Genomic DNA, 224,681 nt, shown 5'->3' with positions numbered 1-224,681 from the left:
TGGGTGAGCGGCGAGATGAAAACGCACTACGCCATTAATCTGAAGATCGTTCATCTGGCCGATGCCGCCGATGCGGTGAAGCGGATCCAGACGGAACAGGCCGCAGGACGCAGCAGTAACGGGTCGGTGGATCTACTCTGGGTAAACGGGGAAAACTTCCGCACGCTGAAGGAGGCAAACCTGCTGCTCACCGGCTGGGCGCAAACCCTGCCCAACTGGCGTTACGTCGATACCCGTAAACCGGTCACGGAAGATTTTGCCATCCCGACCGATGGGGCGGAATCCCCATGGGGCGGCGCGCAGTTAACCTTCATCGCCCGTAAAGCGAGTATGCCGACACCTCCGGCAGATCCCCACGCGCTGCTGGCTTACGCTCAGCAGCACCCTGGCAAGGTGAGCTATCCGCGACCGCCGGATTTTACCGGCACGGCGTTTCTTGAACAGCTTCTGCTGGCATTGACCGCCCATCCGGAGGCGTTAAAAAACGCGCCGGACGGCACCTTTGCAGAGATCACCGCGCCGCTGTGGGACTATCTTGATACCCTGCATCCCCTGCTGTGGCGCGAAGGGAACGATTTTCCGCCATCGCCTGCGCGCATGGATACGCTGCTGGCCAGCGGCAGCCTGAACCTGTCGCTCACCTTTAACCCCGCCCATGCGATGCAAAAGGTGGCGAGCGGTGAACTGCCTGCCGACAGCTACAGTTTCGGCTTTCTCAAAGGCATGATCGGCAACGTCCATTTTGTCGCAATCCCGGCAAATGCCAGTGCGAGCGCAGGGGCGAAAGTGGTGGCAAATTTCCTGCTGTCACCGCAGGCGCAGATCCGCAAAGCCGATCCTGCCGTCTGGGGTGACCCGAGCGTGCTGGATGGTGCCAAACTACCTGCGAAAGCGGCAAAACAGCTTCATGCCTTTACCCCTTCAGGCACGCCTGATGTGCTTCCCGAACCGCACGCCGCCTGGGTTAACGCTCTGGAGCAGGAATGGCTTCGCCGCTACGGAACCCGCTAAGCGGGCTGGTATGGGCGGCAATGGCGGTCATCTATCTGCCACTGCTTCCCGCCAGCGGCATGCTGCTGGCCCCGGCGTTTTCTCTCAGTAACTGGGCGGCGCTGTTTGCCGACCCGCAGCTGCCGCAGGCGCTGGCCGCTACGCTGGTGTCAACCCTCATCGCGACGCTGGGTTCACTGTTTATCGCCCTGAGCCTGCTTGCGCTTCTCTGGCCGGGTGATGGCTGGCAGCGCCTGAGCACCCGTCTGCCGTGGCTGTTAGCCGTGCCGCACGTCGCCTTCGCCACCAGCGCGCTGCTGCTGTTTGCGGAAGGCGGTCAGTTTTACCGGATCTGTACGGTCTGTTCGCCGCAGCTTGACCGCTACGGTATCGGGCTTGGCCTGACGCTTGCGGTCAAAGAGAGCGCGTTCGTTCTGTGGGCAATCTACGCCGCGCTGCCTGAAAAGCGCCTCGCACAGCAGAAAATTGTCCTGCATACCTTCGGCTACGGACGAATGCAGGCGCTCAACTGGCTCGTCCTCCCGGCTATCGCCCCCGCGCTGGGCGCCGTGATGCTGGCGGTGCTCGCCTGGTCGCTTTCCGTGGTGGATGTGGCGATCGTGCTCGGGCCGGGCAACCCACCTACGCTGGCGGTGCTGGCCTGGCAGTGGCTCACCCAGGGCGATGCGCAGCAGCAGACAAAAGGAACGTTGCTGTGTCTGGTGTTGCTCCTGCTGCTGGCCGCACTTGCCGCGGTGGGATACAGCCTCTGGACGGCTTGGCGGCGCGCCCAGCCTGACGTCTCGGGGGTACGTCGCGCTTCGCATACCGCGTTGCCCGCACGGACGCTGGGCGGGTTACTTCCGCTGTGCGGCGTGCTCTGTGCGCTGGTTCTGCTGATGCTGGCACGCCGGGGCGACATCGGCCCCGTCAGCGACAGCCTTTCACTGGGACTGCTGTCCAGCCTGACAGCGCTGGCCATCCTCATGATCTGGCTTGAGTGGGGACCCCAGCGTGGCGCGGTGTGGATCTGGCTGCCGCTTGCCCTCCCGGCGCTGCCCCTCGTGTCCGGGCAGTATGCCGTGGCGCTGTGGCTGGGCATCGACGGCCAGTACGCTGCGGTGCTCTGGAGCCATATGCTCTGGGTTCTCCCGTGGATGCTCCTGGTGCTGCAACCGGCCTGGCGCAGGCTCGATCCCCGGCTTATCCTCACCGCCAGAACGCTGGGCTGGCGACAGGCGAAAATTTTCTGGTTAGTGAAATGTCCCCTGATGGTTCGTCCGGCCCTGCTGGCCGTTGCGACCGGCTTTTCCGTGAGCATGGCCCAGTACATGCCCACCCTCTGGCTGGGAGCGGGTCGTTTTACTACTCTGACGACGGAGGCGGTCGCCCTCAGCAGCGGCGGCAGCGTTCCGATCCTCGCCAGCCGGGCGCTGGGTCTGTTGCTGTTAACCAGCAGCGTATTTGCCCTTGCCGCGCTGCTCGCCCGGCTCGTGGGCCGTCACAGACAAGGATTACGTTAATGCTGAACGTGAAAAATCTCACCATTGCGCCACTCTTACGTGAGGTCAACTTCCGCGTCCCGGCAGGGGAAATTCTCACGCTGATGGGACCCTCCGGGAGCGGGAAATCGACCCTTTTCGCCTGGATGGTGGGCGCGTTATCCGCTGATTTTAAGGCGCACGGCGAGCTGTGGCTGAACGATCGTCGCTGCGATCTGCTCCCCGTGGAAACGCGCGGGATCGGCATTCTATTTCAGGATGCCCTGCTGTTTGACGCCTTCAGCGTGGGGCAAAACCTGATGCTGGCGTTGCCGGCGCACATTGCCGGACGCGCGCGGCGCGACGCGGTAGAACAGTCTCTTGAATCTGCCGGGCTGGCAAACCTCTACGCCAGCGATCCGGCGACCCTTTCCGGCGGCGAGCGCGCCCGGGTCAGCCTGCTGCGCGCCCTTCTCGCCCAGCCGCAGGCATTGCTGCTCGACGAACCGTTCAGCCGACTGGATAAAACGCTCCGCGCTTCATTCCGGGCGTGGGTATTCGAAACCACTCGCCAGCGCAAGATCCCGGTGGTGCTGGTCACGCATGATGAGGAAGATATCCCGCCCGGCGGAGAGGTGATTGAGATTTCTCGCTGGCAATAATGTGCTAACGCAATGTTTTTGGCTTCAGGAGAGACGACAATGCCACCCTCTTTTAATGACGTCAGGTTTTTCGATGAAACGTGTTTCTCAACTGACCGCGCTGGCTCTGATCTGCGGCCTCGCCTCACTCTCCTCCATGGCGGCTGATATGCCCCACTCCCTCACGCTGGACCAGCTCCAGGCGCAAAACGGCGCGGTAATTGATACGCGCATCAGTGCGTTCTATAACGGCTGGCCGCAGGCGCTGCGCGGAACGTCCGGGCATGAACCCGCCGCGCTTAATCTCTCTGCAGGCTGGCTTGGGGCAATGAGCGATGAACAGCTCAGCGGCTGGGCAAAACAGCATCGGATTACGCCCGACATGCCGGTTGCGCTCTATGGCCACGATGATGATAACCAGACCGTCAAAACGCGGCTGGAAAAAGCGGGTTTTACCCACGTTTCCATCCTGAGCGATGCTCTGCAACAATCCGACCGTTTGCAACGTCTGGTACATTTTGAACAGCTGGTTTATCCGCAGTGGATCCACCTGTTGCAGCAGGGCAAACCCGTTACCGCCGCACCAGCCGGAGAGTGGAAGGTGATCGAGGCTGGCTGGGGTGCGCCGAAGCTTTATCTCCTGAGCCACATTCCCGGCGCGGGCTACATCGACACCAATGAAGTGGAAAGCGAACCGCTGTGGAATAAGGTCGCTGACGAAAAGTTGAAAGCGATGCTGGCGAAGCACGGGATCCGTCACGATACCACCGTCATTCTGTACGGTCGCGACGTATATGCCGCCGCGCGCGTGGCGCAGATCATGCTCTACGCGGGCGTGAAGGATGTGCGAATTCTGGACGGCGGCTGGAAGGCATGGTCAGACGCCAGCCTGCCCGTTGAGCGCGGAACGCCTGAGAACGTGAAGCCAGCCCCTGATTTTGGCGCGCCGATCCCGGGCCAGCCCCGGCTGATGGTGGATATGGAACAGGCCCGGGGAATGCTGCACCGTCAGGATGCATCCCTGGTGAGCATTCGTTCCTGGCCAGAGTTTATCGGTGAAACCAGCGGCTACAGTTATATCAAGCCAAAAGGTGACATTGCCGGTGCGCGCTGGGGCCATGCGGGTAGCGACGCGACCCACATGGAAGATTTCCACAATCCGGATGGCACCATGCGCAGCGCCGATGATATTGCCGCCATGTGGAAGACGTGGAATATCCTGCCGGAGCAGCACGTTGCGTTTTACTGCGGCACCGGCTGGCGCGCGTCTGAAGCCTTCATGTACGCCCGCGCCATGGGCTGGCAAAACGTTGCCGTCTACGACGGCGGCTGGTACGAATGGAGCAGCCATCCGCAGAACCCGGTCTCCACCGGGGAGCGTGGACCGGAGAGTACACGCTAGCGGGGGAGTGACTTCAGCGTCACGTAACCGCTCCAGATGCGCGTTGTGGTGGTCAGCCAGCACAACGTGCCAAACGCCCAGGCAAACAGCGTGAAGTGTGCCGGAAACAGGCAGCACAGCACAAACAGCGCGATGGTCTCCGTTCCTTCCGTTAATCCTCCAATGTAATAAAGCGACTTGTGCGCGTAGCCGGGGTTGTCGATATTATGCTTCCCCGCCAGCGCGGCAAAGGCCAGGAAACTGCTGCCCGTCCCCATAAACGCGAACAGCAGCCAGGCGGCGGCGATCGCATTGTCAGCCGGAGCGGCCAGCGCGAAGCCAAACGGTACCAGCGCGTAAAACAGGAAGTCGAGGGCGATATCAAGAAATCCTCCCGCGTCCGTCAGGCCACGGCGACGCGCCAGCGCACCGTCCAGACCATCCAGCAGCCGGTTCAGCACAATGGCGACCAGCGCCGCCAGATACCAGCCCAACGCCAGAAACGGTAACGCCAGTACGCCAATCGCAAACCCGGCGAGCGTTAACCCATCAGGCGTAATAAACGGTTTATCCAGCGCGGCGGCCAGCTGATTTAACCCGGGCTTCAGCCGTGGATGCAGATGTTTATCCAGCATGCGGTTCACCTTTAAACGTGGCACACAGGCCCTGAGCCGGGATATCCAGCGCGGCGTTAAAGCGGGCGGAAAGGTTCTGAAAGGCATTCAGAGCCGTCATTTCGGTGATAGTCTCTTCGCTAAAGTGGCGCTTCAGCTGGTTTTTGATATTTTCATCCACCTGAGGCGGCGTGGCGGTGACCGCTTCCGCATAGGCCAGCGCCGCGCGCTCCTCTTCGCTGAACAGGGTGGAATTTTGCCAGTCGTTGACGGCCTGCACTTTATCCAGCGCCCCGCTCCGCTCGGCCAGACGCAGGCTGTTGGCATCAATACAAAATGCGCAGTGACAGATCTGCGAGACCCGCGTCATTAGTAACGAACGCAGAACCGGCGTCAAACGCGCCTTGCGCCGCTCCAGATAGCCGACAAATAGCGCTACCAGCCAGAAAAGACGCGGCATACGCCCCCACCAGCGCGTGGGGTTCAGCACCGCGCCGAAGTGTTTTTTCTGCATGGCAGCAATGGGCTTGAGGCTGACGGGAAGGGTTTCCATGGGCGCAACCCAGGCGGCTGTCTCTTTCACCTAATTCTCCTGATGACTGGACTCTTTGGCAGGGCACGATAATATGTCGTTTTTCGCTATTAATTATTGACGAACATGCTGAAAACACTCGATGTTGTTGCGGCCATCCTCGAAAAAGAGGGCAAGATCTTGCTGGCGCAGCGTCCCGAACATGCCGATCAGCCAGGAATGTGGGAATTTGCGGGCGGAAAGGTTGAAGCCGGTGAGACCCAGCCGGAAGCGCTGATCCGCGAACTACGCGAAGAGCTCGGCATTGAAGCCGTGCCCGCGCGGTATGTGGCAAGCCACCAGCGGGAAGTGTCGCAGCGGCTGATCCACCTCCACGCCTGGCACGTGCCGGAATTTAGCGGCGAGCTGAAGGCGCACTACCACTCGGCGCTGGTGTGGTGCACGCCAGAAGACGCGTTCACGTATGATTTAGCCCCGGCGGATATACCGCTCCTGGAAGCGTTTATTCTTTTACGCGACGCCAGACCAGCGGGTTTGTACTGAGGGTGCGTTCATCACGCTGGCACTGCAACAGCACGCCATCCGCCCTGACCACTGCGCCTTCGGAATAGTTTTGATCCTGATAGATACAGCACTGATTACACGGCTGCGCACGCTGTCCGCCAGCGCTAAAAACCTCTGGCGGCACGTTAACTTCAACATCCGGGCGAATGCGATCAGCCTGTGCCCCGGCGGACACCATCAAACATAACGCGGCCATTGCGAAACGGTTCATAGACTTAATTTCCTTTGCATCGTTTATATCTATAACGGTAGATCCTGACGGGATCTTTAATTTATCTCGTCATCGCTTTTGGTTATGACGCGCGCCTTGTCATTAATTTCCCTTTCGGCCTAAATTTCTGCTTGCCTCTCAAAGCGGTGCGGGTGGTATAGTCAAAAAAACGACACAAAACATCTCCGCCACACGCACAAATTATTATAAGAGGTTCTTATATCTATGGATCAGACACGCTCTCTGGAAAGCTTTCTTGCCCATGTTCAGCAGCGCGACCCGCACCAAAGCGAGTTTGCCCAGGCCGTTCGTGAAGTCATGACCACCCTGTGGCCCTTCCTTGAGGAAAATCCGCGCTACCGCCAGATGGCGCTGCTTGAACGTCTGGTGGAGCCAGAGCGCGTCATCCAGTTCCGCGTGGCGTGGGTGGACGATCGCAATCAGGTACAGGTCAACCGCGCGTGGCGCGTGCAGTTTAACTCCGCCATTGGGCCGTTTAAGGGCGGGATGCGCTTCCACCCCTCGGTGAACCTGTCGATTCTGAAATTCCTCGGCTTCGAGCAGACCTTTAAAAATGCGCTCACTACCCTGCCGATGGGCGGCGGTAAAGGCGGGAGTGATTTCGATCCGAAAGGCAAGAGCGAAGGCGAAGTGATGCGCTTCTGCCAGGCGCTGGTCACTGAGCTCTATCGCCACCTTGGGCCGGACACCGACGTTCCTGCCGGGGATATCGGCGTGGGTGGTCGTGAAGTGGGCTTTATGGCCGGGATGATGAAAAAGCTCTCCAACAACAGCGCATGCGTCTTTACCGGCAAAGGTCTGTCGTTTGGCGGCAGCCTGATTCGTCCGGAAGCGACGGGTTACGGTCTGGTCTATTTCACTGAAGCGATGCTTAAGCGTCACGGGCTGAGCTTCGAGGGGATGCGCGTGGCGGTCTCCGGCTCCGGCAACGTGGCGCAGTACGCTATCGAGAAAGCGATGGCGTTTGGCGCGCGCGTAGTGACCGCCTCCGACTCCAGCGGCACCGTGGTGGATGAAGCTGGCTTCACAGCAGAAAAACTGGCGCGTCTGTGCGAAATCAAAGCCAGCCGTGACGGCCGCGTGGCGGATTATGCCCGAGAGTTTGGCCTGACCTATCTGGAAGGTAAACAGCCGTGGGGTGTGCCGGTGGATATCGCCCTGCCGTGCGCGACGCAAAACGAGCTGGACGTGGATGCCGCCCGGACGCTGATTAGCAATGGCGTGAAGGCGGTAGCGGAAGGGGCAAATATGCCCACCACCATTGAAGCGACCGATCTGTTCCTGGACGCAGGCGTACTCTTTGCGCCAGGCAAGGCGGCGAACGCGGGCGGGGTGGCAACATCCGGTCTGGAAATGGCACAAAACGCCGCGAGAATGGGCTGGAAGGCGGAGAAAGTGGATGCCCGTCTGCACCACATTATGCTTGATATTCACCATGCCTGCGTGGAGTACGGCGGTGAGGCTTCACAGACCAACTACGTGCGCGGCGCCAACATCGCCGGGTTCGTGAAGGTGGCCGATGCGATGATCGGGCAGGGTGTGATTTAGTTTCGCTGCATTTTCGCCCTTACAGGCCCGGTAAGCGTTATCGCCACCGGGCTTTTTTACAGGCCGCAGAACTGCTTTTTGCCGGGTGGCGGCTTCGCCTTACCCGGCCTACGGTTTAAGCGGTGGTATTTTTGGCTGCGCTTTTTTTCTTTTTGAACGGTTTCTTCGCCCCGCCACCCGGGGCAACCATCCCCCGGAATCGCTTCACTGGCGTGCTGCGCGCCTGATCAATCAACTGATAAAGCGTCCCCACCAGCGGCTGCATAAAGTCCTGGTAACGGCACTGCTTTTCGCTGATCTGCGTCAGCACCGACTCCCAGTGCGCGGTCATGTCCGGTCTGGCGGCCAGCTCTGGCAAGGAGTGAATCAGTGCCCGGCCCGGCTCTGTCGAATGGATATAGCGCCCTTTTTTCTCGAGAAAACCACGCTTAAACAGCAACTCGATAATCCCCGCGCGGGTTGCTTCCGTACCCAGACCGTCGGTGGCGCGGAGGATCTTCTTCAGATCTTTATCCTGCACAAAACGGGCGATCCCGGTCATGGCCGAAAGCAGCGTCGCATCGGTGAAGTGGCGCGGCGGCTGGGTCTGACGTTCAACCACTTCGCCTTTTTCGCACAGCAGTTCATCGCCTTTGGCTACGACCGGCAGCGGCGTGCCGTCGTTCTCTTCGTCACGCTCTTTGTTGCCGAGCAGCGTGCGCCAGCCCGCTTCCGCGAGGAAACGCGCTTTGGCGATAAATTTGCCTTTGGCAATTTCCAGCTCAATAACGCACTTGCGGAAAACCGCGTCCGGGCAGAACTGCATCAGATACTGACGCGCGATCAGGTTATAGACCTTTGCTTCGTTGTCGTTCAGGTTGACGTTGCTGGTGCGCGCCGTCGGGATTATCGCGTGGTGGGCATCGACTTTTTTATCGTCCCAGCAGCGGTTATGGGTATCCGGGTTTACCGCCGGTTGCGGCAACAGATCCGGCGCATGGACACCAATGGCATTCATCACCGAGTGGCGTCCGGCGAAGTGTTCCTCCGGCAGATAGCGGCTGTCCGAACGCGGATAGGTGATCAGCTTGTGGGTTTCATAGAGCTTCTGGCAGATATCGAGCACGTTCTGCGCGCTCAGGCCAAACTTTTTCGCGGCCTCGATCTGCAACGCCGAAAGGGAGAACGGCAGCGGTGCGGGCTCTGATTCCCGTTTGTCGTTATAGCTGGTAACGATCGCGGGCTGGCCGGTAATGCGGTTAACCACGTGCTCCGCCAGCGGACGATGCAGCAGCCGTCCCTCTTCGTCCTGATATGACTCACAGGCATCGCTCGGCTGCCAGACGGCGGTAAAGCGTTCGTCTTTCGGCGTGACGATATGCGCTTTGACTTCGAAGAAGTCTTTGGCGACGAAATTTTCGATCTCTTCGTCGCGACGCACCACCAGCCCCAGCACCGGGGTTTGAACACGCCCAACAGAGAGTACGCCCTGATAGCCCGCATTGCGTCCCAGGATGGTGTAGGCGCGGGTCATGTTGATCCCGTACAGCCAGTCCGCGCGAGCACGCGCCAGTGCGGAGACACACAGGGGAATAAATTCGCTGTTGGCGCGCAGGCGCGAAATCGCGCGCTCCACCGCCTGCGGGTTGAGGTCGTTAATTAAACAGCGCTGCACCTGCTGGCGCTTTTCCGGTGCCAACTCCAGGTAGTCGAGCACTTCGTCGACAAGCAGTTGCCCTTCCCTGTCCGGGTCACCCGCGTGGACCACTTCCGTCGCCTCATGCAGGAAGCGCTTAATGACGTTGAGCTGTTTGGTGACGGAAGGACGCGGTTGCAGACGCCACTTTTCCGGCACGATCGGCAGATCGTTGAGGTTCCAGCGGGCGTAGCGGCTGTTGTAGACATCCGGCTGCGCCTGTTCAAGCAGGTGACCGATACACCAGGTGACCACCTGCCCGTTACCGCATTCGATAAAGCCATCACCTTTGCGATGCGGCTTGGGCAGCACGTCGGCGATGGCTCGCGCCAGACTCGGCTTTTCGGCAATAAACAACCGCATCGAATTAACGGATCTCAATCATCGGGCGGCCACCGCGGGCGGTCACCAGCTCGCCAATGGCCGTCAGGGTGATGCCAAACTCGGCCGCCGTTGCCTGAACGTCAGCTTCTGCTTCCGGCGTCACCGCCAGCAGCAGGCCGCCGGAGGTTTGCGGATCGCACAGCAGATTGCGCCACGCTTCCGGCATTTCGCCCATTAAATGGCCGTAGCTGGCGAAGTTGCGCTGCGTCCCGCCCGGAACGGCGCCCTGAGCAATGTACTCTTCCACGCCCGGCAGCTTCGGCACATCCTGATACCAGACCTGCGCCTGCACGCCCGCGCCCTGACAGACTTCAGAGAGGTGTCCCAGCAGACCAAAGCCGGTCACGTCGGTCATGGCCTTCACACCGTCGATACTGGCGAATGCCGCACCGGCAAGGTTCATCTGGCACATCACTTCCGTTGCCAGACCAATATGCTCGGGCTTCAGCAGGGATTTTTTCTCGGCGGTTGTCAGTACGCCAATGCCCAGCGGCTTGGTGAGGAACAGCTTGCAGCCCGCCTGCGCGGTGCTGTTGCGCTTCACGCGTTCGGTTGGCACCACGCCGGTGACGGCCAGGCCGAAGATCGGCTCCGGCGCATCGATAGAGTGACCACCGGCCAGGGCAATACCCGCCTGCTGGCAGGCAAAGCGTCCGCCTTCGATGACATCGCGGGCAATCTCCGGCGGGAGGGTGTTAATCGGCCAGCCCAGAATGGCGATCGCCATAATCGGCTTACCGCCCATCGCGAAGATATCGCTGATGGCGTTGGTGGCCGCAATGCGTCCGAAGTCGAACGGGTTGTCGACAATCGGCATAAAGAAGTCAGTGGTGCTGATAATGCTGGTGCCGTTACCTAAGTCATAAACCGCTGCATCGTCACGCGTTTCGTTACCGACAAGCAGGTTCGGGTCGACAAACTTCGCCTGTTCACTGTGCAGGATGGTCTCCAGCACTTTCGGGGAAATTTTACAACCGCAACCGGCTCCGTGGCTGTATTGCGTTAAACGAATGGTTTGCTCGCTCATGGACGTCTCCTGTCATCTCAATCGCGCTATGGTAGCGCTCATTCCATAAAGAGGTAAGTATGACTGTCTGAATTCTGCGGCGGATGCTCAGAATCCAGACAGTTTAGCGCGTGTAATTAAAAACGGCTGACGAAAGGCGTGGTGTCCGGCACGCTAATGGTGCTGGAGGCTTTAAGTTGCGGGGTGCCGAGATAGAGGAAGCCGACAATTTTATCGTGTTCACCGCAGGAGAAGCCTTCCCGCACGGCGGCGCTCCCGGTCAGCGGCCCGGTACGCCAGATGCCGTTAAAGCCCTGCGCGACGGCGGCCATCTGCATTGCCATTACCGCGCAACCGGCAGACATCTCCTGCTCCCAGACCGGCACTTTATGGTCGGCCTGGCATTTAGCGACTACCGCGATGATCATCGGCGCACGGAACGGCGCGTTACGGGCTTTATCAATCCCCTTCTCATCCTGGCCTGCGGCAACCGCCCCCTGCTCCAGCAGCTGGCTGAAGCGGTCGCGCCCTTCGCCTTCAATAATAAAGAAGTGCCAGGGCTGCAATGTGCCATGGTCCGGCGCACGCATTCCGGCACGCAGAATGTTTTCCAGCTGTTCGCCGACGGGGGCCGGGTCGGCCAGGCGGGAAGCGCTACGACGGTTAACAAGCAGTTCAAGTGCGTCCATTGGTTAACTCCTTTCGTGAAATTTACTCACAAAATTAACACGACAGCAGAATTTGTTACAGCGTGGCAGGCGATTCCTGCTGACAAGTGGCGGTTGGGTCATTACGATAACCGCACATTACCGTCCTGTGGCGACGGAAACAGTCCTTTTCTGGTTAGGGAGAATACATGCGAACCCTTTGGCGAATCTTTGCCGGTTTCTTTAAATGGACGTGGCGACTGCTCAACTTCGTCCGCAACCTGGTGATGAATATCTTCTTCATCTTCCTGGTCCTGGTATGCGCAGGTATCTGGATGCATCTCAGCAGCGCCAACCAGGCGCAGAATTCGACGCGCGGCGCACTGCTCCTCGATATCACCGGGGTGATTGTTGATAAGCCATCGACCAGCAATCGTCTGGGCGTGATTGGCCGCCAGCTGTTCGGCGCGACTTCAGACCGCCTGCAGGAAAACTCCCTGTTTGATATCGTCGACACGATCCATCAGGCCAAAGACGATCGCAACATTACCGGTATCGTGCTGGATCTGAAAGATTTTGCCGGAGCCGATCAGCCTTCGATGCAGTACATCGGGAAAGCGCTGCGGGAATTCCGCGACAGCGGTAAACCGGTCATTGCCGTCGGCGACAGCTACACCCAGGGGCAATATTATCTGGCGAGCTTTGCTAACAAAATCTGGCTCTCTCCGCAGGGCACGGTCGATCTGCATGGCTTCGCCACAAATGGTCTGTACTACAAATCGCTGCTCGACAAGCTGAAGGTCACTACCCACGTCTTCCGCGTCGGGACCTATAAATCTGCCGTGGAGCCGTTTATCCGTGATGATATGTCCCCTGCCGCCCGTGAAGCGGACAGCCGCTGGATTGGCGAGCTGTGGCAGAACTATCTCGGCACCATTGCCGCTAACCGTCAAATGACCGCTGAGCAGGTCTTCCCGGGCGCGCGCGGTGTGCTGGAGGGCCTGCGCAAAGTGGACGGCGATACAGCGAAATACGCGCTTGATAACAAACTGGTCGATCGGCTGGGTTCCAGCGCTGAAATCGAAAAAGCGCTGACCAAACAGTTCGGCTGGAGTAAAGAGGACAAGAACTACAGCGCCATCAGCATGTATGACTACGCCGCGAAAAAGCCGGATGACAGCGGTGACAGCATCGCCGTGGTGTTTGCTAACGGGGCCATTATGGACGGTGAAGAAACGCCGGGGAACGTCGGCGGGGACACCACCGCGTCGCAGATCCGCGATGCGCGTCTGGATCCGAAAGTGAAGGCGATTGTCCTGCGGGTGAACAGCCCTGGCGGCAGCGTCAGCGCCTCCGAGGTGATCCGTGCTGAGCTGGCCGCCGCGCGTGCCGCGGGCAAGCCGGTCGTGGTCTCGATGGGGGGCATGGCGGCTTCAGGGGGGTACTGGATCTCGACGCCAGCCAACTACATTGTGGCTAACCCAAGCACGCTGACCGGCTCGATTGGCATCTTCGGCGTGATCAACACCGTAGAGAACAGCCTGGATTATCTCGGCGTTCATACCGACGGCGTTTCCACCTCGCCGCTGGCGGATGTGTCCGTGACTAAATCTCTGCCGCCTGAGGTGTCCGAGATGATGCAGCTCAGCATTGAGAGTGGCTATAAGCGCTTCATCACGCTGGTGGCGGATTCCCGTAAAAAGACGCCAGACCAGATTGACCAGATCGCGCAGGGCCACGTCTGGACCGGCCAGGATGCGAAGAGCAACGGTCTGGTAGACAGCCTGGGTGACTTCGACGATGCCGTGAAGAAAGCGGCGGAACTGGCGAAGCTCAAGCAGTGGCACGTTGACTATTATCAGGACGAACCGACGTTCTTCGATATGGTCATGGACAGCATGTCCGGCTCCGTCCGCGCCATGCTGCCGGAAGCGCTTCAGGCGTATCTGCCGGCGCCGGTGGCGACGGCGGCTAAAGCCATGAAAGCGGAGAGCGATAAGCTCGCGACTTTCAACGATCCGCAAAGCCGTTACGCGTTTTGCCTGACCTGTGCGAACGTGCGTTAAAAACCGTCCCCTCTTCCCGTTAAGAGGGGATTTTTTCTTTTGAAGAACAAGAACTCATTACCATGCAGAAGAAATCAATATATGTCGCCTATACCGGCGGTACCATCGGTATGCAGCGCTCAGAAAATGGCTATATTCCGGTTTCTGGCCACTTGCAGCGCCAGCTGGCGCTGATGCCTGAATTCCACCGTCCGGAAATGCCGGACTTTACCATCCACGAATATGAGCCGCTGATGGACTCCTCCGACATGACGCCGGAAGACTGGCAGCATATTGCGGACGATATTAAAGCCCATTACGACCAGTACGACGGCTTCGTGATCCTGCACGGCACCGACACCATGGCGTTCACCGCCTCGGCGCTCTCCTTCATGCTGGAGAACCTGGGCAAGCCCGTCATCGTGACCGGTTCGCAGATCCCGCTGGCGGAACTGCGTTCAGACGGGCAGATCAACCTGCTTAACTCCCTGTACGTGGCCGCTAATTACCCGATCAACGAGGTAACGCTGTTCTTCAACAACCGACTGTACCGCGGGAACCGTACCACTAAAGCGCACGCTGACGGCTTTGACGCGTTTGCCTCACCTAACCTGCAACCGCTGCTGGAAGCGGGGATCCATATCCGTCGTCTGGGCACGCCGCCCGCGCCAAATACTGCAGGCGAGCTGATCGTTCACCCGATCACCCCGCAGCCGATTGGCGTGGTGACGATTTATCCGGGTATTTCCGCCGACGTGGTGCGCAACTTCCTGCGCCAGCCGGTGAAGGCGCTGATCCTGCGCTCCTATGGCGTGGGTAACGCCCCGCAGAACGGTGAGTTCCTGAAAGAGTTGCAGGAGGCGAGCGATCGCGGGATTGTGGTGGTGAACCTCACTCAGTGTATGTCCGGTAAGGTCAATATGGGCGGCTACGCCACCGGCAACGCCCTGGCGCACGCTGGCGTGATCAGTGGTTTCGATATGACCGTTGAGGCAACGCTGACTAAACTTCACTATTTACTGAGTCAGGATCTGGATATTGATTCCATTCGCCGCGCCATGATGCAAAACCTGCGCGGTGAACTGACGCCGGACGAATAAGGAGTTCCCATGAAGCAACGCGCCCTGTTACTGGTTGATTTGCAAAATGATTTCTGTGCGGGCGGTGCGCTGGCCGTCGCGGAAGGCGACAGCACCGTAGACGTCGCGAATTCGCTGATTGAGTGGTGTAAGGCTCGTGGTGAAGCGGTGGTGGCGAGTCAGGACTGGCATCCGGCAAACCACGGCAGCTTTGCCAGCCAGCACAACGTTGAGCCTTACAGCCAGGGCGAACTGGACGGACTGGCGCAAACCTTCTGGCCCGATCACTGCGTGCAGCAGACGGAAGGCGCTAAGCTGCATCCGCTGCTGAACCAGAAGGCCATCGACGCGGTGTTCCACAAAGGTGAAAACCCAACCATCGACAGCTACAGCGCATTCTTCGATAACGGTCACCGCCAGAAGACGGCGCTGGACGCATGGTTACGCCATCATGAGATCACCGAGCTGATTGTGCTGGGCCTGGCGACGGATTACTGCGTGAAGTTCACCGTGCTGGATGCGCTCCAGCTGGGCTATACCGTGAATGTCATTACCGACGGCTGTCGCGGGGTGAATATTCAGCCGCATGACAGCGCCCAGGCGTTTATGGATATGGCCGCAGAAGGCGCAACGCTGTATACGCTGGCTGACTGGATGGAGACGCAGGCGTAAGCTTTTTTAGCCGGGAGGCGGCTTCGCCTTACCCGGCCTACTTTCTCTGGTTTTGTAGGCCGGGTAAGCATCAGCGCCACCCGGCAAAACCCCCTCCCCGATCTCCCATAAAGTGAACTCCCTCGCATCACAAGCGAGGCGGCGATGGTATTCTCTTCAGGCTGTTTTTTCGCCACGCCTTTTCTGTGGCGTGGTTATTTTTATTCAGTCAAAGAGGAACTTATATGAAACGTTTGCCCTTGCTGGCAGCATTACCCTTGCTTTGCGCGTCACTGGCTTCCGCCGCGCCCCTGATGTCCGTGGGCTACTTCAATGGCGGTGGCGATGTTACCGCCGGACCGGGTGGCGATATCAATAAACTCGATGTCCGCCAGATCACACACCTCAACTACTCGTTTGGTCTGGTCTATAACAACGAGAAAGACGAAACCAACCCTGCACTGAAAGATCCGGCAAAACTGCATCAAATCTGGTTATCACCCAAGGTGGCATCCGACCTGGCGTTACTTCCTCAGCTTCGTAAACAAAACCCGAATTTAAAAGTGCTGCTTTCCGTTGGCGGCTGGGGCGCACGTGGTTTTTCTGGCGCAGCGGCTACCAAAGAGAGCCGCGCGGTGTTTATTCGCTCCGCGCAGCAGATCGTCAGTCAATACGGCCTGGACGGGATCGATCTCGACTGGGAGTTCCCGGTCAACGGCGCGTGGGGACTGGTCGAGAGCACCCCTGCCGACCGGGATAATTTCACCGCGCTGTTAAAAGAGATGCGTGACGCGTTTGGTAAGAAAAAACTGGTCACGATTGCGGTGGGCGCAAATGCAGAAAGTCCGAAAAGCTGGGTGGATGTGAAGGCTATTGCCCCCCTGCTCGATTACATCAACCTGATGACCTACGACATGGCGTACGGGACGCAGTATTTTAACGCGAATCTGTATGACTCCAGCGCCTGGCCAACGGTGGCTGCCGCAGACAAATACAGCGTTGATTTTGTGGTGAATAACTATCTGGCCGCCGGCCTAAAGCCGCAGCAAATGAACCTCGGAATCGGTTTTTACGGTCGTGTACCGAAGCGCGCCGTTGAACCGGGTATCGACTGGAGTAAACCGGACGCGCAAAACAATCCGGTCACCCAGCCCTACTTCGGGCCGCAGGAACTGGGCCTGTTCAAATCGCTTGGCTATGACCTGACCAAAGATACCTACGTGAAATACAACGATATCGTCCGCAAACTGCTAAACGATCCGCAGAAACGCTTTACCGAGCACTGGGACGAACAGGCGAAGGTGCCGTGGCTGTCGGTAAAATCCGCCGACGGGAAGGCGCTGTTTGCGATCTCCTATGAGAACCCGCGTTCCGTGGCGATTAAAGCCGATTATATCAAGGAGAAAGGTCTCGCCGGGGCGATGTTCTGGGAGTATGGCGCGGATGACAACAACCAGTTAGCGAAGCAGCTGGCGGAGTCGCTTGGGATCCCGCACTAAGGTGTAGTGTGCCGGGTGGCGGCTTCGCCTTACCCGGCCTACATGGGAGATTTATTTGAAGGTTGCAATCGGCTTCGGCGTGATGCCGAAGTCTTCTTTCAGTTCGCGCTTACTTTTCATCACCATCTGACCGTTAGTGTCGATGGTCATGTGCTGGGCGTTGGTATTGTGACGCGCCTGCCACAGCATCACCAGCTGCAAGCTGTTCTCTTTTTGCTCAGGTGTGAGCGCCACACCGTCCGGCCATTTTCCCAGCTCAACGGCCGTCACCAGGCGCTGATAAACCTCCGGGGTCATGCCTGCAATCATGTCATTAATATTCACGATCTCTCCCTTTCAAAGGAATAATTTGCTGAATCGTTTTTTCAACCCTTGGTCTGGTCGCCGTTTTCGTCATCGGTAAAGCTCATCGAAGCCGAATTTACGCAGAAACGCTCCCCCGTCGGCTGCGGGCCATCCGGGAAGACATGCCCGAGATGGGCGTCGCAATTCCCACAACGAATTTCGGTGCGCACCATGCCGTGCGAGGAGTCCGTCAGATAGCGGATCGCATCATCGCTGACAGGCTCGTAAAAGCTTGGCCAGCCGCAGCCAGAATCGTACTTAGTCTGGGAGTTAAACAGCGGTGCATCACACACCAGGCAGTGGTAGACGCCTTCCCGTTTATTGTGCAGCAAACGCCCGGTAAACGGCGGTTCCGTGCCGTGATTTTGCGTTACGTAAAACTGCATCTCTGTAAGGTTTTTTTTCAAATCGTCGGGGTTATGTTGGTTCGACATATGCTTACATCTCGCTGTTGAAACAGACATCTTTTAACCCAGATTCTAACAAAACATTAACACCCGCGCGTGCACTTTTGATCTAAACTTATGTGTCGCGAAAAGGCGGTCAGGCAATTGTGATCAATTTCACATTTTAATCCTGCGAGGCCTTTAAAATTCCGGGCGCAGCCCCCATGTGGTTGCTAGCTCAAAGGGAAAGTGAGGCGAGTCAGTCGCACAAACGTTAGTCACAGGATTGATTTGTCGCAATGATTGACACGATTCCGCTTGACGCTGCGTAAGGTTTTTGTAATTTTACAGGCAACCTTTTATTCACTAACAAATAGCTGGTGGAATATATGACTATCAAAGTAGGTATCAACGGTTTTGGCCGTATCGGCCGTATTGTTTTCCGTGCTGCTCAGAAACGTTCTGACATCGAAATCGTTGGTATCAACGATCTCCTGGACGCTGAATACATGGCGTACATGCTGAAGTACGACTCAACTCACGGTCGTTTCGACGGCACCGTTGAAGTGAAAGACGGCCACCTGGTTGTTAACGGCAAAACCATCCGCGTTACTGCTGAGAAAGACCCAGCTAACCTGAAATGGAACGAAATCGGTGTTGACGTTGTAGCTGAAGCTACCGGTATCTTCCTGACCGACGAAACTGCACGTAAACACATCACTGCGGGTGCGAAGAAAGTTGTTCTGACTGGTCCTTCCAAAGACAACACCCCAATGTTCGTTCGCGGTGCAAACTTCGAAACTTACGCTGGCCAGGACATCGTTTCCAACGCATCCTGCACCACCAACTGCCTGGCACCGCTGGCTAAAGTTATCAACGACAACTTCGGCATCATCGAAGGTCTGATGACTACCGTTCACGCTACCACCGCTACTCAGAAAACCGTTGATGGCCCGTCTCACAAAGACTGGCGCGGCGGCCGTGGCGCGGCTCAGAACATCATCCCATCTTCTACCGGTGCTGCTAAAGCAGTAGGTAAAGTACTGCCAGAACTGAATGGCAAACTGACTGGTATGGCGTTCCGCGTTCCAACTCCTAACGTATCCGTTGTTGACCTGACCGTTCGTCTGGAAAAAGCTGCTTCTTACGAAGAAATTAAGAAAGCAATCAAAGCTGCTTCCGAAGGCCCAATGAAAGGCGTTCTGGGTTACACCGAAGACGACGTTGTATCTACCGATTTCAACGGCGAAGTGTGCACTTCCGTGTTCGATGCTAAAGCAGGTATCGCACTGAACGACAACTTCGTGAAACTGGTTTCCTGGTACGACAACGAAACTGGCTACTCTAACAAAGTACTGGACCTGATCGCTCACATCTCCAAATAAGTTGAGATGAGTGCTTGATCCTAAAAGGCGACTTCGGTCGCCTTTTTTATTGTTTTTAGACAGAGGATTGCTTAATGATTAATAAAATTTTTGCACTTCCGGTAGTCGAACAACTTACCCCTGTGCTCTCCCGCCGTCAGATTGACGGCGCCGATATCATCGTCGTCGATCATCCGCGCGTTAAAGCCTCCGTAGCGCTCAATGGCGCCCACCTGCTCTCCTGGAAACCAGAAGGCGAAGAAGAAGGCCTGTGGCTGAGCGAGGCCACCTCGTTCAAAAAAGGGGCGGCGATCCGTGGCGGCGTACCGATCTGCTGGCCATGGTTTGGTCCGTCAGCGCAGCAGGGATTGCCGTCTCACGGTTTCGCCCGTAACCAGCAGTGGACGCTGAAAGCCCACAACGAAGATGATAACGGCGCGGTGTTGACCTTTGAACTTCAGGCAAATGATGAAACGCGCGCCCTGTGGCCACATGAATTCACCCTCTATGCCCGCTTCAAGCTGGGTAAAACCTGCGAGATTGAACTGGAAGCGCACGGCGAATTCGAAACAACGTCCGCCCTGCACACCTATTTCAACGTAGGCGACATTCAGGCCGTTAAGGTGAGCGGACTTGGCGATACCTTTATCGACAAAGTGGACAACGCGAAAGAAGGCAGGCTGGACGACGGCGTTCAGAGCTTCCCGGACCGTACCGACCGCGTGTATCTGCACCCGGAAGCCTGTAGCGTCATCCACGACAGCGCGTTGAACCGCGGCATTGACGTGGTTCACCACCACCATAGCAACGTGGTGGGCTGGAACCCGGGCCCTGCCCTTTCCGTCAGCATGGCAGATATCCCTGATGACGGTTACAAGACCTTCGTGTGTGTGGAAACCGCGTGCGTGACCGCCCCGCAGAAAACCAGCGAAGAAAAACCGTCCCGCTTAGGCCAAACGATCAAGATTGTGAAGCGCTAATATTTATCAGGCACCATAAAAAACAAACGGGGCGCAAGCGCCCCGTTTTAATACATCACGTTCTGGTCAGAACTTGTAGGTCACACCCACGGAGAAGATGCCGGACCAGGACTTGTCGACCATCGGACTGTCCTTCACTTCGTCGCTCAGACGGGTATAACGGCCAGTACCGTACACGTTCCAGTCACCGAGGAAGTTATACGAGGCGGTGAGTTCCAGGTACGGATCCCAGCCATCATCAGCGCTGTAGCTCTTCAGACCACTGCGGCGAGACTCAGCCTTAGACACGCCATAGTAGTAGTCATTGTAATTCTCGCTGCTGTACTGCACACCGATACCCGGCGTCAGGGTCACCGCGCCGTTGGTATAGCGATAAAGCCACGCCAGATCCCAGATGAAGCCATTGCTGTTGTCCAGGGTATCGCCCGCCAGCGCCGTGCGCAGGAAGCCATACTGGGTGTTATGCACATATGAAAGCCCCGCCATCAGCGAGCTTCTGCGCTTGTCCAGCTGACGAAGCGCATTGCTGTCGCTGTCGCCTGGTTTAAAGTACGTTGGGTCGTAATAGGCCATGATGGAGAGCTTATCGGCCGTATCGTTCCACAGATAGTAGCCGCCGCCCAATCCACGGAACCAGAAGTTATCGCCTTCATAGGTGACAACGGGGACAGGATAAACGTCGCGGTCATACTGCTTGTACGGGCTGTTGATCACGCCAGCACCCGCGCCAACAGTCCACTGGCTCTCAGCCTGTACGGTGCTCGCTGCGGTAGCGGCAAGGATGCCCAATGCCAGAAGTTTGAGTTTGGTCACAATCCATTCTTTCCTGTAGTCAAATAATCAGCGGGTGAAGTGTAACCGCCATTCCCGTACATCCCAAAATTTTTTGCGCGCGAATCCATTTGATTAACCCGTTATTTTTCATTTTTCAGATGACATCCCGCTTTCATTTATGTGACCGATAAATGAAAAACCCCCTTTTCGCTTATAACCGCAGTGGAAATTTTTGGATGAGTTATTGATATGTCATTGAAAGTAGATTTTATCCGTATGCAAGTTTTGCAATTGCCATCTACGCTTTAATTTAAGAAGAGGTTTTGCTGAACACCCTGCGGTTCATAGCCTTCGACCTGGCACACAGGTTGCTGCTCTAGCAGTGAGGTGCGAAAGATTCTCTTCCGGGAGCCTCCACTACTCATACGAACGGCTCTTATCCTGTGCTAAAAAACGAAAGGACGGCATGCCATGAATATATTCGATCACTATCGCCAGCGCTACGAAGCTGCCAAGGACGAAGAGTTCACACTGCAGGAGTTTCTTACCATTTGTCGGCAAGATCGCAGTGCCTATGCCAATGCGGCAGAACGGCTATTGATGGCTATCGGTGAGCCAAACATGGTTGATACTGCCCTGGAGCCACGGCTTTCCCGTCTTTTTTCAAATCGGGTAGTCGCCCGATACCCGGCGTTTGAAGAGTTCTATGGTATGGAAGATGCCATTGAGCAGATCGTCTCCTACCTGAAGCATGCCGCTCAGGGGCTGGAAGAGAAGAAACAGATCCTTTACCTGCTGGGTCCCGTCGGCGGGGGTAAATCCTCCCTGGCTGAACGGCTGAAAGCGCTGATGCAGCGCGTGCCGATCTATGTGCTGAGCGCCAACGGCGAGCGCAGCCCGGTCAACGACCATCCGCTGTGCCTGTTTAATCCGCAAGAGGATGCGCAAATTCTGGAAAAAGAGTTTGGCATTCCGCATCGCTATCTCGGTACGATCATGTCGCCGTGGGCGGCAAAACGCCTGCACGAGTTTGGTGGGGACATCACCAAATTCCGCGTCGTGAAAGTGTGGCCGTCTATCCTCGAGCAGATCGCCATTGCTAAAACTGAACCCGGTGACGAGAACAACCAGGACATCTCGGCGCTGGTGGGTAAAGTCGATATCCGTAAGCTGGAACATCACGCGCAAAACGACCCGGATGCCTATGGCTATTCCGGTGCGCTGTGCCGCGCCAACCAGGGGATTATGGAATTCGTCGAGATGTTTAAAGCACCGATCAAAGTGCTGCATCCGCTGCTGACCGCCACCCAGGAGGGGAACTACAACGGGACGGAAGGTATTTCCGCCCTGCCGTTTAACGGGATTATCCTCGCCCACTCGAACGAATCTGAATGGGTGACCTTCCGTAACAACAAAAACAATGAGGCGTTCCTTGACCGCGTGTACATCGTCAAAGTCCCTTATTGCCTGCGGATCTCCGAGGAGATCAAGATTTACGAAAAACTGCTCAACCACAGTGAGCTGGTCCATGCCCCTTGCGCACCGGGAACGCTGGAAACGCTGTCGCGCTTCTCGATTCTGTCGCGCCTGAAAGAGCCGGAAAACTCCAGCATCTACTCAAAAATGCGCGTGTATGACGGCGAAAGCCTGAAGGATACCGACCCGAAAGCGAAATCGTACCAGGAATACCGCGATTACGCCGGGGTCGACGAAGGGATGAACGGTTTGTCGACGCGTTTCGCGTTTAAGATCCTCTCCCGCGTCTTTAACTTCGACCACGCGGAGGTGGCCGCCAACCCGGTACATCTTTTCTACGTGCTGGAACAGCAAATTGAACGTGAACAGTTCCCACAGGAGCAGGCTGAACGCTACCTGGAGTTCCTGAAAGGCTACCTGATCCCGAAATACGCCGAGTTTATCGGCAAAGAGATCCAGACCGCCTACCTGGAATCCTATTCCGAATACGGCCAGAACATTTTCGATCGGTACGTCACCTACGCTGACTTCTGGATCCAGGATCAGGAGTACCGCGACCCGGATACCGGCCAGCTGTTTGACCGTGAATCCCTGAACGCAGAGCTGGAAAAAATTGAGAAACCGGCCGGGATCAGCAACCCGAAAGACTTCCGAAACGAGATTGTGAACTTCGTGCTGCGCGCCAGAGCGCATAACAACGGCCGCAATCCAAACTGGACCAGCTACGAAAAACTGCGCACGGTTATAGAGAAGAAAATGTTCTCTAACACGGAAGAGCTGTTGCCGGTTATCTCGTTCAACGCCAAAACCTCAACCGACGAGCAGAAAAAGCACGACGATTTTGTCGACCGTATGATGGAAAAAGGCTATACGCGCAAACAGGTCCGCCTGCTTTGTGAATGGTATCTGCGCGTGCGTAAATCGTCTTAAAACAAGTGCCCGGTAACGCGCTTACCGGGCCAACAAAATGTCCGGCACTTACGGACGCTGCAAGTTGGCAAATGCAGTACGGGGGATATATGACCTGGTTTATTGACCGGCGTCTTAACGGCAAAAACAAGAGCACGGTGAATCGCCAGCGCTTCTTGCGCCGTTATAAAGCGCAAATTAAACAGTCGATCTCCGAGGCCATCAACAAACGCTCGGTGACCGACGTCGACAGCGGCGAATCCGTCTCCATTCCCAACGATGACATCAGCGAACCGATGTTTCATCAGGGGCGTGGCGGTCTTCGCCATCGCGTGCACCCAGGTAATGACCACTTCGTCCAGAATGACAGAATCGAGCGGCCACAAGGCGGAGGCGGCGGTTCTGGCAGCGGTCAGGGACAGGCCAGCCAGGACGGTGAAGGCCAGGATGAGTTCGTCTTTCAGATTTCAAAAGACGAATATCTCGACCTGCTGTTTGAGGATCTGGCCCTGCCGAATCTGAGAAAGAATCAGCACCGTCAGCTCAACGAATACAAAACCCATCGCGCGGGTTATACCGCAAACGGAGTGCCCGCCAACATCAGCGTGGTGCGTTCACTGCAAAACTCGCTGGCGCGACGCACGGCGATGACGGCAGGCAAACGGCGCGAACTGCGCGAGCTGGAAACCAGCTTGAAAGTGGTGGAAAACACCGAACCGGCGCAACTACTGGAAGAGGAGCGCCTGCGAAAAGAGATCGCCGAACTGCGGGCGAAGATCGACCGGGTGCCGTTTATCGACACGTTCGACCTGCGCTATAAGAACTACGAAAAACGTCCGGAGCCTTCCAGCCAGGCGGTGATGTTCTGCCTGATGGACGTGTCAGGTTCAATGGATCAGGCCACCAAGGATATGGCTAAGCGTTTTTATATTCTGCTCTATCTGTTCCTGAGCAGAACGTATAAGAACGTGGAGGTGGTCTACATCCGTCATCACACTCAGGCGAAAGAGGTGGATGAGCATGAGTTTTTCTACTCGCAGGAGACCGGTGGCACCATCGTGTCGAGCGCCCTTAAGCTGATGGATGAGGTGGTGAAGGAGCGCTACGACCCGGCGCAGTGGAACATCTACGCCGCACAGGCATCGGATGGCGATAACTGGGCGGATGACTCGCCCCTGTGTCATGAAATTCTGGCGAAGAAGATCCTGCCGGTGGTGCGCTACTACAGTTACATTGAAATTACCCGTCGCGCCCACCAGACGCTGTGGCGAGAGTATGAGCATCTGCAAGCGATGTTCGATAACTTTGCGATGCAGCACATTCGAGACCAGGATGACATCTATCCGGTCTTCCGGGAACTGTTCCAGAAACAGTCTTCCACCAGCAACGCATGAATCAACAGCCAGCGCTCCCGCTGGCTGTTTTCTTTCAGCCCTCTCCCTCCCGTGCTAATGTAGCAAGCTACGTATTGGCTAATCACAGGTGAAATCGTTATGTCTGATGACGTGACCGGGACGACAACCCATCAGCAGCTAATCAGCTTATTAACCGAGCAGGAGGCGCACTTTCGTGTGGTGGCGCATGAGGCCGTAGGGAAATGCGAAGCGGTCAGTGAAATTCGCGGGACCGATCTCCGCCAGGGAGCAAAAGCGCTGGTCTGTAAGGTAAAAGGCAACGGCGTTAAGAAACATATTCTGGCAATCCTCGCCGCCGATCGGCAGGCCGATCTGAGCCTGCTGGCCAGCCATTTCGGAGGGCTTAAGGCATCTCTCGCCAGTCCGGCCGAAGTGGATGCGCTTACCGGCTGCGTTTTCGGCGCCATTCCCCCCTTCAGCTTTCACCCGGATCTGACGCTGGTCGCCGATCCGCTGCTGTTTGAGCGCTTTGACGAGATCGCCTTTAACGCCGGTCTGCTGGAAAAATCGGTGATTATGGATACCCAGGACTATCTGCGTATCGCCCGTCCTGAACTGGTGTCGTTCCGTAAACAATAAATACAGAGGCTGGCTAACGGTCAGCCGTTTTCCAGCAGCAGCACGGAAGCAATCAAAATAATCGCGATGATAAAAAACGATGAGGAGATAATCAGCGTTTCGACAAACATAGGATCGTTCATGATGCCCTCTGCCTTGCCCATTTCCTTTTTTTTTACTCCCGCAAAATGACAGTTAAATGACAATGACGCGTCCGCGAAATGACAATTTTTCGCTGAAACGATTCGCTGTTAACTCCCCTCCCCCGTATAAAGTCACTGTTTAAATACTTTATTTGTTACCGGTATCACGAAAAGAAATTTACGTAACCCCGATGCCAGATCTCGCAATTGTTAACCTTTACATGATGGTTAACCTTGTTTACGGAGCACCTCATAAATAAACCTTACACTGGCAAGGTGAATACAATGACCGAGATAATTACCCGTAAAGAAAAAATCAGTTATGGGTTAGGCGATATGGCGAGCCATATTGGGCTGGATAACGTCATTATTTTTCTGACGTTTTACTATACGGACGTGGTGGGGTTACCTGCCGCATTCGTGGGCACTATGTTTCTTCTGGCGAGAACCGCCGATGCCATAATTGATCCGGCGATGGGCTATATCGCAGACAGGACGCGTACCCGCTGGGGAAAATTCCGCCCCTGGATGCTGTGGCTGGCGCTGCCCTTTGGCGCAAGCTGTCTGCTGACCTACGCCGTGCCGGCGTCGCTCGACATGCACGGTAAAATGATTTTCGCCACCGTCAGCTATACCCTGATGATGCTGATGTATACCGCAATCAATATTCCCTATTGCTCCATGGGCGCGGTAATTACGCCCGACAACGATGCGCGAATTTCCCTTCAGTCTTATCGCTTTTTCCTTGCCACGCTGGGTGGCGCGTTGTCGACATTCTTTATGATGCCGCTGGCAGAGTTTTTAGGCGGCGACGATAAATTACTGGGCTACCGCTGGGCGATGGCCATTATGGCGACCGTCGCGGTGATCATGTTCTGGATCTGCTTCGCCAATACGCGTGAACGTATTAAGGCTCCCGCCACCCACAATAATTATCTTGCGGAACTGCGGGATTTATTACGAAACGACCAATGGCGAGTTGTCGCCGTCCTGGTATTAACCAATATTGGTTTTGGCGTTATTCGCCTTGGCGCAATGATGTATTTCGTCACTTATTATCTCGGTAGCGCAAGCTATTTTATGTGGATGCTCGGGGCGCATATTCTCGGGAAAGCCGCAGGCAGCGCGCTGGCCAAACGCCTGACGCAGAACGTCAGCAAAGTGCAGATGTTTGGATATTGTTCCGTACTGGCGGGGGTACTCAGCATCGCCCTGTTCTTTGCGCCTAAGTCGGTGCTTATTCTGGTGCCCATGACGTTTATCGTCTCCACCCTTTACCAGGCCACCACCACGCTAATGTGGGTGATGATGGCGGATGTCGCCGATTACGGCGAATGGAAACAGGGCAAACGCATGGACGGCGTGATCTTCTCCACCTTCCTCGCCGTACTCAAGCTGGGGATGGCGATCAGCGGCGCGATTGTTGGCTGGACGCTGGGCTTAAGCGGCTATGTTGCCAATGCCCCGGAACAAACTACCACGGCCATGTACTGCATCATCGCCCTCTTCACCGTCGTACCTGGCATCTTGTCGCTCTGCGCGTTTGCCACGCTGCGCTGGTACAAGCTCGACGACAGCACAATGCAATCCATCCATCTCGCCAAACACCCTGTTTAGAAGGACGCATTATCCATGAGTGAGCTGATTCAACATTCCAACTGTATCGAATGGCGTTTTGAACGCCAGATCCTGCGCATCGAACCCTGGGGAGAAAACAGTCTTCGCGTCAGGGCCACCTGCTCCCCGGCATTTGATGACGCCTTACAGGCACTGTTACCCGCCACCCCTTGCCAGGCCGAGATTGTCGCCGAAGCGGAAAGCCTGACGCTGCGCAACGGCAATATTACCGCGACCCTGAACCTTAAAGGTCAGTTGGCCTTCTACAATCAGCGCGGCGAACTGCTGCTGGAGGAGATGTGGCGCCAGCGTTCAACGGTGGGTATCGGTGCCAGCGAGAAGAGTCAGGATAAATATGTCAGCGCTCTGAAGCTGGATGGCCGCGAATTTAAACCGCTGATGGGCGGCAAATATCAGCTCACCGTCCGGTTTGAATCGCGTCCGGATGAACGCATCTATGGCATGGGTCAGTATCAACAGCCGTGGCTGGATCTGAAAGGCTGTACGCTGGAGCTGGCTCAGCGAAACTCCCAGGCCAGCGTGCCCTTTATGCAGTCCAGCCTTGGCTATGGCCTGCTGTGGAACAACCCGGCGATTGGTGAAGCCAGCTTTGCAAAAAATCAGACGGAATGGCGCGCCCGCGTCACAGGAGAGATGGACTACTGGATCACCGCCGCTGACACGGTGGCGGATATCACCCGCCAGTATGTGAAAGCCACCGGTACTCCGCCCCCCGCCCCGGCGTTTATCAGTGGACTGTGGCAGTGCAAATTACGATACCGCACCCAGCAGGAGGTGCTGGAGGTTGCGCGGGAGTATCGCCGCCGTAATCTGCCGCTGTCGGTGATGGTCATCGACTTTTTCCACTGGCCGAATCAGGGCACCTGGTGCTTCGACCCCGTAGACTGGCCCGATCCTGAAGGCATGGTCGACGAGCTGCGCGAAATGGGTATTGCGCTGATGGTGTCGGTGTGGCCAACGGTAGAGGCGCGCAGCCCCCTCTACCCGCTTATGAAAGCCAAAGGCTGGCTAGTCAGCAGTGAGCGCGGCGTGCAGGTCAACCTCGATTTTATGGGCAATACCACCTTCTTTGATGCGACCCATCCAGAGGCGCGGAAATTCGTCTGGGATACGGTGAAGAAAAATTACTACGACATGGGCATTAAGCTGTTCTGGCTGGACGAAGCGGAGCCGGAATACCGCGCCTATGATTTTGACAACTATCGCTACCACGCCGGTCCGGTACTGGAAGTGGGCAATCGCTACCCGCGTGACTTTGCGCAGGGCTTTTACGATGGGCTCCAGGCAAACGGCGAAACCGACATTGTTAACCTGGTACGCTGCGCCTGGGCTGGCAGCCAACGCTTCGGCGTGCTGGCGTGGTCGGGTGATGTCCACTCCTCGTTCCATGCTTTTCGCAATCAACTCGCCGCAGGACTGAATATGGGGCTGGCGGGGATCCCATGGTGGACGACCGATATCGGCGGCTTCCAGGGAGGGAACGTTAACGACCCGGCGTTCCATGAATTGCTGATCCGTTGGTTCCAGTGGGCGGTGTTTACACCGGTACTGCGCATGCACGGCTATCGCGAACCGCAGATCCAACCTCCGGAGCGCTACCGTGACGGTATTCCTCAGTGTAACAGCGGTTCGCCTAATGAGCTGTGGAGTTACGGAGAAGAGAATTACGCCATCATGCAGCACTGGCTTACCGTGCGCGAAACCCTGCGCCCGTATATTGACGCGTTGTACCGGCAGGCTCATCTGCACGGAGACCCGCTCATGCGTCCGCTGTTCTGGCACTATCCGAAGGATAAGCAGAGCTGGGCGTGTGAAGATCAGTATCTGTTTGGTGAAGATCTTCTGGTGGCGCCGGTTATGCAGGCCGGTCAGCGTGAGCGCGATGTCTGGCTGCCGACGGGCAATAGCTGGATCGCCCTCAACGGTGAGCGCTACGCCGGTGGGGAGCATATCCGGGTGCCTGCGGCGCTGGAAACCATCCCGGTGTTTATCCGCGAAGGGAGTCCGCTTATCCAGCAACTGGTGGACTGACGTCAGGCAAATGCCCAAAAATAGACAATTTTTTCAGTAAAGCCTGCCTGCCGTCGCGTTTGTGCGTAAAGTAAGCAGGCTTACTATTTTTGGCAAGGATCCCGTCATGTTCGACCCTACACTACTCATACTTCTGGCCCTGGCTGCTCTGGGTTTTGTCAGCCACAATACCACCGTCGCGATTTCCATTCTGGTCCTGATCATCGTTCGCGTCACACCGTTGAACACCTTCTTCCCGTGGATAGAAAAACAGGGGCTTTCCATCGGGATCATTATTTTGACCATCGGTGTGATGGCCCCGATTGCCAGCGGAACGCTACCGGCCTCAACGCTGCTGCACTCCTTTGTTAACTGGAAATCGCTGGTGGCGATTGCAGTGGGCGTTTTTGTCTCATGGCTTGGCGGGCGCGGCGTGACGCTGATGAGCAGCCAGCCTTCTCTGGTGGCCGGGCTGCTGGTGGGCACCGTGTTAGGCGTGGCGCTGTTTCGTGGCGTGCCGGTTGGCCCGCTGATTGCTGCCGGACTGGTTTCGCTGTTTATCGGGAAGTCGTAGTCAGGCTTGCGATATAGCGGGCGGGCGTCTGTCCCAGTCCTTTCTTGAACATGGTGATAAAGGCGGTGGTGGAGTCATACCCCAGCGCCTGCGCCGCCTGCTGGACCGACTTCCCGCCGATCAAAAACTGCAATGCGACAATCAGCTGGAGCTGGTGTCGCCAGCGGCGAAAGCTTAAGCCGGTCTCTTTCACCACCAGTCGCGCCAGATTGCGCTCGCTCATGGCAAAGTGGCTGGCCCACTGCGCCAGCGTCTGCCAGGCGGCAGGTTCGTTTGCCATGGTCTCACTCATCAGACGAATTTTCGGATGCGGAGATACCGGCAGCTGGAGATGCTCCTGCGGTTGCAGGGGCAGTTCATCAAACAGGACGTCAACCAGCCTTCCGGTAGCGGGAAGAGGCAGTTCCTCCTGTGACCTGTCCGCGAGCGCCAGCACCAGCTCCCGCACCAGGGGCGATATTTTCAACGTACAGGTACGCGTCGGTAATTCGAGCGCACCGGGTTCAATAAACAGCAGGCAGAGCTGCGCGCCGGGCGTCGCCTTGTTGCTGTGCGGCGTTTGACCCGGTATCCACACCGCATACTGGGGCGGCACCATCAGCATCGCGTTCTCTACTTCACAGGTGATCGCTCCTCCCAGCGCCATAATCAGCTGCCCTTTGCGGTGCTGATGCAGCGGAATGTACTGTTCTTGTGCCACCACGCGGATGCGAAAGGCCACCGCCGCGTCGTGCTGGCTATCGGGATCGTAGCCGTCGAGTCCCAGTCCATACATAAAGTTGTCCGATATTAGCGATAAACTGTCATTTTAGCCTGATTTCAACCACGACTTAAATCGGTATGGTATGCGCTCGCCTGAAAGTAAGAGACAATAATGACTACTGCTATTCAACCTTCCGGGAAACAGGGCGCGCTGCTGGTTGCAGGCATCCTGATGATCGCCACGACGCTGCGCGTCACCTTTACCGGGGTCGCCCCCCTGCTCGACACCATCCGACAGGACTATGGCTTAAGCACGGCGCAAACCGGTCTGCTCACAACGCTGCCTCTGCTGGCCTTCGCCTTTATCTCTCCCCTTGCCGCAGGCGTCGCCCGGCGCCTGGGCATGGAGCGCAGCCTGTTTATCGCTCTGCTGCTGATTTGCATCGGGATTGGCGTACGTTCGCTGCCGTCGGCCTCGCTGCTGTTTATCGGTACGGCGATCGTGGGCTGTGGGATTGCGCTGGGCAATGTCCTGTTACCCGGATTAATCAAACGTGATTTTCCGGGCCAGGTCGCAAAACTGACGGGGGCTTATTCGCTGACGATGGGGGCCGCCGCTGCCGCAGGGTCTGCGCTGATCGTTCCGCTGTCGCTGGGGAGTGGTGGCTGGCACGGGGCGCTGTTGATGCTGATGTTCTTCCCGCTGGTGGCGCTGCTGCTGTGGTTACCGCAATGGCGCAAGAGGCCGGCCGCCACCCTGACCGGCGCGGGCGCGTTGCACAATCGGGCAATCTGGCGCTCCGCACTCGCCTGGCAGGTGACGCTTTTTCTGGGCATTAACTCGCTGATTTACTACGTCATTATCGGCTGGTTACCCGCGATTTTACTTAGCCACGGCTACAGCGAAACGCAGGCTGGCTCCATGCACGGACTTCTCCAGCTGGCAACCGCTGTTCCCGGTCTCGCCATTCCGCTGATCCTGCACCGTCTTAACGATCAGCGTGGCATAGCCGGGCTTGTCGCTCTGATGTGCGCCGTCAGTGCGGCCGGGTTCTGGTTCGCGCCGGGGCTGGCCGTCGTCTGGACGCTGGTGTTTGGCTTTGGATCCGGCGCCACCATGATCCTCGGCCTGACGTTTATCGGACTGCGGGCCAGCTCGGCCCATCAGGCCGCCGCGCTCTCCGGCATGGCACAGTCGATTGGCTATCTGCTGGCGGCCTGTGGCCCACCGCTGATGGGGAAAATTCACGATACCGCCGGAGACTGGCGCATTCCGCTGCTGGCCTGCGCGCTGGCTGCGGTAGTGATGGCCCTGTGCGGCATGCTGGCCGGGCGTGACCGGGAGATCACACCCCGCTGACATTCAAGGCAGACCTGACGGTCTGCTTTTTTTATCCCTGCGCCGCCCGCAGCATGGCCTGTACCAGCACCACCGGGCGCCCTTGAAGCGCAGCCCGCTCATGCTGGAACAGGGTGATGACAAAGAAAGGATGGGTCAGCAGCTCTGCCGCGCGGATCTCGCCCTGCTCGTCCCAGCCCGTTACGCGCATGTCGCCCCGCTCAAGCTGGCTGGCAAACTCAGACGAGACGCCGTAATTGCAGTGATAACCTTCCTGAATTTCCGGCTTGCCGTACGCTTTGGCAATCAGCGTGTTGTTCCGCAGCTCAATCGCGTCGGTTTTTTCCACCAGCGAGCAGGCCAGCGGCGCAATCACCATCCTCCCCTCGGTATCGGTTTCGGCATGGCCTGCATCGTGCCAACCCAGCACATTACGGGCATACTCAATCAGCGCATGCTGGAACCCGCCGCAGGTGCCGAGAAAAGGGATGCTGTTTTCACGCGCGTAACGCGCGGCAATAAACGCCGCCTCGGTGTTTTTATACGGGCTTGCCGGTACCAGCCAGATGGCATCGTACCCGACCAGGTCTTCGGGGTTGGTCAGCTCAGGCGTGGCGAGCCAGTCATAATCAGCGGTGAGATCCAGAACCGCAGCGGCGTCGTCAATCGCCAGCGGGATCGCCTGGTGCGCAATAACATCGGGATTGTAATCACCAACCAGCGCAATGCGCAGCGTCGTTTTAACCGGGGAGAGTTCCATGAGAGATTCCTTATGCCGGAGGATTTTCAGATAACATAAGGAACCTCAGACTACCGATCTTTTGCAATTATCACAATACCTTAAATTGGGTGGTTAAACGCCGGGTGCTATAGTGTTCTTGCCGAACGTCGAACGGTAGGAGGAAAACGGATGATTCAATGTAAGCGCGTCTATGAGCAGGCAACGTCAGACGATGGTTACCGGGTGCTGGTAGACAGACTCTGGCCGCGAGGGATAAAAAAGACCGACCTCGCCTGTGATGAGTGGTGTAAAGCGCTAACGCCGTCCAGCGAACTGCGGAAAGCCTTTCACAGTGAAACGATCGATTTCACCGCGTTCAGTGAAGCCTATCGTAAAGAGCTGGCGCAGCAGCAGGATGAAGGCAAACGCCTGGCGGCCCTCGCCCGACAGCAGACCGTGACGCTACTCTATGGGGCGAAAAATACGGAGCAGAATCACGCGCGGGTACTGGCGGACTGGCTGCGTGAACTGTGATTAACCGATTGCCAGCTCATCCACGTTGTGTGGCATCTCGTCGGGAGTAAGCGGCATCAAATGTTCCGGGCGAACAAACGCAAAACCGTGCTGATTATCAAAGGCGTAAACATCACCGGTGACCAGCCACAGCGCACGCGCTGATGTATCAGGTAAATGCGTCATGACGCCGTTAACCGGGTTCACAAAACGCTGACCCGGCTGACAAAGGCCAAACAGCTCCACGGATTTACCGATATTTCGACGGCCCGCCGTCGTACGCGCACCCACAATTATCGCCATGCTGCCCGGTTTTAACTGAAACATACTTCTTCTCGCAAACGTACCGCCAGAAACTGGCTAAGAATAATCCTAAAGAGAAGTGTATCGCAGTTTTATTGCCGTTGTCATCTGGTCGGTTGCGGATGATCGCGGCGGTAGAGATCCCATTCATCAATCACTTCCCCGCCTGGCAATTTGCACTTGGTACGTACACCCTGCGGGCTTTGAACAGGGATTTGCTCTCCCCCTTTCTCCAGACAGTACACTGACGCCGGATTTGCCATACCAATAGCGTGCGGCGGTTGAGGCGCATCAGGAGGGGTGGTCTTTGTTGAGCATGCGGCCAGCGGTAAAACCAGCGCCAGGAGAAGATATTTCATTATCATGATCCTTCAGGGTGTTGAAAACGTCAGAGTAACGGGTCATCGCCGTTTTCTCCATGATTTCTCCATTAAACCTGCACGATTCATCCCTATAGTGGTGTCTGTTCTCACTCTGACCAGAGAACATCATTCCGTAATCAAGATGTTTTGCCCCGATCTCAACATCGGGGCTTTTTTTTAGCCTCTCCTTCATCCGCTTTCAGAAGAATCTATAAAATTAATCCAGTTCATGTTTTACTATGACCGGAGTCTATATTTTCAGCATAACATGCAGATACAGAGGTCTTCTGCATGGGAGTCAACCTGCGTCATGTCAGATATCATTCTTGCCCGTGTTTCAGAAACCCTCTCCACCGAGCAATCTCTCGACAGTCTGGTGCGTCAGCTACTGGAAATGCTGGAAATTGTGACGGATATGGAATCAACCTACCTGACCAAAATCGATATCAACGCGCGTTTGCAGCACATTTTATATGCCCGTAACAGCAAGCAAATGCAGATCCCGGAAGGGTTCAGCGTGCCCTGGGACGAAACGCTCTGTAAGCGCGCCATGGATAGCGACACCTTGTTCAGTAACGAGGTGCCCGACCGCTGGCCGGAGTGTGAAGCGGCAAAAGCACTGGGTATTACAACCTATATGAGCGTGCCGGTTCACCTGGCTGACGGTTCTCTGTACGGCACGCTTTGCGCTGCCAGCACCGCACAGAAACAGTTCAGCGAGCGTGGCGAGCAGGTGATCAGGCTCTTTGCCGGGTTAATTGGTCAGTACATTCAGAAAGAGTCGCTTGTGCTTCAGCTTCGTGAAGCAAATGCGGCGCTCATTGCCCACTCTTACACCGACGCCCTTACCGGCCTGCCGAATCGTCGCGCCATTTTTGAAAACCTTACCACCCTGTTCTCACTGGCGCGCCATCTTAACCGCAACGTCATGATTGCCTTTATTGACCTCGATGATTTCAAGCGAATCAATGATCAGTACGGTCATGAAGCGGGCGATCGGTTCCTCGTTCAGGTCGGCAATCGACTGACTCACCAGCAAACGCAGGACGAAATTATCGGCCGGCTCGGCGGCGATGAATTTCTGGTTGCCAGCCTGAGTCACAGCAATGATGGCGACGCCAGCACAGAGGTCAACGCTATCAAAACCCGCCTCAACGGCCGTATCGCGGGTGAATATGGGTTAGGTAATGTCACTATTCTCTATCCCGGTGCAAGCTATGGCGTCGTTATTGTTGATCCTCACTGCACAGATGAAGATAGTGCCCTGCGCACCGCAGACCTCGCGATGTATCAGGATAAAAAAGGAAAAAACAAAACAGGCTTTGTCGCGTTAGATTAAAACCGTACACTCTACGGCCTTATACAAACTCAAACAGGTGATGGCATGAGAATAGGGATCCTCTTTCCGGTGGTTATTTTTATCACGGCAGTCGTGTTTTTAGGCTGGTTTTTCCTTGGCGGTTACGCCGCGCCGGGGGCATAAATGAGAAAAACTACCCTCATCATGCTGATTGTCGCCATCGTGGCCGTCGCCGGTACGCAGTTAGGCTGGTGGTAACGCCCAAAGTAAAAAGGCCGCCCTCAGGCAGCCTTTTTAACACAGGTCAGATTTAGCTTTTGATTTTTCTGTAGATAAACAGAACAACCAGCGCGCCAATCACCGCGACGACAAAGCTGCCGAAGTTGAAGCCATCAACTCTGCCAAAGCCGAACAGGGTACTGATCCAGCCACCGACGACTGCACCCACAATCCCCAGAACGATTGTGACGATGAAACCGCCGCCATCTTTGCCCGGCATAATCCACTTCGCCAGGATCCCCGCAATCAGCCCAAAGATAATCCAGGATAAAATTCCCATAGCTTTCCTCTCTGTATGGTTTTTGTCATTAAATCAACGACACAGAAAAGGATAGCACAGGATCTGAGAAAGGAAATTTGTGATAAGAATCACACGGTTCGTTTGAGTAAAATCTGAGCAATAAAAATTGCCGTTCCACACTCATCGTGGGGTTGCATCTTTTACTGAGAAAGATTATCTTTCTCATTACTGAATAGTTTAGCAAATCACTCAGGTATTCAGTACGACATTGCTCACATTGCTTCCAGTATTTCTTGCCCACTTTTTAGTGGGCTTTTTTTTGCCTCACCCCACCAAAATCTGGCGTTTTTTCCCAGGAGGTGAACCGCTATTCTCTGTGGCTACTGAACAGCAAAGTGAATCTGATAACATGAACGTATCGAGCAAGTTCGTCATCTGCCTTAATCTTGTTTCTGCCAGTACGCTACTGTTACTGCTCTCAACACGGTTTGAGTGGTTCTGAGATGTAATGAGTCGGCATGGTGGCTTTCCTTTCAATTACGTGCGGGCTCAACGCGCATACTTGTAGCTTTAATGACCTGTGTTAAGATCCCTGCACCTCAGGACGTGGCGGGACAGCAGGAAAATGAACAAGGCCATTGCCGTTGCTATCATCTCAACCTTTATGGTCGTCCTGTCGCTGTATGCGGTTAACGCCATTATCGTTGAGCAGCAAAAGGACCGGCAGAGGGAGATCTCCCACACGCTCTTACGCTATTCCGAAGACTTGACGCAAAATATCGCCAGTACGCTTAAAAATACCTCCGCGAAGGGATGCGATAACGCCAGCCTGAACGTCTACCGTAATTTAAAGATGCAGAGTCTCTATTTCGCCGATGTGGGGTTTATTGAAAATGGGAAAATCACCTGCACCGCATTTTGGGGCAAGCTGGCAAATCCCATCGCCCTTCCCTCTGAGCTTCACAACACCCTGAACGGATTCAGTCTGGCGCAATTTTCACAGAAAGATTTTTTTGTAGGCAATGCGACAATTTATAACCATCTTATTATCTTCACATCACGTTCAGCCTACGATAAATTCTCTCCGGTCACCGCCAACTATTCACTTCGTTCTACCACGAAAGATTTCGACCGAACCTTTTTTACCGTTACGTCACCTACAGAAAACCTTAGCCGCTTGTCGTCACTGTTATTCACGCAGACCGTGACGCAGTGCAGCACGCGCTGGGATTTGTGCGTTACCGTCACCCACCACAATGCCGGACTGGCATCGCTCTCCCGCGTAGTGATGGTGCTCCTGTGCCTGTTTTTATACTTTATCTGGGTATCCCTGACGCTGTTTTCTCTTCGACTTTATGAAGATCGACTTTCTCTTGAGCGAACGCTGGTCAAGGCGGTGATAGCGAATACTATCAGCGTTCATTTTCAGCCCATAATTCGGGTTGCTGATAAGAAAATCGTCGGGGTTGAAGTGTTATCAAGATGGCAGGATAACAATCACAAAGAGGTTTCTCCTGAGCTGTTTATCCCGTTAATTAAAAAAATTGGTCTGTATAACGTTTATTATCAGAACATGATAAAGAAATCCCTGGCGGAAATTGCCGGGCTGGCGGCCGAACATCAGTTAATGATTTCACTGAACGTTGGCCGGACAGAAATTGAAGACGGCAAATTTCTGGCGGTATTACGTCATGCATGCTTAGAGAACGCTATTCCCTTATCGTTAATCAAAGTTGAGTTATCCGAGAATGGCGTTTCCACCTCGGCCATCCTTGAAGAGTTTTGTGAGGATCTTAAATCGGCAGGCGTCAAAATTTCAATAGACGATTTTGGCGTGCAAAACTCTAATCTGGCAAGGCTGTCCAATCTCAAATATGGCGAAATCAAAGTGGATAAGTCGTTAGTGGATGGCATCAACGAGCATTATAAACAGGATATCCTGGTGATCTTTAGCGACGCGCTCGCTAAACTGCACAAAACCCTGGTGTTTGAGGGAGTCGAAAGCGAAACGCAATATCAGTTCATCGCGCAGAGATACCCCGATGCCCTCGTGCAAGGCTGGTACTTTTCAAAATCACTAACCCGGCACGACCTCGCCAGCCTGCTGGCTTACTCAGCGCGATGAAGCGTTATTCATTGCCCCATTGATTCAGGAAGTTCGCAATATCGTCAATGCGCGCTTCATCTATCTCCGCCTGGACAGCCATCTCCCGCTGCGCCTCTTCACTGATTTCCTCATTGTTGTATAAGCGAGTGAGCAGCAGCTGAAAATAGTGTGCCAGTGGCGTACGCTCCGCCTCTTCTGGCGGTTTTGCCGTTTCAGTCGCATACTCGTCGACGATGTCATAATACTTGAGCGGGATATCATGGGTCATAGCGTTGTTTTCCGTCTTGTGTGCATAAAAAACGGGAACCCTCAGGCTCCCGTTGTCATTTAACCCAGCGAGTGGATTACATGTTCGCGATAATCGCGTCGCCAAACTCTGAGCATTTCAGAAGTTTAGCGCCTTCCATCAGACGTTCAAAGTCATAGGTGACGGTTTTGGCGTTAATCGCGCCTTCCATACCCTTAACGATCAGGTCTGCGGCTTCGAACCATTCCATATGACGCAGCATCATCTCTGCGGACAGAATGATAGAGCCTGGGTTGACTTTGTCCTGGCCCGCATATTTCGGTGCAGTACCGTGAGTTGCTTCGAACAGGGCGCACTCGTCACCGATGTTCGCGCCCGGGGCGATACCGATACCACCGACCTGCGCTGCCAGCGCATCAGAGATGTAGTCGCCGTTCAGGTTCATACAGGCGATCACGTCATATTCAGCAGGACGCAGCAGGATCTGTTGCAGGAACGCATCGGCGATCACATCTTTAATGATGATCTCTTTACCGGTGTTCGGGTTTTTAATTTTCTGCCATGGGCCGCCGTCGATCAGTTCACCGCCGAACTCTTCGGTCGCCAGCTGGTACCCCCAGTCTTTGAACGCGCCTTCGGTGAACTTCATGATATTGCCTTTGTGAACCAGGGTCACAGAGTCACGATCGTTGGTGATAGCGTATTCGATGGCGGCACGCACCAGACGCTTGGTCCCTTCTTCGGAGCACGGCTTGATGCCGATGCCGCAATGCTCAGGGAAGCGAATTTTCTTCACGCCCATCTCTTCGCGCAGGAATTTAATCACTTTTTCTGCATCAGCAGAATCCGCTTTCCATTCGATACCGGCGTAGATGTCTTCAGAGTTTTCACGGAAGATGACCATGTCGGTCAGTTCCGGGTGCTTAACCGGGCTTGGAGTGCCCTGGTAGTAACGCACCGGACGCAGACAAACATACAGATCCAGTTCCTGACGCAGCGCCACGTTCAGGGAGCGAATGCCGCCGCCAACTGGCGTGGTCAGAGGGCCTTTGATAGCAACGCGATAGTCGCGGATCAGGTCCAGCGTTTCGGCTGGCAGCCAGACGTCCTGGCCATAAACTTGAGTCGATTTTTCACCGGTGTAAATTTCCATCCAGGAAATTTTACGCTCGCCTTTGTAGGCTTTCTCAACAGCGGCATCAACCACTTTCAGCATTGCCGGGGTAACGTCTACACCGATACCGTCACCTTCGATGAACGGGATAATCGGGTTGTGAGGAACGTTAATCTTGCCGTTTTGCAGGGTGATCTTTTTACCTTCCGCCGGAACAACTACTTTGCTTTCCATTAACCTCTCCTTCGAGCGCTTCTGGTTGTTACTGATCTTATGTTAATAAATTGTAATGAGCCTTCCGATAGTACCTGATTGTCCGACGCCATGAAAGGTCTTCGTTATTAGGCTATAATGCGGCAATTGATAACGCCTGAAAATACCATGACGAAAACTTCTTTTAGATGAATCATAGTATTTTGTGCATTTTTCAAGAATTCAATCTGACATCAATTAGTTATACCAGATTCCACACAACAAAAAACCCTGCCAGAGTTAACTAACAGGGTAAATTTTGGTCAAAGTTTGACATCCCTCGATTCAGCAACTAACCATTCACTCCCACATATGGGAAAGTTATCAAAAGTCATGGATGCGCTACGCTGCAACGAGTAACTTGTGACTTCAACATTCTCTGAGGTTCAAATGAAAACTAAGCTGTCCATTCTGGCTATATCTTTGGTGCTGATGTCAAATGCATATGACCTGCTCCCCGTTGATTAGTACACCCCGATGTTAGTAATGTCTTCATAAGCCACATGAGGACATCCCCATGAAGAAGCGTTTTTCCGACGAACAGATCATCAGTATTCTCCGCGAAGCCGAAGCTGGGGTACCCGCCCGTGAACTCTGCCGCAAGCATGCCATTTCCGATGCCACGTTTTACACCTGGCGTAAGAAGTATGGCGGTATGGAGGTGCCTGAAGTTAAGCGCCTGAAGTCGCTTGAGGAAGAGAACACCAGACTCAAGAAGCTGCTTGCCGAAGCCATGCTGGATAAAGAGGCGCTTCAGGTGGCTCTTGGGCGAAAGTACTGACGACAGACCAGAAGCGGGAAGCCGTGATGTTGATGTGTGATGCGACCGGTCTGTCGCAACGTCGTGCCTGCAGGCTTACAGGTTTATCCCTGTCGACCTGCCGCTATGAGGCTCACCGTCCGGCTGCTGATGCGCATTTATCAGGGCGCATCACTGAGCTGGCACTGGAGCGCAGGCGTTTTGGCTACCGTCGTATTTGGCAGTTGCTGCGCCGTGAAGGGCTTCATGTTAATCATAAGCGCGTGTACCGGCTTTATCACCTCAGTGGCCTGGGCGTAAAACGCAGAAGACGTCGTAAAGGGCTGGCAACAGAACGTCTGCCGCTGCTCCGTCCGGCGGCGCCCAATCTGACCTGGTCGATGGATTTCGTCATGGACGCACTTTCCACCGGTCGCAGGATCAAGTGTCTTACCTGCGTCGATGATTTCACAAAGGAATGCCTGACGGTCACTGTTGCCTTTGGGATTTCAGGCGTTCAGGTCACGCGTATTCTGGACAGCATTGCACTGTTTCGAGGCTATCCGGCGACGATAAGAACTGACCAGGGGCCGGAGTTCACTTGCCGTGCACTGGATCAATGGGCCTTTGAGCATGGTGTTGAGTTGCGCTTAATCCAGCCGGGCAAGCCAACGCAGAACGGATTTATTGAGAGCTTTAACGGACGATTTCGCGATGAATGTTTGAATGAGCACTGGTTCAGCGATATCGTTCATGCCAGGAAAATTATTAATGACTGGCGGCAGGATTATAACGAATGCCGCCCGCACTCCACGCTGAATTATCAGACACCGTCTGAATTTGCAGCGGGCTGGAGAAAGGGTCATTCTGAGAATGAAGATTCCGACGTTACTAACTGAGTGTTGTATCTAATCGTGGGGGCAGGTCAGGACAGCTTTGCGAAGTACGCCGCGGCTTTTTTTAATATGTCCCGTTCGTCCGTAACCCGCTTCAACTCTTTCTGAAGACGGCGGATCTCGGCCTGAGCATCTGACTGTTCATTATGAGTGGAAGAATCCGGGCCGTACTTCTTTATCCAGGCGTAAAGACTGTGAGTGGTGATATCGAGACGTGTTGCAACACTGGAAACAGAATGACCACGATCAACAACCTGTTTGACTGCTTCAATTTTAAACTCTTCAGGATAACGCTTACCGCTCATGGGCACCTCTCTTTAAGTCATCTTAAATGACTCTGAGGTGTCTGTTAAACCCGTGGCGATTCAATGTCCACACTGGATTTGTCCTATGTCGAGGTGTAAATTTGTAAGCCTCCACTCCCAAGAAAAATTCATGATGAAGCGCATAGCAAGAAATCCAGAAAAATACGCACCACTTGAGGTATTTACCGAGTTAAGTCGCGGCAAGGGCTACAAACTGCACGTTGAGGAGGATTTCAAAGCTTTCATGGAGAGCTTTGGCGAGCTTCTTAAGGCATCTCAAAACAACCCAATGCTTGTCCACGGGAAGAGAGTTGAGGCTCTTTTTGGGAATGTTGCTGCTGGATTGAGAGGGTGTAAATTCATCAAATCAGAAGACGCTGGTGAAAGTTTCGCTGCTGATGCTGACATACAACCACCCGATTACAAATTAATCCTCAACGATGGTACTCACATCTTTGTTGAGGTTAAAAGCTGCAACCAACCAAGACCTCAATCCTCTTTCCTGCTGCATAAAGACAACATTGATAAAGTTGAAAGATATGGTGAGCTTCATGGTTTGCCAGTTTATTACGCTATCTACTATCGCTGTATTAACCGATGGGCAATGCTTCCTAAAAGCGCATTCATTGAACACGAACGCAAGTATGCAACGAACCTGATTCACTCGCTGGCGAATAATCACATGGGTATGCTTGGTGATTTAGCGATTGGCACAAGACCAGATTTAGTCTTTGAACTTGTCGTTGATAAAACCAAAGATTCCTCAATTGATGAAAACAATCAAGCCAACTTCATAATTGGTAATGTGAAAATATATTGTGAAGATAACGAGGTGGAAGATGGTTATGAAAAAACAATGGCGTTTTACTTCATGAGATTTGGTGATTGGGATTGCGGTGATGCAGAGGCCATTTTAGAGGAAAACGGTCAACTTCATAGCGTAAGATACACGTTTAAACCACAAACCGATGAAAATACAGAGCGGAATGGTTTCGATTTCATTGGAAATCTCAGCTCTATGATAACTACTGCATTTAATGAGTTGACCGTAAGTGAAAACCAAGTAACTGCAATTGATACGAAGCTCGAACCAAGCTCATTTTCAATAACCATTCCGCAGGGTTACAAAAGCGAACAACTACCACTGTGGATAATAAGCCAGCAACCAAACGCTGATTTCAATACACTTGAACACACTGGTCAATAAACTTAACCACCTCTTTTGGGGGGGTGGTTTAAGATTTGCAACGTATAAGAGTTCACATTATGAGTCCAGATGCAATACTGCTCGCTAAAGCAATTGTTTCACTCCAGCCGTCATCTGATTACATGAAGGATTATATCTTTCCAATTACACTGGCTTTCTTCTCTGCTCTGCTTGGTGGAATGTCAGCAATCTATATCAACCGCAAGCAAGACCTAAAGAACATCACAAAGGATAATTTTGTTGCAGCCAACGAGACATTCGTTAAAGCGCATGGATGCCTGAATAACCTAATTGCGATTAAAGCGAATTACAAACATATTACTTTTGACGAACCTCTTTACAGAGCGCTTGCTTACCCTACTATGCTCGTCAAAAAAGATGAGGTCATATTTAACCCAAGTACACTTTATTTCATCAGGCCAATTCCCACAGCCAATAAACCGTTTCCGCAAAATCTTATTTGGCATATCAAACACCGCATTTTAAATATGGAAGTTCCTTCTCCACCTCCAGAAGAATTACTTTATACATGGAGAAATGTTGTAAGAATCAGTTCAATGTTCGGCAACTATAATCAGATTATGGAATTTCTTGTCACGAGAAATGAATTAAGCCAACTTGCAAAAGAGAAAGCGCGTGAACTTGGAGACATGAGTGAACAGCAAACCCTTTTGGAATTGCCAAAACACCTTGGACGTCCGTTATGCGGAGGTTTAATTGATGTCACTGAGCAAGCCATTGCATTGACAGACCATGTGATAATTGAGTTGCATAAATTCATGATGGAATTTCCCGCTATTGCTTCAAGCAACATCGAATTGAAACGAATTAGAGAATGGGGTGGATTACCAACATATACAAATCAGCAACCATTGTTTTTAGAAACCATTAAACCAATGGCTAAACCGAACTTTGAAAGACTCGGTGCGTATGTTGGTATTTCAGAGGACGAGGCAAGAACAAGATATACTTATAGAGATTGGGAAAAACCTGCTGAGTAAAAATGTTAACAAGGGGCAAGCGCCCCTTTTTTGTTTTACTCGTTCAAGTATACACGTTGACCAAAAATGAACCTAAATCGTTTCCCTTGTTCATCCTGATAAATGGTTGACTCAGGCTGTATCTCAACAGGAGCACCATTACCTTTATATCGAGGGTTATTTAAAGCCTCCTGAAACGTTCCATTATTACCGGATGAACGTCCAGCTTTAATATTGGCCTGTTGACGTTCCCACTCTGCGAATTCGTCATAGTTACTCATCACTGTTCCTCATTGGGGTAATCTGGTTCTACTTCGGGGAACTCCCTGTCATCCATAAATTCCCCACTGGACGGAGCAAGGTTGTAAACTGTAGGCATTGCATCATCTAAACCAAGTATTCTCTCAACATCGGTAATACCTGTGTTTTCTTTGGCAGTGATAACCAACCTCGAACCATCCACATCACCGTAAAGGGGAAAGTTCATCAGTGCATTTCCATTAACCAATTTGATATGAACTTTATCGAAGAGTGAATCCAATACGATACGTTCAATATTTCGACTGATGACCAGTTGCATTTTCAACCTGTCGCTATAGTCATCATAATTCAAATCTGAAAGTGTATTCTCAGTTCGAACTTCCATCTTGCGACGAACTACCACGAGTTGTCTCTCGTACTCTTCCTTTTCGTTGGCACGTTTGGAGATACGCTCGTTGATACTCTTACGACGAGGTTTATCTTCACGAGGGATTTCTTCAAGGTCATCATAGTAACCTTCGAGGATATTCGTCAGATGGTCAATTTTCGCCTGTAACACTGCAACGGGATTTTCCTCTGTACTGACATCCATAGATTTCAGCAACGGGAACATTCTTGTAATCAGACTCTGTTCAAAGTCGTAGCGCGGTAACGATGGAGCATCACAGACTTTATCATGATGACCGATACACCGTATTCTTCCCCAATATCCAGGTTTAGCACCATTGAGAAAAACATTACCTTTGCAGTAGCGACATTTTACGAGACCTTTAAACAGGAATACTGTCTCAGGATATTGCTTCTTCTCACGACTACGTACAGCAGGAACATTCAGGTCATTGACGGCATAGAACAGGTCTTTGGTAATCGCTGAGGGGAAGTAGTCTTCTATCTCTTTGTATTTGTCGTTCACTTTGGATGCAGGAAGCACACCGATAACTGAACGACTGTGTAGCAGAGTCCTGATTGAATTTGGTAGCCAACGTTGAGCACCTTTACGTTCATTGAGAACGGGTTCACCCCTGTTAGTCATAGTCTCTGCAATACCCTGATATGTGTGACCAGCAAGGCGCATTTCGAAGATTTCCTTCACCAGTTTCTGCTTTGCGGGGTCAATCTGCATCTTCCCTTTTTGGTCAAGGTAAATCCAGCCTGGTAGATTTCTTGTCACCAACTTCTTACCAAGTTTGGCAAGTTCATAGTTGCGTTCCTTGGAACTGGAGACACGTTCAGATTTGATGTCTGACTCTTCCCTACCACGTTCAGCCACTGCAATAATTTGCATTGCACCAATGAATGTTTTCAGGTCTGAACGCTGGATAACCTGACGGTCAAGAATGCTGTGTACTACACAACCAGTAGAGGTTAATCGACGTAGGATTGCTGTTGCTTCCTCATGCCCTTGTCTCGAAAGTCTATCTATGGATTCGAGGATAATTGGTGTCCCTTCTGGATAACCACCAGCTTCAACTTCCTCAATCAATCGACCTAACGCACCTGCAAGTAAGTTTTCACCTGTCCAACCTGACAGCCCCTTATCCGTGTAGAATTTGACCTCATACACTTTACCGTGATGAGTTTTCTGGTCTTCTACCCATTTATTAATTAGGCTTTTCTGACGATGAATGGTGGAACCTGCACCTTGAAGTTTTGACGAGTAACGCATGTACCCGATAGCAACACACATAGCTTTGAATCTCTCGAATCGCCTTATGGAGGGCATTATATGAGCAATGCCCGTAAATACTATAATGATTCTAAGACTTCTTTTAGAAAACACCGGGTTGAGCGATTCAGCTCACGACAAGCCACCAGAAGAACGCCAGAACCCCAGCCAACGCGGGTCATACTGTTCAATAAACCCTACGATGTATTGCCGCAGTTTACCGACGAGGCCGGGCGCAGCACGCTGAAGGATTTTATCCCCGTTCAGGGGGTCTACGCGGCCGGGCGTCTGGATCGCGACAGCGAGGGGCTGCTGGTGCTTACCAATGACGGCGTGCTCCAGGCCGGGCTTACTCAGCCGGGCAAACGTACCGGAAAAATTTACTATGTGCAGGTTGAAGGCGAGCCGGACGACGCGTCGCTGGCAAAGCTGCGCAACGGCGTAACGCTGAACGATGGTCCTACCCTGCCAGCTGGTATTGAGCGCGTGAATGAACCCGAGTGGCTGTGGCCGCGCAACCCGCCGATTCGTGAGCGCAAATCGATTCCCACCAGCTGGCTTAAAATCACCCTTTATGAAGGCCGCAACCGACAGGTCAGGCGCATGACTGCGCATGTGGGCTTCCCTACCCTGCGACTCATTCGCTACGCCATGGGCAGCTACACGCTGGACTCGCTGGCTAACGGGGAATGGCGGGATGTTACCCCTAAGGAGAACTGATGTTTAAACCCCATGTTACGGTCGCCTGCGTGGTCCACGCGCAGGGGAAATTCCTGGTGGTGGAAGAGACCATCAACGGCAAAGCGCTTTGGAATCAGCCAGCCGGGCATCTTGAAGCCAACGAAACCTTATTGCAGGCAGCGAAACGCGAGCTCTGGGAAGAGACGGGTATCCGCGCCGAACCGCAGCACTTTATCCGTATGCATCAGTGGATAGCGCCTGACCAGACACCTTTCCTGCGCTTTTTATTCGCCGTTGAGCTTAACGAAACGTGCGCCACTGAACCGCACGACGACGATATCGATCGCTGCCTGTGGGTGACCGCAGACGAGATCCTGAACGCGTCAAACCTGCGCTCGCCGCTGGTTGCGGAAAGCATCCGCTGCTGGCAGTCTGCAGCTCGCCTGCCGCTGGATGTCATTGCAGAATTTAACTGGCCGTTTACAGAGGGTGTCAATGGTGGGGGGGCGTGATAGAATACGCCGCCTTGAAGTTCAATGTCGTGAGTATTCCATGTCAGATAACAGCCAGAAAAAAGTGATCGTCGGCATGTCCGGCGGTGTCGATTCCTCCGTTTCCGCCTACCTGTTGCAGCAACAGGACTATAAGGTGGAGGGCCTGTTCATGAAGAACTGGGAGGAAGACGATGGCGAGGAATACTGCACTGCCGCTGCGGATCTCGCCGATGCGCAGGCCGTGTGCGATAAGCTCGGCATCGAACTGCACACCGTTAACTTTGCCGCAGAATACTGGGACAACGTTTTTGAACTCTTCCTTGAAGAGTACAAAGCGGGCCGTACGCCAAACCCGGATATCCTGTGCAATAAAGAGATCAAATTCAAAGCCTTCCTGGAATTTGCCGCGGAAGATCTGGGCGCAGACTACATTGCGACCGGCCACTACGTGCGTCGCGCGGATGTGTATGGTAAAAGCCAGCTGCTGCGCGGTCTGGATGGCAATAAAGATCAGAGCTACTTCCTCTACACGCTGAGCCATGAACAGATTGCCCAAAGTCTGTTCCCGGTCGGCGAGCTGGAAAAGCCGGAAGTGCGTAAGATTGCTGAAGATTTGGATCTGATCACCGCGAAGAAAAAAGACTCCACCGGTATCTGTTTTATCGGCGAGCGTAAATTCCGCGAGTTCCTGGGGCGCTACCTGCCTGCACAGCCGGGCAAAATCGTCACCGTTGACGGTGATGAGATTGGTCAGCACCAGGGGCTGATGTACCACACTCTCGGCCAGCGTAAAGGTCTGGGTATCGGCGGCACCAAAGAGGGCAGCGAAGATCCGTGGTACGTGGTCGACAAAGATGTCGAAAACAATATTCTGGTGGTGGCTCAGGGTCACGACCATCCGCGCCTGATGTCCGTTGGACTTATCGCGCAACAGCTGCACTGGGTCGATCGCGAGCCGCTGAAAGGCACGCTGCGCTGCACCGTGAAAACGCGCTACCGCCAGACGGACATCCCTTGCACCGTCACCGCACTGGATGACGATCGCATTGACGTGCGTTTCGACGAACCGGTTTCCGCCGTTACCCCTGGCCAGTCAGCTGTTTTCTACAGCGGCGAAATTTGCCTCGGCGGTGGGATCATTGAACAGCGCCTGCCGCTGCCTGCTGTTTAAACCGTTTGCACACATAAAGGAGACCGTGTGGCGAAGAACTATTACGACATCACCCTGGCGCTGGCGGGAATTTGCCAGTCAGCCCGTCTGGTGCAACAGCTGGCGCATCAGGGTCATTGCGACGCTGATGCCCTGCACGTTTCACTCAACAGCGTTATCGATCTTAACCCAGGCTCCACGCTGGGCGTCTTTGGCGGCAGTGAAACCAATCTTCGTCTCGGTCTTGAAACCCTGCTCGGCGTGCTCAACGCCAGCAACCGTCAGGGGTTGAACGCGGAACTGACCCGCTACACCTTAAGCCTGATGGTGCTGGAACGTAAGCTGAACGCGGCGAAAGGTGCAATGAATACCCTGGGCGATCGCATCGCCGGGCTACAGCGCCAGCTCGACCACTTTGACCTCCAGTCTGAGACCCTGCTGAGCGCGATGGCCGGTATCTACGTCGACGTAATTAGCCCGCTCGGCCCGCGTATTCAGGTCACCGGTTCGCCTGCCGTATTGCAAAGCCCACAGGTACAGGCGAAGGTACGCGCTTCGCTGCTGGCAGGCATCCGTGCCGCCGTGCTGTGGCAACAGGTCGGCGGTGGCCGCCTACAGCTCATGTTTTCTCGTCATCGCCTGACGACTCAGGCAAAACAAATTCTTGCTCATTGTTAACCTCCCGGAGTTGCGAATTATGGAATTATCCTCACTGACCGCCGTATCCCCTGTCGATGGACGCTACGGCGATAAAGTCAGCGCGCTGCGCGGGATCTTCAGCGAATATGGCCTGCTGAAGTTCCGTGTTCAGGTTGAAGTGCGCTGGCTGCAAAAGCTGGCCGCCCAGACAGCAATCAAGGAAGTTCCTGCTTTTGACGCAAAGGCAAACGATTACCTTGATAAAATCGTTGCTGAGTTCAGCGAAGAAGATGCCGCGCGTATTAAAACCATCGAACGCACCACCAACCACGACGTGAAAGCGGTTGAATACTTCCTGAAAGAGAAAGTGGCAAGCGTCCCTGCCCTGCTCGCGGTATCTGAATTTATTCACTTCGCCTGTACCTCTGAAGATATTAACAACCTGTCTCACGCGCTGATGCTCTCTACCGCACGCAAAGAGGTGGTACTCCCTTACTGGCGTAAAATCATCGATGCGGTGAAAGCGCTGTCCGTGGAATACCGCGACATTCCGCTGCTGTCCCGTACTCATGGCCAGCCAGCAACCCCATCCACCATGGGTAAAGAGATGGCGAACGTGGCGTACCGCATGGAACGCCAGTATCGTCAGCTGGAGCAGGTTGAGATCCTCGGCAAAATCAACGGCGCGGTGGGTAACTACAACGCCCACATCGCGGCGTACCCGGAAGTGGACTGGCACCAGTTCAGTGAAGAGTTCGTGACGTCTCTGGGGATCCAGTGGAACCCGTACACCACCCAGATTGAGCCGCACGACTACATCGCCGAGCTGTTTGACTGCATTGCGCGTTTCAACACCATCCTGATCGACTTCGATCGTGATGTCTGGGGCTACATCGCCCTGAACCACTTCAAGCAGAAGACTATCGCCGGGGAAATCGGTTCGTCCACCATGCCGCACAAAGTGAACCCAATCGACTTCGAAAACTCCGAAGGTAACCTGGGCCTGGCGAATGCCGTGTTGCAGCATATGGCGAGTAAGCTGCCGGTCTCCCGCTGGCAGCGCGACCTGACTGACTCCACGGTGCTGCGTAACCTGGGCGTGGGTATTGGCTACGCGCTGATCGCCTACCAGTCCACCCTGAAGGGTGTGAGCAAGCTGGAGGTGAACCGCGACCGTCTGCTGGACGAGCTGGATCACAACTGGGAAGTGCTGGCGGAGCCGATTCAGACGGTGATGCGTCGTTATGGCATCGAAAAACCGTACGAGAAACTCAAAGAGCTGACCCGCGGTAAACGCGTTGATGCTGAGGGTATGAAACAGTTTATCGATGGTCTGGCGCTGCCCGAAGAAGAAAAAGCGCGCCTGAAAGAGATGACCCCGGCAAACTATATTGGCCGCGCCATTACTATGGTTGACGAGCTGAAGTAATCACCCTCCCCCTTTCCACCCGGAAAGGGGGCTGCTTTTCATCATCGTGTCGACGTTCACACCCCGTTACAGGCTCTTCCGGGATTACAACCTGTTGTCAGGCTGGTTGTTATTTTTCGCCGTGGAATAACTTTCCGGAATATATCGTTTTAAGCCGAACGGGCACAGCCTGAACTGGCACGGGGTCTCAACCGTGCATGGCCGATCCATCTCCTGCCGGTTACCTGGACACGCGTTTTTCTGTTTGAACCCCATCCAGCCTATTGATGTATAGGGCATTGCCTGCGCTATCCATACCCTACGCCGCCGATCGTTAATCAGGATACCCTGGTTTGAGGTGGTGATGATTTCACCGGCACGAACGTAATAATCCCCTTTTAGCCAAAGGATATAATTCAGGCCATATTGTGTTTCAACTTTGCAAAAGATGGTTCCACTTTCCGGGCTCGCAATAGTCTCAACAACCTTCCATTCCATAGAATCCTCTTTACTCGCTATATTGCTGTTTTGTTGTGTAAAAATGCTGATTTTCTGGCACATCTTATGCAAATCTAATTTCGCACCATAAAATAAGCGTAGACAAAGACAGACATAGTGAGAACATCCTTACAAAAAAAAGGGCAATCTTTACAAAACTGGCGTGCCCGTTCTGTCAAAAAAGCGACTCGCCTTCAACCGTTCATAAACGGATGGATGTTTTATCCGGATTGCGAAAGCGTGCGAAAACAAGTCAGTTTATATTACCCGCGCCTTCTGGGGGCGTATGAGGCTTATGTGAGGTGGGTGGGCGATATGAAACAGGATCAGGTCAACATACTTAATAATCAGATGCCTGGCGTAATGCCGCCTGTCTTCAGAAGCATGAAAAAAATCATTTAATTTCATAACGCTGGTGTCAACCTGGATAATCAGCGTTAAACTATTCATACCATTTATAAAGGGAGAAATGATGATGCGCGTACTGGTTGTTGAGGATAACGCATTGCTACGTCATCACCTGAAAGTTCAACTTCAGGAGATGGGTCATCAGGTGGACGATGCTGAAGACGCAAAAGAGGCCGATTATTATCTCAATGAACACCTGCCGGACATCGCCATTGTCGATTTAGGGCTGCCGGATGAAGACGGATTATCTCTTATCCGCCGCTGGCGTAGCCATGACGTTTCCCTGCCGGTACTGGTGCTGACTGCTCGCGAAGGCTGGCAGGACAAGGTTGAAGTGTTGAGCGCAGGCGCAGATGACTACGTGACCAAACCCTTCCATATTGAAGAAGTCGCCGCGCGTATGCAGGCGCTGCTGCGCCGCAACAGCGGGCTGGCGTCACAGGTGATCTCTCTGCCGCCGTTCCAGGTGGATCTCTCCCGCCGCGAATTTTCAATAAATGATGAAGTAATCAAGCTGACCGCATTCGAATACACCATCATGGAAACGCTGATCCGTAACAACGGTAAAGTGGTGAGCAAAGATTCCCTGATGCTTCAGCTTTATCCGGATGCCGAACTGCGCGAAAGCCACACCATTGACGTGCTGATGGGCCGCCTGCGCAAAAAAATTCAGGCACAGTACCCGCACGACGTGATTACCACCGTGCGTGGTCAGGGCTACCTGTTCGAATTACGCTAAATGAAAGGGATTTTGCGCCATATTTTACCCCTTTCACTGCGGGTTCGCTTTCTGCTGGCAACCGCCGCCGTCGTGCTCGTGCTGTCCCTCTCTTACGGAATGGTGGCGTTGGTCGGGTACAGCGTAAGCTTCGATAAAACCACCTTCCGCCTGCTTCGCGGCGAAAGTAATCTGTTCTATACCCTGGCGAAATGGGAGAACAACCAAATCACCGTCGAGATGCCGGAAAACCTGAACCAGCAGAGCCCAACGCTGGCACTCATTTACGATGAAAAAGGAAAATTGCTGTGGGCGCAGCGCGACGTCCCCTGGCTGAAAAAGCGCATCCGTCCGGAATGGCTTAAAACCAATGGTTTTCACGAAATAGAAGCCGACCTCAACTCTACCAGCATCCTGCTGCGTGACGATCGGGCGTTACAGAACAAGCTCAATGAGATCCGCGCTGAAGATGACGACACGGAGATGACCCACTCGGTGGCCATCAACCTGTATCCCGCCACTCTGAACATGCCGCAGCTGACCATTGTAGTGATCGATACCATACCGGTTGAGCTAAAACGTTCGTATATGGTCTGGAACTGGTTCGTGTACGTTCTGGCTGCCAACCTGCTGCTGGTGATCCCTCTCCTGTGGGTTGCTGCGTGGTGGAGCCTCCGCCCGATTGAATCCCTTGCCAAAGAGGTGCGCGAGCTGGAGGAACATCACCGCGAGAAGCTTAACCCGGAAACTACGCGCGAACTGACCAGCCTGGTGCGCAACCTCAACCGCCTGCTGAAAAGCGAACGTGAACGTTACGACAAGTATCGCACGACGCTCACCGATCTTACGCACAGCCTGAAAACCCCGCTGGCAGTGATGCAAAGTACACTGCGTTCAATGCGCAGTTCGAAAATGAGCGTGGATGACGCCGAGCCGGTAATGCTGGAGCAAATCAGCCGTATTTCACAGCAGATTGGTTATTACCTGCACCGCGCGAGCATGCGTTCCGGAAGCGCCTTATTGAGCCGTGAACTGCACCCGGTAGCCCCGCTGCTGGATAACCTCACCTCTGCGCTGAACAAGGTTTACCAGCGTAAAGGGGTAAACATCAGTCTGGATATCTCACCGGAAATAAGCTTTGTTGGCGAGAAGAATGACTTTATGGAAGTGATGGGAAATCTGCTCGATAACGCCTGCAAATATTGTCTGGAGTTTGTCGAGGTGTCCGCGCGCGTAACGGATAACGAACTGCATATTATCGTTGAGGATGATGGTCCTGGCATTCCCCATAATAAACGCGAAGTGGTATTCGATCGCGGTCAGCGCGCCGATACGCTGCGCCCGGGCCAGGGTGTCGGATTATCCGTCGCCCGGGAAATTGTCGATCAGTACGAGGGCAAGATTGAAACCGGCGAAAGTCTGCTGGGCGGTGCCCGTATGGAAGTCATTTTTGGCCGCCAACAGCCCGGATTGAACGATAGTTAACCCGAAATGGGAAAAATACGCGGATCTCGCAGCCAGGGGTCGGTGCTTCCGTTATAATCCGTCTCAGTAAGAGCCTGCGGAATACAAAAATATGGATTATCAATTAACGCTTAACTGGCCCGAATTTATTGAACGTTACTGGCAAAAACGCCCGGTCGTTCTTAAACGCGGGATCAGCAATTTTATCGACCCTATTTCTCCTGACGAACTCGCTGGTCTGGCGATGGAAAACGAGGTAGACAGCCGTCTGGTGAGCCATCAGGACGGGAAATGGCAGGTCAGCCACGGTCCCTTTGAAAGCTACGATCACCTGGGCGAAAGCAACTGGTCTTTACTGGTGCAGGCGGTCAACAACTGGCACGAACCCACCGCAGCCTTGATGCGTCCCTTCCGCGCCCTCCCAGACTGGCGAATGGACGATCTGATGATCTCCTTCTCTGTTCCCGGTGGCGGCGTGGGTCCGCATCTTGATCAGTACGACGTGTTTATCATTCAGGGTACAGGTCGCCGTCGCTGGCGAGTGGGCGAAAAAGTGCCAATGAAGCAGCACTGCCCGCACCCGGATCTGCTTCAGGTTGATCCGTTTGAAGGGATCATTGATGAAGAGCTGGAGCCAGGCGACATTCTGTATATCCCGCCAGGCTTCCCGCATGAAGGTTATTCCCTTGAAAACTCGCTAAACTATTCGGTTGGTTTCCGCGCGCCAAGCGGCCGCGAGATGATCAGCGGATTCGCTGACTATGTTTTACAGCGCGAGCTGGGCAGCCATCGTTACAGCGATCCGGATGTTCCGGCGCGTGAGCACCCGGCCGATATTCTGCCAGAGGAGCTGGATAAGCTGCGCGGTATGATGCTGGATCTGATCAACGAACCGGAGCACTTCAGACAGTGGTTTGGCGAGTTTATCAGCCAGTCGCGTCACGAACTGGACGTCGCACCGCCAGAGCCGCCGTATCAGGCAGATGAAATTTATGATGCCCTCCAGCAGGGCGATAAGCTGGTTCGTCTGGGCGGATTACGTGTATTGCGCATTGGCGAAGAGGTATTCGTCAACGGCGAGCGCCTGGACTCTCCACACCGTCCGGCACTGGAAGCGATTGCCAGCCATATGGTGCTGTCTGCGGATACCTTTGGCGACGCGCTGGACGATCCCTCCTTCCTCGCCATGCTGGCCGCGCTGGTTAACAGCGGGTACTGGTTTTTTGAGGACTGAGTCATGATGTTTGCCGGGTGGCGGCTACGCCTTACCCGGCCTACAAAAGCCGTTCCCGTAGGCCCGGTAAGCGATGCGCCACCGGGCTTTTTTTACTTCCGCTCCCCCGCCGCAAAATCCTCAATCTCACCCGCCCAGTCTGTCGGATATAACCCCTCCCGCACGTCCCGATGAAACGTTGAATAGGGCCAGTCGACGACTTTCCCGACATAGCCATGCTTCAGCGGATTGATGTAGACGTAATCCATATGCCGCCGATAATCCTGTTCATTGCGAATAGTGTGTTCCCAGAAACGCGGCTGCCAGACGTGGCGCATCTCAATGTTGCGGCTAAACATTTTTTAATGTCGCGCCAGCGCGACGAAAAGTCACTGTCCCCTTCCGGTAAGGTCCAGATACAGTGCATATGTTCAGGCAGGATAACCCAGGCGTTAATGGTGAAGGGCTTCGCATGCTTAACCGTGGCGGTAGCGGAACGCAGGCTGTCGATGTGGCGGGTAAGTAAATCGCTCTGGCGGTTTTGCAGATTGACGGTGAAAAACCAGGTCCCACCGGGGATGTAGTGGCGGCGGTAGTTTGACATTGGCACTCCTTGCCCATTGCCCGGTGGCGCTTCGCTTACCGGGCCTACGATCGAAATGTAGGCCGGGTAAGGCGTAGCCGCCACCCGGCATGAAACATTACCGCTTCGCGGTTAACTCTGCTATCCGCACAATCACCTGCACCGCTTTTTCCATCCCTTCCAGCGTCACGAACTCATGCTTGCCGTGGTAGTTATATCCACCGGTAAACAGGTTCGGGCACGGCAGGCCCATAAATGACAGCTGCGAACCATCGGTTCCACCACGGATCGGTTTCATCACCGGCTCGATATCACAATCGCGCATCGCCTGCTGGGCGATATCAAGAATGTGCGGATGCTCCATCACCTTCTCGCGCATATTGTAATAGCTGTCTTCGATGATGAGCTCAATATAGCAATCCGGGTGCAGCCCCTTGCCGACCTTTTTCGCGATCTCCATCATCTTACGCTTGCGCGCTTCAAAGGCTTTGCGGTCAAAATCGCGGACGATATAGTGCATCTGCGCGCTGTCCACGTTCCCCTTGATGCTGGTCAGATGATAAAAACCCTCATACCCTTCCGTCATCTCCGGGCTCTCTTCGGCAGGAACTTCCGCATGAATACGCGCAGCCAGCGACAGCGCATTCACCATCACCCCTTTCGCAGAGCCCGGGTGCACGTTATTCCCGACGATTTTGATCGTCACCGATGCCGCGTTAAAGTTTTCATACTCAAGTTCACCCACGCCGCCACCGTCGACGGTGTAGGCCCACTGAGCGTTAAACGCCTCGACGTCAAAATGTTTCGCGCCTTTTCCTACCTCTTCATCCGGCGTGAAGGCCACGCGGATATCGCCATGTGGGATATTTTTGCCCTTCAGCACCGCCAGCGCCGTCATGATCTCGGCGATACCCGCTTTGTCATCGGCCCCCAGCAAGGTTTTGCCGTCGGTGGTGATTAACGTCTGCCCCAGCAGCTGATGCAGTACCGGGAACATCACCGGCGACAGCACTTCGTCGCCAATGCCCAGCGCAATATCTCCGCCGCGGTAGTTTTCAACAATCTGCGGATTAACGTGTTTACCGCTAAAATCAGGTGAGGTATCGACATGAGAAATAAAGCCAATCGCCGGGATATCTCCCTCAACGTTGGCCGGCAGCGTTCCCATCACGGTCCCTTTTTCACTGAGCGTGACATCAACCAGCCCCATGGCCTCCAGCTGCTCTTTCAGCAGATTTAGCAGCTTCCACTGGCCTTCGGTGCTTGGCACCTGTCGGACCCCCGGCTTAGATTGGGTATCCAGCGAAACGTAATGTAAGAAACGCTCAAGTAGTTTATCCATGCAGTCACCCTCACTTTTTGTGACAACATTATCATTAAGCAGCAAAACGCAAATATTGCGTCAGGTCACTTTTATCCCGCAAACGAGAACTTTTTACGTTTATATCGTTCTGCGTTAATAAATGTAGCTTATGAATAAGTGAGAAGGATTGGCGATTCAATGGGTTTGCCGTAGAATGTCCGCCCTCATTACGAGTCACCAAGGTGGTTACACACAAACCCCGCTTCAGTCTGCTGCCTGAGGCGTCTATATGGGACAGCGCGAAAATTGAATACACAACCCCGTTCCCTTTCACCGCTGGTGCAACTGGAACGAATTCGTAAAAGTTTCGATGGCAAAGATGTCATTTCCGATCTTAATCTGACCATCAATGACGGTGAGTTTCTCACGCTGCTTGGCCCCTCCGGCTGCGGCAAAACCACCGTCCTGCGCCTTATTGCCGGGCTGGAAAGCGTCGATAACGGCCATATCCATCTTGAGAACCAGGACATTACCCAGGTCCCTGCCGAAGATCGCCACGTCAATACCGTCTTTCAGAGCTATGCCCTGTTCCCGCACATGACCGTGTTTGAGAACGTGGCGTTTGGCCTGCGGATGCAAAAAACACCCACCAGCGAGATCCCGCCGCGCGTTACCGAAGCCCTGCGCATGGTGCAGCTGGAGGCATTCGCCCAGCGCAAGCCGCATCAACTTTCTGGTGGTCAGCAGCAGCGTGTGGCCATTGCCCGCGCCGTGGTCAACAAACCACGCCTGCTCCTGCTGGATGAATCCCTCTCCGCGCTGGACTACAAGCTGCGCAAGCAGATGCAGAACGAGCTGAAAGCGCTTCAGCGTAAGCTCGGCATCACGTTCGTGTTTGTCACTCACGATCAGGAAGAAGCCCTGACTATGTCAGACCGTATCGTGGTGATGCGTGAGGGCAAGATTGAGCAGGACGGCACGCCGCGTGAAATTTACGAGGAGCCGAAAAACCTGTTCGTCGCCAGCTTCATTGGCGAAATCAATATTTTCAACGCCACGGTGATTGAGCGTCTGGACGAGCAGCGCGTGCGCGCCAACGTGGAAGGCCGCGAATGCAACATCACGGTGAACTTTGCCGTGGAAAAGGGTCAAAGGCTCAACGTTCTGCTGCGCCCGGAAGATCTTCGCGTCGATGAGATCCACGACACGGCTGACGCCGAAGGTCTGATCGGTTACGTTCGCGAACGCAACTACAAAGGGATGACCCTCGAATCCGTTGTGGAACTGGAAAACGGCAAAATGGTGATGGTTAGTGAGTTCTTCAACGAGGACGATCCGGACTTCGACCACTCGCTGGATCAGAAGATGGTCATCAACTGGGTAGAAAGCTGGGAGGTTGTACTGGCTGATGAAGAACACAAGTAAGTTCCAGAATGTGGTGATTGCCACGATCGTCGGTTGGCTTGTGTTGTTTGTCTTTCTTCCCAACCTGATGATCATCGTAACCAGCTTCCTGACCCGCGACGACGCGAACTTCGTCGCGATGGTCTTTACGCTGGACAACTACGCACGCCTGCTCGATCCGCTCTACTTTGACGTGCTGCTGCACTCGCTCAATATGGCGCTGATTGCCACCGTTGCCTGTCTGGTGCTGGGGTATCCGTTCGCGTGGTTCCTGGCTCGCCTGCCGCAAAAAGTGCGTCCGCTGCTGCTGTTTTTACTGATTGTGCCATTCTGGACCAACTCGTTAATCCGCATCTACGGGCTGAAAATCTTCCTCAGCACCAAAGGCTATCTGAACGAGTTTCTGCTGTGGCTTGGGGTTATTGATACGCCGATCCGCATTATGTTCACTCCGAGCGCGGTGATCGTCGGCCTGGTCTATATCCTGCTGCCGTTTATGGTGATGCCGCTTTACTCAAGCATTGAAAAGCTTGATAAACCACTTCTGGAAGCCGCGAGAGACCTGGGGGCCAGCAAGCTGCAAACCTTTATCCGCATCATTATCCCGCTGACCATGCCGGGCATTATTGCCGGATGTCTGCTGGTCATGCTGCCTGCGATGGGCCTGTTCTACGTGTCGGACCTGATGGGCGGGGCGAAAAACCTGCTGATCGGCAACGTGATCAAGAGCCAGTTCCTGAACATCCGCGACTGGCCGTTCGGCGCGGCCACCAGCATTACGCTGACGGTGGTAATGGGGCTGATGCTGCTGGTTTACTGGCGTGCCTCACGCCTGCTGAATAAGAAGGTGGAGCTGGAATGATCGGTCGACTGCTTCGCGGCGGTTTTATGACCGCCATTTATGCGTATCTTTATATTCCGATAATCATTTTGATCGTGAACTCCTTTAACAGTTCACGCTTCGGGATCAACTGGCAAGGGTTTACCACCAAATGGTATGGCCTGCTGATGAACAATGACAGCCTGCTACAGGCCGCTCAGCACTCGCTGACGATGGCGGTATTCTCTGCCACCTTCGCGACGCTGATTGGCTCGCTGACCGCCGTGGCGCTGTACCGCTACCGTTTTCGCGGTAAGCCGTTCGTCAGCGGTATGCTGTTTGTGGTGATGATGTCCCCGGACATCGTGATGGCCATTTCACTGCTGGTGCTATTTATGCTGCTGGGCGTCCAGCTCGGTTTCTGGTCGCTGCTGTTTTCGCATATCACCTTCTGCCTGCCGTTTGTGGTGGTAACCGTCTACGCGCGACTGAAAGGGTTCGACGTACGCATGCTGGAAGCGGCGAAAGATCTGGGTGCCAGCGAGATGACCATTCTGCGCAAAATCATCCTGCCGCTGGCGATGCCTGCCGTGGCAGCCGGATGGCTGCTCAGCTTTACCCTGTCGATGGACGACGTGGTCGTGTCCTCCTTCGTCACCGGGCCGAGCTACGAAATTCTGCCGTTGAAGATCTACTCAATGGTGAAAGTCGGTGTTTCACCCGAAGTGAACGCGCTGGCGACTATTCTGTTGGTGTTATCGCTGGTTCTGGTGTTTGCCAGCCAGGTTATTGCTCGTGATAAAACAAAATCTCAGGGGACACAGAAATGAAAAAAATGCTTGCCGCTGCGGCACTGGTGCTCGGAATGGGTGCCGCGCATGCTGATGACAGCAAAACGCTCTATTTCTACAACTGGACCGAGTATGTGCCGCCGGGCCTGCTGGAGCAGTTCACCAAAGAGACGGGCATCAAGGTGATCTATTCGACCTACGAGTCGAATGAAACCATGTACGCCAAGCTCAAAACCTATAAAGATGGCGCGTATGACCTGGTGGTGCCCTCGACCTATTTCGTCGACAAGATGCGCAAAGAAGGCATGATCCAGAAGATCGATAAAACGAAGCTAACCAATTTTTCAAACCTCGATCCTGAGATGCTAAACAAGCCATTCGACCCGAACAACGATTATTCCATTCCGTACATCTGGGGCGCGACGGCAATTGGCGTCAACAGCGATGCCGTTGATCCAAAAACGGTTTCATCCTGGGCTGATCTGTGGAAGCCGGAATACAAAAGCAGCCTGCTGTTAACCGATGATGCGCGCGAAGTGTTCCAGATTGCGCTGCGTAAACTCGGCTACTCCGGCAACACCACCGATCCGAAAGAGATCGAAGCGGCGTATAACGAACTGAAAAAGCTGATGCCAAACGTGGCAGCGTTCAACTCGGATAACCCGGCTAACCCGTATATGGAAGGTGAAGTGAATCTGGGGATGGTCTGGAATGGCTCTGCGTTTGTGGCGCGTCAGGCCGGTACGCCGCTGGAGGTGGTCTGGCCGAAAGAGGGCGGCATCTTCTGGATGGACAGCCTCGCGATCCCGGCTAATGCGAAAAACGTCGATGGCGCCCTGAAGCTGATTAACTTCCTGCTGCGCCCGGATGTGGCAAAACAGGTGGCGGAAACTATTGGTTACCCGACACCAAACCTGGCCGCGCGGAAGCTGTTAAGTCCTGAAGTGGCGAATGATAAATCGCTTTATCCGGACGCTGAAACCATCAGCAAAGGGGAATGGCAGAACGACGTCGGTGACGCGAGCCGCCTGTATGAAGAGTATTATCAGAAGCTAAAAGCAGGCCGTTAATGCACAACGGGCGACGCAAGGTCGCCCGTTACCCTTACAGCCCCTTCAGGAGTTTATCAACAAAGGCTGGCACCACCTCGCTGGCCAGACCGTAATGCTTCTCTTCAAACTCACTCCCGACCTGGCTTGGCTCAAGATTAAGCTCCACCGTATGGGCACCTTGCAGTCGCGCTTCGTGAACAAACCCCGCCGCCGGATAGACATGTCCTGAGGTACCAATGGCGATAAAGACGTCCGCCATGGCCAGGGCGCTGTAGATCTCATCCATTCCCAGCGGCATTTCGCCAAACCAGACCACATGGGGACGCAGACGCGAAGGGAACTGACAGCAGTGGCAGCGGTCTTCGTCCAGCACGTCCTCTTTCCACTCCAGCACCTGCCCACTCCATGCGCACCGCACCTTGAGCAGTTCGCCGTGCATGTGAATGATGTTGTGGTTTCCGGCTCTTTCGTGAAGATTGTCGATGTTTTGCGTCACCAGCAGAAAACGATCCCCCAGCGCCTCCTCCAGCTTTGCCAGCGCCAGGTGCGCCGCGTTTGGCGCAATCTCCGGCTGCTGAAGCTGGCGACGACGGGCGTTGTAAAACGCCTGAACCAGCGCCGGATCGCGGGCGAAACCTTTCGGCGTCGCCACATCTTCTACTCGGTGTTCTTCCCACAGCCCGTCCGCCGCGCGGAAGGTCTGAATACCGGATTCGGCGGAGATCCCCGCCCCGGTCAACACCACCACTCTGGGTTTATCCATCGCTTCTGGCATCATCCTGTCTCTGAAAAAGATCCGCTGACGCAGGCGTTCACGTAAGCGGCGTTTATTTTTGCGAAAACGGCTGAGTCGACCCTGGCGACGCGACAGCATAGTAACCTCGTAAACTAATCGGTGAGATGAAGGAATGCGGCTCCGCGCATGCCTCCTGCGTCCCCGTGTCGCGCACGCTCAATGCGCGGCACGCGGGCGACCGGCAATAAATGTCGGGGCAAACGCCCGGACAGTTGTTCCGTAATCGCAGAGAAATTTGACAGCCCTCCCCCGATCACCAGCAGATCCGGGTCGACGATGGTCAGGATATTCCCCAGACACACCGCCAGCAAATCAAGATAGCGCTCAACGTGCTCACGCGCCTGCGCGTCTCCCTGCTCCCACAGCGTAATGATTTGAGGGGCCTCAAGTTTCTGATGATAGAAGTGTTCATAAAGCCATGCAAACCCGCGCCCTGAAAGGTAACTCTCAATGCAGCCGTGCTGACCACAGCCGCAGCGGGTAAGCGGGAAATCACGACCAACGACGTCCAGCGCATCCACTGGCAGACGGATATGACCAAATTCTCCGGTAATGTAGCTGCGCCCGGTAATGGGCTTACCGTTAATGACAATCCCGCCACCGACGCCCGTTCCGAGGATCAGCCCCATCACCAACGGATAGCGACGAAACTCGTCGTCCCAGGCCTCTGAGAGAGCAAAACAGTTGGCATCGTTGTCTAAGCGCACGTCGCGCTCAAGGAGAGCAGAAAGATCGGCACGCAGCGGTTTGCCGCTGGCAGCAGGAACGTTGGCGGCATACAGCGTGCCGTCGTCGGTTTCGGGCATACCCGGTATACCAATGCCGACGCTGCCTTTGACGCCAAAGCGTTCATCCGCCTGCGCCACCAGCGCGGCAATGGCGGTTAAAAATTCATCGTAGCTATCGCGCGGCGTAGGCACGCGGGTTTCCCATTGTAGCTTAAGGTCTTTATCGAACACGCCGAGCGCAATCTTGGTGCCGCCAATATCAAATCCGTAATACATGATGCATTCCTCTGTTTGATTCAGCGGCCAAAAGACCGCTAAACCATGACGAAATTACTGGCCACTTAATACCCTCGCCGGATCAATTCGGCTTGCGCGACGCGCCGGATACCAGCTTGCCAGCAGACTCAGTAAAAGTGCTGTAACCAGCACATAAATGACGTCCAGCCAGTGCAGTTCAGACGGCAGGAAGTCAATAAAATAGATATCGCCTGACAGGAATTGATGGCCGATAAGCGCCTCAATCCCGTTGATAATCGGCGTCAGCTGAAGAGACACCACCACGCCGATGACCACGCCGCAGAGGCTACCAAACAGCCCCGCCAGCAAACCGTACCAGACGAAGATGGCGCGAATAAGACCGTCTTTCGCCCCTAAGGTACGCAGCACGGCAATGTCGCCGCTCTTGTCCTTAACGGCCATGACCAGCGTAGAGACGATATTAAAGCACGCCACGCCAATCACCAGCACCATCGCCAGATACATAATCGCGCGGATCATCTGGATATCACGGTACATATACCCGTAAGTGCCGATCCAGCTTTTGATGTAGACATAGTTATTGGTCACGCTGCCAGCGTCACGCACCAGTGTATTTGCGTTGAAAACGTCGTTAACCTTAATGGCAATGCCCGTCACGCTGTCGCTCATATCCAGATACTGGCGCGCATCTTCCAGCGGCACCATCGCGAAGCTGTGATCGAGCTGGCCGCTCAGCTGCAAAATACCAGTGACGTGCAGACGCACGCGCTTAGGCTGCTGCAATTTGTGATCAGCGCTGGCGTTCGGGATCATGATCGAGACCCAGTCGCCCTGCTTCACCTTCAGTGCATCGGCAACGCCTTTGCCCATGATGATCTGCTGTTCGCCAGCCTTAAAGTTTGCCCATGCACCATTTTGCACATAGCGAGGCAGCGCGCTCAGACGCTCCTCCTGACGTGGATTCACCCCTTTCACCTGAATGGCGCGCAGGTTTACCCCGCTCTCTACCAGCCCGGTAAAGTTGATGTAAGGTGCAGCCGCCGCAATGCCGGGTACCTTTTCCACTTTGTTAAGGGCATCACGCCAGCTGGACCACGGCTGGTTAACCGGCTCGATTTCACCGTGGGGTACAACGGCCAGAATGCGGTTATTCAGTTCGCGCTCAAAGCCATTCATGGCGCTTAAGCCCACGATTAGAACCGCCACGCCCAGGGCGATACCGATGGTGGAGATCACGGAGATAAGGGAAACCATCCCGCTCCGGCGACGACCGCGGCTAAAGCGTAACCCAATGAGTAACGATAACGGTGAAGCCATTACTCCGCTCCCATCAGCGTCAGTTCTGCATTCAGACGACCGTCGCGCATTTCCAGCTGACGGCCCATCCGCTTAGCCAGCTGCAAATCGTGCGTGACCACCAGAAACGCGGTTCCCTGCGCGGCGTTCAGTTCGCCGAGAAGCTGGAAAATGCTGTCTGCGTTACGCGCATCGAGGTTACCTGTCGGTTCATCCGCCAGCACCAGGCGCGGGTTGTTGACCAGCGCACGGGCGATGGCCACACGCTGACGCTCGCCGCCGGAAAGCTCAGACGGACGATGATTCCCGCGATGACCCAGCCCTACCGCGTTTAGCATGTCGCTGGCGCGGGCATTGATTTCTGCGGGTTTCTTTTTACCAATCAGCAGCGGCATCGCCACGTTTTCCAGCGCCGTAAAGTCCGGCAGCAGGTGGTGGAACTGATAGATAAAACCCAGCTCACGGTTACGCAGCTCGGCTTTCGCCGTAGACGACATTTTACTCAGCGGCTGCCCGGAAAAGATCACATCGCCTTCGGTTGGCGTGTCCAGCCCGCCCAGCAGGTGCAGCAGCGTACTTTTGCCGGAGCCGGAGCTGCCAACAATCGCCATCATCTCGCCTTCACCCACGCTAAAGCTGACATTGTGCAGCACGTCGGTCTGCACAGCGCCTTCCTGATAGCGTTTGGACAGGTTGTCGCACTGCAACAGGATCTTATTCATAACGTAAAGCCTCAGCGGGTTGAGTGGCGGCAGCCCGCCAGGAAGGATAAAGCGTAGAGAGCAGCGCAATAGCCATCGCGGCCAGCGCAATACCGACCACCTGGAGCGGCTCGATAGCCACCGGCAGCGCCGCACCATCAAGCAGCGCGCCGATAATCGGCATGAGATTGTTGAGCTGGCTGGCGAGCAGCGCACCCAGCGCCGCGCCGAGCAGCGCGCCGATGATGCCAGCGCTGGCGCCCTGGACCATAAATACCGCCATGATCTGGCGCGGCGTCAGCCCCTGGGTTTGCAGAATGGCGACTTCGCCTTGCTTCTCCATCACCATCAGCCCGAGCGAGGTGATGATATTAAACGCGGCAACGGCCACGATCAGGCTCAGCAGCAGCCCCATCATGTTTTTCTCCATGCGCACGGCCTGGAACAGTTCGCCTTTGCGGTCGCGCCAGTCCTGCCATTTCGTTCCTTCCGGTAGCGTCTGCTGGCTAAGGGTATCCACCTTCAGCGGCGCATCAAGCCACAGACGCCAGCCGGTGATATTTCCCGCCGGGTAGCGCATCAGACGCGAGGCGTCCTGAATGTTAACCAGCATCTGGTAACCATCGACTTCGCTGTTCGCCGCAAACGTGCCAATCACGTTGAACAGGCGCTGGCTTGGCAGACGCCCCATCGGCGTAAACTGACTGGCTGAGGGCACCATCACGCGCAGTTGATCGCCACGGTTGACCCCGAGCTGCCCGGCAAGCTGCTCGCCGAGGATGACGTTGTATTTACCCGCTTCCAGGTCGGTTTGTTTCACATTGACCAGGAACGGCGTCAGCGGATCTTTTTGCGCCGGATCGATACCCAGCATCACCCCGACCGCCACGCTGCGGGCGCTTTGCAGCACCACATCGCCCGTCGTGAGGGGCGCAACGCGCGTGACACCCTGTAACTTCACCGCGCTTTCCGGCAGCTGTTGCGGGTTAACGGAGCCCTGAGTGGAAGAGAGAACGGCCTGCGGCATCAGCCCCAGGATATTGTTTTGCAGCTCGCGCTCGAAGCCGTTCATGACGGAAAGCACCGTCACCAGAGCCATCACGCCAAGCGTAATGCCAATAGTCGAAAGCCAGGAGACAAAGCGACCGAAGCGGTCCGCGGCGCGCCCACGCATGTAACGTAAGCCTATGAAGAGTGCGACAGGTTGATACATGAAATCCGTCTGTTTGCTGATAGCAGACCCACGAGTATATAAGCGAATCCGCTAAGCGTAAATGACTGAAACCGTAAGATTCGGTAATCATTTTTCCGAAAAATTCAGATAAATCATCATGCTACTGATTGAACTTCCGCCATACAGCCTCCACCTTTTCCGAAAATCGTCCTGATACAGACTGTTACCCGTTACATCGGGGTTTCATTTTACAACAATCGACCTTTCGTTTATGGCAACAAGGTCGTCACGCACAATGAAACAAAAAGCATTATGGATTAACCAGATAAAAGGGCTGTGCATCTGCCTGGTGGTGATTTACCACTCGGTGATCACCTTTTATCCTCACCTGGACGGGCTACAGCATCCGTTATCGGGCCTGCTCGCCAAATGCTGGGTCTACTTTAATCTTTACCTCGCCCCGTTCCGTATGCCGGTGTTTTTCTTCATCTCCGGCTATTTGATTCGTCGATATATTGACGAGGTGAACTGGCGCACCAGTCTCGACAAGCGGATCTGGAGCATTGTCTGGGTGCTGGCCCTGTGGGGCGTCCTGCAATGGCAGGCGCTGACCCATCTGAATGCCTGGCTCGCCCCCGAGCGTGAACTGGCGACAGCATCCAATGCGGCCTACGCCGATTCCGTTTCAGGTTTTGTACTGGGAATGCTCACGGCCAGCACCAGCCTGTGGTACTTGTACGCCTTAGTAGTCTACTTCACGCTCTGTAAACTGCTGAGCCGCTGGAAACTGCCGATGCTGGGGCTTCTGGCGCTGGCAAGCATCGCCATTAACTTCCTGCCTTTACCGTGGTGGGGAATGAACAGCGTGGTGCGCAACATGATCTACTACAGCCTCGGCGCATGGTACGGCGCGCAGTTGATGACGTGGATGAAAGGGATGAATTTGCGCCGCAGCTGGCTGGTACTTATCGCCTCTGGCGCGGTGTCGGTTGTGCTGTGGTTCGCTAATGTTCCTCTGCCGCTCTCACTGCTGTCGATCGTGGTCATCATGAAGCTCTTTTACAGCTTCGAGCAGCGTTATGCCGTTCATCCCAATAATCTGCTGAACGTCATCGGTTCAAACACCATCGCGATTTATACCACCCACCGCATTTTAATTGAGGCGTTTAGCCTGCTCCTGATTCGCGAAATGAATGCGGCGTACTGGCCGATCTGGGCGGAGTTAACGCTGATTTTGGTCTATCCGTTCGTCAGCCTGCTCGTCTGCACGCTGGTTGGACTGGGCGCACGTAAGCTCTCGACCGCCCTCTTTGGCGACCTTTTCTTCTCCCCTCCCGCACGGCTTACGCCACAGCTCGCCAGCCGCTAACCTACCCTGCCCCCATCCGGGGGCACTTTTCCTCTTGTGCGGTTACGATTTGCTTATGCATAACGATCGAGGATAATAAAGACATTGCGTATCAGTGATATGCCCCAATACTGTTGGTATATCCCCAAGAGACCCTGACATAGCCATGCCTGAACACTATCGTTTTTTCTTGCCTGTAAAAGCAGGTGACCAACGCCAGCTGGGCGAACTGACAGGCGCGGCCTGCGCCACGCTGGTGGCGGAAATTGCCGAGCGCCATCCGGGGCCGGTGGTGCTGGTTGCCCCGGACATGCAAAACGCCCTGCGCCTGCACGACGAAATTCGTCAGTTCACCGACAGTCTGGTATTCAGCCTGGCCGACTGGGAAACGCTTCCCTACGACAGTTTCTCTCCGCACCAGGAGATCATCTCCTCACGCCTGTCGACGCTGTATCAGCTCCCCACCATGCAGCGCGGCGTGCTGATTGTGCCGGTGAATACCCTGATGCAGCGCGTCTGTCCGCACAGCTATTTGCACGGCCATGCGCTGGTGATGAAAAAAGGCCAGCGCCTGTCGCGCGATGCCCTGCGCGTGCAGCTTGACGGAGCCGGTTACCGTCATGTCGATCAGGTGATGGAGCACGGCGAATACGCGACGCGCGGTGCGCTGCTGGATCTCTATCCAATGGGCAGCGACCAGCCGTATCGTCTGGATTTCTTCGATGATGAGATCGACAGCCTGCGCGTGTTCGACGCCGACACCCAGCGCACGCTGGAGGAAGTGGACTCCATTAATCTGCTGCCCGCCCATGAGTTCCCGACGGATAAAACCGCCATCGAACTGTTCCGCAGCCAGTGGCGCGACAGGTTCGATGTGAAACGTGATGCCGAACATATCTACCAGCAGGTCAGCAAAGGCACCCTTCCGGCCGGGATCGAGTACTGGCAGCCCCTGTTCTTTAACGAACCGCTGCCGGCGCTGTTCAGCTACTTCCCGGCCAATACGCTGATTGTTAACACCGGGGATATCGACGCCAGCGCCAGCCGCTTTGAAAGCGAAACGCGCGCCCGCTTTGAAAACCGGGGCGTTGACCCGATGCGTCCGCTGCTGCCGCCGGAAATGCTGTGGCTGCGTACCGACGAGCTCAACGCCGAGCTAAAACGCTGGCCGCGTATGCAACTCAAAACCGATTCGCTTGCCGATAAGGCGGCGAACACCAATCTCGCGTTCCGGACGCTGCCCGATCTGGCCGTCCAGGCGCAGCAGAAATCCCCGCTCGATAACCTGCGCAAGTTTCTTGATTCCTTCACCGGGCCAGTGGTGTTCTCCGTTGAGAGTGAGGGTCGTCGTGAAGCGCTGGGCGAACTACTAGGGCGGATCAAAGTTGCACCGAAGCGCATTCATCGCCTGAGCGAAGCGACCGGAAATGGTCGTTACCTGATGATCGGCTCCGCCGAACACGGATTTATTGATACGCTCAATAACCTGGCCTTGATTTGTGAAAGCGACCTGCTGGGCGAGCGCGTGGCACGCCGTCGTCAGGACAGCCGTCGCACCATCAACCCGGACACCCTGATCCGCAACCTGGCCGAACTGCACCCCGGTCAGCCGATCGTTCACCTGGAACACGGTGTGGGTCGCTATCAGGGAATGACCACCCTCGAAGCAGGCGGCATCAAAGGTGAATACCTGATGCTGACCTACGCGAACGACGCCAAACTGTACGTGCCAGTGTCGTCCCTGCACCTTATCAGCCGCTACGCCGGTGGCGCGGAAGATAACGCGCCGCTGCATAAGCTGGGCGGCGACGCCTGGTCACGCGCGCGGCAGAAGGCGGCGGAAAAAGTGCGCGACGTGGCCGCCGAGCTGCTGGACATTTACGCCCAGCGTGCGGCCAAAGAGGGTTATGCGTTTAAGCATGATAAAGAGCAGTACCAGCTGTTCTGCGACAGCTTCCCGTTTGAAACTACGCCGGATCAGGCTCAGGCCATAAATGCCGTGCTGAGCGACATGTGCCAGCCGCTGGCGATGGATCGCTTAGTCTGCGGCGACGTGGGCTTCGGTAAAACCGAGGTAGCAATGCGTGCCGCTTTCCTGGCGGTGGAAAACAACAAGCAGGTGGCGGTACTGGTGCCGACTACCCTCCTCGCCCAGCAGCACTTCGACAACTTCCGCGACCGCTTCGCCAACTGGCCGGTACGCATTGAGATGCTGTCGCGTTTCCGCAGCGCCAAAGAGCAGACGCAAATCCTGGAACAGGCAAGCGAAGGCAAAATTGACATTCTGATCGGCACCCACAAGCTGCTGCAAAGCGACGTGAAGTGGAAAGATCTGGGGCTGCTGATCGTCGATGAAGAGCACCGCTTTGGGGTGCGCCACAAAGAGCGCATCAAAGCGATGCGCGCCGACGTCGACATTCTGACCCTGACCGCCACGCCGATCCCGCGCACCCTGAATATGGCGATGAGCGGCATGCGCGATCTGTCGATTATTGCCACCCCGCCGGCGCGCCGTCTGGCGGTGAAAACCTTTGTTCGCGAGTACGACAATCTGGTGGTTCGCGAGGCGATCCTGCGTGAAGTGCTGCGCGGCGGCCAGGTATATTACCTGTATAACGACGTTGAAAACATTCAGAAAGCCGCCGACAGGCTGGCAGAGCTGGTGCCGGAAGCGCGCATCGCCATTGGTCACGGCCAGATGCGCGAGCGCGAGCTGGAGCGGGTGATGAACGACTTCCACCATCAGCGTTTCAACGTGCTGGTATGTACCACCATCATTGAGACCGGGATCGACATTCCGACGGCGAACACCATCATCATCGAACGCGCGGATCACTTCGGCCTGGCCCAGCTGCATCAGCTGCGCGGGCGCGTCGGGCGTTCGCACCATCAGGCCTACGCGTGGCTGCTGACGCCGCATCCGAAGGCGATGACCACCGACGCGCAAAAGCGTCTGGAAGCTATCGCCTCGCTGGAAGATCTGGGTGCTGGCTTTGCGCTGGCGACGCACGACCTGGAGATCCGCGGCGCCGGTGAGTTGTTGGGTGAAGACCAGAGCGGCTCCATGGAAACCATCGGTTTCTCTCTGTATATGGAGCTGCTGGAAAATGCCGTCGACGCGCTTAAAGCCGGACGTGAACCGTCTCTGGAAGATCTCACCAGCCAGCAGACCGAAGTGGAACTGCGCATGCCTTCCCTGTTGCCGGATGATTTTATTCCTGACGTGAATACCCGTCTGTCGTTCTACAAACGCATTGCCAGCGCGAAAAGCGAAGGCGAGCTGGAAGAGATTAAAGTCGAACTGATTGACCGTTTTGGGATATTGCCCGATGCGGCGCGCAACCTGCTGGATATTGCCCACCTGCGTCAGCAGGCGCAGAAGCTGGGCATTCGCAAGCTTGAAGGCAACGAGAAAGGCGGCGTAATTGAGTTTGCCGAGAAGAACCACGTCGATCCGATGTGGCTGATTGGCCTTCTGCAAAAACAGCCGCAGCATTTCCGTCTTGATGGCCCGACGCGTCTGAAATTTACTCAGGATCTGACGGAACGTAAAATCCGCATGGACTGGGTGCGTAACTTTATGCGTCAGTTGGAAGAGAACGCCATCGCATAACGGTTTCCCCCGCCAGCGCCCGGCTGGTGGGGGACAATTTACAAACTCTTTGCACTTCGCCCGATCTTCCCGACCATACATTCGCCATAATTATCATTAACGCCTTATAAAACAATAACCTTATCATTTGTATGGATTATGATAATGATGATTTCTTCGCGTTTTACCCGCTGGTTAACTGTGGTTGCGCTGGCCGCGACGGTTGCCGTCGCGCTCCCTGCTCGCGCCAATACCTGGCCTCTTCCGCCCGCCGGCAGCAACGTCGTAGGTGAAAACCGCTTTCACGTGGTTGAAAACGATGGCGGTTCGCTGGAAGCGATTGCTAAAAAATATAACGTCGGGTTCCTGGCGCTGTTGCAGGCCAACCCGGGCGTAGATCCCTATGTGCCCCGGGCGGGCAGCGTACTGACGATTCCGCTGCAAACCATCCTGCCGGACGCGCCGCGTCAGGGGATTGTGATAAACCTCGCCGAGCTGCGTCTTTACTATTACCCGCCGGGGAAAAATGAAGTAACCGTCTACCCTATCGGCATCGGCCAGCTGGGAGGCGATACGCTCACGCCGACCATGGTGACCACCGTCTCCGACAAGCGCGCTAATCCAACCTGGACTCCGACGGCAAACATCCGCGCCCGCTATAAGGCACAGGGTATCGATCTCCCTGCCGTGGTTCCCGCGGGCCCGGATAATCCGATGGGGCACCATGCCATTCGCCTGGCGGCCTACGGTGGGGTTTATCTTCTGCACGGAACGAATGCGGATTTTGGGATCGGGATGCGCGTCAGCTCCGGCTGCATTCGCCTGCGCGATGACGACATCAAAACGCTCTACCGCGTGATCGCCCCTGGCACGAAAGTGAATATCATCAATACGCCGATTAAAGTGTCTGAAGAGCCGGGTGGCGTCCGTCTGGTTGAGATCCACCAGCCGCTATCGAAAAACATTAATGACGATCCGCAGACGCTGCCGATTAATCTGAATGCCTCGATGGTGAGCTTTAAAACGAATGCAAACACCGATGGCGCAGTGATGGAGCGGGCGATGGAAGCGCGCTCCGGGATGCCAACCGATGTCACGCGGCATCATGAGGTTGCTCAGCAGTCAATGTAAACGGTAATAACGACAAACGCCCTGCATTAGCAGGGCGTTTTTTTTGCAGTGGCATAACGGAGGGTTGCGTTACGCTTATTTGTAGATAACTGCGGTACCGTGCAGGGTGTTAGGACCGGTCACAGAGGTGATGCGGAATGATTTCGCACCCATTTCGTCAGCTTTTTGTGCCAGCTGATCTTCCAGAGAGCCGAGGTTAGTCCCGGCAGTGGCAGAGATGGTACCGACTTTCTGCTGGTCTGCTGGAGTGGATTGCACTTCAACAGCAGCGAAGCTTGCGAAAGAGAGTGAACTCAGAACGGCGGCAGCGATGAGGGTTTTAACGTTTTTCATGATTTTATACCTTTGGGCAGATGATGTAGTGGTCGTTAGTTATTTAGTTAACGATCGATAGGTAAATGATAGATGTGATCCAGGTCACACGTCAACCCATTTTTATAATGGTCGTTAAATTAATTTCATTTTCCTTATATTTCATAAAGATAAAATTAAATTATTTTTAAGAAATCACCGCTGGTCGTCGCAGACGTTTATTTTTATAATGACTATTCAACAAAACAACAGAGGACCAACGGCACATGACAACCGATGTCACGCGTTGCGCAAAGAAAAGCCGTGGCCGACCAAAAGTGTTCGACAGGGATGCGGCGCTCGATAAGGCCATGACGCTCTTCTGGCAGCATGGGTATGAAGCCACGTCGCTCTCCGACCTGGTGGAAGCAACGGGCGCGAAAGCCCCTACCCTGTACGCAGAGTTCACCAACAAAGAAGGCTTATTCCGGGCCGTTCTGGACAGATACATCTCGCGCTTCGCGGCAAAACACGAAGCCCAGCTATTCTGTGAAGAAAAAACGGTTGAGCAGGCATTGCAGGATTATTTCTGCGCAGTCGCAACCTGCTTTACCAGTAAAGACACGCCCGCGGGCTGTTTTATGATCAACACCTCCGCGACCCTCGCGGCATCGTCGAAAGAGATTGCCAACACGGTCAAATCGCGCCATGCGATGCAGGAGGAGACGCTCAGCACGTTTCTGGCTCAACGCCAGCAGCGCGGTGAAATTCCGGTGCATTGCCGTCCGCAGGAGCTGGCCCAGTATCTGAGCTGTATTCTACAGGGGATGTCCATCAGCGCCCGTGAAGGCGCGACGCTGGAAAAACTGCAGGGGATTACGCAAATAACGCTGCGCCTGTGGCCTGAACTTCTTAAACTCTGACGCAAAAAAAAGCTCCTCAGCCTGAGCGCATGAGGAGCTAAGTTCAGAGAACATCTTTTTTACACTTTGTTATTCAGTATCAGCTGACCATTGCTGTCGAGAGGGATCTGCGTACCAGGATCTTTATCCATGCGGATTTTGCCCTGCTGATCGCCAATTTTGTAGGTTACGTCGTAGCCCAACATTTTTTCAGACTTGTCATATACGGTTTTACAGCGCTGCTGCGTTGTGGTGTAGGTATCATTTTCCTGCATCGCGCCCTGCACCTGGTTACCGGCATAACCGCCACCCAGCGCACCAACCACCGTCGCGACATCCTTACCACGGCCGCCACCAAACTGATGACCAATCACCCCACCAGCAACCGCGCCCAGCACGGAGCCAGCGATACGGTTTTCATCCTGAACCGGACGACGATGGGTGACAGAAACATTACGGCACTCCTGACGAGGCGTCTTGACCGTCTCTTTGATCGGTGTAGCGGAAACCACCTGCGCATACTGCGGGCCACGATCAAGTACGTTCAGACTGGCAACGGCAGCCACACCTAACGCAGCTGCGACGCCAATCCCTATACCCGCCAACATTGATTTATTCACGGGACTTCCTCCTTTGTTGCAATTGGTAGCAATTTTGCAGCGCAATAAACGCTTCGCCAATAAGATAAAGGATCAAAATCAGGGTTGTTGGCCGGGACAACGTGGGATTAAGAGAACTCTTAAGCGTCAGGAGGGAAATGCACAGCATGATGTGCTAAGAATTCCCTCCGGAGGGCCCGGAGGGAGAGAGAAATTAGTGCAGCTTCAGGCGTGGACGGATCACGCGGTTGATGCGGCCAACCAGCATCATCAGGCCGGTTTTGAAGTAGCCGTGCAGCGCAATCTGGTGCATACGGTACAGAGAAATGTACACGAAGCGGGCGATGCGCCCTTCCACCATCATGGAGCCGCGCATCAGGTTACCCATCAGGCTGCCCACGGTGGAGAAGTTTGAGAGCGACACCAGAGAGCCGTGGTCTTTGTAGACATAGGCTTTCATCGGTTTGCCTTTTATCTGCGCCAGGATGTTATGCAGCACGAGGCTTGCCATCTGGTGCGCAGCCTGAGCGCGAGGCGGTACAAATCCGCCTTCCGGACGTGCGCAGGAGGCACAGTCGCCGATGGCGAAGATGTCCGGATCGCGCGTGGTTTGCAGCGTCGGCTCTGTCACCAGCTGGTTAATGCGGTTTGTCTCCAGCCCACCGATATCTTTCATGAAATCAGGCGCTTTGATCCCCGCAGCCCAGACCATCAGGTCGGCCTGGATGTACTCGCCGTCTTTGGTATGCAGGCCGCCCTCATCCGCGCTGGTCACCATGGTCTGGGTCAGCACGCGCACGCCCAGTTTGGTCAGCTCGTTGTGCGCCGCGCCGGAAATACGCGGCGGAAGCGCAGGCAGAATGCGTTCACCTGCTTCCACCAGCGTCACATTCAGCGCTTCGTTAGTCAGCCCTTTGTAGCCGTAGCTGTGCAGCTGTTTGACCGCATTGTGCAACTCCGCCGATAATTCAACGCCCGTTGCGCCGCCGCCCACGATAGCAATGTTGACCTTGCCGTTAGCACCCATGTTGTTGGTGTACTTCAGGAACAGGTTAAGCATCTCCTGATGGAAACGACGCGCCTGATGCGGGTTATCCAGGAAGATGCAGTGCTCTTTTACGCCTGGGGTGTTGAAATCATTGGAGGTACTGCCCAGGGCCATCACCAGCGTGTCATAGGCCAGCTTGCGCTCAGGAACCAGCAACTCGCCTTTATCATCACGCAGCTCAGCCAGCGTGATGGTTTTGTTTTCACGATTGATATCCACCACCGAACCCAGCTGGAACTGGAAGTGGTGGTTACGCGCATGCGCCAGATAGCTGAGCGCATCCACGCCCTCATCCAGCGACCCGGTCGCCACTTCGTGCAGTAACGGCTTCCACAGATGGCTGTGGTTACGATCCACCAGCGTGATTTTGGCTTTCTTACCGCGACCCAGTTTCTTACCCAGCTGCGTCGCCAGCTCCAGTCCGCCAGCACCACCGCCGACAATCACTATCTTTTTCAATGGCGTAGTCAACGTGACCCCCTCAAATTATTAACCAATTGTTAATTAAAAGTTATATAAATAACCCTTAATTAACAACAGGTTACTGCGCTGAAACCATTCAGATTCATTGAGAATAGCACGTCAGGCGCATTGGTCATACCAAAATTGATATGCATCAAGTTTTGATGGTTTAAAAGTAGACAACTCTGACAAAAAAGAGGCCCGGCACGCTTTCACGTACCGGGCCTTTGTCATGTTCAGGGAGTTCAGCCCAGCGTCTTAAAGGCCTTAATACGCTGCAAGTGCGGGGAAATATTTTTGAACTTGTGGGTCTGCTCTTCATCCCAGACAATTTCGTAGTAATGATGCAGAAGTTCGGCAGCGCGGGAGCTGTCCAGCGCTTCATCGTTGCGGGAGAGGATCGCCAGACACCGGTCGCGGTTCTTTTCGCGGAAATTGCTCACGCATTTTGTTGCGATATCGGCGTACTCTTCCGGACGGTCAATCTTGCCTTCCATGTTTTCGTTTGGAAACAGGTTAGGATTAAAAATGACCTGACGGATATCGCACAAAAAACCGATGCGCTCTGCCCAGTATCCCCCCAACCCCACGCCGCAGATCAGCGGACGATCGTCGATATTGAGCTGCAACATTTTGTCCACTTCTTTAAGCAGATGCTGCATGTCATGTTTCGGATGACGCGTGCTGTAACTGATCAGCCGGACATCCGGATCGATAAACTGCAATTGCAGCACTTTCTCATGATTACCAGGACTGTTTGAGTCAAAACCGTGTAAATAAATGATCATCGTCTCACCACGCTACGCCTTCCGGGATGAATTAAAGGGCTGCTTTATGTGCCTGCCAGCGCTCGTTCAGGGCTTCAAGCCGGGCGTTTACCGATTTCCAGCGCGCCGAGTCCATCAGCTCCTGACGACTAAATGAACCTTTATGATACAATTGTGTAACACGTTCAGCATTGATCGGCGACAGGTTATCCAGCACGCTCACCGCCCCTTTACGATTATTGCAGACGAGGATCATATCGCAACCTGCATCCAGCGAAGCCTGCCCACGTTCGGCATAGCTTCCCATGATCGCCGCCCCTTCCATGGATAAATCGTCAGAGAAAATAACGCCATTGAAGCCCAACTCCTGACGCAGCACGGTTTTAAGCCAGTGCGGAGAGCCGCTGGCCGGACGCGGATCAACGTCACTGTAGATGACGTGCGCAGGCATAATAGCGTCCAGCTTGTTATCGGTAATCAGCGAGCGGAAAACAGACATATCTTTAGCGCGAATGTCTGCTTCCGGGCGCGGATCGCGCGGGGTTTCTTTATGGGAATCCGCCGTCACCGCCCCGTGGCCAGGGAAATGTTTGCCGGTGGTTTTCATGCCCGCATCGTGCATACCGTCAATGAAGCGCGTCGCCATTGCCAGCGCGATACGTGGATCGTCATGATACGAACGCTCACCAATTGCCGCGCTAATGTGTCCTACGTCCAGCACCGGGGCGAAGCTGATATCGATATCCATGGCGATCATCTCGCTGGCCATCAGCCAGCCTGCGTCCTGCGCCAGTTGACCGCCCTCTTCAGTACCCAGCAGCGCAGCAAAAGATTGTGCGGCGGGTAAACGGGTAAACCCTTCGCGGAAACGCTGCACGCGTCCACCTTCCTGGTCGACGGCCACCACCAGGCGATTGCGTGACGCCGCGCGGATCTGGCGAACCAGCTCGCGCAACTGCGCCGGATCGTGATAATTGCGGGTGAAAAGAATCAGCCCCCCTACCAGCGGGTGCGCCAGAATTTCGCGCTCTTCCGCATCCAGCTCAAACCCCTCAACATCCAACATTACTGGACCCACACCAACCTCTCTTATCCTTTCGTTTGTAACTGGCGCCAGGCATCATCTGCCAGCGCAATAAATTGTTCGTCATCTGTTTGCTGAAAGCGCATTTCAAACCAGCCCGCCATGAGCATGATTACCCATGGTCGCCAGCGCGCGACCTGCCGCGCAAGGGTGAGTACATTTATGTTGGCGTTTCGGGCATAGGCGGTTATCAGCTGCACGCGCGAAGCCTCATCAGGCATCCAGACCGCAGCGAGTTCAAGCGCCACGTCACCGTCCCCGGCATATTCCCAGTCGATAAGTTTCTCGCCCGCCGTGGTATGAACGATATTCCCCGCATGGACATCCATATGCAGCGGCGCCAGACGTAACGCCTTCGGCTCTCCCGCTTTACGCAGCCGCTTAAGCTGCGCCAGCCAGAAGGGCGTGCGTCGTCCAGGCGCAGCCTGCTGCCAATAGCTATCCAGTAATGGAAGTAACGTCACCTGCCAGCCCAGACGCGGCTGTCGATGCAGATGATACAGCATGGCTGCCAGCGTGGGCGTATCGGGAAGCTCGCTTTTGATCTCACCCGCAATAAACGCCACTGCCATCCAGTCCCTGATAAAGAGATGAGGTTTCGGGGCAAGGTCGGCGGGAAGGCGCTTCAGGGCGCGGAACTGGCGACGAAAATGGGCGGCAGGCGCGGCGGCATCGTGATGCTGACGTAAAACCAGCCGATGGTCGCCACGCTCAATAATGCAACTCGCGCCGCCAAGCCCGACGGGGGCTTGCGGCGCGATAACACGGTACTGGGGGAAATAACGCGTCAGGACATCCTGACGCGTGCGCTTATTGTTGCGTAACGGCACCTTTACCTGACCAGATAATTTCGCCGGTTTGAACCAGCATTAACTGCATCTGCAACGACGGCGTGTTCACGTTGCCTGTCGCGTTAGAATAAAGGACATACTGCGCGCCAACGTTGCGGGCGATACCAATCGCTTTACTGCGCGAACCCAGGCTGTCCTGAGGCGACAGACCAAGCTGTTGCTTGGCGACCGCGAGCTGCTGGGCTGAGACCAGCGTAAATTTACCGTTGTTTGCCAGCGCGTTGCGCAGGGTTTCCGTCGCTTCTCCCGCATTCAGGGAACCGTTTGTACGGTTGTTCACGCTGTCCACCAGCAGCACACTGCCAGGCGTAACGCCCTGTGCCTGCAACATTTTGCCCACCATCGGCTGCATCGCGCCGTTCCAGTCATAGTGCCGCACTCGCGGCGCAGGCTGCGCGGTATCGTCCGGATGTTCGATCGGGCCAGGCTGCGCAGGAATAGTCGGTACAGACGGCACGGTTGGAACAGGTTGCGCCGGTGTGGTCGGCTGTTCCGTTCCCGGCTTCGCCTGATCCACCGGTGCAGGTTCTTCCGTTCGCGTCACACAGCCTGCCAGAAAGAGTGCGAACGCACTCAGGAGCGCATAACGGCTCATTGTTTTAATCAAGGTTCACTCCTTACAAATAAAGATAAAGTCTCACCTTATGTGCACCCAGATAACTGGCGCTGCCGTAGAGCGTGACCGACGATCTTGCCGGGACCGTCACGCTACGCGGCGCCTCAAGCGGGTGCATCTCAAGACCTCTCACGTCATACCAGTAGAAGCGATAATGCACCGTCACTGGCTCTTGCCTTTCGTTATAGAGCGTAGAGGAGGCAGAAGACTGGATTTCGCTTATGGTCAACGAAGGATTTTCCGCCGTGATGCCCGCAGCAAGCACTGAGGACTCCATCACCAGCGTCTGTTCTTCACTGACCGGGATGGCGGGACGCGCGCTGCACCCAACCATAACCAGCGTCACGATCAGCGCTGCAATACGCCCAGTTAACATATTAAAGACCTTTATGTGCCAGCATCGGTCCCAGTGGACGTCCACCCAGAAGATGCATATGAATATGATAGACTTCCTGGCCGCCATGGCGATTACAGTTCATGATCAAACGGTATCCATCTTCAGCAATCCCTTCCTGCTCAGCAATTTTCGCGGCCACCGTAAGCATACGGCCCAGCGCCACTTCATGCTCGGTTTTAACGTCATTGACGGTCGGAATCAGAATATTGGGAATAATAAGGATGTGCGTCGGCGCCTGGGGAGAAATGTCGCGGAAAGCCGTGACCAGTTCATCCTGATAGACAATATCCGACGGAATTTCCCGGCGGATAATTTTACTGAAAATCGTTTCTTCAGCCATGACCTTTTCCTTTTATGTTTAATCTGGCGTCGTGCGTCCGTTGTTAACACACATTGTCTGTTTTACTGTGTGACACAACACAAGAGTATGAGCGAGTTTCTCCTGTCCTTTCAACCTTCTCCCGTTATTTCTTTCCTGATTATCGCCCATCTGGGTGAAGAGGCATCGCTTTAGGACATTTCTTTTCTGAAACCTGATTTCAGTTCATCCCGAAACATCTGTTTACAGCGTTAATCACAATGCGTATATTTCGCATTTGCATTTTCATGCGCATTTTTAACATAGAAAACGACGTCAGCCCGTGCTAGCGGGACTGTCGCGCACTACCTTCACCATTCACTAAGGGTTTGATGATGTCTTTCATTAATCACACCAGGGATGGGCAACGTCAGCCTGCCGCAACACCTTCGTTGCTGGCCGCCTGCATTGCTATGGCATTGACGCCAACCACCGCTTTCGCTGCTTCAACAGCCGAAGATACCGTCGTCGTTGATGGGGGTTTTGATAACACACAGGATCTTTCTGCCAGCCAGGATCAGGATTACAGCGTAAAAACCACCACCACCGGCACCAAACTGTTGCTGGTTCCCCGCGACATCCCACAGTCCGTCAGCGTTATCAGCCAGCAACGTATGGCTGACCAGAATCTGCAATCCATCGGCCAGGTGCTGACGAACACCACGGGCATCACGGCGCAGGTGCAGGACAGCGATCGTACCGTATTTTACTCACGCGGATTTTTCGTCAGCAACTACGCCTATGACGACCTTCCAACGTCCATCAGTGAAGTGTGGAACTTTGGTGATACCGCCGCCGATACCGCAATTTATGACCGCATTGAAGTGGTCCGCGGCGCCACAGGCCTGATGTCCGGGACGGGCAACCCGGCGGCGTACGTTAATATGGTGCGCAAGCATGCGGACAGCCAGGAATTTAAAGGCAACGTTTCCGCCAGCTACGGCAGCTGGGACAAGCAGCGTTACGTGCTGGATCTCCAGGCGCCGCTGGTGGAATCAGGTAAGGTACGGGGTCGTCTGATCACGGGTTATCAGGACAACGACAGCTTCGTGGATAACTACCACTACCGGAAGAAATTCCTCTACGGCGTGATGGATGCAGATGTTACCGACAGCACGACCCTCTCTGTAGGGTATGAGTATCAGGAAAGCCATACCGCCGACCCAACCTGGGGCGGGCTGCCGACCTGGTACAGCGACGGAAGTAAGACCAACTACAATCGCAGCCAGACCGTCGCGCCTGACTGGGCCTATTCAGATAAAGACAGCACCCGCATCTTCGCTAACCTGACCCAGCGTTTCGATAATGGCTGGGAAGCGCACATCAACGGCATGCATGCTGAAACCAACTTTGACTCTAAGCTGATGTATATGTCCGGTTATCCGGATAAAGAGACCGGCGCTGGCCTGGTGGGTTACGGCGGCTGGAACCGCGGGGAACGTAAACAGGATGCGGTCGATGCCTTCCTGCGCGGCGGCTTCGATCTCTTTGGCCGTCAGCACGAGATGATGTTCGGCGGCAGCTTTAGCCGTCAGCGTAACCATTACGACAACACCATGCCGGATGCAGTATACGGCATGGTTGATGTCGGCAACTTTAAGAACTGGAACGGGAACATTGCCGATCCGCAGTGGACGCCGTGGAAACTCTACAGCAAGGATGATATTCGCCAGTCTTCAGCCTATTCCTCTGCGCGTTTCTCACTCGCCGATCCGTTGCACCTGATCCTGGGGGCGCGTTACACCCAATACAACATTCGCTATAACCCCGCTGGTTCGCCGAATACACGTCTGGAAAGCACCAAAGATGATGTCACGCCGTATGCCGGCCTGGTGTATGACATCAATGAGGACTGGTCGACCTACGTCAGCTATACCTCTATCTTCCAGCCGCAGGATAAGCGCAATGCCAGTGGACGTTATCTCGACCCTACCACGGGTAAAAGCTACGAAGCCGGGGTGAAGGCAGACTGGTTTAATACCCGCCTCACCACCTCGCTGGCGATTTTCCGCATTGAGCAGGATAACGTGGCCAGCAACACGTATACCTACATGCCGAGCGGTGAGTCGATTTATGAATCGCTGGACGGGGTGGTCAGCAAAGGGGTCGAGTTTGAGCTCAACGGTGCACTGACCGATAACTGGCAGCTGACCTTTGGCGCGACGCGTTACATTGCAGAAGATAAGAATGGCAACGCTGTCAGCTCCGATCAGCCGCGCACAACCATGAAGTTGTTCACTCGTTATCAACTGCCAATGCTGCCGGAACTGACCGTGGGCGGTGGCGTAAACTGGCAGAACAAAGTGTGGACGGACGTGGAAGGCGGTCCGGCAGGACGTTCCCGCGCGGAGCAAGGCAGCTATGGGCTGGTGAACCTGTTCAGTCGCTATCAGGTCACCAAAGACTTTGCTGTTCAGGCTAACGTCAACAACCTGTTCGACAAAGAGTATTACGACTACGTCGGATCGTATGTAGTGTATGGCGCGCCACTGAACGTTTCGGTTAGCGCGAGCTACGACTTCTGAGTATTAAGCCCGGTGGCGCTGCGCTTACCGGGCCTACCCATCACGTAGGCCGGGTAAGGCGCAGCCGCCACCCGGCCCCCCAAACCGAGTAATAAAAAAGGCAGCCATTCGGCTGCCTTAGTCTCCCCAGATCACAGCTTAGTTGTTGCGGATGTACTCATCCATTTCGGTTTTCAGGTTATCGGATTTCGTTCCGAAGATTGCCTGAACACCAGAACCTGCAACAACGACGCCTGCTGCGCCCAGTTTTTTCAGACCCGGCTGGTCGACTTTCGCAACGTCGGCAACGCTCACACGCAGACGAGTGATACACGCGTCCAGGTTAGTGATGTTCTCTTTACCGCCGAAAGCAGCAACCAGAGCAGGTGCCATTTCGCTGGTCACACCGGCTTTGCTGTCTTCCGTTGCATCTTCACGACCCGGCGTTTTCAGGTCCAGTGCTTTGATCAGCACGCGGAAGACGGTGTAGTACACCACTGCGTAGCCCGCACCCACGATAGGGAACAGCCACAGCTTGCTGCTGTTACCGGACAGAACGATGAAGTCGATCAGGCCGTGAGAGAAGGACGTACCGTCACGCATACCCAGCAGGATACAGATTGGGAATGCCAGACCTGCCAGTACCGCGTGGATGATGTACAGGATCGGCGCAACGAACATGAAGGAGAACTCGATCGGCTCGGTGATACCGGTCAGGAACGAGGTCAGCGCTGCGGAGATCATGATACCGCCCACTTTTGCACGGTTCTCTGGTTTAGCAGAGTGCCAGATAGCAATTGCAGCGGCCGGCAGACCGTACATTTTGAACAGGAAGCCACCAGACAGTTTACCTGCCGTTGGGTCGCCCGCCATGTAGCGTGGGATGTCGCCGTGGAACACCTGACCTGCTGCGTTGGTGTATTCACCAATCTGCATCTGGAATGGAACGTTCCAGATGTGGTGCAGACCAAATGGTACCAGGCAGCGCTCAATGAAGCCGTAGATACCGAACGCCACAACCGGGTTCTGGTAAGCTGCCCACTGAGAGAAGGTCTGGATTGCCGTACCGATTGGTGGCCAGATGAAGGACAGGACCACACCGGTGAAAATCGCGGCCAGACCAGAAATGATCGGCACAAAACGTTTACCCGCGAAGAAGCCCAGATACTCAGGCAGCTTGATGCGATAGAAGCGGTTAAACATATACGCTGCAATCGCACCGGAGATGATACCACCGAGAACACCGGTGTCCGCCAGGTGCTTAGCGGCAATCTCTTCAGCAGGTAAATGCAGTACCAGCGGCGCAACCACAGCCATGGTTTTCACCATGATGCCGTAAGCAACAACGGACGCCAGAGCGGAAACACCGTCGTTATTGGTGAAGCCCAGAGCAACACCGATAGCGAAGATCAGCGGCATGTTAGCAAAAACAGAACCGCCTGCTTCGGCCATCACGTGGGAAACTACGGCTGGCAGCCAGCTGAAGTTTGCAGAACCGACACCCAGCAGGATACCTGCGATAGGCAGTACGGATACTGGCAGCATCAGCGATTTACCGACCTTTTGCAGGTTAGCAAATGCATTCTTAAACATAATTGAGAGTGCTCCTGAGTATTTGTGCTTTTTTTTACGTTTTCACGCATTGGCCCGGGGGGAGTACCGCGCCGTGGACAGGACATCTAAGCGCCCTTTATTTATTACACAGAGTAAAATAATTCCCTCTGAGTTTGTTTGACGGCTATCACGTTTCAGTTCAAGACGGCCAAAAAACTTGCAGATATTTACATAAAGCATGTCTGGATGTGTCTAAAAACGCCATCACCGCCCCGAATGAGGCGGTGAACTTTACTCGCTTTACTTATTAATTACGAGCCTAAAAATAACAGGTGTATCAGACAGATTGCAGGCGGGCGGGGTCAATATGGAACAGGCTGGCGAAGTTTTCCGTTGTCACGCGAGCCAGTTCTTCAATACTGACACCTTTCAGAACGGCCATATACTCAGCGACATCCCGGGTCATCGCTGGCTGGTTCTCTTTGCCACGATGAGGCACCGGCGCCAGGTACGGGGAATCGGTTTCCACCAGAATACGATCCAGCGGAACATAGCGCGCCGCATCACGCAGTTGCTCAGCATTACGGAACGTGACAATTCCCGAGAACGAGATATAAAAGCCCAAATCAAGCAGCTTACCCGCCGTTTCTCTGTCTTCTGTGAAACAGTGTAGTACGCCACCGCAATCCGTCACCTTTTCTTCCCGCAGGATACCCAGCGTGTCGGCGCGCGCATCTCGGGTGTGAACGATAACCGGCTTATTCAGTTCCCGGCCAATGCGGATGTGGTTACGGAAGGATTCCTGCTGGCGAGGTTTCGTTTCCGGAGTGTAGAAATAGTCCAGGCCGGTCTCGCCCATCGCCACTACGCCCTCTTCTGCGGCAAGACGGCGTAAATCCTCAACGTCGTACGCTTCATCCTGATTCAGCGGATGCACGCCGCAGGAGAAGACGACATTATCGCGCTCGCCTACCAGTTCACGCATGGAGCGGTAACCCGGCAACGTGGTTGCCACGGCCAGGCAAAATTTCACATCGCGCGCGGCGGCTTTCGCCAGCACGTCGTCCACATTTTTATGCAGGGATTGATAATCCAGGCCATCGAGATGGCAGTGTGAGTCGACTAAAAACATAATGTCTCTCTCAGAGGTGGGAAACCGGCGGTATGACGCCCGGTTACAGGTAGTGTTCAATACGCAGTAACTGGTCGGTCAGTAAAAGCTCGCGATTGAGACCGGTTACCGTCAAAAGTTGTTCACGACTCTGGCAGATATCATGAAGGATAGCGTGCAGCGACTGCCCTGACAGGCGATTCGCCAGCGTGGTGACCAGCGCCCACACGTCAGGGTTAGTCAGAAGCGTAGCCCCCTGCTGAATTTTGAGCGCATCCAGCAGTAGTGCGGCCAGCCAGTGCAGCCGTTCCGGAGCCTGATCGCTGTTCAGCGCTGGCAGCACGCTCAGCCAGTCATGGCTGTCGAGGGCTGATTCAACCGCACGACACAGCGTTTCACGCTGGGACCACACCTCGGGCTGTAATAAGGCCAGCGCAGCCGCAGGCGCACCGCTGCACAGGCGCAACGCTGAGAGCGCCGCGTCCTGTGACACCGTCACTTCCCGCTCAAGCCAGGCGAGTGCCCAGGATTCCTGAGGGACAGCAAGGTGGTGAAGACGGCAGCGACTGCGCAGCGTCGCCAGCAAGCGTTCCGGCTCGCGGCAGGAGAGGAAAAACCAGGTGTTTTCTGGCGGCTCTTCCAGGGTTTTTAACAGCGCGTTGGCTGCGGCTTCCGTGAGCAGCGCGGCATCTTTCAGCCACACCACTTTCGCCCCCCCCAGACGCGCATATTCGTACAGTTTCTCACTTACCTCACGCACCGCGTCGATACCGAGCGTATTTTTGCCCTTCTCAGGTTCGAGGGTGTAATAGTCAGGATGCGTGCCCGCCTGCATGAGCTGGCAACCCCGACACTTACCACAGCTTTTATGTCCTTCCGGATGTTGGCACATCAGAAAGCGGGTTATGGCGTAAATCAACGCATCATCACCCATTCCCGGCAGCGCCTGGATCAGTAACGCATGATGCCCCCGACCAACCTGATAGCTGCCGATCAGCTGTTCAAAGTGTGGGCGCAACCATGGATACCATTTCATGCCTGCTGCTCCTGTAGCCACTGCGTAACGGTCTGCTGAATATCACATGTAACGTCTTCAAGGGATTGCGTCGCATCGATGGTACGAATGGTCTTGTCCTGCCCGGCCAGTTCCAGATAACGCGCACGGGTGCGGTTAAAGAAATCAAAAGACTCCTGTTCAATGCGGTCCAGTTCGCCGCGGGCACGGGCGCGCTTCAGGCCCACCTCAGGGGTCACGTCCAGATACAGCGTCAGGTCAGGACGGAAATCGCCCAGAACCGCGTCGCGAAGCGTAGCCAGCATGGCCTGATTGATACCCCGTCCACCGCCCTGATACGCCTGGGTTGAGAGATCGTGGCGATCGCCAATCACCCATTTGCCTTCTGCCAGAGCGGGTTTGATCACCGTCTCCACCAGCTGAACGCGCGCCGCATAGAACATCAGCACTTCCGCTTTGTCGGTAATAACTTCATCGCCAACGGATTTGATATCCAGAACCAGGCTGCGCAGTTTTTCCGCCAGCTGCGTACCGCCCGGCTCGCGGGTGAAGACCATGTCGGCGACGCCAAGCGATTTCAGCGTATCCACCACCACGTTACGGGCGGTGGTTTTGCCCGCCCCTTCGAGTCCCTCAATGACAATGTATTTACTGCGCATTTTTTTCCTTAAGTGCCTTCAGATAGTCCTGAACGGAGCGATTGTGACTGGCCAGGTTGGTATTGAACGTATGCCCCCCTTTTCCGTCAGCCACAAAATAGAGATACGGCGTTTTGGCCGGGTGCGCGGCGGCCTTCAACGATGCTTCACTCGGCGTCGCAATCGGTCCAGGCGGCAGGCCGCTAATCACGTAGGTATTATACGCCGTTGGCGTTTCCAGATCTTTTCTGGAAATCCTGCCGTTGTAGTTTTCGCCCATCCCGTAGATGACGGTAGGATCGGTTTGCAAACGCATGCCGATGCGCAGACGGTTAATAAACACCGAGGCAACCTGGTCACGTTCGGCAGCAACGGCCGTCTCTTTCTCGATGATCGAGGCCATCGTCATGAACTGGTTTTGATCTTTATAAGGCAGCCCCTCTGATCGCCCTTTCCACGCAGCGTCTACCGCCGCGACCATTTTGTTGTGCGCGCGCTTCAGAATTGCCACATCCGTCGTGCCTGCCGTATACATCCACGTATCGGGCCAGAACCAGCCTTCCACCCACTCGGGATGTTCGAATTTTAAGGCGTCTGCCACGGTCTGGTAGCGGTCATCTTTCAGCGTATGCTTGATGTACGGCGCGTCACGCAGTTGCCTGAGATAATCGCTCAGACGCATACCTTCCACAAAACGCAATGGGAACTGGGCTTCTTTACCACTCTCCAGCAGTTTCAGCATCTCGCGCACGGTCATGCCAGGGGTGAAACGATAGGTACCGGCCTTGAAATGGGACAGGTCCGGCTGAATACGCAGCAGCCACTGGAATACGCGTGGACGATTGATAATTTTGTCGTCATACAGCTGCTGACCAAGCGCCTGCCGCCCGGTCCCCGCTTTCAGGGTAAAAATCGTCTCGTCTTTAATCAGGATCTGACTTTCAGCCAGCTGACGGACTTTCCACACTCCCGCTCCGCCAGCGATTCCGAACGCAACGATAAGAAGGAGGACAAAGCGTAACATTTTCTTCATGACTACCTGGTTTGCTCACATAACGGGGCCAGAAACTGGAACAGCTCGCGGGATGACCAGCACTTGCGGTCATAAGCGCGAACGGGGACAACGGGCATCAGCGCATTGCAGATAACAACTTCTTCGGCAGCCAGCAGCGCCTCTTCCTTAGCGTTAACTTCGACAACGCGAAAGCCTGCGCGTGCCAGCTGTTGCAAACAAAATTGCCGCATAATGCCGTTGACTCCGGCCTGCTCCAGCGAAGGCGTGAATACGTCACTGCCCTTCCGCCAGAGTAAATTAGCCGCACAGCATTCCGTAATGTACCCTTCGCTGTCAAGAACCAGCGCCTCCCCGGCCTCCGTCTGCTCAAGATGAGTACGAACAAGCACCTGTTCAAGACGGTTTAGATGTTTTATGCCAGCGAGCATCGGGTTTCGCCCCAGACGTACCGGGCTAAGCGCCAGGACTACGCCCTCTTCACGCCAGTGCGCGTAATGGGAAGGATAATCTGAAACGGAAAGGATCCGCGCAGGATGCTGGCAGGCAGAACCGCTATAGCCCCGACCACCGCTGCCGCGGCTGATAATGACTTTCAGGACGCCGCTTGCTTTATGTGACGCCAGCCGACGCATTTCACTTTCAAGAATGTCCCACTGCGAGAAGGGGATCAGTAATGCTTCGCAGGCTTTTTGTAAACGAAGGATATGGGCCCCGAGCAGGCACACGCCACCGTCGAGAATACGCGCGGTCGTGAAACAGCCATCGCCAAACTGGGTCGCCCTGTCGCTTGCCGGCAGCATTTCTTGCTCAAGGCCATTAATTAAAAACATAGTGGCTCCTCATGCATGGAGGCTCAGTCTGGCAGGATGTGGGTAGCCGGACAAGGGGATATCACCTAATAAAAAAGGCCCGGCAAGCGGACCTTTATTATCGTCAGCGACTAACCAGACTCAGACCTTTTTGAAGATCAGAGAACCGTTAGTCCCACCGAAGCCGAAGGAGTTACACAGGGTGTACTCCATACCGCTAACCTGGCGCGCTTCGTGGGGAACGAAGTCCAGATCACAACCTTCATCTGGATTATCCAGGTTGATGGTTGGCGGTACAGCCTGATCGCGCAGCGCGAGAATAGAGTAGATTGATTCTACTGCACCCGCCGCACCCAGGAGGTGACCGGTCATGGATTTCGTGGAGCTCACCAGTACACGGCTGGCAGATTCGCCGAAGATAGACTTAACCGCCTGCGCTTCTGCTTTATCGCCCGCAGGGGTAGATGTCCCGTGCGCGTTAACGTAGCCAATCTGTGCCGGCGTAATGCCCGCATCACGGATGGCATTTTCCATCGCCAGCGCAGCACCTGCGCCGTTCTCTGGAGGAGACGTCATGTGGTAAGCATCGCTGCTCATGCCAAAGCCAACAACTTCAGCATAAATTTTCGCGCCACGTTTTTTCGCGTGTTCGTACTCTTCCAGTACGATCATGCCTGCACCGTCACCCAGCACGAAACCATCACGGTCTTTATCCCACGGACGGCTCGCCGCCTGAGGATTATCGTTTCGGGTAGAGAGCGCTCGCGCTGCACCGAAGCCACCGACGCCCAGCGGGGTACTGGCTTTTTCAGCACCGCCCGCAACCATAGCATCTGCATCGCCGTACGCGATGATACGCGCGGCCTGGCCGATGTTATGCACGCCAGACGTACAGGCTGTCGCGATTGAGATGCTTGGGCCACGCAGGCCGAACATAATGGTCAGGTGACCTGCCACCATGTTTACAATCGTAGACGGAACGAAGAACGGGCTGATTTTACGCGGACCGCCATTCACCAGAGATGTATGGTTTTCCTCGATCAGGCCAAGACCGCCAATCCCGGAGCCGATAGCAGCGCCGATACGGGTAGCGTTCTCTTCCGTAATCTCAAGGCCAGAATCCTGCATGGCCTGAACGCCAGCGACAATTCCATATTGAATGAAGGCATCCATCTTGCGCTGTTCTTTGCGCGAGATGATCTCTTCACAGTTAAAATCCTTTACTAAGCCAGCAAATTTCGTTGCATAGGCGCTAGTATCGAAATGGTCGATTAGGCTGATGCCGCTCTGACCGGCAAGGAGAGCTTTCCAGGTGGACTCTACGGTATTGCCGACAGGAGACAACATGCCAAGTCCGGTCACAACTACACGACGCTTAGACACGTTTGTCCTCCAGGGAGGGATAAAAAAAGAGATTCGTGGGACTACAAAAGATAAAACTCAGGCGGTCGAATGACCGCCTGGAGATGTTCACTTACGCCTGGTGACCGTTGATGTAATCAATGGCAGCCTGAACGGTGGTGATTTTCTCAGCTTCTTCGTCCGGAATCTCAGTATCAAACTCTTCTTCCAGAGCCATTACCAGCTCAACGGTGTCAAGAGAATCTGCGCCCAGGTCTTCAACAAAGGAAGCGGAGTTCACAACTTCTTCCTGCTTAACGCCCAGCTGTTCGCCGATAATTTTCTTAACGCGTTCTTCGATAGTGCTCATACTCTTAAATTTCCTATCAAAACTCGCTTTCGCGATGGTTTTCGTAGTGTATAAAATGTTGAAAAATTTGCAACTAAATCCCGGCAGGTCTTACCACGATTTTACGTTATTTTGAGGCCATTTGCCCAAATAACGCAAATATTTTCGATCGTGATTAAACCATGTACATCCCGCCGTTGACGTGGAGGGTTTCACCAGTGATGTAACCCGCTTCGTCAGAGGCTAAAAATGCAACCGCGCTGGCGATTTCTTTAGGGTCGCCAAGACGACCCGCTGGAACTGCCGCCAGCGTACCCGCACGCTGATCATCGGTCAGCGCACGCGTCATGTCCGTTTCAATAAAGCCCGGAGCAACAACGTTTACAGTAATTCCGCGGGACGCGACTTCGCGCGCCAGCGACTTACTGAAACCGATCAGACCTGCTTTCGCCGCAGCGTAGTTAGCCTGACCAGCATTTCCCATGGTACCAACCACAGAACCTACAGTGATAATACGTCCATGACGCTTTTTCATCATAGCGCGCATTACCGCTTTTGACAGACGGAATACCGATGACAGGTTGGTTTCGATAATATCGTTCCACTCATCATCTTTCATTCGCATCAACAGGTTGTCGCGAGTGATCCCGGCATTATTGACCAGAATATCCACTTCGCCAAACTCTGCGCGAATATTTTCCAGAACAGATTCGATAGATGCTGGTTCAGTCACATTCAGTACCAGACCTTTACCGTTCGCACCCAGATACTCGCTGATGGCCTGTGCGCCATTCTCGCTGGTCGCAGTCCCGATCACCGTCGCGCCGCGCGCAACCAGTGTTTCAGCAATAGCACGCCCGATACCGCGGCTTGCGCCGGTCACCAGGGCAATTTTTCCTTCAAAACTCATGGTATTCCTCTTTTATTGCGAGAGTGCCGCTTTCATTGCTTCCGGCTCGTTAATCGCCGAGGCAGTCAGGGTATCTACAATACGTTTTGTCAGACCGGTAAGTACCTTACCTGGACCGACTTCATACAGATGTTCAACGCCCTGAGACGCCATAAATTCAACGGTTTTGGTCCACTGAACTGGGCTGTAGAGCTGGCGAACCAGCGCGTTACGGATAGACTCCGGCGCGGTTTCGCACTTCACATCGACGTTATTCACAACGGAAATCGTCGGTGCGTTAAAGGTCATTTTTTCCAGCTCAACCGCCAGTTTATCGGCAGCGGGCTTCATCAGCGCACAGTGAGACGGCACGCTCACCGGCAGCGGCAGTGCACGTTTTGCACCCGCAGCTTTACAGGCAGCGCCTGCACGCTCAACCGCTTCTTTATGACCCGCGATAACTACCTGGCCTGGCGAGTTAAAGTTTACCGGAGAAACGACCTGACCTTCAGCAGATTCTTCACAGGCTTTAGCAATAGAAGCATCATCCAGACCGATGATGGCAGACATGCCGCCCGTGCCTTCTGGCACCGCTTCCTGCATAAACTTACCACGCAATTCAACCAGACGGACCGCGTCAGCGAAGGCAATCACCCCTGCGCAGACCAGCGCAGAGTATTCACCCAGGCTATGACCCGCCATCAGCGCCGGCGTTTTGCCGCCCTGCTGCTGCCATACGCGCCACAATGCGACGGAGGCTGCCAGCAGTGCCGGTTGAGTCTGCCAGGTTTTGTTCAGCTCTTCAGCTGGGCCCTGCTGGGTCAGCGCCCACAGATCATAACCCAGCGCGTCAGAAGCTTCACGGAAAGTCTCTTCAATAACCGGATAGTTTGCTGCCATTTCAGACAACATCCCAACAGTTTGTGAGCCCTGTCCCGGGAACACAAAAGCAAATTGCGTCATTTTTTAATCCTTATCCTAGAAACGAACCAGCGCGGAACCCCAGGTGAACCCACCACCAAAGGCTTCAAGCAAGACCAGTTGGCCCCGTTTAATTCGTCCATCGCGTACCGCTTCGTCAAATGCGCACGGTACCGATGCCGCAGAGGTGTTGCCGTGGCGATCAAGCGTCACCACAACGTTATCCATAGACATGCCCAACTTCTTCGCCGTCGCGCTGATAATACGCAGGTTAGCCTGATGCGGTACCAGCCAGTCGAGTGCGGCGCGATCCAGATTGTTCGCTTCCAGCGTCTCATCAACAATGTGAGCGAGTTCGGTCACGGCCACCTTGAACACTTCATTACCCGCCATTGTCAGGTAAATCGAACTGTCCGGATTAACGCGATCGGCGTTAGGCAGCGTTAACAGCTCGCCGTAGCGACCGTCAGCGTGCAGGTGCGTGGAGATGATGCCTGGTTCTTCGGACTGCCCCAGCAGCACCGCGCCCGCGCCATCGCCAAAAATAATGATTGTGCCGCGATCGGTTGGATCGCAGGTACGCGCCAGCACATCAGCACCGATCACCAGCGCATATTTTACGGCACCCGATTTAACATACTGATCGGCGATGCTCAGCGCATAGGTGAAACCCGCGCACGCCGCTGCAACATCAAATGCCGGGCAGCCTTTGATGCCGAGCATGTTCTGCACCTGGCACGCTGCGCTTGGGAAGGCATGCGTGGCAGATGTTGTCGCCACCACAATAAGCCCGATCTGTTCTTTATCAATGCCAGCCATCTCAAGCGCTCGCTGAGCGGCTTCGTAGCCCATGGTGGACACAGTTTCGTCTGGCGCGGCGATACGACGTTCACGGATACCTGTGCGCGTGACAATCCACTCGTCAGACGTATCTACCATTTTTTCAAGATCGGCGTTGGTACGCACTTGTTTTGGCAGGTAGCTGCCGGTACCTAAAATCTTCGTATACATGTACGCTCAGTCACTTTTAGCTAATACAGATCCCAGGCGAGCGGCAATCCTCTGAGGGACTTGTCGCTGCACCGCCTGCACTGCCTGTTCAATCGCGACGGTAAATGCTCGCTGATTGGCGGCGCCATGACTCTTAATCACGATGCCGCGCAATCCTAACAGACAGGCGCCATTATACTGGTCGGGGTTGAGGTGACTGAATCGCCGCGTCAGGCTTTTTTGTAACCAACGCTTTAATAAAATCAGCCACCAGGACCTTTTTTTACCTTCTCCCTGCGATTTCAGCAGAGAAAGGAACATTCGTACGACCCCTTCCATGGTCTTCAACGTCACGTTTCCGGTGAAGCCATCACACACTAATACATCCGTTTTGCCCGTCAGCAACTCATTGGCTTCGAGATAACCAATATAGTTGATGGAGGGAACCTGTTTGAGTATTTCCGCAGCGTCGCGGATACTGTCCAGGCCTTTGGTCTCTTCTTCACCAATATTCAATAACGCAACGCGGGGATTAGTAATCCCGACCACGTCTTCTGCCAGCACCGACCCCATCACGGCAAACTGAGCCAGCATTGTACTATCACAATCTACGTTAGCGCCCAGATCGAGCACCACCGTTTTGCCCTTCTGCTGATGCGGTAACACCGTCACCAGCGCCGGACGCTCAATGCCCTCAATCGGCTTGAGCAATAATTTCGACAGCCCCATCAGCGCGCCAGTATTTCCCGCGCTGACGCAAGCCTGCGCTCGCCCTTCTTTCACCAGCTCCAGCGCCATTCGCATAGAGCTGCCGCGGCTATTACGAATAGCCTGCGATGGCCGGGCATCACTGGCAATAACTGACTGCGCAGGAATAATCTGCAGACGCGAACGTTGTTCAAAGTCAGCTTTTGCAAGTAATGGCGTAATTGTGTCGGGATTACCGACTAAAAGAAGTGTGAGTTGCGAATTAGAATTCAGTGCCTGCAATGCTGCAGGCACTGTCACGGTAGGGCCAAAATCTCCCCCCATGACATCTAACGCCAGGGTTAGACGTGTCAAGGTATCGTCGCAGCCTGGTTCGGTAAACTCCCCGTTTTCACGGGGAAGTTCCTCACTAAGCCTAATCACGCTGACGCGTGATTACTTAGTGATAACCTTGCGGCCGCGGTAGAAACCGTCAGCGGTGATGTGGTGACGCAGGTGTTTCTCACCAGAAGTCTTGTCTACAGACAGGCTGGTAACTGCGGTCAGCGCGTCATGGGAACGACGCATGCCACGTTTGGAACGGGTTGGTTTATTCTGTTGTACGGCCATGGACCTTACTCCTCAATTACTTACGCTTTAAGCTGGCTAATACGGCAAATGGATTTGGTTTTTGCGCTTCATCAGGCAGTTCCCCAAAGACCATGTCCGCCTCGGACACTTCACAGTGTTCAGAATCATGCACCGGAACGACTGGCAGGGAGAGGATGACTTCATCTTCAACCAGCGCCAGAAGATCGATTTCACCGAATTCGTTAACCTCAATCGGTTCATACGCTTCCGGGAGTGCTTCAGCCTGTTCGTCAGAACGAACCGGACTGAAACAATACGTTGTGTGAACATGCTGTACAAACGGTTTCCCGCAGCGCTGACATTCGAGCGTTACCGTCACCTTTGCATCACCGGTTAAAACGGCGAGGCGCTGGTTGTCGATAGCGAACGACATGGAGCACTCTACATCACTGTCCACACTGACTACAGATTCGGCAATACGCTCAGCCTGATCGGAAGAATAGATTCCTTCGTAATCGAGGCGTTTTTGAGCCGTACGAACCGGATCAAGAGTCAGGGGTAATTTTACCTTTTGCATAGGGCGCGCATATTAACTTTGTAACGTCATAGAGTCAAAGAAAAAGGCAACCAGAGCTGCCTTTTGCCAATTATTCGCACACATTGCGGCCTGTAGTTTAAAATGGCTGGCATCGATACGCTATATCTGGTGATAAAAATATGCCAAATCTCGTCCTTGCTTCCACTTCACCTTATCGCCGAATGCTGCTGGAAAAGCTCGGGATCCCGTTTGAATGCGCCGCGCCGGAGGTGGATGAAACGCCACAGCCGGGCGAGTCACCGCGTCATCTGGTGACCCGTCTCGCGAAAGAGAAAGCACAGTCGCTGGCCGTACGTTACCCCGCTCATCTGATTATAGGCTCCGATCAGGTTTGTGTGCTGGACGGCGAAATCACCGGTAAACCGCATACGGAAGAAAACGCCTGCCAGCAGCTTTTGCGTGCGCGAGGCAGTATCGTGACCTTTTATACCGGCCTGGCGCTTTATAATTCCGCCTCCGGTCATCTGCAAACCGAGTGTGAGCCATTTGATGTGCACTTCCGTCATCTCAGCGAGGAGGAGATTATGGATTACGTGCGTCGGGAACGTCCTCTGAACTGCGCAGGGAGTTTCAAAAGTGAAGGACTGGGAATTGCACTGTTCGACAAGCTGGACGGGCGGGATCCCAACACGCTGGTGGGGTTGCCGCTGATTGCGCTGTGCCAGATGTTAAGGCGAGAAGAGTGTAATCCGCTGACGATGTGATTTTTGCCCAGCAGCGCTTCGCTTGTATGGGCCTACGGGTTTCGTAGGCCGGGTAAGCGCAGCGCCACCCGGCACATAATCAGCCGCGCAGAACTTTCAGGCAGCGTTTCAACTGATCATCCAGCGGCGCTTCAATACGGATAACTTCACCGGTATTAGGATGGGTAAACTTCAGCGCTGCCGCATGCAGGAACAGACGCGACAGCCCCGTACCCGCCAACTGCTTATCAAACTCGCGATCGCCATAGCGATCGTCGAACGCAATCGGATGGCCTGCAAACTGGGTATGGACGCGAATCTGGTGAGTACGCCCCGTCACCGGACTACAGCGCACCAGCGTGGCGAATTCGTAGCGCTCTTCTACTTTAAATCGCGTCTCAGACGGTTTCCCTTCCTGATTAACACGAACAATGCGCTCACCGCTTTGCAGAATATTTTTCAGCAGCGGCGCCTGCACCACTTTCACGTGGGACTGCCACTGGCCGCGCACCAGCGCCAGATAATCTTTCTGCATCCCTTTTTCGCGCAGCTGTTCATGCAGGGAACGCAGTGCAGAACGTTTTTTCGCCACCAACAGCACGCCTGAGGTATCACGGTCAAGACGGTGAACCAGTTCGAGGAAACGCGCTTCCGGGCGCAGCGCACGTAAACCTTCGATCACGCCGAAGCTCAGACCGCTCCCCCCGTGTACCGCCGTTCCGGACGGTTTATTCAGCACCAGAATGTGGTCGTCCTCATAAAGGATAACGTCGCTCAAAGCCGCGACTTTTTGCAGCTTCGGAGAAACGACCTCTTCTTCACGCTCTGCAACACGTACCGGTGGAATGCGGACTTCATCGCCCGCCTCGAGCTTGTACTCGGGCTTCACACGTTTTTTGTTCACCCGCACCTCACCCTTACGCAAGATGCGATAAATCATACTTTTTGGCACACCCTTCAAATGGGTGCGCAAAAAATTATCGATACGTTGCCCCGCCTCGTCGTCGGCGATGGCAACCATTTTTACGGCTGGAGTCTCTGTTTTCATGGTTGGCGATTCTAAATAGCGTCTGACATTAGCGCCACTCATTTTTCTATGCTTATATTTACTTTTATCCGGACCACTCCCCTTTCGCGCAATCGATTTGGTGGTTATTAAACCAATCACCCCGTTGAAGTGAAGAAACTGTGAGTAACCGGGTGATAATTGGTAAAAGTCATCTTGCTATAACCCGGCGAGCAGTGGAATAATGAATCCGTTTTCCGCGTTAAATCCGGGTTTTGTAAGGATGTCGACGGAATGACCAATTTTGTCTGACCGATCATCCACGCAGCAATGGCGTAAGACGTATTGATCTTTCAGGCAGTTAGCGGGCTGCGGGTTGCAGTACTTCCCGGTATAAGGATTGTTCTCTGGAGAGTTTTCCCAGGCAATTCCCCTGATAATTGCGCTGTGTTTCCCTATGAAATACAGGCAACCGACACTCTGCGCCTCTTAAGCGAGCGACAACCGTGAGGTTGGCGACGTGAATAGACACGAGGCCATCGGTTCATACCCCGGAAAGCGTCACCTTGCCCGCAGCTTTGTCGTCAATGTAAGAATAACGAGTAAGTTACGATGAAAAGAATGTTAATCAACGCAACTCAGCAAGAAGAGTTGCGTGTCGCCCTTGTGGATGGGCAGCGCCTGTACGATCTGGATATCGAAAGTCCTGGACACGAACAGAAAAAAGCGAACATTTACAAAGGCAAAATCACCCGCATTGAACCAAGCCTTGAAGCTGCATTTGTCGATTACGGTGCTGAGCGTCACGGTTTCCTTCCTCTCAAAGAAATCGCCCGCGAATATTTTCCTGCAAACTACAACTCCCATGGCCGTCCGAACATCAAAGATGTTCTGCGTGAAGGTCAGGAAGTTATCGTCCAGATCGATAAAGAAGAGCGTGGCAACAAAGGTGCCGCGCTGACCACCTTTATCAGTCTGGCAGGAAGCTATCTGGTATTGATGCCAAACAACCCGCGAGCGGGTGGCATCTCTCGCCGTATCGAAGGCGATGACCGTACCGAGCTGAAAGAAGCACTGGCAAGTCTTGAACTGCCAGACGGCATGGGCCTTATCGTGCGCACCGCAGGCGTTGGCAAATCTGCCGAAGCGTTGCAGTGGGACCTGAGCTTCCGCCTGAAACACTGGGAAGCCATCAAGAAAGCGGCAGAAAGCCGTGCTGCGCCGTTCCTGATCCACCAGGAAAGCAACGTCATCGTGCGTGCCTTCCGTGATTATCTGCGTCAGGACATCGGTGAAATTCTGATTGATAACCCGAAAGTGCTTGAGCTGGCTCGCCAGCACATCGCCGCGCTGGGTCGCCCGGATTTCACCAGCAAAATTAAACTGTACACTGGTGAAATCCCGCTGTTCAGCCATTATCAGATTGAATCCCAGATCGAGTCTGCCTTCCAGCGTGAAGTGCGTCTGCCGTCCGGCGGTTCTATCGTTATCGATACCACCGAAGCGTTGACCGCCATCGACATCAACTCCGCGCGAGCAACCCGCGGCGGCGACATCGAAGAGACCGCCTTCAATACCAACCTTGAAGCCGCTGATGAAATCGCCCGCCAGCTCCGCCTGCGCGACCTGGGTGGTCTGATCGTTATCGACTTCATCGACATGACCCCGGTTCGCCATCAGCGTGCGGTTGAAAACCGTCTGCGTGAAGCGGTGCGCCAGGATCGCGCGCGTATCCAGATCAGCCATATTTCTCGCTTTGGCCTGCTGGAGATGTCCCGTCAGCGCCTCAGCCCGTCTCTGGGTGAGTCCAGCCATCACGTCTGCCCGCGCTGTTCCGGTACAGGTACCGTGCGTGACAATGAATCTCTCTCCCTCTCTATTCTGCGTCTGATTGAAGAAGAAGCGCTGAAAGAGAACACCAAAGAGGTTCACGCTATTGTTCCAGTGCCGATTGCCTCCTACCTGCTGAACGAAAAACGTGCAGCGGTGAGCGCAATCGAAGCGCGTCAGGGCGGCGTTCGCTGCATCATCGTGCCAAACGACGAGATGCAAACCCCGCACTATCACGTGCTGCGCGTGCGCAAAGGCGAAGAGACAAGCACCCTCAGCTACCTGCTGCCGAAGCTGCATGAAGAAGAAATGGCGCTGCCGTCTGATGAAGAGCCTGCCGAGCGTAAACTGCCTGAGCAGCCAGCTTTAGCGACCTTCATCATGCCGGAAGCACCGCCAGAAGCGACGCTGGAAAAACCAGCGGAAAAACCTGCTGTGCAGAAAGTGGCTCCTGCCGCGCCAAAAGCGCAGCCTGAGCAGCCTGGTCTCCTGAGCCGCATCATCGGTGCGCTGAAAAAAATGTTTGCCGCCGAAGAAGTTCAGCCTGAGGAGCCGAAAGAAGCGCCAAAAGAAGCGAAACCAGAGCGTCAGCAGGACCGTCGTAAGCGTCAGAACAACCGTCGCGACCGCAACGACCGTGGCGATCGTAATGAGCGCCGTGATAATCGTTCCGATAACAACGAAGGTCGTGAACAGCGCGAGGACAACCGTCGCAACCGTCGCGAGAAGCAACAGCAGAACGTTGAAGATCGTGAGATTCGCCAGCAGGCGGGCGATGAGTCCGAGAAGAGCAAACAGCGTGACGAGCAGCAGCCTCGCCGCGAGCGTAACCGTCGTCGTAACGATGACAAACGCCAGGCTCAGCAGGAAGTCAAAAACCTGAATCGCGAAGCGCCTGTAGAACAGCAGGACACTGAGCAGGAAGAGCGTACTCAGGTTATGCCGCGTCGTAAGCAGCGGCAGCTGACCCAGAAAGTACGTGTGGGTGTTGTTCAGGCCGAAGAAAACGACGTTATCGCGGTTGAAGCGGTTGAAAGCACAACGGGTACTCAGGTTGCGAAAGTTGACCTGCCAGCCGTAGTGGAAAATCAGGTTGAGCAGGACGAAAGCAGCGAAAACCGTGATAACGCAGGTATGCCGCGTCGCTCCCGCCGTTCTCCACGCCATCTGCGCGTGAGCGGTCAGCGTCGCCGTCGTTATCGTGACGAGCGTTACCCGACCCAGTCTCCAATGCCAATAACCGTGGCGTGCGCGTCACCTGAGATGGCATCCGGTAAAGTCTGGATCCGTTATCCGGTTGCACGTCCGGAGCAGGCTGTTGAAGAACAGGCTGTTACCGAAGAGGTGATTGCACCGGTCGTCGCGGTGGAAGACGTCGTGACTGAAGCGGCAACCGTGGTCGAACCGCAGGTTGTTGAAACAGCGCCGCCGCAGGCTGTGGAAGTGGAAACGACCCATCCTGAAGTGATTGCTGCGCCGGTTGATGCCGCACCGCAGATCATTGCCGAAGAAGATACCGTGGTGGCTGAAGAAGTCGCGGAAGACGCTAAGCCTGTATCCGCAGCAGAAGAGCCCGCAGACGTTGCCGTCGAAACGGTGACGGAAGAGGTTGTTCAGGACGTCGAGATTCAGGTTGAACCTGTTGTCGAAGAGGTCAAAGCGCCTGAAGTGAAATCTGAGCCGGTTGAGATCGTTGAAGCTGTAGCGCCTGCTCACATTGCTACCGCGCCAATGACTCGTGCCCCGGCACCTGAGTACGTGCCTGAAGCACCACGCCATAGTGACTGGGTTCGTCCGGAATTCAACTTCGAAGGTAAAGGTGCTGCCGGTGGTCACAGTGCGACGCACATGGCTACTGCCCCAGCTACTCGTCCTCAGCCTGTTGAATAACGCACGCTAAGACTGAAAGCCGACCTTCGGGTCGGCTTTTTTATGGCTGTTGCAGCGGCTTTCTCATACCGGTGACCTCCGGCATTATCTGCCGCATCAGCTCCAGAAAACGCCGCAAGCGCGCCGGATAATAGCGTGACCAGGGATAAACCAGATGTACCGGTAGCGCTGCTGGCTGCCACTCTGGCAGTAAATGCACCAGTCGCCCTTCCCGAATATCATCCTGTACCGTCCAGCTGGATACCACCGCCACGCCTAGCCCGGTGAGTGCCGTATTGCGCGCTACATACAGGCTGTCGGTACTCAGGCGTGGCGTAATGGTAACTCTCGCCGGGGTGGGTGTTGCCTCGTGGAAGAGTTCCACATGGCGTTGATAAAAAGAGCTGATTGCAATCCAGGGGAGATGTTGCAGATCGTCCGGCGTGTTAACCGCGGGAAAACGGGCCAGGAGTGCCGGTGACGCTACCACCGAGCGCGGCACTTCAGCCAGTAGCACAGACACGGTTGCCGGATCGACTTCCACGCCCACCCGAATAGCACAGTCAAGGTTGTCGCCGAGGAAATCAACCGAGCGATCGTTAAGCATCCACTCAACAGAAAGCTGGGGATAGCGCTGCAAAAATTGGGTTAACGGTTTTAGTAGCTGATCCTGGCCAAACGCGTGAGGCGCGCGCACCCTCAGCACCCCGACCGGTTCATCTTCCGTCTGCCCCACCTCGTCTTCCAGCGCCAGCCAGCTGTCAATTACCCGTCGGGCATGCTGATAGCAACGTTCACCGTCATCGGTAAGCCGTGTGGTATGGGTTGTGCGCAGTATCAGGCGCACGCCCAGCATGGTTTCAAGTGACTGCAACCGTCGGCTCACCGTGGCCTGGGTTGTTGCCAGCTGACGTGCCGCCGCAGAAAGGGACCCCGCCTCCACAATGCGAACAAAGGTTCGCATCAGTTCTACACGATCTATACGCTCACTCCGTTTCATATCATTTGCACCTATACGCTACACGTATAAGCGTTTTACCACCGCGCCCGCTACCGTCGCAAGGCGTACTGATAAAAAATAGCCGCACACGACGAATGAGGAACATCTTATGAACACAACTGCCACCCGGGCCATAAGCCGCTGGGTAATCTTAATGCTGGCGCTCGGTGCGGGCTTCAGCGTGGCATCCATCTATTATGCCCAGCCTCTGCTGCCGCTGATGGGCTCAGACCTGCACCTGAGCATCGAAGGCATGGGCATGGTCCCGACGCTCACCCAGGCGGGTTATGCCTTAGGTATCCTGTTTCTGCTCCCGCTCGGCGATCGTTATGACCGCAGAACGTTGATCCTGATAAAAAGTGCAGCTCTGGCGCTGTTCCTGCTGGGTTGTAGCCTGACCGGACAACTGCATTCCCTGCTGCTCACCAGCCTGCTGATTGGCATGGCCGCCACCATGGCGCAGGATATTGTCCCGGCCGCAGCGATCCTCGCGCCGGAAGGCAAACAGGGAAAAACGGTCGGCACGGTGATGACCGGCCTGCTGCTGGGGATTTTGCTCTCCAGAACCGTGAGCGGCGTGGTGGGTGAAGCCTTTGGCTGGCGAGTGATGTATCAGCTGGCCGCCGCAAGCATTGCCTTTATCGGCGTGGTGATGTGGGCCGTACTTCCCCGCTTCGCCGTTCATTCCACGCTGAGCTACCCGGCACTGATGCGCTCCATGGAACACCTCTGGCGTCGCTACCCGGCGCTGCGTCGGGCTGCGCTGGCTCAGGGTTTTCTGTCGATTGCCTTTAGTGCATTCTGGTCGACGCTGGCGGTCATGCTGCTGGAACGGTATCACCTTGGCAGCGCCGTGGCGGGTGGTTTTGGTATTGCCGGAGCCGCAGGCGCGCTGGCCGCACCGCTGGCAGGCGGTCTGGCCGATAAGCTGGGCGCCGGTAAAGTGACCCAACTGGGTGCCGCGCTGGTGACCCTCTCGTTTGCCCTGATGTTCCTGATGCCAGCCCTGGGTGTACACGGCCAGTTGCTCCTGATTGCCCTCTCCGCGGTCGGTTTTGATCTCGGTTTGCAGTCCAGCCTCGTGGCGCACCAGAACCTGGTCTACAGCCTTGAGCCGCAGGCCCGTGGGCGCCTTAACGCCCTGCTGTTTACCGTCATTTTCATCGGAATGGCGCTGGGTTCGGCATTAGGCAGCAATATCTATACGCTGGCAGGCTGGACGGGCGTGGTAGCACTGGCAACCCTGTGTGGTGCCATTGCGCTGGCTATCAGAGTGATTGAAAGCGCCCGGGTGGTGTCCGCTCAGGCAGAAAGTGTGTAAAAAAAATGCCCAACCCGGACGGGTTGGGCAGTCAAAACATGCCCAGTTTCAAGACATGTCAAACAGGTCAGAGTCTTATCTGTTCATCTGGAACAAAGACATACCCTGCATATCGCTAAAGGCTTTATACGAGGCCTGCAACGCCGCCTGCTGCATGGTGTAGGACGAAATCACCGAGTTCCAGTCTACGTCAACCAGGTTACTCATCTGCTGGGTCTGACCCAGCGCGCGGTCTTCACCCAGAGCGTCCAGCTTGCCCAGCTCGTCCAGCTTGATGCCGAGATCGGCGCGCACGGTCAGCACGTTGTTGAGGGAGTTGCTCAGGCCACGGTTGGCTTTATCAATAGCCGCCGTAAATGCTTCAGCCTTCGTTTCGTCATCGCCAATCGGCTTATTCAGCGCTTCAATTGCGGAGTCGAGGATCTTGAACAAATTCGTTTCCGGCGTACTACCATCTGGCTCTGGCTTCGCATTGCTGGTGAAGCTATCGAAAACTTCAGTGCCCGTATGGCTGATTTGCATCGTGCGCGCAGAGTCAACCTGCTGGCTGATTGGCGTTCCGCCGCCCTTATAATCACCCGTAGCCTGGTCGAAAGCCGCCGCTTCGGTTTTGTAACCGGAAAAAATATAGCGACCGTTACCGTCCGTGCTGTTAGCCAGGTTCATGAGCTGATCGCGAATACCTTGCAGGTTCGTTGCCAGCGAAGCGCGGTCATCGTCACTTAACGTACCGTTGCCCGCATTGACAATCTTTTCCTGAGCAGCCTGGATAGCGGTTGTCACTTGCGATAACACGTTTTCTTCCAGCGAGACTTTCGTCGTAGCGAAGGAGCGCGCCAGCGCATACTGGCTATTTTGCGTTTGGGCCTGAGAGAGCACAACGGCCTGCGAAGCGGCAATCGGATCGTCAGACGGACGGTTGATACGCTTCCCCGTAGACATCTGCTCGCCGTAGCTGAGCCAGAGGCTTTGGGAGTTCGTCACGCCGCGCATGCTTTGCTCATACATCATTTGAGTACTAATACGCATTTTTTATGCCTCAGCCTTAGCGGATATTGATCAATGCATCAAACAGCGTGCTCGCCGTTTGCAGCACCTGCGCATTCGCCAGATAGTACTGCTGATAGCGTTGCAGGTTGCCATACTCTTCATCCAGGTTAACCCCGGAGATTGACTGCTGTTGTTTGGTCAGCTGCGTAACAACGTTAACTTTGGTTTCGCTGCTGGTTTTCAGCGACGCCGTGGTGCTGCCCACCGTACTGACCAGCGCGGCATAAGCATCGTTAAAGGTTTTGTTCCCCCCCACCAGCTTGGCGCTCTGCAAATCCAGCAGCTTTTGGCCATTGGTATTGTCGCTTTCGCCGCTTCCTTTCGCGGAAGCCATCGCCAGTTTGGATTCGTCGCTGATCGCAACGTCCATATTCACGATAACGTCATTCACCGGCTTCACGATAAAGCTGTCTTTATTATTGGCCGAGCCGCTAATGTTGACGTTGAGGCCATCAAACGACAGATTACCGCTGGTATCCGGCATAGCCGTGAAGCTGGTGTTGTCTGACAGACGGGTGATGGTCCAGTCAGTACCGTTATACTCAACTTTGTAGTTTGTCGCCTGGACCTTGGTACTGTCCGTCATCGTTGCCGTCACGGACGCGCTTCCGGTGTTCTTACCGTTACTCAGCACTGCCGGGGAGCCAAAATCAAACAGCTTGCCGCCTGCGTCCCCGTTGGCATCAAAGCCCGCCTGGTGCTGGGTATTCATGGCATCCGCAAACGCCAGCGCCATCTGGTTAAGCGTATTTCGCGCCTGATCCAGATCCTGAGAACGGAACGTTAACAGCCCCCCAAGCGACCCCGTGGTGATCTGTTTTTCTGAGATCTCCACGTTGCCTGCTGCGGCATCCACATACGCAATCGTTGTACGTGCAGGGTCCGCGCTGGATTTCACCGCAGCCAGCTGGCTGGCGTTGCTGCCCTGTACCAGGGTGTAGCCGTTGGCGATAGAGATGTTGTAGGTGCCGCTGTCCTGTACGGTCACGTCCACACCGACAATTTTGTTCAGTTCGCTCACCAGCTGATCGCGCTGATCGAGCAGTTCGTTCGGGGATGCGCCCGCCCCTACGCCAGTCAGCCGGGAAATCTGATCGTTAAGGTTGGCAATCTGCTTCGCATAGTTATTGATCTGATCGACGCTGGTAGAAATCGCCGTATTGACCTGCGCATCCTGATCGCGGAGATATTGATCGTTAGTTTTGAACTGGTTTACCAGACCATCTGCCTTCCCGAGTACCGTCTGGCGTGCAGCCGGATCTTCTGCGTTACTCACCAGCGTTTGCAGGCTTTTAAAGAAATCCTGGAGGTTGGCAGAAAGCGAGTTCGTGGTATCCGACAGCACGTCGTCAATTTTTGACATCTGCTGGTAGCGCGTGGTCAGGCCGCTGCTCTGGTTCTGCGCCGCGCGCAGCTGGTTGGTAATAAACGCATCATATTCACGCTGAACGCCGGAGACATAGACCCCGTTACCCACCCAGCCGCCGCCGGTCAGGGTGCTGTTTGATGCGCCCAGAATGGTAGTCTGGCGGGTATAACCTGCCACGTTGTAGCTTGAAATATTATTACTGACGGTATTGAGTGCCGACTGCGCAGCACTGAGGCCACTCATGGCGCTGTTAATCAAACTGGACATGGGGGTTCCTTTTATACGTTCAGACACGAGTCCTGATGAAGGTTATCGGCAACCTCCACCGGGACTTGAGAACTTTCAGAACAGATTTTCGAGATCTGTGCTATATGCTTTGCTGACCTTCTCAGACATGGATTTCAGCTGCTGGATCATGCTGGTCAGCTTGCGTGCATAGTTTGGATCGGTCGCGTAGCCGGCATTCTGCAATGCCTGAGCGCCCTGCTCTGGCGTGGTGGCCTGGGTCACGGCGGTGTAACGCGGATTCCGGCTCAGCAGCCCGACATAATCCGACAACGCTTCCAGATACGAGCTGTAGACGCGGAATTTGGCTTTCACCTTCACTGCCGCACCGTTCTCATATTCGGTGGTGGTAATTTCCGTGGTCGGCCCCTTCCAGCTGGAGGTGGCCTTCACGCCAAAGATGTTGAAGCTCGGCTCGCCGTTCTCCCTGCGGATCTGACGTTGCCCCCAGCCCGACTCCAGCGCCGCCTGCGCCAGAATCAGATGGTGTGGCACGCCGCTTTCTTCACTGGCAAGACGTGCCGGCAGGGAGAGCTGCGCCAGGAAGTCTTTGCTGTCGCCGGAGAGCGGCTCGTCACGCGCTTCTGTCGGCTTCGGCATCGCCTTACGCACCATCTGCGTCAGCGCCTGATTTTGATAACTGGTCACCTTTTCCAGATCAAACTTCAGCGGCACCTGCGGCGGAGCCTCTTCAGGTGGCAGCCCCTGAGCGGCTGCGGTCTGTTTCACAATCATGTCCGCCAGGCCGAGCCCCTTTCCGGCGGTCATTTGCTGGGCAATCTGCTGATCGTACATGCTGGTGTAAAGCCGTGTGGAATCGCTGCTGAACATGCCATCTTTCGGCAGGGTTTCACGCATGCTTTTCAACATCATCTGCACGAACATGCCTTCCACCTGACGGGCAACCGGGCGGATATTCGCCGCCGGATCCTTGCCCGCTTTGGTTTTGAGCTCGTTGAGCGACTGGGCATCCCAGGCGGCACTGGTCAACAGTTTGCTATCGGTCAGCATTTAGATGATTTCCAGTTTAGCGCGCAGGCAGCCTGCACTTTGCATGGATTGCAGAATGGACATCAGATCCATTGGCGTTGCACCCAGCGCGTTCAGGGCACGTACCACGCTGTTCAGGTTGGCGCTGGAGCGCACGCTCTGCAACGATCCACCGCTCTGTCGTAAATCAATCTGCGTTTGCGGGGTTACTACCGTCTGACCGCCACCAAACGGGGTATCCGGCTGGCTGACGTTGGCCGAGCGGTTAACCGTGACGGAGAGATTGCCCTGCGCCACGGCGCAGCTGTCCAGCGTCACTTCGCGGTTCATCACCACCGATCCGGTACGGGAGTTGATAATGACTTTTGCATCCTGCACCGACACGTTCACTTCCATATTCTGGATATCGGCCAGCATCCGCACCTGGTTGCTGCTACCGGTTGACGTGCGGATCTGCACGGTGCGGGCATCCAGCGCGGTGGCGCTGCCGTAACCCCGGCTGCGGTTGATGGTGTCAGCAATCTGCTGCGCCATCGTGAAGTCTTCGTTATTCAGTTGCAGGTTAATGGTGTTGCCGGTGCCGAACTGGGTCGGCAGCTCACGTTCGATGATCGCGCCGTTGGTAATACGTCCCCCGTTCAGCTGGTTCACCTGCACGCTGCTGCCGCCCGCCGACGCACCTGCCCCGCCAACCAGAATGTTGCCCTGCGCCAGAGCATACACCTGGCTGTCGACGCCTTTCAGCGGCGTCATCAACAACGTACCGCCGCGCAGGCTTTTGGCGTTACCCATCGACGAGACAACCACGTCGATGGTTTGCCCCTGACGCGCAAAGGCCGGATAAGACGCGGTCACCATCACCGCCGCCACGTTTTTCAGCTGCATGTTGGTCCCCGCCGGTACGGTAATACCGAGCTGAGAGAGCATGTTGTTCAGGCTCTGGGTGGTGAACGGCGTCTGGGTCGTCTGGTCACCCGTCCCATCCAGCCCCACCACCAGGCCGTAGCCAATCAGGGAGTTTTCGCGCACGCCCTGCACGCTGGTGAGATCGCGAATGCGATCGGCCTGCGCAACGGTAGCGACCAGCGACAGCGCCACGGCGAAGAGAAATTTATACATAGGTCACCTCGCTTACATCGGCGATAAGTTAAGGAAGAAGCGTTGCAGCCAGCCCATATTTTGCGCTTCGTTGATGTAGCCGTTGCCGACGTACTCAATGCGCGCATCCGCCACCTGTGTGGACGGTACGGTGTTGGTGCCGCTGATAGTGCGAGGGTTAACCACACCGGAGAAGCGAATGAATTCCGTACCCTGGTTAATGGCGATCTGTTTTTCGCCCACCACGTGCAGGTTGCCGTTCACCAGAACCTGGTCAACCGTTACCGTCAGCGTTCCGCTGAAGGTATTGCTGGCGTTCGCGCCACCTTTACCGTTAAAGGTGTTGCCGCCGGAGGCTTCCACATCCGCACGGGCGTTGCCGAACAGCCCTTGCAGATAGCGCGGTACGGTGTCAAAGCCAAAATTGGTTTTGCCGTCGCGGCTGGCATTCGCCGACGAGCTCTTGCTCGCGCTGACGTTTTCCTGCAACACAATGGTCAGCGTATCGCCGACGTTACGCGGACGACGGTCTTCAAACAGCGGCTGATAACCGTAGTTAATCGGCTGCGCGGTCTGGAAAATAGAGCCGTTCACCACCGGCGAGGGGCCGGGAACGGGTTGGGCGGTAGTCGCACCCTGTACCAATGGTTTAGACGGGATCCAGGCACACCCGCTGAGGGTGACAACCAGAACAGTCAGGATCGGATAACGAAACGCCGCGTTTTTTTGCATTGCCTTCATCTTCGAAAACAGGGAGCCGGTGCGACGTTTACCGCACCGGGCTACACCTTAGAGTTGCGTCAGTTTTTGCAGCATCTGGTCGGTCGTCGACACTGCTTTACTGTTAATTTCATAGGCGCGCTGGACCTGGATCATATTCACCAGTTCTTCCGCCACGTTAACGTTCGAGGTTTCCACATACCCCTGGTACAGCAGCCCCGCACCGTTCAGGCCGGGGGTACTTTCATTTGGCGTTCCGGAAGACTGCGTTTCGGTGTAGAGGTTCTCACCGATGCTTTCCAGTCCGGTATCGTTCATGAAGGTCGTCAGGTTGAGCTGACCAACCTGGACCGGCGCGGCCTGACCTTGCTGAGTGACGCTGACGATACCGTCACGGCCAATGGTGATGCTCAGCGCGTTCGCCGGGATGGTGATCGCAGGCTGAACCTGGAAGCCGCCCGCCGTCACCAGCTGACCATTCTGATCCACCTGGAACGAACCATCGCGGGTATAGGCGGAGGTCCCGTCAGGCAGTTGCACCTGGAAGAAACCCTGACCTTTGATGGCAACGTCTTTGCTGTTGTTGGTCTGGGACAGATTGCCCTGGCTGTGCAGACGCTCGGTAGCGACCGGGCGGACGCCGGTACCAATTTGCAGACCGGACGGCAGCGTGGTTTGCTCAGAAGACTGCGCCCCTGGCTGACGAATCGTTTGATAAAGCAAATCTTCGAAAACCGCACGCTGGCGCTTGAAACCATTGGTGCTGACGTTTGCCAGGTTGTTGGCAATTACATCCATATTGGTTTGCTGTGCGTCCAGACCGGTTTTCGCGATCCATAAAGAACTGATCATAGGGAGTCCTGTTAACTCATAGCCAGAAGTTGGTTAGCCTTGCCTGCGTTTTCATCGACGCTGCTGATGATTTTCATCTGCATTTCGAAGCGGCGGGCGCTGGCGATCATGTCGGTCATGGCTTCGACCGGTTTGACGTTACTGCCTTCCAGCACGCCGGACATCACGCGGATGGTCGGGTCGGCCTGTAACGTGGCGCCACGCGTGGCCTGCGCCGCCTGGGTCAGACGGAACATCCCGTCATCACCACGCTGCACTTCGTTGCCTTCCGCTTTCACCAGCTTCAGACGACCGACAGGCGCAACGGTGTTGGCCGGGTCGCCCGGATTCAATGCCGAGATCGTCCCGTCTGCCGCAATGGTCAACTCTGACCCTTCCGGCACCGTCAGCGGACCGGCTTCGCCCATCACCGGATGCCCCTGAATCGTCAACTGTCCGGTGGCACTCACCTGAATGTTACCGTTGCGGGTATACCCTTCTGCGCCGTCAGCCGTTTGCACAGCCAGCCAGCCGTCCTGCTGAAGGGCAACGTCCAGCGGACGCGCGGTGTAATCCATCTGGCCTGGCGTCATGTCGGCGCCCGGCGTGGAGGCGGTGACCAGCGTACGCGTGGGCAATGACAGCCCTTCTACCGGCACCGCACGCAGTGCGTTGAGCTGTGCACGAAAACCAGGCGTGGAGGCGTTCGCCAGGTTGCTGGCGGTAACAGCCTGCTGATTGAGCGTCTGGCTTGCAGCCCCCATCGCTGTATATATTGCGTGATCCATTGCGCTTTCCCGTCAGCCGCTTAACGCAGGTTAACCAGCGTGTTGAGGATCTGATCCTGGGTTTTGATGGTCTGCGCGTTGGACTGGTAGTTACGTTGCGCGACAATCATGTTCACCAGCTCTTTACTCAGATCGACGTTGGAGGCTTCAAGCGCGCCGTTGGTCAGCGTGCCGAAGTTACCGGAACCCGCGGTACCCAGCAGGGCAACACCGGAAGACTGCGTGGCGGACCAGACGTTATCCCCTTCGGACTTCAGGCCTTCGTTGTTGGCAAAGTTAGCCAGCACGATCTGGCCCAGCACCTGGGTCTGTTCGTTGGAGTAGTTACCGACAACGGTGCCGTCATCGTTGATCTGGTAGCTCACCAGATCGCCCGGCTTATAACCGTTCTGGCTCGTCGCCACGATGTTGTTCGCACCGGTGTTCTGCTGCATGGAGTTCGCGAAACTCATTTTGAAGGTTGCCGCCGTTGCACCAGTGATCTCCCCGGTCTCGATATCGACTTCCCCACCGCCGGTCAACACACCGCTCTCATTAAAGACCAATGTGGTTGCCAGTTTCGCTGCATCTCCCGCTACGCTGCCGTCCTGCGAATACACCTTCCAGGAGTTAGCTGGAGTAGCGTCTTTGACATAGAACAGGTTCATGTTGTGCGCATTACCCTGGCTGTCAAACACCGTCACGGTGCCTTTCTTGTTGTAAGAGTCAGGGTTGGCCGGGTCGAATGCGACGGTTGGCGCGGTATCGGTGGAGTTCAGGTTGATCTGCTGAGAGGCCGTGGTGGTGGACTTCGCCGCCATCAGCGTCGTTGGGATGGTGATCGCCTGCGGATTCGCACCGGTTTGCACCGTCGGCGGCGTGCCGGCAACCGGATATCCGGTTAACTGTAGCCCCTGCATGTTCACCAGGTTACGGTTTTCATCCAGCTTAAACTGGCCGTTGCGGCTGTAGAACACGGAACCGTTGGCATCCACCATACGGAAGAAACCGTTCTGGCTGATGGCGACATCCAGACCACGACCGGTGTTGGTGGTCGTCCCGTCGGTGAAGTCCTGGGTGATACCCGCAACCTTCACGCCCAGGCCCACTTTAGAGCCTGCAAACATATCTGCAAAAGACGCAGAACCGGATTTAAAACCATAGGTCGCGGAGTTGGCGATGTTGTTGCCAATGACGTCCAGGTTGGTGGCCGCAGCATTCAGGCCGCTGACCGCTTGAGAAAAGGCCATGACTTACTCCTGATAAGTATGAAGGCTTAGATAATCTGCCGAACTTCGTCGAGTGTGGTGGTACCGGAGGTACCCAAATCCAGTTTGTTGCCATCGCTACCTTTGATGACGCCCTGAACCAGGGCAAACTGTAGCGGCTGAGCCACCAGCTGCGTGGTGCCGTTGCTGGCGCTAATCGCAACCTGATACGAGCCGTTAGGCGCTTTAGTGCCGTCGGTCAGGCTGCCATCCCAGGTAAAGGTATGAACGCCCGCTTTAAGCTCGCCAATCTCAATCGTGCGCACCACGTTGCCGCTGGCGTCTTTGATGGTGGCGGTGACTTTGTCGGCTGGCTGCTGCAACTCAACGCCAAACGGCGTCGTGGTGGTGGTGGACGTGCCATCGGTGGTGCTGGTGCCCGCCAGAATCGTGGTCCCCGGGATCATCACCCCGTGACCGATCAGGTTGGCGGCCTGCAAGGACTGGCTGTTATCGATTTGACCGGAGACCGAGCCGAGCGTGGTGTTCAGTTTCTCAATGCCGCTGACGGTACTGATCTGCGCAAGCTGCGTGGTCAGTTCGTTATTCTGCATCGGATTGGTCGGGTCCTGATTTTTCAGCTGTGCCACCAGCAGGGTAAGAAAGCTGCTCTGTAAATCGGAGGCATTGCTCCCGGTGAGAGAGCTGGAACCGGTTGCACTACTGGTGCTGTTGACGCCGGTATTTGTCGGGTCATTCACGTTTACGGCGATGGACATGCGTGTCTCCTTTACTGGCCGAGAGTGAGTGTTTTGAGCATCATGCTCTTCACGGTATTAAGCACTTCGACGTTTGCCTGGTAGCTGCGTGACGCGGACATGGAGTTCACCATCTCCCCGACCACATCCACGTTCGGCATTTTCACGTAGCCGCTGGCATCCGCGAGCGGGTTGCCTGGCTCGTAAACCAGCTTGTCGGGCGCCTGGCTCTCAACCACGTCCGCCACTTTCACGCCGCCCGTTGCCGCACCCGGTGCAGCATCAACCTGGAAGACGACCTGTTTAGCGCGATACGGTTGTCCGTCAGGTCCTGTCACGCTGTCGGCGTTGGCCAGGTTACTGGCTGCCACGTTCAGTCGTTTGGACTGCGCCGTTAATGCCGAACCGGCGATATCAAAAATATTCAGCAAGGCCATTTACTAATTGCCCCCCTGCAGGACGGTCATCATGCCTTTGATTTGCCCGCCGAGTAGCGTCAGGCCTGTCTGGTATTGCAGGCTGTTATCGGCAAACTGTGTGCGCTCCCGGTCCATGTCGACGGTATTGCCGTCAAGCGAGGGCTGATCGGGGACACGATAAAGTAAGTCAGTTGTTGGCGCGGTCATCGCCTGAGCGGGAATATGCCGTGAGGATGTCAGGGCAAGTGAGACACCCGTCCCTTCGGCACGTCCACGCTCCATCACTTTTTTGAGTTCACTGGAAAAATCAATATCGCGCGCCTGATACCCGGGGGTGTCCGCGTTGGCGATATTGGCGGCTAAAATTTCCTGCCGCTGGGCGCGTAAGTTGAGCGCTTCCTGCTGAAAACGTAACGCGGCGTCGAGTTTATCGAGCATGTCTCCTCCGCTGATGAGAAAATTTCAGTTCACAGCTTAAATCTCACCCCGTCTCCCCTATCGACGGAATAAGCGCAAAATGCGTCGCTATTTGTTGCGTTGATGGAAAACCACTGCGGGTAGAATTTGCTTAATTCTGGACATGGTGGAACGTGCGATGCGGACTTTTAAACGTGGCCTTGCGGCGACCCTGCTGCTTTTGAGCCCTCTTGTGCAGGCTGAGGGGTTAGAGAACCAGCTCAATGCATTCTTTGCGCAGAAGCTGGCCGGTTTCAGCGATGACGTACGCGTGACCGTACGCACCCCGCCTAACCTTTACCCTTCCTGCGAAGCCCCGTCATTTAGCGTGACCGGCAGCACCCGATTATGGGGCAACGTGAATGTGCTGGCGCGTTGCGCCAACGAAAAACGTTATTTACAGGTTGCGGTTCAGGCGACAGGCAATTATGTTGTCGCCGCCGTTCCCATTCCCCGGGGCAGCCTGCTGCAACCAGACAGCGTAACGCTGAAGCGAGGCCGTCTGGATCAGCTTCCACCGCGGACGATGCTGGATATTAACCAGGCTCAGGAGGCAGTCAGCCTGCGCGATGTCGCTCCTGGACAGGCGATACAGCTCTCTATGCTGCGCCAGGCGTGGCGGGTGAAGGCGGGACAACAGGTGATGGTGGTCGCCAATGGCGAAGGCTTTAGTATCAACAGTGAAGGAAAAGCGCTGAATAATGCCGCAGTGGCGCAAAATGCCCGGGTCAGAATGTCCTCAGGCCAGGTGGTCAGCGGCACGGTCGGTCCTGATGGGAATATTCTGATTAACCTGTAATCTTTTTAAAGATTTCGCGGCGACTGCCGATAAATATTCAACAAATGATGATGTCAGGCGCAAACGCCGCGAACCCTCGATGAGGACAACACTATGAGCATTGATCGTACATCAGCCCTGAAGCCGGTTAGCACTGTACAACCTCGCGAAACGAATGAGGCTGCCCCGCAAAAAACGCGTCTGGAAAAAACCTCGACGGCTAACAGCACGAGCGTCACGCTGAGCGATGCGCAGTCGAAGCTGATGCAGCCAGGCAGCAGCGATATCAACATGGAACGAGTTGAAGCGCTGAAAACGGCTATCCGTAACGGCGAACTGAAAATGGATACCAGCAAAATCGCTGATGCGCTGATTCAGGACGCACAGAGTTTCCTCCAGAGTAACTAACCGTATGAGTCGACTGTCAGAAATACTGGATCAGATGACGGTGGTCCTGAACGACCTGAAAACGGTGATGGACGCAGAACAGCACCACCTCTCTTCTGGTCAAATCAACGGCAGCGCGTTGCAACGCATTACTGAAGATAAAAGCTCGCTGCTGGCGACCCTGGATTATCTGGAAAAACAGCGACGCGCTGAGCAAGACACGAAACGCAGCGCCAATGATGAGATCAACGAACGCTGGCAGACCATTACAGAAAAAACCCAGCATCTTCGCGATCTCAACCAGCATAACGGCTGGCTGCTGGAAGGTCAGATTATCCGTAATCAGCAGGCGCTTGAGGTGTTAAAGCCCTATAAAGAGCCGGGGCTGTACGGTGCGGATGGTCAAACGGCCACGGCACGTATCACGGGCGGGAAAAAGATTTCGATTTGACGCACTAGCGGCATGTCATGAAGCGGGGAGCACCTTCTGGTGACTCCCCTTTTGGCGTTTATACCGTGCGGCGGGTAAACTCTTTCACCTTGAAGCCAAGCACCGCCAGCGTGGCAAAGTACGCCACCACCCCGACCACCACCACGGCCATCAGACGCATCAGGCGGTAAGGCATGGTGCCCTGCGCCCACTCAGGCATGACATACAACATGCCAACCAGCGCGGCCGCCATCACTACTACCGCGATCGCCAGACGCAGCAGGAAGCTTGCCCAGCCCGGCTGCGGTGTGAAGATATCCTGCTTACGCAGCTGCCAGTACAGCAGCCCGGCGTTGAGACAGGCCGCCAGACCAATCGACAGTGACAGACCCGCGTGTTTCAGCGGACCAATAAACGCCAGGTTCATCAGCTGCGTCATGATCAGCGTCACAATGGCAATCTTAACCGGCGTTTTGATGTCCTGACGTGAATAGAAACCGGGCGCAAGCACCTTCACGACAATCAGCCCCATCAGCCCCACCGAGTAGGCTACCAGTGCGCGCTGGGTCATGGCGGCATCAAAGGCGGTGAATTTTCCATACTGGAACAACGACACCGTCAGCGGTTTCGCCAGGATCCCCAGCGCCACCGCGCTTGGCAGCGCCAGCAGAAAACAGAGACGCAGACCCCAGTCCATCAGGCGGCAGTATTCATCGTGGTTGCCGCTGGCGAAACTTTTCGACAGCGACGGCAGCAGAATAGTCCCCAGCGCCACGCCCAGCACCCCGGATGGAAACTCCATCAGCCGGTCGGCGTAGTACATCCAGGACACCGAGCCCGACACCAGGAAAGAGGCGAAGATGGTATTGATGATGAGCGAGATTTGGCTGACGGACACGCCGAGTATTGCCGGTCCCATCTGTTTGATAACGCGCATTGCGCCCGCATCTTTGAAATTAATGCGCGGCAGAACCAGCATGCCGATCTTTTTCAGGTGCGGGAGCTGGTAAGCAAGCTGTAACACCCCGCCGACGGTCACGGCCCAGGCCAACGCCAGCACCGGTGGGTTAAAATGCGGCGCGGCGAACAGCGCAAAGCCAATCATGCTGACGTTAAGGAACGTGGGGGCAAAGGCCGGCACGGAGAAGCGGTTCCAGGTATTCAGGATGGCACCCACCAGCGACGCCAGCGAAATCAGCAGAATATAGGGGAAGGTTATCCGCAGCAGTTGCGTCGTCAGGGCAAATTTATCCGCCGTGTCGGCAAAGCCCGGCGCCGTTACCATGATTACCCAGGGCGCTGCCAGCATCCCCAGTACGGTCACGATCGCCAGCGCCAGCGTCAGTAAACCGGAAACGTACGCCACAAAGACGCGGGTGGCATCTTCGCCCTGCTTGCTTTTATATTCCGCGAGGATCGGGACAAATGCCTGTGAGAAAGCCCCTTCGGCAAAAATACGGCGCAGCAGGTTCGGCAGCTTGAACGCAACGAAAAAGGCGTCAGTCGCCATCCCTGCGCCAAAAACCCTTGCCACAATGGCATCGCGAGCAAAGCCAAGCACGCGGGAAAACATGGTCATCGAGCTGACGGCCGCCAGCGATTTTAATAAGTTCATTAACGTGAAGTTCCACAACCCTACGGATTTCCAGGACGGATAAGCGAAAGCGCCACCCGGCAAAGGCAACAAGCGGCGCTTAGTCTAACCGGATTTCAACGAATTACTATCGGCAGATGTTACAGCGAGTTATTCCGACATCGCTTCGCGCCAGAGTCGTTCCACGATGCGCTGCGCCAGAATGGCCTGCTCCCCGGACGTTTCAGGAACCGTCTGATTCTGCACGCAGGTAATGAAGTGACGCGCGCACCCCACAAAGCCACGCTGCTCCAGGGTGCTCTGCCAGCCGGGAACGGGTAACGCGAGCACGCCATTGCCCTTCTCTTCCCGCCACTCACGCATATCGGTGACGTCATACAGCGCGCCATCCGTAACGGCCTGCACGGACTCGCGCTGGCTGCCCGCCCCACGATGCATGCTGGTCGTCACCTGTAAATGCTCAACGGCAAAATGATGTTCGGCGTAAACCATTTCACCCTGCTCGTTGGTCAGCAGCGTGCCGCTTTGCAGTTGGGCTTTTCCGTTACTCAGCCAAAGGGCCGTATCCACGACGTGGAGATAATCATCCAGCAGCGTGAACCGCAGATCGTTCGGCCCCACGCTGTCGGTACGGTGCTTATCCATACGCAGAGAGGCAAACGAGCCGGACTGCGCTTTAAGCTGCTGATAGAGCGGCGCAAAACGGCGGTTGAAGCCGACCATCAGCGTCAGCTTTTTACGCGCGGCCAGCTCAATCAGTCGTTCAGCATCCTGCACATTTTCCGCCAGCGGCTTATCAACGCAGACGTGAACGCCTGCGTTCAGCAACTCGCTCACCACCTGGAAGTGCGTCGCGGTTGAGGTATGCACAAATACCGCATCACATTCACGGGCTAAATCCTGGAGTGAGCCAGCATAAGGGATGCGCCAGGTTTTGCAGATGCGCTCTGCTTTCTCGCGAGTGGGCGACCACGCCCCTTGCAGCGTCCAGTCTGACGCGGCGCCTAAAACGGGCAGCCATGCTTTTTGCGCAATCCCGCCCAGCCCCACCACTCCAATGCGTAATGTAGTCACGGTTAATCTCCCAGGTGTGCGAGTAAAGCATCCAGACGCTGCTTCAGCCCGGCAACCTCGTCTTCCAGGGCTGCCACGCGCGCAGTCAGGCTGTCGTTTGATGCTGGCGTGTCGGATTCGACGGCAAGCGTAGAGGACTCCACGTCGCCGCTAAACAGGTGCATGTAGCGGCTTTCACGCTTGCCCGGCTCGCGGGCCAGACGCACCACGTAAGGACCGTCCTCGCGTGAGGCTAATCCCTCCAGCGTCTGTTCAACGTCCTGCATATCCTGAAACTCATGCATGCGGGAGGCGCGTGTGCGCAGTTCACCCGGCGTCTGCGCCCCGCGCAGCAGCAGCGTGGTGATAACCGCCACTTCTGCGGCGCTGAGTTTTAAATCGCCAAATTCGGAATTACAAAAGCGCTGTTCATATTTAGTGACGCGATTACCGAAGCCGCTGACGGTGCGCAGGTAGTGGCGCTTCACCAGCTCATCAAGGATATCCTGCACCTCGTACTCGCCAAGGTTCATCACTGGCTCACGGTTCGTCTTTTGGTTGCAGGCCATCGTGACGGCATTCACGGAAAGAGGATACTGTTCCGGCGTCGTAACCTGCTTTTCCAGCAGGCAGCCAATCACGCGCGCTTCGGCGCCATTTAACTGATATTTCATCTTTTCTCCTTAACGACCCGCGGTCCACTCCTGCGTGGTGAGCGCGGTGAGGACATGGTCCCGCCACTCGCCGTCAATCAGCAGATAATCTTTGGCATAGCCCTCTTTCTCAAACCCCAGGCGGGCCAGCAGATCGCCGCTGCGCTTATTGTGCGGCATGTAGTTCGCCATAATGCGATGGATATGTTGCGTGCGCTGCATGTAGCGAATTGCCGCCGTCAGCGCCTCAAACATGAGCCCCTGCCCCTGCCATTTCTGGCCGATGGAATACCCGAGATAGCAGGCGTGAAACGACCCGCGTACTACGTTTGAAAAATTGGCAATGCCAACGATCTCTTTCTCTTCCGGATCGAGAAGCGCGAAATAAAACGCACTTCCCTGTTTGTGAAATTCCGCAATCATACTGAGGCGCGCCTGCCAGCCAGAGGGGTAGCAATGGCTCTCGTCCCGAACGGGTTCCCAGGGTTTTAAAAACTGGCGATTCTCGGCGTAATAATCCGCCAGACGCCAGGCATCACGCTCATGCACCAGACGAACGACCAGCCTGTCCGTCGTCAGACGCACTTTTGGCACATTACTGCGATAGCCAAACATCGATACCACTCCTTCCCGTCGCTTCTGCTCTGCCTGTTAGCTTTACTATACCTGCGCCTGTGCCTTCTGTGAAAACAGTGACATACCATTTTTATCGCTTTTCACATTTTTCGATGAGAACTCTCTATCAAAGCACCTTTTTGATAAAAAAATATTGTCGCCAGCAGGTATGTGAAAAAGCGCGGCGACACCGCAGAATATTAGCGTGCTCACCTTTTATTTTCCCTGGAGGGAAAATGTCCCGCGTATCACAGGCCAGGAGCCTGGGTAAATATTTCCTGCTCGTCGATAACATGCTGGTCGTGCTCGGCTTTTTTGTCGTTTTTCCACTTATATCGATTCGTTTTGTCGATCAAATGGGCTGGGCGGCGCTAATGGTCGGGATCGCGCTGGGCTTACGCCAGTTTGTACAACAGGGTCTTGGCGTGTTTGGCGGGGCAATAGCCGACCGCTTTGGTGCGAAACCGATGATCGTCACCGGCATGCTGTTACGTGCGGCGGGATTCGCCACGATGGCAATCGCTCATGACCCCTGGCTGCTGTGGTTCTCCTATTTCCTTTCCGGGATTGGCGGCACCCTTTTCGACCCACCGCGTACCGCGCTGGTAGTCAAGCTGATCCGCCCACAACACCGGGGTCGTTTCTTCTCAATTTTGATGATGCAGGACAGCGCTGGCGCGGTAGTGGGCGCCCTGCTGGGAAGCTGGCTGCTGCAATACGATTTCCGCCTGGTCTGCGCCACCGGCGCGGTGCTGTTTATTCTCTGCGCGCTGTTTAACGGTCTGTTTCTGCCTGCATGGAAGCTGTCGACGGTAAAAGCGCCGGTGCGGGAAGGGCTTGACCGCGTGCTGAGCGATAAACGCTTCGTCACCTATGTTTTAACGTTGACCGGCTACTACATGCTCGCCGTGCAGGTCATGCTGATGCTGCCGATTATGGTTAACGATATTGCCGGCACGCCGGCGGCGGTAAAATGGATGTATGCCATTGAGGCCTGCCTTTCTCTGACTCTGCTCTATCCGATTGCCCGGTGGAGCGAGCGCCGTTTCCGGCTTGAGCACCGTCTGATGGCCGGGCTGTTGCTGATGACGCTGAGCATGATGCCCATCGGCCTGGTGAGTTCACTCCAGCAGCTGTTTATGCTGATTTGCACCTTCTATATTGGCTCAATCATTGCCGAGCCGGCCCGTGAAACCCTGAGCGCGTCACTTGCCGACGCCCGGGCCCGTGGCAGCTACATGGGCTTCAGCCGTCTCGGACTGGCGCTTGGCGGCGCGCTGGGTTACACCGGTGGCGGCTGGCTGTTTGATGCCGGAAAAGCGCTCCATCAGCCGGAGCTGCCGTGGGTCATGCTCGGTATGGTCGGCTTTATGACGCTGATTGCCCTCTGGTGGCAGTTCAGTGATAAACGCAGCACCCGCGGGATGCTGGAGCCTGGCGCCTGACCTTCTGGGGGAGGATATTTACCTCCCTTCACTATCAGTTTTTTCTGCTGGTTTCTCCAGGATCACCCTGACATACTGGCGTATCAGGACAGATGCGCCGATTTTATGTTGAGGAACACCATGAAAAAGATCGTTATTGCCGCTGCGTTAATTGTCAGTGGGCTGCTGGTGGGATGTAACCAGCTTACGCAGTACACCGTCAGTGAGCAGGAAATTAATCAGGCGCTGGAAAAACATAATAACTTTTCAAAAGATATCGGCGTGCCCGGCCTTGCGGATGCACATATCGTCCTGACGAATCTCGCCAGCCAGATTGGGCGCGAGGAGCCTAACAAAGTCACCCTTTCCGGCGATGCCAGCCTCGATATGACCTCGCTCTTCGGCAATCAGAAAGCGGATATCAAGCTGAAGCTCAAGGCGCTGCCGGTCTTTAATAAAGAGAAAGGGGCCATTTTCCTGCAAGAGATGGAAATCGTCGATGCGGTCGTCACGCCGGATAAAATGAAACCGGTGCTGCAAACGCTGATGCCTTATCTCAACCAGTCGTTACAGAACTATTTCAACCAGCAGCCCGCCTACGTTCTGAGCGAAGACAAGAGTAAGGGCGAATCTCTGGCGAAAAAATATGCCAAAGGGATAGAGGTGAAACCGGGTGAAATCATCATTCCTTTCACCGACTAAATACTCCGGGCGCTCAGGCGCCCGTTTTTTTTAACGGAATAGTGTGCAAACGAAAACGTTTCCGCTTATGATTTGTGTCCGGCAAAAACAGCCATCTTATGACTGATCCCTTTCAAGCCGGAGCTTCCATGACTGTACAATCCCAGGTTCTCAAAATCCGCCGCCCAGACGACTGGCATATCCATCTTCGTGATGGCGACATGCTGAAAACCGTCGTGCCGTATACCAGCGAAATTTATGGCCGTGCGATTGTTATGCCTAACCTGGTTCCGCCAGTCACCACCGTCGAGGCCGCGATCGCCTATCGCCAGCGTATCCTTGACGCCGTTCCGGCCGGGCACGATTTTACTCCGTTGATGACCTGCTATCTGACGGACTCGCTGGATCCCAATGAGGTTGAGCGCGGATTTAACGAAGGTGTGTTCACCGCCGCGAAGCTCTACCCGGCAAACGCCACCACCAACTCCAGCCATGGGGTGACGAGCATTGACGCCATCATGCCCGTTCTGGAGCGTATGCAAAAACTGGGAATGCCACTGCTGGTGCACGGGGAAGTGACCCACGCTGACATTGATATTTTCGATCGCGAAGCGCGTTTTATCGAAACGGTCATGGAGCCGCTGCGCCAGCGTCTTCCTGGGCTGAAGGTAGTGTTTGAACACATTACGACCAAAGATGCCGCAGAGTATGTCCGGGATGGAAACGAATTGATTGCCGCCACCATCACCCCGCAGCACCTGATGTTTAACCGTAACCACATGCTGGTGGGTGGCGTTCGTCCACATCTGTATTGTCTGCCGATCCTCAAGCGCAATATCCACCAGCAGGCGCTACGTGAGCTGGTCGCCAGCGGCTTCCCGCGCGCGTTCCTCGGCACGGATTCCGCCCCGCATGCCCGTCACCGAAAAGAGGCGAGCTGCGGCTGTGCAGGCTGCTTTAACGCCCCGACCGCCCTGGCAAGTTACGCAACCGTCTTTGACGAGATGAATGCGTTAGGCCATTTCGAAGCCTTCTGCTCCCTTAACGGCCCGCGTTTCTACGGTCTGCCGGTTAATGACACGTTCATTGAGCTGGAGCGCAAAGAAAGCCAGGTTGAAGCGTCGATTGCGCTCACCGACGATACGCTGATCCCCTTCCTGGCCGGTGAAACCGTAAGCTGGACGGTAAAAAGCTAAAAAATTGTCATCCCCCTGTTGTCAAACTGTCAATGTAACTGTATAAATAAACAGTATATTACACAGGGGGCATTTATGCGTATTGAAGTCACCATTGCCAAAACCACCGTCCTGCCTGCTGGCGCACTCGACGCTCTGGCGGGTGAGCTATCCCGACGTATTAACAGCACTTTTCCTGAAAACGATGGCGCCATAACGGTACGTTATGCGACAGCAAACCATCTTTCCGTCATTGGCGGCGCGAAAGAAGACAAAGACCGCATCAGCGAAATTTTGCAGGAAACATGGGAAAGCGCCGACGACTGGTTTATCACTGATTAAAATTTGCTCCCTCATTGTGTTTTTTTGCCGGGTCGCCCCGGCTTTTTTTCGTTTCGTCTCCTGAAAGTTCAAAATATTTCAGTATCTTCTTAGAAAATCGTGAACAAGATGACGTTTTATTGTTCGAACAATCCTAAAAAGCAGAAAAATGTGTTGCTACCCGTTTATTTTTTCCTGCGGAACCCTTATTAATTGATATACTGAAAAAGCTTTCAGAAAAACATGCATTGAACCTCAAAGTCGTTGTCTTCTAACACGCATTAAGGGGGTTATAATGGAAAAGAATAATGAAGTCATCCAGACCCATCCACTCGTTGGCTGGGATATCAGCACCGTAGACAGCTACGATGCGCTGATGCTGCGTTTGCACTACCAGACCCCGAATCAGCTAAACCGTGACGAAGCGGAAGTTGGACAGACGCTGTGGCTTACAACAGACGTCGCCCGTCAGTTTATTTCTATTTTGGAAGCAGGCATCGCAAAAATAGAATCTGGCGACTACCAGGAAAATGAGTATAAACGGCATTGACCTTATGCCACTTTTCCCTCAACAGGCACCCTCGCGGTGCCTTATTTATTTCGCTCTTGTATAAGCCCACATAGTTAATTACTCTGCTAACAAAGCGTTAGTAAAGAGAAGCCTATGAAATACGATTTGATCATTATCGGAAGCGGCTCCGTTGGATCTGCAGCCGGTTATTACGCTACGCAGGCGGGTCTGAATGTGCTGATGATTGACGCCCACCTTCCCCCTCATTCTGAAGGAAGCCATCACGGCGATACCCGTCTCATCCGTCACGCTTACGGCGAAGGTGAGCGCTATGTACCGCTGGTGCTTCGGGCTCAGACGCTGTGGGATGAGCTGGCCGCACTCACCGAAGAACGCATTTTTGAGCGCACCGGGGTTATTAATCTGGGGCCCGCCAACTCCACGTTTCTGGCGAATGTCGAGGAGAGCGCGAAAGCCTACCGTCTGGACGTTGAGCGTCTGGATGCGAACGACATAATGGCGCGCTGGCCGGAAATTTCTGTCCCTGAAGACTACATTGGATTGTTTGAAGCCAATTCCGGGGTACTGCACAGCGAAACGGCCATTAAGACATGGATTGATCTCGCCGCCAAAGCGGGCTGCGCACAGTTGTTTAACTGTCCGGTCACGGGTATCACCCACCATGCCGGGGGTTCAACCGTCACCACGTCTGAAGGTGAATATACCGCCACGCGCCTGCTGGTGAGTGCGGGAACGTGGGTGACGAAACTGCTGCCGGATCTGCCCATCCAGCCGGTACGCAAAGTCTTCTCCTGGTTCCAGTCTGACGGGCGTTACAGCAACCAGAACAAATTCCCGGCGTTCACGGGCGAGTTACCTAATGGCGACCAGTACTACGGTTTCCCCTCGGAAAAAGACGCGCTCAAGATTGGCAAACATAACGGCGGACAGGTCATTTCCTCTGCGGAAGAACGCAAGCCGTACGGAGCCTATCCGCAGGATGGTTCCGAAGCCTTCACGTTCCTGCGTAATATTCTGCCGGGCGTAGGCGGGTTGCTTTATGGCGCAGCGTGCACCTACGACAATACGCCAGATGAAGACTTCATCATCGACACCTTGCCTGGGCACGACAACACCCTGATCGTAACCGGGCTCAGCGGTCACGGGTTTAAATTTGCCTCTGTGTTAGGTGAAATCGCCGCCCAGTTTGCTCAGGGGATTGCGCCTTCGTTTGATCTCAAACCCTTCGCGCTCTCGCGCTTTAGCCGATAATACCGCTACAGGCTCCGAATAACCGGAGCCTGATTTGCGAGAGGATCATGATGCGCAGACTGGTGAATTACCTTATCAATAACATCCGCGAGCATTTCATGCTCTACATTGTCCTTTGGTCGCTGCTGGCGATTGTTGACGTCATCTTTATTGTATTCTTCTGAAAACCATCATTGACGTTTATTGACACTCCTTTAAACTTATTTAACTTATAGTTTTTATAAAAAGTCATCTCAAATTTATTGAACGAAGCGATTGAAATACATTGCGGAAACACATTCAAATTCGCTGAAATAAAATAACTAAATAACATTATTCCTTTTTTTCAGTTGCATTATTTAATTAATCCGGCCATTTTTATTGCTCAGACATTTGAGAACGGAAATTCATATGCAATGGCGTAACTCCTCCAGCCGCTACGGAATAATATCCATGTGTTTACACTGGCTATTTGCACTTGCTGTCTATGCCATGTTTGGTCTCGGCCTCTGGATGGTGACATTAAGCTATTATGACGGTTGGTATCATCAGGCCCCCGAATTGCACAAAAGCATTGGGGTTCTGCTGATGATGGGTCTGGTTTTTCGCGTGATCTGGCGACATCTCTCTCCGCCCCCTCCAGCCCCCAAAAGCCATGGCCGTCTTACCCGCATAAGCGCTGTTGGCGCACATATCGCACTCTATGCCCTGCTGTTCGCCATTCTGATCAGCGGTTATCTCATTTCGACCGCAGACGGCAAACCGATCAGCGTGTTTGGGCTCTTTGACGTCCCTGCCACGCTGGCTGATGCCGGTTCACAGGCTGACACCGCAGGTGTGGTTCATCTGTGGCTGGCATGGAGCGTGGTGATCCTGTCTGTTCTGCATGGCCTTGCGGCCCTGAAACACCACTTTATCGATAAAGACGATACGCTGAAGCGCATGCTTGGCCGTTCGTCAGTTGACTCTGGAGCATAAAATGAAAAAACGCCTGTTGGGTATCGCATTAGGTTCGCTGTTATTTACCACCGGTTCGGCCATTGCCGCCGACTATAAAATTGATAAAGAAGGCCAGCATGCCTTCGTCAATTTCCGTATTCAGCATCTGGGTTACAGCTGGTTATATGGTACGTTCAATGATTTCGATGGCACATTTAGTTTCGACGAGAAAAACCCTGCTGCCGATAAAGTAAACGTCACCATTAATACTAACAGCGTCGACACTAATCACGCCGAGCGTGATAAACATCTGCGCAGCGCTGAATTCCTGAACGTAGGCAAATTCCCGCAAGCTACTTTCGCGTCGACAGAAGTGAAGAAAGACGGTGATAAGCTCGCTATTACCGGTAATCTTACGCTGAACGGCGTAACAAAACCGGTAACACTGGATGCGAAATTAATCGGCCAGGGCGACGATCCGTGGGGCGGAAAACGTGCTGGCTTTGAAGCCGCCGGCAAAATTCATCTGAAAGATTTTAATATCACCACAGATTTAGGACCGGCATCGCAGGATGTAGAGCTGATTATTTCGGTGGAAGGCGTTCAGCAGAAGTCATAAAACAGGCCCGGCAGGCTTTTACGCCGCCGGGCAATGTTTTACTCCGGGTCCGGAATACCCAGTTTGGTATTCAGTCGGCCCCGGGATTTATTAAAGATCTTATTCCCGTTCTCGCGCCCGGCACGGCGACGACGTTGCTCTTCTTCAGGCAGGATACTCTCTTCACTGCACAGCTCGCTACAGCAGCCATTAAACTTCTCGGCACATGCAGGACACTGAATAAACAGAAGATGACAACCGTCGTTTTTGCAGTTGGTATGCGTGTCGCACGGCGTACCGCACTGGTGGCAGTGAGCGATTACGTCCTCTGAAATTCGCTCGCCCATACGCTCATCAAACACAAAGTTTTTACCGATAAAACGCACCGGTAACCCCTGCTCGCGGGCGCGGCGGGCATATTCAATGATCCCACCCTCAATATGCCAGACTTTATTAAAACCGTTGTGTTTCATCCAGGCACTGGCTTTTTCGCAGCGGATCCCCCCGGTGCAATACATAACGATCTTTTTGTCTTTATGCTCCTGCATCATCTCAACCGCTTTCGGCAGCTGTTCACGGAAAGTGTCGGCAGGAATTTCCATCGCATTCTCGAAGTGGCCCACTTCATATTCGTAGTGGTTACGCATATCGATGAACACTGCATCCGGATCGTCGAGCATCGCGTTCACTTCAGCGGCCTTGAGGTACTCCCCCACATTCGCGGCATTGAAGCTCGGATCGTCGATGCCATCCGCCACAATACGCTCACGCACCTTCATGCGCAGCACCCAGAACGATTTGCCGTCATCATCCAGCGCAATGTTCAGGCGTAAGCCGTTAAGCGCCGGATCAAAACCATAAAGGAGATCGCGGAAGGCGCTGACTTTGCTTTCCGGCACGCTGATCTGCGCGTTAATACCCTCACGCGCCAGATAGACGCGACCAAACACGTTCAGGGCGGTGAAAGCCTGGTAAAGCGCATCGCGGGTCGCCTGTGGATCGTTGATGGTAAAATATTTATAGAAAGAGATCGTTGTGCGCGGTTCGGTTTCGGCCAACATACGCGCTTTCAACATCTCATTCGAAACGCGGTTGTGTAACACTGGCATGGTGTACAAGTCCTGCAATCGTTGAGAAATAAAAATCGGTCGGCATGATATAGCAAACAAAGACAATTTACATCCACACAATTTACGCTACATTTCAGTCAACCTGATTAATCAGACTTAACACTTGCATATTCTTTCATGTTTCGATGACAGACATTTTGGCTATGCCTCAAAAAATGAGACAATAGCCCTTCAGGACGTTAGAACACAGGACAGACATGACCCAGTTACCGAAATTTACTGCCGCGCTTTTACACCCACGCTATTGGTTAACATGGTCAGGCATTGGCTTGTTGTGGCTAATTGTACAGCTGCCTTATCCCGTAATTTTCCGCATGGGTAAAGGACTGGGCCGCATTGCTCAACAATTTATGAAGCGTCGCGCCAGGATCGCGTATCGAAATCTTGAGCTTTGCTTTCCTCAGATGAGCGAATCTGAGCGTCACGACATGGTGGTTAAAAACTTCGAATCTGTCGGCATGGGACTGATGGAGACCGGTATGGCCTGGTTCTGGTCTGATAAGCGCATGGCGCGCTGGACGGAAGTGGCCGGAACCGGCATGGATCCGGTGCATAATCTCCAGGCCAACCAGACTGGCGTCCTGCTGATTGGCGTTCATTTCCTGACGCTCGAAATTGGCGCACGCATGTTCGGCATGCAGGCGCCGGGTATTGGCGTTTATCGTCCCAACGATAATCCGGTGATCGATTTGATCCAGACCAACGGACGCATGCGCTCGAATAAAAGCATGATCGACCGCAAAGACCTTAAAGGGATGATCCGCGCCCTCAAATCAGGTGAAGTGGTCTGGTATGCCCCGGATCATGACTACGGCCCGCAATCCAGCGTGTTTGTCCCGTTCTTTGCGGTGGAAGAGGCCGCGACGACCACCGGGACCTGGATGCTGGCGCGGATGTCCAAAGCGGCTATCGTGCCGTTTGTGCCGCGCCGTAAGCCGGACGGTTCAGGCTATCAGCTTATCATGCTGGAGCCGGAACTCGCTCCGCCGCTCGACGACGCGGAAACTACCGCGCGCTGGATGAACGGCATTGTGGAGAAATGCATTATGCTCGCTCCCGAGCAGTACATGTGGCTGCATCGCCGCTTCAAAACCCGGCCTCAGGGCGTCCCTTCTCGTTATTAATCTGCATGCGGTCTTCCGGGCCGCAAGCTGTTTTAGCTTTAAAAGCTCCCCGTCATTGCGGCAATCATACCCCAGGCGCATAATTAGCAGGCTTATTACCTCACTGGTCACGGTGCCCTGCACCTCATTATGCGGATAGTTATGTCCTCCACAGATGCTCCCATAAACTGGAAACGCAACCTGACGGTTGCATGGCTGGGTTGTTTTCTTACTGGCGCCGCCTTTAGCCTGGTAATGCCCTTCCTGCCCCTCTACGTTGAACAGCTCGGCGTCACCGGCCATAGCGCACTGAATATGTGGTCCGGCCTGGTGTTCAGCATTACGTTCCTGTTCTCCGCCATTGCGTCGCCTTTCTGGGGTGGGCTTGCGGATCGCAAAGGCCGCAAAATTATGCTGCTGCGCTCCGCGCTCGGCATGGCGATCATAATGCTGTTGATGGGGGTGGCGCAGAATGTCTGGCAGTTCCTGATATTACGCGCGCTTCTGGGTCTGCTCGGGGGATTTATCCCCAATGCCAACGCCCTGATCGCAACCCAAATCCCACGCCATAAAAGCGGCTGGGCATTAGGTACGCTCTCCACTGGCGGCGTAAGCGGCGCACTGCTGGGTCCGCTGGCGGGCGGGCTGCTGGCCGACCACTACGGACTGCGGCCGGTATTCTTCATTACCGCCAGCGTGCTGTTCCTCTGCTTCCTCGTGACGCTTATCTGCATCCGCGAGAATTTCACGCCGGTAGCCAAAAAAGAGATGCTGCACGCCCGGGATGTGCTGGCCTCGCTGAAAAACCCAAAGCTGGTGCTGAGCCTGTTTGTGACCACCATGATTATTCAGGTGGCCACCGGTTCAATCGCGCCTATTCTGACGCTCTATGTCCGCGACCTGGCCGGCAACGTCAGCAATATCGCCTTTATCAGCGGCGTGATCGCCTCTGTTCCCGGCGTGGCCGCGTTGCTGAGCGCGCCGCGGCTCGGCAAGCTGGGCGATCGCATCGGCCCGGAGAAAATTCTGATCTGCGCCCTGATCCTCTCCGTTCTGCTGCTGATCCCCATGTCGATGGTGCAGTCTCCCTGGCAGCTCGGCGTGTTGCGCTTTCTGCTGGGCGCAGCGGACGGCGCGTTGCTTCCTGCGGTGCAGACGCTGCTGGTTTATAACTCCACCAACCAGATTGCCGGGCGTATTTTCAGCTACAACCAGTCGTTTCGCGATCTGGGTAACGTCACCGGGCCGCTGGTCGGCGCGGGGGTTTCGGCCAGTTTCGGTTTCCGGGCGGTCTTTATCGTGACGGCAGGCGTCGTGCTGTTCAACGCTGTTTATTCCTGGCTCAGCTTATCCCGGGCGCTACGCCCGGCGCGCATAACACAACATCGTGACGGCTAATTTACGCATTCATACTTGCAAAATCATATAATCAGCTATTCTTTCCCTGAATACCTTCACGAAAAACAGGGAGACACCAATGACCATGTACGCCACGCTGGAAGAAGCTATCGATGCCGCTCGCGAAGAATTCCTCGCCGATAATCCCGGCATTGAGGAAGAAGATGCTGACGTGCAACAACTCAATATCCAAAAATACGTCCTTCAGGACGGCGATATTATGTGGCAGGCCGAATTCTTTGCTGATGAAGGTGAGGACGGAGAATGTCTGCCGATACTGAGTGGTGAAGGTGCGCAGGCGGTATTCGACGGCGACTATGACGAAATTGAGTTACGTCAGGAGTGGCTGGAAGAAAATACGCTGCATGAATGGGATGAAGGTGAGTTTCAGCTCGAACCGCCGCTGGATACCGAAGAAGGTCAGGCCGCAGCGGACGAATGGGACGAGCGATAAGCTCTCGTTACTCGTAAGGGCCGTGGCTGGCATCGATGGGCAGCAGTAGCGTGTCGAAAATCAGCGAAAACGGCAGATCGAGCACGGTGAGATAGCGCCATGCGGAATCGCGGACATCCCACTGTACGCCGGGGTAGTACTGATTCCCGTGGCCCTGTCCGGGAATGGTGCGGCTGATGATGCTGCCGCAGCCGCTGAGCAGGCATGCCATCATGACGACGATGATTACTTTCATTTCTGACCTCTAAAAAAATACCGGCCTCACAGCCGGTATTTTATTTGGCGGGTGGCGCTTCGCTTACCCGCCCTACTTAACAACTTACTTCGTCTTCAGTGCCAGCGGATTCAGCTTCACGTCCTTGTAGTAGTTCACCCACGAAGAGTATCTCTCCGGAGAAGTCCACACGCGGTAGTGAAGCCGTGCCATCGTCACCGGATCGCTCAACAGCACCAGACGACGGTCGCGGTTAAGCTTTTCTGGCGTCTCGTTCAGCGCCTGCTCAACGTGGCGATCGCGGGCGATCTCCAGCACCTGGCTGGCGCGGTGACGCGCAGTCGCCATCGCGGTGGCCAGCGCATTGAATGACGGGTTAAACACGGCGTGCATAAAGCCATCATCCAGCGTGCGTTTGCGGTTCTGCTCCAGATAGGTATCGGTATCCACCAGCACCTGCGGCGGAGAATACTCTTCCGGGATCAGGAACAGCTTCCAGCGTTTGGTACGCAGGCCCACCGTAGAACGGCTGGAGATCACCGACACAAATGGCGACAGGATCAGCGAGAAGACGATTGGCGCCAGCCAGAACAGGAAACGCAGATCCAGCCAGGCCATACCAACGGCCCACACCAGGCCCAGCAGTAGCTGAGAGCCGTGGCGCATAAAGGCTTCACTCCATGGCGTAGAGTCATCGTCACGCTGCGGTGAATTCCACACCACTTCCCATCCCAGGAACGCGCTCACCACGAATACCGTGTGGAACAGCATACGCACCGGTGCCAGCAGGACCGAGAACAGCACTTCCAGCAGCAGTGAAAGGGTTACGCGGCAGAAACCACCGTACTCCTTCGAACCTTTACACCAGATCAGAATGATACTGAGCAGCTTGGGCAGGAACAGCAGCACCATGGTCGACGCGAACAGCGCAATCGCCAGCTCCGGACGCCACTGCGGCCACACCGGGAACAGCTGGCGCGGTTGCAGGAAGTACTGCGGCTCCGTCAGGGCATGCACAACCTGCAACGCGGTCGAGAGTGCCAGGAACATAAACCACAGCGGCGCAGACAGATAGGACATGACGCCCGTCAGGAACACCGCACGGTGAACAGGGTGCATCCCCTTCACCAGGAACAGGCGGAAGTTCATCAGGTTACCGTGACACCAGCGGCGATCACGCTTGAGCTCATCCAGCAGGTTTGGCGGCAGCTCTTCATACGAGCCCGGCAGATCGTAGGCAATCCAGACGCCCCACCCTGCGCGACGCATCAGCGCGGCTTCCACAAAGTCATGCGACAGAATGGACCCGGCAAACGATCCTTCACCCGGCAGCGGCGCCAGGGCGCAGTGCTCAATGAATGGCTTCACGCGGATAATGGCGTTGTGGCCCCAGTAGTGAGATTCACCCAGCTGCCAGAAGTGCAGACCGGCAGTAAACAGCGGCCCGTAGACGCGGGTCGCAAACTGCTGGCAGCGCGCATACAGCGTGTCCATACCGGACGCTTTTGGCGAGGACTGAATAATACCCGCGTTCGGATTGGCTTCCATCAGACGGACCAGCCCGCTCAGACAGTCGCCGCTCATCACGGAGTCCGCATCCAGTACCACCATGTAGCTGTACTGGTTACCCCAACGACGGCAGAAGTCATCGATGTTCCCGCTCTTACGCTTAACACGACGACGACGACGACGGTAGAAGATCTGCCCTTCGCCCTGCACTTCAGCAATCAGCTCCATCCAGGCTTTTTGCTCTGCCACGCAGATATCCGGGTTGTAGCTGTCGCTCAGGATGTAGACGTCGAAATGCGCCGCGTTACCGGTCGCCTTTACGGACTCCCAGGTGGCACGCAGCCCGGCGAATACGCGGTCAACATCTTCGTTACAGATAGGCATGATCAGCGCGGTACGGTGCTCAGGATTGAGGGGTTCATCCCCGACCGTCGACGCGGAAATGCTGTATTTGTCACGCCCCATCAGCAGTTGCAGGAAGCCCATCAGCGCCGTCCAGAACCCGGCGGAGACCCAACAGAACAGCACGGCGAACAGCAGAAGGATGCCGCTCTGTAAAATATACGGCAGCAGCTGCATGAAGGAGACCCAGATATCCTGGCCAATCATGTCAGCAGGGTTAATCAATGCCCAGCCCTGGTACGGCAGAATAGTTTTCATGTACCAGGTGGCGACAACCGTCTGTGCCAGCGTCAGCAGCAGCAGAATGTAACGACGAATCGTTCCCACGGTACGCCATTTCTGTTCGGACGCCTGCTGTTCTTTGGTCAGACGTGACAGATAGCGCGGCGTCACGTCACGCCCACGCAGGCGATCCCAGAAGCGACCCACCGGGTTGGTGCGCCACGGATCGGGGAACATAGAGGAACGCGTGGCCTTCGGCATCGCCTGTAGCTGGTCACGCCCTTCGTCATCCTTGATTAACTGCCCTTCTGCCAGCGAGTCTGGCCATGCCTGCTCCAGACGTGCCTTCACTGACCCCAGCGGCGTATCATCATCACGGGAAAAGTGACGATGTTCACCATCCAGCGCGGTGTGAACCGCGCGGATGTCGCTCGCAGGGAGTGCCGCTTTTTCAATGTCCGTTAGCGGCATGGCATCAATATATTCAGATGTATTATTCATTGGCAGGTAGCTGATAGCTCCAGGTTTCACTCAGCGGCTTATCGTTACTGACCAGCGCGGCGCGCATTTCAGTGGTCTGTTTCGGATCTTTCACCTTCACGCGCAGGGTCAAACGCCACCCTTTGGTGACCGGATTGTAACGCACAGCGTTCTCAACGATTTCACCGTTATCGCCAATGCTGGCCTGTGCCGTCACGGCAGTATCCGGCGCCAGTTTTTTCATATCCTGCCCGGTGAAGTCCACGATAAATGCCAGCGTGCCATCCGGCTGACGAATCAGGTTGGACTGCTTCACGTCCCCCGTAGAACGACGCGTCTGCATCACATACGCGTTATCCGGTGCGTGCAGTTTGTCTTCGTCACGGCTGAAGGTGATCGCATACTTGAAGTTCATCTCTTTACCGGCTTCAGGCAGCTGATCCGGTGTCCAGTACGCCACGATGTTATCGTTGGTTTCATCATTGGTTGGAATTTCAACCAACTCAACCTTGCCTTTACCCCAGTCGCCTTTCGGTGTAACCCAGGCGCTTGGGCGCAGATCGTAGCGGTCGTCCAGATCTTCAAAGCGGGAGAACTGACGGCCACGTTGCAGCAGACCAAAGCCCTGCGGGTTTTCCATCGCAAAGCTGCTGACGGCGAGGTGTTTCGGGTTGTTCAGCGGACGCCAGATCCACTCGCCGTTACCAGCATGAATGGAAAGGCCATTAGAATCATGCAGTTGAGGGCGGAAGTTAGTCGCCGGAGACGGCTGATTCGGCCCGAACAGGAACATGCTGGTCAGCGGCGCGACGCCCAGTTTGCCCACTTTATCGCGCAGGTAAACTTTAGACTGCACGTCAACCACCGTGTCACGCCCTGGCATGATCACGAAACGATAAGCGCCTGTCGCACGAGGGGAGTCCAGCAGCGCATAAATTGTCAGACGTTTGTCGGTTGGTTTTGGACGTTCGATCCAGAACTCGCGAAAACGTGGAAATTCTTCACCTGATGGCAGCGCGGTATCAATTGCCAGACCGCGCGCAGAAAGCCCGTACACCTGCCCCGCGCCAATCACGCGGAAGTAGCTGGCGCCAAGCATGCTGACGATTTCGTCGTTTTTATCTTTGCTGTTAATCGGGTAAAGCACCTTGAAGCCTGCGAAGCCGAGGTCTTTCACCGTGTCTTTATCGTGTTGCACATCGCCAAAATTGAAATAATCCGGGCTGTACTTGATTTTACGTACCGTGGTCGCCGTCACTTCATTGATGGCAACCGGCGTGTCGAAGTACATACCCTGGTGGTAAAATTCAAGCTTGAACGGGGTTTTAATATTGTTCCAGTACGCTTTATCGTGATTGAACTGGATCTGCTGATAGTCCGCGTATTTCATGTCGCGGAAAACGGAGGGCAGGTTACTTTTTGGCGCTTCGTAGCTCTTGCCCGCCATCGATTTAGCCTGTTTTGCGACATCATCGATGTTAAAGGCCAGTGCAGATGAGGTATACAGTGACAACAGCACTGCTACACCCAACCAACGCATTTTCATCATTTGTGGTTTATGTTTCATAATAAGTAAGCACTTCCCCCTTTGTGTGCTTATATCGATCCGATCCATTTTAATGGAAACTCAGGCAATCCGACAACATTATCACTGCTTTGTTCAGCTCGCTGGCTCATGGATTAAGCAAATGAAAGAACCCGCTTTTCACTTTGCGTGCTTATCCTGGAGACAGGGTGTCGGTCTTGGTGTAGGGTTGGCTCCGAATGTAACCATTATGAGCCTTAGGGATAAGGCGAAAAGTCTGAGAATGCGCAAAGTTATATGAGCACAACCCCTGTACAACGTGAATATTTCCTCGACTCGATCCGCGCATGGCTCATGCTATTGGGGATCCCTTTTCATATTTCACTGATCTATTCCAGCCACACCTGGCATGTGAACAGCCAGATGCCCTCCTGGTGGCTGACGCTGTTCAATGATTTTATCCATGCCTTCCGCATGCAGGTGTTTTTCGTCATTTCAGGCTATTTCTCTTACATGCTCTTCTTGCGCTATCCCCTCAAGCGGTGGTGGAAAGTTCGCGTGGAGCGCGTGGGCATACCAATGTTGACGGCCATTCCGCTGCTGACGCTGCCGCAGTTCATCATGTTGCAGCATGTTAAAGGCAAGGCGGAAAACTGGCCTAATCTCTCGTTCTATGAGAAATACAACACCCTGGTCTGGGAGCTGATTTCCCACCTCTGGTTCCTGCTGGTACTGGTGGTGCTAACCACGGTGAGTTTGCTGATCTTCAGTCAACTGCGCCAGCGCGCGAGCGCCGCAACCTCGACCTTCTTCGCCAACATCACCCTGGGCAAGCTGTCGCTGCTGTTTCTTGCGCTGGGGGTCGCGTATGCCGCCGTCAGGCGTACGCTGCTCATTGTCTACCCTCCCATTCTGAGCGATGGGCTGTTTAATTTCGTGGTGATGCAGACCCTGTTCTACATTCCCTTCTTCCTGATTGGGGCGCTGGCATTTATTCATCCCCGGCTTAAAGCGCTGTTTACCACCCCCTCCCCCTGGTGTGCGGTGGGTGCTGCGCTGGCCTTTGCCGCCTATCTTCTCAATCAGCGCTTTGGCAGCGGGGACGCGTGGATGTATGAGACAGAGAGCGTGATAACGATGCTGATGGGCCTGTGGATGGTTAACGTGGTGTTCGCCCTTGGCCATCGTCTGCTGAATTTTAAATCAAGTCGCGTCACCTATTTCGTTAATGCTTCACTGTTTATCTACCTGGTCCACCATCCGCTGACGCTGTTTTTCGGGGCGTACATTACGCCGCATATCAAATCGAATGCGCTGGGCTTCTTCACCGGTCTGGTCTTTGTGGTTGGCATTGCCATCGTGTTGTATGAAATCCACCTGCGGATCCCGCTTTTGCGTTTCCTGTTCTCAGGCAAACCTCAGGTTAAAGCGGGATAACAAAACGGCGCCTCCAGAGCGCCGTTTTTGCTTTTCAGACATCAAAATGCCTGGCTGCGCGCGGTCAAAATCCGTTGATACAAGTCGGCGGTGTGCTCATCGAAACAGACAAAAATGACTTTTTCCGGCATGGGTTTGAGTGAAAGGAAGTGATAAACGGTATTCACGGCGATCGTAGCTGCCGCTTCCTTTGGATAACCGTACACCCCGGTGCTAATGGCGGGGAATGCCATGGTCTTATAGCCGTTATCTGCCGCAAGCCGCAGGCAGTTACGATAAGCCTGCTCCAGAATCTCAGCCTCATGGCGGTCGCCACCGTGCCAGACGGGTCCGACGGTATGGATCACCGCTTTGGCCGGGAGATCGCCCGCAAGCGTAATAACAGCATGCCCCGGCGGGCACTCTCCCTGCTGCTGGCGCACGGTTTTGCATGCTTCAAGGAGCTGAGGGCCCGCGGCCCGGTGAATGGCACCGTCTACCCCGCCCCCACCCATCAGGGAGGAATTGGCTGCGTTGACGATCACGTCAACGTGCACCGTCGTGATATCGCCATGAATAACGTCGATTTGCGGTCTCATAAACACCCTCTGCAACCCGCCTTTTTCATCAGTGTATCGCAGAGGGAGAAGGAGAAAAACTGTCGCGAAAAAAACGGCGGTTAACGGTAATCCACCTGAACGACCGCAAGCGTTTTCTTTTCATTCAGGTATTTCATGGTGACAGCGGCCAGCGCTGAGTGAGGATGATGGCCCCGGAGCGCCTCGTCATAACTGATGGTATGCGTTTTCATACGGTTATTTTCCGGGCAGGAAATTGCAAACTGCTGATGCCGGGGCTTGACTTCGCACGGGTCAGCGACCACCGCGCCACGAAAATGAATCACCCCACCATTCTCTATAGTTGCTGAATAAGCCGGAGAAAAAAAAGAGGACAGGATCAGTCCCAGACCAGAAATAATACACGCTGCGGATTTGAACATTATTTGTACTCCTCAATGAAATTCGTCCTTGAGGGGTAAAAACGCTCCGTTATGACGTATCAATTTAAGCAACCCGTTTGCTGGGTTCTTGATATCAGCATAGCTTACCTGTGCAGCGCCGCCACTTTATTAAATCATTGATTTTATGAATGATTAAAGCGTACTTGCCGGTGCGTTCCACTGCTGTGATAAATGAAGCGATTTTCCATCGGAAACGGTGACGATTATTTTTACCGCATCCCCTGAGCGAATATTTAAACTGATTCGCGTTAAATCAATCGGCTGATTAGCGGGTATAAAAAGAGTATTTTTCTGCCGCGATGTACTTTGTCCCCCCTGCCCCTGTCGGACAGATAACACCTCAACCTGACATTCGCAGGCGTCTGCCAGCGTGACCTGAGGAATAATGGTTGTCACATTTGCCTGCTGTGAGGTGCTGAACGTTATCTGGCTGGCAAGCGCGGCAAGGAGAATGAAGGTGCTCATGAGATCCTCCCGAAAAAAAACAGGGCGCATGCCCTGTTTTTGGTACAGAAATGAATCAGTACTGGTGTGCGGTCGCGTTGTTGCCGAAGCCAACCTGGTGCACAGTCACCGTTGAGCCGGACGCTGTCTGGTCTACCGCCGCGCCGTTGCCGCCGCCGAACTGTTTCACGTTGATAACAGAATCTTTGCTATTCCACTGGTCGATGGTGGCGCTGTTACCAAAGCCTTTTTGCAGCAGATCGATAGAACTGTCATCAGAGCCCTGGCCAACGTCTGCGCCGTTACCGCCACCATGCTGGGTAATGGTCAATTCAGAATCTCGGGCGTCCGTCTGCAAAGCAAGCGCGGAGTTACCGCCGCCGTACTGGTAAATGCTCAGGGTTGAGTCAGGGCCGTTATTGCCGCCACCCCAGCCACCACCGTGGCCGCCGCCAAATTGTGGTACCGCACCTGCGAAAGCACTGCCAGAAACTACGATTGCTGCAATAACTGCCACTTTGAAAAGTTTCATGGTAAACCCCCATCGGATTGATTAAGGCGTCACACATCGCTAGCGTTGAATAACGCGAATAGCCATCTGCGACTGTCTCTGTACTACAACTGCTGTTTTCTGCGTACCATACTGCGTTATATTCGCCCTGTTACCCGAGCCTTTCTGGATAATCATGGCGGTGTTGCCAAAAGCGCCCTGCTTAATACTCGCATCGTTGCCGTTGCCGGTCTGATCGATATAAGCAAGGTTATACGTCCCTGACTGATCAACATTCGCGCGGTTATTCCCGCCCTCCTGGGAAATAACGGACAGCAATTTAGAACCGCCCTGGCGTACATCAGCATTATTTCCTGAACCCTGTTGACCAATAATGGCTGCCTGATTGTATGAAGCTTTACTTAATTCATTAATCGCAAAATTATATTCAGAACTGGCTAAATCTGAATCACCTGCGATTACAAACCCAGGCGCACCCAGTAATGTAAACATCATAAACAACGTTTTGTTTTTCATGCTGTCACCCTGGACCTGGCTATAAAAAAGGTATTCCTTACTCCGTTAACGCGATTCGTTTTGTTAACGCCGCGTTACGGAAAAGAGTATGTCTGCCGAAACATGTTTAATATCTCACCCGTGCGCCTTATTTTTATATTCCCCTTCACCTCAAAGTCGTAAATCTCGCCTGAAACGACGGGATACTCGCCTAAAGCAGAAACCAAAAATGTCTTCCTGCGCTTGTACAACAGCGAGACAGGCTGTCCAACCTGTACCGGCTGCTTCAGACAAAAACGACAATGCCCTTTGCCACGCGCGTGACACGAAGCAAGTTTTCTTAAGAAAAAATTCCGGCTTAGGGAAGTCTTATGTTTTTAGCAGAGTTCATACTTTTTACCGGCTGGCTTACGATAATAAAAAACCAGATAATACAATTCATTATAATATACCGTATGGATTTTAAAATCTGTGCACGTTTATACACCTGTACAACTTTCCCCTTATCTTAAAATCTATTAACCCCGCAAAATACACAAATAAATATTGAATTTTACATTTTGTTACAGGATTAACACTTGCTTTAAAGTTTGCAATAGTTAGATTGAAAACAGCAGTACGTTATTTGTTTTTAATTTTACCGCCTCCTTTGGAGGAAGGTTTTTTAACTACACACAGCAGTGCCACACCTGCAGTACTTCTGGTGCCCTTTTCAATAATACGAGGGCAGCTGCCGGGTGTCATAAATAACGTGGGGTTTCATCATGTTTAATGAAGTCCATAGCTTACCCGGTCATACATTATTGTTGATCACAAAACCTTCCTTACAAGCGACAGCGTTATTGCAGCATTTAAAACAATGCCTGTCACTTAACGGGAAACTTCATAACATTCAACGTTCTTTTGATGATATCGCTCCTGGCAGCATCATTCTTCTCGATATGATGGAAGCGGATAAAAAACTGATCCATTACTGGCAAGATAATTTAAGCAGGAAAAACAATAATATCCGCGTGTTGTTATTGAATACGCCTGATGAGTATCCTTTCCGCGAAATTGAGAGCTGGCCGCATATTAACGGCGTGTTTTACGTTACAGAAGAAGAAAACCGTGTCGTGGAGGGTTTGCAGGGCATATTGCGGGGGGAGTGTTATTTCTCGCAAAAACTGGCCAGCTACCTCATTACCCACTCCGGAAATTATCGCTATAACAGTTCGGAATCGGCCCTTCTGACGCACCGTGAGAAAGAGATCCTGAACAAACTGCGTATTGGTGCTTCAAATATTGAAATCGCCCGTTCGTTATTTATCAGCGAAAATACGGTTAAGACGCATCTTTATAATCTTTTCAAAAAGATAGCTGTTAAAAATCGCACGCAGGCGGTGTCGTGGGCAAACGATAACCTCAGGCGTTAATAGCATGAAACGCACCCTAAGTTGGATTGCCGCCGCAGGCATTATGCTTGCTGCCGGAAACCTTCAGGCTGTTGAGGTGGAAGTTCCTGGACTGTTGACCGACCACACCGTCACCTCTGTCGGACACGATTTTTATCGTGCCTTCAGCGATAAGTGGGAAAGCGATTATCCGGGTAATTTAACCATCAACGAACGGCCCAGTGCGCGGTGGGGAAGCTGGATCACAATAACCGCTAATCAGGACGTTATTTACCAGACTTTTTTATTCCCAACGAAAAGAGACTTCGATCAGAACGTCGCTTTCGCACTGGCACAAACAGAAGAAGCTATTAACCGCCTACAGTTAGATAAAGCCCTTTTGAGCACAGGCGATTTAGCAAAAGATGAGTTCTAGCAACGACACCTATCTCGGAGGCTGTAATGCGTCTCGCACACACAGTGATTTCGTTAATGCTCATTGCGCCGTTGAGTTGGGCCGGAAATATGACATTCCAGTTCCGCAACCCTAATTTTGGCGGCAACCCGAATAACGGAGCCTTTATGCTTAACCAGGCGCAGGCTCAAAACTCCTATAAAGACCCCAGCTATGACGATGATTTCGGTATCGAGACCCCGTCAGCTCTGGATAATTTTACTCAGGCCATCCAGTCGCAAATATTAGGTGGCTTATTAACCAACATTAATACCGGAAAACCCGGCCGGATGGTCACTAATGACTTTATCGTCGATATTGCCAATAAAGACGGGCAGCTTCAGTTAAATGTGACGGACCGAAAAACCGGTAAGACGTCGACAATCCAGGTTTCCGGTTTGCAGACCAGTTCAACTGATTTCTAAACAACCCCGAAATAAGGACAATTATTATGCAGCGCTTTTTTATTTTAGTTGCAGTGTGCTTATTAAGCGGTTGTTTAACTGCCCCGCCAAAAGAAGCCGCTAAACCCACCCTAATGCCCCGTGCCCAGAGCTATCGGGACCTGACGCATCTGCCGGGCCCTACCGGGAAGATATTCGTCTCGGTCTATAACATTCAGGATGAGACGGGCCAGTTCAAACCGTATCCGGCCAGTAACTTCTCCACGGCCGTACCGCAGAGCGCCACCGCGATGCTGGTTACCGCCCTGAAAGATTCGCGCTGGTTTATCCCGCTGGAACGCCAGGGGCTGCAAAACTTGCTTAACGAACGAAAGATCATTCGTGCTGCACAGGAGAATGGTACCGTTGGCGTCAATAACCGCATGCCGCTACAGTCTCTCACCGCAGCCAATATCATGGTGGAAGGCTCGATTATCGGCTACGAAAGTAACGTGAAATCGGGCGGCGCGGGTGCCCGTTACTTTGGTATCGGGGCCGACACGCAGTATCAGCTGGATCAGATTGCCGTCAACCTGCGCGTGGTTAACGTGAGCACGGGTGAAATTTTATCCTCCGTGACCACCAGCAAAACGATTCTCTCATATGAAGTGCAGGCGGGGGTATTCCGCTTTATCGACTACCAGCGTTTGCTGGAGGCTGAAATTGGCTATACCTCTAACGAGCCGGTCATGCTGTGTCTGATGTCGGCCATCGAAACCGGGGTGATTTTCCTGATTAATGACGGTATCGATCGCGGCTTGTGGGATCTTCAGAATAAAAGTGACGTGAGTAATGCGGTGCTGGTGAAATACCGTGAGATGTCGGTTCCGCCGGAGTCATGATTGGCGGCGTATAAAAAGGCGAGATTTTCGTCTCGCCTTTTTTTTATTTACCTACCACAGGAACGTTCTGGCTCTTCACGCGTCGGGCTGCAAGCCAGAGACCGCTGTTCTTCATAGCGTAGCCAAACAGTAATCCCAGCATGAGCGAAGGGACCACCAGCTTCCAGTCCCCCTGGCCTGCAAAGGTCGCGCAGGCACCCATGAACGTGCCGGGCACAAAGGACAACAGCAGATGTTTTGCCTGAACGCACATCAGGAAAGCCACAATACCGGTCATGACGTACCCCAGGATTTCCACATGCGGCGCCAGCGCGCTGCCCTTCATAATGATCAGCGCCCAGACCACGCCACTCAGTAACGTGCTGCCTGAAATAAAGAGCCCTTTAAAACCACCCTGCGGACAGGCGAAATAGGCCGTGCAGCCAAGAAAACCGGCCCAGCTCAACAAACCGAGAGATACCGCCACCCAACCCCAGAGGCCGGAGAGGATGCCAGTCGTGATTGCAATACAAAGTAATATGTTCATGGTGCGCATCTTAGCAGATGCGCACCCTAGAAATGAGATCAGAAGCACGTTACGTGCAAGTTGAAATGTATCGTTGCAGGATTTTTGTGATTTAAATCACTCTTCACTCTCTTCTTCCAGCTCATCCCACATGGCAGCGATAGCGTCACGCGTCAGCGGAGCCAGCGTTCTCCAGAACGGGGAGGTGGCGTGGGCTTCAACTTTACCCAGGAAGGTTCCGACCCACGGCAGCAGATACGTTTCGAACAGGGTTTCAATCGCCTCATTCTCATCATCACCTGCTTTATCTTCAATCCATGAGGCCGCCAGCAACAGGGTACCGATATGATCGGCAGGCATATCCGTCAGCGGCATGCCGCGTTCTGAAAGAAACGCCCGAACTTCCGCTTCGGTCGCACCTTCCTGCCAGGCAGAACGATACGGCGACACGCGACACTCTTCCCCCACGAACAGCGCGTTGTAATCCGTTGAAATCTGCTGCATATCGCAACTTTTTTGCAAGCGTTCCAGCAACTCATCCTGTTCCAGCGGCCAGCTCTGCGCCAGTTTACCTTCACGAATCAGGGTAAACAGCGGAACCAGCAGCGGATCCTGCGGCTGGCGGTAATATAAGGTGCCCAGCACGCGGCAAAGGATGGAAAACTCATTCATGTTTTTATTCCGTTATTAATTAAAGATCGGCAAATTCGTCAATCGGCGCCATGCCGCGCGACTCAAGGAAGTCGAGCATACGACGCGGCGTGACGTTCAGGATCTGTTCTTCCGGGAAATTCACGTCCCGCAATATTTTCAGGCACTCGCTGAAATCACCCAGCGTGAAGGCCGTGTGTGAATCAGAGCCCAGCGCCACCATTCCGCCCGCGTCACGCACGGCCGCCGCAACGTCGCGACAGTTGGCCTCACTGCCCTTACGCGAATGCACGAACGAGGAGTTGTTGATCTCCAGCGCCACGCGGTGCTTCGCTGCGGCCAGTGCCACGGCCTGAATATCGATCGGGTATTTCGGATTTCCCGGGTGGCTGATAATGTGCACATTGCCGCTGGCAATGGTGGCAATCATCGCCGCAGTGTTGGTCTCTTTATCCTGGGGCGCAAAGACCGGCTCGTGGAAGCCGGCGAGGATCAGATCTAACGAGGTCAGCATCGGGCCGGTGCAGTCAATTTCCCCGTCGGTATTTTTGATGTTCGCTTCGATGCCGCGCAGTATCCCGATACCGTCAACCAGACGTGGCCAAATACGCATATTCACAAAATGCCAGTAGTGCGGCGCATCCGCCATATCCGGACCGTGATCGGTTATCGCAAACAGTTTGATGCCTTTCAGCTTCGCCTGAGCGATATAATCATGGAGGTTACTGTAAGCGTGGGTACTGGCGACGGTGTGCATATGCAGGTCAACGGGATACATCTTTCTCTCCTCTGCGGTTTTTCCAAAGGATAGCAGTTATCAGCGGCGAATATTAGCAAAAACCCGGCGAACGCCGGGTTTCTCTCAGTAGCCTCGCTGTCTGTCGACCTGTCCGGTCACCGCGTTGCCCTTCTCTATTTCGCTGATGGTATGCGAGATATACGCCACGGCCTCCGCCGGGCGCGTCACGGCCGCAATATGGGGCGTCATCGCCACGCGCGGATGTGCCCAGAGCGGGCTGTCTGTCGGCAGCGGTTCGCGGCTATACACATCCAGCATTGCGCCTTTCAGTTTACCGCTATCCAGCGCTTTCAGCAGATCGTCTTCCACAACGTGTACCCCGCGCGCCAGGTTCATTAAGTAGCTATCTTCTGCCAACTGGTTGAGGAGCGTGCCATTGATAATGCCGACCGTTTCCGCCGTATTCGGCAGCAGGTTAATGAGAACGCGTGTCCCTTTCAGGAACGCCGGGAGTTCGTCCAATCCGGCAAAGCTCTCGACGCCCGGATAATCCTTACGGCTCCGGCTCCAGCAGCGCAGTGGGAAGCCCCACGGAGCGAGCGCTTCGGCGACTTTCGAACCCAGCACACCCGCCCCGAGGATGCCGATGGTGAAATCTTCACGCTGATAATCCGGGAGCGGTTCCCAGTGGGATTGCTGTTTAAACGCCTGATAATCGTCGAAGCGGCGGAACCAGTGCAGCACCTGGCTTACGGCGTATTCCTGCATCTGCTCCCCCATACCGGTATCTTCCAGACGAAACAGGGGAATATCTTCCGGCAGCATTTCAGGGTGAGCCTTCAGCTTACTGAGAATGGAATCCACCCCCGCACCAAGAGCAAACACCGCCTTCAAACGGCGTCCCTGTAGCATTTCGACCGGGGGATGCCAGACCAGCGCGTAGTCGGCATGTTCATTATCGCCCTGTTTCCATTCGCGAACGCGTGCGCCAGGCAGTGCCGCCGTGAGCGCCTTAATCCAGTAAGCCGTATCAAAAGTGGGGTGATAGAAGATAATATCCATAGTCATTGCCTTTTAGTGCGCTGTTTTATTTTCATTTTCAACTGGCTTGTCAGCATAACAAATTTATCGCTAAACCGCGTTGCTGATAAAAGAGGCGCTTTTCGCACATTTCGAAATCAGGTTGCCTGAAGTTTGTCTAAACACGCTAAATTACTGAAAAAGTGGGTTGACGGCAGTACGGCTTTTCCTTACATTAGCGCCCGTCCCGACAACAACGGGATGACAATATGGTGAGGTGTCCGAGTGGCTGAAGGAGCACGCCTGGAAAGTGTGTATACGGCAACGTATCGGGGGTTCGAATCCCCCCCTCACCGCCATATTTGAAGAAGAGCTCGCATGAAAATGCGGGCTTTTTTTTTCGCATGTTGCACGACTGCGGGGGGATGAGAACCCCCGACCGGGGTTCGACAACTGGCGCAGCCAGTTGGACAGACTGTGAGCGTAGCGAACAGGCTGCCCGCAGGGCGAGCGAAGCGAGTCAATCCCCCCCTCACCCTAACCCTCTCCCCGGAGGGGAGAGGGGATAGTTAGGTGCTCGCATTCAGTTGTCCCCTGGAAACGTTACTCCTCCACCATCCGGGCATATTCTTCGGTTAGAAAATCCACCAGCGTCCTGACCGATGGCAGCAGGCCGCGCCGGGAAGGATACACCGCATGGATCACTTCCCTTCTGGGTTCCCAGGCATTCAGCACCCGAACAAGCTCACCTGAAGCCAGCTGATCCTTCACCATCAAAATGGGCAACTGTACCACGCCCACGCCCGCCATCGCTGCCTCCCGCAGCGCCAGCATATCGGTAGTCACCAGGCGCGGCGTGAAGTGAATGTCTGCTTTCGCCCCCTCCGGCCCGCTCAGCTCCCACTTATGCAGGTGTTTACCAGCGCCCATACTTAAACCCGGCCATTCGCTGAGCTCAGAAGGCATCGCCGGGTTGCCCATCCGTTCAATCAGTGTCGGCCCGGCAACCAGACAGTGACCCCTGTCCGCCAGCACCCTTAATACCAAATCGCTGTCATCAAACGGGCGCGGACGAACGCGGATCGCCACATCCACCCCCTCCCCCACCAGATCGACCCGGCGGTTGGTGGCTTCAAGCTGGAGGTTAATTCCCGGATAGCGCGCCATAAACCTCGCCAGCATGGGCCCCACGTGAACGTGCAGTAGGGTTACGGGGCAAGTGATCCTGACCATACCGCGCGGCTCAGCCTGTAAAGCAGCCACCGCCTCCTCCGCAGCTTCAGCCTCCACCAGCATGGCTTTACAGTGCTGATAGAACGTCTGCCCCACTTCAGTCACCGCAAACTGCCGCGTGGTACGTTGTATCAACCGAACACCCAGGCGTTCTTCCAGCTGCGCAATCCGACGGCTCAGTTTCGACTTTGGCTGATCGAGCGCCCGCCCCGCCGCCGCAAAGCCGCCATGCTCCACCACCTTCACAAACCATACGAAATCATTGAGATCCTGCATACGCCCCCATTGTTCCATTTAAGGAACAGTGAATGTCATTTTTGCTATCTACCGGGATATTAACCCTGAATATAAGCTATTTACATCAACAGGACATCAGGAGTTAATCATGAAAAACGTAACAGGCGTGTATACCGCACCTCGTCCGCACTGGGTCGGTGATGGTTTTCCGGTTCGTTCGATGTTTTCTTACCAGACGCACGGCGAACCGCTGAGCCCGTTCCTGCTGCTTGACTACGCCGGACCACATACCTTCCCGGCGGATGGCGCAAAACGCGGCGTGGGCGAGCATCCTCATCGCGGTTTTGAAACGGTGACCATCGTCTACTCAGGCGAAGTTGAGCACCGTGATTCCACCGGCAGAGGCGGCGTTATTGGTCCAGGCGATGTGCAGTGGATGACGGCAGGCGCAGGCATTTTGCACGAGGAGTTCCACTCCAGCGCGTTCTCGCAGAAAGGCGGTGAACTGAAAATGATGCAGCTGTGGGTCAACCTGCCCGCCAAAGACAAAATGGCGACGCCTGGCTACCAGAGCATCACTCAGGCGGATATCCCGGTGGTCACCCTGCCGGATAACAGCGGAACAATGCGCGTGATTGCTGGCCGCTTTGGAGAGGTAACCGGCCCGGCGCATACCTTCTCACCGCTTAACGTATGGGATCTCGCGCTGCACCAGGGCAGCCACCTGACGCTCAATCAGCCCGAAGGCTGGAGCACGGCGCTGGTTGTTGTTGAGGGCAGCGTGACAGTGAACGGCACCACGCCTGCGGGTGAGGCGCAGCTGGTCGTGCTGAGTCAGAGCGGCGACAAGCTGCATCTCGAAGCCAGCAGCGATGCCAAAGTGTTGCTGATGGCCGGGGAGCCACTGAATGAACCCATCGTGGGCTATGGCCCGTTTGTGATGAACAGTAAAACCGAAATCGCCGAAGCTATTCGCGATTTCAACTCCGGCCGCTTTGGCCAAATCTAAACGTAATAAAGGAGCGCATTATGTCTACCCCTGCAAACTTCAACGGTGCACGTCCCGTTATTGACGTCAATGATGCCGTTATGCTGCTTATCGATCACCAGAGCGGATTGTTCCAGACTGTTGGAGACATGCCAATGCCTGAGCTGCGCGCTCGTGCAGCAGCGCTGGCAAAGATCGCCTCGCTGGCGAAGATCCCGGTGATCACCACGGCGTCGGTTCCACAGGGACCGAACGGCCCGCTTATCCCGGAGATCCACGCCAATGCGCCGCACGCACAGTATGTGGCACGCAAGGGTGAGATCAACGCCTGGGATAATCCGGAGTTCGTGGCGGCGGTGAAAGCCACCGGACGCAAAACGCTGATTATCGCGGGGACGATTACCAGCGTTTGCATGGCCTTCCCGTCCATCAGCGCGGTGGCGGACGGATATAAAGTGTTTGCGGTGATTGATGCCTCCGGCACCTACAGCAAAATGGCGCAAGAGATCACCCTGGCGCGCGTGGTGCAGGCAGGCGTGGTACCGATGGACACAGCGGCAGTGGCCTCAGAGATCCAGCGCACGTGGAACCGTGAAGATGCGGGAGAATGGGCAGAGGTGTACACACACATCTTCCCTGCCTACCAGCTGCTGATCGAAAGTTACAGCAAAGCGCAGGACGTCGTGAAAAACAGCGAAGTGCTCGATTCGCAGCGTTGATCCTGCGCGGTGCGCCATAAGCTGATTAAGGCTTAACCGAACAGGCACGAATGCAGAAAATCTGCTTGACCGCTTTCGCGCAACTCCCTATAGTAGCGCCCCGTTGCCCCCTAAGCGGTCAGGCAGCAAAACAATATGGTGAGGTGTCCGAGTGGCTGAAGGAGCACGCCTGGAAAGTGTGTATACGGCAACGTATCGGGGGTTCGAATCCCCCCCTCACCGCCATATTTAAGATGAGAGCTCGTACGAAAGTACGGGCTTTTTTCTTTTATATTCTCCGAAAAGGGGGGGATGAGAACCCCCGACTGGGGTTCGACAACTGGCGGCAGCCAGTTGGACAGACTGAGAGCATAGCGAACAGGCTGCCCGCAGGGCGAGCGAAGCGAGTCAATCCCCCCCTCACCGCCATATTTGAATAAGAGCTCGCATGAAAATGCGGGCTTTTTTTTCGCATGTGCACGTCTGCGGGGGGATGAGAACCCCCGACCGGGGTTCGACAACTGGCGCAGCCAGTTGGACAGACTGAGAGCGAAGCGAGTCAATCCCCGCCGGTGCGGGTGATACCGCCTCACCCATAAAAAAAGCCCGCGCATAAGCACGGGCCCGTTTTAAACTATTCCTCAGTTATTCAACTTCCCCGCCGGCTGCTTTCCTTCAGGAGAAGAAACCTGCCCCGGCAATCCCCCCTCTTCATCTCTGCGCTCCCCCAGCCAGTAATCCGCATTTTTAATCCCAAGCCGAACCGGATCAAACTGTGGATCAATTCCCTGCGCATTCTGGGTTTCATAATCCTTCAGGCTGGCAAAGGCTTTTTTATGCAAGAGGACAATGGCAATAATGTTGAGCCAGGCCATCAGCCCTACCCCGATATCCCCTAATCCCCATGCCAGATCCGCGGTGCGGATTGTGCCATATACCGTGGAAGCCATCAGACATAATTTAAGCAGGAATGTCAGCCACGGACGGTGAATTTTACGGTTGATGTAGGCGATATTGGTTTCAGCGATATAGTAATAGGCAATGATGGTGGTGAAGGCAAAGAAGAATAGCGCGATGGCGACAAAGTAATTACCAAAGCCCGGCATCATACTTTCCATCGCTGTCTGCACATAGCCAGGACCCGCCGCCACGCCTGCAATACCGGTATAAAGGGCTGCGCCGTCGACGCCCTGAACATTATAAAGCCCGGTGATCAACAGCATAAACCCGGTCGCGGAGCAGACAAACAGCGTGTCGATATATACGGAGAACGCCTGAACCAGCCCTTGTTTCACCGGATGACTTACGGCTGCTGCCGAGGAGGCATGTGGCCCGGTACCCTGCGCCGCCTCGTTGGAATAGACGCCGCGTTTAACGCCCCACATGATAGCCTGGCCCAGAATAGCGCCAAATCCCGCTTCAAGGCCAAATGCACTTTTCCAGATCAGCAGGATAACAGAAGGCAGTTTTTCAATATTGATCGCGATAATAACGCAGGCAACAATAATATAGCCGAGCGCCATAAACGGAACGACCATACTACTAAAGCTGGCGATCCTTTTTACACCACCGAAAATAATGAAGCTTAACAGTACAGCCAGTATTGCCGCCGTAACGTTTGGGTTAAGACCGAAGGCAATATCCAGGCTGGCGGCAATTGAGTTTGCCTGTACGCCCGGAAGTAATAAACCGCAGGAGAAAATGGTCACAATAGCAAATAACCATGCGTACCACTTCACCCCCAACCCTTTTTCAATATAAAAGGCAGGTCCCCCACGATATTCGCCGTTAATTTTTTCTTTATAAACCTGACCTAACGTGGATTCAACAAAAGCAGAGCTGGCGCCTAAAAATGCCACTACCCACATCCAGAAAAGCGCACCGGGGCCACCAAAGGTAATGGCGGTCGCCACACCGGCGATATTCCCTGTCCCTACGCGGCCCGCCAGCGTCATCGTCAACGCCTGAAACGATGATACGCCGGCATCGGTAGCCCCGCCCTGAAACATCAGGGTAATCATATGTTTTATATGACGTAATTGCAGAAAACGACTACGCAGTGAGAAATAGAGACCGACACCCAGACATAAAAATATTAACGCAGGGCTCCAGATAACACCGTTAATTGCACTAACCAGTTCGTTCATGTATGACCCTCAGCGTGATGTTCCAGAGGAAACGATCCCCTGGTGTGTTTCTTCTTAGAATTTAATTTGAACAAGTACGAAACATAGATAATTACCCAAAAGACACCAACTTAATTTTTACTGCTTAGTCATGTTCTGTGACAACATTCACGTTTAATTTTCACCTAACAATTAGCGCGATCATTATATTCACAGGTATTTTGTGGGTATTGTAAATACATATCACATTTTTGCGACCTGTATAAAAAGCGTTCGCGGCAAATTAACAGTAATATTATTATTACCGCAAAACGGTGCGTAAATCCCGTTGAATGCTATAGGAAATAAATATGATTTAAAAAAAGCCATGCGAACAGAGGGAATAAAAGAAGCTTCCCGGCATGACGCCGGGAAGAAATGACTTAAAATGTGAAATGATCTTAGTCGGAGTACACTTCCAGCGTTCGTTGACACAGCGCTGAGCGGACGCAGTCCTCTTTTGTGAAGCGGACCACCCCTATCATCTCATCTTCCTCAAAACGTGACATGGCATCGCTCAGGCCAGACTTCACGCCCGACGGCAGGTCACACTGGGTAATATCGCCGTTGACGATAACCGTCACGTTCTCCCCGAGGCGCGTTAAAAACATCTTCATTTGCGCAGCGGTCACGTTCTGAGCCTCGTCAAGAATAACGACCGCATTTTCAAATGTACGTCCGCGCATATAGGCGAACGGCGCGATTTCCACCTTGCCAATCTCTGGTCGCAGGCAGTACTGCATAAAGGAAGCGCCCAACCGCTTCACCAGCACGTCATAGACGGGCCTGAAGTACGGGGCAAACTTCTCAGAAATATCGCCGGGCAGGAAGCCCAGATCTTCATCCGCTTGCAGTACCGGACGGGTAACGATGATCCTTTCCACGTCCTTATGAATCAGCGCCTCCGCCGCTTTGGCGGCACTGATCCAGGTTTTCCCGCATCCGGCTTCCCCGGTTGCAAAGATGAGCTGTTTACTCTCGATAGCATTCAGGTAGTGCGCCTGAGCTTCATTCCGCGCCACTATTGGCGATGCATCGCGGCTGTCCCGCGCCATGCCAATGGATTCTACGCCGCTCATCTGCACAAGCGAGGTGACCGATTCTTCTTCACGCTGTTTATGGCTACGTGAATCCCGTCTCAGCACACGTTTTGCTTCGCGACGAGCTTTGATCACTGCTTTCTGTCTTCCCATGGATAGCACCTTGAGTTGTTGGTATTCATCACACGCGCCAGCATCGGCACGATTATGCGCACGAACATCAGAGGGTTGGCTTCCTTGTAAGCCATTGCTTGCATTACCGGATGACGATACAGAACGGCTACGCGCACCGTTATGCACGTCGGTAGAAATCGTATTTAGAGGTGGAGGGGAGAATTTTGTGGTGAGGAAATCGCTGCCGGAGTCTGAGCCTCCGCGCCGGGTGCTGCGGTTGATGTGTTTACCTTGTCCAGTACAGGACGCAACCATTCGCGATCTCCATAGTGAGTCAATATCACTGCCGGGAACTACCGCTGTCTTATCTTAAGTACATCAGGAATTATCATAAATGCAACATTTATTTTACCTAGATGCAACCTTTAAGACTGCTCCTGCAGCGGAATCAGTCTCATATATGAATATTACAGAAATATAACAACAAGATAGTCATATGGAAAAATAATGTCCCCGCGAACTGTCGCAGGGACGATTATCAGGCTTCTATCAGACCCTGAGCGAGCCAGGTCTTCGCGTCACGCGCGCCGGGCAGGGCAAAGAAATAGCCGCCGCCGATGGGCTTGATGTACTCCTCCAGCGCTTCGCCGTTGAGCCGCTTCTGCACGGTGAGGAACCCTTTCTCCAGATCGTGCTGATAGCAGACAAACAGCAGTCCCATATCAAGCTGACCGGAATTGGTCACCCCCAACGAGTAGCTGTAGCCCCTGCGCATCATCAGGCTGGACTGGGTCTCTTTGGTGCGAGGATTGGCGAGACGAATATGGCTGTCCAGCGCGATAACATCTCCGTTCGGATCGCGGGCGTAGTCGGGTTCATCGTGCTCGTCCTTCATGCCGAGCGGTGCGCCGGTTTGCTTATCGCGGCCGAAGATCGTCTGCTGCTCTTTCAGCGGCGTGCGGTCCCAGAACTCCACGTGGAACTGAATGATACGCACCGCCTGATAGCTGCCACCCACCGCCCAGGCCGGTTCGCCCTGATCCTCCGTCACCCAGACCACGTTTTTCATCAACACGGTATTGCTGCTGTCCGGGTTGGCGGTACCGTCTTTGAAGCCCAGCAGGTTGACCGGCGTCTCTTTCCCTTTACTGCGCGCGGCGTGGTCAGAGATAAAACCCTCCCGCTTCCAGCGCACGCTGAGCAGATCCGGGGTGTGCTTGATGATATCGCGCAGGGCGTGGATCACCGTATCCTGGGTATTGGCGCAGATCTGCAACAGCAGATCGCCGTGGCACAACGCCGCGTCGAGAGAGTCATTCGGGAATCGCGTCATTTTTTGCAGCGCTTTCGGCTTCTGCTTCGCCAGACCGTAGCGATCATCAAACAGCGATTCCCCCACCGACACGGTGATGGTCAGATTATCGGGAGCGATAAACGCCCCGAGGATCCCGGAATCCATCGGCGGCAGGCGCGGATTCGGTGTTTCCGGTGCCGGACCGCCCGCCGTAAGGAAGGCAATGCGCGTGGTCAACAGCCTGAACAGACGCTCAAGGTCAGCCTTATCACTCGCCAGCGAATCGAAAGCCACCAGCATCATCGAGGCCTGCTGCGGCGTCAGGATTCCTGCCTGGTGCTCACCATAAAACGGCTGCGTTTCCATACGCGCATCCGGGGAGAGCGTGCCGGGGGCACTTTGCGGTTTTGCCGCATGCGCCACCGGACAGCCGCCCGCCAGGGCAAACACGCCGCCCAGCGCCCCTACCCCTTTTAACAACCGACGTCGGGAAGGTTCCGCCACGTCGTACTCATCATGCTTGTTCATCGCTTAGTCCAGACCCAGAACGCCACGCAGCAGGGAGAGATCTTCCGCCAGCGTCGTAATCGGGCCTTTCAGCGCGTTACGGTCAGCATCGGTCAGCTTGTCGTAGGTTTCGAACCCGTCTTTGGTACGGTATTTCGCCAGGATGGCGTCAACTTTCTTAAAGTTGGCATCCACTTTCGCCAGCAGTTCGCCGTTCTCTTTTTGCAGCTGGGGCCGCAGCAGATCGACAATTTTTTGTGCGCCATCGACGTTTGCCTGGAAGTCCCACAGGTCGGTGTGGCTGTAGCGATCTTCTTCGCCGCTGATTTTGCTCGCGGCCACTTCTTCAATCAGACCCGCAGCACCACCCACCACTTTCGACGGCGGGAAGGCCAGCTCGCTGATGCGTTTTTGCAGCTCCAGCACGTCGCTGTTGAGCTGATCGGCGTATTTTTCCATCCCTTTGGTGGAGCTATCGCCAAACAGGGCTTTTTCCAGGCGGTGGAAGCCGGTGAATTTCGGATCGGCGGCCTTCTGCTCGTAGTCATCTTCGCGGGCGTCAATGCTGCCATCGAGGTCAGAGAACAGCTCGGCAATCGGCTCGATGCGCTCGTAGTGCTGACGTGTAGGCGCATACAGAGATTTCGCTTTTTCGATATCGCCCGCTTTCACCGCGTCGGTAAAGGCTTTGGTGCCTGCCACCAGGTCAGCCGTCTCTTTGGTGACGTAGGCTTTATAGGCGGTAATGGCGTCGCTGAGGCTCAGCAGCGCGGTGCCTTTGGCCGCGTCCGCCGTCGCTGCGCCTTTGACGATCAGCTTACCTTTCGGGTTAGTCAGCAGGCCGCAGGTCATGTCATATTCCCCCGGCTGAAGATTAGCGGTCATTTTCTGGCTGAAGCCAGGCGCGATATTTTCACGCTCTTCTACCACCATCACGCCTTTCAGGATCTCCCACTCCAGCGCCTTCTGGCTGTGGTTCTGAATAATAAACTGGGTTTTACCGCTGTTAACCGTGATGGTCATCGGCTCGCACTGTTTATCGTTGACGGTGACTTTTACCTGCGGAATATCTGCTGCCTGAGCGGCGAAGGCAGACGCGAACAGCGCTGCCACACCAACCTGTAACGCGCTACGACGGAATTGAATAGCCATGTCTCTTCCCTTTAAAGTATGTTGTAACTAAACAAAGCGCTTCACGGCGCAGTACGCGACGGCTGAGCGCTGGGGCGCGATGGCATGAAGAACAGCACCAGCGCCGGAATAAGATAGATAAAGTACATCGCCACCTCGCTGACGCTCGGCGTTTCCTGATAACCGAAGATACCTTCAAGGAGCGTGCCGGTCAGTGAGTGGGTGGAGAGAACGTTACTAAGATCAAACGCCACGTCCTGGAAGTGGTTCCACAGGCCCGCTTCATGGAAGGCGCGGATCGCCCCTGCCGCCAGCCCCGCGGCCACCAGCAAAATAAACAGGCTGGTCCACTTGAAGAACGCGCCCAGGTTAAGACGAATGCCGCCCCAGTAGAGCAGGAAGCCAAGCACAACCGCCGTGGCCAGCCCAAGCATCGCGCCCAGCGGCGGCCAGATGCCCACGTCCTGCTGAAAAGCCGCGAGCAGGAAGAACACTGACTCCAGGCCTTCACGCGCCACGGCGAAAAAAACCATCATGATCAGCGCCCAGCCGTGTTGGTTGCCTTTTTGCAGGGCGTTATCCACCGCCTGCTCCAGCTGTACCTTCACGTTACGGGAGACCTTGCGCATCCAGAACACCATCCAGGTGAGGATCACCACCGCTATTACGGCAACAATGCCTTCAAAAAGCTCTTGCTCTTTCTGAGGAAATTCACCGGTGGTTTCGTTGATAAGAATACCCAGCCCCAGGCAGAGCGCCGCGGCCAGGAAGACGCCAACCCACATCACGCCGATCCAGCGTCCACGCTGGGTGCGCTTCAGATAACTGGCGATAAGGCTAACAATCAGGGCCGCTTCAAGGCCTTCACGTAACATAATGAGAAAAGGAACAAACATGCAGACACCTTAAATGTTTATCGCGGTCAACTGATGCAAAGAAAGGTAAATTCTTGTGATAGTGATTATCATTACGGCTACAAGAAAAACAAGCGAAATATGTGGAGTTTTGATGACCAGATGTAAACGCATTGCGGAATAATAATTGCCTGAGTAACCGTTGCGTTTATAAGGTATAACGAAAATGCCCATTTACGGTTAACCGGGGCTGTGGCTAAATGTCCGCCTCGAAAACCAACTGAAAATAAACCATGTTTAAAATTGTCCATTTCCTGCTGGCGCTGGTGATTATTCTTGCGCTTGCCTGGCTGGTGAGTTTCGACCGCCGAAAAATTCGCATTCGTTTCGTTTTACAGCTGATCGTGATTGAAATCGCGCTGGCATTCTTTTTTCTGCATGCAGAAAGCGGCCTGTTCATTATTAAACATGTCTCCGGTTTCTTTGAGTCACTGCTTAAATTCGCTGCCGAAGGGACGAATTTTGTCTTTGGCGGGATGGGTGAAAAAGGGCTGGCGTTCATTTTCCTTGGCGTGCTCTGCCCCATTATTTTTATCTCGGCGCTGATTGGTATTCTGCAGCACTGGCGTATTCTGCCGATCTTTATTCGGGTTATCGGGACGCTGCTGTCAAAACTGAACGGCATGGGCAAGCTGGAATCCTTTAACGCGGTGAGCTCACTGATACTCGGTCAGTCTGAAAACTTCATTGCCTACAAGGGCGTGTTGGGCGATCTCTCCTCACGCCGCCTGTTTACGATGGCTGCAACGGCGATGTCGACGGTTTCGCTGTCGATTGTCGGTGCCTATATGACCATGCTCGACGCCAGATTTGTCGTCGCGGCACTGATCCTGAACATGTTCAGCACCTTTATTATCCTTTCGGTCATTAACCCGGCCCGCCCGGAAGCCGAACCCGATATCAAACTGGAAAAGCTGCATGAATCCCAGAGCTTCTTTGAAATGCTGGGCGAATATATTCTGGCCGGTTTTAAGGTGGCGATGATTATTCTGGCGATGCTGATTGGCTTTATCGCCCTTATTAGCGCCGTTAATGCCCTCTTCGCCAGCGTATTTGGCCTGAGCTTCCAGCAGATTCTGGGTTACGTGTTTTATCCGCTGGCGTGGCTTATTGGTATTCCGCTGAGCGATGCCTTAAGCGCGGGCAGTATTATGGCAACCAAACTGGTGGCGAATGAATTTGTGGCGATGATCGAGCTGCAAAAAATAGCCCACCAAATGTCACCGCGCGGACTGGGGATTTTGTCAGTGTTCCTGGTGTCGTTCGCTAACTTTGCCTCCATTGGTATTGTGGCGGGGGCAATAAAAGGCCTGAACGAGCAACAGGGTAATGTGGTGTCGCGGTTTGGTTTACGCCTGGTGTACGGGGCAACGCTGGTGAGTTTGCTGTCGGCGAGCTTTGCGGGGTTGGTGTTGTAAGTTTTGTGCGGTTAATGCCCGGCGGCGCTTCGCTTACACGGGCCTACGATACAACAACGGCGGGATTTCCCGCCGTTTTTTATTAAAACTGTACGCACACCGGCTGGTCGACCCGCATCACCGACTCCTGTGCGAAGCGGGATTTATAAATACCGCGTAAAGCCTCAATGTTTTTCTCGCTCTGCGCGTCTTTGCCGTGGATCAGCATCAGCGCCTTGCTCGGCTCGCGCGCCACCTTGCCGTCGTTACCCAGCCACTGACCACGGGCATCAAACACCGTTAAGCCATCGCGAAAGCGCGGCGTCACGTCCTGGTCGACAAACTGCTGCCATTCGTTGCCTGTAATTTGCGCCCCGGCAGGACGGTTTAAGCCGAAATAGAGCGTGGTTTGCTGCATCTGATTTTCTGCTTTGCAGGTTTCCACCGCCGCATGCTGCGCGGGTGCGTTACAGCCCGCCAGCATCACGAATGCTGCCACCATTAGCCCTGTTTTAATTCTCATTGATGAAGACTCACATAGGTGAAAGGACTATCCCCTCTCCCCACCGGGGAGAGGGTTAGGGTGAGGGGGAAATTACTCAGCCTGGAGCTTAGACGGCGGCGCTGAGTGGTAATGCGCATCCGCTTCCGCAAAGCGCTTCTGCATAGATGCAGACGGCGCTTTACCCAGCAGGCTAAATACCACAATACCGAGGCTGCCGAAGATGAAGCCCGGGATAATTTCGTACAGGCCCAGCCACGCGAACTGTTTCCAGACGATAACAGTAACCGCACCGATGATCATCCCCGCCAGCGCGCCGTTGCGGGTCATGCGTGACCACAGAACGGAGAACAGCACCACCGGACCAAATGCGGCGCCAAAGCCCGCCCACGCGTAGCTCACCAGCCCCAGCACGCGGTTTTCCGGGTTAGCCGCCAGCGCAATCGCCACCAGCGCCACCAGCAGCACCATAAAACGCCCTACCCACACTAACTCTTTCTGGCTCGCGCCCTTACGCAGGAACGCTTTGTAGAGGTCTTCGGTGATGGCACTGGAGCACACCAGCAGCTGACAGCTCAGGGTGGACATGACTGCCGCCAGGATCGCGGAGAGCAGGATACCGGCAATCCACGGGTTGAACAGGATCTGCGCCAGCTCGATGAACACGCGCTCGGCGTTCTGGTTCACCGCGCCCGCCTGCGCCGGGTTGTTGTTGAAGTAGGCGATACCGAAGAAACCGACCGCGCACGCCCCCGCCAGACACAGGATCATCCACGTCATGCTGATGCGACGCGCGTGAACGATGGTGTGGTGAGAATCCGCCGCCATAAAGCGCGCCAGAATGTGCGGCTGACCGAAGTAGCCCAGGCCCCAGCCCATCAGGGAGACGATGGCCACGAAGTTCAGCCCTTTCAGCATATCGACGTTTTCGATGCTCTTCTGCTTGATCACTTCCAGCGATTCGCCAAAGCCGCCGACGGTAAAAATCACAATTATTGGGGTCAGGATCAGGGCGAAAATCATCAGACTCGCCTGCACGGTATCGGTCCAGCTTACCGCCAGGAATCCGCCCACGAAGGTATAGAGGATGGTCGCGGCCGCACCGGCCCACAGCGCCGTTTCATAGCTCATGCCGAAGGTGCTTTCGAACAGGCGCGCGCCCGCCACAATGCCGGAGGCACAGTAGATGGTGAAGAACAGCAGGATCACCACCGCAGAGATAATACGCAATATGCGGCTGTTATCTTCAAAGCGTCCGGTGAAGTAATCCGGCAGCGTCAGGGCGTTGTTGTTGGCTTCGGTATGCACACGCAGACGGCCTGCTACCAGCTTCCAGTTGATCCATGCGCCAACGGTCAGGCCGATGGCGATCCAGCTTTCGGAGATACCGGAGATGAAAATCGCGCCCGGCAGCCCCATCAGCAGCCAGCCGCTCATGTCGGATGCGCCCGCTGAGAGTGCGGTGACCATCGGGCCCAAGCTGCGCCCGCCGAGGATGTAGTCGTCAAAGTTTTTAGTGGAACGCCATGCCAAAAACCCTATCAGGATCATGCCAAAAATATAAACGAGAAATGTCACCAGCATCGGTGTGCTAATAGCCATTCAAATTCTCCAAAATGTCGAGCGACAGCCGTCCGGGCTGCCTTGTTATGTCATCACCGGAACGTAGTGATGTGTGTATGTGTTTCCGTTGGGCGCGCTATCCTGCCGTATACGCATCCCACTGACAAACGATTTAACACTGCATTTACATGAATTTCATCCCTGGTTTTATACGTCTTTCCTATAGGTTGCACTCGCTCACGCTTTTATGGGTTGCACCTTTAAAAAGTGTTAAGCACCGCATAAAAACTGGGCTCAGAAACCGCCGCGCGTTCTTTTTCACAGCTAACTAATCGTTAACAATCCATTCATTTTCCAGCTTGCAGACCAGGTCACATTTAACACGGTTGCACAAAGTTGCAACATGGTGGATATTTCACGCTATCAACAGAACGCTATTACAGAACAACAGGAGTTTTGGCATGGGGATGACCACCATGGGGGTTAAGCTGGATGACGCTACCCGCGAACGGATTAAAACCGCTGCGACCCGTATCGACCGCACGCCGCACTGGTTAATCAAGCAGGCGATTTTTAACTATCTGGAAAGACTGGAGAGTGAAGAAGGTCTGCCGGAGCTGCCTGCCCTGCTGGCGGGCGCTGCGAACGAAGGCGAAGAGGCCGCGACGGCCGCTGATGAGAACCACCAGCCGTTCCTGGAATTTGCCGAGCAGATCCTGCCGCAGTCCGTCAGCCGCGCCGCCATTACCGGCGCCTATCGCCGTGCCGAAACCGACGCCGTGCCGATGCTGCTGGAGCAGGCGCGCCTGCCGGAAGCCGTTGCCGCTCAGGCGCACAGCCTGGCGTATCAGCTCGCCGACAAGCTGCGTAATCAGAAAACCGCCAGCGGACGCGCCGGTATGGTGCAGGGTCTGTTGCAGGAGTTCTCCCTCTCCTCGCAGGAAGGCGTGGCGCTGATGTGTCTGGCGGAAGCGCTGCTGCGTATTCCGGATAAAGCCACCCGCGATGCCCTTATCCGCGACAAAATCAGCAACGGCAACTGGCACTCCCACATTGGCCGCAGCCCGTCCCTGTTTGTGAACGCCGCCACCTGGGGCCTGCTGTTTACCGGCAAGCTGGTCTCCACCCATAACGAAGCCAACCTGTCGCGCTCCCTGAACCGTATTATCGGCAAGAGCGGCGAGCCGCTGATCCGCAAGGGCGTGGACATGGCAATGCGCCTGATGGGCGAGCAGTTCGTCACCGGGGAAACCATTGCCGAAGCGCTGGCGAACGCCCGCAAGCTGGAAGACAAAGGCTTCCGCTACTCCTACGACATGCTGGGCGAAGCGGCGCTGACCGCCGCCGACGCGCAGGCCTACATGGTCTCTTACCAGCAGGCGATCCACGCCATCGGTAAAGCGTCCAACGGTCGCGGTATTTATGAAGGGCCAGGCATCTCTATCAAGCTTTCCGCCCTGCACCCGCGCTACAGCCGCGCGCAGTACGACCGGGTGATGGAAGAACTCTACCCGCGCCTGAAGTCCCTGACCCTGCTGGCGCGCCAGTATGACATCGGCATCAACATCGACGCCGAAGAGGCGGATCGTCTGGAGATCTCCCTCGATCTGCTGGAAAAACTGTGCTTCGAGCCGGAGCTGGCGGGCTGGAACGGGATTGGTTTCGTTATCCAGGCCTACCAGAAACGCTGCCCGTTCGTCATTGACTACCTGATTGACCTGGCCAGCCGCAGCCGTCGCCGCCTGATGATCCGTCTGGTGAAGGGCGCCTACTGGGACAGCGAAATCAAACGCGCCCAGATGGAAGGTCTGGAAGGCTATCCGGTCTATACCCGCAAGGTCTACACCGACGTCTCTTACCTCGCCTGCGCGAAAAAACTGCTCGGCGTGCCGAACCTGATTTATCCGCAGTTCGCCACCCACAACGCCCACACCCTGGCGGCGATCTACAGCCTGGCGGGTCAGAACTACTATCCGGGCCAGTACGAGTTCCAGTGTCTGCATGGCATGGGTGAACCGCTGTACGAGCAGGTGACCGGTAAAGTGGCCGACGGCAAGCTGAACCGTCCGTGCCGTATTTATGCCCCGGTAGGTACCCACGAAACCCTGCTGGCCTACCTGGTGCGTCGTCTGCTGGAGAACGGGGCGAACACCTCCTTCGTTAACCGCATCGCCGATACCACCCTGCCGCTGGACGAACTGGTGGCCGATCCGGTACAGGCCGTAGAGAAGATGGCGGCGCAGGAAGGCCAAATTGGTCTGCCGCATCCGAAGATTGCCCTGCCGCGCGAGCTGTATGGTGCAGGTCGCGTCAACTCGGCGGGTCTGGATCTCGCCAACGAACACCGTCTGGCGTCGCTCTCTTCTGCCCTGCTTAACAGCGCATTGCAGAAGTGGCAGGCCAAACCGATCCTTGAGCAGTCCGTTGAAGACGGTGAAATGCAGCCGGTGATCAACCCGGCAGAGCCGAAGGATATCGTCGGCTACGTGCGCGAAGCCACAGAAGCGGAAGTGGATCAGGCTTTGGAGAGCGCGGTGAACAACGCGCCAATCTGGTTTGCCACCCCGCCGCAGGAGCGTGCCGCCATTCTGGAACGCGCGGCGGTGCTGATGGAAGATCAGATGCAGCAGCTTATCGGCATTCTGGTGCGTGAAGCGGGTAAAACCTTCAGCAACGCCATCGCCGAAGTGCGTGAGGCGGTCGACTTCCTGCACTACTACGCCGGTCAGGTGCGTGATGATTTCGACAACGAAACGCACCGTCCGCTCGGCCCGGTGGTCTGTATCAGCCCGTGGAACTTCCCGCTGGCAATCTTCACCGGCCAGATTGCCGCGGCCCTTGCCGCAGGCAACAGCGTGCTGGCAAAACCGGCAGAGCAGACTCCGCTGATTGCCGCTCAGGGCATTAACATTTTGCTGGAAGCGGGCGTACCGGCGGGCGTGGTGCAGCTGTTGCCGGGGCGCGGTGAAACGGTGGGTGCCAAACTGACCTCCGATAACCGCGTGCGCGGCGTGATGTTTACCGGTTCGACCGAAGTAGCCTCCCTGCTGCAACGCAACATCGCCACCCGTCTGGATGCGCAGGGCCGTCCAACGCCGCTGATCGCTGAAACCGGCGGCATGAACGCCATGATCGTGGACTCCTCCGCGCTCACTGAGCAGGTCGTCGTTGACGTGCTGGCCTCTGCCTTCGACAGCGCGGGTCAACGCTGTTCCGCCCTGCGCGTGCTGTGCTTACAGGATGACGTGGCTGACCACACGCTGAAGATGCTACGCGGTGCGATGGCGGAATGCCGCATGGGCAACCCGGGCCGTCTCACCACCGATATCGGGCCGGTGATCGACGCGGAAGCCAAAGCCAACATCGAAAACCACATTCAGACCATGCGTGCCAAAGGCCGTCCGGTGTTCCAGGCGGTGCGTGAGAACAGTGAAGATGCCCGCGAGTGGCAGACCGGCACCTTCGTGCCGCCAACGCTGATTGAGCTGGCAAGCTTCGACGAGCTGAAAAAAGAGGTCTTCGGTCCGGTACTGCACGTGGTGCGCTACAACCGTAACAACCTCAACGAGCTGATCGATCAGATCAACGCCTCGGGTTACGGCCTGACGCTTGGCGTGCATACCCGTATCGACGAAACCATTGCCCAGGTGACCGGCAATGCTAAAGTCGGCAACCTGTACGTCAACCGCAACATGGTTGGCGCGGTCGTGGGCGTGCAGCCGTTCGGCGGTGAAGGTCTCTCCGGCACCGGCCCGAAAGCGGGCGGTCCGCTCTATCTGTACCGTCTGCTGGCTAACCGTCCGGAAAATGCGCTGGGCGTGACGCTGGCGCGTCAGGACGCGGACTATCCGGTGGATGCGCAGGTGAAAACCGTGCTGACCCAGCCGCTGGACGCGCTGATTAAGTGGGCAGAAAACCGCCCTGAACTGCGTGCAATTGCGCAGCAGTACGGCGAGCTGGCGCAGGCCGGTACCCAGCGCCTGCTGCCGGGTCCAACCGGTGAGCGCAACACCTGGACGCTGATGCCGCGCGAGCGTGTGCTGTGCATGGCGGATGACGAGCAGGATGCGCTGGTGCAGCTGGCAGCCGCTACAGCAACGGGCTGTGAGGTGCTGTGGCCGGAAGATGCGCTGCATCGCGACCTCGCCAAACAGTTGCCAAAAGCGGTCTCGGCTCGCATTCGCTTTGCGAAGGCCGATGCCCTGCTGACCCAGCCGTTTGACGCGGTGATCTACCACGGTGATTCCGACCAGCTGCGCGAACTGTGTGAGCAGGTTGCGGCCCGCAGCGGTGCCATCGTTTCCGTGCAGGGCTTTGCGCGCGGGGAAACCAACCTGCTGCTGGAGCGTCTGTACGTGGAGCGCTCGCTCAGCGTCAACACCGCGGCGGCAGGCGGTAACGCCAGCCTGATGACAATCGGTTAATCGTGTAAACTTTCCCCGGTGACGCTACGCTTACCGGGGCTACAAAATCACCGTAGGCCGGATAAGCGCAGCGCATCCGGCTTTTTTACACGGAGGGAATGATGAAAAGAGTATTTCTCGCAGGCGCAGCCCTGCTCATGAGCGCCAGCGCGCTTGCCGACGAGTGCAACAACGCGACCACCCAGCTCGAACTGAACACCTGTAGCGCGCAGCAGTACCAGGCCGCCGATAAAAAGCTCAACGAGACCTATCAGGCCGCCATCAAACGTGCGGCTGCACCTCAGCGCGATCTGCTGAAAAAGGCGCAGCAGGCGTGGATCAGCCTGCGCGACGCGGACTGTGCGTTTATCGGTTCGGGTACGGAAGGCGGGAGCGTTCAGCCAATGATTGTGAACCAGTGTCTGGCGGAAAAAACCGTGGAGCGCGAAGCGTTTCTGGCCACGCTGATGCAGTGTGAAGAAGGCGACTTAAGCTGTCCCCTCCCGCCGGGCTGACGCGGCACTGAACTATTCCCTCTCCCACAGGGCCGAGGGTTCCCCACAAATTAATGCGAGCACTGAGCAATCCCCTCGCCCCTCCGGGGAGAGGGTTAGGGTGAGGGGAATATACGGCGGTGGTGGTCATTCCGTTCACTTTATGTTCCTTGCTACTCTGTAACGACATGACCGGTGAACGTGCCAGGGTGGCTCAGTCGCCACCACCCTGGCGACCCGGGCTCCCGGCGGTAAATCGCCGCTTCGCGGTGCCCTCGGCTTATTCCTTCCGGCTTATCGGGTACGGGCGGAGGCAACGTCCCTGTAAAGCCGCCCTCTCGGCGCATCCCTGCGCCTCGCCCCGGCCGGAAGGCAAACGCCTCAGCGATTTACAGCCGGACCAGGGCATCGCTGACAGCCCTCAGTCATTTAGAAAGCAACTTTATTGCTTCTGCATAAAAAAATTACTGGGGATCCCTCAGCCCACAGGGAGAGGGTTAGGGTGAGGGAAATTAGCGCACACGGATCCCTTCGATAATCATCCGCTGCACGTTTTCCAGGGTGCTCTGGAAAAACGCCTCGTCCTGGAGCGTTTTACCGGTTACCGCCTCGACCTGGGCCGCGAAGTCAGCGTAGTGCTGGGTTGAGGCCCAAATCATGAAAATCAGATGCTGCGGATCGACGGGCGCCAGTTTTCCGCTGGCGACCCATCCGGCAATAATGGCCGATTTTTCGTCCACCAGCTGCTTTAGATCTCCCGTCAGCTCCGCCTGCAACAGCGGCGCGCCCTGTAACATCTCCAGACAAAACAGCCTCGATGCCTGGGGATAATCACGCGATACCTCCAGCTTCAGGCGTATGTACTCCTCTATCGCCACCAGCGGGGCCAGCTCTTCGCGAAATGCTTTAAGCGGTGCGAGCCAGATATCCAGGATCTGCTGCATCACCGCCACATATAGCGCCTCTTTCGACGGGTAGTAGTAGAGCAGATTGGTCTTGGACACCCCGGCCTGCTCCGCCACCTGCTCAAGGCGTGTACCGTGAATACCAAACTGCGAAAATGTCTCCAGCGCGGCGCTGAGGATCGCCTGTTTCTTGGCGCTCACCGCCTGCGAACGTTTACCGGGTGTTTTCACTGCGCCTTGTGTCATTTTCGCTCTCCATTTTCTGTCCTGCGCTCAGCATAGCAAAACCCCCGTCTCGCCACGACCTTCTGCACCCTCAGCGCGCATGAGTGCCTGTTTTCTGTGCAATGATTTTGACCACTTAGTCCACATTTTCGCTGTTAAATTTAACAACCACCAGTTAACACCCTAATAACAAAGTATTTTTCAAAACTGGCACTCCCTTTGCAAAAACGTCGTGACACCTGCGACGTAATGAAGAGAGGTTCGTGATGAAAATTGGCGTATTTGTACCGATCGGCAACAACGGCTGGCTTATCTCGACCACGGCCCCGCAATACATGCCGACCTTTGAGCTGAATAAAGCCATCGTGCAGAAAGCGGAGCATTACCACTTCGACTTTGCGCTCTCGATGATCAAGCTGCGCGGTTTCGGCGGTAAGACCGAATTCTGGGACCACAACCTGGAGTCCTTTACCCTGATGGCGGGCCTGGCGGCGGTAACCTCGCGCATCCAGATTTACGCCACCGCCGCCACCCTTACCCTTCCCCCGGCAATCGTGGCGCGGATGGCCTCCACCATCGACTCCATCTCCGGCGGGCGCTTTGGCGTCAACCTTGTCACCGGCTGGCAAAAGCCGGAGTACGAGCAGATGGGGATCTGGCCGGGTGACGATTACTTCTCCCGTCGCTACGACTACCTGACTGAATACGTGCAGGTGCTACGCGATCTGTGGGGCACCGGCAAAAGCGATTTCAAAGGCGACTTCTTTACCATGAACGACTGCCGCGTCAGCCCGCAGCCGTCGGTGCCGATGAAGGTGATATGCGCCGGACAGAGCGACGCGGGAATGGAATTCTCGGCGAAATACGCCGACTTCAACTTCTGCTTCGGCAAAGGCGTTAACACCCCTGCCGCCTTCGCGCCCACCGCGGCACGCATGAAAGCGGCCGCCGACAAAATCGGGCGCGACGTGGGCTCCTACGTGCTGTTTATGGTGATTGCCGACGAAACCGACGACGCCGCGCGCGCCAAATGGGAACGATACAAGGACGGCGCCGACGAGGAAGCCCTGAGCTGGCTGACCGAGCAGAGCCAGAAGGATACCCGCTCCGGCGCGGACACCAACGTTCGCCAGATGGCCGACCCGACGTCTGCCGTTAATATCAACATGGGCACCCTGGTTGGCTCGTATGCCAGCGTCGCCAGAATGCTCGACGAAGTAGCTGCCGTGCCCGGCGCCGAAGGCGTGCTGCTGACCTTCGATGATTTTCTCACCGGCGTGGAAACCTTCGGCGAGCGTATTCAGCCGCTGATGCAGTGCCGCGCCCACATCCCTGCCGTGACGAAGGAGGTGGCGTAATGACGACCCTCAACGCTCGCCCGGAGGCCATCACCTTTGACGCGCAGCAGAGCGCGCTGATCGTGGTGGATATGCAAAACGCTTATGCCAGTAAAGGCGGGTATCTGGATCTGGCCGGGTTCGACGTCTCGGCCACGCAGCCGGTGATTGAGAATATCAAAACCGCCGTGAGCGCCGCGCGTGCTGCGGGCATGCTGATCGTCTGGTTCCAGAATGGCTGGGACGACCAGTACGTCGAAGCTGGCGGTCCCGGCTCACCCAACTTTCACAAATCCAATGCCCTGAAAACCATGCGCCAACGGCCTGAACTCCAGGGCACGCTGCTGGCGAAAGGCGGCTGGGATTATCAGCTGGTGGATGATCTGGTACCGGAAGCTGGCGATATCGTGCTGCCGAAACCGCGCTACAGCGGCTTTTTCAATACCCCGCTCGACAGCCTGCTGCGCAGCCGGGGCATTCGTCATCTGGTCTTTACGGGCATTGCCACCAACGTCTGCGTGGAGTCCACCCTGCGCGACGGCTTCTTCCTCGAGTATTTTGGCGTGGTGCTGGAAGACGCTACCCATCAGGCCGGGCCGGATTTTGCCCAGAAAGCCGCCCTGTTCAATATCGAAACCTTTTTTGGCTGGGTCAGTAACGTCAATGATTTCTGCGACGCGCTGGATCCCCCGCTCGCCCGCATCGCCTGAGGAGAACCGCTATGCCGAAATCCGTGATTATTCCGCCGGGCACCAGCACCCCGATAGCCCCGTTTGTCCCCGGTACCCTCGCCGACGGCGTGGTGTATGTCTCAGGCACGCTGCCGTTTGATAAAGACAACAACGTGGTGTTTATCGATGACCCAAAGGCGCAAACCCGCCACGTGCTGGAGACGATCAAAACCGTGATCGAAACGGCGGGTGGCACGATGGAGGACGTGACCTTCAACAGCATCTTTATCACCGACTGGAAAAACTACGCCGCGATTAACGAGATCTACGCGGAGTTTTTCCCCGGCGATAAACCGGCGCGATTTTGCATCCAGTGCGGGCTGGTAAAGCCTGAAGCGCTGGTTGAAATTGCCACCGTTGCGCACATCGCGAAGTGAGGCCGCCATGAAACTGTCCATTTCCCCGCCCCCCTTTGCGGGCGCGCCCGTGGTGGTGCTGATTGCCGGGCTCGGCGGCAGCGGGAGCTACTGGCTGCCTCAGCTCGCCGTGCTGGGGCAGGAGTATCAGGTGGTGTGCTACGACCAGCGGGGCACGGGGAATAACCCGGATACCCTGCCGGAAGACTACACCCTCGCACACATGGCTGACGAGCTCGCACTGGCGTTAGCCGGGGCCGGGATCGCCCGTTACTGCGTGGTCGGCCACGCGCTGGGGGCGCTGGTCGGCCTGCGGCTGGCTATCGATAAGCCTGACGCCCTCACCGCGCTGGTTTGTGTCAACGGCTGGCTGACCCTCAATGCCCATACCCGACGCTGTTTTGACGTTCGCGAACGTCTGCTGCATGCGGGCGGGGCTCAGGCGTGGGTAGAGGCACAGCCGCTGTTTCTTTACCCGGCAGACTGGATGGCTGCCCGCGCTCCGCGGCTGGAGGCCGAGGAAGCGCTGGCGCTGGCCCATTTCCAGGGCAAAGCCAATCTGCTGCGCAGGCTGCATGCGCTGAAACAGGCCGATTTCAGCCGCCACGCTGCACGCGTTCGCTGCCCCGTGCAGATTATTTGTTCCACCGACGATCTGCTGGTGCCGTCCGTCTGCTCCGCGGAACTGCACGCCGCCCTCCCGCACGCCCGCAAAACGGTCATGCGCCAGGGCGGGCATGCCTGCAACGTGACCGCGCCGGACATCTTTAACACGCTGCTGCTGAACGGGCTTGCCAGCCTGCTGCACAGCCCTGAACCCGCTTTGTAAGGAGCCTGAATGAGCGAAGCCATCACGCCCGCCGCGCTGGAAACGCTGTTTACCGGCGCACGTACCCATAACGGCTGGCTGGATATACCGGTCAGTGACGAGACTCTGCGCGAGATTTATGACCTGATGAAATGGGGGCCGACGTCCGCCAACTGCTCCCCGGCGCGCATTGTCTTTGTGCGAAGCCCGGAAGGAAAAGAGAAGCTGCGCCCGGCGCTCTCCAGCGGCAACCTTGAGAAAACGCTCACAGCCCCGGTCACGGCAATTGTCGCCTGGGACAGCGAGTTTTATGAGCGCCTGCCTGTACTGTTCCCGCACGGCGATGCCAGAAGCTGGTTTACCTCCAGCCCCGCACTGGCGGAAGAGACCGCCTTTCGCAACAGTTCGATGCAGGCCGCGTACCTGATCTTCGCCTGCCGCGCGCTCGGGCTCGACACCGGGCCGATGTCCGGCTTTGACCGGGAAAAAGTGGACGCGGCCTTTTTCACGGGCACGCTGCTTAAAAGCAATCTGCTGATTAACATCGGTTATGGCGATATGAGCAAAGTCTATGGGCGCTTACCGCGTCTGACCTTCGAAGACGCCTGCGGGCTGGCGTAAGGAGCCATCATGACGACACCCGATCAACAAACCTTCCGTGATGCCATGGCCTGCGTCGGTGCGGCGGTCAATATCATCACCACCGACGGCCCTGCGGGAATGGCGGGCTTTACCGCCAGCGCGGTATGCAGCGTGACCGATTCCCCGCCCACTCTGCTGGTTTGCCTCAACCGTGGCGCGTCCGTCTGGCCGATTTTCAGCGAGAACCGCACCCTGTGCGTTAACACGCTGAGTGCCGGACAGGAGCCATTATCCAACCTGTTTGGCGGTAAAACGCCGATGGCGGAACGCTTTGCCGCTGCCCGCTGGCAGACAGGCGACACGGGCTGTCCACGTCTGGAAAATGCCCTGGCCTCGTTCGACTGCCGCATCAGCCAGGTGGTTAGCGTCGGCACCCACGACATTCTGTTTTGCGACATCGTATCCATCGTTCGCCACCCGGCACCGCAAGGGCTGGTGTGGTTCGACCGCGGCTATCACGCACTTATGCGACCCGCCTGTTAATCCGCATTCAGGAGACAGAACATGTTCGAACTTCCTCACTGGCAGTTGAAATCGACCTCCACAGAAGCAGGCGTGGTCGCGCCGGATGAAAGGCTCCCGCTCGGGCAGACAATGGTGATGGGAGTGCAGCATGCGGTCGCGATGTTTGGTGCGACGGTGCTAATGCCCATGCTGATGGGGCTGGATCCTAACCTCGCCATTTTGATGTCGGGTATGGGTACCCTGCTGTTCTTTTTTGTCACCGGCGGGCGCGTGCCCAGCTATCTGGGCTCCAGCGCCGCCTTTGTGGGAGTCGTTATTGCAGCGACCGGGTTTAACGGTCAGGGCATTAACCCCAACCTGAGCGTGGCCCTCGGCGGCATTATCGCCTGTGGGCTGGTCTACACCCTTACCGGTCTGGTGGTGATGAAAGTCGGCACGCGCTGGATCGAGCGGATGATGCCCCCCGTCGTCACCGGGGCGGTGGTGATGGCGATAGGCCTGAACCTCGCGCCGATTGCGGTGAAGAGCGTATCCGGCTCGCCGTTTGAAAGCTGGATGGCGGTGATTACGGTGCTGTGCATCGGCGTGGTGGCGGTCTTTACGCGTGGGATGATCCAGCGGCTGCTGATCCTGGTCGGGCTGATTGCGGCCTGTCTGATCTACGCGCTGCTGGCGAACGTGTTTGGTCTCGGCAAGCCGGTTGATTTCACACTGATTCACCAGGCCGCCTGGTTCGGGATGCCGCACATGACCTCGCCCACCTTTAACGCTCAGGCGATGATGCTCATCGCGCCTGTCGCGGTGATCCTGGTGGCTGAAAACCTGGGCCACCTGAAAGCCGTAGCGGGAATGACCGGGCGCAATATGGATCCGTATATGGGGCGGGCGTTTGTGGGAGACGGTCTGGCGACCATGCTCTCCGGCTCGGTCGGCGGCAGCGGCGTGACGACCTACGCGGAAAATATCGGCGTGATGGCAGTGACCAAAGTCTACTCGACGCTGGTCTTCGTGGCGGCGGCGGTGATGGCGATACTGCTCGGCTTTTCCCCAAAATTCGGCGCATTGATCCACACCATCCCGGCACCCGTGATTGGCGGCGCCTCGATTGTTGTATTTGGTCTGATTGCCGTCGCGGGGGCACGCATCTGGGTGCAGAATCATGTTGATCTGAGCCAGAACGGTAACCTGATCATGGTGGCGGTCACGCTGGTGCTGGGCGCAGGCGACTTCGCCCTGACGCTGGGCGGGTTTACGGTGGGCGGGATTGGTACGGCGACCTTCGGCGCGATCCTGCTCAACGCCCTGCTTAGCCGACGCAAAGGGGATGAAGCGCAAGCGGAAGCCATCACCCCCTGAACCTGAAATAGCCGGGTGACGCTACGCTTACCCGGCCTACATGCCAATTGTAGGCCCGTGCAAGCGAAGCGCCGCCGGGCAAAACGGACAGCGTGCGCGTTGTTAGCTATCCGCCCCTTGTTCAGTGCCCAACCCGGCAGTCGCCTTACGTCGTTTTTTTAACTTTAACTCGCTCACCAGCACCCCGGCGACAATAAATGCCGCGCCCACCAGCGCCAGCAGCGGCAGACGCTCCCCGGCGAGTCGCCCGAAAATACCCGCCCACACCGGTTCACCGGTATAGATGACCGTCGCCCGTGTCGGAGATACGCTGCGCTGCGCCCAGTTCATGGTGACCTGAATAATAGCGCTAAAAATGCCCAGCCCCAGCGCCACGACGATAAGCCCGGTAGACATCGGCGGGACGGACTCCCCTGCCGGCACCATCGTCGCGAACGCCACCAGCGACGCGGTGGCAAGCTGCACGACCGTCACCCGCTTGACGTCCACTTTTCCTGCCCAGGCGCTAATCAAAATAATTTCAGCCGCAATGGCAACTGCCCCCACCAGCGTGATGATCTCTCCCGGCCCCAGCGCCAGCAGATTATTTTCCGGCCCGGCTAATAAAATGAGGCCGATGAACGCCAGCACGATACCAATGCACGACATCAGGCCCGGTATTCTGCCCAGGCACAGCCACTGCAACAGCGGCACCAGCGGTACGTACATGGCGGTGATGAAAGCGGATTTACTGCTGGAGATAGACTGAAGCCCCCACGTTTGCAGGCTATAGCCCATGGCAATCGCCACGCCAATAGCGACACCCGCTTTAAGCTCTGTCAGGGTCAACCCGCGCAGGGTTTTCAGCGAAATAAGCGCCACGGCAACCGCCGCGGTTGCAAAACGCAGCCCTACAAAGAAAAACGGATCGCTCATCGTGACCGCTTACTGAACGGCAAGAAAGGTTCCGCCCCAGAACATGGTGATCAAAATCAGGATGGCTTCCTGAGGCTTAATGGAGAAAGTAAAACGGGAAACGGACATGGGACACCAGCACGAAGAATCAATCCTGTAGTGTGCGATGCCTTAGATTACAGTTCAATGTAGCAGACATAAAAAAACCGCCGGGAAACCCGGCGGCAGAGAGTTAACCCGGCGTACTACTTGTTGCTGCCGTGGCTATTTTTACCCCCTTTTTTGCCAGCCTCTGATGCGCGCTGAGGGTCGTTTTTAAAATTGCCCCCGCTAGACTGGCCACCTTTACGACCTGCTTCTGATGCTCTTTCACGGTCTTCAGCGAAATTACCTGAACCACCACGATGGTTTGCCATCTCTAACCTCCAGAGTGTGAAACATTAGACATCATATTGCATTCAGTAAAAGAGGATTCTTTCACCTCGCGGCTCAAGGACAGTGCCTTTATCTGTGCCGCGTGAATCTAAGCTTAGTGTAATGCGGCTATCCGGCAAGCGAGAGGTAATATTCTGCAACATGATCTCAGCCTTTCGTATGAAATATTGAGGAGGTCATCCATAAGCCATTCTTATATTTTGAAAAATCAGCGCCGCTAAAGTTGTTTCATTTTGCTACAAAGCACGTAACGAAAAGATATTGTTATATATCAAATAAATGCCGTTCATTTTTGCAGTCTGGCCGTGATGTCATATCTTTAAAGTAACGCAGCGATCCGCTGTAAGAAAAACCAACGAGGAGTGATGCAAAATGGCAAAAGTTCTGGTGCTCTATTATTCCATGTATGGACACATTGAAACCATGGCTCACGCAGTTGCAGAAGGCGCAAACAGAGTAGACGGCGTTGAGGTTGTGGTTAAACGCGTACCGGAAACCATGCAGGCGGAAGCCTTCGCCAAAGCCGGGGGAAAAACACAAAACGCCCAGGTCGCCACCCCGCAGGAGCTCGCGGACTATGATGCCATTATCTTCGGCACCCCGACCCGCTTCGGCAATATGTCCGGCCAGATGCGCACCTTCCTCGACCAGACGGGCGGGCTCTGGGCCTCCGGCGCGTTATACGGCAAGCTGGCCAGCGTGTTCAGCTCTACCGGCACAGGCGGCGGCCAGGAGCAGACGATCACCTCAACCTGGACTACCCTTGCACATCATGGGATGGTGATTGTGCCGATTGGCTACGGCGCGCAGGAACTGTTCGATGTTTCCCAGGTTCGTGGCGGGACACCGTATGGCGCGACAACCATTGCCGGTGGGGATGGTTCACGTCAGCCAAGCAATGAAGAACTTTCGATCGCCCGCTATCAGGGTGAATACGTCGCGGGTCTTGCCAAAAAACTGAACGGCTAACCCAACAGGAGGACAAGTATGCCAACTCAAGAATCCAAAGCTCACCACGTGGGCGAATGGGCAAGTTTACGCAATACCTCTCCGGAGATTGCAGAAGCCATCTTTGAAGTCGCCAGGTATGACGAAAAGCTGGCTGAGCAGATTTGGGAAGAAGGCAACGATGAAGTGCTGGTTCGCGCTTTCGAAAAAACCGACAAAGACTCGCTGTTCTGGGGCGAGCAAACCATCGAACGTAAAAACGTCTGAATGTTCCCCCCGCCCGCGCGGGGGTTTTCTTCTATTTCGCCGCGTTGTTCATCACCGCATTGAATTTATCGATCGGACAGAAGCCGTTGCCATCTACCGGACAGCCCTTCAGCTCCAGCGTCACGCGCTGCGCAGGAGATTGCAGCGACAGCACGCTGGCATTACGCAACTGCTCTGAACTCTGGTAGACATACTCAATTTTCATCAGCTCCTGGTTAGTGTTTTTGTCATGCCAGCGCTGGAAGACAATTTTACCGCCAATCGGGGTTCGTTCCTGCTGGTCGTGCAGCTGATACGGCCTGAAATCCAGCGCGGTCAGCAGCGAGGCAATGTTGGAGTCGTGCCCCACCAGCAGGGTAATTTTTGGCGCTTTGGCCTGTTCGGTCACCAGCGCTTTATCAATGTACTTCACCAACGGTTTAGCCACGTTCTGCGCCACGTCCGTCGAGGTAAACAGCGAGTCCTGGTAGCCGTTTTTCAGCTTCGACAGCACGCGCCACTGCTGATCGGTTTTGATTTCCCCCCATGCCACCTGGTCTGCCGGGAATCCTTCGTAATACTGTAGGGTGAACGCATCCACCAGCGAGTTACCCACTTTCAGCGGCCCGGAGACGCCCGGCTCTTTTTCATAATCGGCGCTGAACGTATCTTTCGCCTCCGTCAGGGAACAGACTTTTTTCTCCTTGCAGGACGGCGAGTCGCTATAGTTTGTCAGCTGCTCCAGCAGTTTGTAGCTTTCATCCAGCTGCATTTTCTGCCGTTCTGTCTCCATCGCTTTCAGCGCTTTCTCACGAAACTCAGGGGAATTATCGGTAATGACCGGATTGAAGGTGGGGTCCATGGTGCCCATTTTTTCCTGATGATGCACAGGCACATCGCACCCCGGGAACGCGCCGGTGATAAAGAACTGCGCGGTCGCCACGGTGCGCTGGAGGCTGTTGGCGTAGGCATAGACGGTACCCGCTGGCGGGCATTCACCCGTCTTCACCATCCCCTGCTCTGCCAGCCACTCGCGTATATAGTGACCCATATACACTTCCAGTACGCCCCCTTTGGTGGTGAGCTGTCCACCCGGGACGTCCCACTCCGGCCACTGCTTCGGCGTGGACTGCTCCAGCACGCTGCCGTTATTGGCGAGCGGTGCACGCAGGTTGTGGCGGCTCATGATGAGTACCTGTTCCAGCTGATAACCGTCCGGTGTGTCCTGCGCCTGTGCGCCAAAGGTCACGGCAAGGGTACCTGCCACGGCAACTGCAAGTAGTGCTTTTCTCATCCCTAATTCCTCACACGTTTTTTTAATGTCGCATTGAGTGTGACAGATTCGTGACAGGTTTTTCGGGAAGCATTTCTCAAACTGATGAATACGTGACTCGCTGATTCAGAGGCTGATGCTGGTGACGATGCCGACATACAGCGCCGCCCATGCGCAGGCTGAAAGCAGGCTGATGGCGTAAACCTTTATCGCGCTCAGCCTGAGCATGCCCGCCGCCAGCGGCACGATATAGCGCAGTACCGCCAGGAAACGCGAGGTGAACAACACCAGCAGGCCATTTTTATGCAGCTGGTGCTGTACCCGCAAAAACTTCCCGGCATGTTTTGCCGTGAAGCGTGACACTCGCCGGGTATGCCCCATCAGCTGGCCGATATGGTAATTCAGCACCGATCCTGCCGTAGCGCCCATCACCACCGCCAGCCACGTCAGCGCCGGATGCATACTCGACTGGCTGACGGCAATCCCCGCCAGCAGCATGACCGATGCGGGCGGGAGCACGGAAGAGATCAGTACCGTTGATTTACTCAGTGCCATAACAACGAGCAACGCGAAGAGATGCGTTGGATAATGCGCAAAATGATCCAGCAGCGTGTCCAGCCATGCCATTTTACTCTCCCCGGTAACATCAGAATTTCCCATTAGAAGTGAAAATAGTTAAATAAAACGTCAACATTCATTCAATAATATTCATTTAAACCATACCTAAACATTATTTAAATTCCTCAGCAGCCATTTTAAATAAGCGTATTATCCCTCACGTTTTACAACGATCTCGTTATGGCGAGGCTCCTGTACAAATACACGTTATCGCTCTGGTGGGTTCGAGAGAACCGGCACAGGGTAAAACAGGCACTGTCGAATCAAGGCTTTGCCAGTATAACTTCCCTTACGGGATACGGTGTACAGTGCTGAACCCAGGACGTGGGGATCTCCTTTCCGACATGCCCTGTCTTGCTCGCCCCTGAGAGATTTTATTATTCAAATGGAAGTTACAATGTCTTACGCTATTCACAACCAAAATCTGGCTTTTAACGACAGCGCCATCGCGCAATATATGAATACCGATTTTATCGTTATTGATATTTCATTATGCGTGGCTCTGGCACGCGAGCAGTTCTTTGAAAAATTAAAAGATGATGATATTCCGTCACATATTTTTATCGAAGACAACGGTCGCCTCGCGGGTTTGATTGCCGTACGTAAATTATTGCAGGCCACGGATACCGTACAGCCCGTTAAGGGGCTGATGATATCGGATTTTATCCAGCTTAAACCGGAAGATGAGCGGGCGGATGTCGCCGGGTTGCTGGCGCACGCAGGTGCGGATGTCGTACCGGTGGTGACCCACGGCAAGCTGGTGGGCTGCCTTACCGAGCGTGAAATCGCCCATCTGCTGGAAGATGACGTTACTGAAGATGCCCAGCTTCAGGGGGCAACGCTGCCGCTGGAGAAGCCCTATCTGGAAACCAGCGCCTTTAGCCTGTGGAAGAAACGCTCCGTCTGGCTGCTGCTGCTGTTTGTCGCGGAAGCGTATACCAGCTCGGTGATCCAGCATTTTGAAGAGGCGCTGGAATCCGCCATTGCGCTGGCGTTCTTTATTCCGCTGCTGATTGGCACCGGCGGAAACAGCGGGACGCAGATTACCTCGACGCTGGTGCGCGCCATGGCGCTGGGTGAAGTCCACCTTCGCGACGTGGGTCGCGTGCTGCGCAAAGAGATGAGCACCTCGTTAATGATTGCCGCCACGCTGGGCCTGGCGGGCTGCGTTCGTGCCTGGATGATGGGCATTGGGATGGAAATCACGCTTATCGTCAGCCTGACGCTGGTCTGCATTACGCTATGGAGCGCCATTGTCTCATCGGTGATCCCGATGGTATTGAAACGTTGCAAAATCGACCCGGCGGTCGTTTCCGCGCCGTTTATCGCCACGCTGATCGACGGTACCGGGCTCATTATCTACTTCAAAATCGCACAGTATACGCTTGGGCTGGAATAACGAAAAAACCCTGCGATATTGCTATCGCAGGGTTTTCGAATTTGGCGGAAGCGTAGAGATTCGAACTCTAGAACCCTTTCGGGTCGCCGGTTTTCAAGACCGGTGCCTTCAACCGCTCGGCCACGCTTCCAAAGTGAGGCGCACTATAAACATCTCTGAGCATGATGTAAAGCAGGAAATTGCATTACGTTGAGCTTCTTGCCTCATTCCCTTCCGCTCCGATCACTTCTTCGTCATCGGCTGGCTAAAATGTAAACATTTATTTTTACATCACATAAACTTATTAGAATGAAAGTTTGTGATCTAGACTCTTTTTCATACACCGCAGCTTATCCGTGCAACATTACCACCTCAATATGCCCTTGTAAGACCCTATTCACGCAGGTCACTGCGATAAGAGATTTTCCATGAAATTATTCGATACCGATAACTACAGACTTATTCTCTGGCGTAAATTTCTGCCGTGGCTGATCCAGAACGGTGCGCAAAAAAACAACCCGCATGACTATTTTCTGGTGTACTTAAAAGATGCCGACAATACGCGTTATATTCTGAAGAAGCACGAAAGCAGCAACGTTGTGCTCTGCCCGATGCATAAAAGCGAAGATGTCAGTATGAACGTGGAAGATATCAGCGAAATGCAGGCTGAAATCATTCACTATAAGCGCAATGGGTTTCAGGCTTACAAAGGCATTATCCCGTTTGCCTTTGACCATTATACGAAAATCATCACCTTAAAAACGGCCCTTGCTCGTCTAAAAGGGCGCTGTATTTCTGGCCTGAAATCTGATTCAGAAACCATCAGCCGGGACCGTTACAACTTGCTCAGGCTGCTGGTGACCGACTACGTCAACCAGCGCCCTTCGCGCGTTTCGTCTGGTTTCACCCAGCGGGAAGTGATCGCCATGCTTTACGGCACACTTTGGTATAAACATATCAAAAATGAGTCGTTTAGCAGAAAAATCGCGCTCTTACTTGAGTCGCTCGTGATCACGGGCGATCTCAGCGAAGAGGGTAAGGTGTACTACGTGCAGGGCCAGGCTATTACCACCATGGTCGAGTATGAAAAAGAGGACCAGCGGGTAACGCATCAGCAAAAAATGCAGAAAAAAATTACGCGTTTTATGTTTGCGATAACGCTATCTACGCTGCTGATTATTCTGGTTCTGCTGTCGATGGCCGGGGTCGTCGACCTCGCCGCTGTATGGCAGAAAATACTACAGATTAAGCCTCTTAGATTTTTAATGAATTTTATCTAAAACCCTGCCCATTAATTATGAATTTTATTTTTATCAGCGATAACTATTACCTTTGCCACGGTGTCTCAAGCTCACTGACATCTACCCATTTGATTCGCGATGAGGAGGATATTCACCATCTTTATGAGGTCGATCCTGAGCTGGATTTTATCATTGCGATTGAACAGGATAAGTTACGCAATAAAACCATTCAGCAGGTCAAAAAAGTCAAGCGTGATTACATTGTCCTGATGCATGAGATAGAAGCCAACAGCGCGGTGAGAATTGATAATATTATCTATTCGTCGATGCATTTTACTGCTCACCCTTTTCAGCAGCTGATGCGTTTTTATCGGGCGCTCAGGACACACTCCTTTACCCGACGCGAATATGACGTGCTAAAGCTTTTCCATATGGAAAATCATGAAATCGCGAAAAAGCTGCAACTGTCACAAAAAACGACCAGCACCTACCGCGTGAGGATCCTCGAGAAATTGAATATGCGTTCAAAAAACATTCTGGCGATGACCCGTATAAAATCGGCGATTGTCGATCAGAAACTGTGATCTTTTGGCTTACCTTGGGAAAACCGGGGCCTCAGGTTTCGCCCTGAGGGGGTTTGGCGGGCGCGGTATACCAATTCTCTTTGGCAACCATTACGCTGCCCTCTGGCTGCATAACAAAATTCGGAGACATGATCTGCACGTTAAATTCGTTAAACACATCCTGTATCTGGCTATGCAGTTCATTGCGGGCAACCGCGAGGGACTGGTCGGGCAGCAGACGAACCTGCAACTCGTAGGCGATATACCAGTCCATTAACCCTAACTGGCGCACCAGCGGCGGCTCAGAAAGATCAATCCCTTTTGCCCGTTTCGCGGCCAGCTCCAGCATGGCATGCACCTGACGCCATGGGGTGTCATAACCAATAGTGACGCTGACCGTCAGATTGAGGCTGCCATCGGGCTGTAGCGCGCTAAGGTTGGTGATCTTACCGCTCACCACCACCGCATTGGGCACGGTAACGACATAATTTTCCCGGGTAATAATTTTGGTCGCCAGCATGCCTATTTCACTGACCTTACCTTCGTTATCCGCCACCCGAATGACATCGCCTTTACGCAGTGCGCGGGAGTAAATCAGGACCAGACCGCTCATGGCATGGTTCATCACCCCTGCCGAACCCAGCGTTAACATCAGGCCGAAGAAGACGCTTATACCTTTAAACGCCAGTGAGTTTGCGCCGGGGAGAAACGGCCAGGCAGCGGAGAGAGCAAATAGCCAGACGGCGACGGAAATGAGCTTACGGGTAGCCCCCACGGTTTCCGGATGTACGCCGGGAAGTTGCAGACGACCAGCCTCCACCTGATTCAGCACCATCCTCAGAAGCTTCAGAATAAAAGCGGTAATGAGGAAAATGATCAGAACAATCGTCAGCCCCGGCAAAGCCGAGACAATCGCCAGGGCAATTTGCTGCACCACGCGAAGCGACCAGTCTCCCAGCGACGTGCCCCACACCCGCGTCCACGGAAACAGACTAAATGCCCAGCTCAGCCAGACGTAAAAGCCAATCAAACCCAGCAGGAACATCAGCAAGGCGTAAAGCCGAATCTCAATGGCGCCAATGTACCGCCGCCAGCTTTGCGGCACCCGGCTGCGATTCTCCACAATACGCAGACGGTAGACGCGTCGAAACCAGCGCCAGGATCGCCAGGCGCCATAGCAGAGCAGCAAAAGCGCCAGCAGGCCAGCGGCAGCTTTTACCGTCGACAGCGCCAGCCAGCCGGTATCGTATTGATCGCGCAGCGCCATTCTCTGCGCTTCCATGCGCGCCAGCACGCGCTGCGCGGCCTGATCGAGGGTGAGATCGTCCCCTTCGTCCAAATCCCCTTCCGTCAGCAGCATCACGGGCTTACCGTTCATCACGATCAGCCGCCCCTGCTGGTTATAGCGGGTCACGGGGACGATAGTGAGCGGCTCACGCACGTCCGCCTCGGTAAAATTGCGCAGGGTGTTGCGGATGCGTAAAACGCGCTCCTCCGGCGTGGTCAGGCCAAATTTCGCCTGAAGCATGACGATCGGCTGATGAAAGATATAGACCGTCCGGGCGCGCTCCTGCTCAGAAGGCGCCTGGCGGGGCTCAGCGGCATACGATGAGAAGGCGCTCAGGGAGGCAAAACAGAACGCAAACGCGAGCAGGATCTTTTTCATCCTCACTACCCCAGATCAGAAATCTTGTTGTTTTTCAGGCAACCCGCGAATGCCAGGTGGGTATGTTGAGAATAGTCCAGCCTTTCGTTTCTGCAACAAGCGACGGTGAGCGTGTTGCTCTCAATCACAATATATGTATTATGTTATAACATAACAATTTGGGATTGTGTTCTATGTTACTTAAAAAAGGGTTATTTCTGGCTTTATTGCTCTCCACGGCGCCTGCCGCTTTCTCAGCAACCACCTGGCCCCTCACGATTGAAAATTGCGGCGTAAAGCAGACCTTTGCGCATGCTCCTCAGCGCGTCGTGACCGTGGGACAGCATGAAACAGAATTACTGCTCGCACTGGGGCTGGAGAAAAAGATCGCCGCAACGTCGGTCTGGTTCGGCAAGCTCCCGGATCCGCTGGCAGATGCCGGGAAAAATATCCCCCGGCTTGCAGATAATTCCCCCTCATTTGAAGCCGTGGTGGGACAGAAACCTGAGCTCGTTCTCGCGCAGTATCACTGGCACATTGGTCCGCAGGGAGAAGTGGGCACCCGTGAGCAGTTTGCCTCGCTGGGGATTAATACGTGGATCTCTCCTGCCGACTGCACGGATAAAGCGGTGACGGAAAAGTCAAACGCAGACGGAGCACGCAGCGCGCCGTTTTCGCTGGCCGAAATCACACGGGAAGTGACAGATCTGGCGACGATATTTGATGTTTCCGCGCGAGGTGAGCAGCTTAATCATACGCTGACGGAACGTATCAAAAAGGCCAAGGCGCGCGTCTCAGCGAAACCGCTTCGCGTCGTATTCTGGTTCTCAAGTAGCCGTCTGAATGGCGATCCCTGGGTGGCGGGGAATTACGGCGCGCCTGGCTGGATCAGCCGAACTCTGGGGTTGAAGAACATTATTGACTCTCATGACGAATGGCCGGCTGTAACCTGGGAACATATTGCCCAGTCGCAGCCGGACGTGATTGTTATCGCCGGGATGTCCCGCAGGCTCTACCCTGCCGATGACGTTGAGGTAAAAAAAGCATTCTTGCGTAATGACCCGGTGACGAAGAACATGCCTGCGGTCAGGAACAACCACATTATTGTGGTGCCGGCAATGTCGTTAAACCCTTCATTACGTAACGTCGATGCGGTTGAGCTTATCAGCGATCGGCTGGCTTCTTTCCAGGATGAACAATGAGTCATTTCGCTTTTGACCGCCGCCAGCAAGGTTTACTGGCAGCAGGCGTCATGGCGCTGCCGCTAATACTGGTTTTTGCCGCCAGTATCGGTGATATGCCGGTGTCGTATGCCAGTACCGGGAAAGCGATCCTCAACGGACTGGGTTTGACCTCTTATGCGTTGCCACAAACGGAGGAGGGTATCGTCTGGCAATATCGCATGAGCCGGGCAGTGATGGCCGCGTGCAGCGGCGGTGGCCTGGCGCTGTGCGGGCTGGTGTTACAGTCGATCCTGCGTAACCCTCTGGCTGAGCCTTATCTGCTGGGGATTTCCGCGGGCGCCTCGCTGGGGGCCGTCTGCGTGATGCTTCTCGGCATGGGGGGAAGCGTGATTGGCGTGAGCAGCGGTGCGTTTGTCGGCTCCTGCGCCGCCTTTGCGCTCATCATGGTGATTACAAACGGGATGAGTGAAAGCCCGTCGCGCATTTTGCTGGCCGGTATTGCGGGCACCCAGCTCTTCAACGCCATGATCGCGTACGTCGTCAGCACGTCCGCCAATGCCGAGCAGTCCCGTAGCGTCATGTTCTGGCTGATGGGGAGTCTGAGCGGCGTGCGCTGGCCTGACGCGCTGCTGGCGCTGGCCGTTACGCTTGCGGGTTTACTGGTGGTATTGCTCTTTTCCCGGGCGCTGGACACCTTCACCTTCGGGGATGAGGTCTCCACCACGCTGGGGATCCCGGTTACCGCCGTGCGTATTGTCTTATTGCTGACCTGTGCCGTTGTCACCGCCACGTTGGTGAGCGCCACAGGCGCAGTGGGGTTTGTCGGGCTGGTCATTCCCCATGTGACGCGCATGCTATGCGGGCCGGGCCATCGCCGCTCGATCCCGCTGACGTTTCTCATCGGCGCCCACTTTATGATCCTTGCCGATATCGTCTCACGCACGCTGATCGTGCACCAGGTTCTGCCCATCGGGGTGGTGACTGCGCTGGTGGGCGCCCCCGTCTTTGTGGCGTTGCTTTATCAAAACCGAAAGGAGCATCCATGAATATAACAGTGGCCGGGTTAACCGTAACCCGACAGGCGCAGACGGTGCTTAAGGATATCGATCTCGACCTGCCATCCGGGCAGATTGTCGGCCTGTTAGGGCCAAACGGCTCAGGCAAGTCGACGCTGCTGCGCTGCCTCGCCGGGCTGTTTCCAAGACACAGCGAATGTGTTGCGCTTAATGGCACAACGCTTGGCTTGATGCCGCTGAAAATACGGGCGCAGCACATGGCGTTTGTCCCGCAACATGCTGAGGTCGACGGGGAACTGACCGTTGAGGATATTGTCAGGCTGGGGCGTACGCCCTACCGGAAAACATTCCAGAGAACCACGCGCGACGATGAGGCTGCGGTTGAACAGGCGATTGGCCTGATGCAGTTATGCAGCTTACGCCAGCGGCGATGGCACTCTTTGTCAGGCGGAGAACGACAGCGAAGTCAGATAGCCCGCGCGCTGGCCCAGCAGCCGCAGGTGCTGTTGCTCGATGAACCGACAAACCACCTGGACATTCAGCACCAGCTGGAGCTGATGCGGCTCGTTTCACAGCTGCCGCTTACGGTGGTGGTTGCACTGCACGATCTCAATCTTGCGGCCAATTATTGCCAGCGTCTGATCCTCCTGAAGGCCGGGCAGATCGCAGCCACGGGTGCGCCCGAAGCGGTGCTGACGCCCTCGAACATCGCGGATACCTGGTGCGTAAAAGCTCAGGTCTGTAAGGCCGACGCCGGGATCACGATAAGCTATAACATGGGTGACATGGCGGAGAGCCAGAACAAAAGCAAAAAACCCTGCGATATTGCTATCGCAGGGGTTTCGAATTTGGCGGAAGCGTAGAGATTCGAACTCTAGAACCCTTTCGGGTCGCCGGTTTTCAAGACCGGTGCCTTCAACCGCTCGGCCACGCTTCCTAAGTGAGGCGAACTATAAACACCTCACCGCGCGCTGTAAAGGGTGCGCGCATTCGTTCGCTTTAAAAATAGCCAAAATGCGTTTAATCGGTTGAATAGACAACAGATTGGCCGTTTTACCAGCATAATATCCACCGCGGATCGTTAGTGCTTTTTGATGTACATATCTTTGGTGTAGTAGTAGCCAAGCTTATCCGGCGTGAAGCCCCCTACCCACGGTTTCACCAGGTGCGTGCGCACGTAGTGGTAGACAGGGATCGCCGGCACATCGCGCCCCAGCAGATCTTCTGCCTGCTGGTAGAACTTACCGCGCTCCTCCGCCGTTTTCGCCTTCGCCGCATTCACCAGAGCCAGATCGTATTCCGGATTGCTGTACTGAGTGGTGTTTTGGCTGTCACCGGTACGGAAGTTATTCAGGAAGGTTGCGGCGTCATCGTAATCAGCAATCCAGGCGTAGCGCACCGCGTCAAAGTTATGGGTGTGCATGGTATCAAGCATGGTTTTCCACTCCTGGTTTTGCAGCTTCGCCTCTACGCCGAGGTTCTTCTTCCACATCGAGCTGGCGGCAATCGCAATACGCTGGTGCGATTCCGAGGTGTTATAGAGGAGATTAAAGCTGAGCGGATGGCTGTCGTTAAATCCGGCTTCGGCCAGCAGTTTTTTCGCCTCGGCAATGCGTTTATCCATCGGCCAGCTGGCGTAATCAGGGTTCTGTAACTTGACGCCGCCAATATCCGGCTGGCTGATGAGCCATGCCGGGCGTTGCCCCTGCCCTAAAACTTTCCCGGCGATAATATCTTTATCCAGCGCCAGATTCAGCGCCTTACGCACGCGGGCGTCGCTGAACGGCGGCCGGGTGGTGTTGAATTCGTAATAATAGGTGGCAAGCTGCGGAGATACATCCAGCTCGCTCCCCAGCGTTTTCTTCAGCTGAGCAAACTGGTTGATCGGCACCGTGTAGGCGATGTCGATTTCGCCCGCTTTGTAGCGGTTGACGTCAGCGGCTTCGGAGGAAATGGGCAGATAGGTCACCTTGTTGATGACGGTATGTGCGTTATCCCAGTATTTCGGGTTTCGCACCGCCACAATGCGTTCGTTCACCACCCACTGTGACAGTTTATAGGCCCCGCTGCTGACGAAGTGCTCCGGTTTGGTCCACTTATCACCGAAACGACCTACCAGGACTTTATCTATCGGCACCAGAGACGGGTGAGCCAGCATCGCCAGGAAAGCAGCATTTGGCTGGGTGAGCGTCACTTCCAGCGTGGTGTCATTGATGGCTTTCACGCCCAGCGACTCGGGTGCTTTTTTGCCTTCTGCGATATCAGTGCCGTTGACGATACGCATACTGCCGGGATAGCTGGCATACGGAGAGACGGTTTTCGGGTCGACCAGTCGCTGCCAGCTCCAGACGACATCTTCCGCGGTGATGGGGGTGCCATCGCTCCAGGTTATGCCAGGGCGCAGATGGAAAGTCCAGACGGTGTTATCTTTATTTTCCCATTTCTCCGCCAGGCGCGGCTGGATTTCACCTGCCGGAGAGACGCTGACCAGCCCGTCGAATAAATCGCTGATAATATTGAATTCGACATCGCTTTCGACTTTATGCGGGTCGAGCGAGGCGGGTTCACTGCCGTTGTTCCTGACCAGTTCCTGCTTATCTGCCAGCTGGGTTCCTGCCGGCACGTTAGCCGCCCAGGTTGCCGTGCTGGCGCACAGGACCCCTGCGGTTAACAAAGAGAGCGTAAAGTGCATGCGTGTTTGTGGTTTCATTTCCTTCGCCTTATTGTCTGTTTTTATGACGATCCGGAAATAACTCTTAGCGGCCTTAGGGAAATAACGCAATATTTTTCAGTGACCTATAAGAGGTTGATCTGAATACACCTTGCATACCGCACTTCATTCTGAGTACAAAGGCTTTACCAGAATAAAAAACCAGCATAATCCCTAAGGGGCTGAGTAAAGATGGGTAAAACCACTTTGCGTCTGCCGCGCCGTTTCCTATTCTTTGCGCTAATTACATCTGTCATAAGAGAGTGACTCATGGATCGTATAATTACTTCTTCACGCGACCGCACATCGCTACTCAGCACCCATAAGGTGCTGCGCAATACCTATTTCATGCTCAGCCTGACGCTGGCGTTTTCGGCGATCACCGCGACGGCCAGCACCGTATTGATGCTGCCTTCTCCGGGCCTGATCCTGACGCTGGTGGGTATGTATGGTCTGATGTTCCTGACCTATAAAACCGCGGATAAACCGGTGGGTATTCTCTCCGCTTTCGCCTTCACCGGCTTCCTGGGCTACATCCTGGGGCCAATCCTGAACGCCTATCTGTCTGCCGGAATGGGCGACGTGATTGGTATGGCGCTGGGCGGTACCGCGCTGGTGTTCTTCTGCTGCTCGGCCTACGTGCTGACCACCCGTAAGGACATGTCCTTCCTCGGCGGTATGCTGATGGCGGGTATCGTGATTGTGCTGGTCGGTATGCTGGCGAACATCTTCCTGCAATTGCCTGCTCTGCATCTGGCAATCAGCGCGGTGTTTATCCTGATTTCATCCGGCGCAATCCTGTATGAAACCAGCAACATCATTCACGGCGGTGAGACGAACTATATCCGCGCCACCGTGAGCCTGTATGTGTCGCTGTACAATATTTTTGTCAGCCTGCTGAGTATCCTGGGCTTCGCCAGCCGCGATTAACTCACCGTGCTGTGAACAAAGCCCCGCTTATGCGGGGCTTTGTTTTTTTGGTAGACTGAGGCGGTTTTTGACAAACGCGTGAATGAATATGTTGAGTTTTGAAGGCAAAGAGATCGAAACCGATAACGACGGTTATCTGAAAGAGAGCAGCCAGTGGAGCGAAGCGCTGGCGGAGAAAATTGCGGAAAACGAAGGAATTACCCTCTCCCCGGAACACTGGGAAGTGGTGCGCTTTGTGCGCGAATTCTACCTCGAATTCAACACCTCTCCGGCTATCCGCATGCTGGTCAAAGCCATGGCGAATAAATTTGGCGAAGAGAAAGGCAACAGCCGTTATCTGTATCGCCTGTTTCCGAAAGGCCCGGCTAAACAGGCGACAAAAATTGCCGGCCTGCCAAAGCCGGTAAAATGCATTTAATAGCGAATACTGAAGTCAGCGTATTCCCGGCCGGGTTGATGCGGTTCCGTTAGCACCTTATCAACCCGCGCGCTGCGCGGTCCGCCCGCTTTCAGCCACGCCACCAGCTTCTCTACCCGATCCGCCTCACCGCAGGCCACAACCTCCACGCTGCCATCATCCATGTTACGCGCATACCCCGTCAGTCCGAGCTGAAGGGCTTCGCGCTGGGTGCTGTAGCGGAATCCGACGCCCTGTACAAGGCCATGGACCCAGGCAATGGTGCATACATTTGACATCATCCTTCTCCTTATCCGACTGGCGCGTTGCATTTCCTCGCTGAAGTCGGGAAAATGGCGGCCATTTCATTGGAATCGACAGAATAGCAAATTATGAGTGTACGTTTAGTGTTAGCCAAAGGGCGCGAGAAGTCATTACTGCGCCGCCATCCCTGGGTCTTTTCCGGCGCGGTTGCCCGCATGGAAGGTAAAGCCAGCCTCGGTGAAACCATCGATATTGTTGACCATCAGGGGAAATGGTTAGCACGCGGCGCATACTCGCCTGCATCTCAGATCCGCGCGCGCGTCTGGACGTTCGATAAAGAAGAAGCCATCGATATCGACTTCTTTGTCCGTCGTCTGCAACAGGCGCAGCAGTGGCGCGAGTGGCTGGCAAAGCGTGACGGGCTGGACAGCTATCGTCTGATTGCCGGTGAATCCGACGGGCTGCCGGGCGTGACCATTGACCGCTTCGGCAATTTCCTGGTGTTGCAGCTGCTGAGCGCCGGGGCGGAATACCAGCGTGCCGCGCTAATTAGCGCCCTGCAAACCCTGTTCCCGGAATGTGCCATTTACGACCGCAGCGACGTGGCGGTACGTAAAAAAGAGGGCATGGAGCTGACGCAGGGCCCGGTCACCGGCGAACTGCCGCCTGCCCTGCTGCCTATCGAGGAGCACGGCATGAAGCTGCTGGTGGACATCCAGGGCGGCCATAAGACCGGTTATTATCTCGACCAGCGTGACAGCCGTCTGGCAACGCGCCAGTACGTTGCCGATAAGCGCGTGCTGAACTGCTTCTCCTATACCGGCGGCTTTGCGGTCTCTGCCCTGATGGGCGGCTGTGCCCAGGTTGTGAGCGTCGACACCTCACAGGAAGCGCTGGATGTGGCGAAACAGAACGTTGAGCTGAACAAGCTGGATCTGAGCAAAGCGGAGTTTGTGCGCGACGACGTGTTCAAACTGCTGCGTAAATACCGCGACCAGGGCGAGAAATTTGACGTTATCGTGATGGACCCGCCGAAGTTTGTAGAAAATAAAAGCCAGCTGATGGGCGCCTGCCGTGGCTATAAAGACATCAACATGCTGGCGATCCAGCTGCTGAACCCGGGTGGCGTTCTGCTGACGTTCTCCTGCTCTGGCCTGATGACGACAGATTTATTCCAAAAAATCATCGCCGATGCCGCAATAGATGCGGGTCGTGATGTACAATTTATAGAGCAGTTCCGTCAGGCCGCCGATCACCCGGTGATCGCTACCTACCCGGAAGGGCTGTATCTGAAAGGGTTTGCCTGTCGCGTCATGTAACTTGAAAAGAGAAATATTGCCCGCACATAGTGTGTATGTAATGTTTCCCGGGAGGTGACTATGATTGCCAGCAAATTCGGTATCGGCCAGCAGGTCCGCCACACCTTGCTTGGATATTTGGGTGTGGTCGTGGATATCGACCCGGAGTATTCCCTTGATGAACCGTCAGCAGACGATCTGGCCGTTGACGCAGAGCTTCGCGCCGCGCCCTGGTATCATGTGGTTATGGAGGGCGACGATGGTCAGCCTGTCCATACCTATCTTGCCGAAGCGCAGCTGAGTGGTGAACTACAGGATGAGCATCCGGAACAACCCACTATGGACGAGCTTGCTCAGACCATCCGCAAACAGTTACAGGCGCCAAGACTGCGTAACTAAAGGTGTAAAAAAGCCCGTCAAGCGGGCTTTTTTTATTTTGCCAGCCCCAGACGGGGGATGTCGATTGCCGGACAGCGATCCATCACCACCTTCAGCCCGGCATCGCGTGCCAGCACGGCCGCCTGCTCATTAATCACGCCCAGCTGCATCCACAGCGTTTTCGCGCCAATGGCGATCGCTTCCTGCGCCACGCCCCAGGCCGCCTCTGAATTACGGAAAACGTCCACCATATCCACCTTTTCCGGCACGTCCGCGAGCGTCGCATAGCCCTGCTGACCCAGCAGCGTTTTCCCCGCCACCTTCGGCGAGACCGGGATCACGTGATATCCCTGGTCCAGAAGGTATTTCATGACCCGATAGCTTGGGCGATCCGGTTTATCGCTCGCGCCGACCAGCGCGATAGTGCGCGTGGACGTCAGAATCTCGATAATGTCGTTCTCTTTCATGCTGTTCCTCCTGGTTTTTTTCAAAGTGTACGTCAAAGCGGACATCTCAACCACGCATCCCATACAGAAGTATGAGGGCAAAACGGCAGAATATGTCTATATGTTAGTAAACGTGTTTATCGAAAAATTTTGATACATTCTTACCAGGTAGTTTGTCTACAGGAGTCTGCTATGAAAACCGGCATTGCCTGGGCTGTGGTTGCGTTAATCATGCCGGTTTGTGTTTTCGCAACCACCCTCAGACTCTCAACCGACATTGACCTGCTGGTGCTGGACGGGAAAAAAGTCTCCAGCTCCCTGCTGCGGGGCGCAGACAGCATCGAGCTTGATAATGGCCCGCATCAGGTGGTTTTTCGGGTTGAAAAGACGATTCGCCTCGCCGACAACGAACAACAGGTGTACATTTCGCCTCCGCTGGTGGTCAGCTTTAATACCCAACGCATCAGCCAGGTCAATTTTCGTCTCCCGCACCTTGAAACAGAAAAAGAGTCACTGGCATTTGATGCCTCACCGCGCATTGAGCTGGTGGACGGGGATTCTATGCCCATCCCGGTAAAGCTGGATATCCTGGCGCTGACAAAAAGGCCAAAAGGAACAGATTACGAAGCGGACACGGAGATCTATAACAGGGCCAGCAGGCGCGCCTCCCTGCCCCAGTTCGCCACCATGATGGCGGATGACAGTACCCTGCTTTCGGGCGTATCGGAGCTGGATGTACTCCCTCCTCAGTCGCAGACCCTTACTGAGCAACGCCTCAAATTCTGGTTCCAGAATGCCGATCCGGACACGCGCGCCCGTTTTCTGCAATGGGCGAAACGACAACCTTCGTCGTAAGCCACATTTTTTCGTCCTTTCTCTTGCAGCATCAGTCAGTTCCCGTCATCGTGTAGCGAGGTAACCTCACGGATAAGATTATGGAACTGACAACACGCACACTTCCGGCGCGCAAGCACATTGCTCTGGTTGCGCACGATCACTGTAAACAAATGCTGCTTAACTGGGTTCGTCGCCATCAGCCTCTTTTACAGCATCATGCCCTTTCTGCCACGGGAACAACCGGCAACCTGATCCACCGCGAAACCGGTCTGGAAGTGAATGCCATGCTGAGCGGCCCGATGGGGGGTGACCAGCAGGTCGGCGCTCAGATTTCGGAAGGTAAAATTGACGTTCTGATATTCTTCTGGGATCCGCTGAACGCGGTTCCGCATGATCCGGACGTTAAAGCGCTGCTGCGTCTGGCGACGGTATGGAACATTCCGGTAGCCACCAATCTTTCAACGGCAGATTTCATCATTGAATCGCCGCAGTTTAACGATCCGGTGGAGATTTTGATCCCGGATTATCAGCGTTATCTTGCGGAGAGACTGAAGTAGTTTTTTGCCCGGTGGCGCTGCGCTTACCGGGCCTACAGAATTTGCCCGGCGCGTTACGGCTTTCTCGCCACCGGCACGTCAATACTTTTCAAAATATCGACAAACACCGACGGCTCCTCTTTGTTGAACAAGAGCCACACGCGATGGCGCGCGCGGGTTATCGCCACGTACAGTAAGCGCCGCTCCTCTGCATCCGGGAAATCTTCCGGAACAGGCAATAACGCCTCTTCCATCACGGATTCCCGCGCCGGTGCCGGGAAACCGTCGCTCCCCTCTTTCAGCCCCACCACAATTACGTAGTCGGCCTGCTGCCCTTTACTGGCGTGAATGGTCATAAAATCGAGCTGTAGTTTTGGCCAGCGCGTTGCCGCTTTTTCCAGCGCCGTCGGCTTGAGGTGGTGATAACGCGCCAGGACCAGAATCCGTTCATCCGGTTTCGCATAGCCGCTCAGTTTATCCAGCAGCGGTTCCAGCTGATCGTCCGCCAGCAGCGTGACGGCCTTTTTATCCCCCGACGTCAGGCTGTTAAGCGGCTTCGACAGCTGATGCGGGTTCTGCTGAATAAAACGGTTGGCAATTTCACCAATCCGCGAGTTGAAGCGGTAGGTGGTGTCCAGATCGCTGCGATCGCCTTCCCCAAAATAGTGATGGAAGGCCGTCGTGAGGGAAAGTTGCGCCCCGCTGAAGCGGTAGATAGCCTGCCAGTCATCGCCCACGGCAAACAGCGACGTGTGTTTATTCTGCGCCCGCAGCGCCGAAAGCAGCGCAGCGCGCTGCGGCGAAATATCCTGAAACTCATCCACCAGAATGTGTTTCCACGGGCTGACGAAGCGCCCTTTCTCCAGAATGATAATGGCCTGATGGATTAGCCCGGAAAAATCGACCGCGTTTTCGTCTTTCAGCGCGGTTTTCCACGCTTTCAGCATCGGCGCCATTAGCTTTACCCGCTTAGAAAACACGGCGCGGATCGCTTCCGGTGCGCTTTCTATCATCTCCGCCTGAGAGCCGCCGTGCATGCGCATCAGGCTTACCCACCGGTCGAGACGAGAGCCCAGCCGGCGCGCCAGCTTTTCATCCTGCCAGAAGCTGCCCTCCGGCACCTCCCAGTTGAGTTCCTCTTCAAGCCACTGACGCCAACCTTTCGCCTGCGCCTTTTTTTCACTGCACTGCTGACGCCATGCCTTGATAAACAGCGCCTGGCGAGCCTGAGCATCATTCTCCAGCTTGCTGACAACAGGGACTTTTTTGCTGCCCTGTTGAATGATGTGTAAAGCGAGGGAGTGGAACGTGCGCGCCGAGATATCCTGGGTATGCAAACGCGCCTGAATGCGCTCATCCATCTCCTGCGCCGCCTTGCGACCAAAAGCCAGCAGCAAAATCTGGTCGGCAACTGCCTCGCCCGTTGTCAGAAGCCAGCCCGCGCGCGCCACCAGCACCGACGTTTTGCCGCTCCCTGCGCCTGCCAGCACCAGTAAAGAGTGCTCGCCATTCACCACTGCGCGCGCCTGGGCAGGATTGAGAGGCGATGATTCCACCGTACTGAAGAAATCGGCATATTGCGTAAGCATCGCCTCAGTCCAGGCCTGGTTATGCGCCAGACGGCTTTTCTCGATATCGCTAAGCCAGGCCTGACACTTCCGCCACGCATCGCGACAGTTATCAAATTCCTCAAGCCGCGCCACCGGTAAAGGCAATGCCGTCAGCGCCTGGGTGATTTTTTGCTGAAGCCCGGCGGTTTGCTGGCGCGTCAGCCACTTCTGCTGCGTATTGCTTAGCGCGATATCGTCCAGCACCTGATGCAGCACCTGTGCGGCAATCACGCTCATCTCCTGGCTCCACTGGTGCCAGCGCATGTTCAGATGATGGTGGAAGCGTTGGGTTTCCGCCCACTCGGTCCCGTGGAGTCGCACCACTTTCTCTGCCGGTAAAACGAACTCCAGCTCCCCCCATACCAGCCCTCGTTTACAGTGAATGGCCAGTAGCTGATTAAACGGAATAAGGTATTCGTGGCGTTCACCGGAGACTTTCACTCCCGCATTAAGAAGCACAACCTTGTCGTAAGGGTGCTGCGCCAGGCGTTTGCCCATTGAAGTTGCTTTCAGTTCCATATCCTGCCGGATCCACGAGGTCATAATTTGTCAGACAGTTTAACTGCCAGTTTTAAGGTGCTCCAGCCCAAAAAAACGTTACAATCACCGGGCGTTAATCATATCGAAGGAAATGAGGGTTTATGCGTACCGTTCTGAATGTGTTGAATTTTGTCCTTGGCGGTTTTGCCACCACCCTTTCCTGGCTTTTTGCCACCCTGGTGAGCATCGTGCTTATCTTCACCCTTCCGCTGACGCGCTCCTGCTGGGAAATCACCAAACTGTCCCTCGTTCCTTATGGAAATGAAGCCGTGCACGTGGATGAACTGGAGCCGGAAAGAAAAAATGCTCTGATGAATACCGGCGGCACGCTGCTGAATATTTTATGGCTAATCTTCTTTGGCTGGTGGCTGTGTCTGATGCATATCTTCGCCGGTATCGCCCAGTGCATTACGATTATTGGCATTCCGGTTGGCCTCGCTAATTTCAAAATTGCCACCATCGCCCTGTGGCCGGTAGGACGCCGAGTTGTTCCGGTCGAAGTCGCGCAAGCCGCGCGTGAAGCCAATGCCCGTCGTCGTTTTCAGTAATAAGGACTGGCCGCTCTCATGCTAAGCCCCCTGCTTCGTCGCTATACATGGAACAGTAACTGGCTGTATAACGTCAGGATATTTATCGCCCTCTGCGGCACCGTCGCTCTGCCGTGGTGGCTGAATGATGTGAAGCTCACCATCCCCCTCACGCTTGGGGTGGTGGCCGGCGCGCTGGCGGATCTCGACGACCGCCTGGCCGGTCGTTTGCGTAATCTGGTCATCACGCTGGTCTGCTTCTTTATTGCTTCCGCCTCCGTTGAGCTGCTTTTCCCGTGGCCCTGGCTGTTTGCCTTAGGGCTGACGGTGTCCACCAGCGGCTTCATTTTGCTCGGCGGCCTCGGGCAACGCTACGCCACTATCGCGTTTGGCGCCCTGCTGATTGCCATTTACACCATGCTGGGCGTCTCTCTTTACTATCAGTGGTATCAGCAACCGGTCCTGCTGCTATTGGGCGCTATCTGGTATAACCTGCTGACCTTAACCGGGCATCTTATTTTTCCGGTTCGTGCCTTACAGGACAACATTGCCCGCAGTTACGAACAGCTGGCCCACTATCTGGAGCTGAAATCCCGGCTGTTTGATCCGGATATCGAAGAGGACAGCCAGGCGCCCCTGTACGATCTGGCGCTGGCAAATGGCCAACTGGTCGCCACGCTGAATCAGACCAAAGCGTCTCTGCTCACCCGTCTGCGCGGCGATCGCGGTCAGCGCGGTACCCGGCGCACCCTGCACTACTACTTTGTTGCCCAGGATATTCACGAGCGCGCCAGCTCCTCGCATGTGCAATACGCTGACCTGCGCGAGAAATTCCGCTACAGCGACGTGATGTTCCGTTTCCAGCGTCTGCTGTCGATGCAGTCTCAGGCCTGCCAGCAACTTGCGCGCTCAATACTGCTGCGCACGCCCTATCAGCACGATCCTCGCTTTGAACGCGCATTCAGCCACCTGGATGCGGCGCTCGATCGCGTCCAGGCCAGTGGAACTTCGCCGGAACAGTTCAAAGCCCTGGGATTCCTGCTCAACAACCTGAGAGCCATCGATGCTCAGCTCGCCACCATTGAGTCTGAACAGGCGATGGCGATGCCGGGCAATGACGCTGACAACCAGCTTGCCGACGACAGTCTCAACGGTTTCAGCGATATATGGCTACGCCTGAGCCGTCATTTTACGCCGGAATCCGCCCTCTTTCGCCATGCGGTAAGGATGTCGTTGGTACTGTGCGTCGGCTACGCGTTTATCCAGATAACAGGATTGCACCACGGCTACTGGATCCTGCTGACCAGCCTGTTTGTCTGCCAGCCGAACTATAACGCTACCCGCCATCGGCTCGCGCTGCGTATTGTCGGGACATTAGTCGGGGTCGCCATCGGACTGCCGGTGCTCTATTTTGTGCCTTCAGTAGAAGGGCAACTGATCCTGATTGTGATTACCGGGGTACTGTTCTTCGCCTTCCGCAATGTGCAGTATGCCCACGCCACGATGTTCATCACGCTGCTGGTTCTGCTCTGCTTCAATCTGCTGGGTGAAGGCTTTGAAGTGGCCCTCCCCCGTGTGATCGACACGCTTATCGGCTGCGCCATCGCCTGGGCGGCGGTGAGCTTTATCTGGCCGGACTGGCGTTTCCGAAATTTACCGCGCGTGTCCGACAGAGCAATGAACGCCAACTGCCGCTATCTGGACGCTATTCTTGAGCAATACCATCAAGGTCGCGATAACCGTCTGGCCTATCGGATTGCCCGTCGCGATGCGCATAACACTGACGCAGAGCTGGCTTCCGTTGTCTCGAATATGTCAACTGAGCCGCGCGCCACGGCAGAAATCCGGGAGACAGCCTTCCGCCTGCTGTGTCTGAACCACACGTTCACCAGCTATATCTCTACCCTTGGCGCCCACCGAGAGAAACTGACGAATCCGGGCATCCTGGCACTACTGGACGATGCCGTTTGCTACGTTGATGATGCGCTTCATCATCAACCTGCGGATGAGCCACGGGTTCACCAGGCACTGGATGAACTGGTGCAACGTATCGCACACCTTGATCCAGGCACCGACAACAAAGCTCCGCTGGTCCTTCAGCAAATTGGCCTGCTTATCGCTTTGCTGCCGGAAATTTGTCGGCTGCGACAGCAGATCGCTACCTGGCGGAATGATGGCCCTGCGACTCAGGCAGCGCATTAAACCACTCCGTAAGCTCCCGGCGAATATCCGCCGGGAGTGCCGCTTCATGTAATCCTTCAATCGCGCCTTCAAGCGCGAACAATACCCGGATACTCAGCGCTTTATTCTTAGAGCGCATTTTCAGCCAGCTCGTCTTCGCCCCCAACTGTCGTAGCGTCTCTTCATTGGTAATGCCCGCCTCCATAAGCAGGACCTCAATCTGAAAGGTCAGGTTCGGCAGATCTTTAAGCCGGTTACGCTGATGGCGCTGGTAGCGCTCTTTCCTGGCGGCATCGAGCGCAAACGAGGAGAGCTGAAGCAGTTTTTCCCTGTTTTGCCACAGACCTTCATCCACACGGTAGTAATTAAGCAGCACAGGACGTCCTCGTTTCATCAGGGTCAGAAAAGAAGAGGCGTTTTTTACACAGTATTTTGCACTTTGCTCACAGGCGCGAAGGTAAAGCTCACCGTCAGACACCATCGCGAACACCGCTTCATCCACGGCCAGGGTATAACCGCCAAACAGGGCGCGATGATGAATTTCGCCCAGCGGAGAGAGGTATTCTTGAGATTGATAAATCCGATCATAAGATATCTTTTTCATGATAATTCCATTAAAAATCATACAGTAACCACGATATTTCTTACTAACGGATCCGTTAGCAGGAAAATAGGCAACTTATTGCCGTTGGGCAAGATGATTTTTTCAGGTTCACCAGGAATGGATGAAATTTGCGAGTCGCTTTCCGAAAATGAGGTTGATCTTTATGCATACAGGGGTTACTGTATATCCATACAGTAACTACAGGGCTGGAATGAATATGTACACTTCAGGCTATGCAAATCACTTAACACCTTCTACTTCTGCCGCAGGCAATGCTGCGCAGAATTCTATCGGGCGTGAATCGACAGGGCTTATCAGTGAAGTGGTTTACCGTGAAGACCAGCCGCTGTTGACACAACTCTTACTCCTGCCGCTTTTGCAGCAGCTCGGGCAACAGTCTCGCTGGCAGCTCTGGCTGACGCCACAGCAAAAATTAAGTCGCGAATGGGTTCAGTCGGCTGGGCTGCCGTTAGCGAAGGTGATGCAGATTAATCAACTCTCCCCTTGCGATACGGTCGAGTCGATGGTCCGGGCATTACGTACCGGGAACTATAGCGTCGTGATTGGGTGGTTGCCTGAGGATCTGTCGCAAGAGGAACATTTGCGTCTGACTGAAGCGGCTGAAGAAGGTAACGCGATGGGTTTCATCATGCGGCCAGTTCGTGGAGATTCCTATCGCAGAGGACAACATCCCGGGCTAAAAATTCACTCAAATGTGTACCATTGAGTCATTTTAAGAGTTTTCCTGGAATTTTTTTCGACCGCAGTATGCAAAAAAAGTTCAACGCGCCAAAACTGCGGCAAGGCTTGTCTGACGCGGTTCTCGTTAATTTTACTGCACAAAATTCGTTCAAAAATTGTTAAATATTAGGTATACGGAACTTTTTTTTTCATATGCCTGACGGACTTCACACTTGTAAGTTTTCAGCTACGTTGTAGACTTTACATCGCCAGGGGTGCTCGGCCTAAGCCGAAGATATCGGTAGGTTTATATTTGACCACGCCCCCCGGTGAAGGATTTAACCGTGATTCCTCCGATGGAGATATTCATGGCAAATTTTGGATGATAACGAGGCGCAAAAAATGAAAAAGACAGCTATCGCGATTGCAGTGGCACTGGCTGGCTTCGCTACCGTAGCGCAGGCCGCTCCGAAAGATAATACCTGGTATGCAGGTGGTAAACTGGGTTGGTCTCAGTTCCATGACACCGGTTGGTACAACAGCAGCCTGAACAACGATGGCCCTACTCACGAGAGCCAGCTGGGTGCAGGTGCGTTCGGTGGCTATCAGGTTAACCCGTATGTTGGCTTTGAAATGGGTTACGACTGGTTAGGTCGTATGCCTTACAAAGGCGACAACGTAAATGGCGCTTTCAAAGCTCAAGGCGTACAGCTGACCGCTAAACTGGGTTACCCAGTAACTGACGATCTGGACGTGTACACCCGTCTGGGCGGCATGGTATGGCGTGCAGACTCCAGCAACAGCATCGCTGGTGACGACCACGACACGGGTGTTTCCCCAGTATTCGCTGGTGGCGTTGAGTGGGCAATGACCCGTGACATCGCTACCCGTCTGGAATACCAGTGGGTTAACAACATCGGTGACGGTGCTACCGTTGGCGTTCGTCCAGACAACGGCATGCTGAGCGTTGGTGTTTCTTACCGTTTCGGTCAGCAGGAAGATGCGCCAGTCGTAGCTCCAGCTCCGGCTCCAGCGCCAGAAGTACAGACCAAGCACTTCACTCTGAAGTCTGACGTTCTGTTCAACTTCAACAAAGCTACCCTGAAACCAGAAGGTCAGCAGGCACTGGATCAGCTGTACACCCAGCTGAGCAACCTGGATCCTAAAGACGGTTCTGTAGTGGTTCTGGGCTTCACCGACCGTATCGGTTCTGACGCTTACAACCAGGGTCTGTCTGAGAAACGTGCTCAGTCTGTAGTTGATTACCTGGTATCTAAAGGTATCCCAGCTAACAAGATCTCCCCACGTGGTATGGGCGAATCTAACCCAGTTACCGGTTCTACCTGTGACAACGTGAAACCACGCGCTGCACTGATCGACTGCCTGGCACCAGATCGTCGCGTAGAGATCGAAGTTAAAGGTATCAAAGACGTTGTAACTCAGCCTGCGGCATAAGTTATCGTCTTATAAAAAAACCCCGCCATGCGGGGTTTTTTATTATCTGAAGAAAAGCAAAACGCTTATTTTTTACCTAACAGTGCCTGTAGATCGTTCTTCAGCGTCGACATCTGACTGGCATACTTCTCTTTGTGCTCGGCATCTTCAATCAGCTGCACCACCGTTTCCGACAGGGTTTTCCCGCGCCGTTGCGCCAGCCCGGCCAGACGCTGCCAGACCATAAACTCCAGGTCGATGGATTTCTTACGGGTGTGCTGATGCTCGGCATTGAAATGCCGTTTACGACGAGCACGGATAGTTTGCTTCATCCGGTTTAACAGGGCCGGATTAATGTGTTTCTCAATCCAGCCGTTGACCAGTACCGGTTCGTTTTCGAGGGTCAGCAACATATCCACAGCTTCTTGCGCCGCGCTGGCTTCGATGTAGCAGGTGATCAGCTCCCCTTCACGGTGCTTTTTGACCAGGTACTTCCATTTCCAGCCGCTTTCGAGGTTTTCCAGTTGTTGATATTTCATTGCGATCTCAGTGTTACCGTGTAACTCTGTTCAGAATATCAGTTTTTTGGCAATCTGCTGAAAAGAAATCATATCCTGTGAAACGCCGCAGGCGATCCGCATGACGAAAACCCGAATCCTGATTGGGCAGAGTGCGCCGCTTACGGTATACTCCACGGTTTTACTTCTGACTAAAAAACATCAACTTTGACCATTACGAAACTTGCATGGCGTGACCTGGTTCCGGATACCGAGAGCTATCAGGAGCTGTTTGCACAGCCAGACCTCACAAAAGAACACGAATTCATACTTAGCGATACACAACCGCGTTTGCATTACGCGCTGGAGCAGATGTCATCCCCATGGGCTACATCTCCTTTCATGCTGCTCAAAGCCCCGGAAGAAGCCGAGTATCTGACGCTTCTCGGTGATGCCATGCGCCAGTTGCAGCCAAAAACGAATGCCGTTTTTGGTGGCCAATATCATATTGCCGGACGTGACGTGACGTACGAACCTGCCATGCAGGCAGACGGACAGTTCGCTGCAAAAGGCGAGGTGATCACCGCCAACTGGGTGGAAGCAGAACAGCTGTTCGGCTGCCTTCGTCAGTTCAATGGCGATGTGTCACTGCAACCGGGGCTGGTACACCGCGCGAATGGCGGCGTGTTGCTCATCTCCCTTCGCACCCTGCTTGCTCAGCCTCTGCTGTGGATGCGCCTGAAAACGGTGGTGACGCAGCAACGTTTTGACTGGGTAGGCTACGACGATTCGCGTCCGCTGCCTGTATCCATTCCGTCTATGCCGCTGTCGCTGACCGTCGTGCTGACGGGCGACCGTGAATCTCTGGCTGATTTCCAGGAAATGGAGCCAGAACTCGCGGAGCAGGCTGTCTATAGCGAATTTGAAGACAATATTCAGATCGCCGATGCCGATGACATGGCGCAGTGGTGTCAGTGGGTTATGGCCGTGGCGGAACGTTTCGCACTGCCCTCGCCTGCCGAGGATGCGTGGCCGGGCTTAATCCGCGAGGCCGTACGCTACACTGGCGATCAGGAAACCCTGCCGCTCTGCCCGCTCTGGATCGGTAAACAGCTGCGTGAAGTGGGGGTTATCAGCGGTAACGGTCCGTTTACCGGCGAGCAGCTTAGCCAGATGCTGGCCCAGCGTGAATGGCGTGAAGGTTATCTTGCTGACCGTATGCAGGATGAAATTCTTCTGGAACAGATTCTGGTGGAGACCGAAGGCGAACGTATCGGGCAAATCAACGCCTTGTCCGTCATCGAGTTCCCCGGACACCCGCGCGCCTTTGGTGAGCCTTCCCGTATCAGCTGTGTCGTACACATTGGTGACGGCGAATTTACCGATATCGAACGCAAGGCCGAACTGGGCGGAAACATTCATGCCAAAGGCATGATGATCATGCAGGCGTTCCTGATGTCTGAACTTCAGCTCGAGCAGCAGATCCCCTTCTCTGCCTCGTTGACCTTTGAGCAGTCCTACAGTGAAGTCGACGGCGACAGCGCCTCGATGGCGGAGCTGTGTGCCGTGATCAGCGCGCTTGCAGACGTGCCGATTAACCAGAATATTGCGATTACCGGGTCCGTGGATCAGTTTGGCCGTGCCCAACCGGTGGGCGGACTGAATGAGAAAATCGAAGGCTTCTTCGCAATCTGCCAGCAGCGCGGTTTAAACGGCAAACAGGGCGTGATTATTCCGGCACCTAACGCTCGCCATTTGAGCCTGAGCCAGGCGATTCTGGATGCGGTAGAGCAGGAACAATTCTCCGTCTGGGCCATCGAAGGAGTTGAGGATGCACTACCCTTACTGACAAACCTGGTCTGGGACGGCGAAGGCCAGACAACCCTGATGCAGACCATTCAGGAACGTATAGCTCAGGCGACACAGCAGGATGCTCGTCATCGTTATCCGTGGCCGTTACGCTGGTTAAGTTGGTTTAGTACGAACTGATCGGACTTGTTCAGCGTACACGTGTTAGCTATCCTGCGTCCTTCACTAAAATAAGGCTTACTGAGAACATGGTAGATAAACGCGAATCCTATACTAAAGAAGACCTTCTTGCCTCTGGTCGCGGTGAACTGTTTGGCGCGAAAGGCCCGCAGTTACCAGCCCCAAATATGCTGATGATGGACCGTGTCGTGAAAATGACCGAAACCGGCGGCAACTTTGATAAGGGTTACGTAGAAGCAGAACTTGATATCAACCCGGACCTGTGGTTCTTCGGTTGCCACTTTATTGGCGATCCGGTAATGCCTGGCTGCCTGGGCCTCGATGCCATGTGGCAGCTGGTTGGCTTCTATCTGGGCTGGCTTGGCGGTGAAGGCAAAGGCCGTGCGCTGGGCGTAGGCGAAGTGAAATTCACCGGTCAGGTTCTACCTACCGCGAAGAAAGTCACCTACCGTATCCATTTCAAACGCATCGTTAACCGCCGCTTGATTATGGGCCTGGCGGACGGTGAAGTGCTGGTAGATGGTCGCCTGATCTATACCGCGAACGACCTGAAAGTGGGTCTGTTCCAGGATACCTCCGCTTTCTGATAACGGCTTTTAGCCCCATCCAGAAAGGCGAAACCTCCGCATTGCGGAGGTTTCTTTTAAAGAGACGGTATCAAGCAAGTACTGCCCTGTCTCCCATGGCTTCTCGCCAGCCCCCTAGCCATTGGGACCTTTGATTCAGGGCCTGATAGGGACACATTTCTTTTGAACGTCCGGCGATGCCAGCCTGATAACCACGTTGATGAGCCCTTTCCAGGCGATCTCGTTTCTGTCTCTTCATGCCTCGTTTCCCTCATTCTTTTGTCTGGTGGAAAGAAAACAGTGGTTGCAATATGTGCAAGCACAGTTAACGAATACCCCGAATCTGCGTCAGCGTCAACGTTCAAAATTCATACGGGTGTCATATTTGTGAGCTACATGGAAGATCGTTTGTACAAAAAGTGTGATGCGGGACAAGTAACAACCTGAACGTAAAACGAAAAAAAAGCCGCAATCAGCAAGAAGCTGAGTGCGGCTTTCGTCGATGAATTTTACTTATGGCAGGCGGGAAATCTCTCTTGCTATAGTAGCCGACTCCTGTGCCCATCCCTGCGCAAGTACTTTCACCATTTCGTCATAGCCATCTTTCTGCTGCTTGAGTTCAAGATGGAAAGGACGCTTAATCAGCTGACCCTGGTGATTCAGCAGCCACTCCCCGCTGATAACAACGGCACCATCATAGCGGCCATGGAATCCCGTCACGTTAACATTCAGAGTGTCCTGATCGCTTCCCAGAGGCTGCGAGGCAACGACCCAACCGGGGAGCTGGCTGCTCAGATTCGCCACCAGCGTATTGCGTAGCTGCTGATCCAGCGGGCTGGCCCACAGGTTATTGTTGGCGATTACGTACTGCACATCGCTGGTCTGGTAGACCACCCCGTTGCCCGCCAGGTAATCTGGCACGGCAACCTGCTCAACCCACAGCAGACGGCTGCCCTGCGAGGCGCTGCTCTGCGCCCCCGAATGCGCGCTTAACGGCAGCTGGTAGTAGCTTTTGTTATCGCTTCCAGAGCTACAGGCCGTTAATACCAGTGCGCCTGCGATGATTAGCCATTTTTTCATTGTTTCGCCCTCTTAGGCTCAGGATCCTTTTTATCTTTCGCTTCAAACACCAGCGCGTTGCTCTTTTCATTGAGCGTTTTCAGAACGGGCTGTAGCTCGCGTAAAACCTGATCAAGACGTTGCATATCCGCCACCATCTTGTTGTAGGCCGCTGAGCCCGGCTGGAAGCCCTGCATACTGCGATTCAGTTCACGCAACGTTTTCTGCATATCCTGCGGCAGTTGCTGCATGGACTGGTTGGCCGTGATCTTGTTGATATTATCCAGGGTGGTTTGCAGACGTTGCATCGTCGCCTGGCTCTGATGCAGTGATCCCGTCGCAGCCTCAAGCATTGGATTCAGCGGCAGATTGTTGATCTTATCCAGCGTTTCCATCAGACGCTGTTGGATCTGCGCCAGGCCACTGCTGACCGTAGGAATGATTTTGTAGCCGCCAAATTCACGGACTCCCGTCATAGGTGGCGCTTTTGGATAGAAGTCCATATCGACATACAACGCCCCTGTCACCAGATTGCCGGTTTTCAGCGAGCCACGCAGACCGCGATTCATCAGGTCGCTGATATGCTCCCCAATATCCTGATCCTCACCAATCTGGTTAATTAAACGCTCAGGTTCAATGCGTATCAGCACCGGAATACGATAATCATCATCAAGCATTTGCTTGAGTCCCGGAACAAAGTAAGGCACTTGCCCCACTGTACCCAGACGGATACCGCGGAACTCAACTGGCGCTCCTGGCTGCAAGCCGCGTACAGAGTCCTTAAAGAACATCAGATAATCGATGTGATCGGTATAGAGCGCATCCTGAATGCTTTTTTGATCGTCAAACAATCTGAAGGCGGTTTTTTCCGCCACCGGTTGTCCCAGATCTATACCTTCCGGCACGTCAAAACTGACGCCCCCACCAAACAGCGTGGTGAGTGAACCCATCTCAACGCGCATCCCCGCAGAGGTGAGATCCACAGCGATCCCACTGTCTTTCCAGAAACGAACGTTACTGGTCACCAGTCGGTCATTAGGCGCATTGATAAATAGCTGATAGCTGATGGTCCGTTTTTGCGGATCGAAGGTGCTCGTTTCAACCGAACCGACACGATACCCACGGAACAGCACCGGATCGCCCGGCGAGAGCTGGCCCGCTTTTTTACTGTCCAGAATGACGCGGATCCCTTTTGCATCCGGTGGCGCAAGCGGCGGTGAATCCAGCAACTGATAGTTTGCTGGCTGGGCGCCTTTATTGCCGGGCTGGAGTTCAATGTAAGCCCCTGACAATAGCGTCCCTAAGCCGCTGATCCCTTCTCTTCCGACCTGCGGTTTCACCACCCAAAAAACGGAATCTTCATGGAGCAGTTTTTCCATGCCAGCATTCAGGCGGGCCTTAATTTCAACATGGGTTAAATCATCCGTCAGGGTCGCGCTTTCCACGACACCCACATCCACGCTGCGGCTCTTGATGGTGGTTTTTCCGCCCTCAATTCCCTCTGCATTGGTGGTAATTAGCGTGACTTCCGGTCCCTGATGGCTGTAATGATAAAACAGGATCCATGCACCGATCAGCGCGGTCACGATGGGGAAAATCCACACCGGCGACCAGTTTCTGACCTTCTGCACTTTAGCCTCTCCACTCTTATTTTCCATGCTCTTACTCTTCCTCATGGCTTGAATCGGGCTCACGATCCCACGATAAACGAGGGTCGAAGGTCATGGCCGCAAACATGGTCATAATGACGACCAAAGCAAACATCAGCGCTCCCATAGCGGGATAAATACTCATCAGCCCACCCATACGCACCAGCGCTGAGAGAACCGCAATCACGAACACGTCAATCATCGACCAGCGGCCAACAAATTCCACGACCTCATAAATCAGATGCATGCGCTCACTGTCACGCTTACCGTGCCCTTTTGCATCCCAGCAAAGCCAGGCAATGGCAATCATCTTTAAGGTCGGAACCATAATGCTGGCGAGAAATATGACGCCTGCAACAGGGTATGACCCTTCGCTCCACAGCAAAATCACCCCGGCAAGGATGGTCGAGGGCATTCTGTCGCCGAGCAGATCGGTGATCATGATCGGCAAAATATTGGCGGGCAGATAAAGCATGACAGAGGTCACCAGCAGCGCCATGGTCCATTGCAGGCTATTTTTGCGTCGGACGTGACCTTTTGTTTCACAGCGGGGACACACCTCGACATCCGCGGGCAGCACGGCGGTGCAGCAGGAGCAGGAGCGCAGCCCCTGACGGATACCCGGTACGCCCACCTTTACCGTCTGCGAGAGCGTCGGTGCCGGGGCAATATCGTCCCAGGTCCAGCGTCGGTCCACGCACTGGAAAGCGCGCAGTTGCAGCACGCAATACAGACACCACGGAATAAAGCTACTGCCAATCCCCACATCGCCGTAGGCCATCAGCTTCACGAAGCTGACCAGGATACCCGCCAGAAAAATTTCCGCCATCCCCCAGCTTTTCAGCTGGAACAGGATCCGCGCGAGTTTGATTTTAAGGGCGGTGGGCATCCTGACGCGATTGACCAGTAGCAGAATGACGACCAGGCAAAAAGCCGGGACTATCTGCACGAACAGAAGAAAGAAGGTGCCAAGGCTGGCGTAATCTTCCGAGAACATCACGCCTGGAATTTCCAGTAACTCCACCTGGCTTACCATCCCACCCACTTTCATAGAGATGAAAGGGAAGAGATTGGAGAGCAGTAACATGAACAGGGCTGCCAGCGCGTAAGCCGTAGGACGCTGCCTTGGCGCGTCCCACTCGGTCGTCAGCGTAGCTCCGCAGCGCGGGCAGGCAGCCTTATGTCCGTGACCAAGCTCTGGCAACGCCACGAGCATATCGCATTGCGAGCATAAAATATGCCGATCGGCATGGTGCTGGTCACACATAGATTATCCCTGTTTATGCGCCGTTTTTCAGAGACTCAAGGTACTCCCAGCGCTCAAATGCCTCTTCCAGCGCCTGCTCGGCCTGGGAGAGTTCAGCCAATACTTTCTGAGTATAGTCGTGAGGCTGCGTAAAGAATGACGCATCAGCGACCTGAATTTGCAGTGCTTCCAGTGCCGCTTCCAGCTCTTCCAGACGCTGCGGCAGCCCTTCCAGCTCGCGCTGCAAGTTATAGCTCATTTTAGCAGGAGACTTTTTGACAGTTTCTGCTTTCACAACAACAGGTTCAGCGACATTTTTGGTCTTCGCCTGTTTTTGCGCCAGCGACTGCGATTGCTGTCCACGCGCGTCATGATAGCCGCCCACATATTGACCGATGCGTCCTTCGCCTTCGAAGATCCAGCACTCGGTCACGGTGTTATCGACAAATTGACGATCGTGGCTGACCTGCATCACGGTTCCCTGATAGCCATCAATCAACTCTTCCAGCAGTTCCAGCGTTTCGACATCCAGATCGTTCGTCGGTTCATCGAGAATCAGTAAGTTACTGGGTTTCAGGAACAGGCGCGCCAGTAAAAGACGGTTACGCTCACCGCCGGACAGCGCGCGCACAGGCGTCAGGGCGCGTTTTGGGTGGAACAGGAAGTCCTGAAGGTAGCCCAGCACGTGACGCGGCTTGCCGTTAACCATCACCTCCTGTTTACCCTCTGCGAGGTTGTCCATCACCGTACGGTCCGGATCCAGCTCTGCGCGATGCTGGTCAAAGTACGCTACTTCCAGCTTGGTACCACAGTGAATACGACCGCTGTCTGCCTGCAACTGGCCCAGCATCAGTTTCAACAGCGTGGTTTTGCCGCAGCCGTTTGGACCAATAAGCGCAATTTTGTCGCCACGCTGAACCTGTGCGGAGAAATCGTTCACCAGCACTTTGCCGTCAACCGAATAATTCACGTTCTCCATTTCGAAGACAATCTTGCCCGAGCGGGACGCCTCTTCCACCTGCATTTTGGCGCTACCCATGACTTCACGGCGTTCGCTACGTTCGCGGCGCATCGCCTTCAGGGCGCGAACGCGGCCTTCATTACGGGTACGACGCGCCTTGATGCCCTGACGGATCCATACCTCTTCCTGCGCCAGCTTGCGGTCGAACTCGGCGTTTTGCAGCTCTTCCACGCGCAGGTTCTCTTCTTTCTCCAGCAGATAGGTATCGTAATCGCCCGGATAGGTCACCAGCTTGCCGCGGTCGAGGTCGACAATGCGCGTGGCCATGTTGCGGATGAACGAACGGTCGTGGGAGATGAAGATAATGGTGCCATTGAAAGTTTTCAGGAACCCTTCCAGCCAGTCAATCGCTTCGATATCCAGGTGGTTCGTTGGTTCGTCCAGCAGCAGTACCCTGGGCCCGCTCACCAGGGCACGGCCCAGCGCGGCTTTACGCAGCCAGCCGCCGGAGAGCGCCGACAGCTCCATATCCGCTTCCAGGCCAAGCTGGGCCAGCACTTCGTTAATGCGGTTTTCCAGCTGCCACAGGCCGTGGTGATCGAGCATCTCCTGCACTTTTGCCAGCTCGTTGAGATTTTTGTCGCTCGGGTCGGTCATGACCAGATGCGAAATCTCGTGGTAGCGCTTGAGGTATTCCGCCTGCTCTGAAATTCCTTCAGCCACAAAATCGTACACGCTGCCGGTAACGTTACGCGGCGGATCCTGTTGCAGACGAGAGACGACCAGATCCTGCTCGTAAACAATACGGCCGTCGTCCAGCCCCTGCTCACGGTTGAGGATTTTCATCAGCGTCGATTTACCTGCGCCGTTACGGCCGACCAGACAGACGCGCTCGTTATCTTCGATATGCAGCTCTGCATTATCGAGAAGCGGTGAGTCGCTGAAAGAGAGCCACGCGCCGTGCATACTAATTAAAGACATTTATTTTTCCTTTCAGACCGCGGAGATCAGCCAGCAGTTGTGGATTTGACGGTTACGGGCAAAGTCCTGAGACAGCGTTTTTTGGCTGATTTCTTGTGCTTTAAGTCCCAGTTCGGCCAGGCCGTCGTGATCCATGCGGAATCCGCGCTTGTTATTCGAGAACATAATGGTGCCGCCTTTACGCAGCAGACGCTTCAGGTCGGTCATCAGGCGCAGGTGATCGCGTTGAACGTCAAAGCTATCCTCCATACGCTTGGAGTTAGAGAAGGTCGGCGGATCGATAAAGATCAGATCAAACTGCTCGTCGGTATCGCGCAGCCAGCCCAGCACGTCGGCCTGTAACAGGCGATGCTGACGACCGGTTAAGCCGTTAAGACGCAGGTTGCGCTCTGCCCACTCCAGATAAGTACGGGACATATCGACCGTGGTGGTACTACGCGCCCCACCAAGCCCTGCATGAACGCTGGCGCTGCCGGTATAGGAGAACAGGTTCAGGAAGTCTTTGCCCTTGCTCATCTGTCCCAGCATGCGGCGGGCGATGCGGTGATCGAGGAACAGACCGGTATCAAGGTAATCGGTCAGGTTAACCCACAGGCGCGCATTATATTCGCCCACTTCGATGAAGTCGCCCTTCTCGCCCATCTTCTGATACTGGTTTTTGCCTTTCTGACGCTCACGGGTTTTCAGCACCAGCTTGTTTGGCGAAATGCCGAGTACGGCGATGGTGGCCGCAATCACATCCAGCATACGCTGACGCGCTTTTTGCGCATCAATGGTTTTCGGCGGGGCGTATTCCTGAACCACCACCCAGTCTGCATAGCGGTCAACCGCCACGTTGTATTCCGGCAGGTCAGCGTCGTAAAGGCGATAACATTCGATGCCTTCCTGCTTCGCCCACTTCTCAAATTTCTTCAGGTTTTTGCGCAGACGGTTGGCATAATCTTCCGCCACGCCAGACGGTTTGCTGTCCGCTGCTATCTCTGCCAGATGGTAGTTTTTCTGCACGCAGTCCAGCGGGCCGTTTTTCGCCTTGAACTGGCGATCGGCACGTAATTGCAGGCAGCTCAGCAGCTCCGGCGAGGCGCTAAACAGGGAGAGGTTCCAGCCGCCGAAATGCGCTTTCATGTTGCGGCCCAGCAGGCTGTGTAGCGCAATCAGCGCTGGCTCGCTGCCAAGACGCTCACCATACGGCGGGTTGCTGATCACCGTACCGTACGGGCCTTTTGGCAGCGGATTGGTCAGGTTCGCCACATCTTTGACGTCGAAGGTCACCAGCTCACCGATACCGGCACGACGGGCGTTGCTGCGCGCGCGTTCAATCACCCGTGGGTCGTTGTCCGAACCGTAAAAGTGAGAGGTGTACTCCGCCAGCCCTTTACGGGCACGGGTCTGCGCGTCGTCTTTGACCTCTTTCCAGAGGGCTTCATCGTGCTGCGCCCAGCCTTTGAAGCCCCACTGTCCACGATGCAGCCCTGGCGCGCGGTCGGTGGCCAGCATCGCGGCTTCAATCAGCAGCGTACCGGAACCGCACATTGGATCGAGCAGCGGCGTACCCGGCTGCCAGCCGGAGCGCATCACGATAGCGGCGGCCAGTGTCTCTTTGATTGGGGCCATGCCGGTGCGATCGCGATAGCCGCGCAGATGCAGGCCTGCGCCGCTCAGATCCAGGGAAATACTGGCAGTGTCGCCGTTCAGCCAGACGTTGATACGCAGATCCGGGTTTTCACGATCAACGTTCGGACGTTCTCTATTACGACGCGTGAAGCAGTCCACAATGGCGTCTTTGACGCGCAGGGCACCGTACTGGCTGTTGCGGATCTCATCGTTGACGCCGTTGAAATGCACCGCAAAGGTAGCGTCCGGGGTGAAGATCTCTGTCCAGTCGATCATCTGTACACCGGTGTAGAGATCAAGATCGCTGTAGACCTTGCACTCTTTCATCGGCAGCATGATGCGCGACGCCAGACGGCTCCACATCAGGCTCTGGTAAATAAGCCGCGTGTCGCCCTCAAAATGGACACCACCCTGAACCACCTGGCACTCTTTCGCGCCCAGGGTTTCCAGTTCAGTTTTTAACAGCTCTTCCAGCCCACGGGCCGTACTGGCAAACAGAGAATTCATATCGTCACTTTTACTCATAGAAAATTGTCGCGCATTATAGCTAATATGGCGTGTATGTCATAAAGTTGAAGGCTTATTTTATTTAGCGGGAGTGTGCAGTGGCGACGTTATCCAGGCTTTTTATTCATCCGGTGAAATCCATGCGCGGTATCGGCGTGACGCACGCGCTGGCCGATATGAGCGGATTCGCCTTCGATCGTATTTTTATGATCACCGAGCCTGACGGTACGTTCATCACCGCACGTCAGTTCCCGCAGATGGTTCGCTTTACACCTTCCCCGCTTCATGACGGATTGCATTTGACCGCGCCAGACGGTTCAAGCGTCGTGATCCGCTTTGCTGATTTTGCGCCGGTTGAAGCGCCAACGGAAGTGTGGGGCAATCATTTTACCGCGCGTATCGCGCCGGATAACATTAACCAGTGGCTGAGCGGCTTTTTCTCACGTGACGTTCAGCTGCGCTGGGTTGGGCCTGCGCTGACTCGTCGCGTGAAACGCCACGACGCGGTTCCCCTCTCCTTTGCGGATGGTTTTCCCTTCCTGCTGACCAGCGAGGCCTCGCTGCGTGATTTACAAACCCGTTGCAAAGCCAGCGTGCAGATGGAGCAGTTTCGCCCGAATCTGGTGGTGACCGGAGCGGATGCCTGGGATGAAGATACCTGGAAAGTGATCCGCATCGGCAGCGTTATCTTTGATGTCGTGAAGCCGTGCAGCCGCTGTATTTTTACCACCGTCAGCCCGGAGAAAGGCCAGAAACACCCTTCCGGCGAACCGCTGAAAACCTTGCAATCATTTCGTACCGCGCAGGATAACGGTGATGTCGACTTCGGCCAGAACCTGATCCCCCGCTCCAGCGGCGTAATCCGCGTGGGCGACGAGGTCGAAATTCTTACCCGCGGCCCTGCAAGAGTGTACGGCGCAGGCCAGGAAGAAGAAATGGTTGACGTTGTCACCAACGTCGCTTCCGCGGTGGATATTCACTGGGAAGGCAAAGTTATTCGTGGTAACAATCAGCAGGTGCTACTGGAACAGCTGGAGCAGGCGGGTATCCGCGTACCTTATTCCTGTCGCGCGGGGATTTGCGGATGCTGTCGCATTAAACTGGTCGATGGTGAAGTGAGTGCCCTGAAGAAATCTGCGATTGGCAGTGACGGCACGATCCTGTGCTGTAGCTGTGTACCGAAAACATCCGTACAGCTGGAAGCTTAAACCGCCTGTTCGAGGCTGAAGGAATCGACGCGCAGCTGAGGCTTCAGCCTGTCATTCATCACTTTGATGGCATCACCTAACTGCATGACTCGCCCGGCAATGGTCACGCCGGGTTGGGCCAGCAAACAGAGCGCAGCGTTTTCACCGGGTTCAACCACCAGCAGATTCACCTCTTCTTCGGTATCGCTCAGATTGACGCTGGCCGCATCGCCGATAGCCGGGGTCCAGCTCATACCGTGCGCGAGGAAATGCCAGCTTTTCGGCATTTGTGGTTTCAGGAAACGGATCGCCACCAGCGCATTTAGTACCAGTTCAGCGCGCTGTTCTTTGGAGAGATTGAAGTCGCGGCATTTTTCTTCAAAAGAGAAATAGAGTGCAGCGTCGTCAACGCAAAAGCCTGAGGGAGCAAACGCGTCTGGCGTTAACATTCGGCGCGCAAAACGAGAGCGAAACAACATGCCATTGGCTAAGTCGAGCATCATACGGTCATGCTCGTCACAAAAATACCAGCGCCAGTTATCGTCAGGTTTAATTCGCATGTTTCTCTCCCGTCCCCAAAACGTCCTGTACTAAAAATGTCCTGTTTGCCGCTTCGCTTATAACACTAGTAATAAAAGACTATAATGTCTAAATAAGCAACAATGACGGAATATAAAACAACCAGGGCTGGAAATAAAGCCCTGGTTGTCTGATTAAGAGAAAAGATTAGATATGCGTGACAATTTCTTTAATCAATGGCGGCCCTTTAAAAATAAAGCCGGAATAAATTTGCACCAATGAAGCCCCTGCCGCCATCTTCTCACGTGCAGCGATGACGGAGTCAATGCCACCCACGCCAATAATCGGCAGCTGGCCTTTTAATTCCGCGGAGAGTGCGCGAATAATTTCGGTGCTTTTTAATTGTACCGGACGGCCACTTAATCCACCCGCTTCGTCACAGTTTTTCATTCCCTGGACGAGGGAGCGATCGAGCGTTGTATTGGTCGCAATCACACCATCAATATTATGGCGAACTAAACTGTCGGCAACCTGGATCAATTCTTCTGCCGAAAGATCCGGGGCGATCTTAACCGCGACCGGAACATATTTATGGTGGATCGCCTGTAGTGCCGTTTGTTTATTTTTAATGGCGCCAAGAAGATCGTCGAGCGCTTCGCCATATTGTAATGAACGCAGCCCTGGGGTGTTAGGCGAGGATATATTCACCGCGATATAACCGGCATAGGCATAGACTTTTTCCATACAAATCAGATAGTCATCTTTACCCTGCTCGACGGGCGTGTCTTTATTTTTGCCAATATTAATACCCAGCACACCATCAAAATGGGCTTTCTTAACGTTCTCAACCAGATGATCGACGCCAAGGTTATTAAAGCCCATGCGGTTGATCAGCCCCTCGGCTTCAACCAGGCGGAACAGACGTGGCTTGTCATTTCCCGGCTGCGGACGCGGCGTCACTGTCCCGATTTCGATCGAGCCAAAGCCCATCGCGCCGAGTGCATCAATGCATTCGCCATTTTTGTCCAGACCGGCCGCAAGGCCCAGTGGATTTTTGAACGTCAGGCCCATGCATTGGACAGGTTTTTCCGGCACGTTTTGACGCACCAGCGCGGCCAGAGGCGTTCCTGTAATACGACGTAACTGCTGAAATGTAAATTCATGAGCGCGCTCAGGATCGAGCTGGAAAAGGGCTTTACGAACGAAGGGGTAGTACATGAACTCTCCTGGATTCCCGGTGTGCAAACCGGGAGGGGATTATGTGCGATCCCGCCCGGAAAGGGAATTGACCTGTGGCAAAAAAAGCCATGTAAAACGCAATCGTTTACTAATCGGTTCGCTTCTTATGCGTTTTTCTGCATTCATCCTGAGGATAAATCATTTAGTGGAATAACCACGCAATGTCACACTCCTGAAAATTGTTATGAATGTTAGATAAAAGCAAACAATTAGTTATAAGGAGCAACCATGCGCGTCATTACCCTGGCCGGAAGCCCCCGCTTCCCCTCTCGATCCAGCGCACTGCTGGAATACGCTCGCGAAAAGCTTAATGCTCTGGATGTCGAAGTGTGTCACTGGAATTTGCACAATTTCGCGCCTGAAGATCTGCTCTACGCCCGTTTCGACAGCCCGGCGCTGAAAACCCTGATCGAACAACTTAAGCGTGCTGACGGGTTGGTCGTCGCGACACCAATTTATAAAGCCTCTTTTTCCGGTGCACTGAAAACGCTGCTCGATCTGCTGCCCGAACGCGCGCTGGACGGTAAGGTCGTCCTGCCGCTGGCCACAGGCGGTACGGTAGCCCATTTACTGGCGGTGGATTATGCCCTCAAGCCGGTTCTGAACGCGCTGAAAGCGCAGGAGATCCTGCATGGCGTCTTCGCTGACGACTCACAGGTAATCGACTACCAGCATAAACCGCATTTCACGCCGAATCTGCAAACCCGCCTCGACAGCGCGCTTGAAACCTTCTGGCACGCCCTTAATCGTCGGGATCGCCACGCGGCGGCATTTCATCAATCACAAGGAGTGGCGCATGTTTAAAACAGTTACCCGTATCGGGCTGGCAGGTCTGCTGGCAGTGGCATCGCTGGCTCAGGCGGCGGAGAAAACGCCGGAGAGCCTGCGTATCGGTTATCAGAAAGGCAGCGTCAGCATGGTGCTGGCGAAAAGCCATGCGTTGCTGGAGAAACGTTTCCCGCAGACCAAATTCTCATGGGTCGAGTTCCCTGCCGGACCGCAGATGCTGGAGGCGCTGAACGTCGGGAGTATTGATTTAGGCAGCACCGGCGATATCCCGCCGATCTTTGCCCAGGCGGCCGGGGCGGATCTGGTTTACGTTGGCGTTGAACCCGCCAAGCCGAAGGCAGAGGTTATTTTGGTGCCGGAAAACAGCGAGATCAAAAGCGTCGCCGATCTCAAAGGCCATAAGGTTGCTTTCCAGAAAGGTTCCAGCTCGCACAACCTGCTGCTGCGCGCGTTGCAGGAGGCCGGCCTTAAATTCACCGATATCCAGCCCGTTTACCTGACGCCTGCCGATGCGCGCGCGGCGTTTCAGCAAAAAAATGTTGATGCCTGGGCTATCTGGGATCCGTACTACTCCGCCGCACTGTTGCAGGGCGGTGTGCGGGTGCTGAAAGACGGCACCACCCTGAAACAAACCGGTTCGTTCTACCTGGCGGCACGTCCTTACGCTGAAAAAAATGGCGCATTTATTCAGCAGGTGCTGGATACCTTCTCTCAGGCCGATGCGCTGACCCAAAGCCAGCGTCAGCAGAGCATCACGCTACTGGCAAAAACCATGGGCCTGCCTGAACCGGTGATCGCCACCTATCTTGACCACCGTCCTCCCACCACCATAGCGCCGGTTGACGCCCACGTTGCCGCCCTCCAGCAGCAAACGGCAGACCTCTTTTATCAAAACCGCCTGGTTCCAAAGCAGGTGAATATTCGCGAACGCATCTGGCAACCCGCTGGCATTGAAGGAAAAAAATCATGAGTCTGAATCTTTTCTGGTTTTTACCCACCCACGGTGATGGACACTATCTTGGCACAGAAGAAGGCGCCCGCCCGGTCGATCACGGCTATCTACAGCAGATCGCCCAGGCGGCAGACCGCATCGGTTTTACCGGGGTGCTGATCCCGACGGGCCGTTCATGTGAGGACGCGTGGCTGGTTGCCGCGTCGATGATCCCCGTCACCCAGCGCCTGAAATTCCTGGTAGCCTTGCGCCCAAGCGTGGTGTCGCCCACCGTCGCGGCACGCCAGGCGGCAACGCTGGACAGGCTCTCCAACGGCCGCGCGCTGTTCAACCTGGTGACGGGCAGCGATCCGCAGGAGCTGGCGGGCGATGGCGTTTTTCTCGATCATACCGAGCGCTATGAAGCCTCCGCAGAGTTCACCCGCGTCTGGCGACGTCTGCTGGAAGGGGAAACCGTCACCTTCGAAGGAAAACATATTCACGTTCGCGATGCGCAACTCTACTTCCCGCCGGTACAACAGCCGCGCCCTCCCCTTTATTTCGGCGGATCGTCGGACGTGGCGCAGGAGCTGGCGGCTGAGCAGGTCGATCTCTATCTGACCTGGGGCGAGCCACCGGAGCTGGTTAAAGAGAAAGTTGCTCAGGTACGCGCCAAAGCCGCAGAACATGGCCGTACGGTGCGCTTCGGCATTCGCCTGCACGTGATCGTACGCGAAACCAACGACGAGGCCTGGCAAGCCGCCGACCGTCTGATCGCTCATCTGGACGACGACACTATCGCCAAAGCACAGGCGGCGTTTGCCAAAACCGACTCAGTGGGCCAACACCGAATGGCCTCCCTGCACAACGGCAAGCGTGAAAATCTTGAGATCAGCCCGAACCTGTGGGCCGGGGTGGGTCTGGTGCGTGGCGGCGCCGGTACGGCGCTGGTCGGCGACGGTCCAACCGTAGCGGCACGCATCAATGAATACGCGGCGCTGGGGATCGACAGCTTTATCCTGTCTGGCTACCCGCATCTGGAGGAGGCCTACAAGGTGGGTGAACTGCTCTTCCCGCACCTGGATGTCGCTATCCCGGAAATTCCGCAGCCACGTCAGCTTCAGTTGCAGGGCGAAGCCGTGGCGAATGCGTTTATCCCGAGAAAAGTCGCGCAAAGTTAAGGAGCCACCATGTCTTCAACCGCACAAAAATGGCTGCTGCGCGCCGCACCATGGTTTCTGCCCGTCGGCATTGTCCTCGTCTGGCAACTGGCGTCTTCAACTGGCTGGCTGTCGAGCCGTATTTTGCCCTCTCCGGAGGGCGTTGTGGAAGCGTTCTGGTCGCTAAGCGCCAGCGGTGAGCTGTGGCAACATCTTGCCATCAGCTCCTGGCGCGCGGTAATCGGCTTTTCGATTGGCGGGAGCATCGGCCTGACGCTGGGGCTGATCAGCGGCCTGTCCCGCTGGGGTGAGCGGCTGCTGGATACCTCCGTTCAAATGCTGCGTAACGTGCCGCATCTGGCGCTTATTCCGCTGGTTATCCTGTGGTTCGGCATTGATGAGAGCGCCAAAATTTTCCTCGTGGCGCTGGGAACATTATTCCCGATTTATATCAATACCTGGCATGGGATCCGCAATATCGATCGCGGTCTGGTTGAGATGGCCCGCAGCTATGGCCTGTCAGGTTTTGCCCTGTTTACCCATGTGATCCTGCCGGGCGCCCTGCCCTCCATTATGGTTGGGGTGCGTTTTGCGCTCGGCCTGATGTGGCTAACCCTGATCGTGGCGGAAACCATTTCGGCCAACTCCGGCATTGGTTATCTGGCGATGAACGCCCGCGAGTTCCTGCAAACGGACGTGGTGGTGGTTGCCATTATCCTTTATGCCCTGCTCGGCAAACTTGCGGACGTCAGCGCCCAGTGGCTGGAACGTAGCTGGCTGCGCTGGAACCCGGCCTACACCGCTCAGGAGGCGAAAGCATGAATACTGCACGACTGAACCAGGGAACACCGTTACTGCTGAACGGCGTGACCAAACGCTACGGTGATAACACCATTCTGAATGCACTGGATCTGCATATTCCTGCCGGACAGTTTGTGGCCGTTGTTGGCCGCAGCGGTGGCGGCAAGAGTACCCTGCTGCGTCTTTTAGCCGGGCTGGAGGCGCCAAACAGCGGTGACATTCTGGCAGGCACCACGCCGCTGTCCACGATTCAGGATGATACGCGCATGATGTTTCAGGACGCGCGTCTGCTGCCGTGGAAAACGGTGATGGATAACGTCGGGCTGGGCCTGAAGGGCAGCTGGCGGGAGGACGCCCGGCAGGCACTCGCCGCCGTCGGGCTGGAGAATCGTGCGGGAGAGTGGCCTGCGGCCCTGTCGGGTGGGCAAAAGCAGCGCGTGGCCCTGGCACGCGCGCTGATTCATCGTCCCGGCCTGCTGCTGCTTGATGAACCGCTCGGCGCGCTTGATGCCCTGACGCGGATCGAGATGCAGGATCTGATTGAAACCCTCTGGCAGACGCACGGCTTTACGGTGCTGCTGGTGACGCATGACGTAAGCGAAGCTGTGGCAATGGCAGACAGGGTGCTGTTAATAGAAGAGGGTAAAATTGGTCTGGATCTGACGGTGGATATTCCACGTCCTCGCCGGGTGGGATCGGCCAGACTGGCGGAGCTGGAGGCGGAAGTGCTGGATAGAGTGATGAAACGTGGAGAAGCGGAGATTCAGCGGATAAAGGCTAATGCCTGATGCCCTCACCCCGGCCCTCTTCAACAGGGAGCACGGCGCAAGGGCAAATCGTAGGCCCGGTAAGCGAAGCGCCACCGGGCTTTTTTACATCAGGCCAGCGCCTTTGTAATCTTCTCGTACAGATCGCCAGACAAATTTTCCAGCCCTTTCAGCTGCTCAAGTGCGGCACGCATTTTCGCCTGACGCTGCGCATCGTAGCGTTTCAGGCGGATCAGCGGCTCAATCAGACGAGACGCCACCTGCGGGTTACGGCTGTTCAGCTCGGTCAGCATTTCAACCATGAACTGATAACCGCTGCCGTCTTCAGCATGGAACGCGGCCGGGTTGCTGCTGGCAAACGCGCCAATCAGGGAGCGGACGCGGTTCGGGTTGCTCATGGTGAACGAACGGTGCTTCAGCAGGCTGCGTACGTTGCTGAGCGCATCGGCTGCCGGGCTGGTGGCCTGAAGGATGAACCACTTGTCCATCACCAGACCATCCTGATGCCACCTGTCGTCGTACTCCTGCATAAGCGCATCGCGGCACGGCAGCTCGGCGGCAACGCTTGCAGCCAGTGCGGCCAGCGCATCCGTCATGTTATCGGCTTCGTGGTACTGCTTGCTCACCAGCGTGTTCGCCAGCTCTGCCTCACCAAATGCCAGATAGCGCAGGCAGGTATTGCGCAGGGAACGTTTACCGATATCCGCATGTTCCACCCGATACGCGTCCAGCTTGTTGGCGTTGTAAATTGCGAGGAATTCATCTGCCAGTTCGGTCGCCAGCGTGCGGGTCAGCGCTTCACGCACGGCGACGATCGCAATGGGGTCAATGATGTCAAACAGCTCGGCGATTTCAGTCGCAGACGGCAGCGTCAAAATTTCAGCCGCCAGCGCCGGGTCAATATTCTCATCCAGCAGGATGGCACGGAAGGCGTCTGCCACATGAACCGGCAGCGTCAGCGGCTGGCCCTGCTGGTAACGGTTCACGTTCAGCTTGATGTACGTTGCCAGCAGGCTTTGTGCCGCATCCCAGCGCGAGAAATCGTTGCGCGCGTGACGCATCAGGAACGTCAGCTGCTGATCGCTCCACTTGTATTCGAGTTTCACCGGCGCGGAGAACTCGCACAGCAGGGCAGGAACAGGCTGGAAATAGACGTTATCGAAGATAAAGGTCTGCTCTGCCTGGGTCACGTTCAGCACGTTATGCACCGGGTGACCGCCCTTCTGTAACGGGATCACGTTGCCTTCGTTGTCGTACAGCTCAACGCTGAACGGAATGTGCAGCGGATGTTTCTCTTCCTGCTCCGCCGTTGGCGGTGTGCGCTGGCTGATGGACAGCGTGTACTGCTCAGTTTCCGGGTTGTAGTCGTCTTTGACCGTCACAATCGGCGTACCGGCCTGGCTGTACCAGCGGCGGAAATGAGACAGATCCACGTTAGAGGCGTCTTCCATCGCCTGGACGAAATCGTCGCAGGTGGCCGCACTGCCGTCATGACGCTCGAAGTAAAGCTGCATCCCTTTCTGGAAATTCGCTTCGCCCAGCAGGGTGTGGATCATGCGGATAATTTCAGCGCCTTTTTCGTACACCGTCAGGGTGTAGAAGTTATTCATCTCAATGACTTTATCCGGGCGGATCGGATGGGCCATTGGGCTGGCATCTTCTGCAAATTGCAGACCACGCATGGTGCGCACGTTGTTGATGCGGTTTACCGCCCGCGATCCCAGATCGGAGCTGAACTCCTGATCGCGGAAGACGGTTAAGCCCTCTTTCAGGCTCAGCTGGAACCAGTCGCGGCAGGTGACGCGGTTCCCGGTCCAGTTATGGAAATATTCGTGGCCGATAACGCGTTCGATATCGAGGTAATCTTTATCCGTTGCGGTATCGGTACGCGCCAGCACGTATTTGGAGTTGAAGATGTTAAGACCTTTATTCTCCATCGCGCCCATATTGAAGAAATCGACAGCAACGATCATATAGATGTCGAGGTCATATTCGAGGCCAAAGCGCGTTTCATCCCACTTCAAGGAGTTGATGAGGGAGGTCATTGCCCACGGGGCGCGGTCAAGGTTGCCACGGTCCACGAACAGCTCCAGCGCGACTTCACGGCCAGAGCGCGTTTTAAAGGTGTCGCGCAGAACATCGAAATCGCCCGCCACCAGCGCAAACAGGTAGCAGGGTTTAGGGAACGGATCCTGCCACTGTACCCAGTGACGGCCATTCTCCAGTTCCCCTTCACCAATCCGGTTGCCGTTGGAAAGCAGGTACGGGTACAGCGTTTTGTCGGCAATAATTTTGGTGGTAAAGCGCGCCAGGACGTCCGGGCGATCCAGATACCAGGTAATGTGGCGGAACCCTTCGGCTTCACATTGGGTGCACAGGGCTACGCCTGACTGGTAAAGCCCTTCCAGCGCGGTATTGGCGGCAGGGCTGATTTCATTCACGATGCGCAGGGTAAAGCGTTCCGGCAGGTTGTCGATGACCAGCTGGTTGCCTTCTTCTCTATAGTCTGACCAGGCTTCATCATTAATATGCAGGGAAACCAGCGTCAGGTCTTCACCATCCAGACGCAGCGGCACGGCTGTCGCGCTCTGGCGCGTCACCTGGCTTACCGCCGTCACGACGGTTTTTGTGGCATCCAGCTCGAAGGTCAGATCGATATCGCTTATCAGGTAATCCGGCGCACGGTAGTCGTGGCGGTATTTAGCTTGTGGCTGTTGTGTCATAGAAAACCTTATGCATCGTTTGTCGAGTAACGATTCAATATATTCCGGTTGTGTAAAACGCGCTATGCAGAATGTTCATCTTTTCAGGCACAACGCCGTTTTTGCTACATTTTTATAACACGGGGCACGAAATGCGCTCGACCATAAAGTGTGCTTATGTTGTGATCGGGGTTCAATAAATCACTAAACAGGGTATACTCCGGAGTTGTTTATTGTACTAAACGCTCCCGTGAGAGGATGCTACAGCGCACCTATGACTCAATTCGCTTCTCCGGTTCTGCATACGTTGCTGGATACCGACGCGTACAAGCTGCATATGCAGCAAGCCGTGTTTCACCACTATCATGATGTTCATGTTGCGGCGGAATTTCGCTGCCGGGGTGACGACTTGCTGGGTATCTACGCAGATTCCATTCGTGAACAGGTCGATGCCATGCAGCATCTGGCGCTCACCGATGACGAATATCAGTGGCTTTCAGGCCTGCCTTTCTTTAAAGCGGACTATCTGAACTGGCTGCGTGAGTTCCGCTATAAGCCGGAACAGGTCACCGTCACCAATGATAACGGCAAGCTGGACATTCGTCTGACCGGCCCGTGGCGCGAAGTGATCATGTGGGAAGTGCCGCTTCTGGCCGTGATCAGCGAGCTGGCCCACCGCTATCGCTCCCCTGAAACCGGTGTAACGCAGGCGGTTGCCGCTCTGGAGAATAAACTCGTTGAGTTTTCCAGACTGACAGAAGGGCTGGATATGTCCCGCTTCCGTCTGATGGACTTTGGCACGCGCCGCCGCTTCTCTCGCGAGGTTCAGGAAGCCATTGTCAGACGTCTGCAACAGGAGCCGTGGTTCGTTGGCACCAGTAACTACGATCTGGCGCGTCGCCTTGATTTAACGCCGATGGGTACCCAGGCGCACGAATGGTTCCAGGCGCACCAGCAGATCAGCCCTGACCTTGCCAACAGCCAGCGCGCCGCCCTCGCCGCGTGGCTTGAGGAATACCCGGATCGGCTGGGTATTGCCCTTACCGACTGCATTACCATGGACGCGTTCCTGCGCGACTTTGGCCCTGAGTTTGCCGAACGCTACCAGGGTTTGCGCCATGATTCCGGGGACCCGGTTGAATGGGGTGAGAAAGCCATCGCCCATTACGAAAAACTGGGTATCGATCCCATGAGTAAGGTGCTGGTCTTCTCCGATAACCTTGACCTGGCGAAAGCCGTCGACCTTTATCGCCACTTCTCATCGCGGGTGAACCTGAGTTTCGGAATTGGTACGCGCTTAACCTGTGATATCCCCCAGGTGAAACCGCTGAACATCGTCATAAAGCTAGTGGAATGTAACGGTAAGCCGGTCGCGAAGCTCTCCGACAGCCCTGGCAAAACCATCTGCCATGACAAAGCGTTTGTCCGCGCATTACGTAAAGCCTTCGATCTGCCTCAGGTTAAAAAAGCCAGTTAACGGCTTCGGGGGAGCCTTCATGGCTCCCCTTCTCTTATTAATTTCTTATTTCTTCTCTTAAGACGGTGAAATTTACTTGTCTGATAGCGGATGGCAGGTAACATAGATATCCCCCCTATAAGGGCGGACAAGTGTTTATTTTTTCCGACTATTAACAGAGAGAATATTATGAGCGTTGTGCCTGTAGCCGACGTACTCCAGGGCCGTGTCGCCGTTGACCAGGAGGTCACCGTGCGCGGATGGGTGCGTACTCGCCGAGATTCTAAAGCTGGCATCTCCTTCCTCGCCGTCTATGACGGTTCCTGCTTTGATCCTGTACAGGCCGTCATTAATAATTCTCTGCCCAATTACAATGATGACGTTCTGCACCTGACAACCGGCTGTTCCGTGATCGTCACCGGTGTTGTGGTGGCCTCTCCGGGCCAGGGTCAGAGCTACGAAATTCAGGCGAAATCGGTGGAAGTGACCGGCTGGGTTGAAGATCCGGACACCTATCCGATGGCTGCAAAGCGTCACAGCATCGAATATCTGCGTGAAGTTGCGCACCTGCGTCCGCGCACCAACCTGATTGGTGCAGTGGCGCGCGTGCGTCATACGCTGGCGCAGGCGCTGCATCGCTTCTTTGACGAGCAGGGTTACTTCTGGGTTTCTACTCCGCTGATCACGGCATCCGATACCGAAGGCGCAGGTGAAATGTTCCGCGTTTCAACGCTGGATATGGAAAACCTGCCACGTACGCCGGAAGGAAAAGTCGATTACGACAAAGACTTCTTTGGTAAAGAAGCCTTCCTGACGGTTTCCGGCCAGCTCAACGGCGAAACCTACGCCTGTGCGCTGTCTAAGATCTACACCTTCGGCCCAACCTTCCGTGCGGAAAACTCTAACACCAGCCGTCACCTGGCGGAATTCTGGATGCTGGAGCCGGAAGTCGCCTTTGCCGATCTGAATGACGTGGCTGGCCTGGCAGAAGCGATGCTGAAATACGTGTTCAAAGCGGTTCTCGAAGAGCGCGCAGACGACATGAAATTCTTCGCTGAGCGTGTCGATAACGACGCCATCGCCCGTCTTGAACGCTTCGTCTCCGCAGACTTCGCGCAGGTGGATTACACCGACGCGGTCGCTATCCTGGAAAAATGCGGTGAGAAATTCGAAAACCCGGTTTACTGGGGCGTGGATCTCTCCTCCGAGCATGAACGTTATCTGGCAGAGAAGCACTTCAAAGCACCGGTTGTGGTGAAAAACTATCCGAAAGACATTAAGGCGTTCTATATGCGCCTTAACGAAGATGGTAAAACCGTTGCCGCGATGGATGTTCTGGCGCCGGGCATCGGTGAGATCATCGGTGGCTCCCAGCGTGAAGAGCGCCTGGATGTGCTGGACGCGCGTATGCAGGAGATGGGCCTGAACCCGGCGGACTACAGCTGGTATCGCGATCTCCGTCGCTACGGCACCGTTCCGCACTCTGGCTTTGGCCTGGGCTTCGAACGTCTGATTGCTTACGTAACAGGTGTTCAGAACGTACGTGATGTGATTCCGTTCCCACGCACACCGCGTAACGCAAGTTTCTAACCGACCAAATCATTAATGGCCAGCAAATGCTGGCCATTATTTTATCCTGCAATGTCAGTTTTCGTCAGTCAAAAGTAAGCGTCTATAAACCACAACCCCGCAATTCCCTCTACCTGTTACGTTTTGTTTCCACGAAATATCCTTAGACAAAAAAATAACCCTATTCTTATTGCGCTTAATACAATCCTTACGCAATAGCACAAAAAACAACCACTTTCACAGCCATCTGGATGGCTTTTGTCGATTATAAGAAAAAATGAGCCGTTTAACTTCTGTTTATACGAAAGGCCTTTAGCTAAATTAAACATAAGGAAATCATATATATAAGAATAAAGTGGAGGTTTAATTCACCAGAACGCGCTGAAGTTTGAGGTGCTTCACAAAGTTCCCAAAAATACATATTTAGTTACACATATTTTCTTTTGGTAACTGAATCTTGAAGATTGTAGCACTTTCAGTGTAGCGAAACGGTTCTATGAATGGAAAGATGCCTGTCAGACACATAAAGACACCTAACTCTCATCAATAGTTCCGGAAATATTTATTGACAGAATTTATTGACGGCAGTGGCGAGTGTCATAAAAAAACCAATGAGGGTAATAAATAATGATGAAGCGCAATATCCTGGCAGTGGTAGTCCCTGCCCTGCTGGTAGCCGGTGCAGCAAACGCTGCTGAAATCTATAACAAAGACGGCAACAAATTAGATCTTTACGGGAAAGCAGTTGGCCTGCATTACTTCTCTGATTACGCGGGCAACGATGGCGACAACACTTACGCGCGTCTGGGCTTCAAAGGTGAAACTCAGATCAACGATCAGCTGACTGGCTACGGTCAGTGGGAATACAATTTCCAGGGTAACAACTCTGAAGGCGGCGATGCGCAGAACGGCAACAAAACCCGTCTGGCATTCGCAGGTCTGAAATTTGGTGACGCAGGCTCCTTCGACTACGGTCGTAACTACGGTCTGGTCTATGACGCAATCGGCATCACCGATATGCTGCCTGAGTTTGGCGGCGACACCGGCGCGAGCGATAACTTCTTCGCAGGCCGTACGGGTGGTCTGGCGACTTACCGTAACAGCAACTTCTTCGGCCTGGTTGACGGTCTGAACTTTGGTGTTCAGTACCTGGGCAAAAATGAACGTGATGACGCAGTACGTTCCAACGGCGACGGCTGGGCGACCTCTCTGAGCTATGACTACGAAGGCTTCGGCATTGTCGGTGCTTATGGCGCCGCTGACCGTACCAACAACCAGCAGACGCTGGAGTGGGGTAAAGGCGACAAGGCTGAACAGTGGGCAACCGGCCTGAAATACGACGCGAACAACATCTACCTGGCAGCCATTTATGGCGAAATGCGTAACGCAGCGCGCCTGGGCAGCCGTGGTTTCGCTAACAAGTCTCAGGACTTCTCTGTTGTCGCTCAGTACCAGTTCGATTTCGGCCTGCGTCCATCCATCGCTTACTACAAATCTAAAGCGAAAGACGTAGAAGGTATCGGTGACGAAGACTACATCAACTACGTTGATATCGGTGCGACCTACTACTTCAACAAAAACATGTCTACCTATGTTGACTATCAGATCAACCAGCTGAAAGACGACAACAAGCTGGGCATCAACAACGACGACATCGTGGCTCTGGGTCTGGTTTACCAGTTCTAATCAGCACACCTCGTTGCTATATGCTTAATGAACAGGGCTTCGGCCCTGTTTTTTTATTCCCGAGAGAAAATAATAGCGACTTTTGAAAAGCCGCACGCTTTTCGTCGCAAACGGTTGGCATTTTGTAAATCTACCGTTAACCTGATAGCGGATTTCACTTCTGTAATCACAATGGAACTTCGTCATGTTTGAGAACATTACTGCCGCTCCTGCCGACCCAATTCTGGGCCTGGCCGATCTGTTTCGTGCCGACGACCGCCCTGGCAAAATCAACCTGGGTATTGGTGTATATAAAGATGAAACCGGCAAAACTCCGGTACTGACCAGCGTCAAAAAAGCTGAGCAGTATCTGCTGGAAAACGAAACCACCAAAAACTACCTCGGTATTGATGGTATCCCTGAATTTGGTCGCTGCACCCAGGAGCTGCTGTTCGGCAAAGGCAGCACCATTGTGAGCGAAAAACGCGCCCGCACGGCGCAGACCCCAGGCGGTACCGGCGCACTGCGCGTGGCGGCAGATTTCCTGGCGAAAAACACCTCTGTGAAGCGTGTCTGGGTAAGCAATCCAAGCTGGCCGAACCACAAGAGCGTGTTTAATTCTGCGGGTCTGGAAGTCCGTGAATACGCCTACTATGACGCGGCAAACCACGCGCTGGACTTCGATGGTTTGCTGGCCAGCCTGAGCGAAGCCCAGGCGGGCGATGTGGTGCTGTTCCATGGCTGCTGCCATAACCCAACTGGTATCGATCCTACGCTTGAACAGTGGGAACAGCTGGCTAAGCTGTCCGTTGAAAAAGGCTGGCTGCCGCTGTTCGACTTCGCTTACCAGGGCTTTGCCCGTGGTCTGGAAGAAGATGCTGAAGGTCTGCGCGCATTCGCCGCCGTCCATCAGGAGCTGATTGTCGCAAGCTCCTATTCCAAGAACTTTGGTCTGTATAACGAGCGTGTCGGCGCCTGTACGCTGGTGGCCGCTGACGATCAAACTGTCGATCGCGCATTCAGCCAGATGAAGTCCGTGATCCGCGCTAACTACTCCAACCCACCGGCACACGGTGCGTCTGTAGTTGCGACGATCCTGAGCAACGATGCGCTGCGCGCAATCTGGGAACAAGAGCTGAACGATATGCGTCAGCGCATTCAACGCATGCGTCTGCTGTTTGTGAACACGCTGGCTGAGAAAGGCGCCGACCGTGACTTCAGCTTCATCATCAAGCAGAACGGCATGTTCTCCTTCAGCGGCCTGACCAAAGAGCAGGTGCTGCGCCTGCGTGAAGAGTTTGGCGTCTATGCCGTTGCCTCTGGCCGCGTGAACGTTGCAGGTATGACGCCTGACAACATGGCGCCACTGTGCGAAGCCATTGTCGCGGTGCTGTAACCTGCACCCATAAAAAAAGCCTGCATCGCGCAGGCTTTTTTATTGTAAGAGTTTACCAGACAGGCATTTCATCCTGAAGGAACGGGTTATGCAACCGCTCATCGCCCAGCGTTGACATTGGTCCGTGTCCAGGGATAAACGTCACATCATCACCTAACGGTAATAACTTCTGCTTAATCGACTGAATCAGCTGACCGTGATCGCCGCGTGGGAAATCGCTGCGTCCTACGCCCCCTTTGAAAATCACGTCACCGGAAATCAGCAGGCGTGACACGTCATCAAAGAAGACAATATGGCCGGGCGTATGCCCGGGGCAATGCAACACCTGTAAAGTTACATTCCCTACGTTAACGCGATCGCCTTCGTTCAGCCAGCGGTCCGGTGTCAGTGGCTGACAGTCATCCAGACCAAACATGCGGCTTTGGGCAGGCAGCCCCTGAAGCCAGAACTCATCTTCTTTTTCCGGGCCGATAATCGGCACACCGTAGTGTTCAGCCAGTTCAGCCGCTGCACCCACATGGTCAAGATGGCCATGAGTCAGTAAAATCTGCATCAGCGTTACACCGCTGGCAGCGACTTCCTGCTTGATTGTCTCAGCGTCGCCACCGGGATCAACAAGCGCGGCCAGTTTAGTTTGTTCACACCAGATCAATGAACAGTTCTGTGAGAACGCGGTAACCGGAATAAAACGATAGTTCATACTGCTCCTGTGTTTCGTTATTACCAGTGCCGAACCGGCCCGGTATCAATATGCACAAAGTTGCTACGTGGGTAGTATCCTACACCACCTGCGCGCATAGATAACGCCGCTTTGCGAATATTGGCTAACGAAACGCCTTCAATATGGAAATCCATCGCCTGCCCTTTGGTGTGATAGCTTTTTTTCGCTACCCCACGGCTGTGGGCGCGCAGTTCATTGTTGGTATCCAGAGAGCGATAGCCAGAAATGAGTTGCACCGGCCTTTTGGTCCCCAGCAGTCCCTGCAAGCGGTAAAGCTGATCGAATAATCCAGGGTCGATGGCTTTGATTTTGTTCGCGCGGAAATCACGGAAAAAATGGTTGAGTCGTGCTAATTCATCCTGAATATAGCCTCTGCCATCGAAAAATTCCGCTTTAAGCGTCTCACCAGTATGCAGATTGTTGAGCGTTAAAATACGCGGACGAGGTGTCGAGAGGGTGGCAAATGCTGGCGTCGGAAGGATGGCTGCTGCGCCCAGCGCAACGCCACCTAACGCCAGCAATTTGCGGCGATTAGCGTCAAATTTGTCCATGATAATCAGGTCTACAGGTAAAAGAAATTGTCAATATGCTTAGCGCACGAAGGGCACCATAACTGGCAAAGCCTGCTACGTCAAGGCGCCCAATCCCAGTGAATACGCGGCTTGCAGCCAGATCGCCTCATATTCACCATAACTTACGACAATCATTTTTACCGAACTACTTCATTTACCTGATTAATTGTTCCGCTTTTGGCAAGATTTGTGCGCCGGATCGCGCTGTAAGATCATAATTGTAAATATCTGTACGATACTGGGTACGTCCGTCCGCGCCCACAAACGCCGTCAGATAGTAAAGATTGACCGGAATATTGTGGCGGATATTGACGTAACGCGTATCCCCCTGCTTCAGGGCATCGGATATCCGCGTATCGTTCCAGCCTGCATCCTGCAACAGCATATTCGCCAGTTCGGAGGCCTTATTCACGCGAACGCAGCCAGAACTGAGCGCGCGTGCGTCTTTCTGGAACAGATTATGGTTCGGGGTATCATGCAGATAGATTGCGTCCGAACTTGGCATATTGAATTTGTAACGTCCGAGCGAGTTATGCGCACCCGGTGCCTGCTGGAAACGGAACGGCAGGTTCGAAGGCGTAATCGTTGACCAGTCGACCATCCAGGGGTCAATCGCTTCTTTGCTGTTCCAGCCACGCATCACCGTATAGTTATGTCGCTCCAGATAGCCCGGGTCATTCCAGACCTTAGGCAGGATATCTTTGCGCGCCAGCGTCGGCGGCACGTTCCACGGCGGGTTAACCACCACGTTATTCAGCGCGCTGCTCATCATCGGCGTTTTGCGGTCAGGTCGACCCACAATCACGCGGGACGCCAGCACTTCGCTACCGTCCTGATAGTAGACCAGAGAGTACGCCGGAATGTTGACCATAATGCCGGTGGATAACGTGCCCGGCAGCAAGCGCAAGCGTTGGATATTCAACGCCAGCACCCCTGCCCGCTGGGCCGGAGAGACGTTCAGCCAGTCGCGAGTCGATGGACCAATCACGCCGTCGGCGCCCAGCCCCTGCGCGGCCTGGAACTGCTTCACTGCCGCGACCAGCTCGCGATCGTAAGCGGCGGGCTTATTGCTCAGCGCAACGGCAGTTTTCTCTTTTACCGGCGCCGACGGGCTGACGACTGCGTTTTGCGTCTCGTCGCCGGGCAGCGCAATTTTAGGGCCGCTGTCAAGCATGCCGGACCGTTTCATAATTTCGCGAATCGCAGGCACATCGCTGCTCCATTGTCCCGGACGCAGCGTTGCTGTTCCACGCAACTGAGGCCACGGGCGGGAATCCGCGACCAGCTCAAGAAGCGACTGATGCATCGTGGCATACTGCGGGTGGGCGGGCGCAAGGCTTGCGATAAAGCGCGGCAGTTCACCGTTGTCCAGCGACAGCTGCCACTGATTAATGACGGACAGCGCGGGCGTCGCCAGCTTGTACGGTTTACTGCTGTATAACCAGCGGTTGCCGTTCACCGAAATCCCCGCCACAAACTGCAAGTAGCCCATCATGGCATCAGACAGCACCACGTCACGCGCCTGTCCGGTTACGGCAGGGTCGGTCAGGAGTTCAACCCAGGTCGTGAACTGTGGCTGAAAACCTGCAATCGCCACTTCAGCCAGCTGCTGCTGGAAGGCACGTACCGCCTCGCGATTTTCCCACATCGGTTTCATATCGCGCGCAGCGTAAAGCAGCGTGAGCTGGTTAATATAAGCGGGAGTATAGCCCGAGGGCAGCCCGGTCATAAGCTGCTGGCGTAATGATTCAGTATCGATGCCTTCCGGCAGCGGTTTAATGCCGGCCATGATGGCCGTCGCCGGAGACTGATCCAGCGGTTGTGACAGCGACGTCGGCTGCGCGCCCATCGTCGCGGAGCTGTCAGTCGGTACAATTTCAGGCTCATCGGCCTGAGCGGTAAACAGTGGAGCAAACATCACTGTCAGGCACAAACTCAGCGCAGACAGCTGACGACCACGATCTTTCTTAAGCAACATCCCTTGCCCCCTGTTTTTCACGACATGCCCAGTATTATGGAGCTTTCCTTCAGTATAGAAAGGCATACACGCTGCTGCCTTGCCTTATGTAAAGAAGTTTAAAGATAACGCAGCCCTGAACACAAGTTAAGTGAATAAAAAAAGCGACGCCTGAGCGCCGCCTTTTATCATACCCGGGGTTAAGAGGCGTCAGCCGTGCCCGGTAAAGACTCCGGAGGCTGCGGCGCAAAGCCACGCAGACCTACGACGTGTACATGTTCACTGTTCTGGAACACTTTACGCACCAGCTTATAGGTTGTCCCTTTTTC

At 54.9% G+C, this 224,681-nt stretch carries 222 protein-coding genes, 4 tRNA genes, 2 other RNA genes, 3 pseudogenes and 1 riboswitch (2 of these 232 running past the window's edge); of the genes and pseudogenes, 115 read left to right on the top strand and 116 right to left on the bottom strand.

The genetic code is table 11. From position 1 onward, the window contains the following. From ACQG03_RS09115 to ACQG03_RS09100, 4 genes are all read left to right on the top strand, one after another. A protein-coding gene (locus tag ACQG03_RS09115) for an ABC transporter substrate-binding protein (protein WP_074133725.1) crosses the window boundary here: on the top strand, window positions 1-1,011 show its 3' portion. Its footprint begins 159 nt before the window's first position; only the last 1,011 of its 1,170 coding nucleotides appear in the window; its start codon lies beyond the left edge, outside the window; it ends in the stop codon at window positions 1,009-1,011. Then, window positions 984-2,513, top strand: a complete 1,530-nt coding sequence (locus ACQG03_RS09110) for a hypothetical protein (RefSeq protein WP_063163251.1) — start codon at window positions 984-986, stop codon at window positions 2,511-2,513. Before ACQG03_RS09115 ends, ACQG03_RS09110 begins: the two co-directional genes overlap by 28 nt. Continuing rightward, window positions 2,513-3,133 (top strand): ATP-binding cassette domain-containing protein, encoded by a 621-nt coding sequence (locus tag ACQG03_RS09105; RefSeq protein WP_063163250.1) that lies wholly within the window; start codon window positions 2,513-2,515, stop codon window positions 3,131-3,133. Before ACQG03_RS09110 ends, ACQG03_RS09105 begins: the two co-directional genes overlap by 1 nt. Before the next feature lie 73 nt (window positions 3,134-3,206). Next, on the top strand, window positions 3,207-4,514 hold the full coding sequence (locus ACQG03_RS09100; RefSeq protein WP_063163302.1) for a sulfurtransferase: 1,308 nt from the start codon (window positions 3,207-3,209) through the stop codon (window positions 4,512-4,514). Here ACQG03_RS09100 and ACQG03_RS09095 read toward each other — a convergent pair. Together ACQG03_RS09095 and ACQG03_RS09090 are read right to left on the bottom strand one after the other, a co-directional pair. Then, entirely contained in the window at window positions 4,511-5,128 is a 618-nt protein-coding gene (locus ACQG03_RS09095; RefSeq protein ID WP_063163249.1) for a CDP-alcohol phosphatidyltransferase family protein, read from the bottom strand. The two genes, ACQG03_RS09100 and ACQG03_RS09095, sit on opposite strands and share 4 nt — an antisense overlap. Continuing rightward, window positions 5,118-5,690: a carboxymuconolactone decarboxylase family protein gene (locus ACQG03_RS09090; RefSeq protein ID WP_063163248.1), complete on the bottom strand. Its 573-nt coding sequence runs from the start codon at window positions 5,688-5,690 to the stop codon at window positions 5,118-5,120. The genes ACQG03_RS09095 and ACQG03_RS09090 overlap by 11 nt, the downstream gene beginning before the upstream one ends. A 75-nt stretch (window positions 5,691-5,765) precedes the next feature. On the opposite strand from ACQG03_RS09090, the gene ACQG03_RS09085 reads away from it, so the two are divergent. Continuing rightward, entirely contained in the window at window positions 5,766-6,182 is a 417-nt protein-coding gene (locus ACQG03_RS09085; RefSeq protein ID WP_063163247.1) for a pyrimidine (deoxy)nucleoside triphosphate diphosphatase, read from the top strand. Here the strand turns inward: ACQG03_RS09085 and ACQG03_RS09080 are convergent. Beyond that, a complete protein-coding gene (locus tag ACQG03_RS09080; RefSeq protein ID WP_022647799.1) occupies window positions 6,142-6,414 on the bottom strand; it encodes a YnjH family protein in 273 nt (90 codons plus the stop codon). The two genes, ACQG03_RS09085 and ACQG03_RS09080, sit on opposite strands and share 41 nt — an antisense overlap. Before the next feature lie 225 nt (window positions 6,415-6,639). Here ACQG03_RS09080 and gdhA point away from each other — a divergent pair, with 225 nt between their 5' ends. Continuing rightward, window positions 6,640-7,983: an NADP-specific glutamate dehydrogenase gene (gene gdhA / locus ACQG03_RS09075; RefSeq protein ID WP_015570765.1), complete on the top strand. Its 1,344-nt coding sequence runs from the start codon at window positions 6,640-6,642 to the stop codon at window positions 7,981-7,983. Between the two features lie 115 nt (window positions 7,984-8,098). Here the strand turns inward: gdhA and ACQG03_RS09070 are convergent, their stop codons facing one another. From ACQG03_RS09070 to ACQG03_RS09060, 3 genes are all read right to left on the bottom strand, one after another. Beyond that, window positions 8,099-10,021, bottom strand: a complete 1,923-nt coding sequence (locus ACQG03_RS09070) for a DNA topoisomerase III (protein ID WP_063163246.1) — start codon at window positions 10,019-10,021, stop codon at window positions 8,099-8,101. 4 nt (window positions 10,022-10,025) lie between these two features. Next, window positions 10,026-11,069 (bottom strand): selenide, water dikinase SelD, encoded by a 1,044-nt coding sequence (selD, locus tag ACQG03_RS09065; protein WP_022647796.1) that lies wholly within the window; start codon window positions 11,067-11,069, stop codon window positions 10,026-10,028. Between the two features lie 116 nt (window positions 11,070-11,185). Then, the gene (locus tag ACQG03_RS09060) at window positions 11,186-11,737 is read right to left on the bottom strand and encodes an NAD(P)H nitroreductase (protein WP_022647795.1); all 552 of its coding nucleotides are present in this window, start codon (window positions 11,735-11,737) and stop codon (window positions 11,186-11,188) included. Between the two features lie 167 nt (window positions 11,738-11,904). On the opposite strand from ACQG03_RS09060, the gene sppA reads away from it, so the two are divergent. The 4 genes from sppA (at window position 11,905) to ACQG03_RS09040 (ending at window position 16,969) form a co-directional block, all read left to right on the top strand. Then, the gene (gene sppA / locus ACQG03_RS09055; RefSeq protein ID WP_063163245.1) at window positions 11,905-13,761 is read left to right on the top strand and encodes a signal peptide peptidase SppA; all 1,857 of its coding nucleotides are present in this window, start codon (window positions 11,905-11,907) and stop codon (window positions 13,759-13,761) included. A 62-nt stretch (window positions 13,762-13,823) separates the two neighbouring features. Next, complete coding sequence (ansA, locus tag ACQG03_RS09050; RefSeq protein ID WP_023305945.1) at window positions 13,824-14,840, top strand: asparaginase; 1,017 nt, start codon at window positions 13,824-13,826, stop codon at window positions 14,838-14,840. Window positions 14,841-14,849: 9 nt separating this feature from the next. Continuing rightward, on the top strand, window positions 14,850-15,491 hold the full coding sequence (pncA, locus tag ACQG03_RS09045; RefSeq protein ID WP_063146081.1) for a bifunctional nicotinamidase/pyrazinamidase: 642 nt from the start codon (window positions 14,850-14,852) through the stop codon (window positions 15,489-15,491). Window positions 15,492-15,715: 224 nt separating this feature from the next. After that, window positions 15,716-16,969, top strand: a complete 1,254-nt coding sequence (locus ACQG03_RS09040) for a glycoside hydrolase family 18 protein (RefSeq protein WP_022647792.1) — start codon at window positions 15,716-15,718, stop codon at window positions 16,967-16,969. Between the two features lie 51 nt (window positions 16,970-17,020). On the opposite strand, the gene ACQG03_RS09035 is transcribed toward ACQG03_RS09040, so the two are convergent. Both ACQG03_RS09035 and msrB read right to left on the bottom strand, forming a co-directional pair. Then, entirely contained in the window at window positions 17,021-17,293 is a 273-nt protein-coding gene (locus ACQG03_RS09035; RefSeq protein ID WP_058647223.1) for a YeaC family protein, read from the bottom strand. A gap of 41 nt (window positions 17,294-17,334) precedes the next feature. Then, window positions 17,335-17,748, bottom strand: a complete 414-nt coding sequence (gene msrB / locus ACQG03_RS09030) for a peptide-methionine (R)-S-oxide reductase MsrB (protein WP_022647790.1) — start codon at window positions 17,746-17,748, stop codon at window positions 17,335-17,337. Window positions 17,749-18,089: 341 nt separating this feature from the next. Between msrB and gapA the strand changes: the two genes are divergently transcribed. After that, window positions 18,090-19,085: a glyceraldehyde-3-phosphate dehydrogenase gene (gene gapA / locus ACQG03_RS09025; RefSeq protein ID WP_006809136.1), complete on the top strand. Its 996-nt coding sequence runs from the start codon at window positions 18,090-18,092 to the stop codon at window positions 19,083-19,085. A 74-nt stretch (window positions 19,086-19,159) separates the two neighbouring features. Continuing rightward, on the top strand, window positions 19,160-20,044 hold the full coding sequence (locus tag ACQG03_RS09020; protein WP_022647789.1) for a D-hexose-6-phosphate mutarotase: 885 nt from the start codon (window positions 19,160-19,162) through the stop codon (window positions 20,042-20,044). A gap of 66 nt (window positions 20,045-20,110) precedes the next feature. Here ACQG03_RS09020 and ACQG03_RS09015 read toward each other — a convergent pair whose 3' ends face one another. Beyond that, the gene (locus ACQG03_RS09015; protein ID WP_023299885.1) at window positions 20,111-20,857 is read right to left on the bottom strand and encodes a MipA/OmpV family protein; all 747 of its coding nucleotides are present in this window, start codon (window positions 20,855-20,857) and stop codon (window positions 20,111-20,113) included. A gap of 432 nt (window positions 20,858-21,289) precedes the next feature. On the opposite strand from ACQG03_RS09015, the gene yeaG reads away from it, so the two are divergent. The 3 genes from yeaG to ACQG03_RS09000 all read left to right on the top strand — a co-directional run bounded on the left by yeaG (window position 21,290) and on the right by ACQG03_RS09000 (window position 25,197). Then, a complete protein-coding gene (yeaG, locus tag ACQG03_RS09010; RefSeq protein ID WP_006809140.1) occupies window positions 21,290-23,224 on the top strand; it encodes a protein kinase YeaG in 1,935 nt (644 codons plus the stop codon). Window positions 23,225-23,313: 89 nt separating this feature from the next. Further along, window positions 23,314-24,597, top strand: a complete 1,284-nt coding sequence (locus ACQG03_RS09005; protein ID WP_017384692.1) for a YeaH/YhbH family protein — start codon at window positions 23,314-23,316, stop codon at window positions 24,595-24,597. A gap of 99 nt (window positions 24,598-24,696) precedes the next feature. Then, entirely contained in the window at window positions 24,697-25,197 is a 501-nt protein-coding gene (locus ACQG03_RS09000) for a YbaK/prolyl-tRNA synthetase associated domain-containing protein (protein WP_023299826.1), read from the top strand. 20 nt (window positions 25,198-25,217) lie between these two features. On the opposite strand, the gene yoaI is transcribed toward ACQG03_RS09000, so the two are convergent. Continuing rightward, a complete protein-coding gene (gene yoaI / locus ACQG03_RS08995; RefSeq protein ID WP_017384693.1) occupies window positions 25,218-25,319 on the bottom strand; it encodes a small membrane protein YoaI in 102 nt (33 codons plus the stop codon). Between the two features lie 285 nt (window positions 25,320-25,604). Here yoaI and ACQG03_RS08990 point away from each other — a divergent pair, with 285 nt between their 5' ends. The 3 genes from ACQG03_RS08990 to ACQG03_RS08980 all read left to right on the top strand — a co-directional run bounded on the left by ACQG03_RS08990 (window position 25,605) and on the right by ACQG03_RS08980 (window position 29,541). Continuing rightward, complete coding sequence (locus ACQG03_RS08990; RefSeq protein ID WP_063163244.1) at window positions 25,605-26,936, top strand: glycoside-pentoside-hexuronide (GPH):cation symporter; 1,332 nt, start codon at window positions 25,605-25,607, stop codon at window positions 26,934-26,936. A gap of 15 nt (window positions 26,937-26,951) precedes the next feature. Continuing rightward, window positions 26,952-28,988, top strand: coding sequence for a glycoside hydrolase family 31 protein (locus ACQG03_RS08985; protein WP_063150456.1), 2,037 nt, complete (start codon window positions 26,952-26,954; stop codon window positions 28,986-28,988). Between the two features lie 106 nt (window positions 28,989-29,094). Beyond that, complete coding sequence (locus ACQG03_RS08980; protein WP_063163243.1) at window positions 29,095-29,541, top strand: DUF441 domain-containing protein; 447 nt, start codon at window positions 29,095-29,097, stop codon at window positions 29,539-29,541. Here the strand turns inward: ACQG03_RS08980 and ACQG03_RS08975 are convergent. After that, window positions 29,525-30,316 (bottom strand): AraC family transcriptional regulator, encoded by a 792-nt coding sequence (locus ACQG03_RS08975; protein WP_023305889.1) that lies wholly within the window; start codon window positions 30,314-30,316, stop codon window positions 29,525-29,527. The two genes, ACQG03_RS08980 and ACQG03_RS08975, sit on opposite strands and share 17 nt — an antisense overlap. Before the next feature lie 99 nt (window positions 30,317-30,415). On the opposite strand from ACQG03_RS08975, the gene ACQG03_RS08970 reads away from it, so the two are divergent. Next, window positions 30,416-31,603, top strand: coding sequence for a CynX/NimT family MFS transporter (locus tag ACQG03_RS08970; protein ID WP_058677629.1), 1,188 nt, complete (start codon window positions 30,416-30,418; stop codon window positions 31,601-31,603). Window positions 31,604-31,634: 31 nt separating this feature from the next. On the opposite strand, the gene ACQG03_RS08965 is transcribed toward ACQG03_RS08970, so the two are convergent. After that, window positions 31,635-32,342, bottom strand: a complete 708-nt coding sequence (locus ACQG03_RS08965) for a CTP synthase C-terminal region-related (seleno)protein (protein ID WP_022647780.1) — start codon at window positions 32,340-32,342, stop codon at window positions 31,635-31,637. 150 nt (window positions 32,343-32,492) lie between these two features. Here ACQG03_RS08965 and ACQG03_RS08960 point away from each other — a divergent pair, with 150 nt between their 5' ends. Continuing rightward, window positions 32,493-32,837 carry a DUF488 domain-containing protein gene (locus tag ACQG03_RS08960; protein WP_022647779.1) on the top strand — a complete coding sequence of 115 codons (345 nt, stop codon included), beginning with the start codon at window positions 32,493-32,495 and terminating at the stop codon, window positions 32,835-32,837. Here ACQG03_RS08960 and ACQG03_RS08955 read toward each other — a convergent pair whose 3' ends face one another. Both ACQG03_RS08955 and ACQG03_RS08950 read right to left on the bottom strand, forming a co-directional pair. Beyond that, window positions 32,838-33,143, bottom strand: coding sequence for a hypothetical protein (locus tag ACQG03_RS08955; RefSeq protein WP_023299820.1), 306 nt, complete (start codon window positions 33,141-33,143; stop codon window positions 32,838-32,840). It abuts the gene before it with no gap. Between the two features lie 80 nt (window positions 33,144-33,223). Next, window positions 33,224-33,478, bottom strand: coding sequence for a putative hemolysin (locus ACQG03_RS08950; protein WP_080465260.1), 255 nt, complete (start codon window positions 33,476-33,478; stop codon window positions 33,224-33,226). Between the two features lie 313 nt (window positions 33,479-33,791). On the opposite strand from ACQG03_RS08950, the gene ACQG03_RS08945 reads away from it, so the two are divergent. The 3 genes from ACQG03_RS08945 to yoaJ are packed head-to-tail and all read left to right on the top strand — an operon-like array spanning window position 33,792 to window position 35,039. Next, the gene (locus ACQG03_RS08945; protein WP_063163242.1) at window positions 33,792-34,820 is read left to right on the top strand and encodes a sensor domain-containing diguanylate cyclase; all 1,029 of its coding nucleotides are present in this window, start codon (window positions 33,792-33,794) and stop codon (window positions 34,818-34,820) included. A gap of 45 nt (window positions 34,821-34,865) precedes the next feature. After that, window positions 34,866-34,964, top strand: a complete 99-nt coding sequence (locus tag ACQG03_RS08940) for a YoaK family small membrane protein (protein ID WP_015570793.1) — start codon at window positions 34,866-34,868, stop codon at window positions 34,962-34,964. Further along, a complete protein-coding gene (yoaJ, locus tag ACQG03_RS08935) occupies window positions 34,965-35,039 on the top strand; it encodes a protein YoaJ (protein WP_071785224.1) in 75 nt (24 codons plus the stop codon). 52 nt (window positions 35,040-35,091) lie between these two features. Here yoaJ and ACQG03_RS08930 read toward each other — a convergent pair whose 3' ends face one another. After that, complete coding sequence (locus ACQG03_RS08930; protein ID WP_022647775.1) at window positions 35,092-35,340, bottom strand: GlsB/YeaQ/YmgE family stress response membrane protein; 249 nt, start codon at window positions 35,338-35,340, stop codon at window positions 35,092-35,094. A gap of 370 nt (window positions 35,341-35,710) precedes the next feature. On the opposite strand from ACQG03_RS08930, the gene yncL reads away from it, so the two are divergent. Further along, window positions 35,711-35,803, top strand: a complete 93-nt coding sequence (yncL, locus tag ACQG03_RS08925; protein WP_071524166.1) for a stress response membrane protein YncL — start codon at window positions 35,711-35,713, stop codon at window positions 35,801-35,803. Window positions 35,804-35,926: 123 nt separating this feature from the next. After that, window positions 35,927-37,426 (top strand): EAL domain-containing protein, encoded by a 1,500-nt coding sequence (locus tag ACQG03_RS08920; protein WP_426726117.1) that lies wholly within the window; start codon window positions 35,927-35,929, stop codon window positions 37,424-37,426. Between the two features lie 4 nt (window positions 37,427-37,430). Here the strand turns inward: ACQG03_RS08920 and ACQG03_RS08915 are convergent, their stop codons facing one another. Both ACQG03_RS08915 and icd read right to left on the bottom strand, forming a co-directional pair. Then, window positions 37,431-37,676, bottom strand: coding sequence for a DUF2543 family protein (locus ACQG03_RS08915; protein ID WP_022647773.1), 246 nt, complete (start codon window positions 37,674-37,676; stop codon window positions 37,431-37,433). Between the two features lie 76 nt (window positions 37,677-37,752). Next, window positions 37,753-39,003: an NADP-dependent isocitrate dehydrogenase gene (icd, locus tag ACQG03_RS08910; protein WP_003857898.1), complete on the bottom strand. Its 1,251-nt coding sequence runs from the start codon at window positions 39,001-39,003 to the stop codon at window positions 37,753-37,755. 535 nt (window positions 39,004-39,538) lie between these two features. On the opposite strand from icd, the gene ACQG03_RS08905 reads away from it, so the two are divergent. Continuing rightward, window positions 39,539-40,659, top strand: a protein-coding gene (locus ACQG03_RS08905) for an IS3-like element ISSen4 family transposase (RefSeq protein ID WP_085950818.1) whose coding sequence is annotated in 2 segments (ribosomal slippage) — window positions 39,539-39,797 and window positions 39,797-40,659 — 1,122 coding nt in all. Because the reading frame shifts where the segments join, the coding sequence is not laid out codon by codon here. A gap of 36 nt (window positions 40,660-40,695) precedes the next feature. On the opposite strand, the pseudogene ACQG03_RS08900 reads toward ACQG03_RS08905, so the two are convergent. Next, a pseudogene (locus tag ACQG03_RS08900) lies at window positions 40,696-40,961 on the bottom strand (transposase); the annotation flags it as partial. Between the two features lie 130 nt (window positions 40,962-41,091). On the opposite strand from ACQG03_RS08900, the gene ACQG03_RS08895 reads away from it, so the two are divergent. Both ACQG03_RS08895 and ACQG03_RS08890 read left to right on the top strand, forming a co-directional pair. Further along, window positions 41,092-42,168, top strand: a complete 1,077-nt coding sequence (locus tag ACQG03_RS08895) for a hypothetical protein (RefSeq protein ID WP_237765602.1) — start codon at window positions 41,092-41,094, stop codon at window positions 42,166-42,168. 59 nt (window positions 42,169-42,227) lie between these two features. Then, window positions 42,228-43,169 (top strand): hypothetical protein, encoded by a 942-nt coding sequence (locus ACQG03_RS08890; RefSeq protein ID WP_063163623.1) that lies wholly within the window; start codon window positions 42,228-42,230, stop codon window positions 43,167-43,169. A 35-nt stretch (window positions 43,170-43,204) separates the two neighbouring features. On the opposite strand, the gene ACQG03_RS08885 is transcribed toward ACQG03_RS08890, so the two are convergent. Beyond that, window positions 43,205-43,429 carry a hypothetical protein gene (locus ACQG03_RS08885; RefSeq protein WP_063163624.1) on the bottom strand — a complete coding sequence of 75 codons (225 nt, stop codon included), beginning with the start codon at window positions 43,427-43,429 and terminating at the stop codon, window positions 43,205-43,207. After that, window positions 43,429-45,075 (bottom strand): recombinase family protein, encoded by a 1,647-nt coding sequence (locus ACQG03_RS08880; protein WP_426726116.1) that lies wholly within the window; start codon window positions 45,073-45,075, stop codon window positions 43,429-43,431. Before ACQG03_RS08880 ends, ACQG03_RS08885 begins: the two co-directional genes overlap by 1 nt. Before the next feature lie 60 nt (window positions 45,076-45,135). On the opposite strand from ACQG03_RS08880, the gene rluE reads away from it, so the two are divergent. Genes rluE through purB form a run of 5 tightly spaced genes read left to right on the top strand, consistent with a single transcriptional unit; the run spans window position 45,136 to window position 49,468 of the window. Next, a complete protein-coding gene (gene rluE, locus ACQG03_RS08875; RefSeq protein WP_063163626.1) occupies window positions 45,136-45,795 on the top strand; it encodes a 23S rRNA pseudouridine(2457) synthase RluE in 660 nt (219 codons plus the stop codon). Beyond that, window positions 45,795-46,268: an NUDIX hydrolase gene (locus tag ACQG03_RS08870; protein WP_045307954.1), complete on the top strand. Its 474-nt coding sequence runs from the start codon at window positions 45,795-45,797 to the stop codon at window positions 46,266-46,268. Before rluE ends, ACQG03_RS08870 begins: the two co-directional genes overlap by 1 nt. Before the next feature lie 40 nt (window positions 46,269-46,308). Then, a complete protein-coding gene (gene mnmA / locus ACQG03_RS08865) occupies window positions 46,309-47,421 on the top strand; it encodes a tRNA 2-thiouridine(34) synthase MnmA (RefSeq protein ID WP_426726115.1) in 1,113 nt (370 codons plus the stop codon). A 27-nt stretch (window positions 47,422-47,448) separates the two neighbouring features. Further along, complete coding sequence (hflD, locus tag ACQG03_RS08860) at window positions 47,449-48,078, top strand: high frequency lysogenization protein HflD (RefSeq protein ID WP_006809213.1); 630 nt, start codon at window positions 47,449-47,451, stop codon at window positions 48,076-48,078. 19 nt (window positions 48,079-48,097) lie between these two features. Beyond that, the gene (gene purB, locus ACQG03_RS08855) at window positions 48,098-49,468 is read left to right on the top strand and encodes an adenylosuccinate lyase (protein ID WP_023299813.1); all 1,371 of its coding nucleotides are present in this window, start codon (window positions 48,098-48,100) and stop codon (window positions 49,466-49,468) included. A gap of 84 nt (window positions 49,469-49,552) precedes the next feature. Here the strand turns inward: purB and ACQG03_RS08850 are convergent, their stop codons facing one another. Further along, on the bottom strand, window positions 49,553-49,945 hold the full coding sequence (locus ACQG03_RS08850; RefSeq protein WP_022647769.1) for a hypothetical protein: 393 nt from the start codon (window positions 49,943-49,945) through the stop codon (window positions 49,553-49,555). Window positions 49,946-50,062: 117 nt separating this feature from the next. On the opposite strand from ACQG03_RS08850, the gene ACQG03_RS08845 reads away from it, so the two are divergent. From ACQG03_RS08845 to ACQG03_RS08830, 4 genes are all read left to right on the top strand, one after another. Further along, the gene (locus ACQG03_RS08845) at window positions 50,063-50,347 is read left to right on the top strand and encodes a hypothetical protein (RefSeq protein ID WP_131631781.1); all 285 of its coding nucleotides are present in this window, start codon (window positions 50,063-50,065) and stop codon (window positions 50,345-50,347) included. 73 nt (window positions 50,348-50,420) lie between these two features. Then, the gene (phoP, locus tag ACQG03_RS08840) at window positions 50,421-51,092 is read left to right on the top strand and encodes a two-component system response regulator PhoP (RefSeq protein WP_026094318.1); all 672 of its coding nucleotides are present in this window, start codon (window positions 50,421-50,423) and stop codon (window positions 51,090-51,092) included. Next, window positions 51,093-52,556 (top strand): two-component system sensor histidine kinase PhoQ, encoded by a 1,464-nt coding sequence (phoQ, locus tag ACQG03_RS08835; RefSeq protein WP_023299812.1) that lies wholly within the window; start codon window positions 51,093-51,095, stop codon window positions 52,554-52,556. A 91-nt stretch (window positions 52,557-52,647) separates the two neighbouring features. Further along, window positions 52,648-53,769: a cupin domain-containing protein gene (locus ACQG03_RS08830; protein ID WP_022647767.1), complete on the top strand. Its 1,122-nt coding sequence runs from the start codon at window positions 52,648-52,650 to the stop codon at window positions 53,767-53,769. A gap of 92 nt (window positions 53,770-53,861) precedes the next feature. Here ACQG03_RS08830 and ACQG03_RS08825 read toward each other — a convergent pair. Next, window positions 53,862-54,352 (bottom strand): annotated as a pseudogene (locus ACQG03_RS08825) (REP-associated tyrosine transposase). A 97-nt stretch (window positions 54,353-54,449) separates the two neighbouring features. After that, the gene (pepT, locus tag ACQG03_RS08820; protein ID WP_032624465.1) at window positions 54,450-55,673 is read right to left on the bottom strand and encodes a peptidase T; all 1,224 of its coding nucleotides are present in this window, start codon (window positions 55,671-55,673) and stop codon (window positions 54,450-54,452) included. A gap of 237 nt (window positions 55,674-55,910) precedes the next feature. Here pepT and potA point away from each other — a divergent pair, with 237 nt between their 5' ends. Genes potA through potD form a run of 4 tightly spaced genes read left to right on the top strand, consistent with a single transcriptional unit; the run spans window position 55,911 to window position 59,719 of the window. Beyond that, entirely contained in the window at window positions 55,911-57,059 is a 1,149-nt protein-coding gene (gene potA / locus ACQG03_RS08815; RefSeq protein ID WP_165838634.1) for a spermidine/putrescine ABC transporter ATP-binding protein PotA, read from the top strand. Then, entirely contained in the window at window positions 57,043-57,900 is an 858-nt protein-coding gene (gene potB, locus ACQG03_RS08810) for a spermidine/putrescine ABC transporter permease PotB (protein WP_063163628.1), read from the top strand. The genes potA and potB overlap by 17 nt, the downstream gene beginning before the upstream one ends. Continuing rightward, entirely contained in the window at window positions 57,897-58,688 is a 792-nt protein-coding gene (gene potC, locus ACQG03_RS08805; RefSeq protein WP_023305879.1) for a spermidine/putrescine ABC transporter permease PotC, read from the top strand. Before potB ends, potC begins: the two co-directional genes overlap by 4 nt. Continuing rightward, window positions 58,685-59,719: a spermidine/putrescine ABC transporter substrate-binding protein PotD gene (potD, locus tag ACQG03_RS08800; RefSeq protein WP_022647761.1), complete on the top strand. Its 1,035-nt coding sequence runs from the start codon at window positions 58,685-58,687 to the stop codon at window positions 59,717-59,719. Before potC ends, potD begins: the two co-directional genes overlap by 4 nt. Window positions 59,720-59,753: 34 nt before the next feature. Here the strand turns inward: potD and cobB are convergent, their stop codons facing one another. The 5 genes from cobB to lolC are packed head-to-tail and all read right to left on the bottom strand — an operon-like array spanning window position 59,754 to window position 64,693. Next, window positions 59,754-60,575, bottom strand: coding sequence for a Sir2 family NAD+-dependent deacetylase (gene cobB, locus ACQG03_RS08795; RefSeq protein ID WP_063163629.1), 822 nt, complete (start codon window positions 60,573-60,575; stop codon window positions 59,754-59,756). A gap of 14 nt (window positions 60,576-60,589) precedes the next feature. Then, a complete protein-coding gene (gene nagK / locus ACQG03_RS08790) occupies window positions 60,590-61,501 on the bottom strand; it encodes an N-acetylglucosamine kinase (RefSeq protein ID WP_045622612.1) in 912 nt (303 codons plus the stop codon). Window positions 61,502-61,555: 54 nt separating this feature from the next. Continuing rightward, window positions 61,556-62,800, bottom strand: coding sequence for a lipoprotein-releasing ABC transporter permease subunit LolE (gene lolE / locus ACQG03_RS08785; RefSeq protein ID WP_022647758.1), 1,245 nt, complete (start codon window positions 62,798-62,800; stop codon window positions 61,556-61,558). Next, complete coding sequence (lolD, locus tag ACQG03_RS08780; protein WP_032624471.1) at window positions 62,800-63,501, bottom strand: lipoprotein-releasing ABC transporter ATP-binding protein LolD; 702 nt, start codon at window positions 63,499-63,501, stop codon at window positions 62,800-62,802. The genes lolE and lolD overlap by 1 nt, the downstream gene beginning before the upstream one ends. Beyond that, the gene (gene lolC / locus ACQG03_RS08775) at window positions 63,494-64,693 is read right to left on the bottom strand and encodes a lipoprotein-releasing ABC transporter permease subunit LolC (RefSeq protein ID WP_017384712.1); all 1,200 of its coding nucleotides are present in this window, start codon (window positions 64,691-64,693) and stop codon (window positions 63,494-63,496) included. Before lolC ends, lolD begins: the two co-directional genes overlap by 8 nt. Window positions 64,694-64,949: 256 nt before the next feature. On the opposite strand from lolC, the gene ACQG03_RS08770 reads away from it, so the two are divergent. The 3 genes from ACQG03_RS08770 (at window position 64,950) to ldtC (ending at window position 70,725) form a co-directional block, all read left to right on the top strand. Then, window positions 64,950-66,023, top strand: coding sequence for an acyltransferase family protein (locus tag ACQG03_RS08770; RefSeq protein ID WP_022647756.1), 1,074 nt, complete (start codon window positions 64,950-64,952; stop codon window positions 66,021-66,023). Window positions 66,024-66,168: 145 nt separating this feature from the next. Further along, window positions 66,169-69,615, top strand: coding sequence for a transcription-repair coupling factor (gene mfd / locus ACQG03_RS08765; protein ID WP_063163630.1), 3,447 nt, complete (start codon window positions 66,169-66,171; stop codon window positions 69,613-69,615). 144 nt (window positions 69,616-69,759) lie between these two features. Continuing rightward, window positions 69,760-70,725, top strand: coding sequence for a L,D-transpeptidase LdtC (gene ldtC / locus ACQG03_RS08760; RefSeq protein WP_023299804.1), 966 nt, complete (start codon window positions 69,760-69,762; stop codon window positions 70,723-70,725). Between the two features lie 75 nt (window positions 70,726-70,800). Here ldtC and bhsA read toward each other — a convergent pair whose 3' ends face one another. Beyond that, the gene (gene bhsA, locus ACQG03_RS08755) at window positions 70,801-71,058 is read right to left on the bottom strand and encodes a multiple stress resistance protein BhsA (protein ID WP_006809234.1); all 258 of its coding nucleotides are present in this window, start codon (window positions 71,056-71,058) and stop codon (window positions 70,801-70,803) included. A 245-nt stretch (window positions 71,059-71,303) separates the two neighbouring features. Here bhsA and ACQG03_RS08750 point away from each other — a divergent pair, with 245 nt between their 5' ends. Then, window positions 71,304-71,939, top strand: coding sequence for a TetR/AcrR family transcriptional regulator (locus ACQG03_RS08750; protein ID WP_063163631.1), 636 nt, complete (start codon window positions 71,304-71,306; stop codon window positions 71,937-71,939). A 59-nt stretch (window positions 71,940-71,998) separates the two neighbouring features. Here ACQG03_RS08750 and ACQG03_RS08745 read toward each other — a convergent pair whose 3' ends face one another. The 8 genes from ACQG03_RS08745 to hinT form a co-directional block, all read right to left on the bottom strand. Then, the gene (locus ACQG03_RS08745) at window positions 71,999-72,538 is read right to left on the bottom strand and encodes a glycine zipper 2TM domain-containing protein (RefSeq protein ID WP_017384715.1); all 540 of its coding nucleotides are present in this window, start codon (window positions 72,536-72,538) and stop codon (window positions 71,999-72,001) included. A gap of 193 nt (window positions 72,539-72,731) precedes the next feature. Next, window positions 72,732-74,036: an NAD(P)/FAD-dependent oxidoreductase gene (locus tag ACQG03_RS08740; protein ID WP_022650789.1), complete on the bottom strand. Its 1,305-nt coding sequence runs from the start codon at window positions 74,034-74,036 to the stop codon at window positions 72,732-72,734. 236 nt (window positions 74,037-74,272) lie between these two features. Next, window positions 74,273-74,815: an alpha/beta hydrolase YcfP gene (ycfP, locus tag ACQG03_RS08735; RefSeq protein WP_022647750.1), complete on the bottom strand. Its 543-nt coding sequence runs from the start codon at window positions 74,813-74,815 to the stop codon at window positions 74,273-74,275. Window positions 74,816-74,846: 31 nt separating this feature from the next. Next, window positions 74,847-75,872, bottom strand: coding sequence for a beta-N-acetylhexosaminidase (nagZ, locus tag ACQG03_RS08730; RefSeq protein WP_063163632.1), 1,026 nt, complete (start codon window positions 75,870-75,872; stop codon window positions 74,847-74,849). An 11-nt stretch (window positions 75,873-75,883) separates the two neighbouring features. Then, window positions 75,884-76,708, bottom strand: coding sequence for a thiamine kinase (gene thiK / locus ACQG03_RS08725; RefSeq protein ID WP_063163633.1), 825 nt, complete (start codon window positions 76,706-76,708; stop codon window positions 75,884-75,886). Continuing rightward, window positions 76,689-77,333, bottom strand: coding sequence for a penicillin-binding protein activator LpoB (lpoB, locus tag ACQG03_RS08720; RefSeq protein WP_085929697.1), 645 nt, complete (start codon window positions 77,331-77,333; stop codon window positions 76,689-76,691). Before lpoB ends, thiK begins: the two co-directional genes overlap by 20 nt. Before the next feature lie 13 nt (window positions 77,334-77,346). Further along, window positions 77,347-77,721 (bottom strand): YcfL family protein, encoded by a 375-nt coding sequence (locus ACQG03_RS08715; RefSeq protein ID WP_022647747.1) that lies wholly within the window; start codon window positions 77,719-77,721, stop codon window positions 77,347-77,349. Window position 77,722: 1 nt separating this feature from the next. Then, on the bottom strand, window positions 77,723-78,082 hold the full coding sequence (gene hinT, locus ACQG03_RS08710) for a purine nucleoside phosphoramidase (RefSeq protein WP_006809243.1): 360 nt from the start codon (window positions 78,080-78,082) through the stop codon (window positions 77,723-77,725). A gap of 353 nt (window positions 78,083-78,435) precedes the next feature. Here hinT and fhuE point away from each other — a divergent pair, with 353 nt between their 5' ends. Further along, window positions 78,436-80,625 (top strand): ferric-rhodotorulic acid/ferric-coprogen receptor FhuE, encoded by a 2,190-nt coding sequence (gene fhuE, locus ACQG03_RS08705; RefSeq protein WP_032622149.1) that lies wholly within the window; start codon window positions 78,436-78,438, stop codon window positions 80,623-80,625. Window positions 80,626-80,763: 138 nt separating this feature from the next. Here the strand turns inward: fhuE and ptsG are convergent, their stop codons facing one another. The 14 genes from ptsG to yceD all read right to left on the bottom strand — a co-directional run bounded on the left by ptsG (window position 80,764) and on the right by yceD (window position 93,091). Then, window positions 80,764-82,197 carry a PTS glucose transporter subunit IIBC gene (ptsG, locus tag ACQG03_RS08700; RefSeq protein WP_006809245.1) on the bottom strand — a complete coding sequence of 478 codons (1,434 nt, stop codon included), beginning with the start codon at window positions 82,195-82,197 and terminating at the stop codon, window positions 80,764-80,766. Between the two features lie 298 nt (window positions 82,198-82,495). Next, a complete protein-coding gene (locus tag ACQG03_RS08695; RefSeq protein WP_023299800.1) occupies window positions 82,496-83,290 on the bottom strand; it encodes a metal-dependent hydrolase in 795 nt (264 codons plus the stop codon). Between the two features lie 43 nt (window positions 83,291-83,333). After that, window positions 83,334-84,305 carry a DNA polymerase III subunit delta' gene (gene holB / locus ACQG03_RS08690; RefSeq protein WP_063163634.1) on the bottom strand — a complete coding sequence of 324 codons (972 nt, stop codon included), beginning with the start codon at window positions 84,303-84,305 and terminating at the stop codon, window positions 83,334-83,336. Next, entirely contained in the window at window positions 84,302-84,943 is a 642-nt protein-coding gene (gene tmk, locus ACQG03_RS08685) for a dTMP kinase (protein WP_063163635.1), read from the bottom strand. The genes holB and tmk overlap by 4 nt, the downstream gene beginning before the upstream one ends. Then, window positions 84,933-85,955, bottom strand: a complete 1,023-nt coding sequence (gene yceG / locus ACQG03_RS08680) for a cell division protein YceG (protein ID WP_063163636.1) — start codon at window positions 85,953-85,955, stop codon at window positions 84,933-84,935. The genes tmk and yceG overlap by 11 nt, the downstream gene beginning before the upstream one ends. Window positions 85,956-85,957: 2 nt before the next feature. After that, window positions 85,958-86,767, bottom strand: coding sequence for an aminodeoxychorismate lyase (gene pabC / locus ACQG03_RS08675; RefSeq protein WP_063163637.1), 810 nt, complete (start codon window positions 86,765-86,767; stop codon window positions 85,958-85,960). A 120-nt stretch (window positions 86,768-86,887) separates the two neighbouring features. Continuing rightward, complete coding sequence (gene fabF, locus ACQG03_RS08670) at window positions 86,888-88,129, bottom strand: beta-ketoacyl-ACP synthase II (RefSeq protein WP_022647740.1); 1,242 nt, start codon at window positions 88,127-88,129, stop codon at window positions 86,888-86,890. Between the two features lie 91 nt (window positions 88,130-88,220). Beyond that, window positions 88,221-88,457 (bottom strand): acyl carrier protein, encoded by a 237-nt coding sequence (gene acpP / locus ACQG03_RS08665; RefSeq protein ID WP_003857954.1) that lies wholly within the window; start codon window positions 88,455-88,457, stop codon window positions 88,221-88,223. A gap of 154 nt (window positions 88,458-88,611) precedes the next feature. Then, on the bottom strand, window positions 88,612-89,346 hold the full coding sequence (fabG, locus tag ACQG03_RS08660) for a 3-oxoacyl-ACP reductase FabG (protein WP_022647739.1): 735 nt from the start codon (window positions 89,344-89,346) through the stop codon (window positions 88,612-88,614). Window positions 89,347-89,358: 12 nt separating this feature from the next. Then, the gene (gene fabD / locus ACQG03_RS08655; protein ID WP_063163638.1) at window positions 89,359-90,288 is read right to left on the bottom strand and encodes an ACP S-malonyltransferase; all 930 of its coding nucleotides are present in this window, start codon (window positions 90,286-90,288) and stop codon (window positions 89,359-89,361) included. Window positions 90,289-90,303: 15 nt separating this feature from the next. Next, window positions 90,304-91,257, bottom strand: a complete 954-nt coding sequence (locus tag ACQG03_RS08650; RefSeq protein WP_003857960.1) for a beta-ketoacyl-ACP synthase III — start codon at window positions 91,255-91,257, stop codon at window positions 90,304-90,306. Window positions 91,258-91,263: 6 nt separating this feature from the next. Further along, window positions 91,264-92,298: a phosphate acyltransferase PlsX gene (gene plsX, locus ACQG03_RS08645; RefSeq protein ID WP_152811225.1), complete on the bottom strand. Its 1,035-nt coding sequence runs from the start codon at window positions 92,296-92,298 to the stop codon at window positions 91,264-91,266. Between the two features lie 81 nt (window positions 92,299-92,379). Then, complete coding sequence (gene rpmF / locus ACQG03_RS08640) at window positions 92,380-92,553, bottom strand: 50S ribosomal protein L32 (RefSeq protein WP_003857964.1); 174 nt, start codon at window positions 92,551-92,553, stop codon at window positions 92,380-92,382. A gap of 16 nt (window positions 92,554-92,569) precedes the next feature. Continuing rightward, window positions 92,570-93,091 (bottom strand): 23S rRNA accumulation protein YceD, encoded by a 522-nt coding sequence (gene yceD, locus ACQG03_RS08635; protein WP_003857966.1) that lies wholly within the window; start codon window positions 93,089-93,091, stop codon window positions 92,570-92,572. 140 nt (window positions 93,092-93,231) lie between these two features. Here yceD and ACQG03_RS08630 point away from each other — a divergent pair, with 140 nt between their 5' ends. Further along, window positions 93,232-93,816: a Maf family protein gene (locus ACQG03_RS08630; protein WP_032622147.1), complete on the top strand. Its 585-nt coding sequence runs from the start codon at window positions 93,232-93,234 to the stop codon at window positions 93,814-93,816. Between the two features lie 79 nt (window positions 93,817-93,895). Here the strand turns inward: ACQG03_RS08630 and rluC are convergent, their stop codons facing one another. Then, window positions 93,896-94,843, bottom strand: a complete 948-nt coding sequence (rluC, locus tag ACQG03_RS08625; RefSeq protein ID WP_074148392.1) for a 23S rRNA pseudouridine(955/2504/2580) synthase RluC — start codon at window positions 94,841-94,843, stop codon at window positions 93,896-93,898. A gap of 570 nt (window positions 94,844-95,413) precedes the next feature. Between rluC and rne the strand changes: the two genes are divergently transcribed. Further along, window positions 95,414-98,521 (top strand): ribonuclease E, encoded by a 3,108-nt coding sequence (rne, locus tag ACQG03_RS08620; RefSeq protein WP_048966504.1) that lies wholly within the window; start codon window positions 95,414-95,416, stop codon window positions 98,519-98,521. A 40-nt stretch (window positions 98,522-98,561) separates the two neighbouring features. Here rne and ACQG03_RS08615 read toward each other — a convergent pair whose 3' ends face one another. Beyond that, window positions 98,562-99,500 carry a LysR family transcriptional regulator gene (locus tag ACQG03_RS08615; protein ID WP_063163640.1) on the bottom strand — a complete coding sequence of 313 codons (939 nt, stop codon included), beginning with the start codon at window positions 99,498-99,500 and terminating at the stop codon, window positions 98,562-98,564. Between the two features lie 109 nt (window positions 99,501-99,609). Between ACQG03_RS08615 and ACQG03_RS08610 the strand changes: the two genes are divergently transcribed. Then, complete coding sequence (locus ACQG03_RS08610) at window positions 99,610-100,821, top strand: MFS transporter (protein ID WP_063163641.1); 1,212 nt, start codon at window positions 99,610-99,612, stop codon at window positions 100,819-100,821. A 75-nt stretch (window positions 100,822-100,896) separates the two neighbouring features. Here the strand turns inward: ACQG03_RS08610 and flgL are convergent, their stop codons facing one another. From flgL to flgB, 11 genes are all read right to left on the bottom strand, one after another. Then, window positions 100,897-101,850 carry a flagellar hook-associated protein FlgL gene (gene flgL, locus ACQG03_RS08605; protein WP_032624480.1) on the bottom strand — a complete coding sequence of 318 codons (954 nt, stop codon included), beginning with the start codon at window positions 101,848-101,850 and terminating at the stop codon, window positions 100,897-100,899. 16 nt (window positions 101,851-101,866) lie between these two features. Beyond that, window positions 101,867-103,507: a flagellar hook-associated protein FlgK gene (flgK, locus tag ACQG03_RS08600; protein WP_045307939.1), complete on the bottom strand. Its 1,641-nt coding sequence runs from the start codon at window positions 103,505-103,507 to the stop codon at window positions 101,867-101,869. 75 nt (window positions 103,508-103,582) lie between these two features. After that, on the bottom strand, window positions 103,583-104,536 hold the full coding sequence (gene flgJ, locus ACQG03_RS08595; RefSeq protein WP_023305862.1) for a flagellar assembly peptidoglycan hydrolase FlgJ: 954 nt from the start codon (window positions 104,534-104,536) through the stop codon (window positions 103,583-103,585). Next, window positions 104,537-105,634: a flagellar basal body P-ring protein FlgI gene (locus ACQG03_RS08590; protein ID WP_022647728.1), complete on the bottom strand. Its 1,098-nt coding sequence runs from the start codon at window positions 105,632-105,634 to the stop codon at window positions 104,537-104,539. It lies immediately after the preceding gene. A gap of 12 nt (window positions 105,635-105,646) precedes the next feature. Continuing rightward, window positions 105,647-106,345, bottom strand: a complete 699-nt coding sequence (gene flgH, locus ACQG03_RS08585) for a flagellar basal body L-ring protein FlgH (protein ID WP_063163642.1) — start codon at window positions 106,343-106,345, stop codon at window positions 105,647-105,649. 57 nt (window positions 106,346-106,402) lie between these two features. Further along, complete coding sequence (gene flgG / locus ACQG03_RS08580) at window positions 106,403-107,185, bottom strand: flagellar basal-body rod protein FlgG (RefSeq protein WP_000625853.1); 783 nt, start codon at window positions 107,183-107,185, stop codon at window positions 106,403-106,405. Window positions 107,186-107,196: 11 nt separating this feature from the next. Beyond that, on the bottom strand, window positions 107,197-107,952 hold the full coding sequence (locus ACQG03_RS08575; protein ID WP_022647727.1) for a flagellar basal body rod protein FlgF: 756 nt from the start codon (window positions 107,950-107,952) through the stop codon (window positions 107,197-107,199). Between the two features lie 20 nt (window positions 107,953-107,972). Then, the gene (gene flgE, locus ACQG03_RS08570; protein WP_045622627.1) at window positions 107,973-109,181 is read right to left on the bottom strand and encodes a flagellar hook protein FlgE; all 1,209 of its coding nucleotides are present in this window, start codon (window positions 109,179-109,181) and stop codon (window positions 107,973-107,975) included. Between the two features lie 26 nt (window positions 109,182-109,207). Continuing rightward, window positions 109,208-109,918, bottom strand: a complete 711-nt coding sequence (flgD, locus tag ACQG03_RS08565) for a flagellar hook assembly protein FlgD (RefSeq protein WP_003857994.1) — start codon at window positions 109,916-109,918, stop codon at window positions 109,208-109,210. A gap of 11 nt (window positions 109,919-109,929) precedes the next feature. Continuing rightward, window positions 109,930-110,334: a flagellar basal body rod protein FlgC gene (gene flgC / locus ACQG03_RS08560; RefSeq protein WP_003857997.1), complete on the bottom strand. Its 405-nt coding sequence runs from the start codon at window positions 110,332-110,334 to the stop codon at window positions 109,930-109,932. Between the two features lie 3 nt (window positions 110,335-110,337). Beyond that, window positions 110,338-110,754 carry a flagellar basal body rod protein FlgB gene (gene flgB / locus ACQG03_RS08555; RefSeq protein ID WP_045622629.1) on the bottom strand — a complete coding sequence of 139 codons (417 nt, stop codon included), beginning with the start codon at window positions 110,752-110,754 and terminating at the stop codon, window positions 110,338-110,340. 157 nt (window positions 110,755-110,911) lie between these two features. Between flgB and flgA the strand changes: the two genes are divergently transcribed. The 3 genes from flgA to flgN all read left to right on the top strand — a co-directional run bounded on the left by flgA (window position 110,912) and on the right by flgN (window position 112,388). After that, complete coding sequence (gene flgA, locus ACQG03_RS08550; RefSeq protein WP_022647723.1) at window positions 110,912-111,571, top strand: flagellar basal body P-ring formation chaperone FlgA; 660 nt, start codon at window positions 110,912-110,914, stop codon at window positions 111,569-111,571. A gap of 93 nt (window positions 111,572-111,664) precedes the next feature. Then, window positions 111,665-111,958 (top strand): flagellar biosynthesis anti-sigma factor FlgM, encoded by a 294-nt coding sequence (gene flgM / locus ACQG03_RS08545; protein WP_003858002.1) that lies wholly within the window; start codon window positions 111,665-111,667, stop codon window positions 111,956-111,958. A 4-nt stretch (window positions 111,959-111,962) separates the two neighbouring features. Continuing rightward, window positions 111,963-112,388, top strand: a complete 426-nt coding sequence (flgN, locus tag ACQG03_RS08540; RefSeq protein ID WP_022647721.1) for a flagella biosynthesis chaperone FlgN — start codon at window positions 111,963-111,965, stop codon at window positions 112,386-112,388. Between the two features lie 58 nt (window positions 112,389-112,446). On the opposite strand, the gene murJ is transcribed toward flgN, so the two are convergent. The 4 genes from murJ to rimJ all read right to left on the bottom strand — a co-directional run bounded on the left by murJ (window position 112,447) and on the right by rimJ (window position 116,282). Then, the gene (murJ, locus tag ACQG03_RS08535; RefSeq protein ID WP_017384735.1) at window positions 112,447-113,982 is read right to left on the bottom strand and encodes a murein biosynthesis integral membrane protein MurJ; all 1,536 of its coding nucleotides are present in this window, start codon (window positions 113,980-113,982) and stop codon (window positions 112,447-112,449) included. Window positions 113,983-114,111: 129 nt separating this feature from the next. Next, entirely contained in the window at window positions 114,112-115,035 is a 924-nt protein-coding gene (locus tag ACQG03_RS08530) for a Gfo/Idh/MocA family protein (RefSeq protein WP_063163643.1), read from the bottom strand. A gap of 2 nt (window positions 115,036-115,037) precedes the next feature. Further along, window positions 115,038-115,688 carry a YceH family protein gene (locus ACQG03_RS08525; RefSeq protein WP_045307934.1) on the bottom strand — a complete coding sequence of 217 codons (651 nt, stop codon included), beginning with the start codon at window positions 115,686-115,688 and terminating at the stop codon, window positions 115,038-115,040. Window positions 115,689-115,697: 9 nt separating this feature from the next. Further along, window positions 115,698-116,282, bottom strand: a complete 585-nt coding sequence (gene rimJ, locus ACQG03_RS08520) for a ribosomal protein S5-alanine N-acetyltransferase (protein WP_003858007.1) — start codon at window positions 116,280-116,282, stop codon at window positions 115,698-115,700. Window positions 116,283-116,518: 236 nt separating this feature from the next. Here rimJ and mdtH point away from each other — a divergent pair, with 236 nt between their 5' ends. From mdtH to ACQG03_RS08475, 9 genes are all read left to right on the top strand, one after another. After that, entirely contained in the window at window positions 116,519-117,727 is a 1,209-nt protein-coding gene (mdtH, locus tag ACQG03_RS08515) for a multidrug efflux MFS transporter MdtH (RefSeq protein ID WP_063163644.1), read from the top strand. A gap of 120 nt (window positions 117,728-117,847) precedes the next feature. Beyond that, window positions 117,848-118,408 carry a lipoprotein gene (locus ACQG03_RS08510; protein ID WP_023305855.1) on the top strand — a complete coding sequence of 187 codons (561 nt, stop codon included), beginning with the start codon at window positions 117,848-117,850 and terminating at the stop codon, window positions 118,406-118,408. A 128-nt stretch (window positions 118,409-118,536) separates the two neighbouring features. Further along, a complete protein-coding gene (gene pyrC / locus ACQG03_RS08505) occupies window positions 118,537-119,583 on the top strand; it encodes a dihydroorotase (RefSeq protein WP_022647716.1) in 1,047 nt (348 codons plus the stop codon). 75 nt (window positions 119,584-119,658) lie between these two features. Further along, window positions 119,659-119,904, top strand: coding sequence for a DNA damage-inducible protein I (gene dinI, locus ACQG03_RS08500; protein ID WP_022647715.1), 246 nt, complete (start codon window positions 119,659-119,661; stop codon window positions 119,902-119,904). 274 nt (window positions 119,905-120,178) lie between these two features. Continuing rightward, window positions 120,179-120,433, top strand: a complete 255-nt coding sequence (gene bssS / locus ACQG03_RS08495) for a biofilm formation regulator BssS (RefSeq protein ID WP_023299782.1) — start codon at window positions 120,179-120,181, stop codon at window positions 120,431-120,433. Between the two features lie 114 nt (window positions 120,434-120,547). Then, window positions 120,548-121,666, top strand: coding sequence for an N-methyl-L-tryptophan oxidase (gene solA, locus ACQG03_RS08490; protein ID WP_063163645.1), 1,119 nt, complete (start codon window positions 120,548-120,550; stop codon window positions 121,664-121,666). A gap of 50 nt (window positions 121,667-121,716) precedes the next feature. Then, entirely contained in the window at window positions 121,717-121,830 is a 114-nt protein-coding gene (locus ACQG03_RS08485; protein ID WP_022647713.1) for a YceO family protein, read from the top strand. A 226-nt stretch (window positions 121,831-122,056) separates the two neighbouring features. Further along, window positions 122,057-122,623: a cytochrome b gene (locus tag ACQG03_RS08480; protein WP_022647712.1), complete on the top strand. Its 567-nt coding sequence runs from the start codon at window positions 122,057-122,059 to the stop codon at window positions 122,621-122,623. 1 nt (window position 122,624) lies between these two features. Then, window positions 122,625-123,203, top strand: a complete 579-nt coding sequence (locus tag ACQG03_RS08475; protein WP_022647711.1) for a YceI family protein — start codon at window positions 122,625-122,627, stop codon at window positions 123,201-123,203. Between the two features lie 38 nt (window positions 123,204-123,241). Here ACQG03_RS08475 and ACQG03_RS08470 read toward each other — a convergent pair whose 3' ends face one another. Then, on the bottom strand, window positions 123,242-124,291 hold the full coding sequence (locus tag ACQG03_RS08470; protein WP_022647710.1) for a rhodanese-related sulfurtransferase: 1,050 nt from the start codon (window positions 124,289-124,291) through the stop codon (window positions 123,242-123,244). A 218-nt stretch (window positions 124,292-124,509) separates the two neighbouring features. On the opposite strand from ACQG03_RS08470, the gene ACQG03_RS08465 reads away from it, so the two are divergent. From ACQG03_RS08465 to ACQG03_RS08455, 3 genes are all read left to right on the top strand, one after another. Next, window positions 124,510-125,436 (top strand): Kdo(2)-lipid IV(A) acyltransferase, encoded by a 927-nt coding sequence (locus ACQG03_RS08465; protein ID WP_022647709.1) that lies wholly within the window; start codon window positions 124,510-124,512, stop codon window positions 125,434-125,436. 141 nt (window positions 125,437-125,577) lie between these two features. After that, window positions 125,578-126,813, top strand: coding sequence for a multidrug efflux MFS transporter MdtG (gene mdtG / locus ACQG03_RS08460; protein ID WP_023305851.1), 1,236 nt, complete (start codon window positions 125,578-125,580; stop codon window positions 126,811-126,813). 79 nt (window positions 126,814-126,892) lie between these two features. Then, complete coding sequence (locus tag ACQG03_RS08455; RefSeq protein ID WP_003858026.1) at window positions 126,893-127,267, top strand: MysB family protein; 375 nt, start codon at window positions 126,893-126,895, stop codon at window positions 127,265-127,267. Window positions 127,268-127,274: 7 nt separating this feature from the next. Here the strand turns inward: ACQG03_RS08455 and ACQG03_RS08450 are convergent, their stop codons facing one another. From ACQG03_RS08450 to mdoG, 3 genes are all read right to left on the bottom strand, one after another. Further along, window positions 127,275-127,502 carry a YceK/YidQ family lipoprotein gene (locus tag ACQG03_RS08450; protein WP_003858030.1) on the bottom strand — a complete coding sequence of 76 codons (228 nt, stop codon included), beginning with the start codon at window positions 127,500-127,502 and terminating at the stop codon, window positions 127,275-127,277. An 84-nt stretch (window positions 127,503-127,586) separates the two neighbouring features. Beyond that, entirely contained in the window at window positions 127,587-130,115 is a 2,529-nt protein-coding gene (mdoH, locus tag ACQG03_RS08445; RefSeq protein ID WP_022647707.1) for a glucans biosynthesis glucosyltransferase MdoH, read from the bottom strand. Continuing rightward, window positions 130,108-131,661, bottom strand: coding sequence for a glucans biosynthesis protein MdoG (gene mdoG, locus ACQG03_RS08440; RefSeq protein WP_063163646.1), 1,554 nt, complete (start codon window positions 131,659-131,661; stop codon window positions 130,108-130,110). Before mdoG ends, mdoH begins: the two co-directional genes overlap by 8 nt. A gap of 255 nt (window positions 131,662-131,916) precedes the next feature. Between mdoG and mdoC the strand changes: the two genes are divergently transcribed. Continuing rightward, a complete protein-coding gene (gene mdoC, locus ACQG03_RS08435) occupies window positions 131,917-133,056 on the top strand; it encodes a glucans biosynthesis protein MdoC (protein ID WP_022647705.1) in 1,140 nt (379 codons plus the stop codon). A 41-nt stretch (window positions 133,057-133,097) separates the two neighbouring features. Here the strand turns inward: mdoC and ymdB are convergent, their stop codons facing one another. From ymdB to csgB, 5 genes are all read right to left on the bottom strand, one after another. Then, window positions 133,098-133,634: an O-acetyl-ADP-ribose deacetylase gene (gene ymdB / locus ACQG03_RS08430; RefSeq protein WP_063163647.1), complete on the bottom strand. Its 537-nt coding sequence runs from the start codon at window positions 133,632-133,634 to the stop codon at window positions 133,098-133,100. A gap of 80 nt (window positions 133,635-133,714) precedes the next feature. Beyond that, complete coding sequence (locus ACQG03_RS08425) at window positions 133,715-134,035, bottom strand: type 1 fimbrial protein (RefSeq protein WP_063163648.1); 321 nt, start codon at window positions 134,033-134,035, stop codon at window positions 133,715-133,717. Between the two features lie 153 nt (window positions 134,036-134,188). Next, on the bottom strand, window positions 134,189-134,521 hold the full coding sequence (gene csgC / locus ACQG03_RS08420) for a curli assembly chaperone CsgC (RefSeq protein WP_023299776.1): 333 nt from the start codon (window positions 134,519-134,521) through the stop codon (window positions 134,189-134,191). Window positions 134,522-134,576: 55 nt separating this feature from the next. Then, window positions 134,577-135,032: a curli major subunit CsgA gene (csgA, locus tag ACQG03_RS08415; RefSeq protein ID WP_003858043.1), complete on the bottom strand. Its 456-nt coding sequence runs from the start codon at window positions 135,030-135,032 to the stop codon at window positions 134,577-134,579. Between the two features lie 39 nt (window positions 135,033-135,071). Then, on the bottom strand, window positions 135,072-135,527 hold the full coding sequence (gene csgB, locus ACQG03_RS08410; protein ID WP_023299774.1) for a curli minor subunit CsgB: 456 nt from the start codon (window positions 135,525-135,527) through the stop codon (window positions 135,072-135,074). Window positions 135,528-136,270: 743 nt separating this feature from the next. Here csgB and csgD point away from each other — a divergent pair. Genes csgD through csgG form a run of 4 tightly spaced genes read left to right on the top strand, consistent with a single transcriptional unit; the run spans window position 136,271 to window position 138,618 of the window. After that, window positions 136,271-136,921 carry a biofilm master transcriptional regulator CsgD gene (csgD, locus tag ACQG03_RS08405; protein ID WP_006809293.1) on the top strand — a complete coding sequence of 217 codons (651 nt, stop codon included), beginning with the start codon at window positions 136,271-136,273 and terminating at the stop codon, window positions 136,919-136,921. Window positions 136,922-136,925: 4 nt separating this feature from the next. Next, a complete protein-coding gene (gene csgE, locus ACQG03_RS08400; protein WP_003858052.1) occupies window positions 136,926-137,315 on the top strand; it encodes a curli production assembly/transport protein CsgE in 390 nt (129 codons plus the stop codon). A gap of 26 nt (window positions 137,316-137,341) precedes the next feature. Next, complete coding sequence (csgF, locus tag ACQG03_RS08395; RefSeq protein ID WP_003858054.1) at window positions 137,342-137,758, top strand: curli production assembly/transport protein CsgF; 417 nt, start codon at window positions 137,342-137,344, stop codon at window positions 137,756-137,758. 26 nt (window positions 137,759-137,784) lie between these two features. Beyond that, window positions 137,785-138,618 carry a curli production assembly/transport protein CsgG gene (gene csgG / locus ACQG03_RS08390; RefSeq protein WP_023299773.1) on the top strand — a complete coding sequence of 278 codons (834 nt, stop codon included), beginning with the start codon at window positions 137,785-137,787 and terminating at the stop codon, window positions 138,616-138,618. Between the two features lie 43 nt (window positions 138,619-138,661). Here csgG and ACQG03_RS08385 read toward each other — a convergent pair whose 3' ends face one another. The 4 genes from ACQG03_RS08385 to ghrA form a co-directional block, all read right to left on the bottom strand. Then, window positions 138,662-139,144, bottom strand: a complete 483-nt coding sequence (locus tag ACQG03_RS08385) for a DUF1097 domain-containing protein (RefSeq protein ID WP_074143551.1) — start codon at window positions 139,142-139,144, stop codon at window positions 138,662-138,664. A 96-nt stretch (window positions 139,145-139,240) separates the two neighbouring features. Further along, window positions 139,241-139,795 carry a TorD/DmsD family molecular chaperone gene (locus ACQG03_RS08380; protein ID WP_022647698.1) on the bottom strand — a complete coding sequence of 185 codons (555 nt, stop codon included), beginning with the start codon at window positions 139,793-139,795 and terminating at the stop codon, window positions 139,241-139,243. 19 nt (window positions 139,796-139,814) lie between these two features. After that, window positions 139,815-140,552, bottom strand: coding sequence for a phosphatase (locus ACQG03_RS08375; protein ID WP_045622599.1), 738 nt, complete (start codon window positions 140,550-140,552; stop codon window positions 139,815-139,817). An 84-nt stretch (window positions 140,553-140,636) separates the two neighbouring features. Beyond that, on the bottom strand, window positions 140,637-141,575 hold the full coding sequence (gene ghrA, locus ACQG03_RS08370; RefSeq protein ID WP_063150436.1) for a glyoxylate/hydroxypyruvate reductase GhrA: 939 nt from the start codon (window positions 141,573-141,575) through the stop codon (window positions 140,637-140,639). Between the two features lie 229 nt (window positions 141,576-141,804). Here ghrA and ACQG03_RS08365 point away from each other — a divergent pair. Both ACQG03_RS08365 and ACQG03_RS08360 read left to right on the top strand, forming a co-directional pair. Next, window positions 141,805-141,892 (top strand) — tRNA-Ser (locus ACQG03_RS08365). A 45-nt stretch (window positions 141,893-141,937) separates the two neighbouring features. After that, window positions 141,938-142,074, top strand: a non-coding RNA gene (locus ACQG03_RS08360) — RtT sRNA. A 62-nt stretch (window positions 142,075-142,136) separates the two neighbouring features. On the opposite strand, the gene ACQG03_RS08355 is transcribed toward ACQG03_RS08360, so the two are convergent. Further along, window positions 142,137-143,042, bottom strand: coding sequence for a LysR family transcriptional regulator (locus ACQG03_RS08355; RefSeq protein WP_023299771.1), 906 nt, complete (start codon window positions 143,040-143,042; stop codon window positions 142,137-142,139). Window positions 143,043-143,151: 109 nt separating this feature from the next. On the opposite strand from ACQG03_RS08355, the gene ACQG03_RS08350 reads away from it, so the two are divergent. The 4 genes from ACQG03_RS08350 to ACQG03_RS08335 all read left to right on the top strand — a co-directional run bounded on the left by ACQG03_RS08350 (window position 143,152) and on the right by ACQG03_RS08335 (window position 145,118). After that, window positions 143,152-144,012: a pirin family protein gene (locus ACQG03_RS08350; protein WP_022647694.1), complete on the top strand. Its 861-nt coding sequence runs from the start codon at window positions 143,152-143,154 to the stop codon at window positions 144,010-144,012. A gap of 20 nt (window positions 144,013-144,032) precedes the next feature. Next, window positions 144,033-144,710, top strand: a complete 678-nt coding sequence (locus ACQG03_RS08345) for an isochorismatase family protein (RefSeq protein ID WP_003858068.1) — start codon at window positions 144,033-144,035, stop codon at window positions 144,708-144,710. Window positions 144,711-144,847: 137 nt separating this feature from the next. Continuing rightward, window positions 144,848-144,935: transfer RNA gene (locus ACQG03_RS08340), tRNA-Ser, on the top strand. Window positions 144,936-144,980: 45 nt separating this feature from the next. Then, window positions 144,981-145,118: non-coding RNA, RtT sRNA (locus tag ACQG03_RS08335), on the top strand. A 212-nt stretch (window positions 145,119-145,330) separates the two neighbouring features. Here the strand turns inward: ACQG03_RS08335 and ACQG03_RS08330 are convergent. The 5 genes from ACQG03_RS08330 to efeU form a co-directional block, all read right to left on the bottom strand. Then, window positions 145,331-146,836, bottom strand: a complete 1,506-nt coding sequence (locus tag ACQG03_RS08330; RefSeq protein ID WP_063163649.1) for an alanine/glycine:cation symporter family protein — start codon at window positions 146,834-146,836, stop codon at window positions 145,331-145,333. Between the two features lie 419 nt (window positions 146,837-147,255). Beyond that, on the bottom strand, window positions 147,256-148,047 hold the full coding sequence (phoH, locus tag ACQG03_RS08325) for a phosphate starvation-inducible protein PhoH (protein ID WP_017384762.1): 792 nt from the start codon (window positions 148,045-148,047) through the stop codon (window positions 147,256-147,258). 499 nt (window positions 148,048-148,546) lie between these two features. Continuing rightward, a complete protein-coding gene (gene efeB / locus ACQG03_RS08320; protein WP_063163650.1) occupies window positions 148,547-149,830 on the bottom strand; it encodes an iron uptake transporter deferrochelatase/peroxidase subunit in 1,284 nt (427 codons plus the stop codon). A gap of 3 nt (window positions 149,831-149,833) precedes the next feature. Next, window positions 149,834-150,961, bottom strand: coding sequence for an iron uptake system protein EfeO (gene efeO, locus ACQG03_RS08315; protein ID WP_063163651.1), 1,128 nt, complete (start codon window positions 150,959-150,961; stop codon window positions 149,834-149,836). Window positions 150,962-151,002: 41 nt separating this feature from the next. After that, window positions 151,003-151,836 carry an iron uptake transporter permease EfeU gene (efeU, locus tag ACQG03_RS08310; RefSeq protein ID WP_032624499.1) on the bottom strand — a complete coding sequence of 278 codons (834 nt, stop codon included), beginning with the start codon at window positions 151,834-151,836 and terminating at the stop codon, window positions 151,003-151,005. Between the two features lie 251 nt (window positions 151,837-152,087). On the opposite strand from efeU, the gene ACQG03_RS08305 reads away from it, so the two are divergent. Further along, complete coding sequence (locus ACQG03_RS08305) at window positions 152,088-153,272, top strand: NupC/NupG family nucleoside CNT transporter (RefSeq protein WP_063163652.1); 1,185 nt, start codon at window positions 152,088-152,090, stop codon at window positions 153,270-153,272. A gap of 82 nt (window positions 153,273-153,354) precedes the next feature. Here ACQG03_RS08305 and ACQG03_RS08300 read toward each other — a convergent pair whose 3' ends face one another. Both ACQG03_RS08300 and putP read right to left on the bottom strand, forming a co-directional pair. Then, window positions 153,355-153,774 (bottom strand): DUF3574 domain-containing protein, encoded by a 420-nt coding sequence (locus tag ACQG03_RS08300; RefSeq protein ID WP_023305840.1) that lies wholly within the window; start codon window positions 153,772-153,774, stop codon window positions 153,355-153,357. Between the two features lie 72 nt (window positions 153,775-153,846). Continuing rightward, window positions 153,847-155,355, bottom strand: a complete 1,509-nt coding sequence (gene putP / locus ACQG03_RS08295) for a sodium/proline symporter PutP (protein WP_022647686.1) — start codon at window positions 155,353-155,355, stop codon at window positions 153,847-153,849. Between the two features lie 422 nt (window positions 155,356-155,777). Between putP and putA the strand changes: the two genes are divergently transcribed. After that, window positions 155,778-159,740: a trifunctional transcriptional regulator/proline dehydrogenase/L-glutamate gamma-semialdehyde dehydrogenase gene (gene putA, locus ACQG03_RS08290; protein ID WP_063163653.1), complete on the top strand. Its 3,963-nt coding sequence runs from the start codon at window positions 155,778-155,780 to the stop codon at window positions 159,738-159,740. Between the two features lie 101 nt (window positions 159,741-159,841). Beyond that, complete coding sequence (locus ACQG03_RS08285) at window positions 159,842-160,234, top strand: lysozyme inhibitor LprI family protein (protein WP_038415806.1); 393 nt, start codon at window positions 159,842-159,844, stop codon at window positions 160,232-160,234. A gap of 491 nt (window positions 160,235-160,725) precedes the next feature. Here the strand turns inward: ACQG03_RS08285 and rutR are convergent, their stop codons facing one another. Further along, window positions 160,726-161,364 carry an HTH-type transcriptional regulator RutR gene (rutR, locus tag ACQG03_RS08280; RefSeq protein WP_022647683.1) on the bottom strand — a complete coding sequence of 213 codons (639 nt, stop codon included), beginning with the start codon at window positions 161,362-161,364 and terminating at the stop codon, window positions 160,726-160,728. Between the two features lie 245 nt (window positions 161,365-161,609). Here rutR and rutA point away from each other — a divergent pair, with 245 nt between their 5' ends. Genes rutA through rutG form a run of 7 tightly spaced genes read left to right on the top strand, consistent with a single transcriptional unit; the run spans window position 161,610 to window position 167,038 of the window. Further along, on the top strand, window positions 161,610-162,701 hold the full coding sequence (gene rutA / locus ACQG03_RS08275; protein WP_023305836.1) for a pyrimidine utilization protein A: 1,092 nt from the start codon (window positions 161,610-161,612) through the stop codon (window positions 162,699-162,701). After that, entirely contained in the window at window positions 162,701-163,390 is a 690-nt protein-coding gene (gene rutB, locus ACQG03_RS08270) for a pyrimidine utilization protein B (RefSeq protein ID WP_032624505.1), read from the top strand. Before rutA ends, rutB begins: the two co-directional genes overlap by 1 nt. Window positions 163,391-163,401: 11 nt before the next feature. After that, a complete protein-coding gene (gene rutC, locus ACQG03_RS08265; RefSeq protein WP_015570870.1) occupies window positions 163,402-163,788 on the top strand; it encodes a pyrimidine utilization protein C in 387 nt (128 codons plus the stop codon). Window positions 163,789-163,795: 7 nt separating this feature from the next. Next, complete coding sequence (gene rutD / locus ACQG03_RS08260; protein ID WP_022647680.1) at window positions 163,796-164,596, top strand: pyrimidine utilization protein D; 801 nt, start codon at window positions 163,796-163,798, stop codon at window positions 164,594-164,596. Between the two features lie 9 nt (window positions 164,597-164,605). After that, the gene (locus tag ACQG03_RS08255) at window positions 164,606-165,196 is read left to right on the top strand and encodes a malonic semialdehyde reductase (protein ID WP_022647679.1); all 591 of its coding nucleotides are present in this window, start codon (window positions 164,606-164,608) and stop codon (window positions 165,194-165,196) included. 9 nt (window positions 165,197-165,205) lie between these two features. Next, window positions 165,206-165,700 (top strand): NADH-dependent FMN reductase RutF, encoded by a 495-nt coding sequence (gene rutF, locus ACQG03_RS08250; protein WP_023299762.1) that lies wholly within the window; start codon window positions 165,206-165,208, stop codon window positions 165,698-165,700. A gap of 21 nt (window positions 165,701-165,721) precedes the next feature. Continuing rightward, window positions 165,722-167,038 carry a pyrimidine utilization transport protein G gene (rutG, locus tag ACQG03_RS08245; RefSeq protein ID WP_063163375.1) on the top strand — a complete coding sequence of 439 codons (1,317 nt, stop codon included), beginning with the start codon at window positions 165,722-165,724 and terminating at the stop codon, window positions 167,036-167,038. A gap of 102 nt (window positions 167,039-167,140) precedes the next feature. On the opposite strand, the pseudogene ACQG03_RS08240 reads toward rutG, so the two are convergent. Further along, window positions 167,141-168,061, bottom strand: a pseudogene (locus tag ACQG03_RS08240) (DMT family transporter). Between the two features lie 116 nt (window positions 168,062-168,177). Next, entirely contained in the window at window positions 168,178-168,348 is a 171-nt protein-coding gene (locus ACQG03_RS08235) for a general stress protein (RefSeq protein WP_001273664.1), read from the bottom strand. 391 nt (window positions 168,349-168,739) lie between these two features. On the opposite strand from ACQG03_RS08235, the gene wrbA reads away from it, so the two are divergent. Both wrbA and ACQG03_RS08225 read left to right on the top strand, forming a co-directional pair. Further along, entirely contained in the window at window positions 168,740-169,336 is a 597-nt protein-coding gene (gene wrbA, locus ACQG03_RS08230; protein ID WP_022647675.1) for an NAD(P)H:quinone oxidoreductase, read from the top strand. 18 nt (window positions 169,337-169,354) lie between these two features. Further along, a complete protein-coding gene (locus tag ACQG03_RS08225) occupies window positions 169,355-169,582 on the top strand; it encodes a YccJ family protein (RefSeq protein ID WP_022647674.1) in 228 nt (75 codons plus the stop codon). A gap of 31 nt (window positions 169,583-169,613) precedes the next feature. On the opposite strand, the gene agp is transcribed toward ACQG03_RS08225, so the two are convergent. Together agp and ACQG03_RS08215 are read right to left on the bottom strand one after the other, a co-directional pair. Continuing rightward, window positions 169,614-170,855, bottom strand: coding sequence for a bifunctional glucose-1-phosphatase/inositol phosphatase (agp, locus tag ACQG03_RS08220; protein ID WP_032624509.1), 1,242 nt, complete (start codon window positions 170,853-170,855; stop codon window positions 169,614-169,616). A gap of 105 nt (window positions 170,856-170,960) precedes the next feature. Further along, window positions 170,961-171,461, bottom strand: a complete 501-nt coding sequence (locus tag ACQG03_RS08215; protein ID WP_023299758.1) for a DedA family protein — start codon at window positions 171,459-171,461, stop codon at window positions 170,961-170,963. Window positions 171,462-171,619: 158 nt separating this feature from the next. Beyond that, a riboswitch (M-box (ykoK) riboswitch) is annotated at window positions 171,620-171,789 on the top strand. Window positions 171,790-171,849: 60 nt separating this feature from the next. On the opposite strand from ACQG03_RS08215, the gene ACQG03_RS08210 reads away from it, so the two are divergent. Beyond that, complete coding sequence (locus ACQG03_RS08210) at window positions 171,850-172,851, top strand: magnesium transporter (RefSeq protein WP_003858115.1); 1,002 nt, start codon at window positions 171,850-171,852, stop codon at window positions 172,849-172,851. 42 nt (window positions 172,852-172,893) lie between these two features. Here the strand turns inward: ACQG03_RS08210 and ACQG03_RS08205 are convergent. Next, window positions 172,894-172,981, bottom strand: a tRNA-Ser gene (locus tag ACQG03_RS08205). Window positions 172,982-173,258: 277 nt separating this feature from the next. Here ACQG03_RS08205 and ACQG03_RS08200 point away from each other — a divergent pair. Continuing rightward, the gene (locus ACQG03_RS08200; protein ID WP_063163377.1) at window positions 173,259-174,110 is read left to right on the top strand and encodes a hypothetical protein; all 852 of its coding nucleotides are present in this window, start codon (window positions 173,259-173,261) and stop codon (window positions 174,108-174,110) included. 17 nt (window positions 174,111-174,127) lie between these two features. Then, window positions 174,128-174,655: a helix-turn-helix domain-containing protein gene (locus ACQG03_RS08195; protein ID WP_023305829.1), complete on the top strand. Its 528-nt coding sequence runs from the start codon at window positions 174,128-174,130 to the stop codon at window positions 174,653-174,655. A 31-nt stretch (window positions 174,656-174,686) separates the two neighbouring features. Here ACQG03_RS08195 and ACQG03_RS08190 read toward each other — a convergent pair whose 3' ends face one another. Next, entirely contained in the window at window positions 174,687-176,300 is a 1,614-nt protein-coding gene (locus ACQG03_RS08190; protein WP_023299754.1) for a mechanosensitive ion channel family protein, read from the bottom strand. Between the two features lie 173 nt (window positions 176,301-176,473). Between ACQG03_RS08190 and ACQG03_RS08185 the strand changes: the two genes are divergently transcribed. The 3 genes from ACQG03_RS08185 to ACQG03_RS08175 are packed head-to-tail and all read left to right on the top strand — an operon-like array spanning window position 176,474 to window position 179,342. Beyond that, entirely contained in the window at window positions 176,474-177,481 is a 1,008-nt protein-coding gene (locus tag ACQG03_RS08185) for an ABC transporter substrate-binding protein (RefSeq protein WP_063163378.1), read from the top strand. Then, window positions 177,478-178,509, top strand: coding sequence for a FecCD family ABC transporter permease (locus ACQG03_RS08180; protein WP_426726114.1), 1,032 nt, complete (start codon window positions 177,478-177,480; stop codon window positions 178,507-178,509). Before ACQG03_RS08185 ends, ACQG03_RS08180 begins: the two co-directional genes overlap by 4 nt. Beyond that, window positions 178,506-179,342 carry an ABC transporter ATP-binding protein gene (locus ACQG03_RS08175; protein ID WP_237765597.1) on the top strand — a complete coding sequence of 279 codons (837 nt, stop codon included), beginning with the start codon at window positions 178,506-178,508 and terminating at the stop codon, window positions 179,340-179,342. The genes ACQG03_RS08180 and ACQG03_RS08175 overlap by 4 nt, the downstream gene beginning before the upstream one ends. Here ACQG03_RS08175 and ACQG03_RS08170 read toward each other — a convergent pair. Continuing rightward, window positions 179,329-179,416 (bottom strand) — tRNA-Ser (locus ACQG03_RS08170). The genes ACQG03_RS08175 and ACQG03_RS08170 overlap by 14 nt on opposite strands. 144 nt (window positions 179,417-179,560) lie before the next feature. Continuing rightward, entirely contained in the window at window positions 179,561-181,189 is a 1,629-nt protein-coding gene (locus tag ACQG03_RS08165) for an ABC transporter substrate-binding protein (protein WP_063152038.1), read from the bottom strand. 270 nt (window positions 181,190-181,459) lie between these two features. On the opposite strand from ACQG03_RS08165, the gene yccA reads away from it, so the two are divergent. Together yccA and tusE are read left to right on the top strand one after the other, a co-directional pair. Continuing rightward, the gene (yccA, locus tag ACQG03_RS08160; RefSeq protein ID WP_003858127.1) at window positions 181,460-182,119 is read left to right on the top strand and encodes an FtsH protease modulator YccA; all 660 of its coding nucleotides are present in this window, start codon (window positions 181,460-181,462) and stop codon (window positions 182,117-182,119) included. 88 nt (window positions 182,120-182,207) lie between these two features. Next, window positions 182,208-182,537 carry a sulfurtransferase TusE gene (tusE, locus tag ACQG03_RS08155; RefSeq protein ID WP_003858129.1) on the top strand — a complete coding sequence of 110 codons (330 nt, stop codon included), beginning with the start codon at window positions 182,208-182,210 and terminating at the stop codon, window positions 182,535-182,537. On the opposite strand, the gene yccX is transcribed toward tusE, so the two are convergent. After that, window positions 182,534-182,815, bottom strand: coding sequence for an acylphosphatase (gene yccX / locus ACQG03_RS08150; protein WP_003858131.1), 282 nt, complete (start codon window positions 182,813-182,815; stop codon window positions 182,534-182,536). The genes tusE and yccX overlap by 4 nt on opposite strands. Before the next feature lie 93 nt (window positions 182,816-182,908). Between yccX and rlmI the strand changes: the two genes are divergently transcribed. Together rlmI and hspQ are read left to right on the top strand one after the other, a co-directional pair. After that, the gene (gene rlmI / locus ACQG03_RS08145) at window positions 182,909-184,099 is read left to right on the top strand and encodes a 23S rRNA (cytosine(1962)-C(5))-methyltransferase RlmI (RefSeq protein WP_023299749.1); all 1,191 of its coding nucleotides are present in this window, start codon (window positions 182,909-182,911) and stop codon (window positions 184,097-184,099) included. Window positions 184,100-184,159: 60 nt separating this feature from the next. After that, window positions 184,160-184,477, top strand: a complete 318-nt coding sequence (gene hspQ, locus ACQG03_RS08140; protein ID WP_003858136.1) for a heat shock protein HspQ — start codon at window positions 184,160-184,162, stop codon at window positions 184,475-184,477. A gap of 32 nt (window positions 184,478-184,509) precedes the next feature. On the opposite strand, the gene ACQG03_RS08135 is transcribed toward hspQ, so the two are convergent. Beyond that, a complete protein-coding gene (locus ACQG03_RS08135) occupies window positions 184,510-184,923 on the bottom strand; it encodes a CoA-binding protein (protein WP_023299748.1) in 414 nt (137 codons plus the stop codon). Window positions 184,924-185,094: 171 nt separating this feature from the next. On the opposite strand from ACQG03_RS08135, the gene csgI reads away from it, so the two are divergent. Beyond that, the gene (csgI, locus tag ACQG03_RS08130) at window positions 185,095-185,757 is read left to right on the top strand and encodes a curli synthesis inhibitor (RefSeq protein ID WP_023305822.1); all 663 of its coding nucleotides are present in this window, start codon (window positions 185,095-185,097) and stop codon (window positions 185,755-185,757) included. Between the two features lie 80 nt (window positions 185,758-185,837). Continuing rightward, on the top strand, window positions 185,838-186,296 hold the full coding sequence (gene mgsA, locus ACQG03_RS08125; protein WP_003858146.1) for a methylglyoxal synthase: 459 nt from the start codon (window positions 185,838-185,840) through the stop codon (window positions 186,294-186,296). Between the two features lie 53 nt (window positions 186,297-186,349). On the opposite strand, the gene helD is transcribed toward mgsA, so the two are convergent. After that, window positions 186,350-188,404, bottom strand: a complete 2,055-nt coding sequence (gene helD, locus ACQG03_RS08120) for a DNA helicase IV (protein WP_063163380.1) — start codon at window positions 188,402-188,404, stop codon at window positions 186,350-186,352. Window positions 188,405-188,526: 122 nt separating this feature from the next. Here helD and ACQG03_RS08115 point away from each other — a divergent pair, with 122 nt between their 5' ends. Together ACQG03_RS08115 and yccS are read left to right on the top strand one after the other, a co-directional pair. Further along, the gene (locus tag ACQG03_RS08115; RefSeq protein WP_022647660.1) at window positions 188,527-188,973 is read left to right on the top strand and encodes a YccF domain-containing protein; all 447 of its coding nucleotides are present in this window, start codon (window positions 188,527-188,529) and stop codon (window positions 188,971-188,973) included. An 18-nt stretch (window positions 188,974-188,991) separates the two neighbouring features. Beyond that, window positions 188,992-191,154 (top strand): YccS family putative transporter, encoded by a 2,163-nt coding sequence (gene yccS, locus ACQG03_RS08110; RefSeq protein ID WP_426726113.1) that lies wholly within the window; start codon window positions 188,992-188,994, stop codon window positions 191,152-191,154. Here the strand turns inward: yccS and ACQG03_RS08105 are convergent. Further along, window positions 191,111-191,737: a TfoX/Sxy family DNA transformation protein gene (locus ACQG03_RS08105; protein WP_023299743.1), complete on the bottom strand. Its 627-nt coding sequence runs from the start codon at window positions 191,735-191,737 to the stop codon at window positions 191,111-191,113. The genes yccS and ACQG03_RS08105 overlap by 44 nt on opposite strands. 217 nt (window positions 191,738-191,954) lie before the next feature. Between ACQG03_RS08105 and sulA the strand changes: the two genes are divergently transcribed. Further along, on the top strand, window positions 191,955-192,464 hold the full coding sequence (sulA, locus tag ACQG03_RS08100; RefSeq protein WP_032610196.1) for an SOS-induced cell division inhibitor SulA: 510 nt from the start codon (window positions 191,955-191,957) through the stop codon (window positions 192,462-192,464). Window positions 192,465-192,820: 356 nt separating this feature from the next. After that, on the top strand, window positions 192,821-193,873 hold the full coding sequence (gene ompA / locus ACQG03_RS08095; RefSeq protein ID WP_017694761.1) for a porin OmpA: 1,053 nt from the start codon (window positions 192,821-192,823) through the stop codon (window positions 193,871-193,873). 65 nt (window positions 193,874-193,938) lie between these two features. Here ompA and matP read toward each other — a convergent pair whose 3' ends face one another. After that, a complete protein-coding gene (matP, locus tag ACQG03_RS08090) occupies window positions 193,939-194,391 on the bottom strand; it encodes a macrodomain Ter protein MatP (RefSeq protein ID WP_003858158.1) in 453 nt (150 codons plus the stop codon). 186 nt (window positions 194,392-194,577) lie between these two features. On the opposite strand from matP, the gene ACQG03_RS08085 reads away from it, so the two are divergent. Further along, window positions 194,578-196,338 (top strand): AAA family ATPase, encoded by a 1,761-nt coding sequence (locus tag ACQG03_RS08085; RefSeq protein ID WP_063163381.1) that lies wholly within the window; start codon window positions 194,578-194,580, stop codon window positions 196,336-196,338. 68 nt (window positions 196,339-196,406) lie between these two features. Next, window positions 196,407-196,925 carry a bifunctional 3-hydroxydecanoyl-ACP dehydratase/trans-2-decenoyl-ACP isomerase gene (gene fabA / locus ACQG03_RS08080; protein ID WP_000227926.1) on the top strand — a complete coding sequence of 173 codons (519 nt, stop codon included), beginning with the start codon at window positions 196,407-196,409 and terminating at the stop codon, window positions 196,923-196,925. Window positions 196,926-196,995: 70 nt separating this feature from the next. Here the strand turns inward: fabA and rmf are convergent, their stop codons facing one another. From rmf to rlmKL, 6 genes are all read right to left on the bottom strand, one after another. Continuing rightward, window positions 196,996-197,163: a ribosome modulation factor gene (gene rmf / locus ACQG03_RS08075; protein WP_063163382.1), complete on the bottom strand. Its 168-nt coding sequence runs from the start codon at window positions 197,161-197,163 to the stop codon at window positions 196,996-196,998. Window positions 197,164-197,417: 254 nt separating this feature from the next. Further along, window positions 197,418-197,984 carry a membrane integrity-associated transporter subunit PqiC gene (pqiC, locus tag ACQG03_RS08070; RefSeq protein ID WP_063163383.1) on the bottom strand — a complete coding sequence of 189 codons (567 nt, stop codon included), beginning with the start codon at window positions 197,982-197,984 and terminating at the stop codon, window positions 197,418-197,420. Next, window positions 197,981-199,621: an intermembrane transport protein PqiB gene (gene pqiB, locus ACQG03_RS08065; RefSeq protein WP_022647653.1), complete on the bottom strand. Its 1,641-nt coding sequence runs from the start codon at window positions 199,619-199,621 to the stop codon at window positions 197,981-197,983. The genes pqiC and pqiB overlap by 4 nt, the downstream gene beginning before the upstream one ends. A 4-nt stretch (window positions 199,622-199,625) precedes the next feature. Beyond that, window positions 199,626-200,879, bottom strand: a complete 1,254-nt coding sequence (gene pqiA, locus ACQG03_RS08060; RefSeq protein WP_022647652.1) for a membrane integrity-associated transporter subunit PqiA — start codon at window positions 200,877-200,879, stop codon at window positions 199,626-199,628. Between the two features lie 13 nt (window positions 200,880-200,892). After that, complete coding sequence (locus tag ACQG03_RS08055; RefSeq protein ID WP_063163384.1) at window positions 200,893-202,800, bottom strand: ABC transporter ATP-binding protein; 1,908 nt, start codon at window positions 202,798-202,800, stop codon at window positions 200,893-200,895. A 12-nt stretch (window positions 202,801-202,812) separates the two neighbouring features. Next, window positions 202,813-204,921 (bottom strand): bifunctional 23S rRNA (guanine(2069)-N(7))-methyltransferase RlmK/23S rRNA (guanine(2445)-N(2))-methyltransferase RlmL, encoded by a 2,109-nt coding sequence (rlmKL, locus tag ACQG03_RS08050; protein ID WP_032622253.1) that lies wholly within the window; start codon window positions 204,919-204,921, stop codon window positions 202,813-202,815. Between the two features lie 98 nt (window positions 204,922-205,019). Here rlmKL and ACQG03_RS08045 point away from each other — a divergent pair, with 98 nt between their 5' ends. Beyond that, the gene (locus tag ACQG03_RS08045; protein ID WP_022647649.1) at window positions 205,020-206,129 is read left to right on the top strand and encodes a YcbX family protein; all 1,110 of its coding nucleotides are present in this window, start codon (window positions 205,020-205,022) and stop codon (window positions 206,127-206,129) included. Here the strand turns inward: ACQG03_RS08045 and zapC are convergent. Then, window positions 206,126-206,668, bottom strand: a complete 543-nt coding sequence (zapC, locus tag ACQG03_RS08040; protein WP_023299740.1) for a cell division protein ZapC — start codon at window positions 206,666-206,668, stop codon at window positions 206,126-206,128. The two genes, ACQG03_RS08045 and zapC, sit on opposite strands and share 4 nt — an antisense overlap. A 166-nt stretch (window positions 206,669-206,834) precedes the next feature. Next, window positions 206,835-207,845, bottom strand: coding sequence for a quinone-dependent dihydroorotate dehydrogenase (gene pyrD / locus ACQG03_RS08035; RefSeq protein WP_023299739.1), 1,011 nt, complete (start codon window positions 207,843-207,845; stop codon window positions 206,835-206,837). A 249-nt stretch (window positions 207,846-208,094) separates the two neighbouring features. Between pyrD and ssuE the strand changes: the two genes are divergently transcribed. Genes ssuE through ssuB form a run of 5 tightly spaced genes read left to right on the top strand, consistent with a single transcriptional unit; the run spans window position 208,095 to window position 212,335 of the window. Further along, the gene (gene ssuE, locus ACQG03_RS08030; RefSeq protein ID WP_022647647.1) at window positions 208,095-208,670 is read left to right on the top strand and encodes an NADPH-dependent FMN reductase; all 576 of its coding nucleotides are present in this window, start codon (window positions 208,095-208,097) and stop codon (window positions 208,668-208,670) included. Further along, window positions 208,663-209,625, top strand: coding sequence for a sulfonate ABC transporter substrate-binding protein (locus ACQG03_RS08025; RefSeq protein WP_022647646.1), 963 nt, complete (start codon window positions 208,663-208,665; stop codon window positions 209,623-209,625). The genes ssuE and ACQG03_RS08025 overlap by 8 nt, the downstream gene beginning before the upstream one ends. After that, complete coding sequence (gene ssuD / locus ACQG03_RS08020) at window positions 209,622-210,767, top strand: FMNH2-dependent alkanesulfonate monooxygenase (protein WP_038415787.1); 1,146 nt, start codon at window positions 209,622-209,624, stop codon at window positions 210,765-210,767. Before ACQG03_RS08025 ends, ssuD begins: the two co-directional genes overlap by 4 nt. 9 nt (window positions 210,768-210,776) lie before the next feature. Further along, complete coding sequence (ssuC, locus tag ACQG03_RS08015; protein ID WP_023299738.1) at window positions 210,777-211,568, top strand: aliphatic sulfonate ABC transporter permease SsuC; 792 nt, start codon at window positions 210,777-210,779, stop codon at window positions 211,566-211,568. After that, window positions 211,565-212,335: an aliphatic sulfonates ABC transporter ATP-binding protein gene (ssuB, locus tag ACQG03_RS08010; RefSeq protein WP_022647644.1), complete on the top strand. Its 771-nt coding sequence runs from the start codon at window positions 211,565-211,567 to the stop codon at window positions 212,333-212,335. The genes ssuC and ssuB overlap by 4 nt, the downstream gene beginning before the upstream one ends. An 89-nt stretch (window positions 212,336-212,424) precedes the next feature. On the opposite strand, the gene pepN is transcribed toward ssuB, so the two are convergent. Continuing rightward, window positions 212,425-215,037 carry an aminopeptidase N gene (pepN, locus tag ACQG03_RS08005; RefSeq protein WP_063163385.1) on the bottom strand — a complete coding sequence of 871 codons (2,613 nt, stop codon included), beginning with the start codon at window positions 215,035-215,037 and terminating at the stop codon, window positions 212,425-212,427. Window positions 215,038-215,290: 253 nt separating this feature from the next. Between pepN and pncB the strand changes: the two genes are divergently transcribed. The 4 genes from pncB (at window position 215,291) to ACQG03_RS07985 (ending at window position 221,102) form a co-directional block, all read left to right on the top strand. Then, window positions 215,291-216,493 (top strand): nicotinate phosphoribosyltransferase, encoded by a 1,203-nt coding sequence (pncB, locus tag ACQG03_RS08000; RefSeq protein WP_023299736.1) that lies wholly within the window; start codon window positions 215,291-215,293, stop codon window positions 216,491-216,493. 168 nt (window positions 216,494-216,661) lie between these two features. Beyond that, window positions 216,662-218,062, top strand: a complete 1,401-nt coding sequence (gene asnS / locus ACQG03_RS07995) for an asparagine--tRNA ligase (protein ID WP_063163386.1) — start codon at window positions 216,662-216,664, stop codon at window positions 218,060-218,062. A gap of 606 nt (window positions 218,063-218,668) precedes the next feature. After that, the gene (gene ompF / locus ACQG03_RS07990; RefSeq protein WP_023299735.1) at window positions 218,669-219,727 is read left to right on the top strand and encodes a porin OmpF; all 1,059 of its coding nucleotides are present in this window, start codon (window positions 218,669-218,671) and stop codon (window positions 219,725-219,727) included. A 184-nt stretch (window positions 219,728-219,911) separates the two neighbouring features. Then, window positions 219,912-221,102, top strand: a complete 1,191-nt coding sequence (locus ACQG03_RS07985) for an amino acid aminotransferase (RefSeq protein ID WP_023299734.1) — start codon at window positions 219,912-219,914, stop codon at window positions 221,100-221,102. Window positions 221,103-221,154: 52 nt separating this feature from the next. Here the strand turns inward: ACQG03_RS07985 and ACQG03_RS07980 are convergent, their stop codons facing one another. The 4 genes from ACQG03_RS07980 to mukB form a co-directional block, all read right to left on the bottom strand. Next, window positions 221,155-221,802 carry an MBL fold metallo-hydrolase gene (locus tag ACQG03_RS07980; protein ID WP_063163387.1) on the bottom strand — a complete coding sequence of 216 codons (648 nt, stop codon included), beginning with the start codon at window positions 221,800-221,802 and terminating at the stop codon, window positions 221,155-221,157. 20 nt (window positions 221,803-221,822) lie between these two features. After that, window positions 221,823-222,374 (bottom strand): YcbK family protein, encoded by a 552-nt coding sequence (locus ACQG03_RS07975; protein WP_003858202.1) that lies wholly within the window; start codon window positions 222,372-222,374, stop codon window positions 221,823-221,825. 175 nt (window positions 222,375-222,549) lie between these two features. Beyond that, entirely contained in the window at window positions 222,550-224,373 is a 1,824-nt protein-coding gene (gene ldtD, locus ACQG03_RS07970; protein WP_063137584.1) for a L,D-transpeptidase, read from the bottom strand. 179 nt (window positions 224,374-224,552) lie between these two features. Next, window positions 224,553-224,681: the end of a chromosome partition protein MukB gene (mukB, locus tag ACQG03_RS07965; protein ID WP_063163388.1), read on the bottom strand. 4,320 nt of this gene lie beyond the right edge of the window; only the last 129 of its 4,449 coding nucleotides appear in the window; the start codon falls outside the window, past its right edge; the stop codon is at window positions 224,553-224,555.

The organism is Enterobacter cloacae complex sp. 342H5 (genome assembly GCF_050030905.1).
Taxonomy (GTDB): Bacteria; Pseudomonadota; Gammaproteobacteria; order Enterobacterales; family Enterobacteriaceae; genus Enterobacter; species Enterobacter intestinihominis.
The sequence above is the reverse complement of the archived record's forward strand: the minus strand, read 5'-3'. Positions and strand labels throughout refer to the sequence as shown.

Excerpts from the sequence above, each read along its gene's own strand:
- ACQG03_RS09100 (WP_063163302.1), top strand. The coding sequence starts at position 3,207 with ATGAAACGTGTTTCTCAACTGACCGCGCTGGCTCTGATCTGCGGCCTC.
- ACQG03_RS08770 (WP_022647756.1), top strand. The coding sequence starts at position 64,950 with ATGAAACAAAAAGCATTATGGATTAACCAGATAAAAGGGCTGTGCATC.
- lolC (WP_017384712.1), bottom strand. The coding sequence starts at position 64,693 with ATGTATCAACCTGTCGCACTCTTCATAGGCTTACGTTACATGCGTGGG.
- ACQG03_RS09095 (WP_063163249.1), bottom strand. The coding sequence starts at position 5,128 with ATGCTGGATAAACATCTGCATCCACGGCTGAAGCCCGGGTTAAATCAG.
- ACQG03_RS08355 (WP_023299771.1), bottom strand. The coding sequence starts at position 143,042 with ATGCAGGATCTCAATGATTTCGTATGGTTTGTGAAGGTGGTGGAGCAT.
- pqiA (WP_022647652.1), bottom strand. The coding sequence starts at position 200,879 with ATGTGTGACCAGCACCATGCCGATCGGCATATTTTATGCTCGCAATGC.
- tmk (WP_063163635.1), bottom strand. The coding sequence starts at position 84,943 with ATGCGCAGTAAATACATTGTCATTGAGGGACTCGAAGGGGCGGGCAAA.
- ACQG03_RS08300 (WP_023305840.1), bottom strand. The coding sequence starts at position 153,774 with ATGAGAATTAAAACAGGGCTAATGGTGGCAGCATTCGTGATGCTGGCG.
- tusE (WP_003858129.1), top strand. The coding sequence starts at position 182,208 with ATGTTGAGTTTTGAAGGCAAAGAGATCGAAACCGATAACGACGGTTAT.
- yceD (WP_003857966.1), bottom strand. The coding sequence starts at position 93,091 with ATGCAAAAGGTAAAATTACCCCTGACTCTTGATCCGGTTCGTACGGCT.
- agp (WP_032624509.1), bottom strand. The coding sequence starts at position 170,855 with ATGAGAAAAGCACTACTTGCAGTTGCCGTGGCAGGTACCCTTGCCGTG.
- wrbA (WP_022647675.1), top strand. The coding sequence starts at position 168,740 with ATGGCAAAAGTTCTGGTGCTCTATTATTCCATGTATGGACACATTGAA.
- mdoH (WP_022647707.1), bottom strand. The coding sequence starts at position 130,115 with ATGAATAATACATCTGAATATATTGATGCCATGCCGCTAACGGACATT.
- ACQG03_RS08185 (WP_063163378.1), top strand. The coding sequence starts at position 176,474 with ATGTTACTTAAAAAAGGGTTATTTCTGGCTTTATTGCTCTCCACGGCG.
- ACQG03_RS08575 (WP_022647727.1), bottom strand. The coding sequence starts at position 107,952 with ATGGATCACGCAATATATACAGCGATGGGGGCTGCAAGCCAGACGCTC.
- ACQG03_RS08715 (WP_022647747.1), bottom strand. The coding sequence starts at position 77,721 with ATGTTAACTGGGCGTATTGCAGCGCTGATCGTGACGCTGGTTATGGTT.
- rutD (WP_022647680.1), top strand. The coding sequence starts at position 163,796 with ATGAAACTGTCCATTTCCCCGCCCCCCTTTGCGGGCGCGCCCGTGGTG.
- csgD (WP_006809293.1), top strand. The coding sequence starts at position 136,271 with ATGTTTAATGAAGTCCATAGCTTACCCGGTCATACATTATTGTTGATC.
- yceG (WP_063163636.1), bottom strand. The coding sequence starts at position 85,955 with ATGAAGAAAATGTTACGCTTTGTCCTCCTTCTTATCGTTGCGTTCGGA.
- ACQG03_RS08885 (WP_063163624.1), bottom strand. The coding sequence starts at position 43,429 with ATGAGTAACTATGACGAATTCGCAGAGTGGGAACGTCAACAGGCCAAT.
- ACQG03_RS08180 (WP_426726114.1), top strand. The coding sequence starts at position 177,478 with ATGAGTCATTTCGCTTTTGACCGCCGCCAGCAAGGTTTACTGGCAGCA.
- dinI (WP_022647715.1), top strand. The coding sequence starts at position 119,659 with ATGCGTATTGAAGTCACCATTGCCAAAACCACCGTCCTGCCTGCTGGC.
- fhuE (WP_032622149.1), top strand. The coding sequence starts at position 78,436 with ATGTCTTTCATTAATCACACCAGGGATGGGCAACGTCAGCCTGCCGCA.
- ACQG03_RS08175 (WP_237765597.1), top strand. The coding sequence starts at position 178,506 with ATGAATATAACAGTGGCCGGGTTAACCGTAACCCGACAGGCGCAGACG.
- csgB (WP_023299774.1), bottom strand. The coding sequence starts at position 135,527 with ATGAAAAACAAAACGTTGTTTATGATGTTTACATTACTGGGTGCGCCT.
- ptsG (WP_006809245.1), bottom strand. The coding sequence starts at position 82,197 with ATGTTTAAGAATGCATTTGCTAACCTGCAAAAGGTCGGTAAATCGCTG.
- ACQG03_RS09060 (WP_022647795.1), bottom strand. The coding sequence starts at position 11,737 with ATGGACGCACTTGAACTGCTTGTTAACCGTCGTAGCGCTTCCCGCCTG.
- ACQG03_RS08750 (WP_063163631.1), top strand. The coding sequence starts at position 71,304 with ATGACAACCGATGTCACGCGTTGCGCAAAGAAAAGCCGTGGCCGACCA.
- bhsA (WP_006809234.1), bottom strand. The coding sequence starts at position 71,058 with ATGAAAAACGTTAAAACCCTCATCGCTGCCGCCGTTCTGAGTTCACTC.
- ACQG03_RS08525 (WP_045307934.1), bottom strand. The coding sequence starts at position 115,688 with ATGAAATATCAGTTAAATGGCGCCGAAGCGCGCGTGATTGGCTGCCTG.
- ssuB (WP_022647644.1), top strand. The coding sequence starts at position 211,565 with ATGAATACTGCACGACTGAACCAGGGAACACCGTTACTGCTGAACGGC.
- pqiB (WP_022647653.1), bottom strand. The coding sequence starts at position 199,621 with ATGGAAAATAAGAGTGGAGAGGCTAAAGTGCAGAAGGTCAGAAACTGG.
- ompA (WP_017694761.1), top strand. The coding sequence starts at position 192,821 with ATGAAAAAGACAGCTATCGCGATTGCAGTGGCACTGGCTGGCTTCGCT.
- mdtG (WP_023305851.1), top strand. The coding sequence starts at position 125,578 with ATGTCCTCCACAGATGCTCCCATAAACTGGAAACGCAACCTGACGGTT.
- ACQG03_RS08480 (WP_022647712.1), top strand. The coding sequence starts at position 122,057 with ATGCAATGGCGTAACTCCTCCAGCCGCTACGGAATAATATCCATGTGT.
- ACQG03_RS08195 (WP_023305829.1), top strand. The coding sequence starts at position 174,128 with ATGAATTTTATTTTTATCAGCGATAACTATTACCTTTGCCACGGTGTC.
- murJ (WP_017384735.1), bottom strand. The coding sequence starts at position 113,982 with ATGAACTTATTAAAATCGCTGGCGGCCGTCAGCTCGATGACCATGTTT.
- flgN (WP_022647721.1), top strand. The coding sequence starts at position 111,963 with ATGAGTCGACTGTCAGAAATACTGGATCAGATGACGGTGGTCCTGAAC.
- lolD (WP_032624471.1), bottom strand. The coding sequence starts at position 63,501 with ATGAATAAGATCCTGTTGCAGTGCGACAACCTGTCCAAACGCTATCAG.
- ACQG03_RS08610 (WP_063163641.1), top strand. The coding sequence starts at position 99,610 with ATGAACACAACTGCCACCCGGGCCATAAGCCGCTGGGTAATCTTAATG.
- ACQG03_RS08950 (WP_080465260.1), bottom strand. The coding sequence starts at position 33,478 with ATGAAATATCTTCTCCTGGCGCTGGTTTTACCGCTGGCCGCATGCTCA.
- flgL (WP_032624480.1), bottom strand. The coding sequence starts at position 101,850 with ATGCGTATTAGTACTCAAATGATGTATGAGCAAAGCATGCGCGGCGTG.
- ACQG03_RS08510 (WP_023305855.1), top strand. The coding sequence starts at position 117,848 with ATGAAAAAGATCGTTATTGCCGCTGCGTTAATTGTCAGTGGGCTGCTG.
- mdoG (WP_063163646.1), bottom strand. The coding sequence starts at position 131,661 with ATGAAACATAAACCACAAATGATGAAAATGCGTTGGTTGGGTGTAGCA.
- zapC (WP_023299740.1), bottom strand. The coding sequence starts at position 206,668 with ATGCGAATTAAACCTGACGATAACTGGCGCTGGTATTTTTGTGACGAG.
- hinT (WP_006809243.1), bottom strand. The coding sequence starts at position 78,082 with ATGGCTGAAGAAACGATTTTCAGTAAAATTATCCGCCGGGAAATTCCG.
- phoQ (WP_023299812.1), top strand. The coding sequence starts at position 51,093 with ATGAAAGGGATTTTGCGCCATATTTTACCCCTTTCACTGCGGGTTCGC.
- ACQG03_RS08850 (WP_022647769.1), bottom strand. The coding sequence starts at position 49,945 with ATGGAATGGAAGGTTGTTGAGACTATTGCGAGCCCGGAAAGTGGAACC.
- pncA (WP_063146081.1), top strand. The coding sequence starts at position 14,850 with ATGAAGCAACGCGCCCTGTTACTGGTTGATTTGCAAAATGATTTCTGT.
- csgG (WP_023299773.1), top strand. The coding sequence starts at position 137,785 with ATGCAGCGCTTTTTTATTTTAGTTGCAGTGTGCTTATTAAGCGGTTGT.
- potB (WP_063163628.1), top strand. The coding sequence starts at position 57,043 with ATGAAGAACACAAGTAAGTTCCAGAATGTGGTGATTGCCACGATCGTC.
- ACQG03_RS08485 (WP_022647713.1), top strand. The coding sequence starts at position 121,717 with ATGCGCAGACTGGTGAATTACCTTATCAATAACATCCGCGAGCATTTC.
- ACQG03_RS08940 (WP_015570793.1), top strand. The coding sequence starts at position 34,866 with ATGAGAATAGGGATCCTCTTTCCGGTGGTTATTTTTATCACGGCAGTC.
- yccX (WP_003858131.1), bottom strand. The coding sequence starts at position 182,815 with ATGTCAAATGTATGCACCATTGCCTGGGTCCATGGCCTTGTACAGGGC.
- rutA (WP_023305836.1), top strand. The coding sequence starts at position 161,610 with ATGAAAATTGGCGTATTTGTACCGATCGGCAACAACGGCTGGCTTATC.
- ACQG03_RS08450 (WP_003858030.1), bottom strand. The coding sequence starts at position 127,502 with ATGAAAGTAATCATCGTCGTCATGATGGCATGCCTGCTCAGCGGCTGC.
- hspQ (WP_003858136.1), top strand. The coding sequence starts at position 184,160 with ATGATTGCCAGCAAATTCGGTATCGGCCAGCAGGTCCGCCACACCTTG.
- ompF (WP_023299735.1), top strand. The coding sequence starts at position 218,669 with ATGATGAAGCGCAATATCCTGGCAGTGGTAGTCCCTGCCCTGCTGGTA.
- ACQG03_RS08135 (WP_023299748.1), bottom strand. The coding sequence starts at position 184,923 with ATGAAAGAGAACGACATTATCGAGATTCTGACGTCCACGCGCACTATC.
- flgC (WP_003857997.1), bottom strand. The coding sequence starts at position 110,334 with ATGGCCTTGCTGAATATTTTTGATATCGCCGGTTCGGCATTAACGGCG.
- rpmF (WP_003857964.1), bottom strand. The coding sequence starts at position 92,553 with ATGGCCGTACAACAGAATAAACCAACCCGTTCCAAACGTGGCATGCGT.
- ACQG03_RS09080 (WP_022647799.1), bottom strand. The coding sequence starts at position 6,414 with ATGAACCGTTTCGCAATGGCCGCGTTATGTTTGATGGTGTCCGCCGGG.
- yncL (WP_071524166.1), top strand. The coding sequence starts at position 35,711 with ATGAACGTATCGAGCAAGTTCGTCATCTGCCTTAATCTTGTTTCTGCC.
- helD (WP_063163380.1), bottom strand. The coding sequence starts at position 188,404 with ATGGAACTGAAAGCAACTTCAATGGGCAAACGCCTGGCGCAGCACCCT.
- potD (WP_022647761.1), top strand. The coding sequence starts at position 58,685 with ATGAAAAAAATGCTTGCCGCTGCGGCACTGGTGCTCGGAATGGGTGCC.
- purB (WP_023299813.1), top strand. The coding sequence starts at position 48,098 with ATGGAATTATCCTCACTGACCGCCGTATCCCCTGTCGATGGACGCTAC.
- rluC (WP_074148392.1), bottom strand. The coding sequence starts at position 94,843 with ATGAAAACAGAGACTCCAGCCGTAAAAATGGTTGCCATCGCCGACGAC.
- ACQG03_RS09085 (WP_063163247.1), top strand. The coding sequence starts at position 5,766 with ATGCTGAAAACACTCGATGTTGTTGCGGCCATCCTCGAAAAAGAGGGC.
- mgsA (WP_003858146.1), top strand. The coding sequence starts at position 185,838 with ATGGAACTGACAACACGCACACTTCCGGCGCGCAAGCACATTGCTCTG.
- ACQG03_RS09040 (WP_022647792.1), top strand. The coding sequence starts at position 15,716 with ATGAAACGTTTGCCCTTGCTGGCAGCATTACCCTTGCTTTGCGCGTCA.
- potC (WP_023305879.1), top strand. The coding sequence starts at position 57,897 with ATGATCGGTCGACTGCTTCGCGGCGGTTTTATGACCGCCATTTATGCG.
- rlmKL (WP_032622253.1), bottom strand. The coding sequence starts at position 204,921 with ATGAATTCTCTGTTTGCCAGTACGGCCCGTGGGCTGGAAGAGCTGTTA.
- ACQG03_RS08200 (WP_063163377.1), top strand. The coding sequence starts at position 173,259 with ATGAAATTATTCGATACCGATAACTACAGACTTATTCTCTGGCGTAAA.
- ansA (WP_023305945.1), top strand. The coding sequence starts at position 13,824 with ATGCAGAAGAAATCAATATATGTCGCCTATACCGGCGGTACCATCGGT.
- pabC (WP_063163637.1), bottom strand. The coding sequence starts at position 86,767 with ATGTTTTTAATTAATGGCCTTGAGCAAGAAATGCTGCCGGCAAGCGAC.
- ACQG03_RS08475 (WP_022647711.1), top strand. The coding sequence starts at position 122,625 with ATGAAAAAACGCCTGTTGGGTATCGCATTAGGTTCGCTGTTATTTACC.
- rutB (WP_032624505.1), top strand. The coding sequence starts at position 162,701 with ATGACGACCCTCAACGCTCGCCCGGAGGCCATCACCTTTGACGCGCAG.
- ACQG03_RS08055 (WP_063163384.1), bottom strand. The coding sequence starts at position 202,800 with ATGTCTTTAATTAGTATGCACGGCGCGTGGCTCTCTTTCAGCGACTCA.
- mdoC (WP_022647705.1), top strand. The coding sequence starts at position 131,917 with ATGAGCACAACCCCTGTACAACGTGAATATTTCCTCGACTCGATCCGC.
- cobB (WP_063163629.1), bottom strand. The coding sequence starts at position 60,575 with ATGCTGTCGCGTCGCCAGGGTCGACTCAGCCGTTTTCGCAAAAATAAA.
- flgM (WP_003858002.1), top strand. The coding sequence starts at position 111,665 with ATGAGCATTGATCGTACATCAGCCCTGAAGCCGGTTAGCACTGTACAA.
- pyrD (WP_023299739.1), bottom strand. The coding sequence starts at position 207,845 with ATGTACTACCCCTTCGTTCGTAAAGCCCTTTTCCAGCTCGATCCTGAG.
- ssuC (WP_023299738.1), top strand. The coding sequence starts at position 210,777 with ATGTCTTCAACCGCACAAAAATGGCTGCTGCGCGCCGCACCATGGTTT.
- ycfP (WP_022647750.1), bottom strand. The coding sequence starts at position 74,815 with ATGATCATTTATTTACACGGTTTTGACTCAAACAGTCCTGGTAATCAT.
- ACQG03_RS08330 (WP_063163649.1), bottom strand. The coding sequence starts at position 146,836 with ATGAACGAACTGGTTAGTGCAATTAACGGTGTTATCTGGAGCCCTGCG.
- pyrC (WP_022647716.1), top strand. The coding sequence starts at position 118,537 with ATGACTGTACAATCCCAGGTTCTCAAAATCCGCCGCCCAGACGACTGG.
- ACQG03_RS08630 (WP_032622147.1), top strand. The coding sequence starts at position 93,232 with ATGCCAAATCTCGTCCTTGCTTCCACTTCACCTTATCGCCGAATGCTG.
- ACQG03_RS09110 (WP_063163251.1), top strand. The coding sequence starts at position 984 with ATGGCTTCGCCGCTACGGAACCCGCTAAGCGGGCTGGTATGGGCGGCA.
- ACQG03_RS08470 (WP_022647710.1), bottom strand. The coding sequence starts at position 124,291 with ATGCCAGTGTTACACAACCGCGTTTCGAATGAGATGTTGAAAGCGCGT.
- ghrA (WP_063150436.1), bottom strand. The coding sequence starts at position 141,575 with ATGGATATTATCTTCTATCACCCCACTTTTGATACGGCTTACTGGATT.
- msrB (WP_022647790.1), bottom strand. The coding sequence starts at position 17,748 with ATGTCGAACCAACATAACCCCGACGATTTGAAAAAAAACCTTACAGAG.
- lolE (WP_022647758.1), bottom strand. The coding sequence starts at position 62,800 with ATGGCTTCACCGTTATCGTTACTCATTGGGTTACGCTTTAGCCGCGGT.
- csgC (WP_023299776.1), bottom strand. The coding sequence starts at position 134,521 with ATGAGCACCTTCATTCTCCTTGCCGCGCTTGCCAGCCAGATAACGTTC.
- pepN (WP_063163385.1), bottom strand. The coding sequence starts at position 215,037 with ATGACACAACAGCCACAAGCTAAATACCGCCACGACTACCGTGCGCCG.
- holB (WP_063163634.1), bottom strand. The coding sequence starts at position 84,305 with ATGAAATGGTATCCATGGTTGCGCCCACACTTTGAACAGCTGATCGGC.
- gdhA (WP_015570765.1), top strand. The coding sequence starts at position 6,640 with ATGGATCAGACACGCTCTCTGGAAAGCTTTCTTGCCCATGTTCAGCAG.
- ACQG03_RS08345 (WP_003858068.1), top strand. The coding sequence starts at position 144,033 with ATGTCTACCCCTGCAAACTTCAACGGTGCACGTCCCGTTATTGACGTC.
- ACQG03_RS08305 (WP_063163652.1), top strand. The coding sequence starts at position 152,088 with ATGTTTAAAATTGTCCATTTCCTGCTGGCGCTGGTGATTATTCTTGCG.
- ACQG03_RS08955 (WP_023299820.1), bottom strand. The coding sequence starts at position 33,143 with ATGTTTCAGTTAAAACCGGGCAGCATGGCGATAATTGTGGGTGCGCGT.
- rutG (WP_063163375.1), top strand. The coding sequence starts at position 165,722 with ATGTTCGAACTTCCTCACTGGCAGTTGAAATCGACCTCCACAGAAGCA.
- ACQG03_RS08880 (WP_426726116.1), bottom strand. The coding sequence starts at position 45,075 with ATGCGTTACTCGTCAAAACTTCAAGGTGCAGGTTCCACCATTCATCGT.
- ACQG03_RS08165 (WP_063152038.1), bottom strand. The coding sequence starts at position 181,189 with ATGAAACCACAAACACGCATGCACTTTACGCTCTCTTTGTTAACCGCA.
- ACQG03_RS08890 (WP_063163623.1), top strand. The coding sequence starts at position 42,228 with ATGAGTCCAGATGCAATACTGCTCGCTAAAGCAATTGTTTCACTCCAG.
- ACQG03_RS09020 (WP_022647789.1), top strand. The coding sequence starts at position 19,160 with ATGATTAATAAAATTTTTGCACTTCCGGTAGTCGAACAACTTACCCCT.
- ACQG03_RS08615 (WP_063163640.1), bottom strand. The coding sequence starts at position 99,500 with ATGAAACGGAGTGAGCGTATAGATCGTGTAGAACTGATGCGAACCTTT.
- csgF (WP_003858054.1), top strand. The coding sequence starts at position 137,342 with ATGCGTCTCGCACACACAGTGATTTCGTTAATGCTCATTGCGCCGTTG.
- flgK (WP_045307939.1), bottom strand. The coding sequence starts at position 103,507 with ATGTCCAGTTTGATTAACAGCGCCATGAGTGGCCTCAGTGCTGCGCAG.
- ymdB (WP_063163647.1), bottom strand. The coding sequence starts at position 133,634 with ATGAGACCGCAAATCGACGTTATTCATGGCGATATCACGACGGTGCAC.
- rlmI (WP_023299749.1), top strand. The coding sequence starts at position 182,909 with ATGAGTGTACGTTTAGTGTTAGCCAAAGGGCGCGAGAAGTCATTACTG.
- flgA (WP_022647723.1), top strand. The coding sequence starts at position 110,912 with ATGCGGACTTTTAAACGTGGCCTTGCGGCGACCCTGCTGCTTTTGAGC.
- ACQG03_RS08960 (WP_022647779.1), top strand. The coding sequence starts at position 32,493 with ATGATTCAATGTAAGCGCGTCTATGAGCAGGCAACGTCAGACGATGGT.
- ssuE (WP_022647647.1), top strand. The coding sequence starts at position 208,095 with ATGCGCGTCATTACCCTGGCCGGAAGCCCCCGCTTCCCCTCTCGATCC.
- ACQG03_RS08190 (WP_023299754.1), bottom strand. The coding sequence starts at position 176,300 with ATGAAAAAGATCCTGCTCGCGTTTGCGTTCTGTTTTGCCTCCCTGAGC.
- flgB (WP_045622629.1), bottom strand. The coding sequence starts at position 110,754 with ATGCTCGATAAACTCGACGCCGCGTTACGTTTTCAGCAGGAAGCGCTC.
- mfd (WP_063163630.1), top strand. The coding sequence starts at position 66,169 with ATGCCTGAACACTATCGTTTTTTCTTGCCTGTAAAAGCAGGTGACCAA.
- pqiC (WP_063163383.1), bottom strand. The coding sequence starts at position 197,984 with ATGAAAAAATGGCTAATCATCGCAGGCGCACTGGTATTAACGGCCTGT.
- gapA (WP_006809136.1), top strand. The coding sequence starts at position 18,090 with ATGACTATCAAAGTAGGTATCAACGGTTTTGGCCGTATCGGCCGTATT.
- ACQG03_RS08650 (WP_003857960.1), bottom strand. The coding sequence starts at position 91,257 with ATGTATACGAAGATTTTAGGTACCGGCAGCTACCTGCCAAAACAAGTG.
- ACQG03_RS08980 (WP_063163243.1), top strand. The coding sequence starts at position 29,095 with ATGTTCGACCCTACACTACTCATACTTCTGGCCCTGGCTGCTCTGGGT.
- efeU (WP_032624499.1), bottom strand. The coding sequence starts at position 151,836 with ATGTTTGTTCCTTTTCTCATTATGTTACGTGAAGGCCTTGAAGCGGCC.
- ACQG03_RS08945 (WP_063163242.1), top strand. The coding sequence starts at position 33,792 with ATGTCAGATATCATTCTTGCCCGTGTTTCAGAAACCCTCTCCACCGAG.
- solA (WP_063163645.1), top strand. The coding sequence starts at position 120,548 with ATGAAATACGATTTGATCATTATCGGAAGCGGCTCCGTTGGATCTGCA.
- fabG (WP_022647739.1), bottom strand. The coding sequence starts at position 89,346 with ATGAGTTTTGAAGGAAAAATTGCCCTGGTGACCGGCGCAAGCCGCGGT.
- ACQG03_RS07975 (WP_003858202.1), bottom strand. The coding sequence starts at position 222,374 with ATGGACAAATTTGACGCTAATCGCCGCAAATTGCTGGCGTTAGGTGGC.
- ldtC (WP_023299804.1), top strand. The coding sequence starts at position 69,760 with ATGATGATTTCTTCGCGTTTTACCCGCTGGTTAACTGTGGTTGCGCTG.
- ACQG03_RS08115 (WP_022647660.1), top strand. The coding sequence starts at position 188,527 with ATGCGTACCGTTCTGAATGTGTTGAATTTTGTCCTTGGCGGTTTTGCC.
- yeaG (WP_006809140.1), top strand. The coding sequence starts at position 21,290 with ATGAATATATTCGATCACTATCGCCAGCGCTACGAAGCTGCCAAGGAC.
- ACQG03_RS08025 (WP_022647646.1), top strand. The coding sequence starts at position 208,663 with ATGTTTAAAACAGTTACCCGTATCGGGCTGGCAGGTCTGCTGGCAGTG.
- ACQG03_RS09000 (WP_023299826.1), top strand. The coding sequence starts at position 24,697 with ATGTCTGATGACGTGACCGGGACGACAACCCATCAGCAGCTAATCAGC.
- ACQG03_RS08380 (WP_022647698.1), bottom strand. The coding sequence starts at position 139,795 with ATGAATGAGTTTTCCATCCTTTGCCGCGTGCTGGGCACCTTATATTAC.
- pncB (WP_023299736.1), top strand. The coding sequence starts at position 215,291 with ATGACTCAATTCGCTTCTCCGGTTCTGCATACGTTGCTGGATACCGAC.
- ACQG03_RS08920 (WP_426726117.1), top strand. The coding sequence starts at position 35,927 with ATGAACAAGGCCATTGCCGTTGCTATCATCTCAACCTTTATGGTCGTC.
- ACQG03_RS08350 (WP_022647694.1), top strand. The coding sequence starts at position 143,152 with ATGAAAAACGTAACAGGCGTGTATACCGCACCTCGTCCGCACTGGGTC.
- rluE (WP_063163626.1), top strand. The coding sequence starts at position 45,136 with ATGAGCAATGCCCGTAAATACTATAATGATTCTAAGACTTCTTTTAGA.
- phoP (WP_026094318.1), top strand. The coding sequence starts at position 50,421 with ATGCGCGTACTGGTTGTTGAGGATAACGCATTGCTACGTCATCACCTG.
- csgE (WP_003858052.1), top strand. The coding sequence starts at position 136,926 with ATGAAACGCACCCTAAGTTGGATTGCCGCCGCAGGCATTATGCTTGCT.
- sppA (WP_063163245.1), top strand. The coding sequence starts at position 11,905 with ATGCGAACCCTTTGGCGAATCTTTGCCGGTTTCTTTAAATGGACGTGG.
- flgJ (WP_023305862.1), bottom strand. The coding sequence starts at position 104,536 with ATGCTGACCGATAGCAAACTGTTGACCAGTGCCGCCTGGGATGCCCAG.
- ACQG03_RS08930 (WP_022647775.1), bottom strand. The coding sequence starts at position 35,340 with ATGGGAATTTTATCCTGGATTATCTTTGGGCTGATTGCGGGGATCCTG.
- csgA (WP_003858043.1), bottom strand. The coding sequence starts at position 135,032 with ATGAAACTTTTCAAAGTGGCAGTTATTGCAGCAATCGTAGTTTCTGGC.
- ACQG03_RS09005 (WP_017384692.1), top strand. The coding sequence starts at position 23,314 with ATGACCTGGTTTATTGACCGGCGTCTTAACGGCAAAAACAAGAGCACG.
- ACQG03_RS07980 (WP_063163387.1), bottom strand. The coding sequence starts at position 221,802 with ATGAACTATCGTTTTATTCCGGTTACCGCGTTCTCACAGAACTGTTCA.
- icd (WP_003857898.1), bottom strand. The coding sequence starts at position 39,003 with ATGGAAAGCAAAGTAGTTGTTCCGGCGGAAGGTAAAAAGATCACCCTG.
- ACQG03_RS08895 (WP_237765602.1), top strand. The coding sequence starts at position 41,092 with ATGATGAAGCGCATAGCAAGAAATCCAGAAAAATACGCACCACTTGAG.
- flgE (WP_045622627.1), bottom strand. The coding sequence starts at position 109,181 with ATGGCCTTTTCTCAAGCGGTCAGCGGCCTGAATGCTGCGGCCACCAAC.
- mdtH (WP_063163644.1), top strand. The coding sequence starts at position 116,519 with ATGTCCCGCGTATCACAGGCCAGGAGCCTGGGTAAATATTTCCTGCTC.
- flgH (WP_063163642.1), bottom strand. The coding sequence starts at position 106,345 with ATGCAAAAAAACGCGGCGTTTCGTTATCCGATCCTGACTGTTCTGGTT.
- ACQG03_RS07985 (WP_023299734.1), top strand. The coding sequence starts at position 219,912 with ATGTTTGAGAACATTACTGCCGCTCCTGCCGACCCAATTCTGGGCCTG.
- phoH (WP_017384762.1), bottom strand. The coding sequence starts at position 148,047 with ATGGGAAGACAGAAAGCAGTGATCAAAGCTCGTCGCGAAGCAAAACGT.
- rutC (WP_015570870.1), top strand. The coding sequence starts at position 163,402 with ATGCCGAAATCCGTGATTATTCCGCCGGGCACCAGCACCCCGATAGCC.
- ACQG03_RS08235 (WP_001273664.1), bottom strand. The coding sequence starts at position 168,348 with ATGGCAAACCATCGTGGTGGTTCAGGTAATTTCGCTGAAGACCGTGAA.
- rmf (WP_063163382.1), bottom strand. The coding sequence starts at position 197,163 with ATGAAGAGACAGAAACGAGATCGCCTGGAAAGGGCTCATCAACGTGGT.
- ACQG03_RS08975 (WP_023305889.1), bottom strand. The coding sequence starts at position 30,316 with ATGTATGGACTGGGACTCGACGGCTACGATCCCGATAGCCAGCACGAC.
- ACQG03_RS08965 (WP_022647780.1), bottom strand. The coding sequence starts at position 32,342 with ATGGAACTCTCCCCGGTTAAAACGACGCTGCGCATTGCGCTGGTTGGT.
- ACQG03_RS08285 (WP_038415806.1), top strand. The coding sequence starts at position 159,842 with ATGAAAAGAGTATTTCTCGCAGGCGCAGCCCTGCTCATGAGCGCCAGC.
- selD (WP_022647796.1), bottom strand. The coding sequence starts at position 11,069 with ATGAGCGAGCAAACCATTCGTTTAACGCAATACAGCCACGGAGCCGGT.
- mnmA (WP_426726115.1), top strand. The coding sequence starts at position 46,309 with ATGTCAGATAACAGCCAGAAAAAAGTGATCGTCGGCATGTCCGGCGGT.
- ACQG03_RS08695 (WP_023299800.1), bottom strand. The coding sequence starts at position 83,290 with ATGTTTTTAGTCGACTCACACTGCCATCTCGATGGCCTGGATTATCAA.
- ssuD (WP_038415787.1), top strand. The coding sequence starts at position 209,622 with ATGAGTCTGAATCTTTTCTGGTTTTTACCCACCCACGGTGATGGACAC.
- yoaI (WP_017384693.1), bottom strand. The coding sequence starts at position 25,319 with ATGAACGATCCTATGTTTGTCGAAACGCTGATTATCTCCTCATCGTTT.
- fabA (WP_000227926.1), top strand. The coding sequence starts at position 196,407 with ATGGTAGATAAACGCGAATCCTATACTAAAGAAGACCTTCTTGCCTCT.
- ACQG03_RS08455 (WP_003858026.1), top strand. The coding sequence starts at position 126,893 with ATGACCATGTACGCCACGCTGGAAGAAGCTATCGATGCCGCTCGCGAA.
- putA (WP_063163653.1), top strand. The coding sequence starts at position 155,778 with ATGGGGATGACCACCATGGGGGTTAAGCTGGATGACGCTACCCGCGAA.
- pepT (WP_032624465.1), bottom strand. The coding sequence starts at position 55,673 with ATGGATAAACTACTTGAGCGTTTCTTACATTACGTTTCGCTGGATACC.
- csgI (WP_023305822.1), top strand. The coding sequence starts at position 185,095 with ATGAAAACCGGCATTGCCTGGGCTGTGGTTGCGTTAATCATGCCGGTT.
- ACQG03_RS08255 (WP_022647679.1), top strand. The coding sequence starts at position 164,606 with ATGAGCGAAGCCATCACGCCCGCCGCGCTGGAAACGCTGTTTACCGGC.
- ACQG03_RS08830 (WP_022647767.1), top strand. The coding sequence starts at position 52,648 with ATGGATTATCAATTAACGCTTAACTGGCCCGAATTTATTGAACGTTAC.
- ACQG03_RS08870 (WP_045307954.1), top strand. The coding sequence starts at position 45,795 with ATGTTTAAACCCCATGTTACGGTCGCCTGCGTGGTCCACGCGCAGGGG.
- ACQG03_RS08465 (WP_022647709.1), top strand. The coding sequence starts at position 124,510 with ATGACCCAGTTACCGAAATTTACTGCCGCGCTTTTACACCCACGCTAT.
- efeO (WP_063163651.1), bottom strand. The coding sequence starts at position 150,961 with ATGGCTATTCAATTCCGTCGTAGCGCGTTACAGGTTGGTGTGGCAGCG.
- flgD (WP_003857994.1), bottom strand. The coding sequence starts at position 109,918 with ATGTCCATCGCCGTAAACGTGAATGACCCGACAAATACCGGCGTCAAC.
- flgG (WP_000625853.1), bottom strand. The coding sequence starts at position 107,185 with ATGATCAGTTCTTTATGGATCGCGAAAACCGGTCTGGACGCACAGCAA.
- ACQG03_RS08590 (WP_022647728.1), bottom strand. The coding sequence starts at position 105,634 with ATGTATAAATTTCTCTTCGCCGTGGCGCTGTCGCTGGTCGCTACCGTT.
- rne (WP_048966504.1), top strand. The coding sequence starts at position 95,414 with ATGAAAAGAATGTTAATCAACGCAACTCAGCAAGAAGAGTTGCGTGTC.
- rimJ (WP_003858007.1), bottom strand. The coding sequence starts at position 116,282 with ATGTTTGGCTATCGCAGTAATGTGCCAAAAGTGCGTCTGACGACGGAC.
- ACQG03_RS08985 (WP_063150456.1), top strand. The coding sequence starts at position 26,952 with ATGAGTGAGCTGATTCAACATTCCAACTGTATCGAATGGCGTTTTGAA.
- yccA (WP_003858127.1), top strand. The coding sequence starts at position 181,460 with ATGGATCGTATAATTACTTCTTCACGCGACCGCACATCGCTACTCAGC.
- ACQG03_RS08225 (WP_022647674.1), top strand. The coding sequence starts at position 169,355 with ATGCCAACTCAAGAATCCAAAGCTCACCACGTGGGCGAATGGGCAAGT.
- asnS (WP_063163386.1), top strand. The coding sequence starts at position 216,662 with ATGAGCGTTGTGCCTGTAGCCGACGTACTCCAGGGCCGTGTCGCCGTT.
- bssS (WP_023299782.1), top strand. The coding sequence starts at position 120,179 with ATGGAAAAGAATAATGAAGTCATCCAGACCCATCCACTCGTTGGCTGG.
- yccS (WP_426726113.1), top strand. The coding sequence starts at position 188,992 with ATGCTAAGCCCCCTGCTTCGTCGCTATACATGGAACAGTAACTGGCTG.
- matP (WP_003858158.1), bottom strand. The coding sequence starts at position 194,391 with ATGAAATATCAACAACTGGAAAACCTCGAAAGCGGCTGGAAATGGAAG.
- putP (WP_022647686.1), bottom strand. The coding sequence starts at position 155,355 with ATGGCTATTAGCACACCGATGCTGGTGACATTTCTCGTTTATATTTTT.
- ACQG03_RS08215 (WP_023299758.1), bottom strand. The coding sequence starts at position 171,461 with ATGGCATGGCTGGACACGCTGCTGGATCATTTTGCGCATTATCCAACG.
- efeB (WP_063163650.1), bottom strand. The coding sequence starts at position 149,830 with ATGAACAAGCATGATGAGTACGACGTGGCGGAACCTTCCCGACGTCGG.
- rutR (WP_022647683.1), bottom strand. The coding sequence starts at position 161,364 with ATGACACAAGGCGCAGTGAAAACACCCGGTAAACGTTCGCAGGCGGTG.
- rutF (WP_023299762.1), top strand. The coding sequence starts at position 165,206 with ATGACGACACCCGATCAACAAACCTTCCGTGATGCCATGGCCTGCGTC.
- ldtD (WP_063137584.1), bottom strand. The coding sequence starts at position 224,373 with ATGTTGCTTAAGAAAGATCGTGGTCGTCAGCTGTCTGCGCTGAGTTTG.
- nagK (WP_045622612.1), bottom strand. The coding sequence starts at position 61,501 with ATGTATTACGGATTTGATATTGGCGGCACCAAGATTGCGCTCGGCGTG.
- acpP (WP_003857954.1), bottom strand. The coding sequence starts at position 88,457 with ATGAGCACTATCGAAGAACGCGTTAAGAAAATTATCGGCGAACAGCTG.
- ACQG03_RS08375 (WP_045622599.1), bottom strand. The coding sequence starts at position 140,552 with ATGTATCCCGTTGACCTGCATATGCACACCGTCGCCAGTACCCACGCT.
- ACQG03_RS08425 (WP_063163648.1), bottom strand. The coding sequence starts at position 134,035 with ATGTTCAAATCCGCAGCGTGTATTATTTCTGGTCTGGGACTGATCCTG.
- ACQG03_RS08105 (WP_023299743.1), bottom strand. The coding sequence starts at position 191,737 with ATGAAAAAGATATCTTATGATCGGATTTATCAATCTCAAGAATACCTC.
- ACQG03_RS08385 (WP_074143551.1), bottom strand. The coding sequence starts at position 139,144 with ATGAACATATTACTTTGTATTGCAATCACGACTGGCATCCTCTCCGGC.
- ACQG03_RS09070 (WP_063163246.1), bottom strand. The coding sequence starts at position 10,021 with ATGCGGTTGTTTATTGCCGAAAAGCCGAGTCTGGCGCGAGCCATCGCC.
- ACQG03_RS09105 (WP_063163250.1), top strand. The coding sequence starts at position 2,513 with ATGCTGAACGTGAAAAATCTCACCATTGCGCCACTCTTACGTGAGGTC.
- sulA (WP_032610196.1), top strand. The coding sequence starts at position 191,955 with ATGTACACTTCAGGCTATGCAAATCACTTAACACCTTCTACTTCTGCC.
- fabD (WP_063163638.1), bottom strand. The coding sequence starts at position 90,288 with ATGACGCAATTTGCTTTTGTGTTCCCGGGACAGGGCTCACAAACTGTT.
- ACQG03_RS08210 (WP_003858115.1), top strand. The coding sequence starts at position 171,850 with ATGTCTTACGCTATTCACAACCAAAATCTGGCTTTTAACGACAGCGCC.
- ACQG03_RS08990 (WP_063163244.1), top strand. The coding sequence starts at position 25,605 with ATGACCGAGATAATTACCCGTAAAGAAAAAATCAGTTATGGGTTAGGC.
- ACQG03_RS08915 (WP_022647773.1), bottom strand. The coding sequence starts at position 37,676 with ATGACCCATGATATCCCGCTCAAGTATTATGACATCGTCGACGAGTAT.
- ACQG03_RS08970 (WP_058677629.1), top strand. The coding sequence starts at position 30,416 with ATGACTACTGCTATTCAACCTTCCGGGAAACAGGGCGCGCTGCTGGTT.